We start from the raw sequence: 230,686 nt of genomic DNA, 5'->3' as shown, positions 1-230,686 counted from the left end.
TGGTTTAAGAATGAGACGTTCTGTTTCGTAGGATTTATATAAATTCATTAGTCGTATTTAGAACTTAAATATAAATTATATCTGATTACTTTTTTAGAAAAAATCAGTTGTACTTCTTGTCCTTTTTCCATACTCCCAGGAAAATTTATGTTTTTTGATTTAATGAATTCCATACCTTTAATTTCTTCTTTTATGGTGATTTGTCCCGATTCTAATTTTTGAGTTGGATCACAAACAGAAACTACAAGTTGATTTTTTTCCTGTTTGATAAAACTAAACAAATACTTAAGTCTTCCCTATAATATAAATACAAACACCAATAGAAAAATTAAAAATCTATTTGTAAGTGTTTAAATGCCATGATTTTTCTGAAGAAAATCCTGTTAGTTACTTACGAACTGTTGAATGCAGGAATTTGAGTTTCCATTGGTCATTTACCTTTTTAAACGTGGCGCTCTCCAACCAGTCAATCTCGCGATATATGGAATCGTTAATTACAAAACTGCCATGATTGTAATATACAATATCTCCATAATCGCCATTAATTTCTACACTTTTAAAATCGAATTGCCAATGCCTTTTAACAGACTTCATTTTCGGGTTTTCACGTACTAAACTATCATTAGTCCAGATTAGGCCATTTTCAAATAGTACAAAATCTTCAGTAGTTAATCGGTTTAATTCATCTAAATCCTGCGTTTTTATACCATCAAAATAGTTTATCAATACCTTTTTTAACAATTCAGGATTTTCAACCTCGTGACTGCAGTTGAAAAATAACACAAAGCATACAGCTATCAATACAATTATTGATTTCATAAGTTGTTGATTGATTTAAATCCACAAAAGAAATAGACAATAATCTTTTATGTCTATGGAAATTAATGTTTTATAAATATAAAAAACAAAGCGCCTTTCAAGTAGCGCTTTGTTTTGTTTTTGTTTATCAATTTTATATGGCCTGTTTAGGTCTTATTCATTTCATCGTGCATTTCCTTTTTAATAGCATCATATCTACTTTTTAACTCATCGGAAATTTTACCTGGCATGGCATTTAACTTTTTAAGTTTTATGGATAAATAAATACTAAATGCACCTACAACTATTAATGTTAATCCTATCCAGAAAATAATAGTCATACCTGCCAATACCGGATTCCAAATTAAAATAAAAGAAAACACAACACCCAATACGCTTACAATCATTAATTTTGTCCAGTCCGACACGCCGTATTGCTTTAATTCTAAGGCATAGCTAATCCCCATCATTGAGCGAAACAACATAAGAAATCCGATATAAAATGATAAGGTTACTAACGAAATTTCTGGTTTAGACATTAATAGTATACCGATTAAAAAGGTCATGATACCAAATGCTAAATTCCAGCCCCAATTATCCATTTCATCTTTATTTGCCATTGCAAAAGTAATTTCTCCTATGCCTGAAAATATAAAAGAAAGACTAAACATAAATGCTAAAGCTAAAAATGATTCTACCGGAGACATTAATGCATAGATGCCTAGGCCTGCAAATAGAAGACCAACAATAAGAGGAATATACCAATGCTTAACAGAATTTCTAATGGTTTTTAAGAATTGTGCTTTCATATTTTATAATGATTTATTTAGTTACGGCTTGAAAACTCTACATTAAATATTATGCTTTTCATCAAAATCAACCATCCACTCAATACCGTATTTATCTCTGAACATTCCGAAATAAGAACCCCAAGGACTGTCTGCTATTGGCATTTCTATAGTTCCGCCTTCAGAAAGTCCGTTAAATAACTTATCGGCTTCCTCTTTGCTTTCTGCACTGATAGAAATTTTACTTCGAGTTTCGTTTTCATTATGTTTTCCCATAGACTCCGGCGTATCGCTAGCCATTAAAACGTTGGTTTTACCAATTGGAAGGGCTATATGCATTATTTTATTGGCCTCTTTGTCTGATACCTGATCATCTAAGTTTTCAAAATCTTTAAAACGTACCAACATGGCAAACTCACCTCCAAACACCGATTTATAAAATGTAAAGGCTTCTTCGGCGTTTCCATTAAAATGGATATAGGGGTTAATTTGTGCCATTTGGAAGGATTTTAAAGTTAATTAACAAACAATTACCACTTCATTTTCAATGACTTAAATATACTAAAAGTGATAAACATTTTGTTGAAAAATCCCAGTAAAATAACAGCTAATAATTAAGATTTACTCCTGTACAGTAGTATTTAAAAGTTCTGCGCTTTTTATTAAGCGAATCAATTCCCCCCGGTAACCTTCTTCGTCATTTCCTTTTGATTCTTTTGCTAAATTGTAAGCTGATTCCCAGGTAGTGGTTCCCAAATATTTTGAATTTCTTAAAAGCATTCCAAATTCTGCTACAGACGCTGAAAACATAAAATTATCTGAAGTTTGATTTATTGCTACTGGTGTCTTTTTCACACATTGCTCAATGAGTAAACTCTTATTTTTATCCGGTTTTTTGTAGCGTAATTTAAGCGTGATTAAATCATTGCTTTCCAGTGCCTGGTTAGTTAATTCTGATGTCTGATATTTTAAACCTCTGTCATTTTTTTCATCATTTTTAGAAGGTATTATCTCGTATAAGGCAGTAACCGTATGCCCTGCCCCTATCTCTCCGGCATCTTTGGTGTCATCTTCAAAATCTTCATCATTCAACAGCCTGTTTTCGTAACCTACCAGTCGGTATTTTGAAACATGAGCAGGATTAAACTCCAGCTGAAATTTAACGTCTTTCGCAATGGTATATAATGTGCCACCAAACTCACTAACCAGTACTTTTCTGGCTTCTAATAAATTATCGATATAGGCATAGTTACCATTGCCTTTATCAGCAATAATTTCCATTTTATCATCTTTATAATTTCCCATACCAAAACCTAAAACAGAAATCGCAATCCCCTTTTCTCGCTCGCTGGTTATAAGCTGTTCCATTTCAGAATTGCTACTTAAACCTACATTGAAATCACCGTCCGTAGCCATAATAATTCTATTATTTCCCTTTTTCAAGAAATTCTCGTTAGCCACCTTATAGGCTAATTTTAAACCTGCACCACCAGCAGTCGATCCACCAGCACTCAAGCTTTCCAGTGCATCAATTATGGTTTTCTTTTCACTACAACTTGTTGAAGGCAGTACCAAACCAGAGTTTCCGGCATAAACCACAATAGCCACACGATCTTCAGGTCTTAAGTTTTCTAAAAGTAGTTTTAATGATGATTTTAATAATGGTAATTTATTAGGACTATTCATAGATCCTGAAACGTCTAATAAGAATACAATGTTTGAAGGAGGCAAATCTTCCATAGGTATGTCTTTTCCCTGTAATCCAACGTGTAAAAGCAGGTTGGTTTTATTCCAGGGACAAGTTGATAATTCTGTATTAATACTAAAGGGCACATCGCCTTTAGGTTGCTGATAATCGTAATTGAAATAATTTATCATTTCTTCAATTCGAACAGCATCTGTAGGTGGTAAATTTCCATTGTTAATGTGTCGGCGCACATTACTATAGGATGCTTTATCAACATCTACAGAAAATGTGGATAACGGATTTTTAGTCACATCCTTAAAATCATTTTCTTTAACAGTGGCATAACTTTCATTGTTTGGAATAACAAAATGCGCAACAGCACCTACAGCAGATTTTCTCTCCATTTTAGCCATACCCACTACTACAACTTCTTCTAAAGCAGCAGAATCCTGCTCTAAAGTTACGTTGATTACAGTTTTACCTTTAGCATTGACTTCTTTAGTTTTAAATCCTACAAATGAAAACACCAAAATATGATGCTTAGCATCAATTTCAATTTCGTATTTGCCATCAAAGTCTGTGGCGGTTCCTTTGGGTGTACCTTTTACATAAACAGACGCTCCCGGAAGCGGCGTTTTATTATCATCATAAACTATTCCTGTTATTTTTTGCCCAAATACGGTGTGAGTCAATAATAAAACAAAGAAAGCAATAGTAAAAGAGGTCTTGTTTAGTTTCATAATGGTATGTTTTAAGATTAATGATTCGAATGCATTATATATGTAAAATTTTTAATACACATAAACTATTCCAAACTAACTTGCTCAACCAAAGTTTTTTAGGTTTGTATATAATTTCTTTAAGTTAAAGAAATTGTACGTAATATCCTAAACAAAAAACATCTTGATTTATTGGTCTTCATGTGACATTTAAATTCTCTTTTCTTTAGTTTCAAACTTTCATAAACGGACAAATTAGAAGTAATCTGATCCATATCATTTGGAAGACTTTATTTTAGATATAACTTATAACTAATTGAAGGAGTTTAATTTAAATCTACGGTCATGAAAAAAATGATAACTTCATTAAAAGCTATTATACTAACTATTTTGTTGACAATGTTTATTCAAAGTTGCACAACTTATAAAGCAGCAAATGTTAGTTTAAATAAAGCTGTGAAATCTGAACTAAAGGTTAAGGTTACTAAAACAGATGGTAAAAAAGAGAAGTTCGCAAGAATTGAGATTTTTAATGACGGGCAATACTATGGTTTAAAAAAGATTAGAGCCAATGAATATAGTAATATATTAATAGATACAAATACTGTAAAAAAAGTTCAGCTTTATGATAAAACAAATTCAATTATTCAAAGTGTTGCGCTTCCGGTGGTTGTAATAGGTAGTGTTATTGCAATCAGGGAGTCAGTCATTAATAGTATTGGTTTTTAGTGCAACACATATAATTCCCAATAGTTTATTTTGAGAAAAGACAAAAAAATTGTCATGAATAATCTTTAAACTAAAACATGAAAAAAAGCTACAAACTTAAACCCAAATTTAGGTGTTATTATATCAGCTATTATTCAAGAGCATATTTCACATTCACTGAAACTTCAAATTTAACCTTTTGAAATTCGGTATTAATGGGGTCGGCTACTTTAGCTTCATACATACTGGACATGCCACGAATTTGAATGCCTGCAGCTTGGCCCTGTAAGGCATTAGAAATAGAATAGCCGTCTGCAATATAAAGCGCTTTACCTATGTTTTGATTTAAGGGTTTTGCCAGTTTTTTAGCTGTTAACAGTGATTTCTCAACCGCCTTGTATTTTAATTCCAACAATAGATCTTCAGCTTTTGAGTATTCTGTTCTTTCAATGGTAACATTTGATATTCCGGCATTTTCAAGTTCGGCTAATACTTTTCCTGCCGTAACAGCATCATTCACCAACAATGAATACATTTTCGACTTCACTACATTTTGTCCTTTAAGAAAGTAGTTTTTAAAATTACTTGACAAATCCAGTAATGAAAGATCTTTTTCTGTATTGATTTTTAGCTTTTTTAGTGTCGACTCCAATGTCTTTTCCTGCTCTTCAACAGATGTTTTGTTTTTGCTATCAGCTTCATTTAAAAGTATAGAAATGAATATTTTATCAGGAACTACTAAGGTATCTACCTTTGCATTGGTTTCAACATAAGGTTGATCGATAAAGTTTTTTTGTGCAAATGATAAAGAGGAAACGGCTAAGCAAAAGACTATTAAAAGGTTTTTCATAAGTGTTCTTTTTTTAATTTAAAGATGTCTTAAAAAGGAATTGGTTGCGTAAAAAAGCACCTTTAAAACATCTGTTAATTGCCTAACTACAATTAGCATACCATAATCAAACTATAATCTCAGAATTTTAATTATAAAATCATCAACTCTGTTCCAGTCTGTATATTCTATTGGCCATTCTGTTTTTGTTGGCCCTTTTGTCATTTTCATAATGAGTTTTATCATTAGTTTATCAAAAAACGAATAGGCGCCATAGTCTAATTTACCAGCAAACACATCAATAATATCTGGTTTCCATTGTTGTTTTTCAAAAAATTTCATCACATAAGGATTGGTATTAAACTGGTTCTTATCCTCTTTTCTGGCAACCAAATTTACCGAGAAAAACGCCGTTTTAATATTCTTAAGTTGTTTTAAGTTTTTATCAATAAATGAAGAAACTTCTTTATGGTGTTTACCGTACCTGATGCTGGCTCCAACAATTAATTTAGAATAGTTTGAAATATCTCCTTGAAAATTTGAAACCTCAAACAAATCAACAGTAAACCCTTCTTGTTGTAAAGTCTTGGATATTTTATTACAGATTTTTAATGTTTGTCCGTCAACGGATGAATATAAAATTAATATTCTATTACTCATTGCTTAATTGAATGTTATAAATAAGGTTTTATGGTAATCATATACCGAAAAACCATAGGCTCTTATGAAGAAAAAACAGATGCTTTAAAGGTACTATATTTTCTGGTTTTTATTCAATAACATCATGTTAAAACAAGATTTAAATGCTATTAAAGTTGATAGCAGAAGTTGTTCATCCGTTTTTTATAAACCTGGTTTATGCGCTTCCGTTAACTTTAAAATCGAAACACTCTTTTTTACTTAAATTCACTTTTAAATTAAAATAACAATTCCCTCCATCTTTAACTAATATTGTTTGTGTTTTCCAGCGTTTATTTACCTCAGAAGATTTACAAAAGCAAATTACCCAAACTACTTTTTCTTCATTCTCATTGAGCGATGGAATATATTGTCTGCGATACTGTGACAGGTAAATAAAAAATTCTTCCGGGTTATTGTAGATATCAGGGTGCTTCGTTTGTTTTTCAAGAAATACTTTTTCCTGCTCTTTATTGTGGTCTGCTAACAAACCACGTACTAAAACTTCAATTATTTCCAGTTCTTCATCAGTTAGGGTTATGTCATTATTAGGGTAAGATTTAGAAATAACAACATCCGGATGGCTTGTTTTAACAAAGAATTCTTTGTCAGCATTGAAAACACTACTTTTATTTAATAATCTAGTATCTTTTTGTTGTGCCAGTATTAAGCTGGTTGAGAAAAGGACAATTAAAATAGCGAAAAGTTTTTTCTTCATTTGTTCTGTTTTATAAAAGTAATCATGAAACTAATCTACGGTAATTCAGTCGGATTTATGTTTTTTTGATGTTAGCATTTTGTTATGATTAAATTGGATTATAGATTTCAATAGCTTTTTTCATGACATTCATCTATGTTTGAATGCTATTTTCTTTTACTCTGAATTCCACAATTTGTTTAATCAAGTCAAAAGGTATGGGTTCATTAAGTGGAAACTGCACCGACCCTTTTCCTTGTCTGTATTTCGATAATTCGTTTGCAAATTCTGAATGGCCAGAAGGTGTTGCATAAAACCCAATATGTTTCTTGAATGCCCCAAAATACACTAATGGTTTTCCATTTGTTTTGTAAGCAGGCATTCCATAGGAAATACTTTCAGTAGACCTTGGAGCATTATCTTTAATCACCTTTCTAATCCATTTAAGTTTTTCTTGAACTTCCTTTGGGAATTTAGAAATGTAATCGTCAACTGAATCTATTTGTTTTTTCATTTTCCCTAAGGGCTACCAACGGTTTGTGTATAAGGTTTGTTGCGTGAAAATCCGCGAGGATTTTCAGATTACGAAACTAAGATAGCATAATTGCAAGAATTTTCCGCAGGAAAATCGGAAGCAATGAATTTTATATGGTGTTGTGTGTAGTTTTAATCAATTATATCAAAAAATTTCAATTTAGGATTCCTTAAAAAATAAAACCGTTTACCATCTTTAAACTCAATATAACTAGCAGTTAGGTAGTTGTTTTTGATTTTTGTCAAGTCAGATTTAGTGTATGATAGTTCTTCGGAATTTATATAATAGTTTTCATCGTCAAAAAAGATATTTTTAATCTTATGAAATTTTACAATGTATTTTCCGTGAAAAAAAATTATTGATAAGAATATGGTTAAAATTTTTAAAATTCCAAGATAATGTCCTCTTCCTAGTAAAATAGAGCAGATGATACTCATTATAATCAACTGAAAAATGTAGATTATTGTAAGCATTGTTTTTCCTTCTTTAAAAGATAAATATACCATTAACTATTTTCTTTAATTACACACAACGGTCTCGTATAACCGTCAGTTACGGGTTAATATGCGTTAATTTTCGGTTAAGCACTAACGTTAGCAATTCCGAGTGGATTTGGACGTAGTCGAATCCGCCGTAATTGCGGTTATACATTGTTGGCAACAGTATTTTCATTCAATTATTTTGGCCAATTCGGTTCGAACTTTCGAATAACACAAGGTTTTTCGGTTTCAAAAATTCCTTTTTTATAAGCTTGATGGTGCAATTCGGTTAATTTTTCAAATTCTTTTTTTCGAAGTCTGTCAACTTTTCTAGGAGACATAAAATCGTAAGTAGAAGCCAAAAATAAAATTAGTTCTAGGTTTTCACATTCCGATGGAACTGTAACAACTGCCCATTCATAGCCCACTCCAGCAAAAATCAATTTACTCGTTTCATTAGGTACTTTAATTTGGAAATACCCATTCAAGTCAGTTTGTCCGATTTTGATTGTGTCTTTGTCGAATATTGTTATTCCAATGGCACTTTCTGAAAATTGGTCAATAGTTTTTCCTCTTAGAGTCCGTTGTCCAAATACAGAGAAGAAGCTAAAAAATAATGATATAAAAAATACTGTTTTAATTCTCAAAGTTTTCGGTTTTTCATATTGTTGCCAATATGTGCATAAACACACTGGTGTGTTTATTTCTATTATATATACAGCCAAATATACATAAATACCTACAAGAAATTGTCTTTATTTAAGAAAATACACATTTAATTGAAACGCCTGTTTTAGGGGTTTCCTTCGAGTCATGTTCGATATTCCTTTGGGAATCCTTCGGTAAAACCCTTATTTTACGAAGAAAACCCGAGGAATTCCCGAAGGAAATACGAAGTAAACTCCTGAAAAGCACATTTTACATATTTAAAATCTTACAAAAAAATTTAATTAGTCAGTTTTTTCTTTGTATATTTAATTTCAGTAACCCCTTAATAATCAAACTCATGGCAACATACCAACAAGGTGTTTTAGGCGATTTCTCAGGAAAAGTAGGGACTGTAATTGGCAGTCGCTGGCGCGGTAAAGCAGTGTTACGATCGCTACCCAACAAGTCGCAAAAACCACCAACACCAGCCCAACAATTGCAACGCAATAGATTTAAATGTATCCACAGCTTTTTAACCCCCATTAAAGACCTTTTAAATGAGACCTTTGGAGCACCTGTAAAAAGTAAATCGCGATACAATCTGGCGTTTTCGTATCACTTAAAAGAAGCTACCATTTTTAATGGTGTAGACTTTGAAATACAGTATAACAAAGTTTTATTAAGCATGGGGCCGTTACGTGGTTTAGAGAGTCCCTTGGTGACACATCCGGAAACAGGTCATCTCCATCTGCAATGGGCAGACAACAGTAATCAAGGCATGGCCTACCACGATGATGAACTTTTGGTTGTGGCCTATGCCCCGGCGCTTAAACTATTCTCTTGTTTTACACATATGGCACGCCGTACTGATGGCGAATGCCTGTTGGATTTTGAACCGGTTTTTCACGGGCTTGAAGTTGAGCTTTGGGCAGGATTTACCAATAGCAATAAACAGCTAAGTGCAACCAGTATGTATTTAGGGAATTATACCGTACAATAGCCCGTAATTATATTATTGTATGATTCTTACTATTTGGTTTTATGTCCAAATCTGTAATTTAACGAGAATACCACCTTGCTGCTTGTTTTATCATCAAACGGGATATAAAAATCTTCCTTAAAAATGTACATGATATTAATGCCAAACTGCTCGGTTATTAAGGCTTCTGCCGATATAAAGCTGGTGTCTAAATTTAATATATAACCGTAACGAAGACTGTAATTATCGCTTATACCAAATCCGGTACCCGCACTTGCTCTGGAGTATAAGGTTGGAAAAGCAGTAGGGTACATAAATCCGTAATTATAATCGATATCGAAGTATTTTTTAGGTCCAAGACGCACATAAAACTCCGGCAGAATGGTGTAGGTCTTACTGGCATCGCCTATGTTACTCTCGTCTATGGTTTCATCTTTATTCAGACGGAGATTACCTAGCTGGAAACCGCCGCCTCCACCCAACCACTTACCATCTACTTTGAAATACGGATTCACGGCATATATAAAATCAGATTCCTTAATATTTGCTGAAAGATTATGGCTTTTTATAGTTCCGGCCGAAAGATTTGCGCCGTAGGTAATTCTGCTTTTCTCTTTTTCGGTAACAAACGAATAGCCACCGCCTACAATGCTGTAGGTTTGTTTAAAATACTGACTATCGTAGGTCGTGCCACACTCCCCTGCCTGCGGATTATAACGTACCTCATTACTGAAATCGCCAAACGAACCGCCAAGATCTACCCTGTGATACTGTTTAATAACCGGTTTGTGATTCGGAATGGATTGAGCAAAAACGTAAACCGGCATGAGTAGTACGATGCTTGTTACCCATCGATAGGCTTTTAAACGCTGGTCGGTGTATAAATAATAAGCTGAAAGTACAATAGCGGGTAAAAACTTAATCCAGATAACTGTTAATTCGTAAACAGACAGCAATTCTTTAAAGGTATAGAGCCCCAATGATATTAAGATGATATATATAAAATCGGCATGCAGAAATGGGGTATTCTGACGCCCTTTTACCAACTCAATTTTCAGATATTTTTCATAAATTAATAATAGTAGCGCAGCTATCAAACTATACAAAAGCATGCTCCACTGATACCAGCGTAGTCCAAAATAATACACATTATTAAACTGGGAACCATTAGGATCTCTGAAAAACTCAATAAAAAAACGCATGACAAAGAACAGCGTTAAGCCTGATAGAATGGCTGTAAAATTTTTACGCCAGTACTTATGGGTTTTGAAAACCATATACCCAATAAAAAATAATGCCAGACTTTCGTATAGCTGCACCGGATGCACCGCTAAAGACATCGCCATATCCGGCTCTATAAGTCCTTCTGCCCACTGATTAAAATGAGCATGCGTGCCTACAGGATACTTTACTGTCCACAAGGCATGAGTAGGCACACCATAACAACAACCGTTAAACAAACAGCCGAATTTTATAATCCCTAAAGCTATCGGGCCTAACCACGCATATAAATCGAGCATAGGACGGTTGAACCCAAAAACACGCTGAGATATAATCAGCCCCATTAAGCCAAATAACAAGCCTCCTACAGCCGAGCGATTGTTGAATGTTGTTACAGGCGACTGTATAGCTGTTAGCCAGTCCCCGACCGGAATGGTAAACAACCTGGATCCCAATACCGTAAACAGCGAGATGGTGGTTAGCATGAGTAATACCGATCGCAAATGATACCCACGTTTAACACTTTTGTAAATCACCATCAGGTAAATAAACACAAAAGCCAATACATAAAACAGTTTGAAGTAAAACCGAGGATGATCGATAGTCATGTCCATATTTAATGCATTTATTAAATAGGCCATTTCAAGACCATGTGTTCTTAAAATGAAAAGTAAACAGGTAGTTGGTTAAAGTCGGCTATTAAATTTAACAAATTATACCGACATATCCTCCTGAAAAACAAAAATTAAACGATTGTATAATGGCTGTAAACACAAAAAAAAGCAGGCAACCAAAGGTTGCCTGCTTGTTATTCGATTAACAGAGTAAAAACTATTGAGCCAAAATATCAACACCTTTTTTAAGGGTGATGTCTTTAGTGGCTACCAGCATGCCGTCCTTCATTTCTAAACGTAACATACTTTTAACCGCTTCGGCTCTGCAGGACAACGTTAACTCTGGAATTAAAGGGTCATCATTAAAGAAGAACGACGATAATCCCTGTTCTGGTTTTCCAGGTACTTTAACGATCCTGTGAATTTGTTTTAGCTCCTTTTCTCCTAAATATTTACCCGGCATAAAGGTATAAAAGGTATATTTTCCATCGGCATCGGTTTTAATCCATGCACGGTGGTGAACATAACGTTTACGGTTACTATCGCGTTTCATAACGTAGTCTCCGTCTTCATCGGGTTGAAAAATAAATAAAACCACATCTTTAGCAGGTGTTACACCATCACTTTCGTAAATGGTACCGGATATTTTAAGCTTGTTTGGTTTTTCAGCAAAATCCGGAATGGTATCGGTGTTATTCAGTTGGTGATCCGATAATAAATATATAGGGCTTTCTTTTTTGTAATTAGGTGGTACATCGTCTAAAATACTTGTTGATTCCTGAGCATAACTCAAAGTACCAGCTAATATGAAACAAGCGATGCATAATGAAGAATAAAGGGCTTTCATAGTAAGGCTTAAATAAATTATTGAGATTAAAACTAAATATTTAAACCTATTTGTAATAAAATACTATACGAACGCTTTATTTAAACGATAAACGGTTAGAATACCTTTGAATTTCTGGTAAAAAAAGAGGCTCCCATCGGAGCCTGTATAACTTAGTCTTCTTCCTTTTTGGCAGATACTTTTCCAGTATACTGTATGGGCGTTCTGGTATTTCCTGTAAGGGTCATGGAGCTTTTCATATTAGGAAACAAATCGACAGATACGGTAAAGTTTTCATTATTGCTTTTTGCATCAAAATTAATAGTATAACCACTGTGCTTATTTGCTTTAACACGATAGTCTTCTACTAATCCTTTAAACTCGATACTGTTATCGGTACCACCATAGGCAGCCCCCATTCTACGTTCCCCGAAATAAGGTAAATAACTGGTAATGCTATCGCCTTCTAGTTTTAAAAAATTAGAATTACCTATTAAATTCACCCCTCCACCGCCGCTTCCTGGCTGCATTAACGGGGAGTTTAATACCTGCGACATGGCTGCTGTTATTTGAGGGTAAGCCCAATCGGACTCTATATAAAACGTTTTACTGTCTACCAGCTTTTTTAAGGCTTCAATTTCGGCTGGTGTAGCTGCGGTTTGCGTACTTCCGCAGGATATAAGTGTAAGTGTGAATAGGCTAAGAACGAATGTAAGAGCTTTCATAATATAACATCTGTTTAATTGATATTCTAAATTACAAAAAAAAAGGAATTTTCCCTAACATGATTTCATTCGCCTGTGCTTTGTTGGTCGCTATAATTCCTTTACATTAGCAATACTATGCATCACAAAACCAAGGAAACACAACTGCAGTATCAGGGTTATGCCAATACACCCCTGCTTTGGAATGATCGGAAGGTATATAATCTGAAACAGCTGGAATTTACTTCGGAAACAACAGAGCGATTTACTGAAGTTTTACCTGATACTATGCGTTTGGGAAAACGGGTGGAGCGTTTTGTTAGTCATGAGTTGTCTCATGATGCCAGCATTGATATTCTCGCCGAAAATATACAAATACAACAGGATAAATTAACACTTGGCGAATTAGATGTCTTGTTACTGCATAATAACCAGCCTGTACATCTGGAAATTGTGTATAAATTTTACCTGTATGATGCCCGTGTGGGTGCCTCTGAACTGGAGCATTGGATTGGTCCTAACCGTAGCGATACATTAGTAAAAAAACTGGATAAACTTAAAGATAAACAATTACCACTTTTGTTTAATTCGCATACAATGCCCGTTTTAGAACGCCTGAATTTGACTCCTAACGATATTCTGCAACGGGTTTGGTTTAAAGCGCAGCTGTTCACGCCTTATCAGGATTATGACATAGCGTTTAATTTACTTAATAAAGCCTGTTTAAAAGGCTTTTATATCAGACCATACCAACTTAAACTTTTTGTTGATTGTAAATTCAATATACCAAACAAAATCAACTGGTTACAAGAAATAGAAGTTCGTGTTAACTGGTTAAATTATAATGCATTTTTTGAAGCTGTTAGTGTTATAATAAACAACAAAACATCCCCGCTTTGCTGGTTGAAATTCCCCAACGGAAATATCCAAAAGTTTTTTGTGGTTTGGTGGGATTAACACTCGTATAAAACGCCTTAAAACCTTACCTTTGCGGCCATGTGGATGTATCTTGGGCTGCTTGCAGCATTATTTTTAGGCTTACATAATTTATGTAAAAAACACGCCGTTCAAGGCAATGAAGTATTTCCGGTACTTTTTGGTACCATTCTGGCTGGATTTTTATTATTACTACCCTGGTTTGTTCTGTCGAAAGTCAATCCTGCTTTAGCAAAAGACATCGGGTTGTACATTACCGATATTCCTTTAGCTAAACATGGTTATATTTTTATAAAGTCGGGCATTATGGCGGCTTCATGGATTTTGGCTTATCAGGCACTAAAACATTTACCCATTACCATCGTGACTCCTATTCGTTCGGCTGGTCCGTTTTTCACGTTTATTGGTGCTATTTTGATTTATAGGGAACAACCCACATTTACGCAATGGATTGGTTTCTTCCTGATTATTTTTTCGGTGTTTTTATATTCTAAAATCGGAAAAAAAGAAGGCATACATTTTAAAAGCAACAAATGGATTTTCGCTATCGTTGGCGCTACATTTTTAGGGTCATCAGCCGGATTATATGATAAATTCCTGATTCAGAATTTAAGTTTAGAGCCTCAAACCTTACAGTTCTGGTTTTGTTTATACACCACATTAATTCTGTTAGGGGTTTTGTGCGTTACCTTTTTTCCGAATGCTGAAAAACGTAAAGCATTTAAATTCCGGTGGACGATTCCAGCTGTTGGAATCCTGCTGCAAATGGCAGATTACTTCTCATTTAAGGCATTACAAGACCCGGATGCATTAATTATGCTGCTTTCAGCTATAAAACGCAGTCAGATTTTAATTGCCGTAGTTATTGGCGGATTAATATTCAGGGAACAAAACAAACGCAAGAAACTTATTCCGTTGGTAGGTATTATGCTTGGGGTAGCCTTAATACTCTATTCGAAGTAAGGATCGCAAAAAACTTAAAGTACTGTTTTACTGAGTAATGCTTTTTTTACTGTGTCTTTGCCCGAAGTGATACCCTATACCTAATCCCAACCCGAAGGTTACAATAAGTATAGTTGAGGAGGTGATAACTAAAGATACCATAATCAAAAAAATTAAAAAGTTAGTAGGTTAAGTCTTCTGTTTAATAGCAAAACAAAAGGGTGTAGATATTAGCAATTTACACTACAATAGTATTGCGTTTTCGTTAAATATGACAGAAAAATTGGTCTAAAAACATATTCTCTTGACATATGTCAAGATTCCATTTCGTTAGCAAAATCAACCTGATGTGCCTTTAAAATACGACTAAACGTTTCCGGTCTCATACTTAACATATTAGCTAAAAACTTATGAGGAGCCCGATTTAAAAGAAAAGTATTTCCGTTAGACACAAAATGATCAAAGCGTCCTTTAGCCGATGGTATTCGAGATAACAGGGTTCTGTTTTCGGCATGAATATAATATTCGATAAGTAATATATTGAAAATCTGAACCATCTCAGGAAACTTGCTTAAAGCCACTTGAAAATCGTTGTAAGCCAGATATTCCACATAGGTATCTTCCACAGCCTGCATGTTTTCTGAAGCCGGAATATGCTTAAAAAAACCGGTGATAGAGGTTACTAACTCGTTATCGGTACTTAACCAGGTGGTAATCTCGTTATTCTCAATGTTATGATAACCACGAATCATCCCTTTCTTTATGAAATATAATTTATCGCATAAAGAACCGCATTCGTTTAATAAAGTTCCTTTTTTATATAAAGCATGTTTGACATGCTGCTGATAAAAAGACTTAAATTCATTTGATAAGGGACATATTTTTTCTAAAAAATACAGAGAGAAAGATATTTTTTTGCCATTCATAATTCAAGGGTAAACTTCAAACCTAAAAGTAGACAAAAGTCAGTAATAATCAAGCTTAATTAATAAATCTATAGTGATTATAAATTAGGTTACCATGTGACCTGATAACAAAAAAATGGTTCTAATGCGTTAATTGCAATAGAACCATATACTTATATTAAGAACACCAGAAGATGTTTCTATGAATTGATTTAAGCTTAATCCAGAATTTTATGGATACTCTGCATCCAGTCATCAATTGTAGTGTTATTGGTATTAATGGCTATGTTGCCATTTCCATAAGGCCCGTACTTTTCTTCATCGGTTACAGAGAAGAACCCAACGGTAGGCGTCAAGGAAGCTGCTGCAAGATGCATCACACCATTATCGGCTGCAATGAAAATAGCGGTATTATGAAGCACCCCACCCATTTCACGAATGTCCTTACTGTAAAAGTTAGGTGCTTTAAAATTAACCCGTGAGATATTTTCAATAGGTAGCATTTCAATAATATTATACTCCGGAAACTCTTTTAATAAACGTTCGTAAAAAGCCTCCCACCACTCATAAGAATAACATTTGGCACCAGTAGCATTTGTGTAGATGCATATGGTTGGTTTTTTATTTTTAATAATGCCGTCTAAAATGGTTTTTCCATTTGCAATTTCGGCATCGTTTAATTTAATATTTAAAGTTGGCAAAGAACGCTCCGGCATGACCACGCCCAGGTTTTTCAAAAAATAACGTAAGTTATAAATGGTATATTTTGAAATGTGTCTGTGATCGGGATGTGTTGTTTTTATATCTTCATTTACATCGCCATACACTTTAAACTTGGCTCTTGAAAGATCGGTTAACAAACGGCCTGAAGAAGAATCTTTATCGCCGTTAATCACCAAATCGTAAGATTTCTGTTTTATCGATGCCCAGCTTTTTGCGTATTTATATAAGTTATTGAAAGGCTTTCTCGGTAACTGAATAATTTTATCAACTTCAGCATAGTTTTCAAACACCGGAAAAGCGACACCTCCTTTTACAAACAAGTCAATTTTACAGTTCGGAAAGCTTTGAATCACTTCCTGCACAATAGAGGTTAATAATATCTGATTCCCAAGTCTGTGGTTAGGCCTGATGATTAAAACCCGCTTAATTTCTTCCGGATTTAACGAACCATATTCAGGCTCCTTATAAGAACTCCCTACATTTTTAGTAATGCTGTGCATTACCTTTCTTCTAACGTTGTTTACTGCTATTTTAAATGACATGCGCTACCTCGTTTTTATTTAAAGGCGAACAAAAGTACCAATTTGAATGCTTTAGAACAAGAATAAAACCAGTAATACAGTTCTATTTGATGTATTTAGATTTGTACCAGACATTTAACACCAAGCCACCAATGATTAATGCTATTCCCAGCAGATTCCAGATGGTATACACTTCCTGAAACAACATCACCCCTATGGTTGCTGTAAAAACCACCTCTATGTATTTTAATGGCGCCACAATATTGGTTGATGCCGACTGAAATGCCTTGGTCATGTAGATCTGACCGATATAACCAAAAATACCTAATGAGAATAAAAAAGGCCATTCTGTAGCTTTAGGCGTTACCCAGTTACCAATAGAAAGTACGCCTCCTAAAATAGTTGCTGTTACCATAAAATAATTTACGATAACCGCAGGATGTTCACGCTTACCTATTTTACTGATGATAATATACACCAGGCCACTTAAAACAGCTGCTATGAGTACCAGTATTAATCCGTAACTATTGATATGGCTGTCTAACCCTTTTAATACAATAACACCTATAAATGAGACAATGAAGAACAGCCACTGTAAAGGTTTTACCCTTTCACGAAGTAAAAACACCGCCATAATAGCTGCAAAAATAGGTGCCGTGTATCGTAAAGACACCGCCGTACCAATTGACAGATATTTAACCGACATAAAAAACAGCAACATAGATGTTGCACCAACTACAGAACGCGCAATAAGCAAGCCATTATGCTTGCCTATAATGGGAATCTTATTTTTTAATAAAAATCCGAAGGTGAAAAACAATGATCCTAAAGATCGGAAAAATACAATTTGATAACTGTTAACATCTTTTAGATACTTTACCGTAGCGTTCATGCAAGCGAACCCCAGGGTACTAATTACCATGTATTTTAATGCTTTTTTAACGTCCAAAAGGTCTTAGTTTTATTTTTCGTTTGGTGGTTATAAAATACACCCCGGTTAATAATATGGCTGCGGCAATTATGGTTTGAGCACTAATGGCTTCATCCAGAACCAACCAACCTAAAAATATAGCGATAACCGGATTTACATAAGCTGAAGTGGATACCTTTTCCGGTGATACCACTTTAAGTAAATAATTAAAAGCGGTAAAGGCCACAACACTTCCAAAAATGGCAAGCAACAACATAGACCACATAACCGGAGTGCTCCAGTTATTGGGTGCTACCCAGGTTTCATCTAAGGTTAAGCTCGTTATAACCAGCATTACGCCCGAAGCTATCATTTGGTATGCGGTACTTACAAAATAATTGGCTGGCAAGTCGGCTTTTGAAACAAAAATACTGCCGTAACTCCAACTTAATACACAGGTTAGAATCATAAACATGCCTAGCAGAGTACCTTCCTGGGTTACGAGTTCATTCTGGCTTACCAAAATATACATCCCGACCACACCTAAGATCACCCCGATAACAGAATTAGATTGCATCTTTTTACCATCGATTAGCTTCAAAAGCAACAAAACAAACAATGGTTGCGTTGAAGCTTCTAAAGCGCCAAAGCCACTATCAACATATCTTAAGGCCCAAACAAACACACCATTACCATACACCAGAAATAGAAATCCGGTAATAATAGAATTAATTAACTGTCTTCGGGTAATAGCCAAAGGCAACTTCATCAGTTTTGAAATCGCAAAAATGATAAGTCCTGCCAATGTAAAACGAAAGGACGCTAAAAAAAAAGGTGGTAATTCGGAAACGGCTATTTTGTTTAACAGATAGGTAGAACCCCAAATCACGTAAATAGCAAAAAATGCCAATACAATTAAAACAGTTTTACGAGGTATACTCATAAATACACAATTAGTTCTTATTGCAAATTATATTTTTTTAACTCTGACAGCGTTCATGCCTTTAGGTCCGCGTTCCAGCTCGTAAGTTACCTTGTCATTTTCAGAAACAGGTTCGAGTAAACCACTAACATGAACGAAATATTTTTCCTGATTAATACTGTCTAAAATAAATCCGAAGCCCTTAGAGGTGTCAAAAAATGATACTTTACCTTCTTTAGCAGCCGGCTCCTCCTCTTCGCGTTCTTCCTTCTTTGGAATTCCCACCTCAATACTTTCCAGGTCTATTTGCTCTTTTAGTTGTGGATTTGGTGGCGTATCAGTTAAATTGCCGTTATGATCTACATAGGCGAACTGAATTCCTTTAGGGTTTTCCTTCGCTTCGATCTTGCGTGCTTCTTTCTTCTTCTGCTTTTCCTCGCGCTTTTTTAAACGTTTCTTTTCTTTTTCAATTTTGTTATAAGTAACCTGAGATTTTGCCATAAATAATTCGTTTTAGATTAATACTGAATGTTACAGTGAATTTTTATGAAAAACCTAAACCAAGACCACTGAAAAAATGGAAAAATTAAATAAAAATTGCCTAACAAACTTACATGGCGTAAAGGTACATTTATTTTTTTTTCGTTTTAACAATTATTGTAAGATATATTTAATCTTCCGGCGGATATCCATGAATATCTTCAAATACCTCGTCAAAATTATGACGTAAATACGAGTTTAATTTCTTACGGTAATCGTCTTTTAACCACTCTACAAAGTTATAGGTGCTTTTACTAATGCACTTGGTGTAACGCTGAATTCTGAAGTCGATATCATCTCCTAACATCTTCGCTAAACCAATAGCATCATATACATCTTCACTATTCTCAATACATATTCTGGCGTGTTGCTCAATAGAACGTTCTAAAACTACTTTTGAAGACTCCCCGCTTCTAATAGAATCTACGTATGTTTTCTGAATATCGAAATACACTTCGTCGCTCTTGCCAAACTCTTTACGTAAATCGTCCGGCATTTCGTAACGGAAATTACTTTCTAACTCTTCATCACTTATAATAGAATCTAAGTAATAATTAGGTGATTTAAAGATACGTTGCCAGTCTAAATTATCTCCCCAAGGTCCGAAACGGTAGAAGTTATTACCTAAATCGATAACAGTAAACTTGGTTTTGTCTTTTAATATACGAGACCCACGACCAATCATCTGGTAATATAAAGTTAACGATTTGGTTGCACGGTTAAGAATGATACTTTCTACCGACGGCTCATCGAAACCAGTGGTTAAGATACTAACCGAGGTTAAAATAGCATCCGGCGTATTCTTAAACCATTTTAAGATTTGAGCTCGCTCTTTCTTTGTGTTTGTATTGTCTAAGTGTGCAATTGGGTAACCTGCCCTTTTAAAGGTATCGTAAACATGCAACGACGTATTAATACCATTATTAAAGATTAAGGTCTTTTTCCCTTTTGAACGCTCTTCATAAGCTTGTAATAACTTCGATAACATATCATCGGCTGTATACAGATCTTCAGAAGATTTTACCGTATAATCACCATTAGCACCAACCACTAAGGAGGTTAAACCAACGTTATACGTATACATGTCAGCACGTGCCAAGAATCCGTTTTCAATTAACGATTCAATGCTTTCACCAACAATTAACTCATCGTAATTGTCGGTCATCGGTAATTCTATACTTGAACTTAAAGGTGTTGCCGTAACACCTAGAATAAACGACTGACTAAAAAACTTAAATAATTTAGTAAATGAGTTGTAGTGTGCCTCATCAATAATTACTAAACCAATATCTGAGATATCAAGTTTATTGTCATTTAAACGGTTATTTAAAGTTTCAACCATAGCTACAAAACAGCTGTAGTTTGCCTGATCGCTTAAATCTGCCTTACTATCAACCACTTTGTTTTCCACAGCAAACTCGGTAAGCATTCTTGATGTTTGTCTGCAAAGCTCAATACGGTGTGTCATAATTAACACCTTCTTGTTGTGGTTTTTTAAATACTGTCTAACGATTTCAGAAAATATAACCGTTTTACCACCACCTGTTGGTAATTGGTATAATAAGTGGTAATCATCGCGCGATTCATCAAAAGCCTTAAAAATTTTATTTATGGCTCCCTTCTGATAACTATATAAATCTTTCCCTGCTTTACGCTCTTCTTGTTCTAATTCTGCTTTCGATGTAATAGACATGTAATTAACTTTTAGGCGTGCAAAAATAACACCTTTGCAGGGTTTATGACGAATAAATGATGGAAAAATTTAGAAGTTTTTATTTATTCTAATCTTCAATAAGATACATTTAACAAATGCTAATTATGAAAAGAATTTTATATTTACGAGCAAACTAAACAAATACAGATTTATGCAAATCAACGACAAAAGCCAGACCAATGCCTATTACGCCGACGAAAATCGTTACGACAACATGACCTATAATCGCACTGGAAAAAGTGGTGTGTTGTTACCGGCTCTATCGCTAGGTTTGTGGCATAATTTCGGATTTGTAGATAGTATTCAAAACGGACGCGATATTTTAAGAACAGCATTCGATTTAGGAATTACCCATTTCGACCTTGCAAACAACTACGGACCACCTTATGGTTCGGCTGAAGAAAATTTCGGAACCATCTTCAAAAAAGATTTTAAACCATATCGAGACGAATTATTTATTGCCACAAAAGCAGGTTACGACATGTGGCCGGGACCTTATGGCAACTGGGGTTCAAGGAAATATTTAATATCAAGTTTAGACCAAAGCTTGAAGCGGATGAATCTTGATTATGTTGATGTATTTTACCATCACAGGCCAGATCCAGAAACACCTCTTGAAGAAACTATGGGAGCCTTGGCCGATATTGTTCGACAGGGAAAAGCTTTATATGTAGGTATTTCTAATTACAAACCAAAAGAAACAGCTGAGGCTGCAAAGCTTCTTAAAGCACTGAATACCCCTTTTATTTTGCATCAGGCACGTTACTCAATGTTTGACCGTTGGGTTGAAGACGGTTTATTAGATACGTTAAAAGATACCGGTGTGGGATGTATTGCCTTCTCGCCTTTAGCACAGGGTATGCTTACCGATAAATACTTAAAAGGGATTCCTGATGGTTCAAGAGCAGCTAAAAATTTAACGTATTTACAATCTGAAACCGTAAACGAGAACATTGAAAAAGTAAAAGCTTTAAATACCATTGCCGAATCCAGAAATCAAAAATTATCACAAATGGCATTGGCATGGATTTTACGTCAGCCACAAGTCGCTTCTGTATTAATTGGAGCTAGTTCTTCCAATCAATTAAAAGAGAATGTAAAAGCTTTAGATAATTTAGAATTTAGTAAGGAGGAACTTGAAGCTATTCATCAAATTCTCAAATAGCATTATTCCTTTACAATAATAATACTGGCCTTAACGCCTGTAGCAAGATTCCAACGGTTACCTGAAATTAGGTTTTCCTGATCGTCCACCACTCTGAATTCAGCCGTGTTTGGACCAGATTCACCTTGATTTAAGGCTACAAAGTCTATTTTATTAAGTCCAGGTCTTAAATCGATTTTAACACCCTGGTAACCGCCATTTAAATATACTCTGGCTTTAATCACGTCGTCGTTCACACGAACCTGAATAATATCACCGTCAACCGCACCGTGATCGCGATACACCACGTTCACAAACTTCGAATTGCTTTTAAAATCACCAAAATACTGATCGGTTTTACTACCGTTTAACTGCTCTACTTCTTCAGGTGTTAATTTTAAATCAGCTATATTTTTATTAATTTGCTTCGTGTATAACTCACCCGGATTTCCGAATTCTTCTTCAAATAATGAAAATGATTTTTTTGGAGTATTCAAACCTGTAGCAGTGACATCGGGAACATTTAAGTTTCCAAACACCACAGGATCTTCTTTCTTTTCCTCTGGTAATATCGTTTTAGACTCCGTTTCCTTTTTGGTTTCAACTGCAGGAATAGCCACAGAAGTTTTTCTGCTATCCAATTGCGCGTGGACGGATAACGATATAAAAAATAAAATAATATATAACGAAACTAACTTCATTGTCATTTAAATAATTGGGGGTTCGCCTAAACGTTTCGGTTTATAATACATTCAAATATATTTCTTAAAATTTAAACCGCCATGTTCAATACCATATTTTGCATTGATTTAACAAAAATCATTCCTGTTTTCTTGAAAAACCAATAAATTTCCCCTTTAAAATCATTAATCTCAATTAATCCTTTCATTTTCTTTGGTTTATGGTATTGTTTTTGTGAGGTATTTATCATATAACCTCTAAACATTTTCTTATGCGACTTTCAAAACAACATCCTGAAGTTAATGCCGGTTCTATGGCAGACATCGCCTTTTTATTACTTATTTTCTTTTTAGTAACTGCTACTATCTCATCTGATGAAGGAATTAATCGCAAACTTCCTGCGGACTGTCCGCCTGGTTCAGATTGTGAAAGTGTGATTCCTGAACGCAACTTATTTCGTATTTCAATTAATAATAAAGACGAAATTATGGTGGAAAACGAAATTATCGATTTAGACGAACTGAAAGATTTAACCAAATTATTTATAGATAACAATGGAGACGGATCTTGCCATTACTGTACGGGGATTAAAAACCCTAAAGGCTCTGATAATCCATCTGAAGCCGTTATTTCTTTATTAACACATCCACAAACCACTTATAATCGGTTTATTGAGGTGCAGGACAGACTAACTGCCGCCTATTATGAACTGAGAAATGATTATTGTTTAAATGTTTTAAATAAACCCGCAAACGAGTTAACTGCAGAAGAATTTAAAAAGGTAAAAGAAGCTTACCCGTTTATTATTTCGGAAGCCGAAACAAAATAAAATCCACTATTCATCAATAAGCTCGCCATAAGCAATGGAAACCGTTCGTCTACCCCAGGCTTTGGCAGCTTTTACATCAGTTCCCATATAGATATCAATCTTGTTTTTCCAGCGCGCAGGCATTCGGTCTTTCACATAATACACGCCTTCAAGCCCTTTTATTCTCACAGGCGTATTATATTTAAGACCTTTAGCGTAAAGGTCACTTGAAACCGCTATAACTTTTATTCCCGGTTTTAAACTATCACCAAATGCTGTAATTCTGGGCTTGGAATTCGTTTGCGATTCTACAGAATTATAGGCCGTGGCCGTCACAGTTAAATCATGCCAAATATAATCATCCTGCACATCGTAAGACATTAAAGTGAATGACAATAACAAAAGAATAAATAAAGAAAAAGTTCTCAAAATCAGTTATATTTTACTAAATATACGAAAAACTATAGCTTATGGATGCTTAAAAAAAAGAGAGCTTTGTAGCTCTCTTTTTTTATTTAGGAAATATCTATTTTCTTTACGGGCTTAACTTTGGCTTCTTCCTTTTTAGGCAGATGAATTTTTAATATACCATCATTATATTCAGCTTTTATACCTTCCGTATTCACAGAGTCTGGAATGGTGAAGGTTCTTTTAAATGAAGAATAACCAAACTCTCTGCGTGTATAACGTTCGTTTTCATTTTTATTTTCAACCTTAGACGCTACACCAATAGACAAAACATTATTATCCATGTTAATGTCGAAATCTGATTTTTTAAGTCCTGGCACAGCCATTTCTATAGTAAAATGGTCCTCAGAATTCTTGACATTTACGGCAGGTAAAGACATGCCTGTGTTAAAATTAGGCATAAATTCCGTTCCTAATCGGCTGCCTAAAATATCATCAAACCAAGATGTTAAATTCGGTAATAAATTAAAGTTAGAGTCTGAAATTTTATTACCATTTTTAGTTGTTGGAATTAAAGTACTCATAACTATTCTGTTTTTTATTGTTAAACATATCATTTCAATACATGTTTAAACAAAAAAAATACCAAGCTATTTTACCTGAAAAAATTTCATAAAACCTGACAAATTTTCATCTTAAAAACTTGAAATCAAACACTTTACTAATAATTCACCAATTCAAAAAGCGATTTTTCAAAGCGTGATTTGGCAAGATATTGTGCTTCTAAAGCCTTGTTAAACGGAATAGGCGTATCTAAACTTGCTACGCGTTTAATTGGCGCATCCAAATATTCAAAACAATGTTCTGCTATCAAAGCAGAAAGATCACTGGCAATACCTCCAAATAAGGAATCTTCCTGTAAGATAATAACACGACCTGTTTTTCTGACCGATGTATAAAGGGCGTCGATATCCAATGGCTGTAGTGTTCTTAAATCTATTAAATCGGCTTGAATATGCTGAAGCTTTTCTAAAACATCTAATGCCCAGTGCACTCCTGCTCCATAGGTGACAACAGATACCTGCTCCCCTGTTCTAATAAATGATGCTTTTCCAAATGGTAAGGTGTAATAATCTGTAGGCACATCTTGTTTTATGGTACGATACAATGCTTTATGTTCAAAAAACAACACTGGATTCGGATCGTTAATTGCAGTATTTAACAAGCCTTTAGCATCATACGGAAACGCAGGGTAAACCACTTTTAATCCCGGAGTTTTAGTGAACCAGGCTTCATTGGTTTGTGAATGAAATGGTCCGGCACCAACCCCTGCTCCACAAGGCATCCTTAAAACAACATCGGCAACTTGTCCCCAGCGATAAAAACTCTTCGCTAAATAATTAACTACCGGATTAAATCCTGAAGATACAAAATCGGCAAACTGAAGCTCAACCACACTTTTTATACCAGCTATTGATAAGCCCATGGCTGTTTCGATAATAGCGGATTCGCAAATCGGTGTATTACGTACACGTTCCTTTCCGAAAGCTTCAACGAAGCCTTCAGTGATTTTAAAGACGCCACCGTATTCTGCAATATCCTGCCCCATAATCACCAGATTGTCATGATGTTGCATGCTTTGTTTTAAACCTTCGGAAACAGCATCAACGAATCTCATTTCTTGATTTTCATGACTTGATTCAACTAATTGAAAATCAAAACTATGATAAACATCATTCAATTCATTACTTAAATCAGGAGTAATATCATCTTCATCAAAAGCCAACTGCAAATTATCAGTAATTTCTTTTGTGAAATCCGCCTTGATAACGTCAATTTGTTCTTCATTTAAAACACCAGAATCTTTCAAAAAGCGCTCATAATTTTCAACAGGATCTTTTTCCGCCCAGGCATCCATAAGTTCTTGAGGAACGTATTTCGTTCCGCTAGCCTCTTCATGCCCCCGCATTCTAAACGTCTTAAATTCAATTAAAACCGGACGCGGATACTCCCGAACACTTTTAGCTATTTCTGAAACTTTGGTGTAGACTTCAATAATATTATTTCCATCCACAATATGCGATTCCATACCATAACCAACGCCACGGTCTGCAATATTTTCGCAGCGATATTGCTCGTTCGTTGGTGTGGAAAGTCCATATCCATTGTTTTCAACACAAAACAACACTGGTAATTGCCATACTGAAGCGACGTTTAAAGCTTCGTGAAAGTCTCCTTCACTGGTGCCACCTTCACCTGTAAAAACAGCTGTTACCTGTTTTTTATTATTCAATTTAGATGCCAAAGCAATGCCATCAGCAACACCTAATTGTGGACCCAAATGCGAAATCATCCCAATAATCTTGTACTCCTGAGTTCCAAAATGAAATGAACGATCACGCCCTTTGGTAAACCCGGACACCTTACCTTGCCACTGCCCAAACAAACGATATAAAGGTATATTTCGAGTGGTGAAAACCCCTAAATTTCTATGCATGGGTAAAATGTATTCTTCGGCATCTAGAGCCATCGTTACGCCAACTGCAATCGCCTCTTGCCCAATACCTGAAAACCATTTACTAATTTTTCCCTGACGCAGTAAAACAAGCATTTTATCTTCTATTAATCGAGGTTTCAAAAGCGCTTTGTAAAGTTCAATTTGCAAATCAGGATTCAGAAATTCGGTGTTAAATTCCATAGATAACAAGTGTAATTAAGTGTCGTTTAGCGGTTTGATTTTAATCAAATATAACATAAATTTAGTGGTTGATAAACAAATTTCATTACTCTAAACTTAGCAATGTTTTTGTACATTTGTATAGAGTCATATTTTAAAAAAATCCCACATGAATGTAATTCCAAGTGTAGATTTATCCGATTTTATTTCGGGTGATGCTTCCAGAAAACAAAAATTTGTTGATGCCATAGGTAAAGCTTACGAAGAGATTGGTTTCGTTGCTTTAAAAGGTCATTTTCTTGATGACACCTTAGTTGAAAATCTGTATACAGAAGTTAAAAACTTTTTCAGTTTACCGCTTGAAACCAAACAGAAATATGAAATACCTGGCATAGGTGGCCAACGTGGTTATGTGTCTTTCGGAAAAGAAAGTGCAAAAGGTAAAAAAGAAGGTGATTTAAAGGAATTCTGGCATTTTGGACAATATGTGGAAGATGACGACAAATTAAAAGCTGAATATCCGGACAACGTTATTGTTGAAGAATTACCTGAATTCAATAAAGTTGGCAAAGAAACCTATCAAATGCTGGAGAAAACCGCTAAATACGTGTTACGTGCTTTAGCACTTCATTTAGGTTTAGAGGAAACTTATTTTGATGGGTATATTCACAATGGTAATTCTATTCTTCGCCCAATTCACTATCCCCCAATTACCGAAGAACCAAAAGAAGCGGTTCGAGCTGCAGCCCACGGAGATATTAATTTAATTACTTTGTTAATGGGAGCTCAAGGACGTGGTTTACAGGTACAAAACCACAAAGGCGAATGGATTGATGCTATTGCCGAGCCCGACGAATTAATGATTAATGTTGGAGATATGCTTTCCCGACACACTAACAATAAACTAAAATCGACCATACACCGCGTGGTAAACCCACCAAAAGAACTTTGGGGTACTTCGCGCTACTCTATTCCGTTTTTTATGCACCCTATTAGCGGTATGAAATTAGATGTTTTAGACAGTTGTGTAGACGAAAATACACCTAAGGCATTTGAAGATATTACTGCAGGTGAATTTTTAACGGAACGTTTAATAGAGTTAGGACTTATCAAAAAATAAAATAATGGATTTACAAGACCAGTTAAAAAATCTGTTTCCAGATCACGTGTCTGAAGACCCTATTGAAGAAACTCCTGAAGGAAATGATATCTGGATGCAAGATGACCCTTTAATTTGTAAATACGAAAAACGTAAAGGCAAACCCATAACTATTATAGAAGGTTATACCGGAGCTACAAGCGATTTTAAACTATTAGCCAAAGATATAAAAACGGCTTTAAGTGTTGGTGGAAGTTTTAAAGATGATAAAATCATTATTCAAGGCGACTACCGCGACAAAATCATGCAAATGCTTAAAGACAAAGGGTTTCTTGTTAAGCGTGTTGGCGGATAATTAATGAGTGAAACTTCGCTACATATTACCAACGGAACTGTTTTAACCAATCGTTTAAATGAGTTAAATATAGACGGGACAATGCTTACCTGGCAGGAAATGTTATGCGAAGGACCAACGGTTGAACAGGTATATTCCAAGGAGTTTTACGAGCTTAGAAAACAATTCTTCAATGACTTCTATCAAATCGATTTAGAAATTGAAAAGATAAAATCAGCTTTAGATCTTCTAAATCACACCGAAGATTTTACAGAAATTATCCTTTGGTTTGAATACGACTTATTTTGCCATATTAACATGATAGCGGTAATCAGTTTAATTCAGCAAAAAAAAATAAAACTTCCGCTCTATTTGGTATGTAGTGGTCGGGTAAAACGAAGTGAAAACATGAAAGGTTTAGCCGAATTAACCACCGGGCAGTTATTAAGACATTACAACAACAAAGTAAAATTAACTCCCGAAGATATCGATTTGGCCCGCACCGTTTGGAATATTTATTGTGGAAAAGACCATAATTTACTCAAGCCTTTTATTGTAAAAAACTCCTCATTCGACTATTTAAGCAGTTGTTTAAAAGCCCATTTAGAACGCTTTCCCGCAACAAAAGATGGCTTAAACAATTTAGAAAGAAATATTCTTGAGATAGTTAGAGATATCGAAGTGAATTCAACGAATCATTTACTGGGATATGCCCTGCATTTTCAAGGGTTTTACGGTTATGGTGATTTACAGCTTTTGAGAATTATAGGCAACCTTATGGTTTATATTGACGTTCATAAAGACAAACTAATCCTTAACCGAAAGGGACATGAAGTCTTATTGGGAACGCATCGTTATCTTTCTGAACTTGATAATCGTATGGTTTTTGGTGGTGTAAAAAAAATGGATTTTCAATTTAACAGCACCATCAACCGATTAGTAAAAAACGCATAACATGAGTATTAAAGCATCCGAACTTATACTAAATCCAGATGGTAGTGTTTATCATTTGAATTTAAAACCAGAACACATTGCTGAGACTATTATTTTAGTCGGTGATCAGGATCGGGTTGACAAAGTATCTAAACACTTCGACGCTATTGAATTCAAAACTCAAAAGCGCGAATTCAAAACTCATACCGGGAATCTTAATGGAAAACGTATTTCAGTAATCTCCACAGGTATTGGTCCCGATAATATCGACATTGTTTTAAACGAATTGGATGCTTTAGTCAATATAGATTTAGAAACCCGATTACCAAAAACAAATTTAACATCGCTAAACCTGATTCGTATTGGAACATCAGGAGCATTACAAGCTTCTATCCCTGTAGATAGTTTTGTTTTGAGCTCTGCAGGTTTAGATATTAACGGTATGCTTCACGCCTATCAAATGGAAAATATATGCAACCCTGATTACGAAGCAGCCTTTATAAAACATACCTACTGGAGCACAAATAAAGCACGTCCTATACTTGTTAAAAATAGCGAATCATTAGAAAAAAAGTTAATTGATGACAATATTTACAAAGGTGTTACACTTACGGCAGGCGGATTCTACGGACCTCAGGGCCGCGTTCTAAGACTGCCGCTCCAAGATCCTGATTTAAATACGAAAATTGACAGCTTTAGTTTCGACGGATATCAAGTAACTAATCTGGAAATGGAAACGTCCGCCATTTATGGTTTATCGAAACTTTTAGGACATCACGCAGTGTCCTTAAATGCTATTATTGCCAATCGCGCTACAGGAGATTTTAGTAAAAACCCTTCCGAAACCATAGAAAAACTCATAACTTATACACTTAATAAAATTTTAGCATAAACGTAGAGGATTCATGAAGAAAGTAACTATTGGCGGTGTACCTGAACATTTCAATTTACCCTGGTATTTAACCTTAAAAAACGGAGAATACAAAGAGAAAGGGATTAATCTGCGTTGGAACGATTATCCTGGAGGTACCGGTGCCATGTGTAAAGCGTTACGTGAAAAAGAAATTGATATTGCCATAATCCTTACAGAAGGTATTATTAAAGATATTATTGAAGGAAACCCCAGTAAGATTGTACAAACATTTATTCAAACGCCTTTAAACTGGGGAATTCATGTAGCTCATGATTCACCCTATAAAACCGTTCAAGATTTAAAAGGCACCAAAGCAGCAATTAGCAGGTATGGTTCGGGCTCTCATTTAATGGCTTATATCAATGCTGAAAACCACAATTGGGACCTAGAAAACGATTTAGATTTTGAAGTTATAAGAGATTTAGAAGGCGCTATTGAAGGTTTAACAGATGGTACTGCCGATTATTTCATGTGGGAAAAATTTACCACTAAACCCATTGTGGACAGAGGTGTTTTCAGAAATATTGGCAACTGCCCTACACCCTGGCCATGTTTTGTAATTGCTGTTCGTGAGGATTTTATAGAGAATAACAAGGATGACTTAAAAACGATTTTAGACATCATCAACAACAACACTGCTGATTTTAAAGCTATTCCAAATATAGATAAAACCATTGCCAATCGTTATGAACAAAAATTAGAAGACGTTCAGGAATGGTTAAGTATCACCGAATGGTCCCAAAGTTTAATTAATGAGGAAACTGTTATGAATACTCAAAAAGAACTTCATGCCTTAAATATTATTTCAGAAATAGTGTCTTATGACACATTAACCAGACAGATATAATTTTTTAATCTCCGATATTCACTAAAAACCAGCATTTTAACAATAGTAGCAACTCAGAATTTCGTAACTTTATGATAACGAGTAAACTATTTCGACATGAATGCTATTATCCTCTCTAATTTCCATCCAATTCTGGTTGGAAAATTAATAAATCAAGACTTAATTAATCAATACACTAAATTTTTATATCACTTCTTTCAAAATACAAAATCGAATAAAAATATAAGTTTTAAAGAAGTCTCGGAGCATGTAGATAAATATGCCATTTCTTCGGCTAATATAGAAAAGCGTCAAGTATTACTTTTCGATGAAATAGAGACATTTATAGCAAAAGAAATGGTTAACACAGACCCCTCTAAATACATCTTTCCAAAAGGATTTGAATTTTTAGAAGATAGCCACTATGGTCCAAAAATAGAGATGCGTATGGATTGGTTTAAAACAAAATTAGGGCATGTTTTTAATAAGTTCTATGAATACATCGCAAACAAACCTGAGCATATTATACATGTAACTTGTTCTGGCTATTCTTCTCCCAGCTTGGCTCAGGAAGCTGTAATAAATCGAGATTGGAATGATGTAAAGGTTACTCACTCGTATCATATGGGGTGTTATGGAGCTTTTCCAGCTATAAGAACAGGTTCAGGGTTATTATCATTGAGTGATACTAAAGGTCGTGTAGATATTATCCATACAGAATTGCTCTCGGTTCATTTGAATTTAACAGAATTTTCAGCGGCCAATACGATGATTTGTTCATTATTTTCAGATGGATTTATAGGTTATTCTCTCTATGACGAAAATCTCTTTTATAAAGAAGGGATTAAAAACAATAGAGCCGGTTTAAAAATTCTCGCCTCACATGAAGTTATTATTCCTGATTCCCTAGAAGATATGACCTGGGATTTAGGAGAATATAGTTTTTTAATGACTCTTTCTAAACGTGTGCCTGTTTTTATCAGAAAGAATATTAAGGAGTTTATTATAGCCATGTGCAACAAAATTGGTTTAGATTTTGAATCTGAAAAAGAATCCATTTATTATGCTATTCATCCTGGGGGACCAAAAATTATTGATTATGTCGTAAATGAATTAAATATTGATAGTAATAGAGCGCATTGGTCGTATGATATATTAAAACATAAAGGAAATATGTCTTCTGCGACTGTACCTCATATATTTCAAAAAATTATAAATGACCCTGAAATTAAAGTCAATACAAAAATTATCGCCATAGCTTTTGGACCTGGACTAACAGCTACCGGGTTGTTACTTGAAAAGATCGCGTAATTTATATTATAAAGATTTCAAACTTTTTATTGCTGTTTTTTAAAGCTACAATACTTTAATAAACAAATAGTAATCTCTCTTAAAAATGAAATAAATTAACACCATAAGTTTAAAATTTAATTAGACGCTTAATCGCTTCACTGTTATTAATATTAGAAGTTACTTTAATTACATATACTCCTTGATTCAAATAATCTAACCCTGATAAAGACAATCTACCCTTTGTCATAGTCATGTCCTTTCTTAAAATAATCCGACCACTAATATCATATAGAACTATATTTAATTCTACATCTTGATATTTGAGCGGTAATTCAATAGTTATAGAAGCACTGAATGGGTTTGGTTTAATAATTATATTACTAAAATCAAATGCTTCTACTGATAGTGTGTCCACGCAATCGGCTATTCCATCTCCGTCACTATCAGGGAATCCTTCATCAATTTCACCATCTGAATCATTATCGATACCATCACAAATTTCTACAGCGTCAGGATTAACATCTCCGTTATCGTCATTTAAATCTAAATTATTTGTAACAGTTCCTTGTGGTTGAAGGCCTAAACACACTGTTATTGGGGTGGCATTACGATCTCCATAACCATCACCATCTAAATCTGGATAAAAACTTATAAGTAGTAGTCCTTCATCAATCTCTCCATCGCAATTATTGTCTATACCATCACAAACTTCTGGGTTTCCTGGGTATGACAATGACTCATTATCATTACAATCCGTACTGTTTGAAACATAATTATCTGGTTGATTATTCGACAAAATGGTTTGAGATAAATCTCCAAAACTATCACCATCAGCATCTAAGTACCAGGTTTTTAAATCAAAATCATCACAGTTTTCATCTATACCGTTATCTGGTATTTCTGTTGCATTTGGATTAATATTTGCTTTTGTATCATCACAGTCGCCTTCATTTTCAGAGAAGCCATCTCCATCATCATCTGTATCAGCTGAACTATCTAAAGTATCAGGATTACAGTCGTCATCTATTAGGTTATCTAAAATCTCAGACTTTCCTGGATTAACATTGGCATCTGAGTCATTGCAATCAGAATTATCTTCAACATAATCTGAAGGCTTTAGAGCAGAACAAACACTAACAGGTAGAGAAAACGAATCTCCATAACCATCTCCATCGATATCCGGGTAATAATCCACCAAAGCTAAATCTTCATCTATTTGGCCATCGCAATTATTATCTATCCCATCGCAAATTTCTAGCGCTACAGGACTGATTTCACTATTTGAGTCATCACAATCCAAATTATTATTAGATTCTCCAGAAGAAGGACTACTGTTTGAAGAAAGTATAATTACCGAAGAGCCATAACCATCCTGATCATCATCCTGATACCAAGAATGCATACCATCGCAATTTGAATCTACTCCACTTCCTATAACATCTTGCTGAGAAGGGTTAATTAAAGCATTTGTATCGTCACAATCTAAATCATTTTCCACATAGCCTGCTGGAGATGAACAAGATTCAACTGTTGAATTAGAATCTCCGTAACCATCATTATCTGTATCTGCATAGTATATTGTAGTCACGCCTTCATCTATTTCCCCATCACAATCATTGTCAATACCGTCACATACCTCAATTCTTCCTGGATATGCTAATGCTTGGCTATCATTACAATCGGTATTATCAGATACATAACCAGCAGGTTGAGTATTAGATAAAATGCTTTGGTCTGGATTTCCGAAATTATCATGATCTAAATCGCGATACCACGTTTTTAAATCAAATCCATCACAATTTTCATCAATACCATTATCAGGTATATCAGTAACTCCGGGATTAATTGATGATTGATTATCATTACAATCTAATTTATTGGCTACGTAACCCTGAGGTTGAGTATTGGCATAAAGTCTAGAAGTTTCATCTCCATAAGAATCGTTATCTGCATCTAAATACCATGTTTTTAAATCAAAACCATCGCAATTTTCATCAACTCCATTATCAGGAATATCGGTAGCATTTGGATTAACACTAGCCTTTGTGTCATCGCAATCACCATCATTTTCAGTAAAACCATCACCGTCATCATCTATATTTAAAGCACTATCAGGGGTAGATGGATTACAATCGTCATCTTTTAAATTGCCAATTATCTCTTCCTGATTTGGATTTACTAAAGCATCAAGGTCATCGCAATCTAAATTATTAGTCACCGTTTTATCCGGTTGTAATGCTGAACAGACTTTTGTAGGTGTTGCCATAGCATCTCCAAAACCATCTTCATCTAAATCTGGGTAGTAACTTATTAATTGTAAACCTTCATCTACACTTCCGTCACAATCATTATCAATGCCATCGCATATTTCAATTGCACTTGGATTAATCTCTGCATCAGCGTCATCACAATCCAAATTATTGGTAACTGTTTGCAGTGGTTTAAGTCCTGAACAAACGATTGTTGGACTTGCAGTAGCATCGCCATAACCATCTTCGTCTAAATCTGGATAGTAGCTTATCAACTGTAAACCTTCATCAATACTACCATCGCAATCATTATCTACACCATCACAAACCTCGGTTGCTCCAGGATTAATAGCCGCTACACTATCATTACAATCTAATGAATTTGCAACATAACCATTTGGTTGGTTATTAGATTCTACACTAATGTTAGGGTTACCATAATTATCACTGTCAGCATCTTGATACCAGGTTTTTAAATCTCCTCCATCACAATCTTCATCGATACCATTGTCTGGTATTTCCGAGGCTACCGGATTAATGTCTGGATTAGAATCATCGCAATCTTCATTATTAGCTACTGTATTTTCAGGTTGTAAAGCTGAACATATTTCTACAGGAATCGCATTATTATCACCATAACCATCTTCGTCTAAATCTGGATAATAACTTATCAACTGTAAACCTTCATCAATACTTCCATCACAATTATTATCTATACCATCACATATTTCAGTGGCATCTGGATTAATTGCTGAAACATTATCATTACAGTCATCAGAATTAGAAACATAACCATTTGGTTGGCTGTTAGATTCTGTGTTTATATTTGGATTTCCATAGGTGTCATTATCGGCATCTTGATACCAGGTCTTTAAATCTGAACCATCACAATCTTCATCTATACCATTATCTGGGATATCTTCTGTTCCTGGATTAATATTACTATTGGAATCATTACAATCTAAATTATTAGACACATAACCTAATGGCTGGTTATTTGAGAGCATGGTTTGAAATTCGTCGCCAAAAGTATCGCTATCGGCATCTAAATACCATGTTTTCAAATCATCACCATCACAATCTTCATCAATACCATTATCTGGGATTTCGTCTGCTCCTGGATTAATATCGGCAGTAGAATCATCACAATCTTCATTGTTAGCCACCGTATTTTCAGGTTGTAAATCTGCACAAATAACTGTTGGAATGGCATTATTATCGCCAAAACCATCTCCATCTGAATCAAGGTAATAGCTAATAAGTTCCAGACCTTCATCTGTCGCACCATCACAGTCGTTATCCAAGCCGTCACACAATTCTGTAGCTCCCGGATAAACTGTAGCATTATCGTCATCGCAATCTCCTGCTATTGAAACATAACCTTCTGGCTGCATATTAGATTGTTCTATTTGAGATCCATCGCCATACGTATCAGTATCTGCATCTTGATACCAGGTTTTTAAATCAAAACCATCACAATCTTCATCAATACCATTATCCGCTACCTCTGATGCATCAGGATTTATTAGTGCATTAGTATCGTCGCAGTCTCCTTCATTTTCTGTAAAACCATCACCGTCATCATCTATATTTAATGCACTATCTGGGGTGTCCGGATTACAATCATCATCTTTTAAATTACCTATTATTTCTTCCTGACCTGGATTTACTAAAGCATCTGAATCATCACAATCTAAATTATTGGTTACTGTTTTATCGGGCTGTAATGCTGAACACAAAATTATTGGAATTGCATTAGCATCACCAAAACCGTCATCATCTATATCTGGGTAGTAACTTATCAATTCTAAACCTTCGTCAATAACCCCATCACAATTGTTATCAATACCATCACATATTTCAGGGGCATTCGGGTTAATAGCAGCATTAGCATCATCACAATCTAAATTATTAGTTACTGTTTTATCGGGCTGTAATGCTGAACAGACTTTTGTTGGTGTTGATGTAGCATCACCATAACCATCTTCGTCTAAGTCTGGATAGTAACTTATCAATTGTAAACCTTCATCTATACTACCGTCACAGTCATTATCTATGCCATCGCATATTTCAATTGCACTTGGATTAATGGCCGCATTGGTATCGTCACAATCTAAATTATTTGTTACCGTTTGTATTGGCTTCAATCCAGAACATACGACTGTTGGTGTTGAAGATGCATCGCCATAACCATCTTCGTCTAAATCCGGATAATAACTTATTAATTGTAAGCCTTCATCAATACTGCCATCACAATCATTATCTATACCATCACAAACCTCTGTTGCTCCTGGATTAATAGTTGCTACACTATCATTACAATCTTGAGAATTTGCTACATAGCCATTTGGTTGGTTATTGGATTCTAAACTAATGTTAGGGTTACCATAAGTATCACTGTCAGCATCTTGATACCAGGTTTTTAAATCTCCTCCATCACAATCTTCATCGATACCATTGTCTGGTATTTCCGTGGCTACCGGATTAATGTCTGGATCTGAATCGTCACAATCTTCATTATTGTTCACGGTCTTATCCGGTTGTAAGGCTGAACAAATTTCTACAGGAATCGCATTATTATCACCATAACCATCTTCGTCTAAATCTGGATAGTAGCTTATCAATTCTAAACCTTCATCAATACTTCCATCGCAATTATTATCTATGCCATCACATATTTCAGTGGCATCTGGATTAATTGCTGAAACATTATCATTACAGTCATCAGAATTAGAAACATAACCATTTGGTTGGCTGTTAGATTCTGTGCTTATATTTGGATTCCCATAGGTATCATTATCGGCATCTTGATACCAGGTTTTTAAATCTGATCCATCACAATCTTCATCTATACCATTATCTGGGAGGTCTTCTGTTCCTGGATTAATATTTTCGTCGGAATCATTACAATCTAAATTATTAGACACATAACCCAATGGCTGGTTATTTGAGAGCATCGTTTGAAATTCGTCGCCAAAAGTATCGCTATCGGCATCTAAATACCAAGTTTTCAAATCATCACCATCACAATCTTCATCAATACCATTATCTGGGATTTCGTCTGCTCCTGGATTAATATCGGCAGTAGAATCATCACAATCTTCATTGTTAGCGACCGTATTTTCAGGTTGTAAATCTGCACAAATAACTGTTGGAATGGCATTATTATCGCCAAAACCATCTCCATCTGAATCAAGGTAATAGCTAATAAGTTCCAGACCTTCATCTGTCGCACCATCACAGTCGTTATCCAAGCCGTCACACAATTCTGTAGCTCCCGGATAAACTGTAGCATTATCGTCATCGCAATCTCCTGCTATTGAAACATAACCTTCTGGCTGCATATTAGATTGTTCTATTTGAGATCCATCGCCATACGTATCAGTATCTGCATCTTGATACCAGGTTTTTAAATCAAAACCATCACAATCTTCATCAATACCATTATCCGCTACCTCTGATGCATCAGGATTTATTAGTGCATTAGTATCGTCGCAGTCCTCATTGTTATCCACATATCCAATAGGTTGTAAAGCGGAACACACACTTACTGGTGAAGCATTATTATCTCCATGACCATCACCATCTACATCCGGATAATAGCTAACTAACCCCAAACCTTCATCTATTTCTCCATCACAATCATTATCCAAACCATCACAAATTTCTGTAGCTCCTGGGTAAAAACTGGGATTAGCATCATTACAATCCCCTTGGTTTTCAGAATATCCATCTCCATCATTATCATCATCCAGTGAACCAGGATCAATCGCACAAATATTAAAAGTTCCTAATTCAGAATTATTAAAAGACCAAATCCGTATGTAAATAACCTGACCCTGACTTAAATTTGTTAACTCAATTCGTTCAAATTTAAATGTAGTATTTAATCCTTCGTTACTGTCATCGTCACAGCTTAATAAAGACAAACTATTGGGCCCACAATTCCCACTATAAATTGCCATACCCGCATCGGTAATGGAACCATCGTCCTCATAAGTTTCAATAACAATATTTCTACTAGATGGAATTGTTACGGTATACCAAACATCTCGACCTTCATAAGAGCCACAACCTACTCCCGGAATGGTAGGGTCTATATCTTCAGAATTGGTTGCATTATTAGAACCTATTACAGAACTACAGGTAACGCCTATATCTAAACTTATTGCTGAACTGCAATCATCATTTGAAGCTATGGGAGGCGGCACAATGCTAAAAGCACAAATATTAAAAGTTCCCGAATCTAACGAACCTCCATATTCCCAAACCCGAACATAAACAGTGGTTCCTGCTGATTCGGCAATAGTTAAGCCTGAAAAAAAACTGCTATTTGAAATATCATCATTACATGATATTAGGGATAAACTACTACAATCTAAGCCTTTATAAACAGCTAACCCTGTATCAGTTATTGAACCATCACTTATGCTAGTTTGAATTCTAACACCACCACTTGAAGGTACAATTACTCTATACCATAAATCGTCCCCCTGATAATCTGCACAACCAGGATCTGCAATCATTGAATCTTCTACATCAGCATTTACTGTTACCAAAAGCGGAGTGCATTCTCCCGAAATATCAACAGGTAGTTCTATTGCACCACCGCAAATATCATTAACAGGTGGAGCTACTTGACCAAATGCGTTTTTTGAAACAAAACAAAATAATAAAACAAAAATGAAACCTATTTTATTCATAAATACATGTTTTAAAACTTAAAAAGCAGGATTTACATAAAATAGATTTCCGGGTAACGGGGAGCTTTATTAACTAATAATTATCCATTAATTGACTATTAATTTTTTGGTTAGAATTTTGTCATCACAAATTATTTTAAGAAAATATATTCCGGATAACAACCTGTTAACCGAAAAATGAATTTGTTCGCTATTTTCAACACCTAAGTTTGTTAAAACCAATTTACCTTGCATATCATACAAAGCAATATCTATAGAAGGATTTTTAACGTTATTAATTTGAATATTTACATCCTGATTCTTACTTACCGGATTAGGAAACATTTTAAATACTGGTTGCTCAAAATCTATAATTGAAAGTGCTTCAGGATCTATTGCACAAATTTTAAACGTCCCTAAATCTTCGTTCTCAAAGGCCCAAAATCGAACATATAACATATCGTCAGGCGTAAGACCAGTCAATTCAATCCTCCCAAAGTCATATATTGTATTATTACCATTGCCGCTGTCATCACAATTCATTAATGCTAAGTTGCCGCAATCACCCGAATAAATAGCTATAGCGCCATCATCAATAGATAAATCATCTTCTGTAGTTTCGACAATAACATGGCCGCTTAAAGGTACTTTAATTTTATACCAGACATCACCACCTTCATATGCACCACATCCCGTACCAGGTACGCCACTTGACGCTGTAGCGTTATTAGAACCAATTACAGGTTCACAAATAGCTTTTAAAGATAATTCTATAGCATCTGCACATTCATCATTGGTTGCCACAGGAGGTGGTGTGAGCGATTGTACTTCAATATTGAATGTTCCTGTTGATGTAAATCCATCATATTCCCAGACACGAATGTAAATGGTCGTACCTTCAGCCTCTGCTAAATTAATTTGAGAAAATGTATTGGAACCACTTATATCATCGTTACATTTTATAATAGTTAAATTATCACAATCTACCCCTTTATAAGCAGCTAGCCCTGTATCATCTATTGAACTGCCACTTGAACTCGTAATTATACTTATTCCTCCAGAAGCAGGAACAACAACACTATACCATAAATCAGACCCTGCATAATTTCCACAACCAGGGTCGCCTGGGGTTAAAGATCCTGTTGCTGTATTATCTATAGTAACTAGTATAGCAGGATTGTCGAGAATAATTGGAAATGCGCCACTGCAATTGTCGTTTGCAGGTTGTGCGTACAAGTTTAGATTAAAGAAGGCGATTGTAACAAAACAAAGAAGGGTATTTTTTTTCATATTTGTAAGATTTTTAAAGAATTAATATTTATACTATAAACTCTTACCACAACTCTTTTTACTTCAGCAGGTTAATACTATTAATTTACAAAAAAGATTTCTACTGCTATTTTTTTTTTGATGAGTTGCAAATTTCAATGGTTTTCTGACAAAAAAAAGAAGCAACTCTGTTTTGAGCTGCTCCTTTTTTGATTGGTTATTATAAACTATACTATTTATCTGATACAATTTTCTTAATCATATATCCTCGATTCGTTGTCATTCTCACAAAGAACAGTTGACTATCTGTATCTGACATATCTAATGTTTTAACACCATAAGTTCCTTTAATGTAATTGTTATCAATTGCTTTTTTAATTAAAGCGCCTTTGGTATCAAACACTTCAATATTCACATCGGTGTCATATTCAAACATGTATTTAAGATTTACCTCTTGTTTAAATGGTACCGGATATGCAGTAAAGTTAACCGACTCTTTAGAACTATCAACTTTAGCTTGTAATATCGGGCATCCATTTTCACCTTCGCCATAAACCTTAGGACATTCATCACAAGTATCTAATACACCATCATTATCTGTATCATATTTTTCATCGTAACAATCTACATTCGTAGTTGTAAATGCCTGAGAACCGCCTTCGCATTCTTCAGAAACAATTTGAGATACACAAGTTTCATCATCTGCAGAGCAAACTAAGTCACAAACAACGGTGTGGATCACGACAAATATACCTCCTGTAAAATCCATATCTAATTCTTCGGCATTAACGGTTACGGTGTAATTCTGTACATAAGTATCAGATCCATTACAACTAATTGACGGATTAAACGGATAATTACCTGGCGCTGTGGTGTAATATCCTCCTTTTTTCTTCATTGGTAATGGTTTGCACCCTACATAAACATGCGCTTCACTTAGTACTTTGTCATCATCGATATCGAAATTGACAGTAACGCCTCCATCAACATACGAAACATGAGCTGTACCAACTAATTGTCCTTTACTTATGTCGCATTGACCTGCTCCTCGGTAAATTGGCATTTCATAATCGCCTTCACAGTTTATCTTATTCGTCCAGCCCCAACGATTATTATTTAAATCTTCTAAACCAATAAAACAAATAGCACCGTTGTCATCATAATGATCATCTAATTCAATATCATCGGCTAATTTAGCATATGCTGTACCACAATTTTCAACACATGGTCCAATTTCAACATCGGTGTAACAAATACTTAAACAATCGTCGTCAATCTCTTCGGTACCATTGGTATTGATTATAGTTAAACTGAACTCATCACCATTTTGAGCTCCGGTTGCCGTTGCATTACCATTTTCGCCCATAGTGATTACTGCATCATTACCAACACCAGCCCATACATAGGTATAATCAGGATTATATTCACCACTGAATACCAAGTTAATTGTGCCATTTGAACAATATGAATCATCATTAGCACTAATTAGACCTTCACAAACAGGTGTGTCATAAATGGTTATAGGTATACTTGATGATTGCGTAGAAATACAACCACTTGATGTTTGATATCTTACAACTACCTGATATTGTCCTACTATAAAGTCTGCTATCGCACCGACATCGATATTATCAGGTATCTGAATATTTCCTAAATCTATTTCACCAAAGTTAGGATCAATATCACCATTCACTATTCTTACGAGTGTTGAGAATACGATAACAGCATCTTCAGGAACTTCTGCATTTGGATCATCACTAACTAAATTTAACAAGCCTTTAAACACATCTAGTAAATTACTTATACAAATGCTTTTTGGTTGTGTAACTGGTGCTGCCTGAACACTTGCAAAACCAACAGTTTTCTGATTAGTTGCCTGACATCCGTTTTCATCTGTTACAATCACCGTGTAAGTACCAATTAATTCAGATTCAAAACTTGCTACATTACCTATATTCATATTGTTCCATATTATTACATCATCTGGGATACCTAGAAATGACCATTCGTAAGTATAAGTTCCTTCTGGTGCAGGTACTGCTGAGATTAAGGTTGGTGTTCCCGGACAAATGTTTTCAGCTGTTACAGTAACTTCTGGATTTGGATATACAACCAATTGAACGGTATCGGTATCCTCACAGCCATTGTCATCAGTTACTGTTAAGGTCAGGTTATAAGTACCTGCCGGTGCATTATCATGGGTTGGATTGGCGATATTGGTCGCACTTAAATACGTAGTGTCTCCACTCCATGCATAACTATAAGGACTGGTTCCGCCACTGGCTGAACCGTCTAACTGCATTGTGTTTACACCGTCATCATAACATACCGCATCATCATCACCTGCCTCTGCCGTTGGATTTGGATATACAACCAATTGAACGGTATCGGTATCCTCACAGCCGTTGTCATCAGTAACTGTTAAGGTCAGGTTATAAGTACCTGCCGGTGCATTATCATGGGTTGGATTGGCAATATTAGTTGCACTTAAATACGTGGTATCTCCACTCCATGCATAACTATAAGGACTGGTTCCGCCACTGGCTGAACCGTCTAACTGCATTGTGTTTACACCATCATCATAACATACGGCATCATCATCACCTGCCTCTGCCGTTGGATTTGGATATACCACCAATTGAACGGTATCGGTATCCTCACAGCCATTGTCATCAGTAACTGTTAACGTTAGATTGTAGGTACCTGCCGGTGCATTGTCATGGGTTGGATTGGCGATATTGGTCGCACTTAAATACGTAGTGTCTCCACTCCATGCATAACTATAAGGACTGGTTCCGCCACTGGCTGAACCGTCTAACTGCATTGTGTTTACACCGTCATCATAACATACCGCATCATCATCACCTGCCTCTGCCGTTGGATTTGGATATACAACCAATTGAACGGTATCGGTATCCTCACAGCCGTTGTCATCAGTAACTGTTAAGGTCAGGTTATAAGTACCTGCCGGTGCATTATCATGGGTTGGATTGGCAATATTAGTTGCACTTAAATACGTGGTATCTCCACTCCATGCATAACTATAAGGACTGGTTCCGCCACTGGCTGAACCGTCTAACTGCATTGTGTTTACACCATCATCATAACATACGGCATCATCATCACCTGCCTCTGCCGTTGGATTTGGATATACAACCAATTGAACGGTATCGGTATCCTCACAGCCATTGTCATCAGTAACTGTTAACGTTAGATTGTAGGTACCTGCCGGTGCATTGTCATGGGTTGGATTGGCAATATTAGTTGCACTTAAATACGTAGTGTCTCCACTCCATGCATAACTATAAGGACTGGTTCCTCCACTGGCTGAACCGTCTAACTGCATTGTGTTTACACCATCATCATAACATACCGCATCATCATCACCTGCCTCTGCCGTTGGATTTGGATATACAACCAATTGAACGGTATCGGTATCCTCACAGCCATTGTCATCAGTAACTGTTAACGTTAGATTGTAGGTACCTGCCGGTGCATTGTCATGGGTTGGATTGGCGATATTGGTCGCACTTAAATACGTAGTGTCTCCACTCCATGCATAACTATAAGGACTGGTTCCGCCACTGGCTGAACCGTCTAACTGCATTGTGTTTACACCATCATCATAACATACGGCATCATCATCACCTGCCTCTGCCGTTGGATTTGGATATACAACCAATTGAACGGTATCGGTATCCTCACAGCCATTGTCATCAGTAACTGTTAAGGTCAGGTTATAAGTACCTGCCGGTGCATTGTCATGGGTTGGATTGGCGATATTGGTCGCACTTAAATACGTAGTGTCTCCACTCCATGCATAACTATAAGGACTGGTTCCTCCACTGGCTGAACCGTCTAACTGCATTGTGTTTACACCATCATCATAACATACGGCATCATCATCACCTGCCTCTGCCGTTGGATTTGGATATACAACCAATTGAACGGTATCGGTATCCTCACAGCCATTGTCATCAGTAACTGTTAACGTTAGATTGTAGGTACCTGCCGGTGCATTGTCATGGGTTGGATTGGCAATATTAGTTGCACTTAAATACGTGGTATCTCCACTCCATGCATAACTATAAGGACTGGTTCCGCCACTGGCTGAACCATCTAACTGCATTGTGTTTACACCATCATCATAACATACCGCATCATCATCACCTGCCTCTGCCGTTGGATTTGGATATACAACCAATTGAACGGTATCGGTATCCTCACAGCCATTGTCATCAGTTACTGTTAAGGTCAGGTTATAAGTACCTGCCGGTGCATTATCATGGGTTGGATTGGCGATATTGGTCGCACTTAAATACGTAGTGTCTCCACTCCATGCATAACTATAAGGACTGGTTCCGCCACTGGCTGAACCGTCTAACTGCATTGTGTTTACACCGTCATCATAACATACCGCATCATCATCACCTGCCTCTGCCGTTGGATTTGGATATACAACCAATTGAACGGTATCGGTATCCTCACAGCCGTTGTCATCAGTAACTGTTAAGGTCAGGTTATAAGTACCTGCCGGTGCATTATCATGGGTTGGATTGGCGATATTGGTCGCACTTAAATACGTAGTGTCTCCACTCCATGCATAACTATAAGGACTGGTTCCGCCACTGGCTGAACCGTCTAACTGCATCGTGTTTACACCATCATCATAACATACGGCATCATCATCACCTGCCTCTGCCGTTGGATTTGGATATACCACCAATTGAACGGTATCGGTATCCTCACAGCCATTGTCATCAGTAACTGTTAACGTTAGATTGTAGGTACCTGCCGGTGCATTGTCATGGGTTGGATTGGCGATATTGGTCGCACTTAAATACGTAGTGTCTCCACTCCATGCATAACTATAAGGACTGGTTCCTCCACTGGCTGAACCGTCTAACTGCATTGTGTTTACACCATCATCATAACATACGGCATCATCATCACCTGCCTCTGCCGTTGGATTTGGATATACAACCAATTGAACGGTATCGGTATCCTCACAGCCATTGTCATCAGTAACTGTTAAGGTCAGGTTATAAGTACCTGCCGGTGCATTGTCATGGGTTGGATTGGCGATATTGGTCGCACTTAAATACGTAGTGTCTCCACTCCATGCATAACTATAAGGACTGGTTCCTCCACTGGCTGAACCGTCTAACTGCATTGTGTTTACACCATCATCATAACATACGGCATCATCATCACCTGCCTCTGCCGTTGGATTTGGATATACAACCAATTGAACGGTATCGGTATCCTCACAGCCATTGTCATCAGTAACTGTTAAGGTCAGGTTATAAGTACCTGCCGGTGCATTGTCATGGGTTGGATTGGCGATATTGGTCGCACTTAAATACGTAGTGTCTCCACTCCATGCATAACTATAAGGACTGGTTCCGCCACTGGCTGAACCGTCTAACTGCATTGTGTTTACACCATCATCATAACATACGGCATCATCATCACCTGCCTCTGCCGTTGGATTTGGATATACAACCAATTGAACGGTATCGGTATCCTCACAGCCATTGTCATCAGTAACTGTTAAGGTCAGGTTATAAGTACCTGCCGGTGCATTGTCATGGGTTGGATTGGCGATATTGGTCGCACTTAAATACGTAGTGTCTCCACTCCATGCATAACTATAAGGACTGGTTCCTCCACTGGCTGAACCGTCTAACTGCATTGTGTTTACACCATCATCATAACATACGGCATCATCATCACCTGCCTCTGCCGTTGGATTTGGATATACAACCAATTGAACGGTATCGGTATCCTCACAGCCATTGTCATCAGTAACTGTTAACGTTAGATTGTAGGTACCTGCCGGTGCATTGTCATGGGTTGGATTGGCGATATTGGTCGCACTTAAATACGTAGTGTCTCCACTCCATGCATAACTATAAGGACTGGTTCCTCCACTGGCTGAACCGTCTAACTGCATTGTGTTTACACCATCATCATAACATACGGCATCATCATCACCTGCCTCTGCCGTTGGATTTGGATATACAACCAATTGAACGGTATCGGTATCCTCACAGCCATTGTCATCAGTAACTGTTAAGGTCAGGTTATAAGTACCTGCCGGTGCATTGTCATGGGTTGGATTGGCGATATTGGTCGCACTTAAATACGTAGTGTCTCCACTCCATGCATAACTATAAGGACTGGTTCCTCCACTGGCTGAACCGTCTAACTGCATTGTGTTTACACCATCATCATAACATACGGCATCATCATCACCTGCCTCTGCCGTTGGATTTGGATATACAACCAATTGAACGGTATCGGTATCCTCACAGCCATTGTCATCAGTAACTGTTAACGTTAGATTGTAGGTACCTGCCGGTGCATTGTCATGGGTTGGATTGGCGATATTAGTTGCACTTAAATACGTGGTATCTCCACTCCATGCATAACTATAAGGACTGGTTCCGCCACTGGCTGAACCGTCTAACTGCATCGTGTTTACACCATCATCATAACATACCGCATCATCATCACCTGCCTCTGCCGTTGGTGATTCATTAACTACAATATCAAAGGATACTACTGTGGCACAATTTGATTGAGGTAAAACACTACGTACATAGATTGTTGTAGAACCTGTTGTGTATTGCGTACCCGGTGTAACACCATCCACATCTGCTATAGGATTAGCTCCGAACTCTGCATCTGTTTGTGAGGTATGGAAAGAAATTATACCGCCACCATTGTTTGTGACTCCATTATCAAGAGTAAATGTCGCCATACCGCTGTTGCCTTCTTCACAAGCTTCCAAATCTGTTACTTCCGGCATTGGAGGAGGTACTGTATAACCAAATCGATATGGTCCTGCAAAATCTTTCAATTCGCTTCCAAAAGCAGTCTCATCATTAGGTCCACCACCACTACTACGGGTTTTAACTAATAAACTACCTAAAATATTGGCACATGGGTCTTCACTACCTCTTCTATCTAAACCAAAAGCTGTTAAATCGATTCCGATCTCAACAAATTGGTACCGTTCATAACTATTAACCGCAGTTGGTTTAACGCCTTGCCAAGTACCCCATGGTGGGCCTAATGTAGTTGACCCTGCATCTGAAAGCTTATCATCATTAACACGCCCCCACATATTAAGTCCTCCGGCTTTAGGATTAATAGCAGCATAGCCATAATCACCTGAATCTGTACCTTTTTCAAAAGCTACAGTTTTATCTACATTAAAGGGTCTTCCATCCCATGTATTATCATAATTATTAAAAGTAGTTTCACTCATCCAAACTCTGATTCTGATATCAGGTACATTCCCGCCGTTTACATAATCAACAGAAACTATAATGGTCCCCGGAATTAAAATACTACCATCGTCGCCTCCATTTGGTGCATCATCAGGACCATTTGGATCAAAAGTCCATGCAGTACGACCACCTTCTCCTCCTGTATTAATTATAGCTCCTCCAACTAGTTGTGCATCAGTACGAAAAAACTCAAAGTCTAGATGTTTATTACCATTAGTAACTACTAAAGACCCGCCTGCAAAAGCCCAAAGTCTAGTAAATGGTCTGTCGTCATTTGCATCATAATTAGGATCACCTTCAGGAAGCATATTTGGTGGTACACGAGGTCCCTCTCCTCTTAGGTGAGCATACACATCAATAATATCGTCTTTTTGAGGCACACTTCCCGCTGTTCCTATACTCCATGTATTTGGATTATCAGGATTTTTATCTCCAGAACCTGCGAAATAAGATGTTTCTGCACTACCACCATCAACATAGGTGTCACGACCGTAAACAGCATCCAGCCATAAATATGGTGTTACTCCTTCCAATACAACAGGGAAGTTCGCAATAACACCAACAACAGCCGGATTAACTCCTAAATCGGAAGGAATAATCGATTGATGTCTCTCAAAAGGTGTATTATTTAATGCTGGTATAATACCTCCTGGTAAGGGATCTGAATCAGGATTATGTGGAGGCGTAGCCTGATCAATAACTCCTAACCCAGCTCCTGGCCACATTTCGCTTTTAAACCAATCATCAGTGCCTATTGGGGGTACTGTATATGGCACAGGAGGCATTTCTATATTTAGAAATTGCAGCCTATTGGCATAAACATCACCATCAATACCAAAATTAGCCTGTACCGAAGAAGAACCTACATCTTGAGCATAAAAAAATTGCGTTGACAGTCCAAAAGTGATTACGGACAGACAACACAATAGCAATGTCTTATACGATTTACTGATCTTGCCAAGAAAATCGTTTTTAGTAATTTTGTACATAAACATAACATTTAAATTAAGTTAATAAATGATTTCGTTTACATAACTATAAATAAGAAAAATAGACATGGTGCAGATGCTATTAAACAGTGCACAACAATAAATAGTAAAGACAAGAAGATATGGCGCAATTTTAAAAATACGCATAACAAATTAATACACTAAATTACAAAGAAGATAAAAAGGGCATTTAATAACTGCTATTAATCAAATGCTTTTATGTCGAGAGATTTTAATTTACCTCCATAAATATAAGAAAATATAATCAGTTTTTCAAACAGATATTCAATGTTTTATAAAAAATAGAATATTGAACTTGTTTATTCGATAAAATCTAAAGGTTGTAGAAATAATTAACATAAGTTAATTAATAATCAGTTTTTTTCTTATACTCCCTTGATCTGAAAGAATATTTAACAAGTAGACACCACTTGTTAAATGGCTCACATTAACTTCTTTTTGAAAAATATTATCATTGTCTAATCTTTTAAAGACTTCTCTTCCTTGTATATTATATATGGTTATACTTTTAATAAGCAGGTGATGATTGTTTTTAATAAAAAGAGTGTTCTTTACTGGATTCGGATAAATACTAAATTGAGATGTTACTTCAACATCTTCATTACTTAGTATAGCACAAGAAGCAGAAACCATACTTAATTCTCCACAAACATCACCTGAAGTACTTCGACTTTGAACATCCTGTGCTCCCTCTATATCAATAGCATTTAATTTTCTTAAAGTTTCGCCAGACTCCAAAGAAAAGTGCATAATAATATCGGGGTTTACCACATGCCCTAATTGATGTCCATGACCTAATTCATGAACCGTAACACTTTCGAAGTCTACCTGAGTACTGATAGGTTCGGCTGTACTGTAATTCCAGTTGACACTTCTGTTAAATATGATATCCATTTCTACAACATACCACTTTATTGCACCATCCTGAACGCATCCTGCATATCTTGAAAAACACTGTCCTAATGTGGTTGCTCCAATGTTATCAGTAAATGTAATGGTATTCAAATTATCATAAAGATTATATTTGGTAAGTGTAGTGATTTCAGAAGAAACCTCCCAATTAATACCTGTTTCGCATTTCCATGTGTTCAAGGCTCTTGTAAAGGCTGCATTTGCATCAGAATTATAAAATTCTTCATTCATAAACCAAGTGTAGCCGCCATTATTATTCTTATCGACATGTTGAGTTTGATAGGCTCTACCGTTATAATTGAGATTAACTTCGGCATAATCTATAACAAGTTTTTCTGTAGACTTTATAGTGCCATTGTCAATTGTATTCACTTTTACATAACCGGTTCCTGCGTAATCTGGTATTTCAACTTCAATTTGCGTGTTTGTCCAACTCATAATCTGACTTCCTAACGTTTCCGCATAAAAAAATCCACCTAAATTAGCATCGCTAAACGAAACAGATCCTTTGACATCGCCAAAACCACTACCATTTATGGTAAGAATGCTTTTAGTTCCGGCAGTAAAACGTGCTCCGTTAAACGAAGCCATTGTTAAAGTAGTGTTGGTAACTAAATTACTCTGAATTACCTGATCTTGAATTTCTCCATTCATCTCTAGCTCATTTGATTTCAGAATTTCAGGATTCTTTTGTGTTTGCTTAATTATGTCATTGTAAAGTTTAATAGAAATATTATCATAAATAGCTCCTCCATTACTGGCAACATTTCCTTTTACATCATATTTATAGAATCCTTGTAAATCACCAACTGACTGAAATAACTTATTACGATTCTTACTGGTTAAATTTTTATCAGATATTTCGTCTAAAATGAACATGCCAAAATCTCCTTTTTTTAGTTGAAGACTATGCGATACAATAATAGCATCAAGATCCACTACTCCTCCATTAGTAATTACTTCTACTGTTTTTAAAAGTTCTCCTTTAAAAACTTTATTCACTTCAATGATTTGCCGAGTAAATATATTTTGATGAGCATCATCCCAAAAGGATTCTTGAGAAATGACTTTTCCTTCTACAACTTGTTTGGATTGCTTAATCTGGTTTGATAGATTTGCTTTTATTGAAGAATGGTTTTGAGCTGCCATTGTAAAGGTTGTGACTAGAAAAAAACTAGTCATTAACCTACTTAGGGTAGATGTAAAGTTTTTCATAGTTTGGGGTGTTTCTTATTGAAAATTACAAAAAGACTACTTTTAATCGGATTTTTTAACAGTTTAATCGATAAAAAGCTGTTTTACACGTAATAAAATCAGAAAAAACACATAATTTGCTATTAATCGGTTTTATATTAAGTGATTATTGAAATAATAGTTTAATAGAATAAGAATTACTTTCTGAAAAATAAAATTCCTACACACAAGTAAATCAATAGGTTAAATTAAAAAAACCAGGCAAATGTATTAATTTGTTAGTCAAATCAAAATGATATCTATATTTTAACAAATCTTTTAACGGTAATTTTATCCGACGAATTACATGTCCTAAGAGAAGTAATATTCAATATTAAATTGAACAGAATTTATTTATAAAACCGTAAAAATTAACGTTCTGAAACATTCAAAAACTTTTGTAATACAATTACCCAAAACGAGGTAGACTATTTCTTTAATGATAACTTGTTAATATTTAACGTAGTACAAAATCATAGTTATCTTAAATAAATCTATTTTTGCCGATTCAATCATAAAGTTAGTAGGAGATATAATATTATTATTGTTGTTAATAATAATAAATGTATTCATAATCTTACTTAAAAGTTAAAAAATAACGCATTTCATCGATTAAACATCGTTTTTATTCGATTAAATGTATTTGTTATTATTTTTACCTCAAATTAAATTATTGATTATGAGAACATTATTACTTTTTATTGGTTTGAGTATGACTATTTTCAATCATGCCCAGTCTTGTTATGGTACCTTACCAGTATCAGATAATTTTGATGATCAAACTACAGTTGGCGTTTGTTGGGATTTAATAGATCAAGATGGAGATAACAACAATTGGATATGGTGGAATTATAGCGACACCTATGGCGGGTATAAAGTAATAGCTTCATATTCTTATTATACTTCTTCTGGTGCTTTAAATCCAGACAACTGGATTATTTCTTACCCTATAGACTTAACTTCTTTTTCATCCAGTGACAACATAGAGTTATCTTATAAAATTAGAAGTGCTTCTAAAAATTATGCACATGAATATTATACTGTATACGCCGCAACTGGAAAACAAACAACCACATTAGAAGCTAGTTCTGTAAAACAGAGTGCTTATGTTGATGATATTGGAGGAAATGGAGATTTTGTTGTTGCTAAATTAAATGTGTCTAGCCTTGCTGGTAACACGATATATATAGCTTTTAGACATCATAATTCTACTGACCAATCTAATATTGAAATCGATGAAGTCACCATTAGTTCCAAAACCCTTGGTATTGAAGATTTCGAATCCGATAATTTTTCGTTCTACTACTCAAAGAACAATAATAGCTTAGAACTGAAATCTGCAAATAAGCCAATTAGTAATATAACTATTTTTAACCTTTTAGGTCAGAATGTCTTGAGTAAAAATTTAAATGTTACTAATGAAAGTGTAAATATTAATTCTTTAACCAAAGGTGTTTACATTGCACAAATTACAATTGACAATTTCACAAAATCAATAAAATTTCTAATAAATTAGATATTATTATAATAAAAAAGGGAGCTTAATAGCTCCCTTTTAATTTGCTACAATTATTCTAAATTATTGTTTTTTGTTTGAAACAATTTTCTTAATCATAGTTCCTTTAGAACTTGTTATTCTTACAAATAACATTTGATCATCAAATAATGACAAGTCTAACTTAGTTTCTATTTTACTTCCTTTCGAATAACTATTATTTACAGTTTGTTTAAGTAAAGCGCCTTTCATATCGTACACTTCAATTGTAACATCTGTATCATAGTCAAACTTATAACTAATAGTAACTTCATTCTCATATGGAACGGGATAAGCAGTAAAGTACGCTGTCTCCTCTGTAGAATCAGTTTTCGCCATTAGCTCAGAATCAGGACAATTCGTATCACCACTTACATTTACTGTACCTCCATGAGATGTTTCTTCAGAACATTTACATACTTCCTCACAAACAACGCCATGAATTATTACATACAACTCAGTTCCTGGTAAATCTTCAATTTCTATGGTTAAATCTTCAACATAGTCGTATGATCCTCCTGGGTTGAAATTATATTGTCCTGGCGCTACTGTATATTCGCCTCTTTTTGTTGGATATAAATCACAACCAACATAAACATGCGCCTCACTCATTCCATAACCTTCAAACAAGTTGTATGATACGGTCATATTAGAACCATTATAGCTAACTGTCGCTGTACCTACATGTGCTCCTTTAGTTATATCACAATGCGCCGCTCCAGCATATAAATCCATAACATAATCTGTATCACTAGGTGCTACTAAATTAGTCCAGCCCCAACGGTTAAAGTCTCCACCATCTTCCCCAACGTTATCATCTAAGAAACATAAGGCGTCGGCACCGTTACGGGCAAACATGGTTTCGCAATTATCATATTTATCAAACTCACGAGTTATTGTAATTGTTTTAGTATCGAAGTTACCGCATACATCAAGAGGCGTTGTAAATACATAATCTGCCAATTCTGCGCAACCATCATTACTATAGCGAATATTTGTAGGTCCTACTGTTAATACTCCCGGAACACATCCAGTATAACTTGCTGTTAAAGACTCTGGAAAAGCACCATTACAAATGGTAGTTTCTCCTACATCTGGTAATATTATTACAACATCTGGTGCTGCTGTAATGGTAAAGGTTGCTTTATTATCTGAACCTGCATAACACACATCACTTACCTGATAGTTCAATTCTATACTTCCGCCACATACATCTGGCATCGCTGGTGTTACCTCAAATGCCCCTGATGGTGAACATCCGCCGCTTACACTAAACGCCGCTACAAAGGCATCCCACTGCGCTGCTATATCGCCGTCACATGCACTTACTGTCTTGTTGGCCGGAGTATCAATCGTTAAGTCTGGTGCTGCTGTAATGGTAAAGGTTGCTTTATTATCTGAACCTGCATAACACACATCACTTACCTGATAGTTCAATTCTATACTTCCGCCACATACATCTGGCATCGCTGGTGTTACCTCAAATGCCCCTGATGGTGAACATCCGCCGCTTACACTAAACGCCGCTACAAAGGCATCCCACTGCGCTGCTATATCGCCGTCACATGCACTTACTGTCTTGTTGGCCGGAGTATCAATCGTTAAGTCTGGTGCTGCTGTAATGGTAAAGGTTGCTTTATTATCTGAACCTGCATAACACACATCACTTACCTGATAGTTCAATTCTATACTTCCGCCACATACATCTGGCATCGCTGGTGTTACTTCAAATGCCCCTGATGGTGAACATCCGCCGCTTACACTAAACGCCGCTACAAAGGCATCCCACTGCGCTGCTATATCGCCATCACATGCACTTACTGTCTTGTTGGCCGGAGTATCAATCGTTAAGTCTGGTGCTGCTGTAATGGTAAAGGTTGCTTTATTATCTGAACCTGCATAACACACATCACTTACCTGATAGTTCAATTCTATACTTCCGCCACATACATCTGGCATCGCTGGTGTTACTTCAAATGCCCCTGATGGTGAACATCCGCCGCTTACACTAAACGCCGCTACAAAGGCATCCCACTGCGCTGCTATATCGCCATCACATGCACTTACTGTCTTGTTGGCCGGAGTATCAATCGTTAAGTCTGGTGCTGCTGTAATGGTAAAGGTTGCTTTATTATCTGAACCTGCATAACACACATCACTTACCTGATAGTTCAATTCTATACTTCCGCCACATACATCTGGCATCGCTGGTGTTACCTCAAATGCCCCTGATGGTGAACATCCGCCGCTTACACTAAACGCCGCTACAAAGGCATCCCACTGCGCTGCTATATCGCCGTCACATGCACTTACTGTCTTGTTGGCCGGAGTATCAATCGTTAAGTCTGGTGCTGCTGTAATGGTAAAGGTTGCTTTATTATCTGAACCTGCATAACACACATCACTTACCTGATAGTTCAATTCTATACTTCCCCCACATACATCTGGCATCGCTGGTGTTACCTCAAATGCCCCTGATGGTGAACATCCGCCGCTTACACTAAACGCCGCTACAAAGGCATCCCACTGCGCTGCTATATCGCCATCACATGCACTTACTGTCTTGTTGGCCGGAGTATCAATCGTTAAGTCTGGTGCTGCTGTAATGGTAAAGGTTGCTTTATTATCTGAACCTGCATAACACACATCACTTACCTGATAGTTCAATTCTATACTTCCGCCACATACATCTGGCATCGCTGGTGTTACCTCAAATGCCCCTGATGGTGAACATCCGCCGCTTACACTAAACGCCGCTACAAAGGCATCCCACTGCGCTGCTATATCGCCATCACATGCACTTACTGTCTTGTTGGCCGGAGTATCAATCGTTAAGTCTGGTGCTGCTGTAATGGTAAAGGTTGCTTTATTATCTGAACCTGCATAACACACATCACTTACCTGATAGTTCAATTCTATACTTCCCCCACATACATCTGGCATCGCTGGTGTTACCTCAAATGCCCCTGATGGTGAACATCCGCCGCTTACACTAAACGCCGCTACAAAGGCATCCCACTGCGCTGCTATATCGCCGTCACATGCACTTACTGTCTTGTTGGCCGGAGTATCAATCGTTAAGTCTGGTGCTGCTGTAATGGTAAAGGTTGCTTTATTATCTGAACCTGCATAACACACATCACTTACCTGATAGTTCAATTCTATACTTCCGCCACATACATCTGGCATCGCTGGTGTTACCTCAAATGCCCCTGATGGTGAACATCCGCCGCTTACACTAAACGCCGCTACAAAGGCATCCCACTGCGCTGCTATATCGCCGTCACATGCACTTACTGTCTTGTTGGCCGGAGTATCAATCGTTAAGTCTGGTGCTGCTGTAATGGTAAAGGTTGCTTTATTATCTGAACCTGCATAACACACATCACTTACCTGATAGTTCAATTCTATACTTCCGCCACATACATCTGGCATCGCTGGTGTTACCTCAAATGCCCCTGATGGTGAACATCCGCCGCTTACACTAAACGCCGCTACAAAGGCATCCCACTGCGCTGCTATATCGCCGTCACATGCACTTACTGTCTTGTTGGCCGGAGTATCAATCGTTAAGTCTGGTGCTGCTGTAATGGTAAAGGTTGCTTTATTATCTGAACCTGCATAACACACATCACTTACCTGATAGTTCAATTCTATACTTCCGCCACATACATCTGGCATCGCTGGTGTTACTTCAAATGCCCCTGATGGTGAACATCCGCCGCTTACACTAAACGCCGCTACAAAGGCATCCCACTGCGCTGCTATATCGCCATCACATGCACTTACTGTCTTGTTGGCCGGAGTATCAATCGTTAAGTCTGGTGCTGCTGTAATGGTAAAGGTTGCTTTATTATCTGAACCTGCATAACACACATCACTTACCTGATAGTTCAATTCTATACTTCCGCCACATACATCTGGCATCGCTGGTGTTACCTCAAATGCCCCTGATGGTGAACATCCGCCGCTTACACTAAACGCCGCTACAAAGGCATCCCACTGCGCTGCTATATCGCCATCACATGCACTTACTGTCTTGTTGGCCGGAGTATCAATCGTTAAGTCTGGTGCTGCTGTAATGGTAAAGGTTGCTTTATTATCTGAACCTGCATAACACACATCACTTACCTGATAGTTCAATTCTATACTTCCGCCACATACATCTGGCATCGCTGGTGTTACCTCAAATGCCCCTGATGGTGAACATCCGCCGCTTACACTAAACGCCGCTACAAAGGCATCCCACTGCGCTGCTATATCGCCGTCACATGCACTTACTGTCTTGTTGGCCGGAGTATCAATCGTTAAGTCTGGTGCTGCTGTAATGGTAAAGGTTGCTTTATTATCTGAACCTGCATAACACACATCACTTACCTGATAGTTCAATTCTATACTTCCGCCACATACATCTGGCATCGCTGGTGTTACCTCAAATGCCCCTGATGGTGAACATCCGCCGCTTACACTAAACGCCGCTACAAAGGCATCCCACTGCGCTGCTATATCGCCGTCACATGCACTTACTGTCTTGTTGGCCGGAGTATCAATCGTTAAGTCTGGTGCTGCTGTAATGGTAAAGGTTGCTTTATTATCTGAACCTGCATAACACACATCACTTACCTGATAGTTCAATTCTATACTTCCGCCACATACATCTGGCATCGCTGGTGTTACCTCAAATGCCCCTGATGGTGAACATCCGCCGCTTACACTAAACGCCGCTACAAAGGCATCCCACTGCGCTGCTATATCGCCGTCACATGCACTTACTGTCTTGTTGGCCGGAGTATCAATCGTTAAGTCTGGTGCTGCTGTAATGGTAAAGGTTGCTTTATTATCTGAACCTGCATAACACACATCACTTACCTGATAGTTCAATTCTATACTTCCGCCACATACATCTGGCATCGCTGGTGTTACTTCAAATGCCCCTGATGGTGAACATCCGCCGCTTACACTAAACGCCGCTACAAAGGCATCCCACTGCGCTGCTATATCGCCATCACATGCACTTACTGTCTTGTTGGCCGGAGTATCAATCGTTAAGTCTGGTGCTGCTGTAATGGTAAAGGTTGCTTTATTATCTGAACCTGCATAACACACATCACTTACCTGATAGTTCAATTCTATACTTCCGCCACATACATCTGGCATCGCTGGTGTTACTTCAAATGCCCCTGATGGTGAACATCCGCCGCTTACACTAAACGCCGCTACAAAGGCATCCCACTGCGCTGCTATATCGCCGTCACATGCACTTACTGTCTTGTTGGCCGGAGTATCAATCGTTAAGTCTGGTGCTGCTGTAATGGTAAAGGTTGCTTTATTATCTGAACCTGCATAACACACATCACTTACCTGATAGTTCAATTCTATACTTCCGCCACATACATCTGGCATCGCTGGTGTTACCTCAAATGCCCCTGATGGTGAACATCCGCCGCTTACACTAAACGCCGCTACAAAGGCATCCCACTGCGCTGCTATATCGCCGTCACATGCACTTACTGTCTTGTTGGCCGGAGTATCAATCGTTAAGTCTGGTGCTGCTGTAATGGTAAAGGTTGCTTTATTATCTGAACCTGCATAACACACATCACTTACCTGATAGTTCAATTCTATACTTCCGCCACATACATCTGGCATCGCTGGTGTTACCTCAAATGCCCCTGATGGTGAACATCCGCCGCTTACACTAAACGCCGCTACAAAGGCATCCCACTGCGCTGCTATATCGCCGTCACATGCACTTACTGTCTTGTTGGCCGGAGTATCAATCGTTAAGTCTGGTGCTGCTGTAATGGTAAAGGTTGCTTTATTATCTGAACCTGCATAACACACATCACTTACCTGATAGTTCAATTCTATACTTCCGCCACATACATCTGGCATCGCTGGTGTTACCTCAAATGCCCCTGATGGTGAACATCCGCCGCTTACACTAAACGCCGCTACAAAGGCATCCCACTGCGCTGCTATATCGCCGTCACATGCACTTACTGTCTTGTTGGCCGGAGTATCAATCGTTAAGTCTGGTGCTGCTGTAATGGTAAAGGTTGCTTTATTATCTGAACCTGCATAACACACATCACTTACCTGATAGTTCAATTCTATACTTCCCCCACATACATCTGGCATCGCTGGTGTTACCTCAAATGCCCCTGATGGTGAACATCCGCCGCTTACACTAAACGCCGCTACAAAGGCATCCCACTGCGCTGCTATATCGCCGTCACATGCACTTACTGTCTTGTTGGCCGGAGTATCAATCGTTAAGTCTGGTGCTGCTGTAATGGTAAAGGTTGCTTTATTATCTGAACCTGCATAACACACATCACTTACCTGATAGTTCAATTCTATACTTCCGCCACATACATCTGGCATCGCTGGTGTTACCTCAAATGCCCCTGATGGTGAACATCCGCCGCTTACACTAAACGCCGCTACAAAGGCATCCCACTGCGCTGCTATATCGCCGTCACATGCACTTACTGTCTTGTTGGCCGGAGTATCAATCGTTAAGTCTGGTGCTGCTGTAATGGTAAAGGTTGCTTTATTATCTGAACCTGCATAACACACATCACTTACCTGATAGTTCAATTCTATACTTCCGCCACATACATCTGGCATCGCTGGTGTTACTTCAAATGCCCCTGATGGTGAACATCCGCCGCTTACACTAAACGCCGCTACAAAGGCATCCCACTGCGCTGCTATATCGCCATCACATGCACTTACTGTCTTGTTGGCCGGAGTATCAATCGTTAAGTCTGGTGCTGCTGTAATGGTAAAGGTTGCTTTATTATCTGAACCTGCATAACACACATCACTTACCTGATAGTTCAATTCTATACTTCCGCCACATACATCTGGCATCGCTGGTGTTACCTCAAATGCCCCTGATGGTGAACATCCGCCGCTTACACTAAACGCCGCTACAAAGGCATCCCACTGCGCTGCTATATCGCCATCACATGCACTTACTGTCTTGTTGGCCGGAGTATCAATCGTTAAGTCTGGTGCTGCTGTAATGGTAAAGGTTGCTTTATTATCTGAACCTGCATAACACACATCACTTACCTGATAGTTCAATTCTATACTTCCGCCACATACATCTGGCATCGCTGGTGTTACCTCAAATGCCCCTGATGGTGAACATCCGCCGCTTACACTAAACGCCGCTACAAAGGCATCCCACTGCGCTGCTATATCGCCGTCACATGCACTTACTGTCTTGTTGGCCGGAGTATCAATCGTTAAGTCTGGTGCTGAATCTACTGTAAAAGTTGCTGAACATGTTAAACCATCAACAACACATTCATCCGATGCTATAATTTCAATAGTTATTTCTCCGCCACAAATATCTGGAGCCATAATTTCATCTAAACTTCCAATAGGGTCTTCTCCATTAATACTGTACATCACTGACTCTTGAGTGTCACCAACTTGATAAGTAAATAATGCTTTCCAATCATTAAAAGCTGTGTTGAGATCTTCTTGTGAAGTACAAGCAACAACACCATCATCTTCAGGACAGGATATTGTTATAGCCTCCAAAACCGTTAAAGTAAATGATCCTATGGCAAAACAATTTGAAGACGTATTATCTACTCTAGCAAATATTTCATCGTTTCCTGACACATAACTCTCAGGAGAACCTATAGCGTTTTCGTTATTTTCAGCATCTTCTAGGGATAAGAAAAAGCTAGCAGTTTCATCAACACCTAAGTCTCCACCGGCATTAATTCCGTTATTCAAATTAAAGCTTGCTGTTCCTGTACTTCCTCCTTCTTCACATAAAGTTAAAGGTCCGAATTCTGGAGCCGGAGGCGTATTTAACCTAACAGTAAATTGAAATGGAGCAAAACATGCATCAGGCTCTGTTGACCTTACTTTGGCATATACAACATTATCTGTATTTAATGTTAAACCTCCAACTAAATCACCAAATTTGGTAATTAATTCTTCTCTATTAACATCCTTAAACCATTCAAAATTTAAATCGGCAAAAGTTAAGTCATTATTTTCAAGTAACACTTTAAGTTCTTCCAATAATGTTACCAAATTTGTTTTAAAATTATCTAATGTCGTTTCATCGTCAGGAGCGGTTATCTCATCAGTACAATATGAAAATATTGGAGCACTCTGTACGTTTGGAGGCACCCTAATACCAAAAACACCTGTACCAAATCCTGTTGGAGTACATTCTGTTTCACTTGTAGCGATAACATAATAAGTCCCTATATCACTAGGGCCGGCTGCTTCAAAGGAAAGTATATTACTTCCATCCCCTACATCGTTGGCAGAATCTGGCATGCCATCATTCCAATCGGCTTCCTTATACCATTCAAATGTGTAACCATCTGGTGAAACTTCATCGTTATTAGCATCATAAAGTGTCGCTGTTAAACTTCCCATATCTCCAGCACAAACCGTTGTACTAGATGCCTGAATAGTTGGAGCTATATTAAAACTACCACCAACAAAATCTTTCGAATCTGCGGTTAATTCAGCTGAAGACCTGGTTTCTAACATCCATGTAGCTGAGCAAAGTAATTGTTGAGGATTATCAGTTAAATTAAATACTTCTGTAATGTCTATAACTCCTTCATAGAACTCATTATAATCATATTTTATTTGCCCCGTAGGAACAATGAAATTAGATGGCACATCAACCATCTCTGCATTATTCTGACCTACTTGTGAAGCGGTTCCTATCGGGAAAAATGATCTGTCCGCTTGCTTATTACCTCCAACGGTTCCATTTCCTTTCCCTACCCATTTAAAAACCGTTACAGCGGCATCACGTCCACCTCCGGTAAAATCGGCAAGTAATAATAAATCTCCAACACAATCCTCCAACCCATAAGTTCCTCCTTCTGGTTTTGGTTCACCAAAATTCGTATAATGATTCGGTGAGAAAATTTTATTTCCATCAGCGTCTATAGTAGCTTGAGACCCACCTAGTAAAAACCAGAATCCAATATAACCTGTACCGTTGTTGCTTTCTCTATCACCTGCAAAAAATAAATAAGTATGATTAGAGTCATAGGCTCCGAAATCACTTGTACAACCTGGCGCCCCTGTGATACCTGTAAAGATAACGGCGGCACCATTCATAATATCGCTTTTCGCCTGCATTGGGCTGTAAGTCCAAGTACTGTAATCTGGTGTTGGTGAGTAATCCCCCCATGCTTTAAAATCTTTACCGCTAGTAAAGATGTCATCCTCATTACCTATAAAGGTGTCATGACGAAGTTCAAAAGTTGCCTGTTCAATTACAGTAGACCCATCCCATTCAGTAGAATTACCATCAATACATGGTACTCCAATTTGAGCCGAAACTGTACTTGAAAAAAACAAAAAAAGCATAACCGTAAAGATACTGGCTATACTTGCAAACCGTTTCCGAAAAGAACTCCAGAAACAGCAAAAATAACTCAAGAATGTAGCGTTCTTGTTGTAGTTAGTAAAGTTGTTCATTAACATAACAGTAGTTTTAATTAGTAAAAAATGTTAACACAACAATCGTAAAGTTCAAATTATATAAAATCACAAAATGATTTAACACAACTTGCTAGTAAAAGGCTGATAAGTGGGCTTTTAAACCACAACAGAAATGAAGTTTCAATAAATAGTAAAATTGAGGGCTTTTACAAAAGCCACAACAAAAGGAAATTAACTTATAACTTAAGGAGTAATATTACAACCTAAGTTTACTTACTGTACAAGGTGATTAAGAGGGCATTCTTAAATTTTGCTATTAACCAAAATGCGCTTCTAATTAAAAAGAGGATACCACAAAAAAATAAGGCAAGTGAATGTGAGAATGGGTTTGATAAAATTATGTAATAAAATACTGTTTTACAAGTAGTTTTTAACTTATCATTAACTTTTAGACAACCTGCACATTAAACCGATGAAGAGCCCTCCTTGAAATCACTTCAGCCGACATATCTTCCCTTTCATAGAATATATGCATTTTTAGCATCTCCGCTTAAAACCACCTATTATCAATCGTTAATATTAAGTGAAAGTTGCCTGCTAAACCATGTGTTTTTATATTTTTGAGAACATTAAATCTAAAATCAAACATGAAAAAACTACTAATCTTATCTACAGCTGTTGCTATGATAGCCTGTAAAGAAACGCCACAAGTAGATTACGCCCTTATTGGTGGAACTATTACAAATTTTAAAACCAACACCAAAGTAACCATTAATACGCCTGATGGGTCTGTTAAAGAAGATTTAATGGTTGCTGAAAACGGCACTTTTGCAGATACTCTAAATACTAATAAAAATCTTTACGCTCTATACGACGGAAAGACACCTGTTTACCTTTATGTTGAACCTGGTTTTAATTTAAATGTTAATTATGATATTAACGATGTTCAAAATTCTTTAACTATTACAGGTAAGGGTGCTGAAATTAACAATTACTTAATTGCTAAAAGAAAAAAAGAAGGTGAACTTTTCGGTAATCCCAGAGAGACATATAAGCTTGAAGAAGCCGTTTATAAAGCTAAGTTAAATGATATTAAGACTGAACTTTCCGCTTTACTTAATGAAACTAAAGGTTTACCTGAAGAGTTTAAAGCCAAAGAGTTAAGAAATATAAATTACTTCTATTTAATGCTTCATGATAACTACGAAAATGCGCATCGAGCTTTAACGCAAAATCCAACATTCAAGGTTTCTGAAGAATTCATGAAAGAATTAGAAAACGTAGATTTTTCAAACCAAGAGGATTTTAAATACTCAACTTATTATAAAAACTTAGTGTCTGCTCACTACAGAAATAAAGCACAGGAATTAGTTAAAAATGATTCCATTGATTATGAAGTAGCTTACTTAAAATCTGTAGCAACAATTACCAATGCCGATATGAAAAATGCTTTGGCTTTCGAGTTTGCAAACCAATACATTGGTCGCGCAGAGGATGTTGAAGCGTTTTACAACTTATACATTGAAAACTCTACAAACTCAGAAAATAATGCCATTATCACTGAAAAATATAATAAGTTAATGGCCTTAGCGGAAGGAAAACCTTCTCCAACCTTTACCGATTATGTAAATTATGAAGGAGGAAAAACATCGCTTTCAGACTTAAAAGGAAAATATGTTTACGTTGATGTTTGGGCAACCTGGTGCGGACCATGTAAACGTGAAATTCCTTTCTTAAAGGAAGTTGAAGAAAAGTTTCATGATAACAAAATCGAATTTGTAAGTATTTCAATTGACCAACAAAAAGATTTTGAAAAATGGAAATCTATGGTTGCTGAAAAAGAACTTAAAGGTGTTCAGTTATTTGCTGATAGTGATTGGAAATCCTCTTTTGTTCAAAAGTACCAAATTAACGGTATTCCTCGTTTTATCTTAATCGATCCGAATGGAAATATTGTAAACTCGAATGCACCAAGACCTTCAGATCCTAAATTAACAGAATTATTTACCTCTTTAGATATTTAATTTAAATCATTATAACAACAAAAAAGGGCAGCTATTAGGCTGCCTTTTTTTATTTCTGTTCCTTGTTATTTTGTTCATCTTCCTGAGTTGGTTCTGGTCGTTTAAACAAATCCAGATATGCTTCACCGATATAATTAATAACATGACTGGCTGTTAAACTTTCATAACCATAATCTTCAACAGCAATATCTGCTGATTTTCCATGTAAATACACACCAAAAACAGATGCAATCAACGGATCGTAACCTTGTGCTATTAATCCTGTAATCATCCCCGTTAACACATCACCACTTCCAGCTGTGGCTAATCCCGGATTCCCAGTTGAATTGACATAAAGTTTCTCTTGATAGACTGTAATGGTATGTGCGCCTTTAATAATTACAATGACATTATGTTTTTTTGAGAAGGCTTTTACCTTATTAAGCTTATCAAAATCGTCAGTCCACTCGCCTATTAATCGTTCTAATTCTTTAGGATGTGGCGTTAAAACTGTTTCAGGTGGTAATAAGTCTAATAACTCAGGCGCTCTGGACAATATATTTATTCCGTCAGCATCTATTACGGACGGTATTTTATTTTCTTTAAAAAAAACTTCCAAAGCTTTAATTGTTGGCGCTGCAGTTCCAATTCCTACACCCAAACCTATAACCGTAGGCTTAATCACAAAAGAAATATTCGTGATTTTCTCCTCATTTTTATCAGTTATAACCATCGCTTCTGGAAATCCAGATTGCAAAGGTATATAGCCGCATTTTGGAACATAAGCCGTAACCAATCCTGAGCCCACCGTAAGGGCTGCTTTACTTGCCAAGGTTACCGCACCAATCTTTCCGTAGCTTCCTCCAATAATCAAACTATGGCCAAAACTACCTTTATGTGAAAATTTATCTCGCGGAATATATAAAGGAATAACTTCGTTTTTACCAATTAAATTAGCTTCAGTTTCCGTTTCAAAAATATATTGCTGGTCAAAACCAATATCTAATACTTCCCATTGATCTGTAAACTTTGCGGTTTCTGGCAAGAAGAACACGAGTTTAGGTGTAACAAAACTCAACGTATAATTCGCTTTCACGACACACAAATCACTTTCAGGAACTTTATCGGTTTGTAACCCGGAAGGAATATCTACCGACAAAGTAAAGGCTCTTGACTCATCAAAATGCTTAAACAATAATAAAACCCATTGCTGTATAGGTCGGTTTAAACCAATTCCGAAAACAGCATCAACAATTATATCGCGTTCTCCTATTTCAGGAAAGTCATCACCTTCCTTTAATAAGGTTGGCCAATCCTTTGTGGTTTGCTTAATTCGGTCGTAATTAATTAAAAAATCTTTAGAACGCTTATCACTATAATTAACGATATAGGTTTTTACATTATACCCATCCAGAATAAGATGCCTCGCCAAAACTAACCCATCACCTCCATTATTACCTATTCCACAAAAAACATGAATGGGTACTTGCTCACCCTGCATGCGCCGATGAAACCAATCAAAAATTGCCACTCCTGCGCGCTCCATAAGATCTGCAGACGATATTTGTTGACGTTCTACAGTTAAACGATCGCCTTCATAAACCTGTTCCTTCGAAAATATTTTCATTTATATTTTTATGTTTTAAAAAACTTCCTCTTTATAACTTCTTAATATTATCTTAAAATTATTTTGTTGAATATTCATTTCTCAATTCCTTTCGTGAATTTTATTAAACGAAAATCGATACAATATAAGAATACCGTAAAAAAATTAGATTTGTTTTTTTATTACATTAAAAATAATACTTTTGGAAAGTACTATTACAGAAATAATGAATCTTTTAACCCAAAATATTAGCACAATGCATCCTTTTTCTTCAAAAGGATACACTACTGTTTTCGGTACAACTACAATTATTACAACCCCTTGGGGTTGCTAATTATATATTCTTCAGGCTCATTGTGTAATTCTACAATTACAACCAAACAACATATTTAACTAAACAAACAATTTCTTAAAACATGAAAGTTTTAAAATTTGGAGGAACATCTGTAGGTTCATCGAAAAACATCAACAACGTTATAAATATATTAGAAAACTATTCTAAAAATGATACCATTGCTTGTGTGGTTTCGGCTGTTGGTGGCATTACAGACAAACTGCTTTTAGCTGGTAAACAGGCTCAAAATAAGGAGCAACAATATATCGACACTTTTAACTTAATTAAAGACATTCATTTTAACATTATTAATGAACTTAATTTAGGAAACAGTTCATCTATCATTTCTTTTGTAGATGAAAAACTAAGTGCGCTTAAAAGTTTATTAGATGGTATCTTTTTAATCAATGAATTATCGCCAAAAACATCTGATAAATTAGTTAGTTTCGGCGAATTATTATCATCGTATATTATTGCTGAAACGATGAAGAATCGTGGGATTTCAGCTGATTCTAAGAACTCACAGGAATTAATCATTACCAATTCCAACTTCACGAAAGCAGAAGTTAAATACGACTTAACAAATAAAAATATTCAGGACTATTTTAATAGTGCTACTCAAAAAATTACCATTCTTCCGGGGTTCATTTCAAAATCTAAATTAGGCGAACAAACTACTTTAGGTCGTGGAGGATCGGACTTTACAGCTGCTATTGTTGCCGCTGCTTTAAAAGTGGAACAATTAGAAATCTGGACAGATGTAAGTGGTATGTTTACGACTAATCCAAAACTGGTAAAGCAGGCCTACCCTATTGAAAAAATATCGTATCAGGAAGCTATGGAATTATCGCACTTTGGAGCTAAAGTATTATACCCTCCAACAGTGCAACCTGTACTGGACTTAAATATTCCTATTCATATAAAAAACACTTTAGAGCCGGAAGCTGCCGGAACCGTAATTTCTAACGATGAAGCTCCAGTAAATGGCTCGGTAGTAAAAGGTATTAGTAATATTAGTAACATTGCCTTGCTGACTTTAGAAGGTAGTGGTATGGTTGGTATTCCGGGTTTTTCGAAGCGTTTATTTGAAACCTTATCTCAGGAGAAAATTAATGTGATTTTAATCACTCAGGCGTCATCTGAACATTCTATATGCTTAGGTATTGATGAAAAAGATGCAGATTTAGCGAAATCGGCCATAGATGCGACGTTTGAAAACGAAATTCAGCTTCATAAAATCAATCCGATTATTGTTGAAACCGGTCTTTCAATCATTGCTTTAGTTGGTGATAACATGAAAAACCACCAGGGTATTAGCGGAAAAATGTTTAGTGCTTTGGGTAGAAACAATATTAACATTCGTGCCATTGCCCAAGGAGCATCAGAAAAAAACATTTCAACGGTTATTGCAGAAAAAGATGTAAAAAAGGCACTAAATACGTTACACGAGCAATTCTTCGAATCAAGAACAAAACAGCTAAACGTGTTTATTACCGGCGTTGGTAATGTGGGTGAAAAATTGGTAGAACAGATTAAACAACAACGTAAATATTTAAAAGAAAATTTAAAAATCAACTTACGTATAGCTGGTTTATCGAATTCAAGAAAAATGATTTTCAATGAAGACGGCATCGAATTAAGTGACTGGAAAGAACAACTTGAAAACGGTGAGCAGGCTTCTTTAGATGGTTTCTTCGAAAAAACAAAATCTTTAAACTTACGCAACAGTATTTTCGTTGACGTAACAGCAAATAAGGATGTGGCTTCACTATACGAAAAATATTTGCGTCAAAGTATAGGTGTAGTTGCCTGTAATAAAATTGCATGCTCAAGCGATTATGACAATTATAAATTACTGAAACGCCTATCTCTTAAATACAATGCACCGTTTTTATTTGAAACTAATGTTGGCGCCGGTCTGCCTATCATGGATACACTTAATAATCTGGTTGCTTCTGGAGATAAAGTGACTTCCATTCATGCGGTATTATCAGGGAGTTTAAACTTTGTTTTTAATAATTTTAATGATACAAATAAGTTCTATGATATTGTAAAACAGGCTGCAGCCGAAGGCTATACAGAACCTGACCCACGAATTGATTTAAGTGGTGTTGATGTGGCTAGAAAAATTTTAATTCTTGCCAGAGAAAGCGGTGTCGAAATGAATTTAGAAGATATTGAAAACACACCTTTCTTGTCGGAAGCCGGTTTAAAAAGTGACTCTGTAGACGATTTCTATCAGACTTTAATTGAAGATGAAGCTCATTACCAGGCTTTATATACTTCCGCGAAAGCGAAAGACTGTCAGTTAAAATATGTAGCACAATTCAATAACGGAAAAGCAAGTGTAAGCTTACAGGAAATACCAAGCGATCATCCGTTTTATAATTTGAAAGGTAGCGATAACATTGTCATGTTCTACACCAACCGTTACGCGAACCAACCAATGATTATAAAAGGAGCCGGTGCTGGTGCCGATGTAACGGCTTCTGGTTTATTTGCCGATATAATAAGAATTGGAAATAATTAAAACTGTTATCTAACTAAAACAAGAAAAGATGACATTATACAAACAAAATTCCAGCTTTTGCTCAAGTGCTGCTGAGAACTATTTATTAGAAAAAATGAACGAAATAAAAATATTTTCACCTGCTACCGTTGCCAATGTGGCTTGTGGTTTCGATGTTTTAGGATTTTGCCTTGACAGTGTTGGAGACGATATGGTTATTAGAAAGGTTGAACGAAAAGGCATCCATATCACACATATTGAAGGTTTCGATTTACCTTATAACGCTGAGGAAAATGTGGCTGGTGTTTCTGCTTTAGCCATGTACAATGCTATAGATGTGGATTTCGGTTTCGAAATTGAAATTTACAAAAACATCAAGCCAGGAAGTGGTATAGGCAGTAGTGCTGCAAGTGCCGTAGGAAGTGTTTTTGGAATGAACGAGCTTATTGGTCGTCCGTTTAACAAAACACAATTAACCGAATTTGCTATTAAAGGTGAAGCTTTAGCCAGTAAATGTGAACACGCCGATAACCTCGCTCCCGCTATGTTTGGTGGCTTTACTTTGGTAAAAAGTATCAGTCCTTTAGAGATTTTAGAAATCCCATCACCGAAAGATTTATACGCTACGATCATACATCCGCAAATAGAAATAAAAACTTCAGAAGCCAGAGCCATTCTTCCAAAAGAGGTGGCGTTAAGCAATGCCATTACGCAATGGGCTAACTTTGGAAGTTTAATTCATGGTTTACATACTAGCGATTATGGTTTAATTCACCGTTCACTTCAAGATGTCATTGTCGAACCTTACAGAAGTCAGTTGATTCCGCATTACCACGACGTTAAACAAGCTGTTATTGAAGTTGGGGCTTTAGGTGCCGGAATTTCAGGTTCAGGTCCTTCTATTTTTTCATTAAGTAAAGGGTTGGAAACTGCGCAAAAGGTTAAAGAAGCCATGAGTCAGGTTTACTCGAAGACAAATATTGATTTCGACATTCACGTAACTAAGATTAACACTAACGGAATTAAAGTTTTAAACTAACTATTCATCATTATTTGATAATAAAATGAACTATTACTCATTAAACCAACAAGCACCAAATACATCTTTTAGAGATGCCGTTATAAAAGGGTTGGCACCCGATAAAGGCTTATACTTCCCGGAAAGTATTACACCGCTTCCTCAGTCTTTTTTTGATAATATTGATAATTTGTCATATAGCGAAATTGCTTTCGAAGCTATTAAACAATTCGTTTCTCCTGAAATCCCGGAAGACATTCTAAAAACTATCGTTGAAGAAACATTGTCTTTCGATTTTCCGATAGTAAAATTAAATGACAACATTTCAACGCTTGAATTATTTCATGGCCCTACCATGGCGTTTAAAGATGTTGGAGCCCGTTTTATGGCACGTTGTTTAGGATATTTTAATCAAGATAACGATAAAGAGGTTACGGTTTTAGTTGCCACATCAGGGGATACTGGTGGTGCAGTTGCCAATGGTTTTTTAGGTGTAAAAGGTGTTAATGTCGTTATTCTTTACCCAAGTGGAAAAGTGAGCGATATTCAAGAAAAGCAGTTAACTACTCTCGGACAAAATATTAAAGCACTAGAAGTTAACGGCACGTTTGATGATTGCCAGGCCATGGTAAAAACGGCTTTCCTTGATGAAAGCTTAACCAGCCAAATGCAACTAACATCGGCTAACTCTATTAATGTAGCGCGTTGGTTACCTCAATTGTTCTATTTTATGTTTGCGTACAAGCAATTACATAAACAATATAAAGACATTGTGTTTTCTGTTCCAAGTGGAAACTTTGGTAATATCTGTGCAGGAATGATGGCGCAACAATTAGGTTTACCAATCAAGCACTTTGTAGCTTCAAACAATGCCAATAATGTAGTAACTCGCTATTTAATCACCAAACTATACGAACCAAAACCATCGGTGCAAACCATAAGTAATGCCATGGATGTTGGAGCTCCAAGTAATTTTATCCGTATTCAGGAGATTTACAAAAACGATTTTGAAAACCTTAAAGAGAATTTAACCTCATTTAGTTATTCTGATGCTGAGACCAAAGAAGCGATGCTCGAAATGTATAAGGATTTCAACTACGTTGCCGATCCGCATGGCGCTGTGGGGTATTTAGGTTGTAAAGACTATTTAGAATTAGAACCAGATGCACATTGCGTATTTTTAGAAACTGCACACCCAACAAAATTCTTAGACGTTGTTGAAGAAGTTATTAAAGAAAAACAACCTTTACCAGAGCAAATTCAAGAAGTTATGGATAAGAAAAAGGAATCTGTAGTTATTTCTACTTACGATGATTTAAAAGATTTCCTTTTAAAATAATACTGAAAAGCGTTTCAAATTGAAACGCTTTTTTTTTGTTCGAACGAATTGATATGAATGTTTATATTTACTACTCAAACTAAAACTTTCAAATTTTCTACTTAAAATCAACTATGAATTTTAAAAAATTTTCGACCCTAACCTTATCACTATCCTTACTGATTTCTTGCGGGAAAGCCAATAAAACTCAAGATAAAGCAGAAACAACATCAAAACGTCCGAATATTATCTTTATCATGTCCGACGATCATGCTTATCAGGCTATAAGTGCCTATAGTGATAAGTTAACTACAACACCTAATATTGACCGTATAGCCAACGATGGAATTTTATTTACCAATGCCTCAGTTACCAATTCCATATGTGCCCCATCAAGAGCAACAATTCTTACCGGAAAGCACACACATATTAATGGAAAAATAGATAACCTGTCCCCTTTTGACACCACTCAGGTTACATTCCCACAATTATTTCAAAAGGCGGGTTATCAAACCGCAATGTTTGGAAAACTTCATTTTGGAAATAGTCCCAAAGGTGTCGATGACTTCATGATTCTTCCAGGACAAGGGAATTATATTAATCCTGATTTTATTACTACAACCGGAGAAATAGTTAAGACAGAAGGCTATGCTACAGATATTATCACAGATATGTCTATTGAATGGATGGATAAAAAAAGAGATACCACTAAACCATTCTTATTAATGTATCTCCATAAGGCGCCACACCGTGCCTGGTGGCCTAAACCAGATAGGTTTAAAGCTTATTCTCAACGTACATTCCCTGAACCAGAGTCTTTATTCGACGATTATTCCAACAGAGGAACGGCTGCTAAAACTGCCGAGATGAACATATTAAATCACATGCTGTTGTCTTACGACTTGAAAGTGTTTCCTGAAATTGTTGATGCTCTTGGTGCAAACACCGATAAGAGAAACACAGGCATGTTCAATCACGGTGATTTTTCAAGAATGAATGAAGAGCAAAAAGCCTTATACATGCCTATTTTAGATGCTATCAATAAGGATTTTAAAGACCATTGGCCAACAATGACTGATGAAGACAAAATGCGTTGGAAATACCAACGTTACATGCAGGACTACTTAGCGTGTATTTCTACAGTTGATGATAATATTGGTCGTGTTTTAGACTATTTAGAAGACCATGATTTAGAAGATAATACCATCGTTGTGTATACTTCCGATCAAGGGTTTTACTTAGGAGAACATGGCTGGTTCGATAAACGCTTTATGTATAACGAATCCTTCAGAACGCCTTTAATGATTAAATGGCCAAACCAAATTAAACCAGGTATAACGAGCGATGAGATGGTTCAGAATTTAGATTTTGCACAAACCTTTTTAGAAGCAGCCAGAATAGCCATTCCTGATGATATGCAAGGAGAAAGTTTGATGCCGCTATTAACAGGAAAAACCGAAGAATGGACTCGTGATGGTGTGTATTATCATTATTACGAATATCCTGCCGAACATTCGGTTAAACGTCATTATGGCATTGCAACTAAAGAGTTCAAATTAATTCATTTTTATTACGATGTTGATGAGTGGGAATTATACGATCTTAAAAACGATCCGCAAGAAATGAATAATGTTTACAACCATCCTGATTATGCTGAAGTTGTTACCAGACTGAAAAAAGAATTAGAAGAAATGCGTGTAAAATATAAAGACTCTGATGAATTAGATGAAAAATTTATAAAATTATATAAAGAAAAAAGGAATCAGCATTACTAATAAAAAAGCGTTTCAATTGTGGAACGCTTTTTTATTGAAGTAAATAACTCGTAAATTTATTATCTCAAATGTTTAAATATGTAATGCCCTCTGTTAATAAGTTACAAACAAACCGATATGATAATTAGGGCATTCCATCTGACAATTAAAAACCAATAAAATATTAACAGATGAAATCAGAAAAGGAAAAAATGCTTGCCGGAGAGCCTTTCGATGCACATGGTGAGGAAATGATCGGCATCAGAACCAAAGTAAAACATATTCTGCACAAACTAAACGTTACTGAATATTACACCGATAAGTTTGAGGATACCATAAATGAATTGTGCCCAAATTCGGCTAAAAACATTCACTTAGAACCACCTTTTTATTGTGATTACGGAGAAAATATTTTTGCCGGTGATGGCGTATTCATAAACTTTGGAGCTGTTATTCTGGATGGCGCAAAAGTGACAATTGGCAGAAAAACATTAATAGCTCCAGGTGTTCATATTTATACAGCCAGACATCCGTTAAATATTAAAGATAGACGCGTATGGGAAGACGTACGCCCAGTAACCATTGGTGAAGAATGCTGGATTGGTGGCCACGCTACTATTTGTCCAGGAGTTACTATTGGCGACCGTTCGGTAATTGGTGCCGGATCGGTTGTTACGAAAGACATTCCTGCCGATTGTTTAGCGGTTGGTAATCCGGCAAGGGTTGTTAAACAATTAAATCAAAAGGACTAAAATGAATTTAACAGACTGGATTGGCTTCATTGGCGTTGCATTAATTCTCCTGGCTTATATTTTGAACGTTAGTAACAGAATTTCAAATACGCATATGGCTTTTATACTTCTAAATTTTATTGGAGCTTCAACAGCATGCTTTGCTTCAGTTCTTTTAAACTACTGGCCCTTTATTATTTTAGAAGGTGTTTGGGCTTTTGTGTCACTCTTGACACTTTTCAGATTTAAAAAATGAGAATACCCCATTTTTATGTCTTCAATCTTAAGTTCTTTTTAACTTTATATAAAATCAGGTATCTATAAAATTTCAATACATTTGCGTCACAAACTAAAATATTACGTAAATGAAGAATACAGCCTTAACAGAAACTCACATTGCTCTGGGTGCTAAAATGGTGCCTTTCGCAGGATACAACATGCCTGTACAATATGAAGGAGTTAATATTGAACACGAAACCGTAAGAAACGCCGTTGGTGTTTTCGACGTGTCTCACATGGGTGAGTTTTTAATTGAAGGTGAACATGCATTAGCTTTAATTCAAAAAGTATCGACTAACGATGCTTCTAAATTAACCATTGGTAAAGCGCAGTACAGCTGTATGCCAAACGATAATGGTGGAATTGTAGACGATTTAATTATTTATAAAATTAAAGACGAACAATACTTATTAGTTGTTAATGCAAGTAACATAGATAAAGACTGGAACTGGATTCAATCTAAAAACGATGTAGGTGCAGACATGCGTAACCTAAGCGATGAATACTCGCTATTAGCTATTCAAGGACCAAAGGCTATCGAAGCGATGCAAAGCTTAACAAGTCACGATTTATCAGCTATAAAATTTTATTCTTTTGAAGTTGGTGATTTTGCTGGTATCGATAACGTAATCATCTCTGCAACCGGATATACCGGAAGTGGTGGATTTGAAATCTATGTAAAGAATGAAGATGTTCAACAAGTTTGGGATAAAGTATTTGAAGCTGGTGCCGATTTCGGAATTAAACCAATTGGTTTAGCTGCTCGTGATACGCTTCGTTTAGAAATGGGATATTGCCTATACGGAAACGATATCGACGACACCACCTCTCCTATTGAAGCCGGTTTAGGTTGGATTACAAAATTCACGAAAGACTTTACAAATTCTGAAGCTTTAAAAGCGCAAAAAGAAAACGGAGTAACACGCAAATTAGTCGCTTTCGAATTAGACGAACGTGGTATTCCGCGTCAAGGTTACGACATCGTTGATGCAGAAGGCAACAAAATTGGTAATGTTACTTCAGGAACTATGTCGCCAAGCTTAGGTAAAGGTATTGGTTTAGGGTATGTTCCAACAGAATTAACTGGACTAGAAAGCAAAATCTACATCCAAATACGTAAAAATGCAGTTCCTGCTACTGTAGTAAAACTGCCTTTTTATAAGGTATAAACACAAAATTCTATGTTATGAAACGCTTGCAAAACGAAGAAAAACATAGAATATTAATATTAGGGGCTAGCGGCTTTTTAGGCAATGCAATTTATAAAGAGCTATGCCCCTATTTTAACACTTTCGGCACCTTCAATACCGAAAACAAGCAATACGAAAGAAATCAGCATTTCTTTCAGTATAACTTTGAAGAGGATGATGTTTATGAAATTCTCGATGTTGTAAAACCCAGCATCATTATATCGGCACTTCGTGGCGATTTTGCTGCACAGTTTATAGCTCATAAACATGTTGCTGAATACATTAGCAACCATAAAACCAAATTCATCTTTCTGTCTTCGGCTAATGTATTTGATGCGTACAGCAAATACCCGAGTTATGAAGAAGACAAAACCCTTAGTAACAGCATTTACGGGCATTTCAAAATTAAAATTGAAAATATGCTCTTAAGACTTCCAAAAAAGAAAGTCGCTATACTTCGATTACCAATGGTTTTTGGCCCCAATTCACCAAGAATCAAAGAAATTGCTCAGCATATTCATGATAAGGAACCTGTTGAAGTCTTTCCTAATTTAATTATGAATGTTACCACACACACCAAAGTGACGCAACAGATTCACTATATCATCAACCGAAACAAATCGGGCATATTTCATTTAGGAAGCACCGATTTGGTACATCACGATGAGTTTATTCGTGAAATAATAAAAGTATCCGGCTTCAAAAAAGCTATTTATAAACGTGTATACACCACAAACGACGACCGGTATTTAGCTGTTTTACCAAAATACAACATGCTACCTAAAAACCTGCAATTACTAAGTCAGGAAATTTTAACAGAATTAGAAATATAATTGATTTTACAATTCTTAATTAGTACATTGTAATTAATTATAACCCAATTAAAAACCATAGATTATGAGCAAATTATCAGAACAAGATATCGAAAAACGTTTACTTTCATTACCAGAATGGGACTATTATGACGATGCCATTCACGCTGAATTTGAATTCGACAACTTTAAAGACTGTTTTAGTGCCATGAGTCGCATTGCTTTCGAGTGCGAAGCATTAAACCACCACCCGGACTGGTCTAATACGTATAATATACTAACCATTTCGTTGTCTACTCATTCTGCGCATGGTGTAACCGAAAAGGATTTTGATTTAGCAAAAGCCATTGAAGCCATTGTAGAACCAGAGGACGAAGAATAAATACGCACAACAATTTAAAATCTAGCACAAATCCTTTATAGATTTTGTTAAATTTGCAGTTGAATATAAAATAACAATAACCTCTAAAAAGTCACTTTTTAAGTGACTTGATATAAATAATTAAATTATGGGAAGAGCTTTTGAGTTTAGAAAAGCACGTAAAATGAAGCGCTGGTCGGCGATGAGTAAAGCGTTTACTCGCATTGGTAAAGATATTGTAATGGCTGTTAAAGAAGGAGGCCCAGATCCGGACAGCAACGCACGTTTAAGAGCGGTAATACAAAATGCCAAGTCGGTAAACATGCCTAAAGACAATGTTGAACGTGCCATTAAACGAGCTTCAGATAAAAATCAGGGTGATTATAAAGAAGTTATTTTTGAAGGTTATGCACCACATGGTATTGCTGTTTTAGTTGAAACGGCAACCGACAACAATACGAGAACTGTAGCTAACGTTCGTAGTTATTTTAATAAATGCGACGGAAGCTTAGGAACTTCAGGTTCGGTAGTATTTATGTTCGACCACACCTGTAATTTCAGAATTAAAGCTGATGGTTTAGATCCAGAAGAATTAGAACTTGAATTTATCGATTTTGGTGCAGAAGAAGTATTTGCTGATGAAGATGGCATTTTAATCTATGCCCCTTTCGAAAACTTCGGAACCATTCAAGCGGAGTTAGAATCTCGTGGTATTGAAATTTTATCATCAGGTTTCGAGCGTATACCTCAGGTAACTAAAGAACTTTCTGCCGAGCAAGCTGCCGATGTAGAAAAGCTTTTAGAAAAACTTGAAGAAGACGATGACGTGCAAAACGTGTACCACACGATGCAAGAAGTTGAAGAATAATTCTTTACTATAAATATTGAAAAGGCTATCATTAATTTTGATAGCCTTTTTCTTTTCTAATATTCTTAACATAAAGATTATATTAGCAACGTTTGTCTTTACGAATAAATCTTAATTTTAGAAAGAAAATATATACACATGATAAAAAACAATACAGTTATTAGATGGGGCATTATAGGCTGCGGTGATGTTACCGAAGTAAAAAGTGGACCTGCATACAAACTAACAAAAGGTTTTGAGTTAACGGCTGTCATGCGGAGAAATGCAGATAAGGTTAAAGACTACGCAAAACGTCATCAAATTGAAAAATACTATACAGATGCCGACCAACTCATTGACGATCCTGATATTGATGCTGTATATATTGCAACACCACCAGATTCTCATATGTTTTATGCTTTAAAGGTAGCCGAAGCAGGAAAAATTTGTTGTATAGAAAAACCAATGGCGCCCAGTTATCAGGAAAGTTTAGCCATATACAATGCCTTTAATGAAAAGAATATTCCGCTTTTTGTGGCTTACTACAGACGCTCATTACCTCGCTTTACACAAATAAAAGAATGGATTGACAATAATGAAATTGGTGATGTTCGACACATCAGTTGGCAATTCAGCGCACCTGCTTCCGACTTAGACAAATCTGGTGAATACAACTGGAGAACCGATGTAAAAATCGCTCCAGGAGGCTATTTCGATGATTTAGCAAGCCATGGTTTAGATTTTTTCACCTTTATTTTAGGAAACATCAAAGAAATAAAGGGTATTAGCCTCAATCAACAAGGTAACTATTCTGCAAAAGATGCCATAACCGCCTGCTGGGTACACGAAAATAATGTAACCGGATCGGCATTCTGGAATTTTGATTGTAACGATAGACTAGACAAAGTCACCATTCTAGGAAGCAAAGGCAGCATTGAATTTGCTATATTTCATGAGAAACCTATAAAATTAAAAAGTGACAGGAATAAAGAAACGTTACATATCGAGCACCCAAAACACATTCAAATCTACCATGTTGAAGATATGCGAAACATGCTTATTCAAGGTAATTTTACACATCCTTCGCTTGGTGCTTCAGCATTACATACCAGTTGGGTTATGGATAAGATTTTAGGTAATTTATAACTAAACTTTTTTATTAAGCAATTTTTAACGTTCTCAAAGATAAAAACAATCTATTAAATGGGTATTTTTAGCTTCAATCATTTGAAATTCAAATCAAAATATGAAGCAACACAAACTAAACATTCACCATTACGCATGTATTGCACTGGCATCGCTCTGCTTTTTGAATCCTTCAAACATGGAAGCTCAAAACAAGAAAAAAAAGAAAAAAGATGCTCAAACGGAAATTGTCGCCGAAACGCCTAAAAAAAGCAAAGACAAAACCATAGCTGAACTCGTAAAAACGAGTAAGGAAATCGATGGTTTATTTAAGATTTATCAGGATACCATAAAAGGCTCCCTTCAAATGGTTATTTCTGAAGAGCAGCTTGGTAAAGAATACATTTATTTCAGTCAGATATCAGATGGTGTCATGGATGCCGGAAGAGTTATAAGAGGCATGTACCGGGGTTCTAAAGTTTTCAAAGTTGAAAAGTATTTCAATAAAATTGAATTTATTACGCAAAATACGTCCTTCTACTTCGACCCTGAAAATCCTTTATCTAAATCAAAAGATGCTAATATTAGTGAAGGCAATATGGCTAGTATAGAAATTTCAGCTTACGATAAAGACAAAAAACTTTATTTAATTAATGCCGATAATTTATTTTTAGCAGAAACCTTTTCCCAAATTAAAAATCCATCAAGACCAGGATCATCTCCAACAGAGTTTAAGATTGGGAATTTAGACAAATCGAAAACCAAAATATCAGACATTAACAACTATCCTGAAAACACTAATATGGAAGTTGAATATGTTTACTCTCAACCTTCTGTATTAAATGGCGGCTCGAATGCTGTTGCTGATGGCAGAAACGTAAGCATAAAAGTGTATCATAGCTTAATTGCTATGCCTGAAAATGATTTCCAACCTAGATTTGACGATCCACGAGTTGGTTATTTCACAACTCAGGTAGACGATAAAACATCGGCAAGCTCGACACCGTATCGTGATTTAATTCACCGTTGGAATTTAGTTAAAAAGAATCCGGAACTGGAATTATCTGAACCTATCGAACCGATTACCTGGTGGATAGAAAATTCAACTCCTTTAGAATGGCGTGAAACTATTAAAGAAGGTGTTTTACAATGGAATAAAGCTTTTGAAAAAGCGGGCTTTAAAAATGCCATGGTTGTAAAAGTGCAGCCTGATGATGCTACCTGGGATGCCGGCGATATTCGCTATAACGTTTTACGTTGGACATCGTCGCCAGAACCACCGTTTGGAGGTTACGGCCCTAGTTTTGTGAACCCTAGAACCGGAGAGATTTTAGGAGCCGATATTATGCTGGAATTTGCGCATTTTTCTAACCGTGTGTTCTATGATAAAGTTTTTGAATTAACATCTTCAGTAAAAACTTTCGAAAACAACACATCAAACACAAACGACCATACGTTTTGCTTTTTAGGTGATGAATTGCATGATGAAATGATGTTTGCCAGCTCAGTTGCTGAAGCTGCCGGAGCATCAGATTTTGAGTTAGAGCGCATCAAAAAGGAATCAATGACCGCTTTAATTATGCATGAAGTTGGACATACTTTAGGTCTAAATCATAATATGAAAGCGAGTCAGTTATTTTCACCTGAACAATTGAACGATGCTGAATTTATTAAAGGAAAATGTTTAACCGCTTCAGTAATGGATTATGCGGCTTTAAATGTAACTAAAGACCGAAGTAAACAGGGACAATACGACGATGTTACAGTTGGCCCTTACGATATTTGGGCTATTCAGTTAGGTTATAAACCTTTTAAAACAGAAAAGGAACATCAGGATTTATTAAATGAATCTACAAAACCAGAACATATTTTTGGTAATGATGCCGATGATATGCGTTCGCCCGGTAAGGCTATAGACCCTCGTGTAAATACAGGAGACCAATCGAACAATCAAATTGCCTGGGCTGTTGATCGAATTGAATTGTCTAATAATTTAATGAAGGATCTAAAGGGTAATTTCAGTAATACAGGAGAATCTTACCAGGAACTCCGTCGTGTTTACTATTTGTTATCTGGACAAAAAGGATCTGCCGCAAATACCATTTCAAGATTTATTGGAGGTGTTTATGTAGAACGTTCTATGGTAGGGCAAGAAGGTGAAAAACAACCGTATACTCCGGTAAGTTTAGAAGATCAAAAACGCGCTATGAATGCCTTAAGCAAATATATATTTGCTCCTGATGCTTTTGATGTACCTAATGATTTATATAATTATTTAGCCATGCAGCGTCGTGGTTTTAATTTCAGAACACCTGAAGACCCTAAAATACATGATCAGGTTTTAGGATACCAGAAGGCTGTTTTAAGTCATATATTACATTATAATACGCTTCAAAGAATTTCAGATTCTGAATTATATGGCAATAGGTATACGCTTTCAACCATGATGACAGATTTAAACAACTCTATTTTTAAAGCCGATATCTCTGGAAACGTGAATTCCTTCAGACAAAATTTACAATTAGAATACACAAACATGCTCATTTCTATGTTAACAAATAAGCAAGGATCCAGATATTCTAATTTAGCACAATCTATGGCTTTGTATAATTTAAATGCGATTAAAACGATGACAAGTTCTGGTGGCGATGTTTCTTCAAGAGCACATAAGCAACACCTGAAAACGTTAATTGATAATGCTTTAAAGGAAGTGAAATAGTGATCTATAAAACCAGAAAAGCGACTCTAATCGAGTCGCTTTTTTTGTATGTAGAACATTAATGTTTCTTTTAAGGGACAAATAATTGTTTACTTTATGTTTCATTACAACCACACATGAAGTAAAATTCAAAATCTATGCCAAATCACTAGTTCAAATTCCTGTTTAACAAAATTTTTACTACATTTTTTGATATAGACTTTTCAGTTTTTCTGGTGTCATAATGTTTTTCCAGTTTTTACCTAAGGCATTTTCCCAAAGCGGTGCCATTCCTAACGAAACTTTAATCATAATATCGAAATCAGCATCAGTTAAATTGGCACAAATCCCCTGTGGTAATTCTATATTATGTTTGGCTTTCATTTCTTTAAACAATTTAACGCCTTCAGGGTAAAACTCTTCTAAATGATCGAAAACTATACAATTTCCAATACCGTGTTTTGTTCCTAATAAATAAGCTAAACCATAACTCATAGCATGGGCTACCCCCACCTGAGAGTAAGCAATACTCATTCCACCGTGCCAGGATGCCATCATCAATTTTTCCTGAGATTCAACTTCTGACAGATTATTATCAAGAAATATTTCTTTACATAAATCAAAAGCTTTCTCGCCATAACTCTGGCTAAAGGCATTTAAATAAGACCCTTCAAGCGATTCTATGCAATGAATATAACAATCCATTCCTGTATAAAACCATTGTTCTTTAGGAACATCTTGTGTTAACTCAGAATCTAAAACCACCTGATCAAAAGGCGTATAATCGGAGTTGATTCCTAACTTCTTTTCAGGTCCGGTTAACACCGTTGTTCTTGAAACCTCTGCTCCTGTTCCTGAAATAGTTGGAATCCCCACATGATAAACGGCTTCATTCTTAACTAAATCCCACCCTTGGTAATCTTTAGCTTCACCTTCGTTCGTTAACATAATAGAAACTGCTTTGGCTAAATCTAACAAGGTTCCGCCTCCTATTCCAACAATTCCTGAGGGACGTTCTTTAGTGGTAAGTATAATATCTTCTACCAATTCATCAACCTGCGAGGTTTTTGGTTCTTCTGCAGCAGATATATATATTATTCTATCACCGTAAGCTAAAGGGATTCTAGAAGTCAACCAGGCATTGTTTTTAAATACATCATCTACCAAAAATATAAATGGAGCTTTTGAATTTAAACGCTTTGGTTCTAAAATATCATTTAACTGATTGAAACTACCGCGACCAAAAATAACTCTTGGTACCATTGGAAAGTTTTTATAACTCATCTACTATGCTTTCTTTTTCGTAACCCAAAAATAAGGTTATTTTAAAATTAACATCATAAAATCGTACTTGATTTTATGAATTTTAACACAATTATATTTTAGTTTAAAAGTGTAATTAAATCCTTTAAACTACTAATGGTTTTGTAATTTTTGCCATTTGTTTCTTTTTCAGACACTTGTTCATGAGCCCAAGTGGTATGAAACGGAATATGCACCGCATGTGCTTTAATATTTACTAATGGTAACACATCAGATTTTAATGAATTACCAACCATTAAAAACTCGGACGGATTAATATCTAAATGATTTAAAAGTTTCGAATAATTTTCTTCCTTTTTATCACTCAATACCTCTATATGGTGAAAATATTTCGTTAGTCCTGACTTTTCTAACTTACGCTCCTGATCTAATAAATCACCTTTGGTTGCCAGAATTAAACGATATTTTTTCGATAATGATTCTAAAACCTCTTCAACACCATCAAGCAATTCCACTGGTTTATTAAGCATGTCTTTTCCAATGTTTAATATTGCTTCAATTGTTTGTTGAGAAACATTATAATTGGACTGTTCTAAAGCGCTTTCAACCATCGACAAAACAAAAGCTTTAACTCCGTATCCGTAGAGCGGTAAATTAGCAATCTCTTTTTTGAAAAGCTCCTGGTCTAATTTATTCAAGGTTTCATACTCCGATAGTAAGTTACCAAAACTAGCTTCAGCCTCTCTAAAATAGGTTTCGTTTACCCAAAGGGTATCGTCGGCATCAAAGCCAATTACTTTTATGTGCTGGTAGTTTACTTCCATTGTTTTTGTGCTCGTATTAAATCTTCAGGCGTGTCTATTTCAACTCCTTCAACATCGGTCTCCACCATTTTAATGCGTTTTCCGTATTCTAAATAGCGTAGTTGCTCCAGTTTTTCTGAGGCTTCTAATGTTAGCATTGGTAAACGGTAAAAATCTAAAATTGCCTGTTTTCTGAAAGCATAAACCCCTTTATGTTTATAGTACTTTACATTAACTGTTTCGTCTCTGTGATACGGAATCGGGCTTCTTGAAAAGTACAAAGCAAAATTAAAATGGTCTAGAACCACCTTAACTGTATTTGGATTTTTTATATCCTCTTCTTCGGTAATATGAACCATTAAAGACGCTAAATCAATAGATTTATCGTGATCATCTTTAAACACATTAATTAACTTTGATAAGGATTCCTTATCAGTAAACGGCTCATCTCCCTGAACATTAATTACGATATCAATATCCAAATCTTCAACAGCTTCAGCGATTCTGTCACTTCCGCATTCGTGTTCCTTCTTACTCATAATGGCCTTACCTCCATTATTTACAATTTCATTATAAATAATCTCGCTATCAGTCACCACAAACACATCATCAAACAAACCTGTACCGACGGTGGCTTCGTAAGTTCTAAGAATAACAGGTTTTCCTCCTAAATCTTGCATAAGCTTTCCAGGAAAACGAGAAGCACTGTAACGTGCCGGAATCATTGAAATTATCTTCATTCGTATATTATTAATATCTGCTTTCAGAACTTTCTTTTTATTTCTTTACATTCTGAATTTACAGGACAAAAATAGAATTTTTATTATCGATTTGAAGCTTTAGGACGACTAAACTTTTTATACAATTTAAATATGATAAACAAGATGAGTATTACAAACAGAAAGGCTATTACCGGAACAAAAATAGATAGCACAGACATTACTATTGATGTTCCAGTTTCTACGGTAGAAACGATAGGGTTTCCCAAACCACCTGTTGTTGCTGTCGAAGCTAATCGTGTTGTCCCTGAAGAACCCGAAATAGCGGCTGCCGTTCCACCACCAGCAATAATAGCCAATGCCCAGGTTACTACCGGACTTAAATCGGACACAGTTGAAAGCATAACAGCTGTTCCTGCAAGTGCGGCTAAAGGGACAGCTATACTATCTAAAGCATTATCTACAAAGGGAATAAAATAAGCAAAGATTTCAACTATGGTCGCCACCCCTAACGTTATCAATGCTGCTGAACTCCCCACCCATTGCCAGGACTCGTTAAGTTCCCAAACATTAAAATAGGCTGCTAAACTTAAGGTGAATAAAGGTAAGAATACCCGAAAACCTACCGAAGCTGCCAGACCTATTCCCAAACAAATGCTTATAATTGAATCTACTGCCATAGTTATTGTATATCAAAAACTATTCCTCAAAGAAATCGTCTTTAAAGCCTATAAGATACAATTTTTCTTTGGCACGTGTCACCGCAGTATATAACCAACGTAAATAATCGGTATCGATGCCATTGGGCAAATACGGCTGCTCAACGAAAACCGTGTTCCACTGCCCTCCCTGAGATTTATGACAGGTTATAGCGTAAGAGAATTTTACCTGCAAGGCATTAAAATGTTTGCTGCCTTTAACCTTTAAAAATTTTCGATAGTTACTACTCTCGTTGGCGAAATCTTTCATAACCTCCTGATACAGTCTGTTTGAATCGTCGTAAGATAACGATGGACTTTCAGCTTCAATAGTGTCTAACAATAAAACCGTTTCTATCGGGGCCATTTTGGGATAATCGACCATTCTTATTTTTACTTCCGCGAAGCGAAAGCCATAAAGCTCTTCAATTCTAAATATTTCAAGAACTTCTATAATATCACCATTGGCTATAAATCCGGCTTCACTGGTTGGTTTTACCCAAAAATAATTGTTCTTAACCACCATGAGATAATCGCCGGCCGACAGTTCACTTTCATTAAATAGTATACGATTTCTAATGTTTTGGTTGTATAAATTAGCCCGTTTATTACTACGAACAATAATAGCCGTTTCTTCGTTTCCTAAATCGCTGTATGCGCTGTTGATGGCATCCATGATTTCGTGACCATCAACCAAACGAACAATATCCTTAAACCCGTGTAAATCGAATTTAAAATAATCATGAAAATCACTCGCCAATGCTTCACGTAACACTGTCGCATTAGCTAAAATACCTGAATCGTATTCCTGACGTACTACTTCGTCTAACTCCATTAGAGTGACTTCCTTATTATAATTTAGAGCTAAGGTATTTTCATTTAAGGCAGGACTTAAATCTAATTTTACAGGTGGTAACTGCGCGGTATCTCCTATCAACAACAATTTACATTTATGTCCTGAATACACATATTGAATAAGGTCATCTAGTAATGATCCGTTTTCAAAAAGTTTAGACTCTCCGGGTGTATCTGGAATCATAGATGCCTCGTCAACTATAAAAATGGTGTTTTTATGCTTGTTGGGTTGTAATACAAAAGACAACCCACCGCCTTTATCCTTTTTAGGGAAATATATCTTCTTATGAATGGTAAATGCCTCTCTACCAGAGTAATTCGATATTACTTTGGCAGCACGACCTGTTGGAGCCATTAAAACCGAACTTTTTTTCGCTTTCCATAAATTATTTACTATCGCACCAATTATGGTTGTTTTTCCTGTTCCTGCATATCCTTTTAATAAATACAATCCGTTAGGTGAATCGTCAAAGATAAATTCTGAAAGTTGCTGTAACACAACACTCTGCTTTAACGTAGGTTCGAATGGGAATTGTTTTTTAACTAAGGAATTAAATTCGGATGCAGTCATTAAAAGGAATAAAAATTATAAATTATTCAAATATAGAAATGATTTTATTCTCAATAGATTTTTACGATTAAAAAAAAATTGTAGATTTGCGAAAGACCTTTAATAACTTTTTAATTAAAAAATAACGATGTTAAAATTTATTCTTATTGCTGTTGCAGTAATCCTACTTACAGTTGTCCTGGTTAAGGTAATTGACAAATTTGTTCCTTCTAAAGTTAAACCAGTTATTAGTATAGCACTTTGGATTTTAATCATATTTTTAGGTTATCAAACCTATATGTCTATATACACTCCAATCTTATTCAATCAGGAGAAAAACAGACGTTATGCTGAAGTTATCAAAAAATTAAATGACATTAGAGATGCCGAGTTGGCTCATAAAACGGTTACTGGAAAATTCGCTGACAATTTCAACGATTTAATTAAATTTATCGATACAGCTGAATTCACTATTACTGAACGTCGTGATTCTTCTGTAATTGACGTTGAGCAAACAAAACGTTTCGGAGTAGATATGTTTAAGGATATTGTAGTTATCGATACTTTAGGATATGTACCAGTAAAAGACTCTTTATTCAAAAACTCTGATCGTTACAAAACAATGATGAATGTGCCAGTTGGAGAGCCTGGAGCTCAATTTAAATTAGATGCTGGTTTCATCGAGCAAAGTAAAATTAACATTCCTGTATTTGAAGCTTCAGTTAAAAAAGATGTTATTCTATTCGACCAGGATAGAGATATGGTAATCCAAGAAAACCAAGTTATGTCGGTAGACGGTGTTAACGGCGAGGTTTTAAAAGTTGGATCTATGGAAGAAGTAAATACTGCTGGTAACTGGCCTAAAAACTATGGCGCAAACGAGTAAAGAATTAAATACTTTAACAAATAAAGACTTGTCCATTCAAATTAGTTTGAGTGGACTTTCTTTTTGTATTCTACAAAGAGACACCAATACTATCAGTAATCTTACTGAAATTAATTTTGGTAAGAAACTAAATTATCTTGTGCTTTTAGATCATCTAAAAAATGCTTTAGAGGCTAACCCAAATTTGCAAGAGACATTTGAGACCGTAACAGTCGTTCATGATAACGAAATAGCAAACTTGGTACCTATGCCTTTATTTGATGAAGATCATCTTGCCGATTACCTGAAGTTTAATTCTAAAATTTTAAAGTCTGATTACATAGCGACTGATGATATTGTTCTTAACGACAGTGTAAACGTTTATGTACCATTCACCAACATTAACAATTTTGTTTACGATACCTTTGGTGAATTTACCTTTAAACATGTGTCTTCTGTATTAATTGAAAACATTTTGCTTATTGAAAAAAATGCAGATGCTCCAAAAGTTTATGTAAATGTTGGTCAAAATCATTTTGAAATCATTGTGGTCGATAAAGCCAAGCTTTTACTTTATAACACTTTCGATTTTACAACAAAAGAGGACTTTATTTATTACATCCTCTTCACAACAGAGCAGCTCAATTTAAACCCGGAAACCTTTCAGTTGGTATTGCTGGGAGAAATTGCAGAAGACGATGAATTATACAACATAGCTTATAAATACATAAGATTTGTTAGCTTTGGCAGCAGAAATGAAAATTACATTTACACGGAAGCTCCGAAATCAAACCATTCTAATTTTACACTTATAAACAGTTTTTAATGCGAATTATCTCAGGATCACTTAAAGGAAGAAAAATTATAGCACCTAAAAAATTGCCAGTTCGTCCAACAACCGATATGGCAAAGGAATCCTTATTCAATATTTTAAACAACACCTTTTATTTTGATAGTATTTCGGTATTAGATTTATTTGCCGGAACTGGTAATATAAGTTATGAGTTTGCTTCTCGCGGCACTTCACAAATCACTTGCGTCGATCAGGATTTTGGATGTATCAAGTTCATTAAGCAAACAGCTGATAGTTTAAATATTCCTATTCAAACCATTAAAGGCGATGTGTTTAAATTCTTAGAAAAAGCTTCTATGCAAACCGATATCGTTTTTGCCGATCCGCCATACAATTTCCCTGACGAAGATTTTGCAAAGATTGCCGAATTGGTTTTTGAAAACGATTTTCTTTTAGAAGAAGGCGTTCTAATTATAGAACATTCTAAACACACCGATTTATCTCAGGTAAAACATTTTAGCTATGCTAAAAACTACGGCAGCAGCGTATTTAGTTTCTTCGAAAATGAAGTAAGTTAAGTTTTACTTCTGTAATTCTTTTTTTTTCAGTACTTTAGAGTTAGGAAGAAGCCCTTTCTCTAACTTTTACTTATTTTTTTGATGTAAGCTGTATGTAGCTCTTATTTATGGTTCATGTTTTTAATAACCAATAAAAAACCATAAATATGAAAAAACTTCTTCTAGTAATGCTTGCAACCATATTATTTGTTGCATGTAAAGACCAACCACAACGCTATTTCGAAACTTCTCATGAAATAGACATTTTAAAATCGGGTATTAAAGCCTATGAAGACCAGGACTGGACTGCCTGGAGAGCCAATTTTGCAGACACTGCAAAAATTCATCATAACACTATTAAAGGACTATCTCCTGAAGATAACATGACCAACCTGCAAAATATGGTTGTCAATTTCGCTTCTTATGGATTTCAGGACAAAGGATCGTTCTCTGAAATGGTTATAGATAAAGATGCTGAAACCTGGGTTAATTATTGGGGCATCTGGAATGGCGTTGTTATGGAATCGGGAGAAAAAGTAACAGTTCCGGTACACCTAACAGCGAGATTTATTGATAGTAAAATTGTTGAAGAATACGTTTATTACGACTCCGCTCCTATTTTAAAAGCTTTAGAAGCAGCCAAAAAACTATCTGAAGCCGAAGCACCAATTGAAGAAGCTGAGATTGAAAATGCAGAAATGGCTAAAGAATAAAACCCTAAATAATTCAATAAAATATACCAACATGAAAACTATAAAACACATTTTATCTATCATATTTATTATTGTTTTAATTCCGAATGTTTCTGCTCAAATGTATCGTATACATCAGGATAATGTAAAGCCATCGAAACTTGAGGATTATGAAAAAACCGCTAAAGCCTTTAACGAAGCCTGCGTAAAGTATAATGTTCAAGCTAATTGGGCAACTGCAACAACCGATAACCTAAAGTATCTTTATATTTCTGAAATTGAAAACATGGCAGCTTTAGATAATCGTCCATTTGCCGAAATGGCTAAAGCTATGGGCGACGACTTTGGTAAATTGTTCGATGATTTCGATAAGTGTTACGACTCTCACTGCAGCTATATTATTCATTTGGTCAAAGATCTATCATATATGCCCGAAGGCTTCAGCATGATGCAGGAAGGCCAGGATTACCGCAAGTGGTTCTATATTTACTTCACCCCTCAGAATGCGAAAAAGGTAAGAGAAGGTATGGAAGCCGTGAAAAATATGTACGAAACAAAAAAATCAAAAGAATATTACCGCGTTTACAGAAATGGTTTTGGCACATCTGAAGACTGCTATCTTGTTGCTGTCTCTTCAAAAGATGAAATTGACGGAGCAACAAAAGCTAAAGAAAATGACAAACTTTTAGGTCCAGATAGCTGGGATACGTTCAAAAAAGTTATGGATTATGCCGAAAGATTTGAAGAGGTAAGCGGTAAAATGCGACCTGATCTCTCTTATTTCCCTAAAAAGTAAATTAAGGCAGATTTTATTAAATGGAAAATCCTTCTGGTAAACCAGAAGGATTTTTTGTACTTAAGTAAACCTATAAGCCGAATTCTGTACTTTTAAAATTAAAAGCCCTTATCATTTATCTGAATGTACTGTTACCAGTACACTTTAGCTGCCTACCCTCCAACAATCGAACGTGCCGCCCTCAAGCGTTGGTATACATGGCATTGCACCTCATAGAGTTTACCTGATTTCACTACAGCATTACCTGTACATCCTTTCTGTTGCACTTTTCCTGACCTCTCGGCCGGTGGCCATTAACCACTATGATGCACTATGGTGTTCGGACTTTCCTCCCTTTCAAAATAAATTGAAACAGCGATAAGGCGATTTACTCGCGGGCAAAAATACAATTAATTGTTAATAACTCCTGTTTAATTTTTATAAGGTTTACATATATTTTTGACTTGAATTTTTAACTTTGTTTATCAAAAAATATCAATGGAACACTTTGTAGTATCAGCCCGTAAATACAGACCTCAAACGTTTAAAGACGTTGTTGGTCAGCAGGCCATTACAAACACTTTACTTAATGCCATTGATAACAATCACTTAGCACAAGCCTTACTATTTACAGGGCCACGAGGTGTGGGTAAAACCACTTGTGCGCGTATCCTGGCTAAAATGATTAACAGCGATGGAACTGAAACTGGTGATGAAGATTTTGCCTTTAATGTTTTTGAACTCGATGCTGCCTCTAATAACTCGGTTGACGATATTAGAAGCTTAACGGACCAGGTTAGAATTCCTCCGCAAGTTGGTAAATATAAAGTCTATATTATAGACGAGGTACACATGCTGTCTCAGGCTGCTTTTAATGCGTTTCTTAAAACCCTAGAAGAACCACCAAAGCATTGCATTTTTATTTTAGCAACTACCGAAAAACATAAAATTATCCCAACCATCTTATCGCGTTGTCAGATTTTTGACTTTAAGCGAATTACAGTTAAAGATGCTAAGGACTATTTAAAATATATTGCTGAAGAACAAGGCGTAAAAGCTGATGATGATGCGCTGCATATTATTGCCCAAAAGGCAGATGGTGCTATGCGTGATGCCTTATCGATTTTCGATCGTGTCGTTAGTTTTTCAGGTAAAGACTTAACCAGACAAGCAGTTACCGAAAATTTAAATGTACTGGATTACGAAACCTATTTCACCAGTACCGATTTAATTTTAGAAAACAAGATTCCAGATTTACTACTTCAGTTTAACAACACCTTATCTAAGGGTTTTGATGGTCATCATTACATCGCCGGATTAGCATCTCACTTTAGAGATTTACTGGTAAGCAAAACTCCTGAAACCATTGAGCTTTTAGAAGTTGGTGAAGAAACTAAAAAGAAATATTTAGAACAGTCTCAAAAAGCAACACAAGCCTTTTTACTTGAGGCCATAAATCTGGCTAACGACTGTGATTTAAAATATAAAACAAGTAAAAACCAACGCTTACTCATTGAATTATGCCTTATGCAGCTTGCCTCTATCACTTTTGATGGAGAAAAAAAAAATAGCAGACATTACATAATTCCGGCATCTTTCTTTAAGAAAAAAGGGATCACTCCTGTTCCTGTTAACCTTCCGAAGGCATCAACTACAATAGAAGAGACAACTCCAAAAAAGCAAATACCTGCTAATAATTTTCAGGCGCCGCAGCCGGCTAAAATTGATTTAAAAAGCGATAATAAACGTAAATCCGGATTATCGCTAAGTAGTTTACGGGTTAAGAAAGAACACCAGATTAAACAAATGGAAGTTGTTGTAGATGAAGAAAATCTACCAAGCGAACCATTTACTGAGCAAGCTCTTATCGCGTCCTGGAACGAATATACAAACTCTATAAGGAGTAAAGGTCTGCATAACCTGGCCTCTATTTTGGCGATGGATACTCCGAAAGTAAAAGGCACTACAATACACGTAGAATATCCTGCCGAAACCAATAAAGTTGAAGTTGAGCGTAACCAATACGATCTTTTGGCGTATATTAGAAAGTCTTTAAGCAATTACGACATTAGTTTGTCTATTGATGTTAACGAGGTGAAACAAAAACAATACGCTTACACCCCGATGGAGAAATTTGAAAAGCTTAAAGAAAAAAATGCTAATATCGATATCTTAAGAAAGACTTTCGATTTAGACCTTTAATGGATTTAAAATGAAAAAACTACTGTATTTAATTTTCATTATTATAGGTTTTATAAGTTGTGATGGTCGTGAACGTGCATACATGTCTAACGAAGCCATTTTGAAAGAAGACAATCTATTTAAAGCCTTCAGTGAGGAGTTACACTTTATTCCTGAAACGCCTGTAAAAATTGTAACAGACACCATTTTAAGCACAGGATTTCAGGTAAAAATCAACTATCATTCAACGGAGAGCAATCCTCTTGTTTATACCAAAAGAAATAAACGCGATTCCATTATATATTCACATTACAAAAACTTTGAAGCCCATATTCAGATTTCAAAGAATACCGAATCCATTATTAATTCTGCTTTAGACAAACGTCTTTTTAAGTCGTTTGAAAACTCAGAGTTTTGGGATAAGGCCATTATGCAATATGTATGGATCAATCATGAAGCTTCAACTGAACAAAAAATTCAGTTACATACCGCTTTTCAAATACCAGAAACTGAAATTTACAGAGATTTTATTCTGAACATTTTTGAAAACGGAACCATAGAAATTAAAGAATACCACATTAAACCTAAAACAACATAGTATGTTAGGATTAAAATTACCAACAGACCCACGTTGGGTTAATATTGTAGAAAAGAACATTGAAGAAATACTTACCGATCATGCATTTTGCGAGCAAAAAGCAACTAGCACAGCGATATCGCTTATTGTAAGTTTTCCTGAATACACCGATTTAGTTCAGGAAATGACAGCCTTGGTAAAGGAAGAAATCAGCCATTTTAAAATGGTACACGATAAAATTATTGAGCGCGGCTGGACTTTAGGACGCGATCGACGTGACGATTATGTTATAGAATTAACGAAATTCTTTCCCAAAGGCGGAAGCCGAACAACCCAGCTGGTTCACCGCTTACTTTACGCGGCCCTAATTGAAGCCAGAAGTTGCGAACGTTTCAGGTTGTTATCTGAAGAACTTGAAGATCAGGAATTGGCTAAATTTTACAGAAACCTTATGGTTAGTGAAGCTAACCATTACACCATGTTTTTAGGCTTTGCCCGTAAATACGGGGTAAAACAAGAAGTTGATGCCAAATGGCAACAACTTCTGGAATATGAAGCTGAAATTATGTCTAAATTAGGTACTTCTGAAGCTATACACGGTTAAAATTTAAACCCAACACCTATTTGGATATTGGTGTTTTTAGCTTCAGCATTTACATTATCATCAAAGATATTAGAGAATCCGTAAGTATATCGTACGTCTGCAAACAGGCTGTACGATATCTTATAATCTAAACCTGCGACACCAGAGTACGCGAAGTTTTTCATCATATCTTCCTCTTTATGAACTTTTAATCCCACTTGTGGCGCTATACCGAAACGTAGTTTTTCCGCAAGTCTGAATTTTAAAAAGATAGGCATTTGAATGTAGTCTAAGTTTAAAACTTCATCTTTAGCACCTTCAGCAGAAAACTGAAGTTCTGGAACCAATGAAAATCCTTTGGAGAAAGCGATATCACTGAAAGCGCCGAAATAAAAGCTATTTCTATGCTTGTTTTCCATGATTGGTGTATCCTTAAAATCTAGATTTGATATATTATATCCTCCTCTAACACCAAATTTTACATCTTGTGAAAACCCGTAAAAGGACGCACCAAGAAGTATTGTAAGTAGTATTTTTTTCATAATAATATAGGTTTAGTATGTAAATCTGTTGCTTAACTAAATAAGTAACACGAATATATATTATAAACCTAAAATCTTACAATTTTAAAAGGTGAAGTGCATAATTTTACTGTGTATTGCTCGAAACCGTATCGTAGTATATACTTTTTATAATACCATCGGCCAAACCAATCTTCGGTACATAGATGTTTTTGGCACCACTCCATTTCATTGACGATAAATAAATTCGCATTGCCGGTATAATAACGTCTGCACGGTCTTGATTTAAGTCTAATTCTGAAATACGTTCTTCGTATGAATAACTTTGAAGTGTATTGTAATATGAGGTTAAATAAAAGTAAGAAAGCGGTTTTCCTAAGGCTTTACCTGAAATTTTAAAAATCTTATTAATGTTACCTCCAGAACCTAACACAGATATCATATCATACTGACTAGTATGGGTTTTAATCCAGGCCTCCAAATCGAGCCAGGTTTCTTTAGAGACCATATCGTTAAGTAAACGTACAGTTCCTATTTTAAATGATCGGGAGGTAACCTGAACACCTTCATGAATTACGGTAAACTCAGTACTACCCCCACCTACATCGACATATAAATAAGTTTTACTTTCGTCGATATATGTGTTTAAATCGGTAGCTGCAATAATAGCTGCTTCTTCCTCGCCATCAATAATATCGATTTTTATTCCGGACTGCTGGGAAATGGCTTCCACAATTTTTTTTCCATTAGTCGATTCGCGCATTGCTGATGTAGCACAGGCTTTATATTTAACCACTTTATGAGATTTCATAAGCAACCTGAAAGCCAGCATGGTATCCAGCATACGCTGTGTATTTTCCTTAGATATTCTTTGATTCACGAAAACATCTGCTCCCAAACGAATAGGGACACGTACCAAAGAGTTCTTTTTGAACTTAACTGGTTTCCCTTCGCGTTCAATAATATTAGATATAAGTAATCTTACCGCATTGGAACCGATATCTATCGCTGCATATTTTTTAATTGAAAGCATATTAGTTTTTCATTTTATCTACATAATACTCGTAAGTGGCAAATTGTGACCTTACCTTTTCCTTGTCATTAACTCGATATTTATTCTCTTGCGAGTCGCAAATAATACGTGCTTTAACATTATCGCTCCAGGATATATTAAAGGTATCAATAATTTCTCTTTTTATATCTTCATCATAAATTGGGCAACTCACTTCCACTCTATTTTCTATATTTCTGGTCATCCAGTCTGCCGAAGAAATATATACTTTTGGATCACCGCCATTTCCGAAAATATACACACGAGGATGCTCTAAAAATTTATCGACAATACTTATCGCCTCAATATTTTCGCTCATACCTTCTATTCCCGGAATCAAACAACAGATTCCTCGAACAATCATTTGAATTTTCACACCGGCATTACTTGCTTCATACAATTTATCGACCATGGTATAGCTCGAAATACTATTCATTTTAAGTCTTATGTATCCCGGCTTACCTTGTTTTACATTTTCAATTTCTTTATCAATCAATTTGAAAATCGCTTTCTTGGTATAATGCGGCGAGGTAATTAAATGCTTATATCTGAAAATTTTATAATTCGTTTCAAAAAAACTAAAAATTTTAGTAACATCTTTTAATATGCGCTGATCTGAAGTCAGTAACGTGTAATCTGTGTAAATCTTTGCGGTAGATTCGTTAAAGTTTCCTGTGCTAATAAAACCATAACGTCTTAACTTTTTACCTTCTTCACGCTCTATAATACACATTTTGCTGTGCACTTTTAAGCCCTGAACACCAAATATTAAGTTAATGCCTTCATCTTCCATTTGCTGTGCATAGGCAATATTGGCCTGCTCATCAAAACGAGCTCTAAGCTCAATTGCCACGGTAACCGATTTCCCATTAATGGCTGCATTAATTAAAGAACTTGCAATATGTGAAATCTCAGCAAGGCGATAAATAGTAATTTTTATGGTTTTAACACTCGGATCTAAAGCCGCTTCACGTAAAAACTTAACCACATAAGAAAACGTCTGATAAGGTGCATAGATTAAATAATCTTTCTTTTTAATAGCTTTAAAAATACTTTCCTCAAGACTTAATCCTTTTACAGGTAAAGCTTCAATTTTATCATACATTAAATCTGTGCGACCTAAGCTCGGGAAACTCATATAATCTCTTCGGTTATGGTAGCGACCTCCAGGAATGATACTATCGGTATTATCAATACCCATTTTAGACATCAAATAATCTAATGTGTCCTGATGAATAGTTTTATCGTAAACAAAGCGAACCGGCTCACCTATTTTTCGGTGTTTAACACTATCGGAAACCTTATCAATAAAACTCTTACTTAAATCACTATCAAAATCGAGCTCACCATCACGAGTGATTTTAATCATGTGCGCAGATATTTCCTTATAATCAAAAATATTAAAGATATCTTTCAAACAATAGCGTAGCATATCATCAATCATAATGATATAACTTTTATCGCCCTGCTTTGGCAATTCAACAAATCGATTAACAGACTTTGGAATTTCAATTAAAGCAAACTGTTTGCTTTTGTTTGCCATAATCATTTTAACCGCCAAGTAAGCAGCACTATCCTTTAAATTTGGTAAAACAACATCATCATTAAGGATAATCGTTACCAGTGCAGGACTGACCTTTCTAAGAAAATAACGTCTTATAAATTCACTTTGGGAAGCATCAATTTGTGTTTCATTAATAATATGAATATCCTCGTCTTCAAGACGCTGCTGAATCATATCCAGAATCTCTAAACTCTCACTTTGTTGTTTAATTACAATCTGCGTAATGATTTCAAGTAGTTCTTCGGCTCGAATACCTCCTAACTCATTTTTACCCGCTTTACCTGCATCAACAATACGTTTTACTGTAGCATAACGTACCTTAAAAAATTCATCTAAGTTGTTTGAAAAAATTCCAAGAAACCTTAAACGTTCGATTAACGGCACCGCTTCGTCTTCTGCTTCCTGTAAAACCCGTGCATTAAATTGTAACCAGCTTATTTCTCTATTTATATAGCTATTCGTGTGTACTTCGGGTTTCGTCATGCTCATAATTCGTTTATATCGGTTTAAGCAAATATATTTATTTGCAGGAAATAATGTTCAATATAAATGATGCTTTATTCATCATTTTTTAAATCTCTTGGAAATAAAGTTAATACAGTTTTTCCTTTATTCAAATCTTTCCAATCGTTAATATCGAACTCTGTTATAACCACTCCGCTAGTCGGTACATTATCAATGTATTGACTACCAAACGTATTAACAAAGTCTGTAACAGCATGGTTATGTCCAAAAACTAGTAAAGTTTTCACATCTGTATCGCAAGATTTAATAACGCGTGTTAAATCTCTACCATCAAAATCGTACAATTCATACATATACTCTAAATCTTTATCCATTAGATTTAAATTTGAAATGAAGATTTTTGAGGTTTGTGAAGTACGCACAGAATCGCTGGAAAGTATTAAATCTATAGCAGCAGAATCCATGTTTAAATGCTTTGAAACAAGGTTTGCATCTGTAATACCACGTTGGTTTAACGGCCTCTCATGATCTATGACATTAAATTCCCACGAGGATTTAGCATGTCTTACTAGTATAATTTTTTTCATAACTTCGATAAAATGCAATTTTCATCGTTAAAATGTTGTTTTTATCGATAAAAATCACTTTATTTGTTGAATTAAAGTATAACTAATTTAATCAGAAAATATAAATAAAGCTATTATCAATTCTCAACTTTAATAAATTAACATATGTAAACCATGCTTATCGCTAAAAAAACACATTAACTCGATTAACTGTTATTACTGTACGGTTTATCGTTTTTTTAAGGTGTTTAACATTTTTTTTTGAAAAAGCAACGTCGCGTATGTTCTTTTGTTGTGTAGAATATTAAAAAATGACCCCAAATCTAATATCTCTTTTAAGTCTTAGTGTAAACAATAGCACTCCTCCCTCACTACTTTAAGAAAATTAGATTATTAAAAAATTAGTAAGATAATTTTATATACATACCTAAATACTATTCAAACTGATGTTAACCAATTATTGGCTTATGAAAACAAGTACTTTTAAATTATTTAACAAAAAAAGCTTGAAAATAAAACATGTTTTATTTTCTTTCTCTTTAATGTTATTTAGCTTCTTCTCTGTACAGGCTGACTGTATTATTGATACAGCTGCCACTGGAGGAGATAATATAATGACAGGTAATGAGCTAGTTAGCTATATTAATAACAACAGTTGTATAGGTACTTTGACCATTGCTTCTGGTGTTGATATTCTTATTACAGGAGATATAACTATTCCTAATTCTGTGGATAAAATTATTATTGAAAATGACGCCCATATATGGTGGACTGCCAAAGCTGTTTTAATTTTAGCTGAAAACACAGCGATAAAAATAATAGACACAGACAAAACTTATGGAGAACCTATTGGAGTATCGGGAAAACAGTCCTGTAATAACAATATACAAATAAAAATTGGATCTGTTGAATATTCTCGTTGTGAAGGTGAAGGTAACAACTGTATAGTTTTTGATGATTTAATTGCTGCAGGAGGTACACCTCAATTAGATCCGGATTTTGCAATAATTTCTGGTTCGGATAATGCGGTGTGTTTCGGACCAACTGATATTTCTGTACAACTTAATGGACTTATTAGTGGCGCGGTTACCTATGAATGGACTGTGCCTCCTTCGAATACAAATCCTGGAACTGTTTTTTATTCCCCAATTGATTCACCTAACACTACTGTTACGGTATCAACACCTGGAACTTATACCTTAAGAATAAAAGTAAATATAAAATTAGGCATAGATGGTAGTTCCTGTGCTAACGCGAGTGTCAACGTATTTGCAGATATAGAAATTGAGTTTGTAGAAGGAGTAACAACTTCAATTATGGAAAACTCCCCTAGCACTGGTAGTGATTGTCAATTAGATGTAGATTTTACAGCTACAACAAATGGAGGTCCAAGTACTCAATTTTTCTGGCAATTTGGAGATGGAAATACAAGTACAGAACAAAATCCTTCATATACATACGCTAGCTGTGGAACTTACACAGTAACATTAACAACAACTGATCCAAATGCCATTGCTGAATGTAATTCATCAACTGTATCTAAAGAAATAACCGTTGAAGATGATACTCCCCCTGTAATTATCGGTGGAACTTCTGGTTTAGTTCAATGCGATGGAAACGGTAATCAAATTGAATATGAAGCTTGGTTACAAACTCATGCAGGAGCTACAGCTACAGATAATTGTGATGATAATGTTATTTGGTCATATGAAATACTTGAAATATTAGAAACTTGTGGAAATACTTCAACTTATAAAGTGCTTTTCACAGCAACCGATAAATGCAATAATTCTGCGCAATTTAACGCCAATTTTGTAATTCAAGATAATACTGCACCAGTAATTACTGTTTCTGCAAGCAATTCCTCTGTAGAATGTAGTAGTTTAAATGGAACTGAATTCTCCGAATGGCTTAACAATAATGGTGGGGCAGTTGCTTCCGACTCTTGCGGTTCTATTACCTGGAGTAAAGTTGGTGACAATATTTCTGATGAATGCGGATTAACAGGAGCTGCTACTGTTACTTTTAGAGCTACCGATGATTGTGGAAATTTTAGTGAAACTACTGCTACTTTTACAATTGTGGATACTACTCCTCCTACAATTAACACTGCTGCAAGTAATTCCTCTGTAGAATGTAGTACTTTAAATGGAACTGAATTCTCCGAATGGCTTAACAATAATGGTGGGGCAGTTGCTTCCGACTCTTGTGGCTCTGTAACCTGGAGCAAAGTTGGTGATACTATTTCTGATGAATGCGGATTAACCGGTGCTGCTACTGTTACTTTTAGAGCTACCGATGATTGTGGAAATTTCAGTGAAACTACTGCTACTTTTTCAATTGTGGATAACACTCCGCCTTCAATCACCGTAGAAGCTAGTAATGCTACCGTAGAATGCAGTAGTGCTAATGGTACTGAATTCTCTGATTGGCTAAATAATCATGGAGGTGCTATTGCTTCTGACTCTTGTGGCTCTGTTACATGGAGCAAAATTGGCGACACTATTTCGGATGATTGTGGTATAACAGGTACTGCTACTGTAACCTTTAAAGCTACCGATGAATGTGGTAATTTTAGTGAAACTACAGCTACTTTTACTATTGTTGATACAACTCCGCCTTCAATAACTGCTCCTGCTGATGTAACTATTGAATGTACTGAAGACGAATCTAGCGACAATACTGGCGTAGCTACTGGTTCTGATACTTGTGGAAATGTAATAATTTCTCAAACTGATGCTGAAGTTGCTTCTTGTGGTAACACTAAAGTAATCACCAGAACTTGGACAGCTACCGATGATTGTGGTAACAAAACTTCTGCTGATCAAATTATCACTGTAATTGATACAACTCCGCCTTCAATAACTGCTCCTGCTGATGTAACTATTGAGTGTACTGAAGACGAATCTAGCGACAATACTGGCGTAGCTACTGGTTCTGATACTTGTGGAAATGTAATAATTTCTCAAACTGATGCTGAAGTTGCTTCTTGTGGTAACACTAAAGTAATCACCAGAACTTGGACAGCTACCGATGATTGTGGTAACAAAACTTCTGCTGATCAAATTATCACTGTAATTGATACAACTCCGCCTTCAATAACTGCTCCTGCTGATGTAACTATTGAATGTACTGAAGACGAATCTAGCGACAATACTGGCGTAGCTACTGGTTCTGATACTTGTGGAAATGTAATAATTTCTCAAACTGATGCTGAAGTTGCTTCTTGTGGTAACACTAAAGTAATCACCAGAACTTGGACAGCTACCGATGATTGTGGTAACAAAACTTCTGCTGATCAAATTATCACTGTAATTGATACAACTCCGCCTTCAATAACTGCTCCTGCTGATGTAACTATTGAATGTACTGAAGACGAATCTAGCGACAATACTGGCGTAGCTACTGGTTCTGATACTTGTGGAAATGTAATAATTTCTCAAACTGATGCTGAAGTTGCTTCTTGTGGTAACACTAAAGTAATCACCAGAACTTGGACAGCTACTGATGATTGTGGTAACAAAACTTCTGCTGATCAAATTATCACTGTAATTGATACAACTCCGCCTTCAATAACTGCTCCTGCTGATGTAACTATTGAATGTACTGAAGACGAATCTAGCGACAATACTGGCGTAGCTACTGGTTCTGATACTTGTGGAAATGTAATAATTTCTCAAACTGATGCTGAAGTTGCTTCTTGTGGTAACACTAAAGTAATCACCAGAACTTGGACAGCTACTGATGATTGTGGTAACAAAACTTCTGCTGATCAAATTATCACTGTAATTGATACAACTCCGCCTTCAATAACTGCTCCTGCTGATGTGACTATTGAATGTACTGAAGACGAATCTAGCGACAATACTGGCGTAGCTACTGGTTCTGATACTTGTGGAAATGTAATAATTTCTCAAACTGATGCTGAAGTTGCTTCTTGTGGTAACACTAAAGTAATCACCAGAACTTGGACAGCTACCGATGATTGTGGTAACAAAACTTCTGCTGATCAAATTATCACTGTAATTGATACAACTCCGCCTTCAATAACTGCTCCCGCTGATGTAACTATTGAATGTACTGAAGACGAATCTAGCGACAATACTGGCGTAGCTACTGGTTCTGATACTTGTGGAAATGTAATAATTTCTCAAACTGATGCTGAAGTTGCTTCTTGTGGTAACACTAAAGTAATCACCAGAACTTGGACAGCTACCGATGATTGTGGTAACAAAACTTCTGCTGATCAAATTATCACTGTAATTGATACAACTCCGCCTTCAATAACTGCTCCTGCTGATGTGACTATTGAATGTACTGAAGACGAATCTAGCGACAATACTGGCGTAGCTACTGGTTCTGATACTTGTGGAAATGTAATAATTTCTCAAACTGATGCTGAAGTTGCTTCTTGTGGTAACACTAAAGTAATCACCAGAACTTGGACAGCTACTGATGATTGTGGTAACAAAACTTCTGCTGATCAAATTATCACTGTAATTGATACAACTCCGCCTTCAATAACTGCTCCTGCTGATGTAACTATTGAATGTACTGAAGACGAATCTAGCGACAATACTGGCGTAGCTACTGGTTCTGATACTTGTGGAAATGTAATAATTTCTCAAACTGATGCTGAAGTTGCTTCTTGTGGTAACACTAAAGTAATCACCAGAACTTGGACAGCTACTGATGATTGTGGTAACAAAACTTCTGCTGATCAAATTATCACTGTAATTGATACAACTCCGCCTTCAATAACTGCTCCTGCTGATGTGACTATCGAGTGTACTGAAGACGAATCTAGCGACAATACTGGCGTAGCTACTGGTTCTGATACTTGTGGAAATGTAATAATTTCTCAAACTGATGCTGAAGTTGCTTCTTGTGGTAATACTAAAGTAATCACCAGAACTTGGACAGCTACCGATGATTGTGGTAACAAAACTTCTGCTGATCAAATTATCACTGTAATTGATACAACTCCGCCTTCAATAACTGCTCCTGCTGATGTAACTATCGAGTGTACTGAAGACGAATCTAGCGACAATACTGGCGTAGCTACTGGTTCTGATACTTGTGGAAATGTAATAATTTCTCAAACTGATGCTGAAGTTGCTTCTTGTGGTAACACTAAAGTAATCACCAGAACTTGGACAGCTACCGATGATTGTGGTAACAAAACTTCTGCTGATCAAATTATCACTGTAATTGATACAACTCCGCCTTCAATAAACACGACAGCAACCAACATAGAAATCGAATGTGGTGTAACAGATCCTGATGCGCTTCAAAACTGGTTAGATAGTAATGGAGGTGCAACGGCTACTGATAACTGTGGTGAAGTAATTTGGTCTAATGATTATGGACAAAATACAACTGTTGATTGTGACGGTAATGGTATTTTGGTAACCTTTACAGCTACCGATGCTTGTGGGAATAAAACAACTACAACTGCAACATATATCATTAAAGATACAACTGCTCCAACAATCACAACTGCAGCTGCTGCTTATGTGGCTGAATGTGATGGTGCTGGAAACGTAACAGAATTAAACGATTGGCTAAACTCAAATGGCGGTGCTGTTGCAACAGACGATTGTTCCGTAATTATCTGGTCTAATAATTTCACTATTTTGAGTGATGATTGTGGAAATACTGGTTCGGCTACGGTAATCTTTACAGCTACTGATGCTTGTGGAAATGAATCAACTACAACCGCAACCTTCACAATCGAAGATACAACGCCTCCGGTATTAACAGTACCTGCTGATGTCACTATCGAGTGTACTGAAGATGAAACTAGTGCTAATACAGGTATTGCAACATCAACCGACACGTGTAGTGATGTAACCATTACTGAAAGTGATGATGTTGTAACGGCTTGTGGTAATACGAAAGTAATCACCAGAACATGGACGGCTACTGATGAATGTGGTAACCCTTCTTCTGCAACGCAGATTATTACAGTTCAAGATACAACGCCTCCGGTATTAACAGTACCTGCCGATATCACTATCGAGTGTACTGAAGACGAAACTAGTGCTAATACTGGTCTAGCTACAGCTACTGATACTTGTGGTGATGTAACCATCACAGAAAGTGATGACGTTGTTACGGCTTGTGGTAATACGAAAGTAATCACCAGAACATGGACTGCTACTGATGAATGTGGTAACCCTACTTCTGCAACGCAGACTATTTCAGTTCAAGATACAACGCCTCCGGTATTAACAGTACCTGCTGATGTCACTATCGAGTGTACTGAAGATGAAACTAGTGCTAATACTGGTGTAGCTACTGCTACGGATACTTGCGGGGATGTAACTATTACTGAAACTGATGATGTTGTAACGACTTGTGGTAATACGAAAGTAATCACCAGAACATGGACAGCTACTGATGAGTGTGGTAACCCTTCTTCTGCAACGCAGATTATTACAGTTCAAGATACAACGCCTCCGGTATTAACAATACCTGCTGATGTCACTATCGAGTGTACTGAAGATGAAACTAGTGCTAATACTGGTGTAGCTACTGCTACGGATACTTGCGGGGATGTAACTATTACTGCAACTGATGATGTTGTAACGGCTTGTGGTAATACGAAAGTAATCACCAGAACATGGACGGCTACTGATGAGTGTGGTAACCCTACTTCTGCAACGCAAACTATTACAGTTCAAGATACAACGCCTCCGGTATTAACAATACCTGCTGATGTCACTATCGAGTGTACTGAAGATGAAACTAGTGCTAATACTGGTGTAGCTACTGCTACGGATACTTGCGGGGATGTAACAATTACTGAAACTGATGAAGTTGTAACGGCTTGTGGTAATACGAAAGTAATCACCAGAACATGGACAGCTACTGATGAGTGTGGTAACCCTACTTCTGCAACGCAAACTATTACAGTTCAAGATACAACGCCTCCGGTATTAACAATACCTGCTGATGTCACTATCGAGTGTACTGAAGATGAAACTAGTGCTAATACTGGTGTAGCTACTGCTACGGATACTTGCGGGGATGTAACTATTACTGAAACTGATGATGTTGTAACGGCTTGTGGTAATACGAAAGTAATCACCAGAACATGGACGGCTACTGATGAATGTGGTAACCCTACTTCTGCAACGCAAACTATTACTGTTCAAGATACAACGCCTCCGGTATTAACAGTACCTGCCGATGTCACTATCGAGTGTAATGAAGACGAAACTAGTGCTAATACGGGTGTAGCTACAGCTACTGATACTTGTGGTGATGTAACAATTACTGAAAGTGATGATGTTGTAACGGCTTGTGGTAATACGAAAGTAATCACCAGAACATGGACGGCTACTGATGAATGTGGTAACCCTACTTCTGCAACGCAAACTATTACTGTTCAAGATACAACGCCTCCGGTATTAACAGTACCTGCCGATGTCACTATCGAGTGTAATGAAGACGAAACTAGTGCTAATACGGGTGTAGCTACAGCTACTGATACTTGTGGTGATGTAACAATTACTGAAAGTGATGATGTTGTAACGGCTTGTGGTAATACCAAAGTAATTACTAGAACCTGGACGGCTACTGATGAATGTGGTAACCCTATTTCTGCAACGCAGACCATTACTATAGTTGATACTGTTGCTCCAACAATTACAGCTCCGGATAACGTAACTATTGAATGCTCTGAAGATGAAACAAGCGTGAGTACTGGTGTCGCTACGGCTACCGATACTTGTGGTAATGTAACCATCACAGAAAGTGATTCTGAGGTTGCTGCTTGTGGTAATACCAAAATAATTACCAGAACATGGACAGCGACCGATGATTGTGGAAATGCTTCTACAGCTACACAAACTATTACGGTTATTGATACTACGGCACCAACCTTTGTTGAATCATTACCTACAGATATAACTGTAGAATGTGATGCGGTTCCTACCATTGACGATGTCGTTTTAACAGCTACAGATAACTGTGGAAATGCCACGGTAACTGTAGAAGATGTAAGAACAGACGGTTCTTGTCCTTCTAGTTATTCAATTGCTCGTACCTGGACAGCAACTGATGAATGTGGTAACGCAATTTCTCATACTCAAAACATCACGGTTCAGGATACTAAAGCTCCTGAGAATGTTACTGAATATGAAGAAACCATAGCTGTTACTTCATTAGATATTCCAGATGCTCCGGAACTTGAATTTACCGACTGTTCTGAATATACTGTAGAATTTACTGAAGAAAGTACTTTTGTAGATAACGTTTTTGTAGATTACCAAATTACAAGAACCTGGACAGCAACTGATGCTTGTGGTAACGAATCTGTTTATACACAAACTGTATTAATTGCAATTCAAACAGTAACAACTCAAACTACTGCAGCACCACTATGTTATGACGATGGCGCTGTAGACTTGAAAGATATCATACAAGACCTGATTCCAAGTGATGTAAACCTTCAAGGGGTTTGGGAATTCCTTTCTGGATCTAATGTAGCTACTTTAATAGGTTCAATTTTCGATCCAACGAAATTACAACTTGGAGAAGATTTCAATCCTGGAGAAGTATTAGAATTCTTAGTTAAATACAAGACCACAAGAGATGGTTCTATCTACGAAACAGAACTTACACTTCAGGTTAATTCAGATTGTGTGGTATTACCATGTGGTGAAAATGACATTGTAATTTCAAAAGCTGTAACACCTAACGGAGACGCTTACAACGAGTCATTTGATATTAAAGGAATCGAATTATGTGGATTTGTAGCAGATGTTAAGATCTTCAACCGTTGGGGAGCTTTAATTTATGAATCTAGCAACTATACGCTTGGAGAAAATCTGGGAGACTGGAGAGGAAATTCTAATAAGTCTTCTTTCGGAACTTCTGATACAGTACCAAACGGAACGTATTATTATATAATAACATTAAAAGATAGTGGATTGGCACCATTTACAGGACCAGTTTATTTAGGAACTAAATAAAAATCTTAACCTATGAAACTTTTTAAACATTACGTAATCGCTATTGCATTATTAAGCTGTACGGTTGGACTTGCGCAACAATTACCGCAGTTCACACAGTACATGTATAATACAATATCTGTTAACCCGGCTTATGCCGGTAGTAGAGAAGCCTTGAGCATTGTTGGATTGCACAGAAGCCAGTGGGTTGGGTTTAAAGGTGGTCCTATAACACAAACGTTATCTATTCATAGTCCGTTAAGAAATGACAGAATAGGTTTAGGTTTGTCGTTTATAGAAGACGATTTGGGTCCTGAAAATTTCACGTATCTGTACGGTGATTTCTCTTATGCCATTCCAACCGGAAAAACAGGAAAACTGGCTTTCGGTATTAAAGGAGGATTTACTCAATACAGTCTGGATGATGAATTTTTAAACGATCCTACTGTTATTGAAGACACCTACTTTAGAGGATTTTCTAATCGCTGGTCGCCAAATATAGGTTTAGGTGTTTACTGGAGTACGGACAAATGGTATTTAGGTTTATCTACCCCAAGAGTCTTAAACACCGATAGAAATACGGAAGAAGGCTATGAAGCTTTAGATCGTTTAAGTTATTACTTTACCGGTGGATATGTTTTCAATCTTGGTGATAAGGTAAAATTCAAACCAGCATACTTAATAAAAGCAACAAACGGTGCCCCTTTATCATACGATCTTACAGCTAACTTCTTGTTCAATGAAAAATTCTGGTTAGGAGGTTCGTATAGAATTAACGAGCAAACTGCTGCGATTGGAGGTATTGTAGATTTTCAAATTTCACGACAACTACGTATAGGTTATGCATACGAGAAAGCCATTTCTGATATAGCAGACTATACAACAGGAACACATGAAATCCTGCTTATTTACGAATTCAAATTCTTAAGTACTAAACTAAAATCACCTAGATACTTCTAATACCCTAAGATATGAAGATTAAAAATTACATTTTAGTATTCGCTGCGCTAATGTTAACCGTAACTGTGTTTGCACAGCAAGGAAAACAAAATCACGCAGACACGCTATTCAATAAATTCTCTTTTGTAAAAGCGGCTGAAGTTTATAAAGAACTTATTGCTAAAAATTACAACAAAGATTACGCAACAAGAAAGTTGGCCGATTGTTATGCCCTGTTAAGAGATCCGAAAAACGCCTCTAAATATTACAAAAAAGTTGTTGAACAAGATAATGTTCCTATTGAGTATTATTACAGTTACGCTCAATCTTTACGTGGTGTTAAAGATTACGATGCATCGGAAAAATGGTTACAACGTTATAAAGATTCTGGCGGTGTTGTAAATAATAACGACTTCTCTAAGGATTCGAATTTCATTACAAATGTCTTTAATGCCAAACAACAGTATTTCTTAGATAAGTTCGATTTCAATTCTGAGTATAGTGATTTTGGAGCTTATGAGCATGATGGTAAAATTTACTTCTGTTCTTCCCGCGATGCTGGTGTTGCCATTAAACGTTTATATGGTTGGAACGAACAACCGTTTTTAGATGTTTATGTTACCGACGTAGACTCTAAAGAAGAAGTTGATCACACCAAAAAGTTAAATGGCGATATTAATACTGTTTTCCACGATGGTCCTGTGACTATCACTAAAGACGGAAAATACATGTATTTCTCCAGAAATAACTTTAAAGATAATGTAGAAAACAAAGACTCTAAAGGTCTTACGAACATGAAAATTTATCGCGCAACATTTAGAGATAGTATCTGGACAGATGTTGAAGATTTACCAATTAACAGCGATAATTTCTCAACACAACATGCTGCTTTAAATAGCGACGATACAAAACTTTACTTCGCATCAGACAGACCTGGTGGTTTTGGAGGTTCAGATATCTATGTGGTTGACATCTCTGCCGATGGTGTTTTAGGTGAACCTAAAAACTTAGGGAATGTAGTAAATACAAATAGTGCAGAAGGTTTTCCTTTTATTAATAATGAAGGTACTCTGTTCTTCTCTTCAGACGGACACGTAGGTTTAGGATTATTAGACGTTTTTGCAACGGTAAACGATGAGAATGATAATATTATAGATGTTATAAATTTAGGTACACCTGTTAATTCCAGTAACGATGACTTTTCTTTCACGATGAGTGCTAATGGTACTTCTGGTTATTTTGCATCAAACAGATCTGGAGGAAAAGGTGATGACGACATTTATGCTTATAACAGAATACCGCCTTTAAAAGTTGAAGGTGTGGTTTCAGATGCTATTAATGGTAATCCAATAGCCAATTCAACCATCAAATTATACGATGAAAAAGGTGCAGAAATTGCCTATATGGAAACCGACGAAAAAGGATATTACTCTATTAATATAGACAGAAATCAGGATTACAAAGTTGTTGGAAGTCATGAGAAATACATAGAGGACTACAGAACATTTACCTCTAAAAATTTAAAAACCGAATTAACAACAATTACAGCTAACTTATTACTAAATCCTGTTGAAGATGTGGTGACTCTAGCCGAGTTAAATACAATTTACTTCGACTTCGATAAACATAACATCAGACCTGATGCAGCTTTAGAATTAGATAAAATTGTTGACCTAATGGTAAACCAGTATCCTGATATGGTAATCAGAATTGAATCGCACACCGATTCCAGAGGTACCTTATCTTATAACGATAAATTATCTATCGACAGAGCTAACTCTACTTATGAATATTTAATATCACATGGAGTTGCTGCCGAACGTATAACAGCTCATGAAGGATTTGGTGAGCGTAGATTAACAAACGGATGTGATGGTAGTGAAGATTGTGAAGAGGCTGCCCACCAGTTAAACAGACGTACACAGTTTATTGTTATAAAAATGGAATAACAAAAACAAAAAATAAAGCTAAATTCAATTTTTTTAAAACCCACTTAGGAAGAATCTTAAGTGGGTTTTTAATTTTTAATCCTTACCTATCTCATCTTAATTTAAATTGTTGTAACAATAACTCGCTTAGTTACGTTTATATGAAAGAAGTGTTAATAGATTACTTTCAAAAATGAATTTCTAATACCTAAGTTGATGTTAAAAAGTACTAATGAACAAGCACAATTGTTTGAAAAAGTAGTGTTTCTTGAATTAACAAATAAACAATTTTCGAAGTTTCATGATTCAGAATATTATGCAGCGTACAACTTATTAAATCAAAACTTTAAAGAATTAATTGATTATAAAATCTCCTAAGAAATAAATGAAATTTGGGATTGTATAAACATGGTTTATTCCAATTCCGACAAAAGATCTTATGTAAACAGTGTTAGCGATTATAATAATTTAATTAAACCTGTTTCCCATATAATTTTAAAAGTCACTAATGACTTTAATATTACCATGAAAAATGAAATTACAGAAGAATTTAAAAATGCTATCAGGAATATTTTAGGTCAAGGTTTTTAAATAAATTTTTAAGCAGTTATAAATAACAGTATACTTACAGTTTAGGATTTATAATACAAAAAAGCCTCCCCAACCAAGGGAGGCTCATACCTAAAGCTAAATTCAATAACAATTAAGTTATCAAGATATAACCAATTATAAATAAAAGGTTATGTTGTAATTGCTATCAAACTGAGACTAGCAAATAATTATTTTTTTATGAAGATATTGGTGTAATACCATTTACCTTCAGAGTTTACTTCGGCTGAAATGTCGAAGTTGGTAAAATCACCTTCTATGGTAGCGCGGTGCCCTTCGCTTTTAAGCCATGCATTAACTACCGATTCCGCAGAACTGTAACCATAAGCTACATTCTCAGAAACTTTAGATGCCCCTGCATTGGCCTTTAAGTATTCGCTTCTCTTAAAAAAATTAGCATGTGATACTTCATTGTTATCTACCATATAGTCGGTGTGTGTGTAAGCAACAGATTTTACAATAGACATGTCTGTTAAAGGACTAAGTCCGACTGATAATCTGTGATCGTTTATAAGTTCTAAAATTTCTACTTCGATTGATTTGTCTTCTAAAATAATAAGACTAAACTCTTCTCCTAGGGGTTGATCTTCAAGGCTATCAGTGGTACAAGAGAAAGTTAAAATAGCTAGAAGTGCCAAAAATGGCAATTTGGTTAATAACTTCATGGTTAAGTAAATTTAGATTTGGTTCTGTAAATTTAGAAGCCTAACCCGAAGTAAGTGTTAAGGAAATGTTAAAATCGATTAAATGAATGTTTTTAATCGTTAAATAATGTATTTCATCGGATATTTTATTTTGAAATTAGAATAATTGTGTATTTCAGCGTTAAAATCATGGAGATAATCGATCAACCTGCCAATTATAGTCTGCTTGTAATGTATATCGAATTCTATCGTGTAATCTGTTAGCTCTTCCCTGCCAAAATTCAATCTCCACAGGTTTAACAATATAACCACCCCAATGCTCAGGACGAGGTATTTCTTTCCCCTCGTACTCCTGCTCTAAAGCCTGAAGCTTACTTTCAAGAGCTTCCCTGCTCTCAATAACTTTGCTTTGGTCTGAAGCTATAGCTCCTAACTGACTACCACGGGGTCTGGACTCAAAATAACCATCACTTAAATTTTCAGCAATTTTTTCAGCTTTACCTTTAATTATAACCTGACGTTCGGCACCATGCCAAAAAAAGGATAAACATACATTGGGATTCAGGGCAATAGCCTTACCTTTTTCACTGTTGTAATTGGTGTAAAATATAAATCCTTCGTAAGTATAACGTTTAAGAAGTACTACCCTGCTTTTTGGAAATCCATCTAGACCAATCGTTGAAACCGTCATCGCATTTGTTTCATCTTCAACAAAATAATTGTCGACCTCATAAAACCATTTTTGAAACAATTCCATTGGATTTTCTGGAGCATTTTCCAACAATAATTCTCCCTTTTCGTAAGATTTCCTATAGCTACTTAAGTCCTTTTCCATGCTAATTTAAAATTATTCAAAATTAAATATTCTTTTCATTTCCTAATAGAATAATCTTTCTAAATTAGTGCCTCCCTAAAGAATTAATATGATATTTGAGAATTCCGCCTATTACGATAGAGAGCAATTCTTTAAATTGGAAAAACCATATGGAACCTTTTATTTCGGTGAAAAGTACATCTTATCTGAAATGCATGAAGGTGTTCATTTCGATTGGCCTATGGTTAAAGATTTATTGAACGATATCGAGGCTTATTATGAAAATGAGACTAAACTGGCTTACATTTCCAATCGCATACACTCCTATTCCCGAGATCCGCACAACTGGCAGAAGTTATCTGCTTTAAATTTTATTGTAGCCAGTGCTATTGTAATATACAATGATATGGCCTATTTAAACGCGACCTTGGAAAAACGTTTTTCTAAAGAAAGTATAAAACGTTGTCAATGTTTAAACGAAGCTATTGAGTGGGTATTAGATTTAAAGGAGTTTAACTAAAATCGAATACTTTACCATCCTGAGATAACCTGACGTGTTTAAAGACTTCCTGAGCTTCTTCTTTAAACGGTTTTAGGCTATCGTAACGCGTTGAATAATGTCCTAACAACAAAACCCCTGCATTTGCTTTTTTAGCAATTGTAGCAGCTTCTTTTGCAGTTGAATGCTTGGTTTGTGGTGCCAGATTTGCGTGCTTTTCCAGGAATGTCGATTCGTGATATAACACATCGACATCTTTAATTATCGGCACAATATCTTCCTTATACATGGTGTCACTACAAAAGGCATAGCTTTTGGGTTTCTTGGCAGGTTTAGTCACTTTTTCATTGGCTATTAAAACGCCATCTTCATTTACAACATCAAATCCTTGCTGTAATTTTCGATAGTAAGCCACGTCAATATTTGCTTCTTCAACCAGATTAATATCCAATTTGCGATTTCCTTCCTTTTCTTTGAATAAATACCCGTTGGTATATACCCTATGATTTAAAGGAATGGTATGCACTTCAACCAAATCATCCTCAAAAATTAGTTGAGATTCAGTTGATGTTAATTCGTGAAAAATGAGCTTGTAATTGGTCCAGGAATCTGATAATTTCATTTGAAGCGTAATCACCTCTTTTATGCCTTTCGGACCGTAAATATGTAAATCGGTTTCACGAGTAAGTAAGCGAAATGTCGAAATGAGCCCAACAAGACCAAAAAAATGATCACCATGCAAATGCGAAATAAAAATATGCTTAATCCTGTTAAACTTTATTTTATGCTTTCGCAACTGCACCTGAGTACCTTCACCACAGTCTATTAAAAACATGTGGTTATTTATTTCTAAAACTTGTGAAGTGGTATTGGTTAAAGCTCTTGGTGTAGCACTGTAACAACCTAAAATAGTGAGCTTCATGTATTATTGGGTTTTATAATTAATAGAATCGACTACCGAAAATTTACTTTTAAAGGTAAACGCATATGGGGTTTCTCCATGTGAATTTAAGTAATCTAATCGAATTTTAGCATCTTTTAAGGTAGGTTTAGTTCCAAACGGAACGTACCAAAAGGCCATATGCTTCATTTCTACTTTATTAAACCACTCTTTTTTTCTTTTGAAAACCTCAATATGATCGGAATGATAAATGTAATTGAAAAGGGATTCTAAATCTTCCCAAACTGAAATATTAACCAATAAATCCTCTTCTTTAAAAATAGATAAGGCTTCATCTTTATCTTCGTCTTTAAAACGCCAGACAAAGCCTTTGCTATCGTCTGCAATAGCATTTATACGGTCTACATTATTTATAAAATCCTGCATAATAGGATCGCTTAGAGGCGCTAAACCTTTAGCGATATTAACTTGTGCAAGATGGTAAGTGTTCATGTTAAAACCCTAAATCGCGTTCCATTTCCTCCATTTCAATAATATCGTACGCCTCTTGAGTTGTTGGCACTACTACGATTTCATCTGGAGTTTCGTCTAAAGCAATCTTGTCGGTAACAATTACAAACGACTGTTTAGCTCCACGGTGGGTATTAGAAAGTTCTAAAAATTCAACAATATCCTGAACGCCCAACGATTTTAATGACGACAAAACAACAATAATATTATTATTTTTAAACTTAGGGTATAAAGCCTGAATCTTCTTAACTAACTCTGGAAGCGTTGCTTTCTCCTGAGTAATAATCGATATGTTTCCGTCTTGATCTAGTATCATTGCTTATTGTTTTATTTTAGATGCTAATAAATATATAACAGCCATTCTTACGGCTACACCATTCTGAACCTGGTCTAAAATGATGGCTTGTTTAGAATCGGCCACATCACTCGTTATCTCCACACCGCGGTTAATTGGCCCCGGGTGCATGATAATAATCTCTTTATCTAAAGAATCTAATAGTTCCTTATTTACTCCGAATTGTTGTGTATATTCTCTTGTTGACGGGAAGTAACTAATATCCATACGCTCGTTTTGTACGCGAAGCATATTAGCCACATCACACCAGTTTAAAGCTTTACGTAAGTCTGTTTCTACTTTTACACCTAACTCATGAATATAGCGCGGAATTAACGTTTTTGGTCCGCAAACCATAACTTCTGCACCTTGCATTTGTAGTGCAAAAATATTTGAAAGCGCTACCCTACTGTGTAAAATATCGCCGACAATAACTACTTTTTTACCTGCCACATCCCCCAGACGCTCACGAATAGAATACGAATCTAACAACGCTTGTGTTGGATGCTCGTGGGCTCCATCTCCAGCATTTACAATACTGGCATTAACGTGCTTTGATAAAAATACACCAGCTCCCGGATTCGGGTGACGCATAACCACCATATCTACCTTCATAGATAAAATGTTGTTTACGGTATCGATAAGCGTTTCACCTTTTTTAACCGAAGACTGTGCTGATGAAAAATTTAAAACATCTGCAGACAGACGCTTTTCTGCCAATTCGAAAGACAACTTGGTTCTGGTTGAATTTTCAAAAAATAAATTGGCAATGGTAATATCTCGAAGTGAAGGCACTTTTTTAATTGGCCTGTTAATCACTTCTTTAAAATGATCGGCGGTTTCAAAAATAAGTTGAATATCTTTCTCTTGAAGATATTTAATTCCTAATAAGTGATTTACACTTAATTCGCTCATTTTCTATGTTTAAAGTTAAATGTTTAAACCTACCTATTGCAGCAGTTTAAACGTGTAAAATTATCGTTCTATAAGGTAAACTGAATCTTCATTATCCTTCTCTTTCCAGTTTACACGTACTTTCTCATTATTAATAACATCTACCTGTCTTCCTCTGTAGTTAGGCTGAATTGGTAAATGCCTGCTAAAACGTCTATCAATTAGCGTTAAAAGTTCTATTTCGTTCGGTCTTCCAAACGATTGTATAGCGGTTAAAGCCGCTCTAATACTTCTACCGGTATATAATACATCGTCTATAAACACGATGTTTTTATTTTCTACTAAAAAATTGATTTTGGTTTTATTCGCCTCTAATGGCTTTTCTCCTCGGCGAAAATCATCTCTAAAAAACGTAATGTCTAAATACCCTAACTGGATATTTTCAACCTTATAGTCTTCTCGTAAAATTTTAGCGATTCTATCGGCTAAATACACGCCACGCGGCTGTAAACCAATAAGTACGGTATCTGAGAAGTCGTTATGTTTTTCAATAAGTTGACAAGCCAATCGGTGAAGAATGATGTTTACCTCTTTTTCGTTAAGTAAAACTTTTTGACTCATATACTATCCAAACGTATTTGGAGAGCAAAGTTAACTAAAAAAAACGTGTGAACCATGCAGAAATGATGTCTATTAAAAATAAAATCTTTCAAATGACATTAATCAGTTTTTACTCATTGAGATATAAACACATAAAAAAAGACCTTCAGTTTCCTGAAGGTCTTTTTAAATTTATAATGGTTTCCTATTTAAAGGATGGTAAATTATTTTTTACCGTCCATTTTGTCTTTAAGAGCTTGTAAAGCATCATTAGCATCACCTAAAGTTGGTTTTGCTTCTGCTGCTTGAGCTTCAGCTTTTCTAGCTGCAGCTTTTACGTTAGCGATTTCTTCTGCTTTAAAGATAGCAGTGTGAGATGCAACTACACGTTTAAACTCTTTGTTAAATTCAATGATTTTGAATTCAGCAGTTTCACCCTTTTTAAGTTTGTTTCCGTCTTCTTTTTCTAAGTGACGTGAAGGGATGAATGCAACGATATCTTCGTTAAATTCTACTGTAGCTCCTTTATCAACGATTTCAGCGATAGTTCCTTCGTGAACAGTTTCTAAAGCAAATTCAGTTTCGTATTTATCCCAAGGGTTTTCAGTTGTTTGTTTGTGACCTAAAGATAATTTACGTCCTTCAACATCTAACTCTAATACTACTACTTCTAACTCATCTCCAGCTGCACAGAATTCACTTGGGTGCTTAATTTTCTTAGTCCAAGATAAATCAGAGATATAAATTAATCCGTCGATACCTTCTTCTAATTCTACGAATACACCAAAGTTAGTGAAGTTACGTACAATACCTTTGTGCTTAGAACCTACTGGGTATTTAGCAGTGATATCAGTCCAAGGATCTGAAGTTAATTGCTTAATACCTAAAGACATTTTACGCTCTTCTCTATCTAAAGTTAAGATAACTGCTTCAACTTCGTCTCCTACAGATACGAAATCTTGAGCTGAACGTAAGTGTGTAGACCAAGACATTTCAGATACGTGAATTAATCCTTCAACACCATCAGCTACCTCGATAAATGCACCGTAATCTGCAATTACAACAACTTTACCTTTTACTTTATCTCCTACAGCAACTGTATCAGCTAAAGCTTCCCATGGGTGTTTGCTTAATTGTTTTAATCCTAATTGGATTCTTGATTTATCTTCATCAAAATCAAGGATTACAACGTTAAGTTTTTGGTCTAATTCAACAATCTCATTTGGATGGTTGATACGAGACCAAGAAAGATCTGTAATGTGGATTAAACCATCTACACCACCTAAGTCGATGAATACACCGTAAGAAGTAATGTTTTTAACAACACCTTCTAATACTTGACCTTTTTCTAACTGACCGATGATTTCTTTCTTCTGAACTTCGATATCAGCTTCGATAAGCGCTTTATGAGATACTACTACGTTCTTAAATTCGTGGTTGATTTTAACAACTTTGAATTCCATAGTTTTGTTTACGTATTGATCGTAATCTCTAATTGGCTTAACATCTATTTGAGAACCTGGTAAGAACGCTTCGATACCGAATACGTCTACAATCATACCACCTTTAGTTCTACACTTAACAAAACCGTTAACGATTTCTCCAGTTTCGTTTGCTTTAATTACACGATCCCATGCTTTGATTACACGAGCTTTTCTGTGAGATAATACTAATTGACCAGTTGCGTCTTCACGAACGTCGATTAATACTTCTACTTTATCTCCAACTGCTAAGTTAGGGTTGTAACGGAACTCGTTTAAAGAAATTACACCTTCAGATTTAGCATTGATATCGATAATAGCATCTCTATCAGTGATGTGTACTACAGTACCTTCTACAACTTCATCATCTAAAGTGTCAACGAAATTCTCAGCTACTAATTTTTCAAATTCTTGTAATTGTTGAGCGTCTACTTCGTCAATACCTTCTTGGTAGTTGTGCCAGTTAAACTCTTTTAAGAATTTTTCAGGGTTTGCTTTAGCTTCAGATACTACTGGAGCTTCTACAGTTTTAGCTTCTGTTGCTTCAACTTCAGCTTGTTTTGCGTTTTCAGCCATGTGCTGATAAAAAATTTGTATTTTGTATGCTTAGGAAATATTATGCGGCAACCACACAAAAGTGTTATTAAATATTTGATTTACAATCCTTTTACCTTTCCTGAACCGCTAAAAGGAGCGCAAAAATACATATTATTCTGCTAATTACCTAAAAATGAGGAAATAAATTTAATCGTGACTTTCTTTATTAGTTAAGGGTCTAAAGTATACATGCTTTAAAAGCTTAACTTTTTATTAAATTCAAAGAGTATATTATTCATTATATTGAAAGAAAAATATTAAACACTTATAATTATGACTGTAAAAGAAAAATACCAACCGGTTTTAGATTTAGGAGAAGCTCTTAATGTCGCAAATGGTAACGTTGAAGAAACAGAAAACAAATTAAAAGTTTGGGGAACAACTAAAACACAATACGAAAAAAACCTACTTTGGGATAAAATAAAGGAAATTGGAGGCGACAGCCCGGAAGATATTATGGCCGATATTAAAGTTGAAGACACCAGTGTTTACCACAGACACATTGTAAAAAGTGGTGAAACTTTAGGTAAAATTGCAAGACACTATTATAAAGATGCTTCAAAATATCAGGCTATTTTTGAAGCCAACACAGACAAGCTAAAAAATCCTGATTTAATTTATCCCGATCAGGAATTGGTGATACCGAATTTGTAAAAAATTATAATCTGAAATAAGTTCAGATTAACAAATAAAAAAGAGCGGTTTTAAACCGCTCTTTTTTATTTATATATTGCTTTATTTACTAAATCCAGAATAACATTAAATTGCTCTTCCAGACTCATATTAGAATTATCGACTTCAATAGCATCATCAGCTTTTACCAAAGGAGAATCTTCCCGATGTGTATCAATATAATCGCGCTCCTGAACATTTTTTAAAACCTCATCATACACTACAGCATCTCCTCTATCAATAAGCTCTTTGTAACGGCGCTGTGCTCTGGTTTCAGCTGAAGCTGTCATAAATAGTTTTAATTCGGCATCAGGAAACACGACTGTACCAATATCACGTCCATCCATAACAACACCTTTATCTTTCCCCATTTGCTGTTGCTGTTCCACCAGTTTATGTCTGACTTCAGAAACAGCCGCAACGGTACTAACAAATTCGGACACTTCGAGGGTTCTAATCTTTTTTTCAACATTAACACTATTCAAATACACCTCAGCAAAACCTAAACCTTCATTAAACTTAAAAGCAATATTGATATCTGAAAGTTTATCAATTAAACCTTTCTTATCAAAATAATCTTTAGTTATAAATCCATTACCCATAGCATAATAGGCCACAGCACGATACATAGCGCCGGTATCAACATACACATAGCCTAAATACTTTGCTAACTGCTTCGCAACCGTACTTTTTCCCGTTGAAGAAAATCCGTCTATGGCAATGGTAATTTTATTATTCATGTTATTGTAAATCTATTTGCAAACCAAAAAAGTTAGAATTCGCTGCACTGGTATACTTTGCATGCGTATAACTAAAACGCAGTTTGTTTAATTTAACTGAAAAACCTGCTGATAACCCAGAAAAATTACGCTGATCAACCAAACGCAACTCCTCTGCTCTTCTGAAATTATAACCTAACCTGATATTAAATCCACTCTCAGGAAACACCTCAGCACCAATAATAGTGTGACGAATCACCTGACCTAAAAAACCTACTTTCTCTTCGGTTTGATTTCCGCTTAAGTCACTCGTAACACGTGCTGGATTGGGTCGGGCTATTGGCCATTCCTGTAAATTCTCTAAAGTTACATGCCATCGGATAGGCACATTTTCTAAAGTTTGCGACATTCCAAAATCGACTTCCAACGGTAATTTTTCCTGAAGCCCAGCGTAGGTAGTGATTTGAGTTCCTAAATTTCGAATAGCTAAAGCGGCATGAAAGTCATTAACCTCATCAATATAAATTAAGCCTAAATCTACCGCTACTCCAAATGAATTGTACTGTTCTAATTTAGACGTTATTAATTTTAAATTTCCACCAAAATAAAAATCAGAATAGCCTATCTGCAAAGCATAGCCCAAAGACAAAGCGGTTTCGCTTCCTGTAAATGTTCCTGTAGAATTACCATCTTCATCGTAACCATCAAAAGACCCATAATTAATATAAGTGATCCCACCGTGAAACGTTTGTGTACGTCTATCTAAGGTGTAAGCATAAGATGCCGTTCCATAACTAATACCTCCTAAATAACTCGTGTAATTCAATGCTAACTGATTATCCATTTCCGGATTAATCGTTGCCGGATTAAAAAGCCCTTGAGTAACATCGTAATCGACATTGGTTAACACCTTTCCTCCAAGTGCAGCCTGACGTGGTGAAGAGACTAAGTTCAAAAACTGATACGTTGCTTCCCCTCCTAACTGTGCATAGGAGATACCTGATGTAAATACAGAAAAAGCGACAATAATTTTCTTTAGCATATATAGGGCGCAAAGTAAACAAATCTATCTTAAAACGAGAACATGCGCTTTTTATTTTAATAAAAAAATAGAGTTAAATTGAATGCAGATTATTAATAATTGTATAAATATTTTAGAAATTAACACTTTAAAACTCTTTATCACACATCGTTATTCTTTAAATGGAATTAAAATTGAAAACATGAAATTTATTTTAAGCATCTTGAGTCTATTTTTATTTGTTAACATTCACTCTCAGAACACCAATTTAAATAAAGGAAAATCTTCAAAGCAATATTTCGAATCCATCCCCATTGAAATAGTTAAAAATAAGATTATTTTACCTGTGGACATTCAAGGAAAAACCTATCGCTTTATTCTTGATACCGGAGCTCCAAATGTTATTTCAAACGAGTTGAAAGAAATTTTAAACACCTCAAAAACTAAAACTATTTCAATAACAGATGCCAACGGAAAGCAAAACCAATTAGAATTAATATTACTTGATAAACTAAAAATAGGTACTGTAGAATTTACCAAAACACCAACCCTGATTTACGACTTAAATGCCGACCCAGTTTTTAAATGCTTTAAAGTAGATGGATTTATTGGCAGTAATCTTTTAAGACATTCGATTCTTCAGATTAATATGAAAAGTAAGAAGATACTTATTACTGATGATTCTAAAAACTTGGAATTAAACAAAAGTGAAGCTTTAGAAATTCAATTTATAGACAATCAAAGTAGCCCATACATCTGGATTAATCTGGAAGGAAAACAAAAAGCCAGAGAGCGGATTTTAGTAGATACAGGCATGAGCGAATTTTACAATATCGCTTTAGAAAACTTTAAACTGTTAAACACAAAAGAAATATTTAAAATTAAAGGTAAAAGCACAGGTGCTTCTGGAGTAGGTCTTTTTGGAACGCAGCCAATTAATGAACAATATAAAGTTTTAACACCTATATTAAAACTAAACCATGTGATTTTTGAAAATGTTCCTGCGCAGACATCTAACGACAATAACTCAAAAATAGGAACCAAATTGCTACAAAAAGGGATAACCACTATAGATTACAAAAACAAAAAATTCTATTTTGAATCTGATACCAACACTATAAAGGTTAACCGCCCAGAATTAGGATTTTCATTTTCTGTAAAAGACGAAAACGTTATTATTGGATATATCTGGAACGAAAGCTTGAAAAGCAAATTACATTATGGAGATCAACTCTTAGAAATAAATACCACCCCTGTAAATTTATGTGACATTGTTACCTCTGAAAAAATCTCTGATGACCTAAACCCAATAAAAATGAAAATACAACCTGTTAAAGGAGATATCTTTGAAATAACCGTTAACAAAGAATAGATATAAAAAAAGAGGTTGAACATTCAACCTCTTTTCTATTTATAGCTTTTTAGCATTTGTTACTTTTTGATTCGTGACAGCTATTTTTATAACCTCACTCATATCTGTGACGTAATGAAACGTCAAGCCTTTTAAATAATCCTGCTTAATCTCTTCGATATCACGTCTGTTTTCTTCACAAAGAATAATTTCTTTAATATGAGCACGTTTAGCTGCTAAAATTTTCTCTTTAATACCTCCTACAGGAAGCACTTTGCCACGAAGGGTAATCTCTCCTGTCATCGCTAAATGTTTCTTCACTTTCTTTTGAGTGAATAAAGACACTAACGACGTTAACATGGTAATACCTGCACTAGGTCCATCTTTAGGCGTTGCTCCTTCCGGTACGTGAATGTGTACATTATATTTATCGAATACTTCATTATCAATTCCGAATTCATCGGCGTTAGCTTTAATATACTCCATGGCAATGGTAGCCGACTCCTTCATAACCTTGCCTAGATTTCCGGTAATATTAAGCATTCCTTTTCCTTTAGAAAGAATAGACTCTATAAATAAAATATCACCGCCAACACTCGTCCAGGCTAAACCTGTAACCACACCAGCTACATTGTTATTCTCGTACTTATCGCGCTCTAATTTTGGTCTACCAAGCACTTCTATAATATCTTCGTTCGTCACTTTGATATTGTACTCTTCTTCCATAGCGATATTCTTAGCTGCATGACGTACCATTTTAGCTATTTGCTTTTCTAGGCCACGAACACCAGATTCCCTGGTATAACCTTCTACAATTTTCTCCAGTTGCGGTTTTCCTATCTTTAAATGAGAATCGTTAAGTCCGTGCTCTTTTAACTGCTTAGGTAATAAGTGACGTTTTGCTATCTCTACCTTTTCCTCGATAGTATATCCAGTAACGTTAATGATCTCCATACGGTCACGCAAAGCCGGCTGAATACTTCCTAAGCTATTAGATGTTGCTATAAACATGACTTTAGAAAGATCGTAACCCATTTCAAGGAAGTTATCATAGAATTCACTGTTTTGCTCAGGATCTAAAACTTCAAGCATTGCTGAAGATGGATCGCCGTTATGCGAATTGGTTAACTTATCGATTTCATCAAGAACAAATACAGGATTCGATGTTCCTGCCTTTTTCAAACTCTGAATAATACGCCCTGGCATAGCACCAATATAGGTTTTTCTATGACCTCGAATCTCAGCTTCATCACGCAAGCCACCTAACGAAATACGCACATACTCTCTGCCTAACGCTTCAGCAATAGATTTTCCTAACGATGTTTTACCAACACCCGGAGGTCCGTAAAGACATAAAATTGGCGACTTCATATCGTTACGCAATTTTAACACCGCTAAATATTCAATAATACGGCGTTTTACATCTTCTAATCCGAAATGCTCACGATCTAAAATCTTTTTAGCGCGTTTTAAATCGAATTTATCCTGGCTGTATTCATTCCATGGTAAATCTAAAAACAGCTCTAAATAGTTGCGCTGAATAGAATACTCTGCTACCTGAGGATTCATGCGTTGCATTTTCGATAACTCTTTATCAAAATGATTCGCTACTTTCTCATCCCATTCTTTGGTAAGCGCACGCTCACGCATTTCCTCAATCTCTTCCTCATGGTTCACACCACCCAATTCTTCCTGAATGGTTTTCATTTGCTGATGCAGGAAATATTCACGTTGCTGCTGACTCATGTCCATTTGTACTCTGGACTGAATATCGTTTTTAAGTTCCAGTTTTTGAAACTCAATATTCATGAATTTCAAAGTCGCCAATGCACGTTTCTTAAGGTCATCAACTTCTAATAACGATTGCTTTTCAGCTACCGTTAAATTCATATTTGATGACACGAAATTGATTAAAAACGAATTACTTTCAATGTTTTTAATAGCAAAAGATGCCTCACTTGGAATATTCGGACTCTCCTTAATAATGTTTAAAGCTAATTCCTTAATAGAATCAATAATTGCTGAAAACTCCTTATTCTTCACTGCTGGCTTTGCTTCCGGTAAATCTCTTACCGTAGCATTCATATAAGGCTCTTCTGTAATAACCTCTGCTACTTTAAAACGCTTTTTACCTTGAATGATAACCGTTACATTACCATCAGGCATTTTTAAAACACGTAAAATTTTAGCAACGGTACCAACCTCATGAATTTCTTTAGCTGATGGGTTTTCTACCGACTCGTCTTTTTGAGCGACAACTCCTATAATTTTAGAGCCTTTGTTTGCATCGTTAATTAGTTTAATAGACTTATCACGACCAGCTGTAATAGGTATAACTACCCCAGGAAACAGAACCGTATTTCTTAATGAAAGAATAGGTAATGTCTCGGGCAACTCTTCGTTGTTTATTTCTTCTTCATCTTCAGGTGTCATTAAAGGAATTAATTCTGCATTTTCATCAAAATCCTGTAATGACAAACTGTCAAGGGTTAAAAAATTAGATTTCTTCATATGTATATTTAAGCCAATCTGTCAGTGAACAGACTAGTCTTTCAGTTTTAATAATTAACCTATAACATCAATTATTTAACATTCAGTCGTTTAAACAATTAAAATTATACATCTTTCCTATATAAAGTCAATTCTTATGCCATAAAACATTATAAGACGAGCCAAAACCAAAAAAAGCAAGGCTATCTTATAAAAAAGCCTATTCAAAATATTGAACAGGCTTTAAATATAATTTACATTTTCCCTGATTTCCTAAGAATATAGAGTAGAATAATTGGAATAGCTAGCAACACAATCATTAATAGATTTTCCTGAAACAACGAGGGTGCTAATACCAATGTAATAATATACCCTCCTACTGCCCCACCAAAATGCGCATCGTGACCAATATTACCTATTCTGTTTTTCATACCATAGATAGAATATAACAAATAACCGATACCAAAAATATAAGCTGGAATGGGAATGGGAATCAAAAAAAACATCAAAGTCATATCAGGTCTTAATAAAATGGCTGAATACAATACGCCTGTTACAGCTCCACTAGCCCCCACGGCACTATAATGATATTCATTCTTATGAAAGTATAACGACAAGACATTACCAAACAACAAACTCCCTATATAAATAAATAAAAAGCTAACTACTCCCAAACTCAAAACAGTATTAGCAAAGAAGTACAAGGTTAACATATTAAACAGTAAATGTTGAGTGTCTACATGTAAAAACGCCGAACTAAACAAACGTACTTTCTCCCCACGTTGCACACTGCCAACCTGAAATTTATACCTATCAAAAAAACCATAATCACTAAACCCTTTATAAGATATCAGCACATTTGCAGCAATTATTACAATGGTTATTAAATTTAAATTACCCATAAAGCTTAAAAGTTTATTTTCAAATTAGCATATATTTGCCCTTACAAATCTAAAATTTATTCATGCAATTTCTAGCATATATTCTGGTTTATCCACTTTTATGGTTTATATCCATACTACCATTTCCTTTGCTTTATCTTGTTTCAGATGGCTTATATATACTCATGTACTATATTGTAGGGTACCGAAAAAAAGTCGTAAAGAGCAACATTAAACTTGTTTTTCCTGAAAAGACGGATGAAGAAGTTTTATTCATTACAAAAAAATTCTACAAGCATTTATGTGATATGTTTTTAGAAATGACTAAAACACTAACTATATCTGAAAAGGAATTAAACAAACGTTTCAAAATAAAAAACCCGGAGGAGTTTAAACGACTTGAAAGTTTAAACAAAAGTATTATTATAATGTTTGGTCATTATGCCAGCTGGGAATGGTCATTAGCATTACAAAATTATATAAATTTTAATGGGCTAGCTGTTTATAAAAAATTATCAAATAAATATTTTGACGGTTTGGTAAGACGCATGCGCTCTAAGTATAACACCACTCTTATCAGTACAAAAGAAACCATTAGCACCATAAATGAAAACGAGAGCCAGAATATTAAAAGCATTATGGCTTTTCTGAGTGATCAATCTCCTCGCCTAACGAAGGAAGTTTACTGGGGTCATTTTATGGGAATTGAAGTTCCTTGCTTTACTGGCGCCGAACGTTTAGCTAAAAAATTAGACTTAACCACAGCCTTTTTAAAAGTCACAAAGGTAAAACGCGGACATTATGAAGCTGAAATAAAAACATTAGCAGAAAACAGTACTGAATATAAGGATTATGAATTAACCGACATGTTTTTACGCGAAGTTGAAAAACAAATTCAGGACGCTCCTGAATATTATTTCTGGACACATAAACGTTGGAAATACAAAGACAGAAAACCAGAATAATAAAAAAGGCAACATTAAAAATGTTGCCTTTTTTATTACAAATACTTTTATCTATTTCAGTTCTTTTCCTTGAGTTGTGAAAGAAATACCTTGTTGTCCTGAAGTTGAAATCATGACACTTTCAAAAAATGGAGAATTTGAAGACCCTTTAATTCGCCAATTGAATAAAAAATTAGCTCCGGTTCCTCCTTCCTCGTCACGTTCATCAATAACAATCTCTACAGCTTCCATAGGCGCAACATAAATTGTCTTATCGAAATAGGTTCGAATGGCATTTCCATGTGTATCAAAATAGGTAGCTTTATCAATATAAACCGTGTCCTTTTCATTAATATTTCTAATACTTACAGTAGCCGTTAAACTGTGAATACGATGTTCTGTTTCACTATAAATTTGAGAATACACCGATAAATACGTTTTCCCTTTAATTAAAGAATCAGGTAACACCGAATGAACCGTTCTGCTTTTCCAGTTGACTTCATCAATAGAACTGTATTCTTTATCTTTATCGCATGACTGCAAAAAAAGTACTGCAATTAAAATAGTAGATAAAATTTTTGTAGCCATGACTTCCAAAGTTTTAAACGTTAATTCCTGCTATCTCTCCAATCTCTTCAATAAATTTATCTGCCAATTCATCTGCTAAAATTTGAGATTTTGCTTCGGTATAAATTCTAACAATTGGCTCTGTATTGCTTTTTCTTAAATGCACCCAGCTTTCGGCAAAATCAATTTTCACACCATCAATAGTTGACAATTGCTCGTTCTGATAACGTTCCTCAATGGATTTCAAAATAGCATCAACATCTAAACCTGGTGTTAACTCAATTTTCTTTTTACTCATATAATAATCTGGATACGTTTTTCTAAGTTCGCTTACTTTCATATCCTTTTCAGCTAACAAGCTTAAAAATAAAGCCACGCCAACCAAAGCATCACGACCGTAATGTGCATCTGGATAAATAATTCCTCCGTTACCTTCACCTCCAATAACCACTTTATTTTGCTTCATGAGTTTCACCACGTTTACTTCCCCTACCGCACTGGCTTCATAAGTTCCGCCATACTTTTCAGTAACATCGCGCAATGCACGTGTAGAACTCATATTGCTCACCGTATTACCAGGTGTTTTACTTAACACATAATCGGCGCAGGCCACAAGTGTATATTCTTCCCCAAACATCTCTCCATTTTCATCCACAAAAGCCAAACGATCTACATCCGGATCTACAACAATACCAAAATCGGCACGTTCTTCAACCACACGTTTTGACAACTCAGACAAATGCTCTTTTAATGGCTCAGGATTATGCGGAAAATGTCCGTTAGGCTCACAATACAATTTAACAACTTCCACCCCCAAACGTTCAAGCAATAAAGGTATTGCCCAGCCACCTGTAGAATTCACTCCGTCCACTACAACTTTAAAACGCGCTTCTTCAATTGGACTTACCGTAACTAAAGGCAAATCTAAAACCTCAATGATATGTAAATCGATGTAGGCTTTGTTTTTAGTTATTTTCCCAAGACTATCAACATCCGCAAAATCTATAGTCCCACTTTCAGCGAAATCTAATATTTTAGCACCTTCAACCCCATCTAAAAATTCACCTTTTGCATTTAATAACTTTAAAGCATTCCACTGCTTTGGGTTATGGCTTGCTGTTAATATAATTCCGCCATCGGCATGTTCCATAGGCACAGCTACTTCAACAGTTGGTGTTGTAGATAATCCTATATCCACCACATGAATACCCATACCCACTAAAGTATTCATCACTAAATCCTGAATCATTTTACCCGAAATACGTGCATCTCTCCCAACAACTACCTTATAATCTTTCTTATCGCGCTGCTGCTTAATCCATGTACCATATGCCGCTGCAAATTTAACCGCATCAATAGGTGTTAAATTCTCTCCTACTTGCCCCCCTATGGTTCCTCTAATTCCCGAAATCGATTTTATTAATGTCATTAATTTTTTAATTATATTTAGTTTGAAACAAATATACAATTACAAAGTTGTAATTCTTAAAACCTAATTCGTAAATTTCACAAATGAATTATTTAGCCCATATTTACCTTTCCGGAGAAAACGAATTAGTTACTATTGGTAATTTTATTGCCGATGGCATCAAAGGAAAAGCCTACAAAAACTACGATACCGATATTCAAATTGGTATTCTACTTCACAGAAACATCGACACCTTTACAGATGCACATCAGGTAGTCAGACAAAGCACTAAGCGTTTACATGAAAAATACGGTCATTACTCGGGTATTATTGTCGATATTCTTTACGATCATTTTTTAGCAAAAAACTGGCAACAATATCACCACAGCTCCCTTAAAGTTTATGCCGAGAATTTTTATGACACTTTAAAGAATCATTACGACCTGCTTCCACTTCGTATCCAAAACATGATGCCATATATGATGACCGACAACTGGTTGCTAAGCTACGCTTCAATAGATGGCATTTCAAGGGTTTTAGATGGTATGAACCGACGCACCAAACATCGCTCAAGTATGAATGAGGCCGTTAATGAACTTGAAGAGTTTTATGATGAATTTGAAAATGAGTTTTTGGAATTTTTCGATGAACTTATGCTGTTCTCTAAACAAAAACTAAAAGAGCACACTTATATTATTAATAAAAATGCTTCGTAAACAAATAATAAACAACACTTTATCGAAAACTTGTTACACCTATCGTTTTTAATCTAATTTATTTCATCAAGTCATTAGTAATTAATATTTTAGAATGCATTCGACTTTTCATTTTTATAACATTCATCAGACAATCTGCCTATGAAACTAAAACGCGGTTTAAAAATATTTTTCGGAGTGCTGGTATTTTTCACTCTCCCCAGTCTACTGTTTTTTAGTTTTCTTTATTTTAAATACAACGAAAATCTTCCACATGGTACCCAAGGAAAAGAAGCAGATGCCCTGGCACAAAACATGCTAACATCTCTAAACTATGAAGCCTACAAAAACACAAAACTAATTGAATGGACATTTAAGAAAAGACATCACTACGAATGGAACAAAACCAACAATACCTGTAAAGTTTACTGGAAAGAATATAGTGTCGATCTTGATTTAAACAACCCAAACAATCATAAAGCCTTTGTTCACAGCTTTGATGTGCATGGCGAATTAGCCATCGAACTGATCGAAAAAGCTGTAAAATATTTCAACAACGACTCCTTCTGGTTAGTAGCACCTTATAAAGTTTTCGATACAGGCACCGAGCGCAGAATTGTAGATTTACCCAATAATAAAAAAGGGTTATTAATAACCTATACTGCAGGAGGCTCAACTCCTGGAGATTCTTATTTATGGCTTTTTGATGAAACAGGAAAACCCTCAAGTTTTAAAATGTGGACTTCCATTTTACCTATAGACGGCTTAGAAGCCACATGGAGCGATTGGACAACAACATCAACAAATGCTCAGCTCCCAACTTTTCATAAGCTTCTTTTCTTAGGTTTAGAAATTGATGACATTAAAACCAGCTTTTAATTCATTACATTTCTTAAAAATTTGTTAAATAATTAACATTCGTTAACTTTTTTTATACCCTAAAAAAAACAAGGGTAACTAATCTCAAACATAAAATAAACATCGCATACCCCCGCAAAAACACACTCTTAACATTAAATTAACTTCAACAACACACATACACCCCTCAAAAAAAACAAAAACGACAACTCTCAAACATGGTAATTTTACACTTATAATCAGAAACCCCATTTGCATAATATCTTAAACTCTATTATTTTAGAACCACAATTAAACTAATTACCAATCGGTAACTACCTGCGAAATTTAAAAACAGTAGTTATTCAAAATTTTGATCTGATTCATTTCAGACATAATAATACTTTACCAACTAATTAAAATACACCACCAAAAGCTGCGTTTAACAACGCGGCTTTTTTTATTACTTCGACTAAAATCAAAAGTCTTCCTTCTAATTATTTAACAACTAAAATTGTAACTTTGCGCTTTTGCGATTATATGAGTCATTTCGAAGAATTTATAGAAGTAAAAGGAGCCCGAGTACACAATTTGAAAAACATTGATGTATCAATTCCTCGTGAAAAACTTGTGGTTATCACAGGGTTATCCGGCAGTGGAAAATCATCATTAGCTTTTGATACCATTTACGCTGAAGGACAACGACGATACATAGAAACCTTCTCGGCGTATGCCAGACAATTTCTAGGAGGACTGGAACGTCCTGACGTTGATAAAATCGACGGACTTTCACCCGTAATCGCGATAGAACAAAAGACCACAAGTAAATCACCACGATCTACTGTAGGTACCATAACCGAAATCTACGACTTTCTACGTTTGCTTTATGCGCGTGCCAGCGATGCCTATAGCTACAATACCGGAGACAAAATGGTTAGCTATAGCGATGAGCAGATTAAAGAATTAATTATAAAAGATTTTAAAGGCAAGCGCATTAATGTTTTAGCTCCGGTTATTCGTTCGCGTAAAGGTCATTATCGTGAATTATTCGAACAGATTGCAAAACAGGGTTTTGTTAAGGTTAGAACAGACGGTGAAATTCAAGACCTTAAAAAGGGCATGAAACTCGATCGTTACAAAACGCACGATATTGAAATTGTAATTGACCGACTAGTAATAGACGAATCTGCCGATAACGATAAACGCTTAACTGAAACTATCAATACTGCAATGTATCATGGCGAAGACGTTTTAATGATTCTTGATCAGGATTCACAGGAAGTTCGTTATTTCAGCAGAAACTTAATGTGTCCGTCTTCTGGTATTTCATATCCAAACCCAGAACCTAATAACTTTTCATTTAACTCGCCAAAAGGCGCTTGTCCGGCTTGTAATGGTATAGGCACCATGCGAAAAGTCAACGAAAAGAAAATTATTCCTGACGACACCTTATCTATTAAAAACGGTGCATTAGCCCCACACGGACCAGAAAAGAACAGCTGGATTTTTAAACAACTTAACACCATTGCACAGCGATATAATTTTGACTTATCAGACCCATACAAGGACATTCCTGAAGAAGCCAAACATTTAATTCTTTACGGTGGAAATGAAAAATTTTCAATAGAAAGCAAAAGCTTAGGTGTTACCAGAGATTACAAAATAGATTTTGAAGGCGTTGCTAATTTTATTGAAAACCAATATAAAACTGCCGAAACCACATCGCTTAAACGTTGGGCAAAAGATTATATGGATAAAATTGAATGTCCGGAATGTCATGGCACCCGTTTAAAGAAAGAATCTTTATACTTTAAAATAAACGAGAAAAACATTGCTGAACTCGCCAATACTGACGTTTCAGAGTTAGCCGCATGGTTTAATGAATTAAACAAACATCTTTCGGAAAAGCAATTAAAAATCGCGGAAGAAGTTTTAAAAGAAATTAAATCAAGACTTCAGTTTTTATTAGATGTCGGATTAAACTACCTATCACTAAACCGCAGCTCTAAATCCCTTTCAGGTGGCGAAGCGCAACGTATTCGTTTAGCAACACAAATAGGCTCACAACTTGTAGGTGTGCTATACATTTTAGATGAACCAAGCATTGGTCTGCACCAACGAGATAACGAAAAACTAATTAATTCTTTAGTTTCACTAAGAGATATCGGTAATTCAGTGATAGTAGTTGAACACGACAAAGACATGATTGAACGTGCCGATTATGTTATCGACATCGGTCCGAAAGCAGGGAAACACGGTGGAAAAATCATTAGTATCGGTACACCACAAGAACTTTTAACTCACGACACCCTTACAGCTGATTATTTAAATGGTACAAAAGAAATTGAAATTCCTGAAAAGCGTCGAGAAGGCAACGGTAAATTCCTTGAACTTAACGGGTGTACGGGTAACAACCTTAAAAATGTATCGGTTAAATTTCCTTTAGGAAAAATGATTGGGGTTACCGGTGTTTCTGGTAGTGGAAAATCGACTTTAATAAACGAAACCCTATACCCGATTCTTAACGCGCATTACTTTAACGGCGTTAAAAAACCTATGCCTTATAAAAGCATTAAAGGCTTGGAGCACATAGACAAGGTTATCGATATCAACCAATCGCCGATTGGTAGAACGCCAAGAAGCAACCCGGCTACATACACCGGTGTTTTTAGTGAAATACGTAGCTTATTCGCTAAAATTCCAGAAGCAATGATTCGCGGGTACAAACCGGGACGCTTTAGCTTCAATGTAAAAGGCGGACGCTGTGAAACCTGTCAAGGTGGCGGATTGAAAGTCATCGAAATGAATTTCCTTCCAGACGTATATGTGGAATGTGAAACCTGTCAAGGAAAACGCTTCAACCGTGAAACTCTTGAAATTAGGTACAAAGGAAAATCTATTAGTGATGTATTAGATATGACCATTAACGAGTCCGTTGAATTCTTCGAGCATATCCCTAAAATTCACAATAAGGTTAAAACCATTAAAGATGTTGGCTTAGGATATATCACACTCGGACAACAAAGCACTACCCTATCTGGTGGCGAAGCACAACGCATCAAATTAGCGACCGAATTAAGTAAGCGCGACACTGGAAACACCTTCTATATTTTAGATGAGCCCACTACGGGATTGCATTTTGAAGATATTCGCGTGTTAATGATTGTGCTTAACAAATTAGCCAACAAAGGAAATACGGTGCTAATTATAGAACACAATCTGGATGTTATAAAAGCAGTAGATCATATTATCGACATAGGTTACGAAGGCGGTAAAGGCGGCGGTAAAGTAGTTGTTGAAGGCACCCCCGAAGAAGTTGCCATGCACAAAAAGAGTTATACGGCTAAATTTTTAAAGAAAGAATTAGGTCTTTAAATAATATGACTGTCGTAGTTTGCTTTTCATAAAATAGAAAACTAAATTTGAGCAATTCACTAAGCATACTAACCAGTAGGCGTAATGAATAATCAAAAAAAATAATGCAATTTATGAGAAAAGAACAACACCCTAAAGGGTGGAATGCGATAAAAACGAACGATTCTTGGGCAATATTCAAAATCATGGGCGAATTTGTCAATGGTTTTGAAAAAATGAGTAAAATAGGCCCTTGCGTATCCATATTTGGTTCAGCCAGAACAAAATCAGATCAAAAATACTATCAACTTGCCGAAAGCATCGCCAGACGTATTGTCGAAGCTGGCTACGGGGTAATTACCGGTGGTGGTCCAGGTATTATGGAAGCCGGAAACAAAGGTGCTCATATTGGCGGCGGAACATCGGTTGGATTGAATATAGAACTACCTTTTGAACAACACGACAATCCTTATATAGATTCAGATAAAAGTCTGGATTTCGATTATTTCTTTGTTAGAAAGGTTATGTTCGTTAAATATTCACAAGGCTTTGTAGTTATGCCAGGTGGCTTCGGAACTTTAGATGAATTGTTTGAAGCAATGACTCTGATTCAGACCCATAAAATAGAAAAATTCCCGATTATCCTTGTCGGGACTGAATTCTGGGAAGGCCTTATAGACTGGATTAAATCAACACTTCTAAGTCACGGTAACATAAGCCCTGATGATTTAAATTTAATTCATTTAGTGGATTCTGAAGATGAAGTTATAGACATCTTAGATGGTTTCTATAAAGAATCCGGTTTAAGTCCAAATTTTTAAAACATTCGACGAACTATATCTTACACAATATTTTAAGTAATAATTTTCGTTTACATCTTTGTATAATAGAATTACGAACCCCTAATTTTAAATAAAAATTGAAAATCCGTCACCTTAGTTCTGCCATAAGCCTATTATTGGGATTCTATTGTTTTGGTCAAAACAAAATTGACGTACACGCGGTATTTAATATTGAAAACAAACAGATTAAAATTTCTCAAAACATTCAATATCAAAATACATCTCAAGACACACTTCAATCTATATATTTAAACAACTGGGCAAATTCGTATGCTACAAAAACGACGCCTTTAGCGAAGCGTATTGCTGATGAATATCGTAACGATTTTCATTTAGCAAAAAATGAGGAACGCGGCTTTTCTATTTTAACATCGGTAAAAAGTAATGACCAGGACTTAAAATATCACGACCTGAAAGGGCAAATAGATATTGTTAAGGTATTATTAGATTCGACACTGCTACCTGGAGAATCATACAACATTCATTTGGATTATATAGTTCAACTTCCTAGCGATAAATTCACAGGATACGGCATCACTAAAACAGGTGATTTAAATTTAAAGTACTGGTATATTACTCCTGCCATATATAATGGTGAATGGCAGTATTATAGCAACAAAGATTTGAATGATTTATTCATTCCTAAAACCGATGTTTCTTTAAAAATAGAATGTCCTAAATCCTACACGATAACTTCAGATTTAGATTTAATTAAAGAATCACAAAATAATGATTTAAAATCAGTTACGCTAGAAGGAAAAACCCGAACAGTTAACAAATTATTCCTAAACAAAACATCAAAATTCAATACAGTTGAAACCAAAGACTTTTCAATTGTTTCAGATATTGATGACGAAGATTTGGAGATCATAGACAAGGTACTTATCAACGAAAAAATAATAAAATACATTACAAAAAAATTTGGTGATTACCCTCATGAAAAACTTCTTGTAACACAAACCGATTACGACGACAATCCGGTTTATGGCTTAAATTTTCTCCCGAGTTTTATAAACACATATCCAAACAATTTTAAATATGAAGTAAAACTTTTAAAAGTTACTCTTCATAATTATCTGGAAAACACATTGCTAATTAACCCGAGAAAAGATCAATGGTTAATTGATGGTATTGAGATTTTCTATCTCATGAATTATGTTGAAGAACATTACCCAAATATGAAATTCCTTGGATCTTTAGCTAATTTTTGGGGCGTACGTTCATTTCATGCGGCCGATATGCGCTATAATGACAAGTATAATTTAGCCTTTATGTTAATGGCAAGAACCAACAGAGATCAGCCTTTAACGATGGCTAAAGATTCTCTTTTAAAATTCAATGCTAACATTGCTAATAAATACAAAGCAGGCATAGGATTAAACTACCTTGACGATTTTGTAAATAGCCATATTGTTGAAAATACAATTGAGTCTTTTGTAGCAGAAAACAAACTAAAACCAATAAATTCTTCCGATTTTGAAACCTATTTAAAATCTAAAACCAATAAAAATATTGATTGGTTTTTCAACGATTACTTGTCTACAAGAGAAAAACTGGATTTCAAAATCAAGAAGGTATCTAAAACCAAAGATTCTGTTACGCTTACTATTAAGAACAAGCGTCACAACAACATGCCTGTATCTTTATATACACTAAATAATGACAGTGTAATTTCTAAAATATGGATTGAAAACATAAGCAATAATAAAACCTTGACGATTCCTAGGGACGAAGCGAATAAACTGGTTTTAAACTACAACAGCATTATTCCTGAAATTAATGAACGAGACAATTGGAAATCGTTAAAAGGTTTCTTCTTCAATAACAAACCATTACAATTCAGACTATTTAAAGATATTGAAGACCCTTATTATAATCAGGTCTTTTTAATGCCGCTTTTGGAGTTTAATAATATTTATGATGGCTTTACTCTGGGCATGAAAGCCTACAATAAAACATTACTCAGAAAACGTTTCAGCTATAAACTATCGCCGCAATACGCTTTTAAATCCAGATCATTTACTGGCTCTGGTGTCGTTTCAATGACTCACAATCTTGAAAACAGAAATCTTTACGCCATTAACTATGGCTTTTTTGGTGGCTACCATTCTTATGCGCCAGATCTATTTGTTCGACAGTTTACACCATCGTTATCATTATATTTCAGACAAGATGACGATTTCAGGTCAAACAAAAGACATTTAGTTTCTTTTAGATATTTGGATATTCACAGAGATAAAGATGCTAATAATATATATACTACTGATGAACCAAGCTATAATGTTTTTAATGCGCGTTACGTACATTCCAATGATAATTTAATCAATTACACAAAATGGTACACTGACTTGCAAATAGCAAAAACATTTAGCAAAGTGGCGTTTAATTTTGAATACAGGCACCTGTTTCAAAATAACCGGCAACTTAATTTACGTTCGTATACCGGAGTATTTTTAAGTAATAGAAATGATATTAATTCCGATTATTTCAGTTTTGCATTAGATCGCCCTACCGATTATTTATTTGAATATCCATACTTAGGAAGATCGGAAAGCTCTGGAATTTTTAGCCAGCAGTACATTGAAGCCGAAGGAGGGTTTAAATCTAAACTAGAAACTCCATTTGCCAATCAATGGATTTCTACAGTTAATATGAGCACCACTTTATGGCGTTACATTTTAGCATATTGGGATATTGGTTATGTAAAAAACAAATATAGTTCTGCTGAATTTGTATACGATTCAGGAATTAGAATAAATTTGGTTACTGATTATTTTGAGGTCTATTTCCCAATTTATTCTAACCTGGGCTGGGAAGTTTCTCAACCAAAATACGAAGAAAGAATACGCTTTAAATTTACTTTAGACCCTCAAGTGTTACTTGGTTTATTTAGAAGACGTTGGTTCTAACCTATTGCGTAATTATTACTAAATCATTAATTCGAGTAAATATTTTTCAATCAAAACATCTTAAAAATCATTTTTTTAGAAATTTGTTAATTTCTTCAATCCAAATATAATTGCATAAAACCTAAAGATTAACTACTTTTGCAAAAAGTTTAAAAGAGGCAACTAACATGCAAACCACTCCAGATTTGAAAAACAACATCTCATTCGAAGATTTTAAAACAGAAGTTTTAAACGATTATAAAATAGCAGTGAGAAGTCGGGAATGTAGCTTACTTGGGCGACGTGAAGTTTTAACAGGAAAGGCAAAATTCGGGATCTTTGGAGACGGGAAAGAAGTGCCTCAGTTAGCGATGGCTAAAGCCTTTCAAAAAGGAGATTGGCGTTCAGGATATTATCGTGACCAAACCTTTATGATGGCGATAGGAGAACTTACTCCTGAACAGTTTTTCGCAGGTTTATATGCCAATACAGATATCGAGCAGGAACCTATGTCGGCTGGTCGTCAAATGGGCGGACACTTTGTTACCCACAGTTTAAATAATGACGGTAGCTGGAAAAACCTAACCAAACAATACAATTCAAGTTCAGACATCTCTCCTACTGCTGGTCAAATGCCGCGTTTACTAGGATTGGCTCAGGCATCAAAAATCTTCAGAAACGTTGAAGGGATTAACGCTTCAAATTTTTCTGTTAATGGAAATGAAGTCGCTTGGGGAACTATTGGTAATGCCAGTACAAGTGAAGGTTTGTTTTTTGAAACCATCAATGCTGCCGGTGTATTACAAGTACCAATGGTAATTAGCGTTTGGGATGACGAATATGGCATCTCTGTTCACGCCAGACATCAAACAACAAAAGAAAACATCTCAGAAATTCTTAAAGGATTTCAACGTGATGAAAACAATAAAGGTTACGAAATTTTACGCGTAAAAGGCTGGGATTATGCTAACCTGATTGAGACCTATCAGGAAGCTAGTGCTATTGCTCGCGAAGAGCATGTTCCTGTTTTAATTCACGTTACCGAATTAACACAACCTCAGGGACACTCAACTTCAGGATCTCATGAACGTTATAAATCACCTGAACGTTTAAACTGGGAAGTTCAGCAGGACTGCAACACCAGAATGCGTCAATGGATTATTGACAGCGGTATTGCTACCAATGAAGATTTAACCGAAATTGATCGTGTTATTAAACGAGAAGTTAAGGAAGCGAAACGCAAAGCATGGACTACATTCTTAAAACCAGTGTCAGACGATCAGCGTGAGTTGGTTGCTGTTTTAAAACAAGTAGCCGAAACCAGTGTAAATGGTGTTTTCATTAATAAATTAAAAGACAGCTTAGAAGCTATTGACGAACCTACCAGAAAAGACATCTTATCTCATGGTAGACGCGCTTTAAGATATACTATAGGTGAAGAATCTTCTAAGAAAGACAAATTAGTCCAATGGATTGACAAATGTCTTGAGGAAACACAGCCTAAATTTAGTTCTCATCTTTATTCTGAAACAGAACATTCTAACATTTTAATCAAGGAAGTTAAACCAACCTACGACGAAAAGGCGCAGCAGGTTGATGGAAGAATCATTCTTCGTGATAACTTCGATGTTATTTTCAATAAATACCCTGAAGCCTTAATTTTCGGAGAAGATACCGGAAATATTGGTGATGTTAATCAGGGACTGGAAGGCTTACAGGAAAAATACGGTGAGCTTCGTATTGCTGATGCCGGTATTCGTGAGGCAACCATCGTAGGACAAGGTATTGGTATGGCTTTAAGAGGTTTAAAACCTATTGCCGAAATTCAGTACTTAGATTACTTAATGTACGCTTTACAAATTATCAGTGACGACTTGGCAACTGTACATTACAGAACTAAAGGAAAACAAAAAGCGCCTTTAATTGTTAGAACTCGTGGTCACCGATTAGAAGGTATCTGGCACTCGGGTTCTCAAATGGGTGGTATTTTAAATTTAGTAAAAGGAGTTAATGTATTAGTTCCTCGAAACATGACTAAAGCCGCTGGTTTCTATAATACGTTACTGCAAGGTGACGACCCTGCAATTGTTGTAGAATGTCTTAACGGTTACCGTTTAAAAGAGAAAATGCCTAACAACCTTGGTTACTTAAAAACACCAATTGGTGTTGTTGAAACCGTAAAAGAAGGTTCAGATATTACTTTAGTGTCTTATGGTTCAACGCTTCGTATTGTTGAACAAGTCGCTACCGAACTTTTAGCTGTTGGTATAGATGCCGAAGTTATCGATGTACAATCGTTAATGCCTTTCGATTTAAATCATGATATTGTTAAAAGTATTCAAAAAACAAATCGTGTCATGATTATTGACGAAGATGTACCTGGTGGAGCTTCTGCTTATATTTTAAATGAAATTATAAATAAGCAAAATGCTTATCAGTACTTAGATAGTCAGCCTAAAACCTTAACAGCTAAAGAGCATAGACCAGCTTACGGAAATGACGGAGATTACTTCTCTAAACCTTCTGCTGAAGATATTTTTGAAGCTATTTATGGGGTAATGCATGAAACAAATCCAGAAGAATTTCCAAAACTTCGTTAAATTAGTGTATATTTAATTCAAATATATACTACATATGAAAAGGAATTTTCCTGATATCGGTTTACTGGTTTTAAGAGTTGGATTCTGTGTGATGATGCTAACACATGGCATTCCTAAATTTCAGTCTTTGTTTTTAGGCCCAATTAAATTCGCAGACCCTATTGGTTTAGGTCAGCCTTTATCATTAAGTCTGGCTATTATTGGTGAAGCAGTCGCTCCCCTATTGGTGTTAATTGGTTTTAAAACCAGATGGGCAACCATTCCAACGATTATTACCATGTTGGTTGCAGGTCTAATTGTTCACGCAAGTGACCCAATTTCCGTTAAAGAAAAATCTATTTTATTCTTAATTGGGTTCATTGCTATTTTCTTAATGGGACCAGGTAAATTCTCAATCGACGGATTCAAAAAACAATAAGTATTGCAAGCTACTTCTATAGTTAACATAAAAAAGGAGTTAAAACATAAATCTCCGGAAGAACTTATAGAATTCTGCCTGCGGTTATCGAAATTCAAAAAAGAAAACAAAGAACTTATTACCTACCTGCTTTTTGAGTCTGACGATGAAAGCGGGTATATAGAAAGTATAAAACAACATATCGATTCACAATTTGAAACGATAAATACCAAAAGCTATTTTTTCATTCGAAAAAGTGTGCGTAAAATTTTAACGCAGACCAAAAAGTACATTCGCTACTCACAAAACAAAGAAACCGAAGTAGAACTTCTACTCCACTTTCTTCAAACCCTACAAGATTTCAAACCTAGTTACAAAAAAAGTGCTCAGCTTCAAAACCTGTATAATCGTCAGCTGGCACTAATAAAAAAAGTGATTTCCGGTCTTCACGAAGACCTTCAGTACGACTATAATTTACTTCTTGAAAACCTGTAATTTCACACTTAAAATTCTGTTGTTTAATATCCTTCTAAAAACGAGATAAATTAAGGGTTTATGTTTGAATGCTAACTGCAATATTTTATCTTTACAGCCTTAAAACAGAACTTGGTTTATGAAGATTTCTTATAATTGGTTAAAACAATTTATAAAAACAGATTGGACACCAGAACAAACTGGTGAGTTACTTACAGATTTAGGTTTAGAAGTTGAAGGTATTGACACTTACCAATCTGTAAAAGGAGGCTTGGAAGGCGTTGTAGTTGGAGAAGTATTAACTTGTGTACAACACCCAAATGCCGATAAATTAAGCGTTACTACTGTAAATATTGGAGGTGATGCCCCTGTACAAATTGTATGTGGTGCACCAAATGTTGCCGCTGGGCAAAAAGTACCTGTAGCGACTATTGGAACTACCTTATACACTGAAGAAGGTGAAGCCTGGACCATTAAAAAAGGGAAAATTCGTGGTGAAGAAAGTCACGGAATGATTTGTGCCGAAGACGAACTTGGTTTAGGTAAATCGCACGATGGCATTATGGTTCTTGATAGTGAACTTACTGTTGGAACTCCTTGTGCTGAAATATTTGAGGTTGAAAGCGATCACGTATTTGAAATAGGCTTAACCCCAAACCGTTCCGATGCGATGAGTCATTGGGGAACTGCCCGCGACTTAAAAGCTGGCTTAGTTCAAAAAGAAATTAATTTAGAATTAATTACACCATCCGTTAGTGCTTTTCATGTGGATAGCAGAACACTAAAAATTGATGTTGAAGTTAAAAATAAAGATTTAGCACCAAGATACTGTGGGGTTACCATTTCTGGTTTAAAAGTAAAAGAATCTCCGGCCTGGTTAAAGCACCGTTTAAAAGCTATTGGCTTAGCTCCAATAAACAACGTGGTAGATGCTACAAATTATGTTTTACACGAATTAGGGCAGCCACTTCACGCATTTGATGCGGCAAAAATTGCAGGAAATAAAGTTGAAGTTAAAACACTGCCTTCCGGAACCAAATTTAAAACCTTAGATGGTGTTGAGCGCGAATTACATGAAGATGATTTAATGATTTGTGATGCTGAAAAACCGATGTGTATTGCTGGTGTTTTTGGTGGTGAATATTCCGGAGTTTCAGAAACGACAACGAGTATCTTTTTAGAAAGTGCGTATTTCAATCCGGTAAGTGTTCGTAAAACAGCGAAGCGTCATGCTTTAAATACAGATGCTTCTTTCAGATTTGAACGTGGTATTGATCCAAATATTACAGAATATGCATTAAAACGCGCTGCTTTATTAATTCAGGATATTGCGGGTGGTGAAGTAACTTCAGATGTTATGGACTTCTACCCGAACAAAATTGAAGATTTCCAGGTGCGTTTAAGTTTCGATAACGCCAAGAAATTAATTGGAGAAGAAATTCCGAAGGAAACCATCAAACGTATTTTATCGTCTTTAGAAATTAAGGTTAATAACGTTACCGAAGCTGGTTTAGGTTTAACTGTACCTGCTTACAGAAACGACGTGCAACGTGAAGCAGATATTATTGAAGAAATATTACGTGTTTACGGATATAACAATATTAAAACTACTGAAAAGTTAAATGCTTCTATTTCTAATTCAACGCGTTTTGAAGATCATAAAATTCAAAACATAATTGGAGATCAGTTAGCGGCTTTAGGATTCTTTGAAACTTTATCAAATTCGTTAACAACACCCGCTTACGCTGCTTTAAGTGACCAGTTAAAAGAAGAGCATAACATAAGCATGTTGAATCCGTTAAGTAACGATTTATCTGTTTTAAGACAGTCGTTATTGTTCTCTGGTTTAGAAGCTATTTCTTTTAATATTAATAGAAGACGTGGTGATTTAAAACTCTTTGAATTCGGAAAAACCTACCATGGTTTTGGTGAAGACAAACGTGAAGAATTTAAACATTTGGCTTTATTTGTAACAGGAAATAAATCTTTAGAAAGTTGGAATTCTCCTATTTCAAAAAGTGATTTCTTCTACTTAAAAGGTTATGTGATTAATATTTTAGAACGTTTAGGTATTTCTAAATTCAATGAAAGTCCTGTAAACTCTGATTTATTTGCTGAAGGCGTAAGTTTCAGTTTAGGTAAAATGAAATTGGTTGATTTCGGACTAGTGAAAAAACCAATCTTAAAACATTTCGATATTGCTCAGGAAGTCTTATTTGCCGATTTTGACTGGGATACCATTTTAACGATTGTTAAGCGTAATAAAGTTGTTTTCGAACCAATTCCTAAATACCCGGAAGTGCGTCGCGATTTCGCTTTATTATTGGACGATCAGGTAACATTTGAATCTATTTACAAAATTGCCAGACAAACCGAAAAGCAATTACTTAAAAGTGTAAACCTGTTTGATGTATACCAAGGTAAAAACTTACCAGCTGGCAAAAAGAGTTATGCAGTAAGTTTCACGCTTCAGGATGAAAACAAAACGCTTAACGATAAGCAAATTGATAAGATTATGAGTAAATTACAATCTAATTTTGAAAGCCAGTTAGGAGCGGAATTAAGATAATTTACAAACTATAAATTCTAAAAGAGCGCATTCGATTTTCTAATCTAATGCGCTTTTTATTATGGTTACAATTCCAATAATTAAAATTAAACCCAGAGATATTTTTTTAAAGTTCTCCTGTGAAATTTTATACAAAAGCAATTTTCCTATATAAGTTCCAAGAATACCAATCCCTACTAAAAACGGAATGTATATTAAAATGTCTTCTTTAATATACCCGTTAAAGAAATAGACAATTGTTCTGCTTAAATCTACACCAAAATCTATAATGGCCGAAGTCGCTATAAATACATTTTTTTCAAGATTAAAAGCCGCCATTGTTAATCCGCGAATAGCCCCTCCTGTACCCACTACTCCGGCTACAAACCCAGAAAGCGTTCCACCAATAATGGCTTCTTTTTTGTGAGGTTTTATGATTAAATCTTTTTTAATGAGAAATAATAAACTTAGAGATACAAGAAAGAAACCTAAAAACAACTCTAAAAAAGTGACTTTTAAAAACTTGCTCACAATTCCGCCAATAATAACAAATAAAACTGCTGGTACACCAATATAAAGGATTAAGGTTTTATCAATTCCTTTTTTAAACAAAGCAATTTTACTAAGATTACTCACTACATGAAACACGGCTGTGATGCCTAAAACGGTTTGAAAATCGAAATAAAAATTAGCAATAGGCACAAAAAACACAGACGATCCAAAACCACCAACAGTCCCTATAACTTCAGCGATAAGAGCTAATAATAAGAATACAAATTGAATGTCTTTCACAATGGAGATTTATATACTAAAGATACTCAATAAAGTAGACTTTAGCTACACATATCGTGATACAAATTCACAAAAAAATTGTATATTTAGAAGACAACGATTAAAACTTAATATCATGAAAGACTCAAATTATATTAAAATATATACTGGCAGTTTGGTTACAACCCAACGCATTATAAGTGAATTAGATAAAGTTGGCATTAGCGCCGTCGTTAAAGAACAATCTGAAACTGGTTTAATAGCCGATGTTTTTGGAGGATCAAGAGATTTTCAGGAAGTTTTTGTGCATAAAGATGAACTGGAAGCCGCTACTAAAGCAATAAAAGATTTAACCTCTGAACTGGAAGCTTAATTACAAAAACTAAAATTTATGAAAAACTCTGAATACACAAAAATTTACACCGGCGATGCCATTATGGTCAGGCGTTTTATTTTAGAACTTGAAGATGCCGGGATGAATCCTATTGTAAAAGATCAGACAGAATCGGCGCGATTAGCAGGTTTTGGAGGTGGTATATTACCTGGGTTTCAGGAAATATTCGTTCATCAGGATGAATTAGAGAAAGCAACACAAATAATAAATGATGTTACTTCAGAATTAGAAGCTTAAACTAAAAATATTCTAAAAAAAAAAGCGACTCCAGTATATGAAGTCGCTTTTTTTATCTATAAAGTTTTGATTAAGCTTTAACCGAATACATACTGTTTCGTAATTCCTTAATTTTTGGATCCTGCATATATTCATCGAATGTTGTGTAACGATCGATAACGCCGTTTGGAGTTAATTCTACCACACGATTTGCTACTGTTTGAGCAAACTCATGATCGTGAGTTGTAAATAACACCGTTCCTTTAAAGTTTGTTAACGAGTTATTGAACGCCGTAATACTTTCAAGATCCAAGTGGTTAGTAGGCTCATCTAACATTAATACGTTAGCTCTGGTCATCATCATTCTACTTAACATACAACGCACCTTCTCACCTCCTGATAGTACATTCGATTTTTTAAGCGCTTCTTCACCACTAAAAATCATTTTTCCAAGGAAACCACGAATATGTACTTCTTCACGCTCTTCTTCGGTTTTAGCCCACTGGCGTAACCATTCTACCAACGTTAAATCGTTTTCAAAATATTCGCTATTATCTAATGGTAAATAGGATTGTGTGGTTGTTACACCCCAGTCAAATTTACCGGCATCTGCTTCTTGCTTATTGTTTAAAATCTGATAAAATGCTGTAGTTGCTCTTGAATCTCTCGAGAACACTACTACTTTATCTCCTTTAGCTAAGTTTAGGTCGATATCTTTAAATAACGTTTCGCCATCAATGGATGCTGCTAAACCTTGAACATTTAAAATTTGATCTCCTGCTTCTCTATCTCGATCAAAAATAATCGCTGGGTAACGACGACTTGTTGGTTTAATATCATCGATATTTAACTTATCAATCATTTTCTTTCTACTGGTTGCCTGTTTACTTTTTGCAACGTTAGCAGAAAAACGACGAATAAACTCTTCTAATTCTTTCTTCTTTTCTTCGGCTTTCTTATTCTGTTGTGCACGTTGACGTGCTGCTAACTGCGACGACTCATACCAGAAGGTATAGTTTCCTGAAAAGTGATTAATTTTTCCGAAGTCGATATCTGAAATGTGTGTACAAACCGCATCTAAAAAGTGACGGTCGTGAGAAACCACAATAACACAGTTTTCATAATTTGCCAAAAAGTTCTCTAACCAGGAAATCGTTTCATAATCCAGGTCGTTGGTAGGCTCATCCATAATTAATACATCCGGATTTCCAAATAAGGCCTGTGCCAATAACACACGCACTTTTTGCTTACCATCTAGATCTTTCATTAACATGTAATGAAAATCTTCTTTAATATCCAGGTTAGAAAGCATCGCAGCAGCATCGCTATCGGCATTCCATCCATTCATTTCCTCAAACTGCACCTGAAGCTCACCAATTTTTTCAGCATTCTCATCAGTGTAATCTGCATATAATGCATCTATCTCCGTTTTAATCTTGAATAATGGTTTGTTTCCCATTAATACGGTTTCTAAAACGGTGTGTTCGTCATATAAGTTGTGGTTCTGTTCTAAAACCGACATACGTTTTCCCGGTTCTAAATGAACATGACCAGAAGTTGCATCCTGCTTTCCTGAGATAATCTTTAAAAACGTAGATTTACCGGCTCCGTTTGCGCCAATAATTCCATAGCAATTCCCTGTAGTAAATGTTGTGTTTACTTCATCGAACAACACTCGTTTTCCAAATTGTACTGATAAATTTGATACTGATAACATAAGTTTATAATCGTTTAACTCAGATGTTTAAAATCCTGATTTTGTATTCGCTTAATTTATATATAGCAAACATTTCTAAAACTCTTTTGTAGAGCGTTGCTATAAATTTGTGCAAAAGTAGAAAATTCAAACCGTAAGTGGAAACTTAGTTCCTGAATTTTAACCCCAATAACTCAATGATTTTGTTATATTAGCTGTTTTTTCGAAGTTTCAACTTTAACAACGCCTTAACAGCACTATATTAATACAACCCATATTTTTGTATAGTAATAAAGTCGACCAAACATTCTATGAGATTACACTATTTATGCATATTTTTAGGTTTAACACTGGTTAACTGTGTAGATGACAAAAAAGCCGGAAATGAGAATTATGCATATTTTGGAGGGGAAATTATTAACCCTGGTAATGACTTTGTTGTTCTCTCGAAAGCCGATAAAATTATTGATACGGTTAAGTTAGATAATCGTAACCGTTTTCTTTACAAATTTGAAAATATTGAAACTGGTGGTTTATACACCTTTCATCATGGTGGTGAAATTCAGGTTGTTTTTTTAGAACCAAAAGACAGTTTACTTTTTAGGCTTAATACCCTTGAATTTGATGAATCCCTGGTTTACACCGGACGTGGTGACAAAAAGAACAATTATTTGGTTAATGAATTTTTAATAAACGAAATTCAGGAAAAGAATATTTTTAAATACTGCCAATTAAATCCTGAATTATATCTTAAACGCATTGATTCTTTAAAATTTATCAAACTTAAAAACCTTAAGTTGTTTAAAGATCGTTATGAAACTTCTGAGCTATTTGACAAAATAGCCATGGCAGATATCAATTACAACTATTATTCTAGCAAAGAGGTTTATCCGATGGTACATTATGGAAGAGATAAAAGTACTATTTTAGAATCTCTACCTAAGGATTTCTACGATTACAGAAAAGATGTTGATTACAACGATGCTTTTTTTAAAGACAATCATTATTACGATAAGTTTTTAAGACATAGTTTTAACAATATGGCGCTTCATGAGCATTACAACCATAATGACAAACAACACTTTAATAGAAGCTCGCTGTGTTACACTTTAGATAAGCTGGAACTCATTGATAGTTTAGTAAGTAATCCTGTTATTAAAGAAGAACTACTTTATTATTATACTATAAACTATTTAGCAAGAAGTACAGATTCTATAAGCAATAATAAACTTCTAAATTCATATTTAAATAAAAGTACTGACGAAGAAAGTAAAGAAAATTTCAAACGCTTTGTTTCGATGCTGGACGTAACTAAAAATGGGGCAGCCTTCCCATCGGTTAAAGCTTTCGATACTAAAAACAACGAATTAGATTTAAAGGAAATTATTGATAGACCTACCGTTATCACATTCTGGTCTCATTTATATTACGATCACTTTAAGGATAGTCATTATAAATTAAGAGAACTAAGAATGAAATATCCTGAAGTTAACTTTATTTCAGTTAATATCGATAATTACGATAGCGATAGAATTAAGAAATCACTAATAGATAAAAGATTCCCTTTACAGTACGAGTACATCTTAAAAAACCCAAAAGTATCTAAAGAGTTTTTAGCTGTACAGCCTATGACTAAAACTTATTTAGTAGATAAGCACAAAATTATAGTTAACAGTAATGCCAATATTTTCTCAAGTAATTTTGAGGAGGAAGTATTAGGTATGATTAACCGATAATAATCACTATAAACTAATTAAAGCTTATAGTGATTCATTAGTAACTTTTCGTAAAGGTTATCTGGCAAAATACGTTTTAAAACCACAGAGAATTTCTGCATAAACTCCCCTACTTTGTAATGCACCTTGGGTGATTTTGTATTGATTACATTATAGACTGCTTTAGCCATCATTAAAGGGTCACTGCCACTGTCTACGTGAGTATTCATTAACTCTAAGGTATTTCCGTAAGGTTCTTTATATGGTGAGTCATCCAGTAACGGCGCATGATAACGTCCTGCAGCTATATTGGTAGCAAAATCTCCGGGAGCAATATTAGTCATATTAATATTAAACCCCTTTAATTCCATTCTAAAAGCCTCGGTAATCAATTCTAAAGCGCCTTTGCTAGCACTGTAAACACCACGATACGGTAAGCCCATATAACCGGCAATAGACGTAATATTGATGATTAAACCCGATTGTTGTTTACGCATCTGCGGTAATACGGCTTTAATCACATTTATAGGTCCGAAAAAATTAGTTTCAAAGTTCGCTTTAATTTCTTCCTCTGGAATTTCTTCAATAGCTCCGGTAATTCCGGCTCCGGCATTATTAATAGCAATATCCAGTCTGCCTTCCTTTTCTATAATGGTAGAAACCGTTTGCTTAATCGTATCTGTATTTTTTACATCTAAAGCTAAAATGGGAAATTTACTATCCGGATATTTCTCAGGATTTCTACTGGTTCCGTAAACAATAAATCCTTTATCGGTTAAAAATTCTCCAATAGATTTTCCTATACCAGAAGATCCTCCTGTAATTAAAATAACTTTAGACATATTTAGATGTTTTTTGAAGACGTAAAGGTAGTATTTTGAATGGCTTTTTAGGAAACAAAAAGGCATAAAAAAAGGCAAGCTACCTACATCACACCGCTACGACCATTTACCTTTGCTGCGTTCCCGCCCTGGAGGATTCAACAGGAGCTGGTTGTGTAGGACTTGCCGCTGCAAATATACAATCTTTTAAAAGTTTCACAATGATTTTTTACTCTGATTTTAAATAAATATCTTGCTTTAAATTAAATATCTCAAATGAAAACATACAAGTACTTAGTAATCATATTTTTAAGCGCAACCCTTATAAACTGTGGTTCTAACACAGGATCGAAAAAAAATGGATTTTCTATAAAAACGAATGCCGAAAAGGGCAATATTTCCAGTAATGAGACCCTAAAATTAGACCTAGAAAATCTAAAATCGCATACTATCGACTCCGTTTCTTATACTTTCGACGGAAAGTCTATTGAAAATAATCTTACACTTTCAAATTACAAATTAGGAAAACACACTGTTGAAGCCACTATTTACTTTAACGGCGACAAACAAACCATCAATACTTTGGTCACTATTTTAGCCAGCGAATTACCTAAAGTGTATACCTATAATATCGTTAATGAATATCCACATGATATTACTTCTTATACCCAAGGATTAGAATTTCACAACGGACAACTTTACGAAAGTGTTGGTCAATATAAAGAATCTAAACTTCGCTTAGTTGATTACAAAACTGGAGATGTTTTAAAGAATATAAATATAGCTGATCAGTTTTTCGCGGAAGGTTTAACCATTTTAAATGATAAAATCTATCAGCTTACCTGGAGAGAAAACACAGGTTTTGTTTACGATGTAAATTCATTTGAAAAAATAAGCAGTTTTAAATACGGACAAAGTAAAGAAGGCTGGGGACTTTGTAACGATGGAAAAACGATTTACAAAAGTGACGGTAGCGAAAATATCTGGTTGTTAAATCCGGAAACATTAACTGAAGACGACCATATTGAAGTTTACACTAACAAAGGTAAAATTGTTGGTGTAAATGAACTGGAATGGGTTAATGGCGATATTTATGCTAACCGTTATCAAAAGGACGGCGTAGCGATTATAAATCCTAAAAACGGAGCTATTATTGGTGTTGTAGACTTCTCTCCTCTTAAAAAGAAAGTTACACAACACGAAGGTTTAGACGTACTAAATGGAATAGCTTATAATCCAGATACCAATACCTTGTTTATTACCGGAAAACGTTGGGATAAATTATTTGAAGTAGAAATTGTAGAGAAATAATTTTAGGAAAACATATTACTAAATAATCAAGCCACAAATTCATAGATAATTTTAATCTAAGTTATGTATGAATTCGTGGCTATTTTTTTTAAAACAATAAAAACTTATTGTTGTTTAGATTGGTAATTCATCATTTTAAACGCCACAGGGATAAATAAGATTCCAATTAATACAAACAGGAAAAACGCATTTTCAAGATTAAAGGCATGCGCAAGATAGCCTATCAATGGTGGTCCTATAAGCATGCCTAGTATTGCATATGTAGTTATAATTGAAATTGCCATTCCCGGTGAATATTTTTTCGAAGTTCCAGCCAATGACATGGTTACCGGAAAAATAGCAGCCGTACCAAAACCTACCAGGAAAAAACCTGCCAAAGCCATCCAGAATGTTTTAAAAACAATAGCCATAAGTATTCCTGTAGCAATTAACAATCCGCTTAAAATATAAGTCTTTAAAATCCCTATAACATTCACTAATTTATCTGAGAAGAAACGAGACAGAGCCATGGTAGTCATAAAAATTAAATAGCCATAGGTAAAGACTTCTTCATGTAAAACTTCTTTAAAAAAGACACCGCTCCAATCAAACATACCACCTTCACATACTGCTCCAAAAAATATAAGTATTCCCAAACTCATAATATAAGGATCAGGTTTACTAATTATTAATTTATTTCCTGAAGGCGATTTATCATTTTTAACTGTGAATCTAAAGGTTAGCAAAGCCACAGCTAAGCTAAAAACAGCAATGCTTAACATGTGAATTTGAATAGGCACATCAAATTTCACCATAAGTGTTGAAATACCAACACCTACAACACCTCCCGAACTCCAAAGCCCGTGAAAAGCCCCTACTACCCTTTTTTCATATTTCTTTTGAAGTGTTATAGATTGGGTATTAATTGAAATATTTAAAATTCTTAAACAAAAGGCAAATCCTGAAATGGAACACACTAAGGCAAAAGTTGTTGTGGCAAAACCAATGGATGCCATACTAATAGAAAATAATGTAAAAGCGAAAATTAACGGAATACGACTATCAAATTTTGACACCAGCCACCCTGAAATAGGTAAACCTATTAACGAACTTATAGGCATCGCTATTAAAATGGTTCCTAATTGCGCATCATTTAAATCAAAAAACGTTTTTATAGTAGGTATGCGCGATGCCCAAGTGGCAAAACAAATACCCGATAAAAAGAAATAAATACTTAAAGCAATACGTTGTTTGGCTCTTAATTCCATTGTCAGCTCATTAATTTTCAACTTATAATGAAGTTCATTTTTTGAATCTTCAGTCTAATACAAATTGAATTATAAAAGTAAACCTCAGCTTAAAAACTGAGGTTTGTAAATTATTAATATTTTAAGCTGCAAAAATACTACAACGTATTGATTTTAAATCATAATAATTGATTTTAATTATGAACAGGACTTTGCGTACACGGACAGTTACTAATACCTTGTAAAAATTCTAATCCAATAGTTACGACATGCGTTCCGGAGTTATACCCAGAAAGTCCGTTTGTAGTAACCTGATACGCATAACCAAAGTAGAAGATTGATTTTTTGAATCCTACCATTGGCCCAATATTTAAAGGTTTTAAGAATTGATCGTTTAAGAAACGATAAGAGATTCCTCCCCAGAAATAATCTTCGTAACGGTTGTATTTTCTAAACTTAAAGTTTAAATCGGTACTTGAACGTTTATCACTACTAAACATTTGATAGAACACAGAAGGTTCAAACTCTAAACCACTTTTTTTAGGTCCTCTAATAGTATACCCTGAATAAATCTGATAGTTTAAAAGTAAACGTGGCTCCAGTTTTCTAATATCTCCATTAAAGTTTTTCGGTAATAAGTTATTTGCATTAAAACTTAAATAGAATCCGTGATTTCTGTACAAGGCACCAACATCAAAGTTGTTGTTTGATGTCCTTCTATCATCTGTAATAAACGGATCTACTACAGGGTTTTCATAACCTGTGTTGAAATTATTAATGTCTATTCGGAAATTATTAATGTTATACGAAATACCAAACGATAAATACTGCTTAGAATAATAATCTAGAATAATGTGGTGAGCGAATGAAAACTTAGCACCGGTTTGAAGCGTGTTACCATTTTTATCATTGTAAAACGACACCCCAACTCCAGAACGATCAGCAATTCTAAAATCGGCATACACGGATTGGTTATCGGGAGCACCTTTAATTCCAACCCATTGTGTTAATCCGTTGGCTCTGATTTTTAAATTATCACCAATACCTGCAAATGTTGGGGACACCACAAAATTATTATCTGCCAGATATTGAGTAAATACCGGCAAGTTTAACTCTTGACTATAACTGGTTGTTATAGTCAAGAATAAGATATATATGATTAGTTTTCGCATCGTCGTAAATTTAATATTAACAGTCATAAAACCACTAATTACCTGTAAAGCGTAAAGTGTCCAACAAAATCTCTATCGTCTTTAGGGTCGTTAAGTTTCACAACAAACCAGTAATCACCTGTTGGTAATTCTTCTCCGTTATACTTACCGTCCCATTTTTGTCCGGCTTTCAATCTCGCTACTACACGTCCGTAACGGTCATAGATATCGAACGTCAGGTCTTTATACTGCTCCGTACATCCAGGCCCCCATTCATCTAAGGTACCATCACCATTTGGTGTAAAGTAATTAGGAATACAAACATCAATATACTCGAAATATCCTGAAGCTTCTAAAGTACATCCGTTACTATCAACTACTGTTACTGTATAGTTACCAGTTTCATAATAAATGAATGTGCTTTCGCTGCCATAAGATTCTCCATTTAAGAAGAACTCATATTCACCAGTACCTCCGGTTGCCATAGCTTCAATTGTATTGATAGTTTCACCTTCCTGAATCGCTAACTGTAACGGTTCGTAAGCTTCAATATCAAATAATTCGGTTTGCTTCGTACATCCGTTAGTATGCCTAACATCTATATAATGACCAATGCCTGCAGGAACATTTACAAATATATTACTTGCCTGATATGGCCCGCCATCTAATGAATATTCTAACTGTGTCGGGTCTGTCATGGTTTCATCCACATAAACCGTTACCATATTTGTAGAAATATTGTTTTCACAACCATACTCCAATACGGCTACAGGATCAATCTTAACAGGATCTGGGAATTCAATATTCCATTCAGACTGACAACCTTCACTATCGGTTACGTAAACCACATGATCTTCTCCATTTAAATTAGAGAATGTGAACAACGTTTGACCATCGGCTCCTTGAACATAATTTCCGTTGATATCATCAAGAGCCACACTATAAGGTTGAGTACCTCCCGTAATTTCAATACTGAATTCTCCGTTCATATCGCCATCACATAACACAGGGATTAATGAATTCGGAACAATAGTTACGAACTGAGGATCTGGTTGTGCTATTGTAAAATCGAATAACACATAGCAACCTAATTGATCCTGAACTAAACCTTGATAATCACCTGGCTCAAGGTTATCGAAAATAGGCTCATCAAAGAACTGATTCATTTGTGGTGAAATCGCATACTTGATAATACCACTTCCTCCGGTTGCAGTGATTTCTAAAATACCATCGTTACTTCCGTTACAGGTTACATCGGTAACATCCCATTGAACTTCTAATGGTAAATTAGGTTCTGTAATAGTTACTGGAACAGATGTCACTAAACAATCACCACTTTCTACATGTACCTGATACGTTCCGATTGGTAATTCGGTAAATACACCAGGACTATCCTGAACTGCAGTTGTAATGTCGTTACCTGAAGCGTCTTGTAAAGTATAAACATAGTTTCCTAAACCACCTTCAGCTTCTGCAACAATAACTCCTGTGGTATCTCCGGCACAATTAATAGTTGCATTAGTTGTATCTAAAATTACTGTCAACTCCGGAAGTTCTTCCACAACAATATCGTTAGATACCACAGACGTACATCCGTTAGCATCTCTAACATAATATCTGTACGTACCTGGCGCCACAGAGAACGTGGTTTCTGTTGAAAACGAACCTAAAACTGTTGCAAATAATTCATCTGCACTATACTCATAAGTTCCTATTCCACCCGTTGCGCTTAAAGTCAATGTCGCATCAACTGTACAGGTTTGAGTTGAAGCTTTCACTAAACTTGCCACCATTTGCTCAGGTTCCGCAATAACGATATCTGCAAAAGTCGTTTCACAAGTAAAGCCATCTGAAACAGTCACGTTATATATTCCTGCTCCCAAACCTGTAAACACGTTAGATGTTTGCGGCCCAGATGAACTTACTACCGGTGATAATGTGTTTAAAGTATAGGTATAATTTCCACCTTGTCCACCTAATACATTCGTTACAGTAATGCTTGCCGTTCTGTCACCAAAACATGACAACATAGTTGTGCTTGGAGTAACTATTGCGTCAATTGGTAGCGGATCTATTAATTCCACTGTTTCTGAAGCAATACAGCCTTGGCTATCTCTTACACTTACCGTATAAATACCCGCAGATAAACCTTCGAAATAATAAGTACTGCTGAACGCTGAAATTACAGTTGCTCCTAATTCTAACTGATACTCATAAGCTCCTGGCCATCCACCTGAACCACTTGCTGAAATGGTTCCATCGGCACCAATACAAGTAATATCGGTATGAGACGTTTGAATTTCTAATGGTGCTGTTGGTGCTGTAATAGTTACATTCGTTGTTACCGTACAGAATGGCGCATTCGTTAACGTCGCATTAATAGTGTAGGTTCCTGATGCTAATCCAGTAATCGTTAACGGACCAGCATTGGCCGAAGCTCCCGATTGTACTGAAACTCCTGAAGCATCTAATACATCATAAGTAAACGGGCCAGCTTCGCCGGTTGGTGTTGGTACACGATCTACTAACGTTAAAGTAACACTGCCGTCGTTATCGCTAAAACACGTTACATCTGTAATACTTTCAACTTCTAATTCAAAGGTATTTGGATCGGTTACATAGTGCACCGTTTGTAAACTACAACCTGTATCTATGTTTTCTACTGTAATAATGTAATTACCTACTGTTAAACCTGTAAAGATTCCTGTTGCATTGGTTTGGTTGTATGACACATTAACCCCTTCAACAGTATATTGCAGATTTGTTGCTCCAGAAGTTGTTGCAGAAACCGTAATATCTTCATCGTTAACACAAGTAATCGCATTATCAATTGCGATATTGATGTCCTCTAACTCTACATAAGGAGCAATAACTGCAGTTGTTGTTCCAGAGCATCCATTTTCATCGTATACGTTAATGGTATAATTTCCGCCAAGGAAATCAGCTTCATTATAAACATTATTTGAACCAGATTGTGCTAAAACACCATCTCTGTAGAATTCGTAAATCACATAGTTATTAGAACCACCTGTAACACCCGAAACTGTGATTGAAGCAAAGTTTGCTGCATTTGTATCCGGAGTACAAGTATACTCTACAACTGTAGGATTTGGAACCACAATAGCATCGGGCTCACCAACAGTTTCCTGTTGCGTTAGTGTACAGTTTCTTCCTGAAGTCACTGTGACATCATACACCCCTGGTGCTAATCCTGTAAATACATTCGATGTTTGTGTGGTTACACCTCCGTCTAAGCTATAAGTATAAATAGGGTTATCGTTAGTCGCTGGTAAATTCACAGTAATCGTTCCATCAGCACTTCCGTTACAGGTTACATCGGTTGGCGTAGTAGTAAATGTTACCGGTGTTGGAGCATCTAAAATAATAGGTGCTGTATTGGTACATCCTGTATCCACATCAGTGATTGTAACTGTATAAGAACCTGAAGGAATGCCAGAAATTTCATTACCTGTAATGGTGGCTCCTGCAAAATCAATCGCATAGCTATAATTTCCTGAACCTCCTGTTCCGTTAACTGTAATCACACCATCGGCAGTATCACAACTTGGTAAAGTGGTCACTGCAACATTTAAATCTAATGTCGGATAAATTTCAATTGGTGTTGTTTCTGTATACGTACATCCGTTTCCATCTTTAACTGTAACATAATACGTACCCGGTGTAGATACCGTGAACGTTGGACTGGTTTGGAAACCTGCTCCGATAGAATAACTAAACGGCGCTATTCCTGTTGGATTAGTTACTGTAAATGTAAACGGATCTCCATTTAAATTACATTGATTATCTGAAATTGCTGGTACCGTTACTGTTGGTAGTGGATCGGTTGTAATGGTTGCATCAATCATATCTGTACACCCATTCGCATCTCTTACCCAAACATCCCAATCTGTACTTGTTGTTGGATCTAAAACTGCAGACGCACTATTGCTATAGTCTGCATCAACCGGAGCAGAACCATTAATAACAAACGCATACTCGTAAGGTAATGTACCTCCTGTTGCTTCAACCGTTACTTGTGCACCAAAATTACAGTTTGCATTAATATTATCAATTTCCGCTAAAGTTACTGCCGTTGGCTCTCCTACTGTTACTGTAATGGTATCTGTACAACCTGTAACATCATCAGTCACTATAATTGTTTGATCTCCCACAGGAACTCCAGTGATACTAATTGTTGGATTAGTTTGTCCTGTAATTGCTATTCCTCCATTAATGGTATAACTATAAGTTCCTGAAAAACTACCAACAGTAAACTCTACAGCTCCATCTGAACCACCTGTACATAAAACATCATTTATTAATTGCCCTGAAACTGTAATATTTGTTACCGGATTAATTGTATAAGCTTCGGTATAATAACATCCATTTTCATCGGTTACGGTAAATGTATAAGTACCTGGAGCTAAACCAGCAAATACATTTGAAGCCTGAGGGCCAACAGCTACCGGAGAAATAATCTCATAAGATAAAGTTCCTACTCCATCTGTTGCTGTTAAAGTCACATCTGTTGTTGGATTATCACAAGTTACCTGATTAGCGGCAAAATCTAAATCTGTTGGTACACTTAAATCCGGAATAACAACATCTATCGCTGTATCAATAATACATCCGTTAGCATCTTTAACCCAAGCCTGGACCGTTCCCGCATTATACGTTGCATACGTATTAGTTGAAGTATAATTAATACCATCAAAACTATAAGTATATGGTGCTGTACCTCCACTTCCTGTAATCGTTACAAGAGCAGGTTGCGTTGCATTTCCAGCTCCACAGGTTAAACCTTGAGTAAGTTCTCCTGTACCACTTACCAATGTCGGTTCACCAACATCTGTTGAAGTTACACTTGATAAACATCCCTTACGGTCTCTTACTAGAATATCGTAAGTTCCTAAAGCTAATCCATCAAATACATTTGAGGCCTGCCAAGTTGTTCCGCCATCATTACTATACTCATAAGGCGCAACACCATCCGCTGCGGTTACAATAATACTTCCATCTGCACCTCCATTACAAGTCACATCAAATACCTGAGTGGTTAATGTTGGTGTTGTATTAGGAGTTACCTCTACCGGATTAGACGCTGGCGATTCACAAACCTGATCATCTGAAACTTTAAACACATACGTACCAGCAGTAGTTGCAGTAAATACATCACCTGCCATTGCGAAATACGTTATACCTCCATCTGAACTATACTGATATGTATAGTTTCCTGTACCACCTGTAGCTGTTAATGTAATTTGAGCATCATTAGTTAAACAAGTTAAGTCGTAATCTAAATTAGCATCCAATAAAATTGGAGGATTAACCGTATATGTTGTAGAATCTATACATCCGTTTGCATCTCTAATACTTACTGTATAGCTTCCTGCAGAACTTATGCTGAACGTATCACTTGTTTGATATGCTCCACCAATACTGTAAGTTGCTGTTCCATCGAATGTATTACCTGATACCGTAATATTAAATGCCGTTCCATCGAAACATTCCAAAGTAACAGGATCTATTGTTGGTGCCGAATCTAAAACAACGGTTACATCAGCATCTTTCATACATCCATAAGCATCTTTCACGTAAACTGTATAAACACCGGCTGCTGCTGTAAATGTATTGTTTGTAACCCATCCAGAGTCTGTTGCTAATGGTGCTGAAGCTGACTCTAACAATAACATATATTCATAAGGCGCAGTACCATTACTTGCTATAGCTGTAATTAGTCCTAATTCATTACAGTTTTCATTCCTTGTTGAAGACGCTGTTAATCCTAATTCAATTGCTGATTCTGTAATATTAAATGGTTCTGAAACCATGCTACATCCTGCGTTAGTTGCACCAGCCTGTTCCGTGATTACTATAACATAATTACCAAAATCAAGGGTTCCTAAATTCGTTACAGATAATGTTCCGTTTGCCGGAATTGTTCCCGAACCTGTAATTCCGGTTGTAGCTAAAGTTTGAGAATTATATATTTCATAATCAACATCTGTAGTTGTGCCATAAGTACTATTAATATTAAAACTTACACTACCATCTGCACTTCCTACACAAGTAATATTATTAGGTATTAACGAACTTACCGTTAAAGTAGAGTTTGTTGGGATTGCTGTTTCAGCTGTTTCATAATAATAACAACCTGTTGACCCATCATGAACAATAAATGTATATGTTGCTCCAGGAATCAAATTAGTAAACGTCGTTTTTTTGCTGTTTACAGCATCTTCATCCTGCCATGGTGCCGTTGTTGGAGATGTATAAGTCATTCCCGGACCAGTATATATTGCAAAATGGAAAGGTCCCGCACTTGCCAAGCTAGTTCCAATTGAAACTTCAGCAGAACCACCTGTAGAACAATCTGCTGGTGGAGAAGATACTGTAATGTCTAAATCATCTGGTGGTGATGCTACTAAAATATTTTGCTCTAGATACGTACACCCATTGGCATCGGTTATCAATACTTCGTATAAACCGAAATCAACAACTTCAAAATGTACGGTTGAACCATCCTGATTGGTTACTTCCTGATCATACCCATTAACACCTGTTACATGATAGGTATAATTAGGTGTACCTCCACTAACAGAGTTAATAATTATTTCTCCCAAAGATGTTCCATTGCTAGAGTCACAAGTAATAGGTGTTACATCATAATCTAATGTTATAACATCAGGCTCATCAATAGTAATTGTTTCCGTGTCATTACACCCCCTAGCGTCAGTAACAGTAACCGTATAGTCACCGGCTGGTAAACCTGACGTTTGTGTTCCATAATCAGTTCCTGTGATATCATTGTGTACATTAATAACAAATGGAGGGAAGCCATAATTCATGTCAATATTGACATCGATAGAAGCCGTTGCTTCTCCATTACATGAGATATCCTGAGTCTGGTTTACACTTAAAATCACAGGATTTACTGTATCTGTAACAGCTATTACTCCTGTTTGTTCTGTACACCCATTAGCATCTGTAATTTCAAACTGGTAATTTCCAGCCGTTGATGTTGAGAATGTAAACGTATTTCCTGAAACTACCGGCGCTGTACCTGTTCCTTGAATTAAAACTACAGTATAAGGCGCATTTCCACCGGAAATAGTTCCTTCAATTGTGGCTTCAGCTGGTGCCGAACAGGTTAAGTCTTTAGTTAATAAAGCATTTACTGTAATAGGTTCAAAAACATCTGTAGCTGTATCGGCTGTTGCTATACATCCATTAGCATCTCTAACCATTACAGTATAACTTCCAGCTGCATTAACAGTGAAAATCGGACTTGATTGATATGAAGCACCTCCATTAATACTATACGATAATGGTGCAATTCCAGTCGCACTAACTTCAAAAGTAAATCCTGAACTTGCTGTACACTGATTATCTACTGTTGGCGCTGATACCGTTGGTAACTCATCCTGGTCAATAGTAACTTGTGTAGGTGTTGGCTCTGTACATCCGTTAGCATCTTTCACATAAACATCCCAAACTAAAATTGTTCCATTACTGGTATCAACTGTAATTACATTACTTGTTACATAATCAAAATCACCTGGAACAGGATCTCCTGAAGGTACAGCTGCATACCAATAATTAGGTGTTCCACCTGTAGCTGAAACTGTAATTTGAGATTCTGAAATATTACAAGTAATATTAGATGCTGAAGCAGTCACCCCTATAGCAGCTGTAGGTTCATTAATAGTTACACTTTCGGTAGCTGTACATCCCGTGTCGGTGTCTGTCACTGTAACAGTATACGTTCCTGCTGTTAAATCTGCCAAATTAATTACCGACCCTGTAACGGTATCTGTTCCACCAGTTACTGTATACGTGAAATTCGTCGCATTAAATACTTCAAATTGTGCTGATCCGTCATCTCCTCCAAAACATAACACATCACTTAATTTCAGAGCGGTCATTGCTATCGGCGTTACCGGGTCGATAACAAACGATTCTGTATAATAACATCCGTTTTCATCGGTTACTCTAAATACATAAGTATCTGGCGCTAATCCTGAGAAAACATTTGATGTTTGAGGTGCAACCACTACCGGAGAAATAATTTCATAGGTTAATGCACCTACACCATCTGTTGCTGTCACCGTTACTGTAGATGTGGTATTATCACAAGTTACAACAGTTGCCGAAAAATCTAAATCGGTTGGTGGATTTAACGCTGAAATAGTTAATGAACCATCAGCAGTACATCCATTAGCATCCTGAACAGAATATGTTATGGTTTGATCTGAACCATTATCATTGACTTCTAATGTATTTGAAGCACTATATCCTGAACCGTTAAAACTATACGTATACGGTGCGGTTCCTGTTGTTGGAACAGCAATAGTCACTGTTGAAGATTGTGCTGTATTATCGGCAGCACAGCTGAAAGGCGTTGCCGTAGCATTAGCCACTAAAGTTGTCGGTTCAGTTATTGTTACGGTTCCATCAAAAGTACATTCATTAGCATCCTGTACCTGATATGGATATGTTCCGGCAGCTAATCCTGTATATAAGGACGTTGTTGAGAAACCTAATCCGTTAAAATTAAAAGTATAAGGACCTACGCCTCCTGATGGTACAATTTGTACTGAACCATCACTACTACCATTACATAAGGCATTAACAACTGTTGTTGTCGCTGTTGGATTTTCAATAGGGTTTACTGTAATCACATTCGATACGGCAATACATCCGTTTGCATCGGTTACCTGAAATTGGTAAGTACCATCAACACCTGTGGTTAAGGTAAACGTGTTTCCTAATAAATTTACAGTACCTGAACCTTGAATTAAGCTCACTGTATATGACGCATACCCTTCAGAAATCGTTCCTGAGATTACCGCGTCCGGTGATGCTGTACAATCTAATTCCTTTGTTAATGTTGCAGAAATATTAACCTGAGCAGCAATCGTTTCAGCATCTAAGGTAACTATACATCCGTAAGCATCTCTTATCGTAAATATATAATCTCCAGGTGTTAAATTGCTGAAAACAGGACTTGACTGAAAAGCTCCTCCGTTAACACTATACTCGTAAGGTATTTGCCCGCCTGAAGCAGAAACTTCTAAAGTTGCCCCATTAGCCGCATCGTAACAATAATCGGCATTTACAATTGATGCTGTTGGTGCAGTTGGAGCTATTAAACTTATTGTTGTCGTTGCCGTACATCCGTTAGCATCTGTTGCTCTAATGGTATAATCCCCTGCAGCAACATTGGTTAAAATACCATTCGCGGGGAAGGTATTTACAACAGTTGAACTCGCATCTAATAATTCGTATGTATACGCCGGTGTTCCACCTGTTGCTGTTGCAGTTACTGTAGAACCATCCAAACAAGTTACCGGAGTAGTTGTAGCCGATACGCTTAATGGTGATGGCGCTGTTATTACAGCTTGTAATGTTGCATCACAAAGTCCATCTGAAGCTGCATCGTAGCGCACCACAATATCATAAGTTCCTTCACCTAAGTTTGAAATAGTTAAAGGTGATGTTGTTGTGGTATTCCAGGTTGTTCCTCCATCAATTGAATACTGGTAGCCATTCGTAGCATCAAAATTTTGTGCCGCAATAGTAATACTTCCGTCTCCTGCACTTGCACAGGTTACATCGCTTGTTGAAACAATATCCGCAGAAAACGCTTGTCCTGATTCAATAATGAATGGGAAATCCTCCTGAGTAATACAAGTTACAGGTAACTGATACACTTCAATATCGTCTACGGCAAAATCAATACCGTTTACCTGAGCAATTTCTAATCTTAATACAAAATCTAAAGACGTATTATTTCCAGGATCTACGGTTTCATTAAACTCTACCCAACCATTAGTTTTAGGAATACCACCAATAGACTGAGATGATAACGCCACACCATTACTATCCTGTAATTCTACAGTAAGTGATGCATCTGGTTGTGTATTTCCAACTTTTAATAAATTAGTCGCAAAGAAACGCACCTGAATTGGTTGATTCGGAATGATATCGGTAATCGGTTTTCTGTAAACCACCGCATTATCTGGAATAGCAAAACCTGCATCTACTGCTAAGAATCTACCCGGAATACTTCCCGTAGTATGATCTCTCGGACTCCACCATCCGCTATACGGATTGTTTCTTAATTCGTTTGTAACCGTATATTCTCCATTACCAAATAGTCTATCACCATTACATTTTGTTGCTTCTACCTGTCTTTCAAAACAGAAATTCGGATTAATACCCGGTGATGTTACATCGCCACCTGAACCAAAACTTTCAAATAATAGGTTACTATAGGTTGGTACAGTTTCTAATTTATAAGTCACGCTAATGGTATGACTACCTTCGGATACATTTAAGAAGGTTTGAGGATCTGCTAAATTCTGATTTTCAACGCCATCCAATAAATAACCGTAAGAATACGAATCTGATCCCGTATTATTTACCACAACCGTTGTGTTACCTGTACCATCACAATTGTAATCTACATCTGAAATACTAATTGACGGTGGCACTGGTTCCGGATCGATAATAATACCAGGCATCGCATAAATACAGCCATTGGCATCTCTCATGTAAATAGTATAGGTTCCCGGAGCTACCCAAGCTTCATTATCTGAAGTCCAGCTTGCCTGGTTATCAAAACTATATTCATATGGAGGTGTTCCTCCCGTTGGGTTTGTAACACGCACTCTTCCTTCTCCATTTGGTCCACAACCTGCCAATTGCGATACCCCAGCCGAAGCACTTAACGGATAATCGGTTTCTGTAATGACTATATCTTCAGCAACACTAAAACACTCTTCACCATCTAGGGTATATTCAATAAGTGTTTGGTATGTTCCAGCAGTAAGATTATAAAAATTAGGATTCGATGAGAATGTATTTCCATTATCTATACTATAGCTAACACTGTAACCATTCGCATTGGTCACGCTAAAAGTTATACTTCCAGAGTTCTCTCCGTTACATAAAATATTGGTTTGCTCCACTGTAAATTCCGGAGGTAAAATACCTTCGATAGTTTGGGTTGTTGAAGCCGAACATCCATTAAAATCAAATACTGTAATATCGTATGTTCCTGGTGTTGGTGCAGCAATTACTGGAGAATCCTGTGAAATAGTATTCCCGTTTACATAATACTGATAAGGCGGGGTTCCTCCTACCGGATATACTGTAATCTCACCATCGGTACAGGTTAAAGGTTTAGTAATAGCCGATGTTACCGTTAATACCGGTGGTTCAATAATTTCAATATCACCTGTAAATGTACAGCCATCATCTGTTGTAATGGTATATGAATAAGTTCCCGGATTAAGATTATCGAATGTATAATCGCTATCCATAATTGGACCTACGCTATTTATCAGCGTTCCTCCCATAGATAAACTGTAGGAATACTGTGGAAGTGCATCGTTAACCGCTAATTTTATCGTCCCTTTATCTCCGTTACAGGTAGGCTGCGTTACAAATTCGGTAACATCAGCTTCTCTTTCACGCACATAAATACTAGGTGTTTGGAAAATACAAGGATTTAAATCTACTTCAACCTGACGAATATAAACGGTATAATAATCTGGTGTAGTAATCTCAAAAACATTAGACGATTGCCATGGTCCGTTAGGATCTAAACTATATTCATATCCTGAAGGTACACCGCCAACAGTAACCTCACCTGGAGTGGTACAAATAATATCTTTAGCAGTAATAGTTGGATCTAATAAATTCTGATATACATTGAAATAGAAAATACTGTAACATCCACCTGGATAATTAATAACAATTCTGAATTGTCCAGCATCATCAACTAAAAAGTCAGGGCCTGAACCTACTTCGTTCCAGGTACAAGATTCATTTTCGTTAGCACAATCATCAACTAACATTTCATCACAACTAGATTCATCTAATTGTTGCCAACTAATAGAAACCGCATCACTAATACCTGTTTGAATATTACGAACATCATTCGCACCACATAAGAAAATATAAGGTAATACCTTACCGTCGTTAGGACAGATTGGTAATAAATCGGCATATGGAATAATTGGATTCGTGATTGTATTTCCGTAAGGAATAACATGTATTGTTTCCTGAATAGAAATACAGGTTGATGATGTCGTATTGTTTACGTAATAAGTTCCTGTACCTGTTGCTGTATATGTTTGTCCTGTTCCTACAACCGGTGATCCAGTCGGACTGGTAGACCATGAATAACTATCGTAACCAGCAGCAGCCGTTAGTACAACTGTAGAACCACATAGTATTTCTGTTTTTTCGAACGTACAATTAGAAATATCCACTAAAAAGTTTGTAGATCCCGGCACACCAAGACATTCTTCGGTAGCAAAACTACCTTCATCCTGAATAAAAATACCACTAATTTGACCAGTGTATGTGCCAAAAGCCTGATTTTGAATTTCATTAGAACACGCCTGACTTAAATCGTAACAATTAGGAACAATTTGTACTGGTATACGTATTGTAAAAACCGGATCATTAATCTCTACAGAACTATTAGGTATTGCAAAAATAATAGTTCTTGTTACCGGATCGTAAGATTGAATGGTGGCTCCACCGGCATTACTTAAATCGACATCTGCCGGATCGAAAACGATATTATCCGGTAATACATCTTTAATTGTAAAATCTATAACATTATCATTACCTGTACTTTGATATGTAATTTCGTAAAATAACTGCTGACCTAAATATACATCAGCGCCATCAATATCATCACCACTGGTATTTTCAACTGTTTTAATTAATTCGATATCTGGTGATATAATATCTACAGCAAATGCACTAAAAAATGCAAAAACAGGATCGGCCTGTCCTCTGGCTACCTGCAATCTAAAATCTGCTGAAGTATCGTTATTTTTTATAAACTCTGGTTCTGCATTTAATATTTCGAGAAAACCAGTATCATATCCTAAAGTGTTTTCACTATTTGGAATCCTAGGATTCATAACACTTGGTGGATTAGGCGTATGCCCATAACCAATATTCTCTATAACAGAACCAAAGAATTTATTGGCACTTCTTTCATCGGTTGTTACCTCTTTACCGTTAATTTCTAACTTGGTCGCACGCTTTGTTCTATCTCCATCTAAAGCGCCATAAGCAAATTGTAAATCTACATTTCCTACTGGAGGGGTTCTAAATCCTGTTACTGGAATGGTTTCCTGATGTCCATCATATATATGGCTAAACCCATCAAATAATGTAAACGATTTGGTGTGCAATTCCGGATCTTCGTAAATAATGATTAAAGACCATCCTGCACTTAAACCAGTAGAATTATTAAATCCTTCGCTTGAAACTACATTAGCCATCGTATAAGTACCCTCAATATCTGTTAAAGAAGATACAATATCAGTCACATTAGCATAACACGCATAAGGTGTATTTCCTGGTTCGCTTGTTTCAGAGATAATAGGTGTTGAAATTGCATCGTATATTAATTCACCGGAAATATCTGCATAAGTAGAACTTCCAGGTATTTTAAACTTTACATTGGTAATATTAGACCTTGTTTCACCACTTTTAAGCATGGCACCCCAATACAATCCTGCGAACGCTACACGATAACAATCGGTAGTACTTCCGTCTTCATGTATTGGCATAACAATATCTGCACTACTTGAACTAAAGGTCGAGGCATCACTATCTATATCAATATATTGCATATTGATATCCTGATTATCTTTTGAAGTATCGTTAAAATTATTATTGTCCTGTCCTAATATCGCATTACCTATTACAAGCATACTTCCTCGAACATCGACCTTTTCCCTAACAGAAAATTCCTTGTAGGTTTGAGCCATACCGCAATAGGATAGCAGCAGGAATAACAAAACCAAAGTAGGTTTAATAAAAGTAGTTTTTTTCATGGCGGTTAGTTTTTTATCACTTATAATACCTAATTGGGGCACAGTATTATAAATGCTGGGCTTCTTTATTTTTCTAGTTATTTTCAATTTTTACCATAGACATTTTACTGTTATATGGTTGAGGTCCTTTATTATCTAATGCTCTTTTAGCTGTTTCAATGCTATCATACTTATCATTATATATATAATATTTACTTGTATTTACATCGAAGAAGAAATCGATATTCTTTTGTCCTGCTTCTATAGCACGTTGCACAAACTGGTCTCTTTTCGCTACATCACTATGAACAGCTAATACTAAATAATAACCACTCTCTACATGCTTAACATCTTTAACAATTCGAATGTTACCTGTTAATTCTTCTCCGTAATCAAAATCTTTATCAGATAATGGTAACTGACTTGGCTTTGTAAATTGTTTAATTGAATTTAATGCCGCACGGTCTTTATTGTATCTGTCCTCCTCATTATCGTAAAGTGCACGTTTAATTCTACGCTTACGCTCTATCTCTGTGGCTACTCTTACACTTTCAAACTTATCAAGCACGTTTTCTCTAGTTCGAATCATTTGAAATTGATTTTCTTTTAAAGCATTAATTGTTCTTGAATAGAATATATTTGTTTCATCCCGTTTATCTTTTACTTTTTTAAGTCTTAAACTGTAAAGTGTCTCTAATTCAGCAATTTTTTCATTTTGAGAATTAATCTCATTATCCAATTGCAATTTGATAGATTCCAGTTTCGCATTTTCGGCACTTACACTCTTGAATGCTTTTGGTGCACTCACAATACCTTGCTCGCTTAAATCGTTTTCTTCTTTTAAATCTTTTAAATCTTTTTCTTTTATAATTAACACTTCATTTAACTGAATCATTAATTGCTTTTGAATATTTTGATTTTCTAAAGCCAATCTGGTTACAGCACTTAAAGCATCTGTATTCTCGTCCGTTGGTTCCGGAATAACAATACCACTCTCTTTAACTTCTGACACTTTTTCTGCAGCAACTCTCGCCTGTTCTTCCTGCTCTGCTTTTAATCTAGCGGCTTCAGCTAATCTTGCTTGTTCTTCCTGTTCTGCCTTTAATCTAGCAGCTTCTGCCAATCTCGCCTGTTCTTCTTGCTCTGCTTTCAATCTAGCGGCTTCTGCCAATCTTGCTTGCTCTTCCTGTTCTGCTTTTAATCTAGCAGCTTCTGCTAACCTGGCTTGCTCTTCTTGTTCTGCTTTCAATCTTGCGGCTTCTGCTAATCTCGCTTGCTCTTGCTGTTGTGCTCTTAATCTAGCAGCTTCAGCCAATCTGGCTTGTTCTTCTTGTGCTGCTTTTAATCTAGCAGCTTCTGCTAATCTCGCTTGCTCTTGCTGTTGTGCTCTTAATCTAGCAGCTTCAGCCAATCTAGCTTGTTCTTCTTGTGCTGCTTTTAATCTAGCAGCCTCAGCTAATCTGGCTCGCTCTTCTTGTTCTGCTTTCAGTCTTGCGGCTTCTTCCGCATCTTTATCATCTTTGTTAGCTACTATTTCTGTAGGGATAACAACTTTAGCTATATTAGTATTGTTGGCTTGTTTTTTCTCCTCAATACGTTCAGCAGCAGCAGCTTTTTGTTTTGCTCGTAACTCTACCTTTGCTTGCGCAATAGAATCCAATCTAATTTGCATTAATGCTCTCTCTTCTTCACGTTTGACCGCTAAAGCCTCGCGATCTACCTTAGCTGTAGCTGCATTAGCTTTACGTCTTGCTGCAATTTGTCTGGTGCGCTTATCTTGAATTAAAAGAGCCTCTTCCTGCTCCTCATCACTGTAATTATATCTGTATTGCTTTTTAAATTTATAGGCCAAAGTAAATTCATGAGAATTTCCAAAAGATGATAAATCTCCAACCGCCTTTTCATAATTATATTCAATGGCGATTTGGTTGCTTATATTTATACCTAACCCTGCTGATATCCCATACATGCTATTATATCCTGCTTGAGCCCAAATTCCTTTTGGAACAGCAATCATGGCAAGTCCGGAAATAATGGTCTTGTCCTTTTTAAATTCTGTTCTTAATAGAGCGCTGAATTTGCTTTCATCGAAAAATCCGCGACTGTCCATAAAACCAGTATACATCACATGAGCCTGTAAACCTTGCTCTGGATTTTCTTCCAGTAGATTAGACGATTTTAAGTTATAGGCAACGATATTATTTAATGCTAATCCGAAATCTAAAAATGTTGTCCCGTAATTAATTCCAGGATTTAAAGTTAAAATTGAGTTGTTTGGGATATTTTGTAATGCCGGATCGGAATAATTTGAAACAACACGACCTTCATTAATACCACTTTGGTAAAATCCTAAGTTGGCACCAAAAGTTAGATTACTATCACGGTCTAAAACTACATTGTAGGCATAGTTTACAATGCCTCCAAAAGTGGTAAGGACACCATAATCCTGCTGAAATAAACCGATACCCATACCTCTATTTTCTGCAAACCTTCCGGAGTAGCTAAATAAATAGGTCTGCGGAGCATCATCAAACTGTACCCATTCTCTTTTATTCGTGAATGTGATGAATTTATTCTGCTCACGAACAAAACTAAAGGTCGGATTTATAGCATATTTATTAAACTTTAAAGACGTTCTTACTGGTAATACAAAAGCAACAACACCATTTTCCTGAGCAAAGAAAAACTGCGTCGTCGCTAAAAATAAAATGATATGTAATAAATATTTAGTCATATTATTTTACTACCGTAATGGAACCTTTTTTGACGGCATTATTAGCCGTAGTTATAATGTAATAGTACACTGGATTTATTTCGTTAAAATCTATCTGGTTTTCAGGCCAGTTATTTAAATAATTATTTGTTTGATGAACCACCTTGCCCTGAGCACTCATAATAATGACTTCGGTATTTGACCCACTCGTATACTCTACAGGTATAGTCCAAGTATCGTTAATGCCATCGCCGTTGGGACTAATAATATTCGGGATATTAGACACATCCGGGAAAGGTTCTGTCACAAAAAGTGAAAATAAAAATTCTTCGGAAGCCGCACAGCCACTGGTTTGTGTTACAACAACTTTATAATCACCAGTTTCTGCAGCCGTATAACTGTTACCCGCTGCACCAGAAATTAAATTATTATTTAAATACCATTGAAATGTTGGATTATTGGCGGTAGTAGTTACGGTTGCGGTTAACGCTTCCCCTTCCTGAATGGAATTGGTTTCATCAACATCTATAGAACTTGTAAATCCAGACGTTTCTAATGTAATAGACGCCGTGGTAGAACATTGTCCCAAATCTATACTCACAGAATATGTTCCAGATTCGTCAGTTACATAAGTCTGACTGGTTGCTCCGTCAATCTTTTTTCCATCTTTAAACCACTGATAAGCATCAGCATTTATAGTACTTAAAGTTGTTGCGCCTTCGGCGGAACAATACGGATTTCCTAAACTTGAACTGATTTCAGAACTCGTTCCAGATGAAGCTTCAGAAATTGTTACTCGGTTAGAATAGGAATCGGAAGTACATGACCCATAATTCGTTTCACAATAATACGTTCCTGCGCTTGTTACATTAAAAGTTTCGCCTGATCCAACTAATGTAGAGGTTGTTGAACTAGTTTCTCTATACCAGTTAAATGTTAAAGAAGGATATTTTAAAGGAGAATCATTATCGCCAGTACCAGGATTATCAATCGTTAATAAATAACTACCACCGGCACAAAAGGCTGCTGTACCAATTAAATTGTTGATAGTAAAAGGGCTATCCTGAATTTTATAATAAGCAGGAAACGACACAGAACCAACACTTGTTGCTGATGGAGAACTACTTTTTACTCTAATTTTGTATGATTCTCCTGCCGTATCTGATGGTAATGAAAACTGAACTGTTGCAGGTGAAATATTATACTGTCCGGCATTTGTTTTGAGTATAACTTGTCCATTAGCAAAACTACCATTGGCATCAGACAATTCGATAGTGAATTGATTGCTACCGCTCGCCGCGATATCAGCTGAAAAGCTAAACGTGGTATAATAGGTATTAAATGAGGGACTCGCACAGGCCTGAGTAAAACCCAAACTTGGTGTACTAATCGTTTGAGCGTAAGTAAAGTTAATTACACTTGCAAAAAAAACGATAAAGCCTATAAAAGTAAAGTTCCTCATTACTATTCGTTTTTAAATAAAACTCCAAGAAATAATATCACCTTAGTTATAAGCTATTACCAAAAATTCTTTGCTCCTAGTTTTTCAAAAACCACAGAGCAAAGGAATTCTTATTTATATTAATAGTAAATTTGGGATTAAAAGATCTGGAGCTATAATTTTCTTATTAAATCTTAATCAAATTAAACCGAACCGTGGTTAGTCCTTTTCGTTTGATGCTATAATTTTATTAATACGTAATCTAAAATCTGGACGTCTTTCATTTTTTAGATCGATAAACGTTTCAGAATTCTGACTTTTCGAATATACATTAAAGAAAGCACTGTTTCCGTACCAGTTTTCAAGATCCTCATTATTAGAATTGTTCTCTACAAATATATTTCCATTACAATTATTGAAATACATATCTGTAAACTTAATTTTTTCTAAGTTTCCTTGGTTGATAGCTATTTTATCTTCGAAGATAACTGCTGGATTAAATCCCGAAATCACACTCTTATTCATATCTAATGACGCACTTTGTGCTACATAAACCGCTTCCTTCACCAATCCTTTATCGATATCTGCTTTTAAATCATCACTATTATTTAACATGGTTAAATTTTTAGCAACAACGCTGGTTTGCTTTTTGGTAAAATCTACATCTTCTATTTTATCAAAAGACGATACGTATAAACATCTTGTACCTGCAGTACTTGAAGATATATAAGGAGATCTCACAGCTAATGAATTGTTTAATACACCTTGAGCTCCGTAGTTAAATTTGAAATCATTATTTGTTGCACGGTAAGAGACCATTTTAGTCATATTTACTTCTCCGCCCCAAATCTCAAATGAATTTCCAGCAGCATAAGACACCATAATATTCTCCAAAACAGTTTCACTACCTACACTGGCAAGTAACAAACCATTTAACTGCGTTCCGTTTTTTTGCTTTTTACCAGCATACTCAATTCTTACATATTTTAAAATACCTGAATTACTGTTTGGGTTCTCTCCTCCATAATTAATATATGGATAAGATGATGAATTCAAATTGTTATAATATGAAATCACAGATCCTTTTCCGAATTTATTTGTAGGAGCATCACCTAAAATCATAATTCCTCCCCAGTCTCCTGCTCTTTTTAAACTTCTGTTAGAAGTAAAAATAATAGGATCGGTTTCAGTACCTTCAGCAATAATTGCAGAACCTTTAGCAATAGTTAAAGTTGCTTTAGAATCATAATCACCTAAAATAACAGTTCCAGGCTCAATAGTAAGTGTAGCATTATTAGTAACAAATACATTACCTAATAATAAATACACATCGCGCTTGGTTAACTTAGTATCTTCTGTAATGTTTCCAGCTAATATTTGTGTGGCTTCTCCGAAATCAGATGTATTAGACCTAAAATCAGTCCAGCCATACAACCAGTTATCAGAACCAATAATTCCCTTTTCCTGCTGAGCGAACAAGCTCCCAAATGCAAGAAGGAATATCCATATTGAGTGAGTAAAGTTTTTCATAGTTACGGTTTTATGATTAAAACTAATAAGATTTTACTTCAAATATATAACCAAAAATATAAAAATATCCCATGAAATACCTTTTTTTTCGTTAAAATACACTTTTTAACAAAATTTTAAGAGATTAACAGCCGTTAAACCATAAGATTCTGTAATATATTTTTGATTTATTTAATTTTTAATGTCATTGTATACATCAAATTTCAAAGCTCAGCACTTTCAATAGAATTCAACCACATTAAAAACATCAATTGTTTTCAAAAAAAATCTTCAAGCTTGAAAACAAACCCGAAGACCTTTATATTATTTTATGTTTTATTAATTGTATTCGCTATACTCATGTAAGGATTTCATAATATCCTCATAGAAAATAATAGCTGAAATTAATTTATTAGTATCTGAATACGGCAAAAATTTCTTGTGAAATTCTCCTGTATTTTCTAAATATTCATCTGTTGATTTAAATTGATGTTCTAAGGCATGTTTATTATCCTTGTCATTTGGTATCCCCAAGGTCTCCAGAGTAACACCTGGTTTGGTTGCGAAAGCAATATACGGCAACATTTTAACCAGACTCTCTATACGCTCCATATAAAGACCCAACAAATCACCTTTTGGCATTCTGTCCAGCTCATCTTTACTATGATACTTTTTAATAGCCACTTTTGCACTAATAATATTTAGCGCCTCATCTTTCTTATGTTGAGCGTATCCTACACCAACTGCTAAGAAAAAACTAAAACTGAATAAAATAATTTTCACTTTCATGGTTAACATTTAGGGATTGTATTTTACAAAAATATGCAATTAATCGTCAAAAACAAGCTTTTTATCGATATTTTTAAAATTTAACACAAAATATCACAAAAAAACGGAATCTCCAAAACCTAAGAATCTATTTACATACAGTAAACACAATAGGTTACAGATTTTAATTTAATTAAATACAAATTTAGATTTTACACCTAACAATATTACAAACAAAAAAAGGCGGGTTTTAAACCCGCCTTTTTACAATATAGATAACTAATACCTTATTTCACTTCTTCGAAATCAACATCTTCTACATCGCTTGCTTCTCCAGCTTGTCCGTTTTGACTTGCATCAGGTCCTGCTTGCGCACCACCTTGCTGAGCTTCAGCTTGTGCTTTGTACATTTCTTCACTAGCTGCTTTCCATGCTTCATTAATTTTTTCTAAAGCAGGATCAATAACCGCAACATCTTTAGTTTCGAAAGCTTTTTTCAATTCTTCTAACGCATCTTCAATTGGCTTTTTCTTATCATCTGATAATTTATCACCAAACTCTTTAAGCTGATTTTCTGTTTGGAAAATCATAGCATCAGCAGCGTTTAATTTTTCAGCTTTTTCTTTTGCTAATTTATCAGCTTCAGCATTAGCCTCAGCCTCTTGTTTCATCTTTTGGATTTCTTCTTCTGTTAATCCTGAAGATGCCTCGATACGGATATCCTGAGTTTTGTTTGTTGCTTTATCTGTTGCTGTAACATGAATAATACCGTTTGCATCGATATCGAAAGTTACTTCAATTTGAGGTGTTCCTCTTTTTGCCGGCGGAATACCATCTAAATGGAAACGTCCGATAGTTTTGTTATCAGCCGCCATAGCACGCTCACCTTGTAACACATGGATTTCTACCGATGGCTGGTTATCTGCCGCTGTAGAGAATACCTGTGATTTTTTAGTAGGGATTGTTGTATTAGCTTCGATAAGCTTAGTCATAACATTACCCATAGTTTCGATACCTAATGATAATGGGGTTACGTCTAATAATAATACATCTTTAACATCTCCTGTTAATACACCCCCCTGGATACCTGCTCCTAAAGATACTACCTCGTCTGGGTTAACTCCTTTACTTGGTGCTTTACCAAAGAATTTCTCAACAGCCGCTTGTACTGCAGGAATACGAGTTGAACCTCCTACCAAGATAACTTCATCAATATCACTTTTACTTAAACCAGCAGCTTTTAATGCAGACTCACATGGCGCGATAGTACGTTTTACTAAATCGTCGATTAATTGCTCGAATTTAGCACGAGTTAACGTACGTACTAAGTGCTTAGGTCCTGTAGCCGTAGCTGTAATATACGGTAAGTTGATTTCTGTCTGAGCAGAAGATGATAATTCAATCTTAGCTTTTTCAGCAGCTTCTTTTAAACGTTGTAAAGACATTGCATCTTTACGTAAGTCCATATCTTCTTCAGCTTTAAACTCATCAGCTAACCAGTTAATGATTTTCTCATCTACATCGTCACCACCTAAGTGCGTATCTCCATCTGTAGATAATACTTCAAATACACCGTCACCTAACTCAAGAATAGAAACGTCATGTGTACCACCACCAAAGTCGAATACTACGATTTTCTGGTCAGTACCTTTTTTATCTAAACCATAAGCTAAAGCTGCTGCTGTAGGCTCGTTAATAATACGACGTACTTTTAAACCTGCAATCTCACCAGCTTCTTTTGTAGCCTGACGTTGAGAATCGTTAAAGTAAGCTGGCACAGTAATTACTGCTTCACTTACATCTTGACCTAAATAATCCTCAGCCGTTTTCTTCATTTTTTGAAGAATCATAGCTGATAATTCCTGAGGTGTATATAAACGACCATCGATATCTACACGTGGTGTATCGTTATCTCCTTTTACTACTGTATATGGTACGCGTTCTGCTTCTTTTTGTGATTCAGAATATTTATTACCCATAAAACGTTTAATAGAATAAACTGTTTTGTTTGGGTTAGTTACTGCTTGACGTTTAGCAGGATCTCCAACTTTAATTTCTCCTCCTTCAACAAAAGCGATAACTGATGGTGTAGTACGCTTACCTTCTGCGTTTGGGATTACAACCGGCTCGTTACCTTCCATTACAGAAACGCAAGAGTTTGTTGTTCCTAAATCGATTCCAATAATTTTACTCATAATATTTTTTATTAATTGTGTTGAATGTTCATTTTTAAATTCGTTAGCTAAAAGTCAATGATTATGCCATTTCAAAAAAACTGACATCATGTCACTTTAGTAATTTATCCGTCTAAAAACAATACTTATAATTAAGAACTATTCTATGATTGTACTTTTTTAATTACAAAAATGGTAGTATATTAGAAGTAAACTTATTGACTAACCGTAATGATTAAAAAACTAAGTCTACTAGTAACATTGTTCCTGTGTTTTTTTATAGCAAACGCCCAAGAAAGCACGTCACATGACAAAAAGCACAAAGACTCAACCAAAGAAAAAAAGATTGAGTTAAAAATTATGCCATACCTAAGCTATAATCGTAATTTAAAAGTCATGCTTGGCGTTATTCCAATGGCAAATTACAGATTAAACCCCAAAGACACTATTTCACCCAAATCTATGTCGGGAATTGCAGGAGTTTACACGACAAACGGATCGTACTTTGCAACCGTTTTTAACCGCTGGTTTTTAAATGAAAACAAATGGCGTATTGCCTTTTTTGCTGTTACCGGAAATCATATTTCTCAATTTTTCATGGAAGATGTTGACGTTAGCGGATTTTACGATTACAATACCAACACAACTATGGCTAGCGTAGCGGTTAAAAGAAAAATAACAGAATCTTTTTATGGAGGGATTACTTATACCTATTCCTTTTTTGATACCGTATACGAAGATGATGTACAACCTGCATCTAAAACAAAAACAAATGCAGTAGAACTAAATATGCTTTACGACTCCAGGAACTCACAGTATTACCCAACCAAAGGAATCAATACTCAGGTTCGGTTAATCACTTATCCTGAATGGTTTGGTAATGAAAACAGTGCCAATAAATTTGTTACCAACTACAACACCTACTTTCCTATGCGCCAAAACAATGATGTACTTGCTGCACGTTTCTCTGGTCAATTCGGTTTAGGAGATGTACCCTTTGAGCAACAGGAAACTATTGGAGGCAAGGATATTCGCGGGTATTCTGAAGGGAAATACCGTGGAGATGGATTAATTTCTCTTCAAGGAGAGTACCGCTACAATTTTAATCAAAAAATGGGAGTAGTTGGCTTTGCTGGAATCGCAACCATTTATGGTTCAACAAACGAAAATTTCGATTGGGATGCATACCCTGGTTTCGGTGTTGGTTATCGTTATAATGTTTTTAGTGGAATGAAATTCAATATAGGACTCGATGCCGCCGTAGGTAAAGGCGATTGGGGAATCTATTTCAGAATTGGTGAATCGTTTTAATTAAAAAAGTATTCGTAAATTTATTACAAATAAATACTTAGCTATGAAAAAACTTATTTACCTTTTCGCTTTATCCATAAGCTTTTTAGCTTGTGAAGGTCCTCAAGGACCTCCTGGGCTTCCAGGTTCCGATGGTGGATTATTTGTTGCCAGTGCTTTTGAAATTGAAATAAATTTTAATGCCGCCAACAACTACGAATATATTGAAAACTATGGTTTCGATGTCTACCCTTCCGATGTGGTTATGGTTTACATTTCTTGGGAAACCGATAATGGTCAGGATATTTGGCGTGCCTTACCACAAACAACCTATTTCAACGAAGGAACTTTAATTTACAATTTCGACTTTACTCAGGACGATGTCCGTTTCTTTTTAGATGGCGATATAGACTTTAGTATTTTAGCTAGTGAATGGACACAAAACCAGGTATTCCGTGTCGTGGTTATCCCTGCAGATAATGTAGATGGATTAGATTTAAATAACTACAATAATGTTATTGAATCTCTAAATATTCAATCTTTGAAAGCGCAATAAACAAAAAACATAAGTGTCTTAAAACCCCTTAATTAAAAGGGGTTTTTACGTTTTTTTAAAGTTTTTTTAACTAAAAACCGCACACAAGTTCTTGTATATTTGCGAGGATTCAAATTTTACAACATGGAATGTATTTCGGTTTTTGATATGCTAAAAATTGGTGTTGGACCTTCAAGTTCGCACACGCTTGGGCCCTGGCGTGCTGCCGAGCAATGGATTAACGAATTAAAGCAAAAAAACCGTTTCGATACCGTTGAAAGTATATCTGTAGATCTTTATGGTTCATTAAGTTTAACCGGAAAAGGGCATGCTACCGATTATGCCATAATGCTTGGTTTGAGTGGTGCTGACCCCGAAACTGTACCGACAGAAAATATTCAAACGATCATAGATACCATTAAATCTTCTAAAACTATTCAGTTTAACAATGAAAAGTCTTTAGATTTTGATTCTTCGGTAAATATAAAATTCAACAAAAAGTTTCTGCCATTCCATGCTAATGCCCTTGTATTTACAGCAAGAATTGATGGTAAAAACAAAAAATCGACCTTTTACTCTATAGGTGGCGGTTTTGTTGTAAAAGAAGAACGTAAAAATGCCAAAAGAAATAAAGAGTTACTAAAATCGTTTCCGTATCCTATTACTTTAGGAACCGATCTTATCGACTATTCTAAAAAATTAAATTTACCCATCTCAGATATCGTTTTAGAAAACGAAAAATCAATAAGAACAGAAGCTGAAATTGACTTTGAACTAAAACGTATTTGGGAAACCATGCTAGAATGCATGTATATTGGTTGTCATACCGAAGGCAATCTTCCTGGAGGCTTAAATGTAAGACGTCGTGCTCATGATGTACACCAGAAACTTAAAGGCGATTTACCATATAACACCCCTCAGGAATGGCTTGAAACCATTCGTAAAACCGAAGTAAAATTTCGTGCTATTTTAAAATGGGTAAGCTGCTTTGCACTGAGTGTAAACGAAGTAAATGCCTCTTTAGGACGTGTAGTAACAGCGCCTACAAACGGAAGTGCAGGTGTTATTCCTGCCGTTTTAATGTATTACATGGTTATTGAAAATCATCAGGCTGATTTTAACCACATCAAAAAATTTCTACTTGTGGCCGGAGAAATTGGCAGCATCTTTAAAAAAGGCGCCACTATTTCTGCTGCTATGGGTGGTTGTCAGGCCGAAATCGGTGTATCGTCTGCCATGGCTGCGGGAGCATTAACCGAACTTTTAGGAGGTACCCCTGAACAGGTTTTAATCGCTGCCGAAATTGCTATGGAGCATCATTTGGGTTTAACCTGCGACCCTATCGGTGGTTTGGTTCAAGTGCCATGTATCGAACGAAACTCTATGGGTGCTATTAAAGCTATTAATGCCGCCGAATTAGCTTTAGACACCGATCCCGCAAATGCCAAAGTACCTTTAGACAAGGTCGTTTCAACCATGTGGGAAACCGCTAAAGACATGAATTCCAAATACAAAGAAACCTCTGAAGGCGGCTTAGCTATTGGCGTTAATTTAGTGGACTGTTAGTTTAACCTTCATTACAACCTTGTCGGCGACGCGTATCAATCAAATAAATAATTTTCCAGGTGCCGTTATCATTAAACAACTGAAAATTATTTACACCACAATGACTGAATGTGTCGTTAAACCAAAATTCATAAGGTGTCCAAACATTAGCCATAGTGCCATCCACCTGTATTTTATAATCTAACAGGCGTTCATCCCATTTTTGATCACTGGTTCTTTTGGTTATGGCTTCAAAAAGCTTATCAGGTTTATCTGTCATTAAAACAGCCTTACCTTCTTTCGTTGTATATGTGGTTTGCAAAATAACATCACCCATCATAACCGACTTCATCAGGGTAGTATCACCCTTATGAAAACCTTCAAAAAACGTATCAACGGCATATTTAGCTTTCAATTCTTCATCTTCTTGTCCGTAAAGCATTGAAGTAATGAGTAAAACGAGATAAAAAATAAAGCGTGCCATAAAGTTCAGTTTTTACTAAAATTAAATCAAAACAGTCAGGTATTCATTCATTTAAAGAAAAGTTTAACAGAACATTCTATTTTTATTACATTTACGTTTTTGCCTAAAATAAGCTTAAAATCCAACTGTAAAACCTTACTAAATATAAAGACTTTAAAATGAAGAAGATTAGTTTTCTAATTATTGCATTGTTACTGCTTTCATGTAACCAACAAACAAAAACAACACATTCTGAAACCTCTGAAACATCAAATCAAGAAGATGTTTTTCCTGACGGCACGACAATTTCAGATTGGTTTAAAGACGACTCCAAAATAAATCCTTCCGATTTAGGTACATTTTATTCTATTACTGATTACGGCTGTGTAATCGATAGCACTAAATTGCAAACTGAAGCTATTCAGCATACTATCGATGAAGCATACCGAAATGGTGGTGGCGTTGTAGTCATTCCTAAAGGTGTATTTTTAAGTGGCGCATTATTTTTTAAACCTAATACACATTTACATGTGGAAGAAGGTGCTGTTTTAAAAGGTTCAGACAATATCGACGATTACCCATTCATTCCATCAAGAATAGAAGGCCAAAGCATTGAATATTTTGCAGCCTTAATCAATGCAAAAGCTGTTGACGGATTTACTATTACCGGAACCGGAATCATAGATGGTAACGGATTAAACTATTGGAAAGCCTTCTGGAAACGTCGTGAAGAAAACCCTAAATGTACCAATCTGGAAGTTTCAAGACCGCGTTTGGTCTTTATCTGGAAATGCAACAATGTACAGTTACAGGATGTGAAACTACGTAATTCCGGATTTTGGTCAAGTCACTACTACCAGTGTAACAATGTAAAAATATTAGATTTACGTATCACTTCACCACATCAACCTATAAAAGCTCCAAGTACCGATGCTATTGATATTGATGTTTGTAATAATGTTTTAGTAAAAGGCTGTTATATGGCGGTTAACGACGATGCCATTGCTTTAAAAGGTGGAAAAGGCCCATGGGCAGATAAAGATGCAAGTAACGGCGAAAACACAAACATTATTATTGAAGATTGCGAGTTTGGTTTCTGTCATGCGGCATTAACCAACGGAAGTGAAGCCATACACAACAAAAATATTGTCATGCGTAATTGTAAAGTTACCGATGCCAAACGTTTACTATGGTTAAAAATGCGCCCGGATACTGCTCAGCATTACGAGTACATAACTGTTGAAAATATTACCGGACAAGCCCACAGTTTTATTTATATTAAGCCCTGGACACAATTTTTCGATTTAAAAGGACGTGAAGATGTACCCTTATCCTTTTCAGATCATATCACGATGAGAAACATTAATTTAGACTGTGACATTTTTTACGACATGAAAATTACCGAATATGACAAACTTTCAAATTTCAATTTCGAAAACATTAAAGTAACGGCTAAAAATGGCGAATACGACAAGTCAATTATTGAAAATGTTACCTTTAATAACGTTGAAGTTAATGGTGAATTAATTAAGTAAAAGCATGAAATATATAAAATTGCTGTTACTATCTTTTGTCCTCTTTAATAGCTTATTTATAAATGCACAAAACTCACCTGCACCAATTAAACTGGTGCAGTTTGTTTTAACGCCAAATCACTCCAATTGGAATTATGATTTAAAAGAAAATGCCATCGTAAAGATTGCAGTTTTAAAATATGGCATTCCAGTAAATAATACAAAAGTAATTTACGAATTTGGTAATGACGAAATGCTTCCTGACAAAACGGGTACACTCCTGTTAAAAACAGGAACAGCAGAAATCAATATTGGCACGTTGAAAACCCCAGGTTTTAGACAACTAAAAGTCAAAACCATTATTGATGGGCACACCTACCGAGATCAGGTAAAAGTTGGGTTCTCCCCTTTCGAAATTCAGGCAACAGTAGAAAACCCGAAAGATTTTGATGCCTTCTGGGAACAAGCTATAGAAACAAACAAATCAATTCCCTTAGAGCCTGTAACGACTCATAAACCTGAATTCTCTACGCCTGCGGTTGATGTATATTTAGTACGATTACAGAATTACAAAAAAGGAAAATTTATTTACGGTTATTTAAGCAAACCTAAGGACAATAAAAAACATCCGGTTTTGTTTAATCCGCCAGGTGCCGGAGTTAAAAAAATAAATGCCATAACGTCCTTTGCAGAAGAAGGCTTTATAAGTTTTACAACAGAAATTCACGGCATATCCCCTGAATTATCTAAACAAGACTACAAATCGATTAGTAATGCCATAGGCGATTACTGGAGCATTAATCTTGATGACAAAGACCAGTATTATTATAAAAGTGTTTATTTAGGCTGTGTACGTGCTATTGATTTTTTAACCAGTTTACCTGAATTTGATGGTAAAAACGTGGTGGTTACCGGAGGCAGTCAAGGTGGGGCTTTAAGTATGATTACTGCTGCTTTAGACAAACGCGTCACTGCGGTTTCAGCCTTCTATCCTGCTCTATGCGACAATTCTGGATATTTAAACCAACGTGCCGGTGGGTGGCCACATATGTTCAGTTCAAAATACCAATTTGCGACTCCTGAAAAACTAAATACTATGCAGTATTACGATGTGGTAAACTTCGCTAAACGCATCCGTATTCCTGGTTTTTATTCTACTGGTTATAATGACAACACCTGTCCACCAACATCCGTATTATCAGCGTTTAATAGTATCAACGCTAAAAAAGAAATCGTCATCACGCCTATTTCAGGACACTGGCGTTTTCCTGAAACCAACGAAAAGTCTATAAAATGGCTTAAACAAACCTGTGGTATCGACTAACATTTTAGTACTTTTGCACTCTATCTTAAAAAATTAATACAATGTCTACTGCAAAAAAAGAATATAAACGTATTACAGTCAAAACTTTAGTTGACATGAAAGCTAATGGTGAAAAAATTTCGATGCTTACGGCATACGACTATACCATGGCTAAAATTGTTGATGGTGCTGGTGTTGACGTGATCCTTGTTGGAGATTCTGCCAGTAACGTTATGGCAGGTCACGAAACCACATTACCTATTACTTTAGATCAGATGATTTATCATGCGTCTTCAGTAATTCGTGCTGTTGAACGTGCTTTGGTTGTTGTAGATTTACCATTTGGTTCTTACCAGAGTGACCCAAAAGAAGCCCTGCGTTCTGCCATTAGGATCATGAAAGAAAGCGGCGGACACGCTGTTAAACTTGAGGGCGGAAAAGAAATAAAAGAATCCATTAAACGTATTTTACACGCTGGTATTCCAGTTATGGGACACCTTGGATTAACACCACAATCGATTTATAAATTCGGAACGTATACCGTTCGTGCTAAGGAGGAAGAAGAAGCTAAACGCTTAATTGAAGATGCAAAAATGCTTGAAAAAGTTGGCTGTTTTGCGATTGTTCTTGAAAAAATCCCGGCGAAATTAGCGAAACAAGTTGCCGAAAGTGTAAGCATTCCAATTATTGGTATTGGCGCTGGTAATGGCGTTGATGGTCAGGTGTTAGTAGTTCACGATATGTTAGGCATGACTCATGAATTCCATCCGCGTTTTTTACGTCGCTATATGAATTTATATGAAGGCATGACTTCAGCGATTTCTCAGTATGTTGATGATGTGAAAACCCTTGATTTTCCTAGTGATCAAGAGCAATATTAATTTCTAACGCTTAGAGATGTCTAAAGTTTTATCTAACAAATCCAACCTCCAGGTCTTATTTGAAGACAATCACATTATTGTGGTGAATAAAAGAGCTGGAGATATTGTGCAAGGCGATAAAACTGGAGATAAACCACTTAGCGACGTTGTTAAAGCGTATATAAAAGACAAGTATAACAAACCCGGTAATGTGTATTTGGGCGTCGTACACCGCTTAGACAGACCTACTACCGGGCTTGTTATCTTTGCTAAAACCAGCAAGGTGTTACCACGCTTGAACGCCCTTTTTGTATCGAAAGACATACATAAAACCTATTGGGCAATTGTAAAAAATGAACCTCCGAAACCAAGTGACACCTTAATTAACTGGTTAAAGAAAAACCCAAAGAATAACAAATCTACCGCTTTCCCTAAGGAAGTAAAAGACAGCAAAAAAGCTGTTTTACACTACAAAACTTTAAATCAACTCGATAATTATTACCTGCTTGAAGTGAATCTGGAAACCGGAAGACATCATCAAATTCGTTCACAATTATCGAATATTGGATGCCCGATAAAAGGGGATTTAAAATACGGATTCGACCGTAGTAATAAAGATGGAAGCATCCATTTGCATGCCAGACATATTACATTTGAACACCCCGTAAAAAAAGAACCTGTAAGTATTACGGCGCCATTACCTAACGATCCGATTTGGGACGCCTGTAAGTAGGATCTCTTCAATTACTCAGACTAAAACTAAAGGGGATAATTTAATATTAACTTTACCCCTTCTCCTTCCTGAGACTGCAGGTTAATGTCGGCGTTTATTAAAGTGGCGCGGCTGCGCATGTTAATTAATCCGGAGCCTTTTTCTGCTTCATCGACATCAAAACCTTTGCCGTCATCTGTTAAAGTAACGATTAGATTTTCTGGTTGATAGTTCAATCGGACTTTAATATTATCGGCTTCGGAATATTTTACGGAATTCGATAAAAACTCCTGAATAATCCTAAAAATAATGATTTCGTGTTTTCTGTTTTTAAACTCAATTTTATTTCCAATAATTTCCAGTTCTGCCGATTTAAATTTCATTTTCTTCAGTCGGTTTAACTCGTTGGTAATTGACTTTTCAAACCCTTGATTTAAAACTACTTCGTTATTCAAGGTTTTAGACAATGCTCGAACTTCAGCCAAACTTTCCTTTAAAGCTTCAGTAGTATCTTTAAACTTTTCTTTGGTCTCATTATCTACCTGCATTTTTAAAATACTGAGCTGCATATTGGCAAACGACAGTAATTGCCCGATATTATCGTGCAGCTCCCACCCTACGTTTTTAAGGGTTTGTTCCTGTGTTTCGGTTTGTGCCTGAACAATCTCGGCTTCAAAAGCCTGCTCCTGCTCGAGTTTTTCCAGCATCAGTTTATTTTTTCGTTTTAAAAACACGACAAAAAAGATTACCACCAATGCCGTAACGATAAATAATACCGAAACCGAATAAATTAATAAATACCGCTCTGAAGCCGTACTAGCTAATCGTTCTGTGGTTTGCACCATAATAAAGCAAATGTAAAAGTTAAATACATAAAAATATTAGCCATTAAATACAACATATTTCTGGTTGCTCTAAATTCCAAATCATTATTTGATCCATAAATTTCAAAAAACAAAATAGGAGTTGTTATTAGCCACCAGATAAAAATAGTAAAACTGATGTAAAAATTAATAGACTTGTAAAAAGTTAAAATTTTATCGCTCAACAGAATTTCTATAAAATAAAATATAGAGCACATAAATATGATTATAGCTCCCAAAATACTAATTATTGGAAAGAACATAATAAAAAATGCTTCCCAATTCATAAAAATATACCCTACAGAAAACACCAAAAATACAATAGAGCTATACTTTATTATAGATTTAAAAATAGACGTATTTAAAACCTTTTGATAATAAAAACTAAAAAACAAAATAGCTCCAATATCCCAAAACAATGTTACCCACCACCAAGTACCAGAAATGACAGTATTTTTCAAAAAGCTTAAAATTCCGTCATTTTTAATGAGTAAATAATAATTTGATATAAAATCACAAATTGTTAAGTAGGTTAAAAACCATATGAAATATTTAACCTGTGTATCTTTATAATATTTATACAACAACAAACCAACAATAGCAGGAAGTATTTCTACGAGAGTAGTTAAAATCAATCTATGTTTATAGATAATGTCTTCCACCTGTTGTTAGATTTAGGCTAATACCGCTTCAGTATCTTTCTTCGGTCTACACCAAATTAAAGCGAAAGTAAAGGTTAAATACATAAATACATTAGCTATTAAGTACAATAACTTTCTTGTAATTCTAAAATTTTCATCACCATGAGAACCATAAATTTCATAAAATACAATTGGAGTCACTATCAACCACCAAATAAAAATGGCTAAACTAATATAAAAGTCCAGTGTCCTGTAAAATGTTAAAATTCTATCGCTCAGCAAAATCTCAAGAAAATAAAAAATACTACACATAAAAATTACGATAGCTCCTAAGACACTTATTATTGGAAAAAAAACTTTGAAATAAGCTTGCCAGTGCGTTAAAATATATCCTATTGAAAACAGTAAAAAACTATAGGTACTGTATTTAATAATTTTTTTGAAAATAGAATTGGTTAAAACTTGGTTGTAATAAAAACCAAAAAACAGAATAGCCCCAATTTTCCAGTATAACGTGGTCCACCAATAGTTAGAAACCAAAGCTGTACCTTCTAAAAAGCTAAAGATCCCGTCATTTTTTATACAAAAAGTATAGAGACTAACAAAATCGCAAATGGACAAATACACTAAAAACCAAATAAAATATTTAACAGCTGTATGTCTGTACTTTGCATAAAGTATTAAACCTGTTACAGCTGCTAAACATTCTACTAAGCTAGTAATTAAAGAATAATTTTTAAGTAAGAAATCTTGCAAAAGCTATTTAAATTTAAACTAATGAAACTTCTGTTTTTTTCTCCGGTCTACACCAGATTAAAGCCAACGTAAAGGTTAGATACATAGCTATATTGGCGATTAAATACATTAGGCTCTGTAATTTTCTAAATACCATGTCTCCGCCTCCAAAATAAATTCCATAAAACACAAAAGGCGTTGTAATGGTCCACCAGATAAAAAATGCGAAACCGATATAGAAATTTAATGACCTATAAAAGTTTAAAATTTTATCGCTCAGCAATACTTCAATAAAATAAAACATGACACACATGAATACTACTAAAGCTCCCGTAACATTTATAACAGGAAAAAAAATCTTGAAAAATGCTTCCCAATGGGTGAAAACCCATATAAACGACATTAAAACAAAAGCAGAAGTAGTGTATTTAATTATAGTTTTAAACACTGAATTATTTAAAATCTTACTAAAATAAAATGACACAAAAACAATTGCCCCTATAAACCAATACAAAGTAGCAAACCAGTAATTTTGCACAAAAACTGTACCCTCTAAAAAACTAAAAAGTCCGTCGTCTTTAATACATCGCGTGTAATTACTGGCAAAATCACAGATGGATAAATACCATAAAAACCATATAAAATATTTAGCAGCTGTATGCTTATACTTATTATAAAGTATTAACCCCGTTACAGCTGCCGAATATTCCACAATAGTAGTTAGCAAAAGATAATTTTCAAGTAAAAAATCTTTCAATTTGTCTATAATTAAATTTTATCAAGGATAATCGCCTTGACCACCTCCACCTACGTTAAGCGGGTCTACAGGAATAGGTTCTTCTCTCTGTAAAGAAATATTAACACTACTTGCCTGATTTGTATTTTTATGTCCTATAGGCGCAATAAACATGGTTGTTAAATCTTGTTTTGATTGCCCGGCATTTTTACCATACACCCCAAGATATACACGAATACCTGTAAAAGAATACCCCAAGGTGTCGGCTTCCTGTTGTGCCCAGGCTAAATAGTCCTTGATATCGTCTAAAGACCATTCTACAGAACGCGTATCTTCTTTAGTGGCACCTTGCGCTTTAGCCGCCGAATCGACTGCTTTTTTTCGGTACTTTGTCCAGTTATTATTAAGTATAATAGCCTGATCCACCGGAATGACCCCTTTTGGTTTAATTACTACTGGTACCGCTTCCTTAACAGGTTTAGGAGTTAAAAAGAAGGTGAGTAAACCTCCTATAACGACACCAAGAAATACATAACTTAATTTTTTCATATTTAATTGGTTTGTGAGTTTTTAGGTGTAATAAAAGTATAAAAAAGATTTCACTAAATAGGTATTTATTGATTACTCTAGTAATCCTTTTCATATTATTCGAAGTTTATAACTGTACTATATTTCACTTCATTAATCACAAACATGCTGTGTGTACTCCCAATATGACTGATGCTCGTGAGTTTGGTTACCATGAATTCCCTGAAAGCTGTCATGTCTTCAACCATAACTTTAAGCAGGTAATCGTACTCCCCACTAATATGATGACATTCCAAAACTTCATTTAATTTTGCCACTTCATTTTCAAATTTTATAACTACATCCTGCGCATGCTTTTCCAGTTTAATATGGCAAAACGCCACAAATGCCTTATTCACCTGATGCTTATTTACTAAAGCTACATATTTGCTAATAAAACCTTCTTTTTCCAGTTTTTTAATGCGCTCGTAAACGGCAGTAACCGATAAATTTAATTTATTAGCCAGTTCCTTGTTGGTTTGTTTACTATCGGTTTGTAAAAGCTCTAAAAGCTTTTTATCGATACTATCAAAAATCATAACAGAAAATTTTTCATTAAAAATTCATTCGAGACTATAATATCTTTAAAATAATCTACATAAACACTAAATTATAGATTTATAATCTAACATATCACAAAACTGTTGTAATTCCTTCTAAATACTTGTAATTTAAAGTCTACTTTAAACTCAAACCGCTATGACTTTTAAACCCGCAAATAACATTCAGGATTTACAGTATTTTGGTGAATTTGGAGGTGTAAACCCATCCATTTCCGATTCATCAACCTATACGTTTTTATCGGCAAAAACCATGTTCGATACTTTTGAGGGCAATGCCGATGGTTGCTACCTGTACTCCAGACACTCCTCGCCTTCTAATTTATATTTAGGTGAAGCCCTTGCTGCCATGGAAGGCACTGAGACTGCCAATGTAACAGCTTCAGGAATGGGTGCGATAACTTCGGTGCTTTTGCAATTATGCGGAAGCGAAGATCATATTGTTTCAAGCCGTACGATTTATGGCGGAACCTATGCCTTTATGAAAAATTTCATGCCTCGATTTAATATTTCAACTTCATTTATAGACATTACGGATTTAAATGCTGTTGAAGCTGCTATAACAAAACACACGAAAGTTATTTACTGTGAATCTGTAAGTAATCCGTTATTAGAAGTTGCAGATATTAAAAGCTTATCGCAACTCGCAAAAAAGCATAACCTGAAACTGGTGGTCGATAATACCTTTTCTCCCCTGTCTATTGCTCCAAAGACCTTAGGTGCCGATGTGGTAATTCATAGTTTAACAAAATTCATAAACGGCTCCAGTGATACCGTTGGCGGCGTAGTTTGTGGCACACAGGACTTTATAAACGATTTACGAAATGTAAATAACGGAGCAGCTATGTTGCTGGGACCAACCATGGATAGCCTGCGTGCGGCATCCATTTTAAAAAACTTAAGAACCTTACATATACGTATGCAACAACATAGTAAAAACGCTTTATTCTTAGCTAGAAAATTTGAAGCTAATGGTTTAAAAACCGTGTATCCGGGTTTAGAATCGCATCCGTCTCATGAATTATTTAAAAGCATGATGAATGAAACTTACGGTTTTGGTGGTATGCTTACCATAGATGTTGGCAATTTAGATACTGCCAATGCCCTAATGGAACTCATGCAACATAAAAACTTAGGCTATTTAGCGGTTAGTTTAGGTTTTTACAAAACTTTATTTTCGGCACCAGGAACATCAACTTCTTCAGAAATTCCAATAGAAGAGCAACAAAAAATGGGCTTAAGCAATGGATTAATACGTTTTTCCATTGGTTTAGATGCCGATATAGAACGCACATATTCGATAATGCGAAAATGCATGGAAGAACTAGGTGTTCTTCAACCTTCAATGGTTTAAAACCATTTAAACAAAAAACATTAAGACAACTTTTTTAGGTTGTCTTTTTTTTATTTTACCTACTGAAATTGAATTTGCGTAACTTCTTGCAAAATTGTAACATTACATTCTAATTCCTAAACAATGCACGACAACAAAAATATTTCTGAATTTGAAGCCGGTAACATACATGTCATTAAAAACAAAGAATTAAGTATCCAGGAAGCTTTAATTCCTGTTCTTATTCTTATGAGTATGCTGGCTTATAACATCTTTTTTGTAGACGGTCAGGAATGGTTTGGAACATACACCAATCAAATTATTTTACTACTGGGTGGTGCCGTTGCGGCTATTGTAGGGTTTTTTAATAAGGTTAGCATCAAAATTATGCTAAAAGAAATCTGGGAAAACCTAAAAAGTGTTTTTACGCCTATCATCATTTTATTTTTAGTTGGTGCCTTAGCAGGAACCTGGTTAATCAGTGGTGTAATTCCTGCCATGGTTTACTATGGTTTGCAGGTATTAAATCCTACTATTTTCTTACCGGCATCGGTAATTATATGTGCTATTATTTCGATTGCAACAGGAAGTTCGTGGACAACCTCTGCTACCGTTGGTATCGCATTAGTTGGTATCGGTACAGCTTTAGGTATTGACACAGGCATGATAGCGGGTGCTGTAATTTCAGGTGCTTATTTTGGAGATAAAATGTCACCATTAAGTGATACGACTAACTTAGCTCCTGCCATGGCTGGAACAGATTTATTCACACATATTCGCTATATGAGTATCACTACGGTGCCGACGCTAATTGTAACCCTTGTGTTTTTTACTGTTTTAAGTTTAAATGTTGAAACCTCCGGAAATGCCGATTTGAGTGGCTTATTACTTACTATAGAACAAACATTCAAAATCACACCTTTACTTTTTATTGTACCTGTTGTGGTTATCGCATTAATCCTATTTAAGACCAAACCAACGATAGCTTTAAGTGCCGGAGTTTTATTGGCAGCGGTATTTTCATTCATCTTTCAACCCGATATTTTAAATCAGTTATCAGATACAAAACTGAGTAGTATCATAAATGCCATTTTAACCGATACACAAATTACTACCGAAAATGAAAAGCTTAACGATTTATTTGCTTCAGGCGGTATGCAAGGCATGATCTGGACCATACTTTTAATCATTTCCGCAATGGTATTTGGAGGTATTATGGATGGTATAGGCGCTTTAGCGAAAATAACCACATCACTTCTTAAAGTTTTTCATAGCACATTTGGTCTGTTTGCAAGTACCGTTGGTAGTTGTTTAGCAATAAATATTAGTGCCAGCGATCAGTATCTGGCCATTGTTATCCCAGGAAAAATGTATGCTAACGCCTATAAAGAAAAAGGCCTTGCACCTGAAAATTTAAGTCGTACGCTTGAAGATTCAGGAACTGTAACATCAGTTCTTATTCCTTGGAATACTTGTGGTGCTTACCAAAGTGGCGTTTTAGGTGTAGATACTTTACATTATGCCGGGTATGCCATTTTTAATTGGTTAAGTCCGTTTACAACTTTATTATTTGCAGCATTATCAATTAAAATAAGACAACTTACTGATAAATAACACCATACTATAACCATAATACGTTTCCATAATTAAAACCTATTACTCAATAGATTTTTAAGATTTTATTAATCGAATAAATCCTGTCTCGTTTCTATATTTGCAGCGTTAAAAACAAATAACCTTTAAATAAAAAAACATGGCATTAGTAGGAAAAAAATTCCCAAATTTAAATGTTAACGCAATGAACGACTTAGGAGATACTTTCCAAGTAAACGTTTTAGAAGAAGCAGTTAACAACAAGAAAAAAGTACTTTTATTCTGGTACCCAAAAGATTTTACTTTTGTATGTCCTACAGAATTACATGCTTTTCAAGCAGCTTTAGGTGAGTTCGAAAAACGTAACACTATTGTTATTGGTGCGTCTTGTGATACTCCAGAAGTACACTTTGCTTGGTTAAGCACTGCTAAAGATAATGGTGGTATTGAAGGTGTAACTTACCCATTATTAGCAGATAGCAACAGAAATTTATCTAGCATTTTAGGTATTTTAGATATCACTAAAGAAACTTACGACGAAGAAACTGGTACAGTTCAAGTTGAAGGAGATAACGTAACTTACCGTGCAACTTACTTAATTGACGAAGACGGTTTAGTACAACACGAGAGCATTAACAATATGCCATTAGGAAGAAACGTTAACGAATATTTACGTTTAATCGACGCATTAACTCACGTTCAAGAAAAAGGTGAAGTTTGTCCTGCTAACTGGGAAGAAGGTAAGCAAGCTATGCAAGCTAACGCTAAAGGAACTGCTGAGTACTTAGCACAATTAAACTAATTTAACCATGGTTAAAGAATTAGAACAAGATAATTTAACAGAACTTGTATCATCAAACGATACTGTAGTTGTACAGTTTTCTGCAACATGGTGTGGTAATTGCCGCATTATGAAGCCTAAATTTAAAAAATTAGCAACAGAAAACGAAAACGTTACGTTTGTAATGGCCGACGCTGAAAAGTTCCCGGAATCAAGAAAATTAGCAACTGTAGATAACTTACCTACATTCGCAACTTTTAAAGCCGGAGCTTTTGTAAATCAAGTACAAACAAACAAATTCGAAGTTTTAAAAGATTTAGTAAATGAAGTTACCAGTAATTAAGCATTTAACGCAATTTATTGAAGAGAACGATGAAGATTTCGTGATCGAAACTATCGAAACTCTTGAAGCGTTAACCGAAGTACCTTCGTTAAAAGATGAAGAATTAGACGTTATTGGAGAGCTAATCTCTAATATGTACGGTGCTGTTGAAGTTAATAAAATGATTAAAGACGGTACACCTAAAAAAGAAGCCCTTAACAATTTTATGGGTCGCGTTTTAGGTTCTATTGACAAATAAACAATGCTCTCGACTTACGAGTAACGTAGAAATTATTTAGTACTAAAAAAGCCATGATTCTTTATTGAATTATGGCTTTTTTATTTGGTTGTACTTCGATATTCCTTCGGGAATTATTCGAGTTTTCTTCGTAAATACTGGCTTTTACCGAAGAATCCCCGAACAAATGTCGAACATGACTCGAATGAAACCCCTAAATCACTTAGCAAAACTAACTAATTATAAAAACCAAAATATTTACTATTTTTAAGAAGAATAAGTTTCTTTTAATTCTCTTTCATCATGGCAACAAACAAAGTCACATTACACCGTGTTGTTAAAAGTACAGCTGAAAAAGTTTTTCGAGCCTTTACCGAACCCAACGCTTTATCTTCATGGAGTCCACCCTATGGTTTTTTGTGTACTGTTCATGAGTTTGAAGCTAACGTTGGAGGTAAATACAAAATGTCGTTTACCAACTTTACAACAGGTAACAGTCATTCGTTTGGTGGTGAATTTTTAGAGTTAGAACCTAATTCTTTCATTAAACATACCGATGGTTTTGACGACCCCAACCTTCCCGGCGTTATGATTACCAGCGTAAAGATTAACGAAGTTTCCTGTGGTGTAGAACTCACCATAACTCAGGAAAATATTCCAGAAGTTATTCCTGTTGAATTATGTTATCTGGGTTGGCAGGAATCTTTAGATAAACTCACGAAACTGGTAGAACCCAATATTCCTGATTAAACAAATCGATAAAACTTTATTTTATTAAGAAAAGTATAACAATATAAGCCTATAGCTTTGTGTATATTTGTTTCTATGCTCGAAAAATCTAACCAGAACATCATACTAAAAGCAATCTCCTTGTTAGGATTAGCTTTGTTATTGATGCTTTCACCGTGTAAGGTTAGAAACTTTATTCAAGAGGAATTAGGCATTCCGCAAACCGAAATATCTAACAAGAACAAAACAACATTTAGTCAGACTTGTAGTGACTCAGATACTTCAATTGAATTAACAGTAAAGGAAAAACAGACTAAGCAAAGGCTTTTTGCCGAATTTAAACCTTTTGAAGCTGTTCTCATCATTACAGATTTTCACGAAGAACCTTCATCTTTAACCCAAACACTGTTTCACAGGGTTTCTCATATTCCTTTTTATATTTTATATCAGAATTTTAAAGATTATCTGTAATTTTTATCACCACTTTGCTGTTCGATAGCTAGTCATTTTTTCGAATAGCATTTCAACTTTAAGATTTATAAAATTACAATACTATATGCTTTATAATAGACAAAAAGCATAAGCCTTTGTATATCCATTTCTAAAATTCAAAAACATGAAAACCCCAATAAAACATATTACAATGTGGTGTTTCGTTCTATTTTCTGCCATAACATTACAGGCACAAAACGAAAACGCCGAGACATTAAATTACTTAATCCTTTCAAAAAATATTCAGCAACTTAAACCTGCATTAATCACAGCTAATGCCTTAGCCAAAGAAGACGGCAAAACCTATGGTAATTTATATGTTGTGTTCTGCGGAAAAACAGTTCAGGATATTGCTGATAATTCTGAATTTAACGCGCTTTTAAAAGACATTAATTCAAATCAAGTAAAAATATTTATCTGCGGACTCTCATTAAACAAATTCAATGTAAATCCCGCCGATTTACCAAAGAATATTCAAGTTGTAGAAAACGGTATACTATACGCATTTCAGCTTAAAAAACAAGGATTTATAAGTCTAACCATATAAACTAACGCTACACAATGAATACTTTTAAAATAAAAAACGATGCCGGTTTAATGGCGCTTGCACTTCGATTGGTTATTGGTTGGACTTATTTTTCAGCCTTTTGGAGGCGCACCATTTTAACCGATAAATTAGAACCGGACACAGCTAATTATATTGGTGAAAAATTCAATCACTTTTTACCGAATGCTCTGGGCATAAAACCATTAATTCAATACATGGTTGAAAACCCAGATGTGCTTTGGTGGAATATGGTTTTATTTACCATTATTGAAGGCATTGTTGGTCTGTTTATTATGATTGGATTATTTACCCGCCTGTCAAGTATTGGCGTTTTTGGTTTAGCTATGGGCATTTTATTAGGTTCTGGCTGGATTGGCACCACCTGCCTCGACGAATGGCAAATAGGCGTTCTTGGTATTGCTACCGGATTTATATTATTCCTAACCGGAAGTGGTAAATATTCTTTAGATCATTATTTTATAACAAACCAATTTGCTTTCACCAAAAGGAAATGGTTTAGTTGGTTAGGTTCTGGTATTTTACCTATTAAAGAAGCTGTATTTCCAAAAGTTGTACTTACCTGTTCCCTACTTATTTTAGGAATTACACTCATGACCAATCAGGTTTTTCATGGCGGTTTATGGGGAACGCTGCATAACAAATCTATAAGACCAAAACTTGAAATTACCAACGTAATGATTAAAAACAACACATTGTCTTTTGATGTTTACCGAACCGAGGGTGTCGATGTTTACGGATCATGGACCATTGCTATCGAGCTATTCAACGAAGCCAATCAACGTGTTTTGAGTTATAATCAGGAAGATTTGACTCATTTAACCAATGAAAACATTTCGAATTATTACATCACTAAAATCAAGCCTGGTAAGCATAGTTTAGTTATTCCGCTTGGCGGAAAAGCAAACTTAATATTTAAAAATGATGCTTTAACAAAACTTCCTATAGGCAATTACACCTTGAAAATAACCGATATTAGCGGATTATACTGGGAGCACAATATTGTTAAACGTTAAAAACATTCAAAAGCGGTTCGGAAAACATATCTGAACCGCTTTTTATTTTTAAAGATTCATTTCATTCCAGAAGAAAGATTATTGTTAATTTTATAATGGAATAAATCTTTTAATGATGAACAAAACCACTTTTGAAATTACTAAAATGGATTGCCCTTCGGAAGAAAATCTGATTCGTATGAAATTAGAAGGATTCACAAACATTAACCATTTAGATTTCGATATTCCCAACCGAAAATTATTTGTTTATCATACCGAAACTTCAGATACCATTGAAACAGCCTTAGCAGAGCTTAACTTAGGAAGTCAAAAAACTTTAACCGAAATTAGTGAGCAAACCCAATTTGAAGAATACAGCAACCAAAAACAACTGCTCTGGACGGTTCTTGCTATTAATTTTGCTTTTTTTATTATTGAAATACTTACCGGATGGATTTCAAAATCTATGGGATTAGTAGCCGATAGTTTAGATATGCTTGCCGATAGTTTTGTATATGGTATTAGTCTTTTTGCTGTGGGCGGCACAGTCGTCAAAAAAAAACGCATAGCCAAAATTGCTGGATATTTTCAAATTACATTAGCAATTATTGGATTTATTGAAGTAATCAGACGTTTTTTAAATGCCGAACAACTTCCTAATTTTTCAACCATGATTATCGTTTCAGTTTTTGCTCTTATCGCTAATGGTATTTGTCTTTACATTTTACAAAAATCTAAAAGTAAAGAAGAAGCACATATGAAAGCGAGCATGATATTCACTTCAAACGATGTTATTATCAATCTTGGTGTAATCATCGCCGGACTCTTAGTGCTTTGGTTGCAATCTAATAAACCTGATTTAATCATAGGAACAATAGTTTTTATTCTCGTTGTTCAAGGGGCTTTAAGAATTTTAAAACTCAGTAAATAAAAAGACTACAATTCATAAACCGTCGTCTCCTTAACACTTTCCATAACAAACGAACTGTTAATTGTAGAAACACAATCCAACAGCGATAATTTTTCATTTATAAATTGCTGATACTGGCTAATATCGTTTACCACAATCTTTAATAAAAAATCGAAATTTCCGGAAATGTGATGACATTCCATAATTTCTGAAAACTGGAGTGTTTTCGTTTTAAAATCATCAATCAACTCCTTATGATGTCGAATTAAAGTTATTTGGCAATAGGCTACAAACTTTTTACCAATAACATCTCTGTCTAATAAAGCCACATAAGATTTAATAATGTTTGCCTGCTCCAGCTTCTTCATGCGTTCGTACGTTGGTGTAACACTCAACCCTACTTTAGCAGCTATTTCCTTGATATTTTGCTTAGCATTAATTTGAAGTTGTTTCAGTATGTTTTTATCTATTTTATCCATAGTAGATTTTATTTCTAAATTTTGATATCCGCACTTCACTTATCAATACAAAAATATTGAATAATCATTTTATATAGAATAATTTACCAATTAAATCATATTGCAAGAAACAAAACCTATTAAAATATACTTTTGAAGAGTTTTAAACCAAAAATACACGACAAAATATAACCATTTTATTGATGAATATACACACCCAACTTGAAGACACCTTAGAAAATATAAAAAAAGCCAGCAACCTGTTTTTAGGCTACCCTATTTCAAAAGATTTTGATTACACGCCACTTTTTGAATTCCTTAAATACCCGATTAATAACGTGGGAGACCCTTTTATTAAGAGCACCTACAAAGTGCAAACGCACGACATGGAACGGGAGGTTATTGAATTTTTTGCTGATTTATTCAGAGCTAACCCAGAGGATTATTGGGGTTATATTACAAATGGCGGATCGGAAAGTAACCTATACGGATTATACATTGCCCGTGAATTATACCCAAAAGCGATGGTGTATTATTCAGAATCGACACACTATAGTGTGAAGAAAAATATTCATTTACTTAACATTCCTGGCATTGTTATCCGTTCTCAGGAAAATAGTGAGATTGATTATGAAGATTTGCAAAACACTTTACAGTATAATCGTCATAAACCAGCCATCATTTTATCGAATTTTGGAACTACAATGACTGAAGCTAAAGATGATATTTCAAAAATTAAAGGCATTTTACGAAAATTGGCTATTCAGGATCATTACATTCATTGCGACGGTGCCCTCTCAGGAACTTATGGAGCTTTCTTGAATGAAAAGATTCCTTTTGATATGGCCGATGGTGCAGACAGCATTTCTATAAGCGGACATAAATTCATTGGCTCACCTATTCCAAGTGGTGTGGTTATAACAAAGCGATCATTAAGAGATCGTGTTTCTAAAGGCGTCAGTTATATCGGTTCTTTAGACACGACTATTACTGGCTCAAGAAATGGGCACAGCGTTTTATTTTTATGGTACGCCATTAAAAATATGGGAGTCGACGGATTGAAAGCACGCTACAACCACAGCTTAGAAATCGCCGAGTACTGTAAAACTAAATTAAACGCTATAGGCATTAACGCATGGAGCAATGAAGGGGCCATAACAGTTGTAATGCCTAAAACTTCTGATGTCATTAAAAACAAATGGCAATTAGCTACTGAAGGAGATGTTACGCATCTTATCTGTATGCCAAACGTTTCCAAACAACAAATTAATGCCTTTATTGAAGATTTGATAAAAGAAAAAGAAGCTCAAATTGCTTTAGTTTAAATTGTTTTAGAATTATATATTCGCTGTTTATCTAACAAAAAATTTGAAAAGAAATTAATGAATATAGAAAAGCTAAAAGATACTGGCGAAAGAGTTTTTACTATAATTCTCATTTTCGGTATCATTTTAATGGTCATAAACTCTATAAACGATCATGAATCTTTACAACAGCACAAAAAATATGGAATAGGAAAAGTAATTAAAAAAGGAGGAAGACATAATGATATAATATATTTTTCCTTCTTTTATAATGGTAAAAAATATCAAACAAGCAGCAAACATGACTTCTTTAATTTAAATGATGAAGTTAAAATAAATGGCTTTTATAAAGTTGAGTTTGATATTACAAACCCGGAAAATTCAAATATTTATATCACTAAAAAACCATTAAATCCATTTAAATTATTAGCACAAGGCATTGAAATTGACGCCTCTATTGATAAATTTTCGCATAGCTTTAAAAACAGTGCCGACCTTAATATTTCTTATACTTATGGAAATGAAAATTTTACTTTCCGCTGTCGATACTTATTAGATAGTTTACCTTGCGGAAGTTTTGAAAATTGTAAAAATGCAGATTCTATTAAAATAATAATTTGTAAACTTTTTCCGGAATTAAATAATCTTTATTTAGAAAGCCACGACAGGCAAAGACTTCGAAATCTTTACAAATCATTTCTATAAAAAAAGCTTCTTTTATTTAAAAGAGGCTTTTCTTTTTTTTAACTACAGCACATTCTGTTTTCCCTACATTTACGTTTCAATTTTTCAAACATAACCAATGACAACTAAACACTCTTTAACCGTATTACTTCTAATTATACTGTCCTGTGGCCAGGAACAAAACGCTAAACAGCCTGAGCCTTTACCAATAGTAGGAACTTGGAAACTAATTTCAGCGATAACCATTAAAGAAGACAGTACTATATCAAGCGATTTATCTAATAGAAGTATGATTAAAATTATAAATGCTTCTCACTTTGCGTTCCTAAATCATGACCTTAACGAAGGAAAAGATTCTCTCGCTTTTTTTGCTTCTGGCGGAGGTAAATATAATTTAGAAAACAACAAATACACGGAATATTTAGAATATTGCAATTTTAGAAATTGGGAGGGCAACACCTTTGAATTTACAGTTGAAGTTCGTGGTGACACTTTAATACAAAGTGGTATAGAAAAAGTAGATGAAGCCGACGTTGATCATAAAATTATTGAAACATACATACGCTTCAATTAATTGAAAATAAAAAGCCACTTCAGTTTGAAGTGGCTTTTTATCTATAAATATAAATGATTAAGCTAAATCAAAACGATCAGCATTCATCACTTTTACCCAGGCATTAACAAAGTCCTTTACAAACTTTTCTTTGCTATCGTCTTGTGCATATACTTCGGAATAAGAACGCAAAATAGAATTCGAACCAAACACCAAGTCTATACGAGTAGCTGTCCATTTTACAGCGCCCGACTTACGATCTACAATCTCGTAAACACCGTTACTAATTGGTTTCCATTTGTAAGCCATATCGGTTAGGTTTACAAAGAAATCGTTAGTTAAAGCACCTACATTATTAGTAAATACACCGTGTTTTGTTCCTCCGTAATTAGTTCCCATAGCACGCATACCTCCAACTAACACTGTCATTTCAGGAGCAGTTAATCCCATCAATTGAGCACGATCCAATAACATTTCTTCCGGACTAACCACATAATCTTTTTTCTGCCAGTTTCTGAATCCATCAGCTAAAGGTTCAAGCGGTGCGAACGAATCTACATCGGTCATCTCTTGAGTTGCATCTCCACGACCCGGAGCAAAAGGCACGGTTATACTCAAACCTGCATTTTTAATCGCTTTTTCAACACCCACATTACCTGCAAGAACAATAGTATCTGCAACGCTGATACCAAATTCAGCAGCGATAGGTTCTAAAACAGAAAGTACTTTTGCTAATTTCTCCGGCTCATTACCTGCCCAATCCTTTTGTGGTGCTAAACGAATACGTGCTCCGTTAGCACCGCCTCTAAAATCTGAACCTCTAAATGTTCTGGCACTATCCCAAGCAGTGGACACTAATTCTGAAATAGTTAAACCAGAAGCAGCAATTTTAGACTTAACGGCATCAACATTATAATCTGATTTTCCTTTTGGCACAGGGTCTTGCCAGATTAAATCTTCGGTTGGTACATCTGGTCCAAACCAACGATCTTTAGGTCCCATATCGCGATGTGTTAACTTAAACCACGCTCTTGCGAAAGCATCAGAAAAGGCATCAAAATCATCTTTAAATTTCAATGAAATTTCTTTATAAATAGGATCCATGCGCATCGCCATATCGGCATCAGTCATCATTGGATTGTATTTTGTTTTTAAATCTTCAACATCTACGGGCATATCTGCTTCGGCAATGCTTACAGGCTCCCACTGGTGCGCCCCTGCAGGACTTTTACGCAGTTCCCACTCATGGTTAAATAACATCTCAAAATAGCCATTATCCCATTTTGTTGGATGTGTCGTCCATGCTCCTTCAATCCCACTGGTTACCGTATCTCTACCAACTCCTGTGCGTGTTGGATTAGACCATCCGAAACCTTGTTCTTCAACTGGTGCAGATTCAGGATCTGCTCCTAAAATACTGGCATCGCCGTTACCATGTGCTTTACCTACTGTATGTCCACCAGCCGTTAAGGCAACGGTTTCCTCATCATTCATCGCCATACGCTTAAAGGTTTCACGAACCTGTGCACCTGTTTTAATAGGATCTGGATTTCCGTTCACCCCTTCAGGATTTACATAAATTAATCCCATTTGTACGGCTGCTAATGGATTTTCCATAGTTTCTGGTTTAGAAACATCTTCATAACGACCGTCACTTGGTGCTAACCATTCTTTTTCAGCACCCCAGTATACGTCTTTTTCAGGAGCCCAGATATCTTCACGCCCAAACGCGAATCCGTAAGTTTTTAACCCCATGCTTTCGTAAGCAATAGTCCCAGCCAGAATAATTAAATCGGCCCAACTAACTTTATTACCATATTTTTTCTTTATTGGCCATAGCAAACGTCTGGCTTTATCTAAACTCACGTTATCTGGCCAGGAATTAAGCGGAGCAAAACGCTGATTTCCGGTTCCTCCTCCACCTCGACCATCGGCTACTCTATACGATCCGGCAGCATGCCAGGCCATACGAATCATTAATCCTCCATAGTGCCCCCAATCGGCAGGCCACCACTCTTGCGAATCGGTCATTAAATCGGTTACATCTTTCTTTAAAGCTTCAACATCTAACGTTTTTAAAGCTTCCTGATAATTAAAATCTTCTCCTAAGGGGTTAACTTTTGTGTCATGCTGACTTAAAATGTCTAAGTTTAACGAGTTAGGCCACCACTCTACTACAGAATCTTTAGTTTCCGTATTGGAACCATGCATAAACGGACATTTTCCGCCGGATGAATTTGAATTTCCTTCCATATTTTGAGATTTAAAAATTTATAGGTTATTTCTTTCCCCTAAAGTTATGAAATATGATTTAAAAAACCATTAACTCATATTTATATTAACTATACAATTATTACGAAAATTTATTGAAGGATTCATAATTCCCTTCAGAACCAATCTCAGATCAAGTAATCAAAAAGGTTTTATTAAATTCCAAGTTGATAACCTTTAGTTAAAGATTTCAAAAACCCAAACCGGTTTACTTTGATATTCTTATTTAATTATTACTTTTAAAAAAAATTAAAACAGGAAAAAATGGCAACAGTAACATTAAAAGGAAATGCAATACACACTTCTGGAGAACTTCCAAAAATTGGCACAAAAGCTCCGGATTTTAAATTAACAAATACAGATTTAGCTACCGTTAGCTTAGGTGATTTTGCAGGAAGTAAAGTCGTTTTAAATATATTTCCAAGTATAGATACAGGAACCTGTGCTGCTTCAGTTAGAGCCTTTAATAAAGAAGCAAGCGAATTAGAAAACACTAAAGTACTTTGTATTTCTCATGATTTACCTTTTGCTATGGCACGTTTTTGTGGAGCTGAAGGCTTAGATAATGTTGTAAATTTATCAGATTATAAAGACGGAAGTTTTGGTAAAGCTTATGGTCTAGATTTTACCGATGGCCCTTTAGAAACCTTACATTCTAGATGTGTTATTGTTCTTGACGAAACAGGAACCGTGCTTTACAACGAACAAGTATCAGAAATTGTTGACGAGCCAAATTACAAAGCTGCTTTAGAAGCTTTGGTTTAATATATATCTTCAATTTAAGTGACAAAAAAAGAATCCTTCTTTACAAACCGTTTAAAAAGTGTAGGCTATGCTTTTAAAGGTGCAATTTTACTTTTACAACGAGAAGCCAGCATAAAAATTCAATTTGTAATCGCTTTAAGTGTTTGTGCAGCAGGATTCTTTTTCAATATATCTGCTACCGAATGGATTTTGCAACTTTTTGCTATTGGTTTGGTTATGAGTATTGAAGGTATTAACACCGCCATTGAAGAAATTGCAAATTTTGTTCACCCCGAGCATCATGCTAAAATAGGCTATATTAAAGATATAGCAGCAGGAGCCGTTTTTATAGCCTCTGTTTTCGCCTCTATTATTGGATTAATCATATATCTTCCGAAGATTTTTTAAAATAATATATCGTTAGGATAAACGTTAGTAATTTGTATTTTTGTTTTAACCTAAACGTGCATGAATGGCGAAGAAAAAAACCAACTCAAAAACATCTACTAAAAAAAAATTAAAACTACCTAGCTTTCAATTATCAAGCCAACAAAAACTGGTTTTCGGAAGTTTTCTGGTTATTTTCGGTATCGTGCTTTGCATTGCATTTGTGTCTTTTCTTTTCACAGGTGAAGCAGACCAAAGCACGCTTTCTGACTTTGCTTCAAGGGAAGTAAAACCAAAAAACTGGCTAAGTAAAACCGGAGCCTGGTTAAGCGATTTATTCATTCAGCGCGGTTTCGGTATTTCATCATTTATTTTCTCTGGCCTTTGTTGCTTATCGGGCGTTTATATTTTAACCGACAGTAACAAAACGAAATTAAGAAAGCACTGGTTCTGGGGAATTTTAATCATCATCTGGCTATCAGTATTCTTTGGATTTTTCGGGTCTAAAATAGATATTCTTGGAGGTACTGTTGGTTTTGAAATTAACACATATTTACAAGACTATATTGGTAAAATAGGTGTGTCGCTTTTATTGTTATTCGGAGTGATTACTTATTTAGCTATTCGTTTCAGATTAACTTTTGAAAGCTTTGCGAATCTTTTCCATTCTGCTAAAAAAGACATTAAGGATGAATTTACAATGGCAAATGATGAGCTTATCGTTCCTGTAGACAATAATCTAACAGAAGAAGCCGAAGCTTTTAAGTCGGCATTCGATATTAAAGAAAAAGAAACAATCGACACGGCATTCGATGACGATTTAAACGATGATATTCTTGGTGATAACATGACGTTAAACACCATTGATACTGAAGAGAAAGAAGTTTTAACCAACACGGCTCTTGAGGTTAACATTGCTGAAGAAGAAACTGAAGAGGAAGATTTATCTATAGAAGTTGAAAAGGTTGCCGAAGAACAGTCGGAAACCGATAACCTTTCTGATAAACTGGTTGCCGATTTTGGATTATTCGACCCAACCCTTGAACTGGCAAAATACCAGTTCCCTACTCTCGATTTACTAAGAAAATACGATTCCGAAGGCATAACCATTAACCAGGAGGAATTAGAAGAAAATAAAAACCGAATTGTAGATACACTTAAAAACTACAACATTGGTATTGCAAATATTAAAGCAACTATCGGTCCGACGGTAACCCTTTATGAAATTGTTCCTGAAGCAGGTATTCGTATTTCGAAAATTAAAAACTTAGAAGACGATATTGCCTTATCCCTTTCGGCATTAGGTATTCGTATTATCGCGCCTATCCCAGGGAAAGGAACTATTGGTATCGAGGTTCCTAATAAAAATTCAACCATCGTTTCCATGCGTTCAGTGATTGCTTCGAAGAAATTCCAGAGTTCCGATATGCAATTACCAATAGCCTTAGGAAAAACCATCAGTAACGAAACCTTTGTAGTCGATTTGGCTAAAATGCCTCACCTACTTATGGCGGGTGCTACGGGACAAGGTAAATCGGTTGGATTAAATGCCGTATTAACCTCTTTACTATATAAAAAACACCCTGCCGAAGTTAAATTCGTTTTAGTTGACCCTAAGAAAGTAGAACTTACGCTATTCAATAAAATTGAGCGTCACTATCTAGCGAAATTACCTGACAGCGAAGATGCCATTATTACAGACAATACAAAAGTGATTAACACACTTAACTCTTTATGTATTGAAATGGATAATCGTTATGAGTTGCTTAAATCGGCGATGTGTCGAAATATAGCCGAATACAATGCCAAGTTTAAAGAGCGTAAACTTAATCCTAACGAAGGGCATCAGTTTTTACCATACATCGTTTTAGTTGTCGACGAGTTCGCCGATCTTATTATGACGGCTGGTAAAGAAGTTGAAACGCCTATTGCTCGTTTAGCCCAGTTAGCCCGTGCCATTGGTATTCACTTGATTATTGCAACGCAACGTCCGTCGGTGAATGTTATCACAGGTATTATTAAAGCTAACTTCCCGGCACGTATCGCCTTCAGAGTAACTTCTAAAATTGACTCGAGAACCATTTTAGATGGTGCCGGAGCCGATCAGTTAATTGGTCGTGGAGACATGCTTTACACCCAGGGTAACGACTTAATTCGTGTACAATGTGCCTTTGTTGATACCCCTGAAGTAGAAAACATAACAGACTTTATTGGCTCGCAAAAAGCTTACCCTGAAGCATATATGCTACCGGAGTTTGTAGGCGAAGAAAGTGGCACAAGTCTTGATATAGATATCTCAGATCGCGATAGTTTATTTAAAGATGCAGCCATCGTTATTGTAACAGCTCAACAAGGTTCAGCATCCCTATTACAACGAAAATTAAAATTAGGTTATAACAGAGCCGGTAGGTTAATTGATCAATTGGAAGCCGCAGGTATTGTTGGTCCTTTTGAAGGTAGTAAAGCCAGACAGGTTTTAATACCAGATTTAACCGCTTTAGATAACCACTTAGAAAATGAAATACAATAATTTAAAAATGAAAATGAAGAAGATTATCACTGTTTTACTGTTAACATTATCAGTTACGGCATTTGCTCAAAACAAAGCTAAAACCCTTTTAAATGAAGTTTCAGCTAAAGTTAAGAGTTATAATAACATTTCTATTGACTTTAAATATGTTTTAGAAAACACAGCCGAAAACATTAAACAACAAACCAAAGGTGATGTGGTGATGGAAGGTGAAAAATACCGTTTGAACATTCTTGGTGTAACACGTCTTTTCGATGGTAAAAAACTATACAGCATCAGTTTAGAAGATGAAGAAGTTACTGTAACTTCAGATAGTGATAGTGAAGAAGATTCAGTAACCCCAAGTAAAATGTTATCGTTTTACGAAGATGGTTACACTTATGCTATGGATATTGAGCAAAACATCAATGGCAGAAAAATTCAGTATGTAAAATTAACACCTATCGATTCTAACTCCGAAATAAAAAGTATTTTGTTAGGTATCGATAAGCAAACCAAACACATTTATAACTTGATTCAGGTTGGCAAAAACGGCACCAAAACAACGCTTACTGTTAATTCTTTTAAAACAAACGAGCCTTTATCGAAAAGCTTATTTACCTTTGACGCCAACAAATACAAAGATTTTTACATCAACAATCTAGATTAAGCCACCTACACTTGAAAATACTAGACCGATATATCCTTACGTCTTACCTCAAGACTTTTTTGAGCGTGTTTATTATACTCATGCTCATTTTTGTATTACAAACCATCTGGTTATACATTAAAGAACTTGCAGGGAAAGATCTTGACATAGAAGTAATTTTTAAATTTCTGTTTTATTTCACACCTAAGCTAATTCCATTAGTTTTACCATTAACCATTCTTCTGGCCTCTATTATGGTTTTTGGAAGTTTTGCTGAAAACTACGAGTTTGCTGCGATGAAATCGACTGGAATTTCATTGCAACGTGCCATGTCGGGACTAAGTGTTTTTATAGTAATCTTAGGGGTTACAACGTTTTTCTTTTCTAATAACGTTATTCCCTGGGCCGAGCTAAAGTCTTATAACCTGCGTAAAAATATAGCGAAGTTAAAACCTGCTATGGTTTTAGCTGAAGGACAATTCAATCCTGTTGGTACATACAATATAAAGTTTGATAAGAAACATGGCGATCGCGGACAGTATTTAGACAGTGTTACCATTCATATTAAAGGTAATGATGGTCGTAAAAATGCTACGGTTATTCGCTCTAAAACTGGTGAATTAGCCAGTAGAGAAGATTCAAATGTTATCAAACTTATTTTAAAAGACGGTAATTATTACAGCGATATTTACTCGAAAGATCCGAAAGAACGCAACAAAAAGCCATTCGCAAAAAGTTCTTTCGAAACGTACACCATAAATATAGACATCTCGCAAATGAACGAGGTTGATATGGACGACGAATCACAAACTGATAAGCACAGCATGCTGGATGTGATTGATTTAAACAAGGCCATAGATTCGCTTGAAATTAAACGTAAGGAAGACCACGAAACGTTTTCAAAAAGTATTTTACAACGAACCAGTATCATGGCTAATAACCATAGAATATCTAAAGTTAAAGAACGTGATTCTGTAAACTTAGGCCCCTTATTAGATAGTCTGGAATTAAAACGACAAATAGAATTAGTTGATATGGCCCAAAAAACAATGGGCAGCGCCAATCAGCTTCTCATTTCCAGAGAAACTCCAATTAAAGCTACCAATTCCATAATCAACAGACATTATATTTCTCTGCATGAAAAATTCGCTTTAGGTTTTGCTTGTATCGTTCTGTTCTTTGTTGGGGCACCATTAGGAGCTTTAATACGTAAAGGAGGAATTGGTTTGCCAATGGTTATCGCTATTTTATTATTCCTAACCTATCACTTTATTGGAATTTTTGCTACAAACAGTGCTAAAAACGGAGGCTTCAACCCTATTCTTGCCAGCTGGTTTTCTACTCTGGTTATGTTACCTCTTGGTGTGTTTTTAACCAAACGAGCCACAGCAGATAAAGGCCTATTTGAATTCGATCATTTAATTGAACCAATTAAAAAAGCTCTAAATATTAAAGAAAAAGAAACCGTAGACTACACGTTTATGCATTCGTATAAAAACGATAGAATTCTTGATGTTATAGCCAACTATGAAGCTTTGGGTCATGACGAGAACACACGATACGAAGCTTTAAAACTGCTTAATTTTCGGGGGTATTCAACACGATCTTTACGTAGTCAAGGTCTGAAGATAGATGAAGCCTTTGATACTTCTGAAGATATTTATGCTGATTATAAAGACCACACCAAATTTGCAATTACACTATATACTATAGGTGCTATTTTACTTATCCTACACTTTGTATTTGCAAATAATAAATTACCATCGGTTGCAACGGCTTCAATTCAGTTAAGTATTGTGTCGTTCGCCATGTATATTATTTATTATTTCAAAACGATTATAAATATCAATCAGTTTTATAAACATATCAATAAACCAGAAAAAAAACCACATCTCATTTTAATCATTATTGGTTTACCTCTTTATTTTATTGGATATGTTTTTCTAAATTCTAAAATGAAGGAAGACCTAAAACAAAATTGTTTAAATTCCTTAAAATAGCAATATCTTTGCATCATGATAATTGAAACCATGACAAATAATACAACTACTGAAATAAGACTTAACACAATACAAGAAGCCATTGAAGATATAAGACAAGGCAAAGTAATTATTGTTGTTGATGATGAAAACCGTGAAAATGAAGGTGATTTTCTTGCTGCTGCAGATAAAGTAACTCCTGAAATGATAAACTTTATGGCTACTGAAGGTAGAGGCCTAATTTGTGCTCCCCTTACAGAAAAACGCTGTAAAGAATTGGATTTAAATATGATGGTTGTAAACAATACAGATCATATGGAAACTGCTTTCACTGTATCTGTAGATTTACGTGGTAAAGGTGTATCAACAGGGATTTCAGCAAGCGATAGAGCTAAAACAGTAAAGGCACTTGTAGATCCTTCTACTAAACCATTTGAATTAGCAAGACCTGGACATATTTTCCCTTTAGTTGCTAAAGAAGGGGGAGTTTTAAGACGTACCGGACATACCGAAGCTGCCATTGATTTTGCGCGTTTGGCTGGCTTACAACCGGCTGGTGTTATCGTTGAAATTATGAATGAAGACGGTACAATGGCACGTTTACCACAACTAATGGAAGTGGCTAAAAAGCTGGATTTAAAAATCGTTTCTATTGAAGATTTAGTGGCATACAGAATGCAACACGATTCTTTAATTGAGAAAAAAGAAGATTTTGAAATCGAAACCCGTTTTGGTAGTTTCAGATTAAGAGCTTACAAACAAACTACTAATAATCAAATACATTTAGCATTAACTAAAGGCATCTGGAATGAAGAAGATGCCGTACTTACCAGGATTAATTCAACGTTAATTAATAACGATATCTTAGGTACATTAACCAATAACGTTGATGAACAATTAGAGAATATGTTTAACATAATTAATGATGAAGGTAAAGGTGCCATCATCTTTATCAATCAGGAAGTACAGTCTATGGATATTTTAAGCCGATTGAGTTTCTTAAAGGAAAACCAAAAACCTAATGCAGTATCTAAGGCACCAAGAATTAATATGGATGCGAGAGACTTTGGTATTGGTGCCCAAATACTACACGACTTAGATATTCATAAAATGCGCTTAATATCGAACAGTGCTCAAACTAAGCGCATTGGTATGGTTGGTTACGGTTTAGAAATCGTAGATTACGTTAATTACTAATCAGATACGTTAAATACTTTAAGTAAGTTTTTACTTTTTGAAGCAGGAACTTCCGATATTAAAACATAACGGCCGGGTCTTAAATCGGCCGTAAAATATCCATGTTTTCCGGCTGGCATTTCCTGGATGCCTCCCAAAAACTTAACCCCTTCCGGAACTGGTGTTATTAATCCTTTTGGATTAGCCCAATCCATCCAGCTTTCTAAAGCATCTAAATTTACGCTATCAGATATTTCAGCCAAATGTATATCGGTTTGTACAAAATTTTCGTGTAATTTTTGATCTTTAAAAGTCACTTTAAATACCGTTTGTCCTTTTGGCAGACTATCTGCAATAACAATTCCTGCATCATTAGAAATTGCTATTTCAACATCCTCCTTTGGCTCAATATTTCCCGAATCTTCATCAATTACAATAAGTTCTTTTACCATGCCCATTGCGTTATGAAATTTACCATTAGGCATTTTTACATAACACTCCATCACATAATAGCCTGGTTCTAAATGCAAAGTCGTAATACTCGTTTCTCCTCCTGCAATTAATCCGGAACCTCCTGTAAATACAATTTGAGGAAACCATTCCGGAAGTTTACCAAATTCGGCAAAGCCAGCCTCGGCATTACCTTCATTTATTAAATCCATGCCTTTATCGAAAACAGGAATTATCTCCTTTTCACCATCTTCAATAGTTTTTCCTTGTGGGTATTTATCCAATAAAATAAAATGCGTTTCATTTGCCCTATTCATGTATTTAAACGTATTCCATCCAGACGGAATCGTATCAAGACCTATAAACTCCATAGATAAGGTTTTAAAAACAATAGCGTCTTTATAAGTGTTATAGGGTTTTACAGGAACCTTTTCTTCAACAGTAATTTCTGTTTCCGATTTGGTTTTAGACTTACATCCTAAATAAAGAAAAATGAATAATAAGAAAGAAGAATAAATAAAAAATCTCTTCATAATTGAAACTTTAATGTTTTATTGATTAATAGCTTAATCAAAGTTAAAATTTCAACTATGAAGAGTATATAAGATATGTAACAAATAATAGAAGATATATAACACAAATACGTGTTACACCTAATGTTTTAAGGTCTCTTGAATAACCTGAACCATTTTAGAAGCTCTGGCTTTTACCTCGTCTTCAGTCCATGATAACTTGATTAAACTCGAAATATTTCGACCGATAAAATGATCAGATTCTGTAAATTCAGCGTCTTTTAAATAGGCTAATCCTGCTTTTACTTCCTCTGAAATTGGATATAAAGATTTTAGTTCTTTTAAATGTTCCCACTTGCGAACATAATGCCAGTTGTTGTCGTAATAATGAAAACAAGCATCAACACCATTAGTTTTAAATCCTTCTGAAACTTTACGAGCCACTTCTAAATTTGGTAAAAAGAAATTTAAGAAGCCGTAGCTTTCCTCTCCGCCTTCCGGAACAGTTCTAAAAGTAACTTCTGGAATTGCAGATAAAGCCTCTCGTAGAATGTTAAAGTTCCTTTTTTGAGTCTCTATAATCTCAGGTAAACGTTTCAACTGACCTAAACCAACGGCAGCATGTAATTCTGAGATTCTGAAATTATATCCTAAAAACGGATGAGATTCTGCTCCCCTATCGTTGCCAACATGGTCATGCCCATGATCGCTGTAATGATCGGAATACAGGTAATATTTCTCGTTATTGGTAATAACTGCTCCACCTTCGCCACAGGTAATGGTTTTTACAAAGTCGAACGAAAAACAACCCAAATCTCCAACACTACCTAAGGCTTTACCTTTGTAGGTTCCGCCAATAGCCTGACAAGCATCCTCGACTAATATCAAGTTATGCTTATCGCAAATAGTCTGTAAAGCTTCTAAATCGCCCATACTTCCGCACATATGGACAACCATAACGGCTTTAGTTTTTGAAGTAATAGCGGCTTCTACTGCCTTTGGATTTAAGGTTAAGGTATCGTCTATATCGACTAAAATCGGGGTTGCCCCCAGTATCATAACAGCTTCAAAACTGGCAACAAACGTAAAGGTTGGTAAAATAACCTCGTCTCCTGCACCTACTCCTGCGGCTGCTAAAGCAACTGAAATGGCTGCTGTTCCGCTTGAAACCAGCTGAACGTGATTCGCTTTAAACGTATTTTCTAATTCTTTTTCTAATTCTTTGGCTTTCCAGTGTCCGTTGCGCATACCGTCGAAACCATAGCGCATAAGCACACCATTATCTAAAACATCGTTTACTTCTTTACGTTCCAAATCTCCAAATAATTCAAATCCTGGCATATATTTTTTGTTTTTGCGTTAGGGATTGAGGTTTTGTTGAAGCTCCTCGCAGAGAGCGACTACCGAAAGCCCGACCCCAAAGGTATTTTGGGGTAACGCCATTAATTTTATTTTTTATAATTCTATGATTGCTTCTTCAAGCGGTTTTCTAACCTTAGCGAAGTCTGAAAACATATCGTCGTCTGAACGGTATCCTACAGGAAGTAATAAAACCGATTTTAAGCCTTTTTCCTGAAGGTTTAAGATTTTATCGTATTCTGAAGCTTTAAAGCCTTCCATTGGGCAGGAATCTATATTTTCAACCGCACAAACAGTCATTAAGTTTCCTAATGCAATATATGCCTGATGTTTTGACCACTGCTGGCGTTCTTCGACAGACATTTTACCCATCATTTTAATGAGGTCTTCACGATAAGGTTTCAAAATATCTTCAGACGTTTTTCTAATATCCTTTATGTTTTCGTAATAGTTAACCACGTCGTGCTCTAAAACATTTTCCTGAATACAAATAACAAGAAGATGGGAAGCATCGGTAACCTGACGTTGATTGTACGCATGAGGCAATAACGACTGACGTAAACTCTCGGTTTCTACAATAAGTAGTTTTATGGTTTGTAATCCGAATGAGGTTGCTGTTAGATTAAAAGCTTGTTTTAAAGTATCCAGTTTGGCAGGCGATAATTTTTTATTTACATCAAACTTTTTAGTGGCATAGCGCCACTTGAGCTGTTTTATGATATCCATTTTTCAATATTATGTTACACAAAAGTAAGGTTTGCATTTTTATTTTACATCACTATTTTTAAAATTACTCATAATGAATGGATTAAAAATTATTTACAAAAAAGTCGAAAAAAAGCCGAAAAAACTTTGATAGAATTGAAAAAGGATTCTATATTTGCACCCGCAATCAGGGAATACCTGATGAGACACTCAAGGAGAAATGGCAGAGTGGTCGAATGCGGCGGTCTTGAAAACCGTTGAGGGTCACACCTCCGGGGGTTCGAATCCCTCTTTCTCCGCAACAAAAGCTCGTAACAGTAATGTTTACGGGCTTTTTTATTTTTGGTTGACAATATAGTTGACAGTTCTTTTTATTAAATTTCTTTAGCGATAGAACTTTTTCTTTAAAAGGTTTTACGTCCTATCTTTCGTTTAGGTCTAATAAAATTTGGGCTTTTTATAATCAAAATGAATTCAATAAAAACGCATTAACCGAATAGTTTTTTTAAAGGTATTATGCTAATTATTCTAATCATTATTGTATTTCTATACGCTTTTACTAATTAAATGACGCGAAACAACACCATATAAAGCTCATCGCTTCTGATTTCCATTCGAAAATTCTCGCAAACGTGCTATCTTGATTTCACAATCTGAAAATCCTCTCGGATTTTTATACAACTCCTCCAGGGTCAAATTCCTTGCTCTTATTCATTCTCTACCAATTTATTATTAATTTAGATATCGAATATTTTTACAGATTATAATTATCAATTCCACAAAAATATTCACATATTTTTAATATATAATAACACAATTTTAAAAGTATTACTATTAAATTTGTGAGATAGACAATTATACACTATGATTAATTTACTACAAAGCTTTAAAATAGAAGTACCTAAGGGTATTTTCATTAAAGACCCTGAAACCTCAGACTTGGGTAAACGTATCATTAAACATAGCATTTTGCTTATTGATGAATTAGGATTTGAACTTTTCACATTCAAAAAACTTGGGGTAGCAATTAATTCGAACGAAAGTTCTATTTATAGATATTTCGAAAGCAAACATCATTTGCTCATGTATTTAACCTCGTGGTACTGGGTTTGGATTGAGTATCAATTAGTTTTAGAAACTTTTGCATTAAAACACCCTGAAGAAAAACTTAAAAAAAGCATTGAGGTGCTAACCAGAACCACTGAAGAGGACAGTAATTTTGAGCATATTAACGAAGTTGTCCTAAACAAAATCATTATTAGTGAAAATGCTAAGGCCTACTTAACCTGTGATGTAGACTCAGAAAACGAAGAAGGCTTTTTTAAACCCTTTAAACGTGTTGTGACAAGATTTTCTGAAATTATTCAGGAATATAATAAAAACTATACTTACTCGATTAGTTTGGCCAGTTCTACAATTGAAGGCGCTTTACATCAGCACTTTTTTCAACAGCACATTAAAAGTATTACAAACTGTAATAAAACAACATCTGTAACCGAATTTTATACCAACTTAATATTTAATACACTAAAGCATGGAGAATAACAACGTTTTATCACCTTGGAAACGTTTTCTAGGTCTTGTTCAACTTGAAAAGAAAGACATATTCAGAGTCGCTTACTTTGCCATTTTTGAGGGGATTTTAGCTTTAACCTTACCCTTAGGAATTCAAGCTATTATTACACTTTTACAGGGCGGACAGGTTTCTACTTCCTGGATTGTTTTAGTGGTTTTAGTAACCTCGGGTGTGGCGTTTACAGGTATCTTAAAACTTATACAAATTAGAATTATTGAAAGTATACAGCAGCGTATTTTCACAAGAGCTTCATTCGATTTAGCTTATAGATTTCCTAAAATTAAAATGGACGAAATGCGCAATTACTACCTGCCCGAATTAGCCAATCGTTTTTTCGATACCTTGAGTATTCAAAAGGGACTTTCTAAAATACTTATCGATATTCCATCAGCTTTTTTACAGGTTATCTTTGCCTTAATCCTGTTATCATTTTATCATCCATTCTTTATTGTATTCGGAATTCTTTTATTAGGACTCATTTTTATCGTGTTCAAATACACCGCAAAAAAAGGTTTGGACACCAGTTTAAAAGAATCTAAATACAAGTATAAAATGGCGCACTGGCTTGAAGAAATTGCCCGTACCGTTATAAGCTTTAAACTATCAGGAAAAACCAGTTTGGCTCTTGACAAAACCGACGATTTAGTTTTCGATTATGTAAGCGGACGTGAAAGTCACTTTAAAGTTTTAATGCTTCAGTTTAAACAAATGATTGGTTTTAAGGTTATTGTAACTGCAAGTTTATTATTAGTTGGAGGATCTTTAGTACTTCATCAACAAATGAATATTGGTCAGTTTGTTGCTGCCGAAATCATCATCATCTTAATTATTGCTTCAGTTGAAAAACTTATTTTAAGTTTAGAATCTATTTACGATGTCCTTACAGCTATTGAAAAATTAGGTCAGGTAGTAGATAAACCTATTGAAAATCAATTCGGAGAAGAAGTATCTGGTGCAAGACCGTTTACTATAGAACTTAAAAATGCTGGATATCGGGTTTACAACCGTAACAAGCCAATTTTAGAACACATTTCTTTTACTATAGAGCCAAGTGACCGTGTTTTAATTCAAGGAGAAAGTGGTTCCGGTAAATCAAGTTTGTTACAGCTTATCTCAGGTGTCGTTGCCCCTACCGACGGTTATATTTATATCGACAACTTATCTATTGAAAGTTTACACATTAACAAATACCGTTCGCATTTAGGGATGGTACTTTCGGAAGAATCGCCTTTTGAAGGAACCATTCGAGAAAATGTGACGTTTGGAAATCGTGACATTAGTGACGAAGACATTTTTAGTGTGTTTGAAAAAGTAGGTCTAACCAGTTTTTTAAAGCGACAACAACACGGTTTAAACACCTTAATAAAACCAGAAGGAAAACAGATTCCGTACTTTATTTCCAGTAAACTACTACTGGCAAGAGCCATTTTAAAACAACCTAAAGTTTTAATTTTAGAAGAGCCTTTAAAGCAATTTAATTTTGAAGAATCTGAAAAAATATTTGAATACTTATGCGACAAATCGAATCCTTGGAGTGTTATTGTAGTTAGTAACCTTAACTACTGGAAACACAAGTGCAACAAGCACATCACTTTAGAAGATGGTCACATGATTAATTCGTAATTACTATGCTAAATATATCTCATAATAAAGTTTCAGAATTACTTGATTTAAACAAATACAAATCAGGTCAGGCAACACAACACACCAATCAGCATAACCTGTTTAGACGTGTTTTGCTAATCAGTACCATATTGGTTGTTATCATTTTATTTTTACCCTGGACACAGAATGTAACCAGTAAAGGTTTAGTAACTACACTAAAGCCAAACCAACGTCCACAAACGTTACAATCGCCTATTCCGGGACGTATTGATTCTTGGTTTGTTCAGGAAGGTGATTTTGTTAAACAAGGCGATACCATTCTTAAAATATCGGAAATTAAAAGTGAATATTTCGACGACTTACTAACCGAACGTACAGGTGACCAGATTAAGGCAAAATCGGCTTCTGTTGATGCATACCGTTCAAAAGTTCAAGCGTTGAAAAATCAGTATGCAGCATTACAACAGGAACAACAGTTAAAGTTGGAGCAAGCTAAAAACAAGTACATCCAGTCGAAATTAAAAGTAGAATCAGATAGCATTGATTTAGAAGCTGCTAAAACCAAAGCCAAAATTGCCGAAACTCAGTTTGAGCGTACTGTATCGTTACAAGAGCAAGGGTTAAAAGCTGTTAAAGATGTTGAAGAATACCGAAATAAACTTCAGGAAGCCAATGCCAAATACATATCTCAGGAAAACAAATGGCTGGTGTCAAAAAACGAGGTGATAAATGCCAAACTGAACATCTCAACCATCAAGGCTACTTACGGCGACAAACTATCTAAAGCACAAAGTGATTTATACACTGCCGAATCGAGTGCTTTAGACAGTGAGGCTCAAGTTTCAAAATTAGAAAACAGTTTGGCTAACTACGAAAAAAGAAACAGTTTACTTTATATAACGGCTCCGCAGGATGGTTATATCAATAAAGCCATAAAATCAGGAATTGGAGAAACTTTTAAAGAAGGTGAACCATTAGTTGGTATTATGCCGGCAAACTACGAATTAGCTGTCGAAATGTGGGTTAGACCAATAGATTTACCTCTTTTACATAAAGGAGAGCACGTGCAAGTGCAATTTGAAGGTTGGCCTGCAATCGTATTTAGTGGCTGGCCTAATGTCTCTTACGGTACTTATGGCGCAACCATTGTTGCTATCGAAAACTTTGCCAGCAAAAATGGTATGTATCGTGTGCTAATAAACAGAGATCCAGATTATGGTCCGTGGCCGGAAGCTTTACGTGTTGGTTCTGGGGCACAAACTATTACACTTTTAGAAGATGTGCCTATTTGGTTTGAAATCTGGCGACAAATAAACAGCTTCCCTCCTAACTTTTATGTTCCAGAAGGTGAAGATGATTCTAAAAAAAGTGAAGAAAAGAAATAAATCCAATCATTTAATTCTACATAATGATTTTGAAAAACATACATTTTACAAAACTTAAAACATTATCTCTTCTGTTGTATATGTTCGGTTTGTTCTTTTCAGTTCAGGCGCAAACATCAACTGATAGTATTTTTAGCCTGGAAGAGTATTTAGGTTATGTAAAACAATACCATCCTATTGTGAAACAGGCACAGCTAATCGCTTCCGAGGGAGAAATAAAACTTCTTAAAGCACGTGGTGCTTTCGACCCTAAAATAGAAGTCGATTATAGTAAAAAGAAATTCACAGGAACTGAATATTACGATAAGTTAAACGCTGCCTTTAAAATTCCTACTTGGTACGGGATTGAACTTAAAGCTAATTACGAAAATAATGAAGGCTACTACCTTAATCCGGAATCAAAAGTTCCTGAAGATGGCTTGTACAGTGCCGGTGTTTCCATGTCGTTAGCCAAAGGATTTTTAGCCAATGAACGTATGGCAACCCTAAAACAAGCCAAGCTTTATAAAGATATTAGTCTTAACAAACAAAGTCTGACTACTAATGAGGTACTATATAATGCCATTGAAACCTATTTTAACTGGTTGAAATGCTATCAGGAATTTAAAGTTTATACCGATTACCAAACCAATGCCGATGAGCGTTTAAAAAATGTTATTACCAGTTTTGAAGCAGGCGATAAACCTGCTGTAGATACTTTAGAGGCCAGCATCAATTATAAAAACAGAGCACTGGATGTTGAAAAATCGCGTATTAAATACATTAAATCTCAACTGGAATTATCCAATTACCTGTGGTTAGAAGATAATACTCCTGTTGAACTTGACTATAGCTTAATCCCCGATGTAAATTCACCATTTATAGCAGATAGAGTTTTAAATAGTAGTCTCCTTGAAATTTCAGATGATCTTCTTGAAAATCATCCTAAAATACAAGCTTTAGCTTTGCAAAGGCAACAATTAATTTTTGAAAAACGTTTAAACAATAATAATCTGCTTCCGAAAATAGATGTACAATACAACTTTTTAACAAGTGATTACGAAAACTTAAACACCCTAAACACGCAAAACTATAAAGCCGGACTAAATATTAGTATGCCTCTGTTTCTGCGTAAAGAACGGGCTGATTTAAAACTAACGAAACTAAAATTGCAGGATATCGATTTTAATTTATCGTCAACCAAAGTCACTTTACTAAACAAAATCAATGCAGTACAACAGGAAATCGAATCATACGAAAAACAAAGTGATATTGTGCAAAATCTGGTTAATGATTACAAACAATTGGTGGTAGCCGAGGAGAAAAAATTTGAACTTGGAGAAGGCTCCTTATTTCTAATTAATTATCGTGAAGCCAAACTTATAGAAACCGAATTAAAAAATATTGAAGTCACAAATAAGGTCTTAACGACTAAAGCTAATTTTGCGCAAATATTAAATACCTTAGAAGATTAAAAATTCAATTTTATAATAAAAAAGCCTTTCAATAAAAACTGAAAGGCTTTTTACCAACTAAACTAGATTAAAGTTCAAAATCCTGTTCTAAAACAGTTTCAGAACTTCCACCAACAAAAACTTTAAAGTCACCTGACTCAAAAACAAACACTCCAGAGTTATCAAAGAAGCCTAATTCATTTTTGGTTAAAATAAATTTTACCGTCCTTTTCTCGTAAGGATTTAAAGCTATTAACTCAAATCCTTTTAACTCTTTTACTGGCCGCGTTATACTTGCTACCAAATCTCTTATATATAACTGAACAACTTCCTTCCCCTGAACATCACCTGTATTTTTAACATCTACCGAAACTTCTACCTCATCTTCATTGACTTTTTCAATTTGAAGGTTAGAATAAGAAAATGTTGTGTAACTTAAACCATGTCCAAAAGGATATAATGGCTTATTGCTTTCATCTGTATAATGTGACCAAAACACTTCATTTGGAGCCGGAATAACTGGCCTTCCCGTATTCTTATAATTGTAATAAATTGGAACTTGCCCCACATGCCTTGGGAAAGACATAGGTAACTTTCCACTTGGGTTATAATCACCATACAACACCTGTGCTATGGCATGACCACTCTGTGTTCCCAACTGCCAAGCCTCTACAATTGCCGGAATATGTTTATCTGCCCAGGTAATTGCTAATGGTCTTCCATTATTTAATACCAAAACAATATTCTTGTTTACAGAAAAAACAGCTTCCAATAATTCCTGCTGAACACCCGGTAAATCTAAATTAGTTCTACTTCTGGCTTCTCCACTTTGAAAACCATGCTCCCCTAGAACCATGACCACAACATCCGCACTTTTAGCCACTGAAACAGCTTCAGAAAACTCACTTTTATCCGAAATATTAATATTTAATTCCTTTGCAAAGGTGGTTTCCCCATAAACTAAATCGGCTCCCTTAGCATACATTAGTTTATTTTCTGAATACTGCTGCATCCCTTCTAAAACCGATATCGCAGTACTGTCTTTAGCTGCAATACGCCAACTTCCTAAAGGACTTGTTTTATCTGCAGCCAAGGCTCCTATTAAAGCTATATTCTGACCACTTTTCTTTAATGGTAAAATCTGATTCTCATTCTTTAAAAGCACAATTGATTTCTTAGCGACATCTAAAACAGCATCATTAATTTCTTTGCTACCTATTACTTCCTTTTCAGTTTCGCTGTCACAATATTTGTAAGGATCATCGAACAGTCCTAATTCAAACTTTACTCTTAGAATGCGCTTTACCGCATCATCAATTAAAGCTTCATCAACTTGTCCTTCACTCACTAGATTCGCTAATTCATCAACATAAGCATACGATTCCATGTCCATATCAGACCCAGCGGTTACAGCCAATTTTGCGGCAGCTTTTTTATCTTCTGCAAAACCATGCGCCATCATTTCGTTAATAGAGCCCCAGTCGGAAACTACAAAACCATCATAATTCCATTTTCCTTTTAAAATGTCACGCTGCAAAAAAGCATTTCCAGTTGCCGGAATACCATTTAATTCATTAAACGAATTCATAAAAGTTTTCACGCCGGCATCGGCTGCAGCCTTAAACGGTGGAAAAATGATGTTATTTAATGTCGACGTGCCAACATCAACGGTATTATAATCTCTTCCAGATTCTGAAAAACCATAGCCTGCCCAATGTTTGGCACAAGCCGCAATGGTTTCTGAAGATGATAAATCATCACCTTGAAATCCTTCTACGCGAGCTACAGCTATTTTACTTCCCAAAAACGGATCTTCCCCAGCTCCTTCCATAACACGTCCCCAACGGGCATCTCTTGAAATATCAACCATTGGTGCAAATGTCCAGTTAATTCCTGCTGCGGCCGCCTCTTTAGCTGCTACCTCAGCAGATTTTTTAATGGCTTCTAAATCCCAACTGGAAGCTTCTGCTAATGGAATAGGACTTAAAGTTTCATAACCGTGAATCACATCGAAACCAATAATTAACGGAATTCCTAATCGGGTTTCTTCAACCGCAATTTTTTGAACAGCTTTAACCTCTTTAACACCGCGTACATTTAACATCGAGCCAACGTAACCTTTCTTTAAATGCTCGTACTTTTTAGCAGCATCGCCCGAAGACGGCATTGGACCCGTAACATCCCAAAACCCGTTGTACTGATTCATCTGGCCAATTTTTTCTTCCAACGTCATTTTAGCTAATAAACTGGTTACTTTTTGTTCAATACCATCTGGTTTTATTTCAGTATTTCCTTTTGCATTTTCTTTACATGAACTGTTAAAAATGAAAAGCAATATAAGTATCTTATATATGTATTTTGTTTTCATATTATTGGTATACTTTTACGTAATCAATCTCCATAACAGCTTCAGTAAAGTTGGGATCAATGGTAAACCAACTTCCACCAAGTGCTACATTTAAAATCAAAAACTGTGGTTTATTATACGGCCAGGTAGTCACATTCTTAGTGGCTGGATTATAAGTATATTTTAAATCGCCATCAATCAAAAACTGTAGTTCGTCTTCGTTCCAAATTAAGGAATATACGTGAAATGATGTCGCGTAGTCGGTCACAGTGGTTTCTCCTACTTTTACATTTTCGCAACCTCCAGAGCAAGATAAGGTATGTGTGGCACTTGAAACCACAGTTGCATTATGCCCCCAATGTTCCATGATATCTATTTCACCACATTCGGGCCAACCTACTTCATCAATATTAGCGCCAAGCATCCAAATAGCAGGCCATGTGCCTTGTCCGCTTGGTAATTTTACTCTCACATCAACCCGACCATAGGTAAACTCATATTTATCTTTAGTCAATAATCTTGCGGAGGTATAGGCCGAGCCCTGATAATCTTCCTTTTTAGCAATAATTTTCAACAGACCGTTTTCTACTTTTACATTATCTGAACGGTTGGTATAAAATTGGTTTTCGCCATTTCCCCAGCCACAAATATCGGGACAACCATTACCTATATCGTACCCCCATTTTGAAGCGTCGGGAACACCATCGGTATCAAAATCATCAGACCAAACTAATTGTAGTTCTCCGGAATTGACGTAAACCAGCATTTTTTTAAACGTACTTACCTCATGGCCTGTTTTGGAATATGCAAATGCAGTGATTACATATTCATTAGTGCCTTCATTAATAAATGTATATTCAAAAACACCGGTTGTATTTTTAACTTCCTGTTGAGATTCTACTTTAAAACCATAGGAATCGGCATTATCTGCATGTATCGAGACAGTAATTACTCCAGAGCCATCTCCATTAGGATTATTAGTGTCTGTTCCCAAAACATCAACCATTAAGGTTAAATTAGTAGGTATAATATCTTTTGGGGTATCTGGTGGGCTTACATCATCGCTACCTCCTGAACAAGACAATAGCAGCCATAAGCCTATATTTAGAATATAAAGCATCTTTTTTATCATTATATTTTGTTTGAAATTTTCTAAATGCAGGAGATTAATTAAATAACCTCCTGCTATAGCTATATATCAAATTAGGGTTGAACTGGTTTTTCTGTTTGAAATAAGCAATACCAGGCATAACCGGGTTCAGTAACCCGAACTTCCAGCGTGCTATCTGTAATTTCTATGATTTCAAAACTACTACTACCCACATACCAGCTCATAAAACCACCATCTGAAAAATTAATGGTTGTTCCTCGATAAGGTTCATTATCAGGGTCATTTTGATCGATAGTGGCAATAGATGTAGAAGGCACCAACTGTACATTTTTAACGCCAGCTAAAGAGGGCACTACATCTGCACCATGACATGTATCACCAGTCACACCTAAATTACCAGCATAGGTGCCTGGAACATAAGCATCCCCTACAGTTTGTTCAAAAGTTAAAGTACCATCAGCGGCCTGGGTAAAGACCATTTCGGCATCGTACATACATAATTTATCAGGGTGCCAGGCATTAGACTGAAACCAGGCCGGATATCTATGTTCTCCTCCACTTGAAACTTCATTAGGGCCTAAACCTATATTTGATGGCTTATCGGCTGCCCAATACCAGGTTTTACTGGTCCCGGGGCCTCCACTTAAGAAATCTTTAGCCTCCTGATCTTCGAACGAACTATAGACTTCTACAATCATAGACTTCGAACTTTGTGCGCCACCTGTACCTGATGCAATCACTGTTACGGTATAAGCATTAACGCCAACTTGAGTAAAACGGTGCATTGCCTCTCCTGTTGAAACTACGTTATCGGTATCGTCTCCAAAATTGAAAATATAAGTAAAGGCATTATCGGCTTTAGCTGAAAATTTTACAAAACCAGTACCATCACCATTGGGATTACTGGCATCTACTCCAATAATCTCGACATCCATCTGAATATTAGTAGGTGTTATTATATCACCTATTTCTAAATCTTCATCCTGACAGCTCATCGTAAAGAATAAAACTGCACAAATCGGAATTAATATATATTTTAGTGTTTTCATCTTTCTGTTTTTTTATTCTTAATTATGAAAGTAAATATTGTCGACATACACCGTTGAACTGCCTCCTGAAGTGTCCCATATTAACTGCGTAATATTCGAAAAATCAAGATTGTATTTTGACAACGGAATAGTGACGCTTATCCAAGTTCCGGTAATAACTTTAGGTAAAAACACAATGTCTTCCATTGCAGGGTCGAAAGTCGTATTTACTATTTTAAACCCTAAGGTCGTAGCATCAGGTGTATAATAATCAAAATGCAGATATTTCACTCCTGTTAAATCTGTAGGATTCCCATAATCGGTAACAATTCCAGAATAGTTTAAAGATTCGTACAGCCATATATTATCACCTGAAACACTGTAATCAGTCAAGGTTGTTGTTTGTCCCCACCCTGGATTTACCTCATTTAATGTCACTCCTGTGTAAGCATCGCTGTAAATAGAAACCACATCGGCCTGAGCAATAGTAGGCACAGGGGCTGTTACTTCTGGTTGACTTGTACTATCTGAATAAAAATAAAGATTATCTATATACACTTTGGCACTTCCTCCTGCCGTATCAAACAACAGTTGCGTTACCGCTGAAGCATCAATATTGAATTCAGACATTGGAATGGTTACACTTACCCAGGTACCTCGAACAATTTCATCAACGAATACAATATCTTCCTGATTAACTACAGTATTTACTATTTTTAAGCCTAAAGCTTCTGCGTCTGGCGTAAAATAATCGAAATGCACATAATCCATACTGGCCAGATTGGTTGGGTTACCATAATCAGTTACAATGCCCGTATAATTTAATGCTTCATACAACCAGATATTATTTCCGTTAAGGTTCACTTCTGTCAACGTTGTGGTTTGTCCCCAATTCGGATTTAACTCACTTATACCAACGGTGGTATAAGCATCACTGTAAATAGACACCACATTCGATGCATTTTGAGTAGGTCCAGGCGCATTGTATTCTGGTGTTTCTGCTACCGTTGAAGGTTTATAGAAATAGATATTATCAATAAACACTGTCCCCGTCGCCCAAGGATCTCCAACAAATTTCATTTGGAATATTTCGGTTACCGTAAGCCCTTGATCTGTGTATTCTGAAATTGGAATATCAAGACTTGTCCATTCTCCTGATGTTAAATCACGCCAAACTGGTTTTTCAGTTACTGTTCCAGAAGCATTATTAATTAAAGAGGTTTCTATTTTCAAACCTTCAGAAGCTGTCCAAACATCAAGGTGTAAGTATTTCATCCCGGATACATCAACAGTCGTTCCGTCGGCTAGCGCAATTCCCTGATAACTTAGATTAATGTATTGTAACATTTCATCACCGTTTAAATCAAAGGTAGCCCAGCCACTTCCCTGACCAGCTTGTCCCCAATCTGGGAAATAATTGGTACCAGCAACATCATTGTATTTAGCACTGTAAATTGAAATCACATCCTGGTCTTCTCTATTTGGTGGTGAAGGAGCAGATTCTATAGGTTGTAAAATCTCAGTAACTTCAAAATCGAAAGTACATTCTGTAGTTTGAGAAGAAGCACTCATAGCTACAATTTTAATACTATAAGTTCCCGGTTCCTGATAAACATAGGATACTGGGTCACCAATATTAGCTGCCAAAGGTTCGTCATTACCTTCCTCCCCAAAATACACCTCATAACTCAATCCGTATTTTGCACTAACCTGAACATCCACTTGTTTTGAAATGGCTTCATTATTTGAGATTTTAATATCGGAAGCATTAACAATATCACAACTTAATTCTGGTGCTTTAAATACAACCTCAAGATTTTCTGTTGCCGAAGTTTTTAATCCTGACAATCCCACAGCTTCAATAGTTACCGTATAAAATTCACCTTCAGGTTTTTCAGCATATTTATGTACTACACTTTCCCCCTGCATTACTTTTGCCTTTTCTGTTGTGCCATCACCAAAATCGATATTATACGATGACGCTCCCACGGCATTTGGTGTAATGGTTATTAAACCTAAATCTCCATTAGCTTCATCTAACACCGGAAGAAAGGTTGCCGTAACCCCTGAAGGCGCTACGATATCGTCTAAATACTCGAAGCTATCGTCGTCGCTACAATTAAAAACAATTAGCAGCATTAGACATAAACTGTATATATATTTTAATGTTTTCATAATGTCGTTTTTTAGTATCCTGGGTTTTGGTTCCATCTGCCTCCAGACAATTCAATCTCCTCAACTGGTATTGGGAATACCTCATGTTTACCGGAAACAAACCCGTCAATTTCCTGAGCTGCTCGTCCTGTTCTTACCAAATCGAAGAAACGATGCCCTTCTCCCACCAATTCTACACGACGTTCTTTGTAAATGGCATTTGTAAGGTTAGATCCCGATAAGCTTAAAGGAGACAAAGTAGCTCTGGTTCTTACCATATTCAAATATTCGACGGCGCGCGTATCACTAATACTACCCCTATTTAAAGCTTCAGCAGCCATTAATAAAACATCGGCAAAACGAATGGATCTATAATTATTAGGATTGGTTAACGCTGCATCTGGTTGATTTAAATCACCCTTTCTGGCGATATACTTTAAATTGAAATACCCAGTATGCTCATAACCTGTCGTATAAGTCGCTCCGGTTTCTTCTGCCCAGGCCTCTATATCTAAAATAGAATAGCCTAATCGAATATCTCCATCTTCGAAAGCATCAACGACCTCTTGAGTTGGCACATTAAAACTATATCCGAAGTCGTAAAGTGGTCCATCATAACTTCTAACCCCATTAAACCCAACTGCATAATTCCCTTCCAAACACTGAAAACAATCATAACTACCACCATCAACATCGGAATACTGGATTTCAAATACCGATTCAATATTGTTTTCATATTCATTTTCAAACATTAACGGCGCTTCTTCTGAAGACAACAATCTATGCGGCCCATTGTTTATCAAATCTTCCAAAACCGTTGCTGATTCAGAGAATTTATTTTGATACAAGTACGCTTTGCCTAATAAAGCCTGAGCAGCACCTTTGGTCACGCGACCGGTTTCACTTTGTGTATATGGCAGATTAGCAGATGCAAAGATTAAATCTTGTTCAATCAAATCATAAACATCTGATGCTGGCGCGCGATCGATATTAAATTGTTCTCCAAACTGAATACGCTTATCGATGGCTAAAGGCACATCTCCAAACCATTTTACCAGTTCGAAATAATAATATGCTCTTAAAAATCTGGTTTGCGCAATTACACTGGTCTTATTAGGAAAATCTAACTTATCCTGAAATTCCATAATGTAATTTGCACGATTCACGCCCGTATACATCCAAGTCCAGATTTCTCTTAAATTAGCATTAATAGGGGTATGAATCATATCGTCTATTTCCTGAAAGCCAATCACATCGGTAGCACTTTCACCGCCACACAACGTATTATCTGAAGCAATTTCACCAAGCTGAACATTTCTTGCCGTAGCCTGTAAATAATCGTAAGCGGCAACCAAGGCATCCTGATAATCCTTTTCGGAATTAAAAAAGTCTTCTGAATTCGTATCTTCTGAGTCTACATCAACAAAGCTGTCACTGCATGACCAAGTGATAAGTACCATCAGTAAGATTATATTTAGTTTTATATTTTTCATGATGAGATTAGAATTTTAAGTTAACACCGAATAAATACGTTCTGGCACTCGGGTAGAATCCCTGATCGATTCCGCCTCCAATTGGAGCGCCACTAGACGCTGTTGGGTCGTAGCCAGAATACTTAGTAAGTGTAAACAAATTACTTGCCGACACATATAAACGAAGCTTATTGATCTTGGAATTACCAAAAACCTTGTCTCCAAACGTGTAGCCTAACTGTACATTTTGAAGTCTTACAAATGAGCCATCTTCAACATAAAAATCTGAAAACAGAATATTGGAAGTCGCTCCCGTTGTTACTCGAGGGGTTGCATTTGTTGAGCCTTCACCCGTCCAACGGTCCAGATAATAAACCGTCTTGTTTGTCAGCGCCTGATTACGCTCAAAATTCCTAACAATCTCATTGCCTACAGATGCAAAAGCGTAAGCTGAAAAATCGAAGTTTTTAAAGTCCATAGACAGGTTAAGCCCCATAGTTGCATCCGGAATCGGGTCTCCGATGTTCGTCTTATCATCATCGTTAATAACACCGTCGTCGTTAATATCTACAAATCTTAAATCACCCGACTGAACACGTTCATCAATTGTTGGATAATTATCAACTTCATCTTGATTTTGAAAAATACCATCGGTTTTATAACCTCTAAAATAACCTATAGGATAGCCTGCTTCCATTCTTGAAGGCGTTGGCTGACCGATACCAAAAGAACCACCAGTTAAAAAGTCGCCATCGGTATTTACCGAAATCACTTCGTTTTTAAGAGTTGTTAAGTTGTATCGCACACTGAATTTAAAATCGTCGCTGAAATTATCGGTATATCCAATAGCAAATTCAAATCCTGTATTCTCGATAATACCACCATTTATAACTGGCGCACCACCAGTTCCCAGCAATCCGGAAACTTGAGGAATAACTAATAAATCTTCAGTACGTTTTTTAAAATAATCGGCAGTAATGTCAATTTTATTATCAACAAAACGCATATCGACACCAACATCTAAAGTCTTTTGTTTTTCCCATTTAATACCTGGGTTTGAAATGGCTCCGCTAGCAACACCAAACACTTCGTTATCATTAAAGATATAAGTTCCTTCACCATTTAAGAGTGATACAAAACGGTAATCTGGAATTCTATCGTTACCCAAAATACCGTAAGAGGCTCTGAACTTTAATAAATCGAAAAACTCACTTTCTGAAAGAAACGATTCATCTGAAGCTACCCATCCAATTGATCCTGAAGGGAAGAATCCGAATTTATTTTCCGGTCCGAATTTAGTTGACCCATCACGACGAAGTACTGCTGAAAACAAATACTTGCCTTTATAGTCGTACTGAAGTCTTGTGAAATATGATAATAATCGAGAATCGAATGTAGGGTTTCTTCCCTGCGCCTCGTAACGATCTTCAATATCTGAAGCCGCATCCATTGATGGATTTGCTATGGTGACATCATATCCTGTTAAACCTGAAAACTCTCCTGTTGTTTTAAAAACCGAGGTTCCTAAAAGCACATTAATATTATGAGTGTCATTAATTGAATTTTGATACTTAACAAAAGCATCAAATGTATAATCTCTGTAATGGTCTAAAGTTGTTACAATAGAACTCCTGTCAACATTACTATTTTTACCACTACCAAAATATGCAACCGGATTAAAGATATTAGAACTCACTTCGGAATAATTCCACTGAATATTGGTTTGAGCTGTAAAATGATCTAAAAAGTTATAAGATAATCCTGCGTTACCGCTAAGTTTTAGAACCTTTCCTCGGTCGTGGGTGTCATCGATTTGAGCTAAAGGATTAATAACCTCTCCTCCTAACCCTTCGGCTAAAGTATAAGCCCCTTCTTCATCTCTAACTGTAAATGTTGGTGCCATATTTAAGGCATTAAATAAAACAGATGAATTAGAATTTTCCGGAAGGTTTCGTTTACTCGTTCTTATCAACATTAACCCTGAAGTGAATTTAAAATTCTTCAGAAAGTCCACATTATAACTTATGTTATTTGTAAAACGTGTGAAGTTTGATCTTGGTCCGCCAACAATACCATCTTGAGTTAAAAACGATCCACTATAAGAATAATAAGAATTCTTTGTTCCGCCTTTAAACAATATATTATGATTGGTAATAAAAGCATTACTAAACACTTTATCCTGCCAATCTGTACCCGAGCCTAAATTTGACACATCCGGAAAAGGAATGGCACTCCCTCCGGCAGCATGCGCCTCATTAACTATCAAAGCATACTCTGTAGCATTTAGCACAGGAATTTCTCTTGTTGTTTGCTGAAAACCGCCATAAGCATTGTACTCCACCTGAAGAGGCATTTCTTTACGACCTGTTTTGGTTTTAATAAGAATAACCCCATTTGCAGCTCTAACACCATAAATACCGGCGGTTGCATCTTTAAGAATATTGATGCTCTCAATATCGTTAGGGTTAATGACACTTAAGTCTTCAATAACATTACCATCAACCAGAATTAAAGGTCTGCTATCTCCATTAGTAGACACCCCACGAATACTTATTGTTGCTCCCGCACCAGGCGACCCGGACTGCGAAGTAATATTCACCCCGGCAACCTGCCCCTGCAACGCCTGCTCAATTCGGGTGGGTTTTAATTCCTCGATGGTTTCAGCTCCTAATACACTTACCGCACCGGTAATTTCCTTTTTGGTTTGGGTACCATATCCAATAACTACGACTTCATCTAATTTAGCCAAGTCTTCCTGTAACTGAATATTAAAAAAGGAATCGTTTGCAACAACAATATCCTGGGTTATGTAACCTACATAACTAAAGGTTAATGTTGAACCTATTTCAATGTTAGAAATGGTAAAATTTCCATCAAAATCGGAAACTGTTCCATTTGCTGTATTCTTTTGCAAGATATTAACTCCGGGAATAGGCACACCGGATCCATCTTTTACATTACCTTTTATTTCAATGCTTTGAGCATTCGCATAGGAAACAAAGAATAATGTTAAAATCATAAAGAGATAATGTCTCATGTGAATTTAGTTTATTTAGTTTCCATAAAATTATGTTTACACTTTGATGTATTCTAATTTTCAACCACTACAAAAAACATACATCTTAAAAAAGAATAAAAAATATTACTAAAACCTCAATATTAATGCGTTTTACTAATAATATACAAAAGCCATAAAAGTTACTTAAAATCCTAAAATTCAGCAAATGTTGTGGTGTTGTATAGGTAAAAAAACTAGATGTTGTGGATTTAAATTTTCAAAATGTAATCTGTTAAGCTATCATCGTGTGGTAAATCAATTTTTTTTCGAAGTCGATAACGTTTTACTTCCACACTTCTAGGAGAAATATTTAATAAAGGAGCAATTTCCTTTGAGGATAAATTCAGCCTTAAATACGTACATAATCGTAAATCGTTTGAAGTTAATGATGGATGAAGTTCTTTAATCTTTTTAAGAAAATCTTTATCAGCATTATTAAAGGCTTCTTCAAAGGTTTGCCAGTCATCAGTGTTGTTTAGATTTTTATCAATGATTCTAACCACATTTTTCAAGTTTTTATCATCCGGAATCTTCTTTAGTTCCTTTTTAAGATTATTTAAAAACTCGTTCTTCTTAATTAAGTTCATGGTCGACAAACTAAGTTCCCTATTCTTACTTTCAATATCCTGCTTAAGCTTTTCATTATTATGACGCATGGCCTGCTCCTTATTCTCCAATTCTTTTAGTTCTAATTCACGTTTCGTTTTAAATAAGAGTTTTTCACGTTGTCTTTTATAATAACGTTTGTATGCATGATGCATAAAAATTGAAAATAAAGCTACAAGAATAGCATAACCTACAATTGCGATATTAGATAAATACCATGGCCTTGCAATGGAAAAACTGTAGTGCTCTATATTTTCTGATGTTTCATTCCCCAACCTGGATCTTACTGAAAACTTATAATTTCCAAATGGTAAATTTTCGAAAAACACTTCTGAATTTGTAGACCAAGTGCTCCAATCGTTATAAATACCTTCTAATCTATATTGGTATTCAGGAACTGAAAATTTATCATAAACAGGAACACTAAAATGAAATTCCAGATTATTATCGTTGTTTTTAAACACCCCTTTTTCGGTAGCATCCACAAAAATATTTTCATGGCTACTTTTGAGATTTCTGTTAGCTATTAAATTTAAGTGAACTTTATGAGGACTGTTCTTTAGCATATTTAAATCTATTACAATATAGCCTGTAGTTGTTCCATACAAATATTTACTATTCCCCAAATAAGCCATGTTTTCGTAACCTGAAACATCATTTCTAACATAACTAGGTAGAAATATATTATTTACTTTAAGCGAATTACTTAACTGTCCCGGAGACAAATAGCTAAGTCCTTGCTTGGAAAATCCCCACAGTTTATCAGTTTCCTTAGTGTAAACTAATTTACCCGAAGTGTAGTCCTCTGAATTAAATAATTTACTAATTATAGTATCTTTTTCAAACCTCCCTAATTTTATATCATATTTAAAAACACCCTTACTTTGTGAATATAGTATGCTGTTTTTATATTTTATTAAGCTTGTTTTTACATCTTTATTTACCGAGGTATCGCGTTGTACAACTACCGCTTTTTTATAACTCGTGTCTAACGAAATTTTAAAAACGCCTTTGTATTCATGACTAACAAATACTTCGGATTCGTTTAACATTTCCAAATACCGACTTGAGATATCAAAATTTTCAATAGTGTTTCGCCATTCCCATCTACCGTTATTCTTCTGCAATATGTTTAAGCCGTTGTAATTTCCTTGAATAAGCAAATTTTCATGTGTAGCAATTGGTTTAATATCCCACGTTCCTAAAACATCCGCTACTAAATACGCCTTACCACCTTCTATAACAAAGGTTCCCGAATTATGACCACAAAACAAAGTATCATTAATATTTCTTAAACACCAAACCGCACCTTGCGTTCCCGAAATAAATTGAAATTTTTCACTACTATTAAAAGTCTTGTAAAACAGCCCTTGATTTGTTCCGATGTATAATTTATTATCTAAGACTATAGACGTGTTTACTGAACCTATTTTGCCCTTTTCATCGTTATAAATCCGGAATGGCGATTTTATATTAACACAGTTAATTCCGTTTTCCAATCCTAACCAGATGTTATTATCGGCATCCTCAAAAACAGATAAAACCGTATTGTTACTTAATCCGTTATTTTGATTAATTTGATAATTAATGACTCCTGAAGCTGTTAAATGAATTATTCCATTAGAAATACTTCCTAATACAAAAGAATCATCCGTAAGCTTTATGCTGCTATAAATTCTATCGTTTAAAAGTGTTTTATTTGCTGGAATTTCCCATTGACTTAATTCTTTACCCATTAACTTAAAAAAGCCTTTATCTTCTGTTTGAAAAAGAATTCCTCCTTGGTGATTAAAAATATTAACCAAAAGATTATCCTCTAAAATAGGATGAAATGTAACGAGCTTCGCCTGTCCATTTACAATTTGAAAAACACCCTCCTTAGGCTTTTGAAAATAAACACCTTCCTTTATCCTGAAAATTTTATAAATCCCAGAATTAGAATTAATAATACTTACGCTATCCTTCTTTTTATTATAAACATAAATCCTTTTTAATGTTTGGAACAAAATAAAATCTTCAACATCCATAATATTCCAAACCTCTTCATCTTCTAAAAAATCAATGCTAAGTTTTGAGGACAGGGAGACATATTCCAAAAGTCCGTTTTTTAAATGATGCCAATAACCAAACTCTCTATAAGAACCCGCATAGATAAAATCATCTATAACCTTAACAGATCTTACAATAGCTCTGTTAGGGGATTCATATACCGTCCATTTCGCGCCATTAAACTCTAGTAGTCCTTTGTTATTGGCAACATAAATATATTTCTCTTTAGACTGAGAAATCGACCAATTTTGGTTCTCAGCACCATAGTCGGTTGGCGTATAAATTTGAATTGGTGGATGCTCTTGAGCTTCAAGAAAAAAGCACAAAAAAATTATAAAAATTTGTGGTAGTGATTTAGTTGGTATCAAAATACAATGCTTTACTTACTAATGTACTAAAATTAATAGTAATCAAGCAACTATATAAAAAAACAACAGTCTCTTTGCTAGCAAAGAGACTGTTGTTGAAATACTATGTCTTTTAAACTTACAGTGACTACACCCCTTATTATATAGCGAATTAAAATAGAAGTTAAATAACACCGCCTCCATCATTATATACCCATAGAGAAGCACACCTAATGTCAGATCAAATTTTTCAAAAATCTAATGCCATATTATTTAAAATAATATGATTTTTCTTACTAACCCAATCCTTCCTTAATACATAAAATCACTATTTTAAAATTCTTATTCCTAAATTAAAAAACATTCTATTTTTGAAAGTAAATTCTAGTTTCTTATTTTGCTGTCTATCTTCTACTTCAAAAACGTTTCTAACAGTAAATCCACCCCCTGCATTCACATATAAATCCCCGATGAGTTTAAATACAAACTCTGGCCCTAACGTCACCCTAGAATATGAAAACTTGTTTAAATTTAGTGGAGAATTAATTTCGTCAAAATTTACGTTATACAAATCTCCGCCAACAGCTGCCTTAACACCCACTTTGTATTTGTCATTAAACTCAAAATATTGGCCAATATAGGCAGGAATTACAGCCAAAGTAAGCCATTTGTCTCTTTTATAGGTTAAACTAAAAAGTGGAATGATTGTTAAATTTCCAAACCGACTGGTATAAGCTAACCCAAAACCATATTGAACACTTTGACTTGATCTTTTAGTTGCCAAAGCAGAAATCTGGAAAGTAAAATCTTCGGAACTTAAATTATTATGAAAATCCGATGCCAGTGTAGGTGTTATATTAAAAATTAATTTCCATTGTTTTGGTAAAATTTTAATCAAACCCAAAGAATACTGAATTGAATGGTAGCTTTCATTTATCGTCAATGAATTTTGATCAAAAACAGTGTTATAATGGAATAACGTATAATTTAAACTGCTAAACAGATACGTTTTTTTACCTTTTAATGGAATAGCCGCTTGCATGGACAGTCGTTGCTCATTAACTTCTATCTCACCCTGACCAATATTGGTATTAAAAGTTGTATTTGGGTAATAAAATTGATCTAACGTGAGCAAAGGAAACTTATGAAGTCTATTATATGTTATTGTGTCCTTTAATTCTTGAGCATTTAAAGAAACAGACAAAATAAAAAGTAAAAATATTATAAGTAGAAATCTTAATTTACATATAAGAATTTGCATCTTTGAACAATGGATTTGTTATTTCTATTAAAAAAAGTTTGAATGCAGATCATTTATAGCCTCTACAAGAGTTTTCCCATATCCCCGAACAATAGGAAACCCAGAATTATCTATCAATGAAACACAGTGCTCTTCATTTTTAAATTCAAACCTCAAACTTTTTAATTCTTCAACTTCTATAACCATCTTGTCTCTCCAACTTAATTAGACCTAAACTTTTCTCTTAAAAATAAGGTTGAAAATATCTAGACTTATGGAATAACTCTAGTATCTCCAACCTTAACAACTAAACTGCAATATTTTTATTCTGACTCTAATACAACCAAATAAAGTGCATTAGGCTGTAATGAAAGTTTGGTTTTAAAAACTCCTTCTTTTAAAGGCTTTATGGTAGTTTCAACCATGCTTAAATTACAATTATCTAAATTGTACTGATAATTACTATGCTCAGCATCAATTAACCCTGTTTTAACCTTAACACTCTTCTTCTTAAAAGATTTTGGAAGATTTTCAACGAGTAAATCTAAATCATAACCCACAGTATTTTTACTTTGATAGTTCCATATCATAATAGAAACTCCCGATTCATCTGAACTTGCAATGGAATAAACACCTTTACCTTCATCCAATTCTGATGAG

The 230,686-nt window shown here is 35.6% G+C and carries 167 protein-coding genes, 1 tRNA gene and 2 other RNA genes (2 of these 170 only partly in view); 85 read left to right on the top strand and 85 right to left on the bottom strand.

What is annotated here, in order from left to right:
- From R1X58_RS13975 to R1X58_RS13955, 5 genes are all read right to left on the bottom strand, one after another.
- Positions 1-48, bottom strand: the 5' portion of a protein-coding gene (locus R1X58_RS13975; RefSeq protein ID WP_240574952.1) for a GNAT family N-acetyltransferase. Its footprint begins 483 nt before the window's first position; only the first 48 of its 531 coding nucleotides appear in the window; the start codon lies at positions 46-48; its stop codon lies off the left edge, out of view.
- Between the two features lie 339 nt (positions 49-387).
- Positions 388-819 carry a nuclear transport factor 2 family protein gene (locus tag R1X58_RS13970; RefSeq protein ID WP_240574951.1) on the bottom strand — a complete coding sequence of 144 codons (432 nt, stop codon included), beginning with the start codon at positions 817-819 and terminating at the stop codon, positions 388-390.
- Between the two features lie 146 nt (positions 820-965).
- The gene (locus R1X58_RS13965) at positions 966-1,607 is read right to left on the bottom strand and encodes an HdeD family acid-resistance protein (protein WP_240574950.1); all 642 of its coding nucleotides are present in this window, start codon (positions 1,605-1,607) and stop codon (positions 966-968) included.
- 42 nt (positions 1,608-1,649) lie between these two features.
- Entirely contained in the window at positions 1,650-2,084 is a 435-nt protein-coding gene (locus R1X58_RS13960) for a VOC family protein (protein ID WP_240574949.1), read from the bottom strand.
- A gap of 123 nt (positions 2,085-2,207) precedes the next feature.
- Positions 2,208-4,013, bottom strand: coding sequence for a vWA domain-containing protein (locus R1X58_RS13955; RefSeq protein WP_240574948.1), 1,806 nt, complete (start codon positions 4,011-4,013; stop codon positions 2,208-2,210).
- A 324-nt stretch (positions 4,014-4,337) separates the two neighbouring features.
- Here R1X58_RS13955 and R1X58_RS13950 point away from each other — a divergent pair, with 324 nt between their 5' ends.
- Positions 4,338-4,721 (top strand): hypothetical protein, encoded by a 384-nt coding sequence (locus R1X58_RS13950; protein WP_240574947.1) that lies wholly within the window; start codon positions 4,338-4,340, stop codon positions 4,719-4,721.
- A 130-nt stretch (positions 4,722-4,851) separates the two neighbouring features.
- Here the strand turns inward: R1X58_RS13950 and R1X58_RS13945 are convergent, their stop codons facing one another.
- The 5 genes from R1X58_RS13945 to R1X58_RS13925 all read right to left on the bottom strand — a co-directional run bounded on the left by R1X58_RS13945 (position 4,852) and on the right by R1X58_RS13925 (position 8,565).
- Entirely contained in the window at positions 4,852-5,550 is a 699-nt protein-coding gene (locus R1X58_RS13945) for an SIMPL domain-containing protein (RefSeq protein WP_240574946.1), read from the bottom strand.
- A 111-nt stretch (positions 5,551-5,661) separates the two neighbouring features.
- Positions 5,662-6,189, bottom strand: coding sequence for a menaquinone-dependent protoporphyrinogen IX dehydrogenase (gene hemG / locus R1X58_RS13940; RefSeq protein ID WP_240574945.1), 528 nt, complete (start codon positions 6,187-6,189; stop codon positions 5,662-5,664).
- A gap of 196 nt (positions 6,190-6,385) precedes the next feature.
- Positions 6,386-6,925, bottom strand: a complete 540-nt coding sequence (locus R1X58_RS13935) for a hypothetical protein (protein ID WP_240574944.1) — start codon at positions 6,923-6,925, stop codon at positions 6,386-6,388.
- Between the two features lie 133 nt (positions 6,926-7,058).
- A complete protein-coding gene (locus tag R1X58_RS13930) occupies positions 7,059-7,418 on the bottom strand; it encodes an iron chaperone (protein ID WP_240574943.1) in 360 nt (119 codons plus the stop codon).
- Between the two features lie 697 nt (positions 7,419-8,115).
- Positions 8,116-8,565, bottom strand: a complete 450-nt coding sequence (locus R1X58_RS13925) for a carboxypeptidase-like regulatory domain-containing protein (RefSeq protein WP_317292992.1) — start codon at positions 8,563-8,565, stop codon at positions 8,116-8,118.
- 359 nt (positions 8,566-8,924) lie between these two features.
- On the opposite strand from R1X58_RS13925, the gene R1X58_RS13920 reads away from it, so the two are divergent.
- Positions 8,925-9,566 carry a DUF6266 family protein gene (locus R1X58_RS13920; protein WP_240575415.1) on the top strand — a complete coding sequence of 214 codons (642 nt, stop codon included), beginning with the start codon at positions 8,925-8,927 and terminating at the stop codon, positions 9,564-9,566.
- Between the two features lie 29 nt (positions 9,567-9,595).
- On the opposite strand, the gene R1X58_RS13915 is transcribed toward R1X58_RS13920, so the two are convergent.
- The 3 genes from R1X58_RS13915 to R1X58_RS13905 form a co-directional block, all read right to left on the bottom strand.
- The gene (locus R1X58_RS13915) at positions 9,596-11,407 is read right to left on the bottom strand and encodes a prolipoprotein diacylglyceryl transferase (protein WP_240575414.1); all 1,812 of its coding nucleotides are present in this window, start codon (positions 11,405-11,407) and stop codon (positions 9,596-9,598) included.
- 190 nt (positions 11,408-11,597) lie between these two features.
- Positions 11,598-12,227: a dioxygenase family protein gene (locus tag R1X58_RS13910; RefSeq protein WP_240575413.1), complete on the bottom strand. Its 630-nt coding sequence runs from the start codon at positions 12,225-12,227 to the stop codon at positions 11,598-11,600.
- Between the two features lie 152 nt (positions 12,228-12,379).
- The gene (locus R1X58_RS13905; RefSeq protein ID WP_240575412.1) at positions 12,380-12,931 is read right to left on the bottom strand and encodes a DUF4251 domain-containing protein; all 552 of its coding nucleotides are present in this window, start codon (positions 12,929-12,931) and stop codon (positions 12,380-12,382) included.
- 117 nt (positions 12,932-13,048) lie between these two features.
- Here R1X58_RS13905 and R1X58_RS13900 point away from each other — a divergent pair, with 117 nt between their 5' ends.
- Both R1X58_RS13900 and R1X58_RS13895 read left to right on the top strand, forming a co-directional pair.
- Entirely contained in the window at positions 13,049-13,867 is an 819-nt protein-coding gene (locus R1X58_RS13900) for a DUF1853 family protein (RefSeq protein ID WP_240575411.1), read from the top strand.
- 39 nt (positions 13,868-13,906) lie between these two features.
- A complete protein-coding gene (locus R1X58_RS13895; RefSeq protein WP_240575409.1) occupies positions 13,907-14,809 on the top strand; it encodes an EamA family transporter in 903 nt (300 codons plus the stop codon).
- Positions 14,810-15,102: 293 nt separating this feature from the next.
- Here R1X58_RS13895 and R1X58_RS13890 read toward each other — a convergent pair whose 3' ends face one another.
- The 6 genes from R1X58_RS13890 to R1X58_RS13865 form a co-directional block, all read right to left on the bottom strand.
- Positions 15,103-15,714 (bottom strand): Crp/Fnr family transcriptional regulator, encoded by a 612-nt coding sequence (locus R1X58_RS13890; protein WP_240575408.1) that lies wholly within the window; start codon positions 15,712-15,714, stop codon positions 15,103-15,105.
- A 197-nt stretch (positions 15,715-15,911) separates the two neighbouring features.
- On the bottom strand, positions 15,912-16,958 hold the full coding sequence (locus tag R1X58_RS13885; protein ID WP_240575406.1) for a glycosyltransferase family 9 protein: 1,047 nt from the start codon (positions 16,956-16,958) through the stop codon (positions 15,912-15,914).
- 82 nt (positions 16,959-17,040) lie between these two features.
- Positions 17,041-17,886 (bottom strand): DMT family transporter, encoded by an 846-nt coding sequence (locus tag R1X58_RS13880; protein WP_317292991.1) that lies wholly within the window; start codon positions 17,884-17,886, stop codon positions 17,041-17,043.
- Positions 17,876-18,790 carry an EamA family transporter gene (locus R1X58_RS13875; RefSeq protein ID WP_240575402.1) on the bottom strand — a complete coding sequence of 305 codons (915 nt, stop codon included), beginning with the start codon at positions 18,788-18,790 and terminating at the stop codon, positions 17,876-17,878. The genes R1X58_RS13880 and R1X58_RS13875 overlap by 11 nt, the downstream gene beginning before the upstream one ends.
- Before the next feature lie 27 nt (positions 18,791-18,817).
- Positions 18,818-19,270, bottom strand: coding sequence for a cold-shock protein (locus tag R1X58_RS13870; RefSeq protein ID WP_240575400.1), 453 nt, complete (start codon positions 19,268-19,270; stop codon positions 18,818-18,820).
- A gap of 169 nt (positions 19,271-19,439) precedes the next feature.
- Entirely contained in the window at positions 19,440-21,002 is a 1,563-nt protein-coding gene (locus R1X58_RS13865) for a DEAD/DEAH box helicase (protein WP_240575392.1), read from the bottom strand.
- 172 nt (positions 21,003-21,174) lie between these two features.
- Between R1X58_RS13865 and mgrA the strand changes: the two genes are divergently transcribed.
- Positions 21,175-22,188, top strand: a complete 1,014-nt coding sequence (gene mgrA, locus R1X58_RS13860; RefSeq protein WP_255802998.1) for an L-glyceraldehyde 3-phosphate reductase — start codon at positions 21,175-21,177, stop codon at positions 22,186-22,188.
- 2 nt (positions 22,189-22,190) lie between these two features.
- On the opposite strand, the gene R1X58_RS13855 is transcribed toward mgrA, so the two are convergent.
- Positions 22,191-22,868 carry a hypothetical protein gene (locus R1X58_RS13855; RefSeq protein ID WP_240575390.1) on the bottom strand — a complete coding sequence of 226 codons (678 nt, stop codon included), beginning with the start codon at positions 22,866-22,868 and terminating at the stop codon, positions 22,191-22,193.
- Between the two features lie 251 nt (positions 22,869-23,119).
- On the opposite strand from R1X58_RS13855, the gene R1X58_RS13850 reads away from it, so the two are divergent.
- Positions 23,120-23,677, top strand: a complete 558-nt coding sequence (locus tag R1X58_RS13850) for an ExbD/TolR family protein (protein WP_240575388.1) — start codon at positions 23,120-23,122, stop codon at positions 23,675-23,677.
- A gap of 6 nt (positions 23,678-23,683) precedes the next feature.
- Here R1X58_RS13850 and R1X58_RS13845 read toward each other — a convergent pair whose 3' ends face one another.
- The 3 genes from R1X58_RS13845 to R1X58_RS13835 all read right to left on the bottom strand — a co-directional run bounded on the left by R1X58_RS13845 (position 23,684) and on the right by R1X58_RS13835 (position 26,762).
- Positions 23,684-24,085 (bottom strand): 3D domain-containing protein, encoded by a 402-nt coding sequence (locus R1X58_RS13845; RefSeq protein WP_240575386.1) that lies wholly within the window; start codon positions 24,083-24,085, stop codon positions 23,684-23,686.
- Positions 24,086-24,171: 86 nt separating this feature from the next.
- Complete coding sequence (locus R1X58_RS13840) at positions 24,172-24,648, bottom strand: Hsp20/alpha crystallin family protein (RefSeq protein WP_240575385.1); 477 nt, start codon at positions 24,646-24,648, stop codon at positions 24,172-24,174.
- A gap of 137 nt (positions 24,649-24,785) precedes the next feature.
- Positions 24,786-26,762: an alpha-ketoacid dehydrogenase subunit alpha/beta gene (locus R1X58_RS13835; protein WP_240575383.1), complete on the bottom strand. Its 1,977-nt coding sequence runs from the start codon at positions 26,760-26,762 to the stop codon at positions 24,786-24,788.
- Positions 26,763-26,910: 148 nt separating this feature from the next.
- Here R1X58_RS13835 and R1X58_RS13830 point away from each other — a divergent pair, with 148 nt between their 5' ends.
- From R1X58_RS13830 to R1X58_RS13805, 6 genes are all read left to right on the top strand, one after another.
- Positions 26,911-27,861, top strand: coding sequence for an isopenicillin N synthase family dioxygenase (locus R1X58_RS13830; protein WP_240575382.1), 951 nt, complete (start codon positions 26,911-26,913; stop codon positions 27,859-27,861).
- 4 nt (positions 27,862-27,865) lie between these two features.
- The gene (locus tag R1X58_RS13825) at positions 27,866-28,195 is read left to right on the top strand and encodes a translation initiation factor (RefSeq protein WP_240575381.1); all 330 of its coding nucleotides are present in this window, start codon (positions 27,866-27,868) and stop codon (positions 28,193-28,195) included.
- Positions 28,196-28,198: 3 nt separating this feature from the next.
- Complete coding sequence (locus R1X58_RS13820; RefSeq protein WP_240575380.1) at positions 28,199-29,128, top strand: DUF1835 domain-containing protein; 930 nt, start codon at positions 28,199-28,201, stop codon at positions 29,126-29,128.
- A 1-nt stretch (position 29,129) separates the two neighbouring features.
- Positions 29,130-29,999 (top strand): nucleoside phosphorylase, encoded by an 870-nt coding sequence (locus R1X58_RS13815; protein WP_240575374.1) that lies wholly within the window; start codon positions 29,130-29,132, stop codon positions 29,997-29,999.
- A gap of 13 nt (positions 30,000-30,012) precedes the next feature.
- Complete coding sequence (locus R1X58_RS13810) at positions 30,013-30,867, top strand: substrate-binding domain-containing protein (protein WP_240575373.1); 855 nt, start codon at positions 30,013-30,015, stop codon at positions 30,865-30,867.
- 96 nt (positions 30,868-30,963) lie between these two features.
- Positions 30,964-32,157 (top strand): 3-oxoacyl-[acyl-carrier-protein] synthase III C-terminal domain-containing protein, encoded by a 1,194-nt coding sequence (locus tag R1X58_RS13805; protein ID WP_240575371.1) that lies wholly within the window; start codon positions 30,964-30,966, stop codon positions 32,155-32,157.
- Between the two features lie 109 nt (positions 32,158-32,266).
- Here R1X58_RS13805 and R1X58_RS13800 read toward each other — a convergent pair whose 3' ends face one another.
- From R1X58_RS13800 to R1X58_RS13785, 4 genes are all read right to left on the bottom strand, one after another.
- Positions 32,267-39,091, bottom strand: coding sequence for a MopE-related protein (locus tag R1X58_RS13800; RefSeq protein ID WP_240575370.1), 6,825 nt, complete (start codon positions 39,089-39,091; stop codon positions 32,267-32,269).
- Between the two features lie 87 nt (positions 39,092-39,178).
- Complete coding sequence (locus tag R1X58_RS13795; RefSeq protein WP_240575367.1) at positions 39,179-40,360, bottom strand: T9SS type A sorting domain-containing protein; 1,182 nt, start codon at positions 40,358-40,360, stop codon at positions 39,179-39,181.
- A gap of 211 nt (positions 40,361-40,571) precedes the next feature.
- Positions 40,572-48,626: a PKD domain-containing protein gene (locus R1X58_RS13790; protein ID WP_317292990.1), complete on the bottom strand. Its 8,055-nt coding sequence runs from the start codon at positions 48,624-48,626 to the stop codon at positions 40,572-40,574.
- Between the two features lie 363 nt (positions 48,627-48,989).
- Positions 48,990-50,708, bottom strand: coding sequence for a T9SS type A sorting domain-containing protein (locus R1X58_RS13785; RefSeq protein ID WP_317292989.1), 1,719 nt, complete (start codon positions 50,706-50,708; stop codon positions 48,990-48,992).
- A gap of 763 nt (positions 50,709-51,471) precedes the next feature.
- Here R1X58_RS13785 and R1X58_RS13780 point away from each other — a divergent pair.
- On the top strand, positions 51,472-52,308 hold the full coding sequence (locus tag R1X58_RS13780; protein WP_240573893.1) for a T9SS-dependent choice-of-anchor J family protein: 837 nt from the start codon (positions 51,472-51,474) through the stop codon (positions 52,306-52,308).
- 63 nt (positions 52,309-52,371) lie between these two features.
- Here the strand turns inward: R1X58_RS13780 and R1X58_RS13775 are convergent, their stop codons facing one another.
- Positions 52,372-61,701: a T9SS type A sorting domain-containing protein gene (locus R1X58_RS13775; RefSeq protein WP_317292988.1), complete on the bottom strand. Its 9,330-nt coding sequence runs from the start codon at positions 61,699-61,701 to the stop codon at positions 52,372-52,374.
- 722 nt (positions 61,702-62,423) lie between these two features.
- Here R1X58_RS13775 and R1X58_RS13770 point away from each other — a divergent pair.
- Positions 62,424-63,800 carry a TlpA family protein disulfide reductase gene (locus tag R1X58_RS13770; protein ID WP_240573902.1) on the top strand — a complete coding sequence of 459 codons (1,377 nt, stop codon included), beginning with the start codon at positions 62,424-62,426 and terminating at the stop codon, positions 63,798-63,800.
- Positions 63,801-63,849: 49 nt separating this feature from the next.
- Here R1X58_RS13770 and R1X58_RS13765 read toward each other — a convergent pair whose 3' ends face one another.
- On the bottom strand, positions 63,850-65,406 hold the full coding sequence (locus tag R1X58_RS13765; RefSeq protein ID WP_240573921.1) for an NAD(P)H-hydrate dehydratase: 1,557 nt from the start codon (positions 65,404-65,406) through the stop codon (positions 63,850-63,852).
- Positions 65,407-65,801: 395 nt separating this feature from the next.
- Here R1X58_RS13765 and thrA point away from each other — a divergent pair, with 395 nt between their 5' ends.
- From thrA to R1X58_RS13705, 12 genes are all read left to right on the top strand, one after another.
- A complete protein-coding gene (gene thrA, locus R1X58_RS13760) occupies positions 65,802-68,249 on the top strand; it encodes a bifunctional aspartate kinase/homoserine dehydrogenase I (protein WP_240573923.1) in 2,448 nt (815 codons plus the stop codon).
- Between the two features lie 94 nt (positions 68,250-68,343).
- Positions 68,344-69,267 carry a homoserine kinase gene (locus R1X58_RS13755; RefSeq protein WP_240574640.1) on the top strand — a complete coding sequence of 308 codons (924 nt, stop codon included), beginning with the start codon at positions 68,344-68,346 and terminating at the stop codon, positions 69,265-69,267.
- A 25-nt stretch (positions 69,268-69,292) separates the two neighbouring features.
- The gene (thrC, locus tag R1X58_RS13750) at positions 69,293-70,585 is read left to right on the top strand and encodes a threonine synthase (RefSeq protein WP_240573925.1); all 1,293 of its coding nucleotides are present in this window, start codon (positions 69,293-69,295) and stop codon (positions 70,583-70,585) included.
- A gap of 113 nt (positions 70,586-70,698) precedes the next feature.
- A complete protein-coding gene (locus tag R1X58_RS13745; protein WP_240573928.1) occupies positions 70,699-72,339 on the top strand; it encodes a sulfatase family protein in 1,641 nt (546 codons plus the stop codon).
- A gap of 170 nt (positions 72,340-72,509) precedes the next feature.
- Positions 72,510-73,070: a sugar O-acetyltransferase gene (locus tag R1X58_RS13740; RefSeq protein ID WP_240573932.1), complete on the top strand. Its 561-nt coding sequence runs from the start codon at positions 72,510-72,512 to the stop codon at positions 73,068-73,070.
- Between the two features lies 1 nt (position 73,071).
- Positions 73,072-73,305 (top strand): CBU_0592 family membrane protein, encoded by a 234-nt coding sequence (locus R1X58_RS13735; RefSeq protein WP_317292987.1) that lies wholly within the window; start codon positions 73,072-73,074, stop codon positions 73,303-73,305.
- A gap of 109 nt (positions 73,306-73,414) precedes the next feature.
- Positions 73,415-74,497, top strand: a complete 1,083-nt coding sequence (gene gcvT, locus R1X58_RS13730; protein WP_240573935.1) for a glycine cleavage system aminomethyltransferase GcvT — start codon at positions 73,415-73,417, stop codon at positions 74,495-74,497.
- A gap of 17 nt (positions 74,498-74,514) precedes the next feature.
- The gene (locus tag R1X58_RS13725) at positions 74,515-75,351 is read left to right on the top strand and encodes a sugar nucleotide-binding protein (RefSeq protein ID WP_240573938.1); all 837 of its coding nucleotides are present in this window, start codon (positions 74,515-74,517) and stop codon (positions 75,349-75,351) included.
- A 64-nt stretch (positions 75,352-75,415) separates the two neighbouring features.
- Positions 75,416-75,712, top strand: coding sequence for a 4a-hydroxytetrahydrobiopterin dehydratase (locus R1X58_RS13720; protein WP_240573941.1), 297 nt, complete (start codon positions 75,416-75,418; stop codon positions 75,710-75,712).
- Between the two features lie 127 nt (positions 75,713-75,839).
- Positions 75,840-76,559, top strand: a complete 720-nt coding sequence (locus tag R1X58_RS13715; RefSeq protein ID WP_240573944.1) for a YebC/PmpR family DNA-binding transcriptional regulator — start codon at positions 75,840-75,842, stop codon at positions 76,557-76,559.
- A gap of 138 nt (positions 76,560-76,697) precedes the next feature.
- Complete coding sequence (locus R1X58_RS13710; RefSeq protein ID WP_240573947.1) at positions 76,698-77,684, top strand: Gfo/Idh/MocA family protein; 987 nt, start codon at positions 76,698-76,700, stop codon at positions 77,682-77,684.
- Between the two features lie 100 nt (positions 77,685-77,784).
- A complete protein-coding gene (locus tag R1X58_RS13705) occupies positions 77,785-80,382 on the top strand; it encodes a zinc-dependent metalloprotease (RefSeq protein ID WP_240573950.1) in 2,598 nt (865 codons plus the stop codon).
- A gap of 180 nt (positions 80,383-80,562) precedes the next feature.
- Here R1X58_RS13705 and R1X58_RS13700 read toward each other — a convergent pair whose 3' ends face one another.
- From R1X58_RS13700 to R1X58_RS13680, 5 genes are all read right to left on the bottom strand, one after another.
- Entirely contained in the window at positions 80,563-81,645 is a 1,083-nt protein-coding gene (locus R1X58_RS13700; RefSeq protein ID WP_240573954.1) for an iron-containing alcohol dehydrogenase family protein, read from the bottom strand.
- A gap of 98 nt (positions 81,646-81,743) precedes the next feature.
- Positions 81,744-82,448 carry an HAD family hydrolase gene (locus R1X58_RS13695; RefSeq protein WP_240573957.1) on the bottom strand — a complete coding sequence of 235 codons (705 nt, stop codon included), beginning with the start codon at positions 82,446-82,448 and terminating at the stop codon, positions 81,744-81,746.
- Positions 82,439-83,167 (bottom strand): 3-deoxy-manno-octulosonate cytidylyltransferase, encoded by a 729-nt coding sequence (gene kdsB / locus R1X58_RS13690; RefSeq protein ID WP_240573960.1) that lies wholly within the window; start codon positions 83,165-83,167, stop codon positions 82,439-82,441. The genes R1X58_RS13695 and kdsB overlap by 10 nt, the downstream gene beginning before the upstream one ends.
- Positions 83,168-83,250: 83 nt before the next feature.
- A complete protein-coding gene (locus R1X58_RS13685; protein WP_240573962.1) occupies positions 83,251-83,826 on the bottom strand; it encodes a DUF4126 domain-containing protein in 576 nt (191 codons plus the stop codon).
- Positions 83,827-83,845: 19 nt separating this feature from the next.
- Positions 83,846-85,270, bottom strand: a complete 1,425-nt coding sequence (locus tag R1X58_RS13680) for an ATP-dependent DNA helicase (protein WP_240573964.1) — start codon at positions 85,268-85,270, stop codon at positions 83,846-83,848.
- A 127-nt stretch (positions 85,271-85,397) separates the two neighbouring features.
- Between R1X58_RS13680 and R1X58_RS13675 the strand changes: the two genes are divergently transcribed.
- The 5 genes from R1X58_RS13675 to R1X58_RS13655 all read left to right on the top strand — a co-directional run bounded on the left by R1X58_RS13675 (position 85,398) and on the right by R1X58_RS13655 (position 88,952).
- Positions 85,398-86,135, top strand: a complete 738-nt coding sequence (locus R1X58_RS13675) for a hypothetical protein (protein WP_240573967.1) — start codon at positions 85,398-85,400, stop codon at positions 86,133-86,135.
- Positions 86,119-86,940, top strand: a complete 822-nt coding sequence (locus R1X58_RS13670; RefSeq protein ID WP_240573969.1) for a DUF3822 family protein — start codon at positions 86,119-86,121, stop codon at positions 86,938-86,940. The genes R1X58_RS13675 and R1X58_RS13670 overlap by 17 nt, the downstream gene beginning before the upstream one ends.
- Complete coding sequence (gene rsmD / locus R1X58_RS13665) at positions 86,940-87,485, top strand: 16S rRNA (guanine(966)-N(2))-methyltransferase RsmD (RefSeq protein WP_240573972.1); 546 nt, start codon at positions 86,940-86,942, stop codon at positions 87,483-87,485. Before R1X58_RS13670 ends, rsmD begins: the two co-directional genes overlap by 1 nt.
- Positions 87,486-87,631: 146 nt before the next feature.
- Complete coding sequence (locus R1X58_RS13660; RefSeq protein WP_240573975.1) at positions 87,632-88,177, top strand: nuclear transport factor 2 family protein; 546 nt, start codon at positions 87,632-87,634, stop codon at positions 88,175-88,177.
- A 31-nt stretch (positions 88,178-88,208) separates the two neighbouring features.
- Positions 88,209-88,952 (top strand): hypothetical protein, encoded by a 744-nt coding sequence (locus tag R1X58_RS13655; RefSeq protein ID WP_240573978.1) that lies wholly within the window; start codon positions 88,209-88,211, stop codon positions 88,950-88,952.
- Positions 88,953-89,009: 57 nt separating this feature from the next.
- Here R1X58_RS13655 and rnpB read toward each other — a convergent pair.
- Positions 89,010-89,326: RNase P RNA component class A (gene rnpB, locus R1X58_RS13650), an RNA gene on the bottom strand.
- A gap of 103 nt (positions 89,327-89,429) precedes the next feature.
- Here rnpB and dnaX point away from each other — a divergent pair.
- From dnaX to miaE, 3 genes are read left to right on the top strand one after another with little or no spacing between them, the layout of a single operon-like run.
- Positions 89,430-91,133, top strand: a complete 1,704-nt coding sequence (gene dnaX, locus R1X58_RS13645; RefSeq protein ID WP_240574006.1) for a DNA polymerase III subunit gamma/tau — start codon at positions 89,430-89,432, stop codon at positions 91,131-91,133.
- Positions 91,134-91,143: 10 nt separating this feature from the next.
- Positions 91,144-91,710 carry a hypothetical protein gene (locus tag R1X58_RS13640; RefSeq protein WP_240574008.1) on the top strand — a complete coding sequence of 189 codons (567 nt, stop codon included), beginning with the start codon at positions 91,144-91,146 and terminating at the stop codon, positions 91,708-91,710.
- 1 nt (position 91,711) lies between these two features.
- Positions 91,712-92,293 (top strand): tRNA-(ms[2]io[6]A)-hydroxylase, encoded by a 582-nt coding sequence (gene miaE, locus R1X58_RS13635; protein ID WP_240574011.1) that lies wholly within the window; start codon positions 91,712-91,714, stop codon positions 92,291-92,293.
- Here miaE and R1X58_RS13630 read toward each other — a convergent pair.
- From R1X58_RS13630 to R1X58_RS13615, 4 genes are all read right to left on the bottom strand, one after another.
- Positions 92,290-92,814 (bottom strand): porin family protein, encoded by a 525-nt coding sequence (locus R1X58_RS13630; protein WP_240574013.1) that lies wholly within the window; start codon positions 92,812-92,814, stop codon positions 92,290-92,292. The two genes, miaE and R1X58_RS13630, sit on opposite strands and share 4 nt — an antisense overlap.
- 106 nt (positions 92,815-92,920) lie before the next feature.
- Entirely contained in the window at positions 92,921-93,826 is a 906-nt protein-coding gene (locus tag R1X58_RS13625; protein WP_240574015.1) for a Ppx/GppA phosphatase family protein, read from the bottom strand.
- A gap of 1 nt (position 93,827) precedes the next feature.
- The gene (ppk1, locus tag R1X58_RS13620; protein WP_240574017.1) at positions 93,828-95,891 is read right to left on the bottom strand and encodes a polyphosphate kinase 1; all 2,064 of its coding nucleotides are present in this window, start codon (positions 95,889-95,891) and stop codon (positions 93,828-93,830) included.
- A 74-nt stretch (positions 95,892-95,965) separates the two neighbouring features.
- Positions 95,966-96,460 (bottom strand): SixA phosphatase family protein, encoded by a 495-nt coding sequence (locus R1X58_RS13615; RefSeq protein ID WP_240574020.1) that lies wholly within the window; start codon positions 96,458-96,460, stop codon positions 95,966-95,968.
- 485 nt (positions 96,461-96,945) lie between these two features.
- Between R1X58_RS13615 and R1X58_RS13610 the strand changes: the two genes are divergently transcribed.
- From R1X58_RS13610 to R1X58_RS13600, 3 genes are read left to right on the top strand one after another with little or no spacing between them, the layout of a single operon-like run.
- On the top strand, positions 96,946-105,420 hold the full coding sequence (locus R1X58_RS13610; RefSeq protein WP_317292986.1) for a T9SS type B sorting domain-containing protein: 8,475 nt from the start codon (positions 96,946-96,948) through the stop codon (positions 105,418-105,420).
- A 12-nt stretch (positions 105,421-105,432) separates the two neighbouring features.
- Positions 105,433-106,359: a PorP/SprF family type IX secretion system membrane protein gene (locus R1X58_RS13605; protein ID WP_240574026.1), complete on the top strand. Its 927-nt coding sequence runs from the start codon at positions 105,433-105,435 to the stop codon at positions 106,357-106,359.
- 11 nt (positions 106,360-106,370) lie between these two features.
- Positions 106,371-108,287 carry an OmpA family protein gene (locus R1X58_RS13600; RefSeq protein ID WP_240574028.1) on the top strand — a complete coding sequence of 639 codons (1,917 nt, stop codon included), beginning with the start codon at positions 106,371-106,373 and terminating at the stop codon, positions 108,285-108,287.
- A 758-nt stretch (positions 108,288-109,045) separates the two neighbouring features.
- Here R1X58_RS13600 and R1X58_RS13595 read toward each other — a convergent pair.
- Together R1X58_RS13595 and pdxH are read right to left on the bottom strand one after the other, a co-directional pair.
- The gene (locus tag R1X58_RS13595) at positions 109,046-109,540 is read right to left on the bottom strand and encodes a CAP domain-containing protein (protein WP_240574035.1); all 495 of its coding nucleotides are present in this window, start codon (positions 109,538-109,540) and stop codon (positions 109,046-109,048) included.
- A 166-nt stretch (positions 109,541-109,706) separates the two neighbouring features.
- Positions 109,707-110,354, bottom strand: a complete 648-nt coding sequence (gene pdxH, locus R1X58_RS13590; RefSeq protein ID WP_240574037.1) for a pyridoxamine 5'-phosphate oxidase — start codon at positions 110,352-110,354, stop codon at positions 109,707-109,709.
- A gap of 88 nt (positions 110,355-110,442) precedes the next feature.
- Here pdxH and R1X58_RS13585 point away from each other — a divergent pair, with 88 nt between their 5' ends.
- Positions 110,443-110,853 carry a hypothetical protein gene (locus tag R1X58_RS13585; protein WP_240574040.1) on the top strand — a complete coding sequence of 137 codons (411 nt, stop codon included), beginning with the start codon at positions 110,443-110,445 and terminating at the stop codon, positions 110,851-110,853.
- Here R1X58_RS13585 and R1X58_RS13580 read toward each other — a convergent pair.
- The 6 genes from R1X58_RS13580 to rpsA all read right to left on the bottom strand — a co-directional run bounded on the left by R1X58_RS13580 (position 110,846) and on the right by rpsA (position 116,128).
- Complete coding sequence (locus R1X58_RS13580; protein ID WP_240574043.1) at positions 110,846-111,754, bottom strand: ribonuclease Z; 909 nt, start codon at positions 111,752-111,754, stop codon at positions 110,846-110,848. The two genes, R1X58_RS13585 and R1X58_RS13580, sit on opposite strands and share 8 nt — an antisense overlap.
- A 3-nt stretch (positions 111,755-111,757) precedes the next feature.
- Positions 111,758-112,225, bottom strand: a complete 468-nt coding sequence (locus R1X58_RS13575; protein WP_240574046.1) for a DUF3291 domain-containing protein — start codon at positions 112,223-112,225, stop codon at positions 111,758-111,760.
- A gap of 1 nt (position 112,226) precedes the next feature.
- Positions 112,227-112,559 (bottom strand): ribonuclease Z, encoded by a 333-nt coding sequence (locus R1X58_RS13570; RefSeq protein ID WP_240574048.1) that lies wholly within the window; start codon positions 112,557-112,559, stop codon positions 112,227-112,229.
- Between the two features lie 3 nt (positions 112,560-112,562).
- The gene (locus R1X58_RS13565; protein WP_240574062.1) at positions 112,563-113,492 is read right to left on the bottom strand and encodes an aspartate carbamoyltransferase catalytic subunit; all 930 of its coding nucleotides are present in this window, start codon (positions 113,490-113,492) and stop codon (positions 112,563-112,565) included.
- Between the two features lie 60 nt (positions 113,493-113,552).
- Positions 113,553-114,092 (bottom strand): bifunctional pyr operon transcriptional regulator/uracil phosphoribosyltransferase PyrR, encoded by a 540-nt coding sequence (gene pyrR / locus R1X58_RS13560; RefSeq protein WP_240574065.1) that lies wholly within the window; start codon positions 114,090-114,092, stop codon positions 113,553-113,555.
- 203 nt (positions 114,093-114,295) lie between these two features.
- A complete protein-coding gene (rpsA, locus tag R1X58_RS13555) occupies positions 114,296-116,128 on the bottom strand; it encodes a 30S ribosomal protein S1 (RefSeq protein WP_240574070.1) in 1,833 nt (610 codons plus the stop codon).
- 294 nt (positions 116,129-116,422) lie between these two features.
- Here rpsA and R1X58_RS13550 point away from each other — a divergent pair, with 294 nt between their 5' ends.
- Positions 116,423-116,803, top strand: a complete 381-nt coding sequence (locus tag R1X58_RS13550; protein WP_240574073.1) for a LysM peptidoglycan-binding domain-containing protein — start codon at positions 116,423-116,425, stop codon at positions 116,801-116,803.
- Between the two features lie 65 nt (positions 116,804-116,868).
- On the opposite strand, the gene cmk is transcribed toward R1X58_RS13550, so the two are convergent.
- Both cmk and porQ read right to left on the bottom strand, forming a co-directional pair.
- Complete coding sequence (cmk, locus tag R1X58_RS13545; protein ID WP_240574076.1) at positions 116,869-117,561, bottom strand: (d)CMP kinase; 693 nt, start codon at positions 117,559-117,561, stop codon at positions 116,869-116,871.
- A 1-nt stretch (position 117,562) separates the two neighbouring features.
- Entirely contained in the window at positions 117,563-118,582 is a 1,020-nt protein-coding gene (gene porQ, locus R1X58_RS13540) for a type IX secretion system protein PorQ (protein WP_240574079.1), read from the bottom strand.
- 181 nt (positions 118,583-118,763) lie between these two features.
- On the opposite strand from porQ, the gene R1X58_RS13535 reads away from it, so the two are divergent.
- Positions 118,764-119,933, top strand: coding sequence for a retropepsin-like aspartic protease (locus R1X58_RS13535; RefSeq protein WP_240574081.1), 1,170 nt, complete (start codon positions 118,764-118,766; stop codon positions 119,931-119,933).
- A gap of 39 nt (positions 119,934-119,972) precedes the next feature.
- Here the strand turns inward: R1X58_RS13535 and lon are convergent, their stop codons facing one another.
- Together lon and R1X58_RS13525 are read right to left on the bottom strand one after the other, a co-directional pair.
- The gene (gene lon, locus R1X58_RS13530; RefSeq protein WP_240574084.1) at positions 119,973-122,423 is read right to left on the bottom strand and encodes an endopeptidase La; all 2,451 of its coding nucleotides are present in this window, start codon (positions 122,421-122,423) and stop codon (positions 119,973-119,975) included.
- Between the two features lie 233 nt (positions 122,424-122,656).
- On the bottom strand, positions 122,657-123,304 hold the full coding sequence (locus R1X58_RS13525) for a rhomboid family intramembrane serine protease (RefSeq protein WP_240574101.1): 648 nt from the start codon (positions 123,302-123,304) through the stop codon (positions 122,657-122,659).
- A 62-nt stretch (positions 123,305-123,366) separates the two neighbouring features.
- Between R1X58_RS13525 and R1X58_RS13520 the strand changes: the two genes are divergently transcribed.
- Positions 123,367-124,248, top strand: a complete 882-nt coding sequence (locus tag R1X58_RS13520; protein ID WP_240574104.1) for a lysophospholipid acyltransferase family protein — start codon at positions 123,367-123,369, stop codon at positions 124,246-124,248.
- A 51-nt stretch (positions 124,249-124,299) separates the two neighbouring features.
- On the opposite strand, the gene R1X58_RS13515 is transcribed toward R1X58_RS13520, so the two are convergent.
- Entirely contained in the window at positions 124,300-124,815 is a 516-nt protein-coding gene (locus tag R1X58_RS13515; protein ID WP_240574106.1) for a DUF3124 domain-containing protein, read from the bottom strand.
- A gap of 13 nt (positions 124,816-124,828) precedes the next feature.
- Positions 124,829-126,223, bottom strand: a complete 1,395-nt coding sequence (gene glmM, locus R1X58_RS13510) for a phosphoglucosamine mutase (protein WP_240574109.1) — start codon at positions 126,221-126,223, stop codon at positions 124,829-124,831.
- Between the two features lie 83 nt (positions 126,224-126,306).
- On the opposite strand from glmM, the gene R1X58_RS13505 reads away from it, so the two are divergent.
- The 9 genes from R1X58_RS13505 (at position 126,307) to pheT (ending at position 140,858) form a co-directional block, all read left to right on the top strand.
- Entirely contained in the window at positions 126,307-126,918 is a 612-nt protein-coding gene (locus tag R1X58_RS13505) for an acyl carrier protein phosphodiesterase (RefSeq protein WP_240574113.1), read from the top strand.
- A 141-nt stretch (positions 126,919-127,059) separates the two neighbouring features.
- Positions 127,060-127,776 carry a hypothetical protein gene (locus R1X58_RS13500; protein WP_240574116.1) on the top strand — a complete coding sequence of 239 codons (717 nt, stop codon included), beginning with the start codon at positions 127,060-127,062 and terminating at the stop codon, positions 127,774-127,776.
- A 498-nt stretch (positions 127,777-128,274) separates the two neighbouring features.
- Positions 128,275-131,109 carry an excinuclease ABC subunit UvrA gene (gene uvrA / locus R1X58_RS13495; protein ID WP_240574118.1) on the top strand — a complete coding sequence of 945 codons (2,835 nt, stop codon included), beginning with the start codon at positions 128,275-128,277 and terminating at the stop codon, positions 131,107-131,109.
- A gap of 113 nt (positions 131,110-131,222) precedes the next feature.
- A complete protein-coding gene (locus R1X58_RS13490) occupies positions 131,223-131,909 on the top strand; it encodes an LOG family protein (protein ID WP_240574120.1) in 687 nt (228 codons plus the stop codon).
- 98 nt (positions 131,910-132,007) lie between these two features.
- Positions 132,008-134,839, top strand: coding sequence for a gluzincin family metallopeptidase (locus tag R1X58_RS13485; protein ID WP_240574124.1), 2,832 nt, complete (start codon positions 132,008-132,010; stop codon positions 134,837-134,839).
- Between the two features lie 167 nt (positions 134,840-135,006).
- Positions 135,007-137,418: an alpha-ketoacid dehydrogenase subunit alpha/beta gene (locus R1X58_RS13480; RefSeq protein WP_240574143.1), complete on the top strand. Its 2,412-nt coding sequence runs from the start codon at positions 135,007-135,009 to the stop codon at positions 137,416-137,418.
- Between the two features lie 34 nt (positions 137,419-137,452).
- Positions 137,453-137,836 carry a DoxX family protein gene (locus tag R1X58_RS13475; RefSeq protein WP_240574145.1) on the top strand — a complete coding sequence of 128 codons (384 nt, stop codon included), beginning with the start codon at positions 137,453-137,455 and terminating at the stop codon, positions 137,834-137,836.
- A 3-nt stretch (positions 137,837-137,839) separates the two neighbouring features.
- Positions 137,840-138,310 carry a hypothetical protein gene (locus tag R1X58_RS13470; protein WP_240574148.1) on the top strand — a complete coding sequence of 157 codons (471 nt, stop codon included), beginning with the start codon at positions 137,840-137,842 and terminating at the stop codon, positions 138,308-138,310.
- Between the two features lie 118 nt (positions 138,311-138,428).
- The gene (pheT, locus tag R1X58_RS13465) at positions 138,429-140,858 is read left to right on the top strand and encodes a phenylalanine--tRNA ligase subunit beta (RefSeq protein ID WP_240574150.1); all 2,430 of its coding nucleotides are present in this window, start codon (positions 138,429-138,431) and stop codon (positions 140,856-140,858) included.
- Positions 140,859-140,897: 39 nt separating this feature from the next.
- On the opposite strand, the gene R1X58_RS13460 is transcribed toward pheT, so the two are convergent.
- On the bottom strand, positions 140,898-141,629 hold the full coding sequence (locus R1X58_RS13460; RefSeq protein ID WP_240574153.1) for a sulfite exporter TauE/SafE family protein: 732 nt from the start codon (positions 141,627-141,629) through the stop codon (positions 140,898-140,900).
- Between the two features lie 115 nt (positions 141,630-141,744).
- Between R1X58_RS13460 and R1X58_RS13455 the strand changes: the two genes are divergently transcribed.
- Together R1X58_RS13455 and R1X58_RS13450 are read left to right on the top strand one after the other, a co-directional pair.
- Positions 141,745-141,981: a DUF2007 domain-containing protein gene (locus tag R1X58_RS13455; protein WP_240574156.1), complete on the top strand. Its 237-nt coding sequence runs from the start codon at positions 141,745-141,747 to the stop codon at positions 141,979-141,981.
- 18 nt (positions 141,982-141,999) lie between these two features.
- Positions 142,000-142,239: a putative signal transducing protein gene (locus R1X58_RS13450; RefSeq protein ID WP_240574169.1), complete on the top strand. Its 240-nt coding sequence runs from the start codon at positions 142,000-142,002 to the stop codon at positions 142,237-142,239.
- A gap of 70 nt (positions 142,240-142,309) precedes the next feature.
- On the opposite strand, the gene R1X58_RS13445 is transcribed toward R1X58_RS13450, so the two are convergent.
- Positions 142,310-143,935, bottom strand: coding sequence for an ABC-F family ATP-binding cassette domain-containing protein (locus R1X58_RS13445; protein WP_240574173.1), 1,626 nt, complete (start codon positions 143,933-143,935; stop codon positions 142,310-142,312).
- A gap of 290 nt (positions 143,936-144,225) precedes the next feature.
- On the opposite strand from R1X58_RS13445, the gene R1X58_RS13440 reads away from it, so the two are divergent.
- Positions 144,226-145,650 (top strand): TlpA family protein disulfide reductase, encoded by a 1,425-nt coding sequence (locus R1X58_RS13440; RefSeq protein WP_240574176.1) that lies wholly within the window; start codon positions 144,226-144,228, stop codon positions 145,648-145,650.
- 17 nt (positions 145,651-145,667) lie between these two features.
- Here R1X58_RS13440 and R1X58_RS13435 read toward each other — a convergent pair whose 3' ends face one another.
- Both R1X58_RS13435 and ffs read right to left on the bottom strand, forming a co-directional pair.
- Positions 145,668-146,471, bottom strand: a complete 804-nt coding sequence (locus R1X58_RS13435; RefSeq protein ID WP_240574179.1) for an SDR family oxidoreductase — start codon at positions 146,469-146,471, stop codon at positions 145,668-145,670.
- Between the two features lie 69 nt (positions 146,472-146,540).
- Positions 146,541-146,639: signal recognition particle sRNA small type (gene ffs, locus R1X58_RS13430), an RNA gene on the bottom strand.
- Between the two features lie 87 nt (positions 146,640-146,726).
- On the opposite strand from ffs, the gene R1X58_RS13425 reads away from it, so the two are divergent.
- Positions 146,727-147,761, top strand: coding sequence for a glutaminyl-peptide cyclotransferase (locus tag R1X58_RS13425; protein ID WP_240574181.1), 1,035 nt, complete (start codon positions 146,727-146,729; stop codon positions 147,759-147,761).
- Positions 147,762-147,865: 104 nt separating this feature from the next.
- Here the strand turns inward: R1X58_RS13425 and R1X58_RS13420 are convergent, their stop codons facing one another.
- The 8 genes from R1X58_RS13420 to dnaK form a co-directional block, all read right to left on the bottom strand.
- Positions 147,866-149,008 carry an MFS transporter gene (locus tag R1X58_RS13420; RefSeq protein WP_240574183.1) on the bottom strand — a complete coding sequence of 381 codons (1,143 nt, stop codon included), beginning with the start codon at positions 149,006-149,008 and terminating at the stop codon, positions 147,866-147,868.
- Between the two features lie 173 nt (positions 149,009-149,181).
- Positions 149,182-150,159, bottom strand: a complete 978-nt coding sequence (locus tag R1X58_RS13415) for a PorP/SprF family type IX secretion system membrane protein (protein ID WP_240574184.1) — start codon at positions 150,157-150,159, stop codon at positions 149,182-149,184.
- Between the two features lie 38 nt (positions 150,160-150,197).
- A complete protein-coding gene (locus tag R1X58_RS13410; protein ID WP_240574186.1) occupies positions 150,198-164,009 on the bottom strand; it encodes a T9SS type B sorting domain-containing protein in 13,812 nt (4,603 codons plus the stop codon).
- 73 nt (positions 164,010-164,082) lie between these two features.
- The gene (locus tag R1X58_RS13405) at positions 164,083-166,722 is read right to left on the bottom strand and encodes a PorP/SprF family type IX secretion system membrane protein (protein WP_240574188.1); all 2,640 of its coding nucleotides are present in this window, start codon (positions 166,720-166,722) and stop codon (positions 164,083-164,085) included.
- 1 nt (position 166,723) lies between these two features.
- The gene (locus tag R1X58_RS13400) at positions 166,724-168,163 is read right to left on the bottom strand and encodes a T9SS type B sorting domain-containing protein (protein ID WP_240574190.1); all 1,440 of its coding nucleotides are present in this window, start codon (positions 168,161-168,163) and stop codon (positions 166,724-166,726) included.
- A gap of 198 nt (positions 168,164-168,361) precedes the next feature.
- Complete coding sequence (locus tag R1X58_RS13395; protein ID WP_240574192.1) at positions 168,362-169,672, bottom strand: hypothetical protein; 1,311 nt, start codon at positions 169,670-169,672, stop codon at positions 168,362-168,364.
- Between the two features lie 318 nt (positions 169,673-169,990).
- Positions 169,991-170,440 carry a hypothetical protein gene (locus R1X58_RS13390; RefSeq protein WP_240574195.1) on the bottom strand — a complete coding sequence of 150 codons (450 nt, stop codon included), beginning with the start codon at positions 170,438-170,440 and terminating at the stop codon, positions 169,991-169,993.
- A gap of 266 nt (positions 170,441-170,706) precedes the next feature.
- Positions 170,707-172,614, bottom strand: a complete 1,908-nt coding sequence (gene dnaK / locus R1X58_RS13385; RefSeq protein ID WP_240574198.1) for a molecular chaperone DnaK — start codon at positions 172,612-172,614, stop codon at positions 170,707-170,709.
- 339 nt (positions 172,615-172,953) lie between these two features.
- Here dnaK and R1X58_RS13380 point away from each other — a divergent pair, with 339 nt between their 5' ends.
- The 3 genes from R1X58_RS13380 to R1X58_RS13370 all read left to right on the top strand — a co-directional run bounded on the left by R1X58_RS13380 (position 172,954) and on the right by R1X58_RS13370 (position 175,984).
- Complete coding sequence (locus R1X58_RS13380; RefSeq protein WP_240574216.1) at positions 172,954-173,904, top strand: BamA/TamA family outer membrane protein; 951 nt, start codon at positions 172,954-172,956, stop codon at positions 173,902-173,904.
- A 43-nt stretch (positions 173,905-173,947) separates the two neighbouring features.
- Complete coding sequence (locus tag R1X58_RS13375; RefSeq protein ID WP_240574219.1) at positions 173,948-174,439, top strand: hypothetical protein; 492 nt, start codon at positions 173,948-173,950, stop codon at positions 174,437-174,439.
- 123 nt (positions 174,440-174,562) lie between these two features.
- The gene (locus tag R1X58_RS13370) at positions 174,563-175,984 is read left to right on the top strand and encodes an L-serine ammonia-lyase (RefSeq protein ID WP_240574237.1); all 1,422 of its coding nucleotides are present in this window, start codon (positions 174,563-174,565) and stop codon (positions 175,982-175,984) included.
- 1 nt (position 175,985) lies between these two features.
- Here the strand turns inward: R1X58_RS13370 and R1X58_RS13365 are convergent, their stop codons facing one another.
- The gene (locus tag R1X58_RS13365; protein ID WP_240574240.1) at positions 175,986-176,447 is read right to left on the bottom strand and encodes a nuclear transport factor 2 family protein; all 462 of its coding nucleotides are present in this window, start codon (positions 176,445-176,447) and stop codon (positions 175,986-175,988) included.
- A gap of 158 nt (positions 176,448-176,605) precedes the next feature.
- Here R1X58_RS13365 and R1X58_RS13360 point away from each other — a divergent pair, with 158 nt between their 5' ends.
- From R1X58_RS13360 to R1X58_RS13345, 4 genes are read left to right on the top strand one after another with little or no spacing between them, the layout of a single operon-like run.
- Positions 176,606-177,961 carry a rhamnogalacturonidase gene (locus R1X58_RS13360; RefSeq protein WP_240574243.1) on the top strand — a complete coding sequence of 452 codons (1,356 nt, stop codon included), beginning with the start codon at positions 176,606-176,608 and terminating at the stop codon, positions 177,959-177,961.
- Positions 177,962-177,965: 4 nt separating this feature from the next.
- The gene (locus R1X58_RS13355; RefSeq protein WP_240574246.1) at positions 177,966-179,264 is read left to right on the top strand and encodes an acetylxylan esterase; all 1,299 of its coding nucleotides are present in this window, start codon (positions 177,966-177,968) and stop codon (positions 179,262-179,264) included.
- Between the two features lie 41 nt (positions 179,265-179,305).
- A complete protein-coding gene (gene panB, locus R1X58_RS13350) occupies positions 179,306-180,124 on the top strand; it encodes a 3-methyl-2-oxobutanoate hydroxymethyltransferase (RefSeq protein ID WP_188215535.1) in 819 nt (272 codons plus the stop codon).
- Between the two features lie 16 nt (positions 180,125-180,140).
- The gene (locus R1X58_RS13345) at positions 180,141-180,836 is read left to right on the top strand and encodes an RluA family pseudouridine synthase (RefSeq protein ID WP_240574249.1); all 696 of its coding nucleotides are present in this window, start codon (positions 180,141-180,143) and stop codon (positions 180,834-180,836) included.
- Between the two features lie 26 nt (positions 180,837-180,862).
- On the opposite strand, the gene R1X58_RS13340 is transcribed toward R1X58_RS13345, so the two are convergent.
- The 5 genes from R1X58_RS13340 to R1X58_RS13320 all read right to left on the bottom strand — a co-directional run bounded on the left by R1X58_RS13340 (position 180,863) and on the right by R1X58_RS13320 (position 184,896).
- On the bottom strand, positions 180,863-181,660 hold the full coding sequence (locus R1X58_RS13340) for a sensor histidine kinase (RefSeq protein ID WP_240574252.1): 798 nt from the start codon (positions 181,658-181,660) through the stop codon (positions 180,863-180,865).
- A 692-nt stretch (positions 181,661-182,352) separates the two neighbouring features.
- Positions 182,353-183,075, bottom strand: coding sequence for a hypothetical protein (locus R1X58_RS13335; protein WP_240574258.1), 723 nt, complete (start codon positions 183,073-183,075; stop codon positions 182,353-182,355).
- Positions 183,076-183,088: 13 nt separating this feature from the next.
- Positions 183,089-183,811, bottom strand: coding sequence for a hypothetical protein (locus R1X58_RS13330; RefSeq protein ID WP_240574261.1), 723 nt, complete (start codon positions 183,809-183,811; stop codon positions 183,089-183,091).
- Positions 183,812-183,832: 21 nt separating this feature from the next.
- Positions 183,833-184,339, bottom strand: a complete 507-nt coding sequence (locus R1X58_RS13325; protein ID WP_240574264.1) for a hypothetical protein — start codon at positions 184,337-184,339, stop codon at positions 183,833-183,835.
- Between the two features lie 95 nt (positions 184,340-184,434).
- Complete coding sequence (locus R1X58_RS13320) at positions 184,435-184,896, bottom strand: Lrp/AsnC family transcriptional regulator (RefSeq protein ID WP_240574266.1); 462 nt, start codon at positions 184,894-184,896, stop codon at positions 184,435-184,437.
- A gap of 160 nt (positions 184,897-185,056) precedes the next feature.
- Here R1X58_RS13320 and R1X58_RS13315 point away from each other — a divergent pair, with 160 nt between their 5' ends.
- From R1X58_RS13315 to R1X58_RS13270, 10 genes are all read left to right on the top strand, one after another.
- Positions 185,057-186,271: an aminotransferase class I/II-fold pyridoxal phosphate-dependent enzyme gene (locus tag R1X58_RS13315; RefSeq protein WP_240574269.1), complete on the top strand. Its 1,215-nt coding sequence runs from the start codon at positions 185,057-185,059 to the stop codon at positions 186,269-186,271.
- 123 nt (positions 186,272-186,394) lie between these two features.
- Positions 186,395-187,864, top strand: coding sequence for a Na+/H+ antiporter NhaC (nhaC, locus tag R1X58_RS13310; RefSeq protein ID WP_240574272.1), 1,470 nt, complete (start codon positions 186,395-186,397; stop codon positions 187,862-187,864).
- Between the two features lie 139 nt (positions 187,865-188,003).
- Entirely contained in the window at positions 188,004-188,645 is a 642-nt protein-coding gene (locus R1X58_RS13305) for a peroxiredoxin (RefSeq protein WP_240574285.1), read from the top strand.
- Positions 188,646-188,652: 7 nt separating this feature from the next.
- Entirely contained in the window at positions 188,653-188,967 is a 315-nt protein-coding gene (locus tag R1X58_RS13300) for a thioredoxin family protein (RefSeq protein WP_240574288.1), read from the top strand.
- On the top strand, positions 188,948-189,205 hold the full coding sequence (locus R1X58_RS13295) for a DUF6952 family protein (protein WP_188221844.1): 258 nt from the start codon (positions 188,948-188,950) through the stop codon (positions 189,203-189,205). Before R1X58_RS13300 ends, R1X58_RS13295 begins: the two co-directional genes overlap by 20 nt.
- A gap of 282 nt (positions 189,206-189,487) precedes the next feature.
- Complete coding sequence (locus R1X58_RS13290; protein ID WP_240574291.1) at positions 189,488-189,934, top strand: SRPBCC family protein; 447 nt, start codon at positions 189,488-189,490, stop codon at positions 189,932-189,934.
- Positions 189,935-190,009: 75 nt separating this feature from the next.
- Positions 190,010-190,384: a hypothetical protein gene (locus tag R1X58_RS13285; RefSeq protein ID WP_240574294.1), complete on the top strand. Its 375-nt coding sequence runs from the start codon at positions 190,010-190,012 to the stop codon at positions 190,382-190,384.
- 145 nt (positions 190,385-190,529) lie between these two features.
- A complete protein-coding gene (locus R1X58_RS13280; protein ID WP_240574297.1) occupies positions 190,530-190,952 on the top strand; it encodes a DsrE family protein in 423 nt (140 codons plus the stop codon).
- 14 nt (positions 190,953-190,966) lie between these two features.
- Positions 190,967-191,986 (top strand): TQO small subunit DoxD, encoded by a 1,020-nt coding sequence (locus R1X58_RS13275; protein WP_240574299.1) that lies wholly within the window; start codon positions 190,967-190,969, stop codon positions 191,984-191,986.
- Positions 191,987-192,101: 115 nt separating this feature from the next.
- Positions 192,102-192,896, top strand: coding sequence for a cation transporter (locus R1X58_RS13270; RefSeq protein ID WP_240574641.1), 795 nt, complete (start codon positions 192,102-192,104; stop codon positions 192,894-192,896).
- 5 nt (positions 192,897-192,901) lie between these two features.
- Here the strand turns inward: R1X58_RS13270 and R1X58_RS13265 are convergent, their stop codons facing one another.
- Complete coding sequence (locus R1X58_RS13265; protein WP_240574303.1) at positions 192,902-193,354, bottom strand: Lrp/AsnC family transcriptional regulator; 453 nt, start codon at positions 193,352-193,354, stop codon at positions 192,902-192,904.
- Between the two features lie 182 nt (positions 193,355-193,536).
- On the opposite strand from R1X58_RS13265, the gene R1X58_RS13260 reads away from it, so the two are divergent.
- From R1X58_RS13260 to R1X58_RS13250, 3 genes are all read left to right on the top strand, one after another.
- Positions 193,537-194,658, top strand: coding sequence for a histidine decarboxylase (locus R1X58_RS13260; RefSeq protein WP_240574306.1), 1,122 nt, complete (start codon positions 193,537-193,539; stop codon positions 194,656-194,658).
- 57 nt (positions 194,659-194,715) lie between these two features.
- Complete coding sequence (locus R1X58_RS13255; RefSeq protein WP_240574310.1) at positions 194,716-195,342, top strand: hypothetical protein; 627 nt, start codon at positions 194,716-194,718, stop codon at positions 195,340-195,342.
- Positions 195,343-195,439: 97 nt separating this feature from the next.
- Entirely contained in the window at positions 195,440-195,895 is a 456-nt protein-coding gene (locus R1X58_RS13250; protein ID WP_240574312.1) for a hypothetical protein, read from the top strand.
- 57 nt (positions 195,896-195,952) lie between these two features.
- On the opposite strand, the gene katG is transcribed toward R1X58_RS13250, so the two are convergent.
- Positions 195,953-198,127 (bottom strand): catalase/peroxidase HPI, encoded by a 2,175-nt coding sequence (gene katG, locus R1X58_RS13245; RefSeq protein ID WP_240574314.1) that lies wholly within the window; start codon positions 198,125-198,127, stop codon positions 195,953-195,955.
- A 282-nt stretch (positions 198,128-198,409) separates the two neighbouring features.
- Here katG and tpx point away from each other — a divergent pair, with 282 nt between their 5' ends.
- The 6 genes from tpx to ribB all read left to right on the top strand — a co-directional run bounded on the left by tpx (position 198,410) and on the right by ribB (position 205,610).
- Positions 198,410-198,910, top strand: coding sequence for a thiol peroxidase (gene tpx, locus R1X58_RS13240; protein ID WP_240574317.1), 501 nt, complete (start codon positions 198,410-198,412; stop codon positions 198,908-198,910).
- An 18-nt stretch (positions 198,911-198,928) separates the two neighbouring features.
- Entirely contained in the window at positions 198,929-199,297 is a 369-nt protein-coding gene (locus tag R1X58_RS13235) for a diacylglycerol kinase (protein ID WP_240574320.1), read from the top strand.
- A gap of 64 nt (positions 199,298-199,361) precedes the next feature.
- On the top strand, positions 199,362-201,806 hold the full coding sequence (locus R1X58_RS13230) for a DNA translocase FtsK (protein ID WP_240574322.1): 2,445 nt from the start codon (positions 199,362-199,364) through the stop codon (positions 201,804-201,806).
- Positions 201,807-201,819: 13 nt separating this feature from the next.
- Positions 201,820-202,455, top strand: a complete 636-nt coding sequence (locus R1X58_RS13225; protein ID WP_240574326.1) for a LolA family protein — start codon at positions 201,820-201,822, stop codon at positions 202,453-202,455.
- An 11-nt stretch (positions 202,456-202,466) separates the two neighbouring features.
- Positions 202,467-204,434, top strand: a complete 1,968-nt coding sequence (locus tag R1X58_RS13220) for an LptF/LptG family permease (RefSeq protein WP_255802931.1) — start codon at positions 202,467-202,469, stop codon at positions 204,432-204,434.
- A gap of 30 nt (positions 204,435-204,464) precedes the next feature.
- Positions 204,465-205,610 carry a 3,4-dihydroxy-2-butanone-4-phosphate synthase gene (gene ribB / locus R1X58_RS13215; protein WP_240574333.1) on the top strand — a complete coding sequence of 382 codons (1,146 nt, stop codon included), beginning with the start codon at positions 204,465-204,467 and terminating at the stop codon, positions 205,608-205,610.
- Here ribB and R1X58_RS13210 read toward each other — a convergent pair.
- The 3 genes from R1X58_RS13210 to R1X58_RS13200 form a co-directional block, all read right to left on the bottom strand.
- Positions 205,607-206,572, bottom strand: a complete 966-nt coding sequence (locus tag R1X58_RS13210) for a hypothetical protein (RefSeq protein WP_240574336.1) — start codon at positions 206,570-206,572, stop codon at positions 205,607-205,609. The two genes, ribB and R1X58_RS13210, sit on opposite strands and share 4 nt — an antisense overlap.
- A 120-nt stretch (positions 206,573-206,692) precedes the next feature.
- Positions 206,693-207,892, bottom strand: coding sequence for a DegT/DnrJ/EryC1/StrS family aminotransferase (locus R1X58_RS13205; protein WP_240574338.1), 1,200 nt, complete (start codon positions 207,890-207,892; stop codon positions 206,693-206,695).
- Positions 207,893-208,006: 114 nt separating this feature from the next.
- Complete coding sequence (locus R1X58_RS13200; RefSeq protein WP_240574341.1) at positions 208,007-208,636, bottom strand: NAD(P)H-dependent oxidoreductase; 630 nt, start codon at positions 208,634-208,636, stop codon at positions 208,007-208,009.
- 193 nt (positions 208,637-208,829) lie between these two features.
- On the opposite strand from R1X58_RS13200, the gene R1X58_RS13195 reads away from it, so the two are divergent.
- The 5 genes from R1X58_RS13195 to R1X58_RS13175 all read left to right on the top strand — a co-directional run bounded on the left by R1X58_RS13195 (position 208,830) and on the right by R1X58_RS13175 (position 214,635).
- Positions 208,830-208,914: transfer RNA gene (locus R1X58_RS13195), tRNA-Ser, on the top strand.
- A gap of 565 nt (positions 208,915-209,479) precedes the next feature.
- Complete coding sequence (locus tag R1X58_RS13190; protein ID WP_240574343.1) at positions 209,480-210,160, top strand: TetR/AcrR family transcriptional regulator; 681 nt, start codon at positions 209,480-209,482, stop codon at positions 210,158-210,160.
- The gene (locus tag R1X58_RS13185; protein WP_240574345.1) at positions 210,150-211,814 is read left to right on the top strand and encodes a peptidase domain-containing ABC transporter; all 1,665 of its coding nucleotides are present in this window, start codon (positions 210,150-210,152) and stop codon (positions 211,812-211,814) included. The genes R1X58_RS13190 and R1X58_RS13185 overlap by 11 nt, the downstream gene beginning before the upstream one ends.
- Positions 211,815-211,819: 5 nt before the next feature.
- Complete coding sequence (locus tag R1X58_RS13180; RefSeq protein ID WP_240574350.1) at positions 211,820-213,181, top strand: HlyD family secretion protein; 1,362 nt, start codon at positions 211,820-211,822, stop codon at positions 213,179-213,181.
- A gap of 29 nt (positions 213,182-213,210) precedes the next feature.
- Entirely contained in the window at positions 213,211-214,635 is a 1,425-nt protein-coding gene (locus R1X58_RS13175; protein ID WP_240574353.1) for a TolC family protein, read from the top strand.
- Between the two features lie 67 nt (positions 214,636-214,702).
- Here R1X58_RS13175 and bglX read toward each other — a convergent pair whose 3' ends face one another.
- The 9 genes from bglX to R1X58_RS13130 all read right to left on the bottom strand — a co-directional run.
- On the bottom strand, positions 214,703-216,982 hold the full coding sequence (bglX, locus tag R1X58_RS13170) for a beta-glucosidase BglX (protein WP_240574365.1): 2,280 nt from the start codon (positions 216,980-216,982) through the stop codon (positions 214,703-214,705).
- Position 216,983: 1 nt separating this feature from the next.
- Entirely contained in the window at positions 216,984-218,093 is a 1,110-nt protein-coding gene (locus tag R1X58_RS13165) for a glycoside hydrolase family 16 protein (RefSeq protein ID WP_240574368.1), read from the bottom strand.
- A 71-nt stretch (positions 218,094-218,164) separates the two neighbouring features.
- The gene (locus R1X58_RS13160; protein ID WP_240574371.1) at positions 218,165-219,121 is read right to left on the bottom strand and encodes a PKD domain-containing protein; all 957 of its coding nucleotides are present in this window, start codon (positions 219,119-219,121) and stop codon (positions 218,165-218,167) included.
- 18 nt (positions 219,122-219,139) lie between these two features.
- Entirely contained in the window at positions 219,140-221,275 is a 2,136-nt protein-coding gene (locus tag R1X58_RS13155; RefSeq protein WP_240574374.1) for a hypothetical protein, read from the bottom strand.
- Positions 221,276-221,286: 11 nt separating this feature from the next.
- Positions 221,287-222,747, bottom strand: coding sequence for a RagB/SusD family nutrient uptake outer membrane protein (locus R1X58_RS13150; protein ID WP_240574377.1), 1,461 nt, complete (start codon positions 222,745-222,747; stop codon positions 221,287-221,289).
- Between the two features lie 7 nt (positions 222,748-222,754).
- Positions 222,755-225,763: a SusC/RagA family TonB-linked outer membrane protein gene (locus R1X58_RS13145; RefSeq protein ID WP_240574380.1), complete on the bottom strand. Its 3,009-nt coding sequence runs from the start codon at positions 225,761-225,763 to the stop codon at positions 222,755-222,757.
- Between the two features lie 230 nt (positions 225,764-225,993).
- Positions 225,994-228,765, bottom strand: coding sequence for a triple tyrosine motif-containing protein (locus R1X58_RS13140; RefSeq protein ID WP_240574392.1), 2,772 nt, complete (start codon positions 228,763-228,765; stop codon positions 225,994-225,996).
- A 349-nt stretch (positions 228,766-229,114) separates the two neighbouring features.
- The gene (locus tag R1X58_RS13135) at positions 229,115-230,047 is read right to left on the bottom strand and encodes a DUF6268 family outer membrane beta-barrel protein (RefSeq protein ID WP_240574395.1); all 933 of its coding nucleotides are present in this window, start codon (positions 230,045-230,047) and stop codon (positions 229,115-229,117) included.
- Positions 230,048-230,349: 302 nt separating this feature from the next.
- On the bottom strand, positions 230,350-230,686 hold the final stretch of the coding sequence (locus R1X58_RS13130; RefSeq protein WP_240574408.1) for a glycoside hydrolase family protein. Its footprint extends 1,526 nt past the window's final position; the window shows 337 of its 1,863 coding nt (coding positions 1,527-1,863); its start codon lies off the right edge, out of view — the gene reads right to left on this strand; the stop codon is at positions 230,350-230,352.

It is taken from the genome of Aestuariibaculum lutulentum, from assembly GCF_032926325.1.
In the GTDB taxonomy this organism is placed as follows: domain Bacteria; phylum Bacteroidota; class Bacteroidia; order Flavobacteriales; family Flavobacteriaceae; genus Aestuariibaculum; species Aestuariibaculum lutulentum.
The sequence above is the reverse complement of the archived record's forward strand: the minus strand, read 5'-3'. Positions and strand labels throughout refer to the sequence as shown.

What these genes read in the sequence shown, in the direction of transcription:
- R1X58_RS13970 (WP_240574951.1), bottom strand. Translation starts at nt 819, where the DNA reads ATGAAATCAATAATTGTATTGATAGCTGTATGCTTTGTGTTATTTTTC.
- R1X58_RS13965 (WP_240574950.1), bottom strand. Translation starts at nt 1,607, where the DNA reads ATGAAAGCACAATTCTTAAAAACCATTAGAAATTCTGTTAAGCATTGG.
- R1X58_RS13960 (WP_240574949.1), bottom strand. Translation starts at nt 2,084, where the DNA reads ATGGCACAAATTAACCCCTATATCCATTTTAATGGAAACGCCGAAGAA.
- R1X58_RS13955 (WP_240574948.1), bottom strand. Translation starts at nt 4,013, where the DNA reads ATGAAACTAAACAAGACCTCTTTTACTATTGCTTTCTTTGTTTTATTA.
- R1X58_RS13950 (WP_240574947.1), top strand. Translation starts at nt 4,338, where the DNA reads ATGAAAAAAATGATAACTTCATTAAAAGCTATTATACTAACTATTTTG.
- R1X58_RS13945 (WP_240574946.1), bottom strand. Translation starts at nt 5,550, where the DNA reads ATGAAAAACCTTTTAATAGTCTTTTGCTTAGCCGTTTCCTCTTTATCA.
- hemG (WP_240574945.1), bottom strand. Translation starts at nt 6,189, where the DNA reads ATGAGTAATAGAATATTAATTTTATATTCATCCGTTGACGGACAAACA.
- R1X58_RS13935 (WP_240574944.1), bottom strand. Translation starts at nt 6,925, where the DNA reads ATGAAGAAAAAACTTTTCGCTATTTTAATTGTCCTTTTCTCAACCAGC.
- R1X58_RS13930 (WP_240574943.1), bottom strand. Translation starts at nt 7,418, where the DNA reads ATGAAAAAACAAATAGATTCAGTTGACGATTACATTTCTAAATTCCCA.
- R1X58_RS13920 (WP_240575415.1), top strand. Translation starts at nt 8,925, where the DNA reads ATGGCAACATACCAACAAGGTGTTTTAGGCGATTTCTCAGGAAAAGTA.
- R1X58_RS13915 (WP_240575414.1), bottom strand. Translation starts at nt 11,407, where the DNA reads ATGGCCTATTTAATAAATGCATTAAATATGGACATGACTATCGATCAT.
- R1X58_RS13910 (WP_240575413.1), bottom strand. Translation starts at nt 12,227, where the DNA reads ATGAAAGCCCTTTATTCTTCATTATGCATCGCTTGTTTCATATTAGCT.
- R1X58_RS13905 (WP_240575412.1), bottom strand. Translation starts at nt 12,931, where the DNA reads ATGAAAGCTCTTACATTCGTTCTTAGCCTATTCACACTTACACTTATA.
- R1X58_RS13900 (WP_240575411.1), top strand. Translation starts at nt 13,049, where the DNA reads ATGCATCACAAAACCAAGGAAACACAACTGCAGTATCAGGGTTATGCC.
- R1X58_RS13895 (WP_240575409.1), top strand. Translation starts at nt 13,907, where the DNA reads ATGTGGATGTATCTTGGGCTGCTTGCAGCATTATTTTTAGGCTTACAT.
- R1X58_RS13890 (WP_240575408.1), bottom strand. Translation starts at nt 15,714, where the DNA reads ATGAATGGCAAAAAAATATCTTTCTCTCTGTATTTTTTAGAAAAAATA.
- R1X58_RS13885 (WP_240575406.1), bottom strand. Translation starts at nt 16,958, where the DNA reads ATGTCATTTAAAATAGCAGTAAACAACGTTAGAAGAAAGGTAATGCAC.
- R1X58_RS13875 (WP_240575402.1), bottom strand. Translation starts at nt 18,790, where the DNA reads ATGAGTATACCTCGTAAAACTGTTTTAATTGTATTGGCATTTTTTGCT.
- R1X58_RS13870 (WP_240575400.1), bottom strand. Translation starts at nt 19,270, where the DNA reads ATGGCAAAATCTCAGGTTACTTATAACAAAATTGAAAAAGAAAAGAAA.
- R1X58_RS13865 (WP_240575392.1), bottom strand. Translation starts at nt 21,002, where the DNA reads ATGTCTATTACATCGAAAGCAGAATTAGAACAAGAAGAGCGTAAAGCA.
- mgrA (WP_255802998.1), top strand. Translation starts at nt 21,175, where the DNA reads ATGCAAATCAACGACAAAAGCCAGACCAATGCCTATTACGCCGACGAA.
- R1X58_RS13855 (WP_240575390.1), bottom strand. Translation starts at nt 22,868, where the DNA reads ATGAAGTTAGTTTCGTTATATATTATTTTATTTTTTATATCGTTATCC.
- R1X58_RS13850 (WP_240575388.1), top strand. Translation starts at nt 23,120, where the DNA reads ATGCGACTTTCAAAACAACATCCTGAAGTTAATGCCGGTTCTATGGCA.
- R1X58_RS13840 (WP_240575385.1), bottom strand. Translation starts at nt 24,648, where the DNA reads ATGAGTACTTTAATTCCAACAACTAAAAATGGTAATAAAATTTCAGAC.
- R1X58_RS13835 (WP_240575383.1), bottom strand. Translation starts at nt 26,762, where the DNA reads ATGGAATTTAACACCGAATTTCTGAATCCTGATTTGCAAATTGAACTT.
- R1X58_RS13830 (WP_240575382.1), top strand. Translation starts at nt 26,911, where the DNA reads ATGAATGTAATTCCAAGTGTAGATTTATCCGATTTTATTTCGGGTGAT.
- R1X58_RS13825 (WP_240575381.1), top strand. Translation starts at nt 27,866, where the DNA reads ATGGATTTACAAGACCAGTTAAAAAATCTGTTTCCAGATCACGTGTCT.
- R1X58_RS13820 (WP_240575380.1), top strand. Translation starts at nt 28,199, where the DNA reads ATGAGTGAAACTTCGCTACATATTACCAACGGAACTGTTTTAACCAAT.
- R1X58_RS13815 (WP_240575374.1), top strand. Translation starts at nt 29,130, where the DNA reads ATGAGTATTAAAGCATCCGAACTTATACTAAATCCAGATGGTAGTGTT.
- R1X58_RS13810 (WP_240575373.1), top strand. Translation starts at nt 30,013, where the DNA reads ATGAAGAAAGTAACTATTGGCGGTGTACCTGAACATTTCAATTTACCC.
- R1X58_RS13805 (WP_240575371.1), top strand. Translation starts at nt 30,964, where the DNA reads ATGAATGCTATTATCCTCTCTAATTTCCATCCAATTCTGGTTGGAAAA.
- R1X58_RS13800 (WP_240575370.1), bottom strand. Translation starts at nt 39,091, where the DNA reads ATGAATAAAATAGGTTTCATTTTTGTTTTATTATTTTGTTTTGTTTCA.
- R1X58_RS13795 (WP_240575367.1), bottom strand. Translation starts at nt 40,360, where the DNA reads ATGAAAAAAAATACCCTTCTTTGTTTTGTTACAATCGCCTTCTTTAAT.
- R1X58_RS13790 (WP_317292990.1), bottom strand. Translation starts at nt 48,626, where the DNA reads ATGTACAAAATTACTAAAAACGATTTTCTTGGCAAGATCAGTAAATCG.
- R1X58_RS13785 (WP_317292989.1), bottom strand. Translation starts at nt 50,708, where the DNA reads ATGGCAGCTCAAAACCATTCTTCAATAAAAGCAAATCTATCAAACCAG.
- R1X58_RS13780 (WP_240573893.1), top strand. Translation starts at nt 51,472, where the DNA reads ATGAGAACATTATTACTTTTTATTGGTTTGAGTATGACTATTTTCAAT.
- R1X58_RS13775 (WP_317292988.1), bottom strand. Translation starts at nt 61,701, where the DNA reads ATGCTTTTTTTGTTTTTTTCAAGTACAGTTTCGGCTCAAATTGGAGTA.
- R1X58_RS13770 (WP_240573902.1), top strand. Translation starts at nt 62,424, where the DNA reads ATGAAAAAACTACTAATCTTATCTACAGCTGTTGCTATGATAGCCTGT.
- R1X58_RS13765 (WP_240573921.1), bottom strand. Translation starts at nt 65,406, where the DNA reads ATGAAAATATTTTCGAAGGAACAGGTTTATGAAGGCGATCGTTTAACT.
- thrA (WP_240573923.1), top strand. Translation starts at nt 65,802, where the DNA reads ATGAAAGTTTTAAAATTTGGAGGAACATCTGTAGGTTCATCGAAAAAC.
- R1X58_RS13755 (WP_240574640.1), top strand. Translation starts at nt 68,344, where the DNA reads ATGAACGAAATAAAAATATTTTCACCTGCTACCGTTGCCAATGTGGCT.
- thrC (WP_240573925.1), top strand. Translation starts at nt 69,293, where the DNA reads ATGAACTATTACTCATTAAACCAACAAGCACCAAATACATCTTTTAGA.
- R1X58_RS13745 (WP_240573928.1), top strand. Translation starts at nt 70,699, where the DNA reads ATGAATTTTAAAAAATTTTCGACCCTAACCTTATCACTATCCTTACTG.
- R1X58_RS13740 (WP_240573932.1), top strand. Translation starts at nt 72,510, where the DNA reads ATGAAATCAGAAAAGGAAAAAATGCTTGCCGGAGAGCCTTTCGATGCA.
- R1X58_RS13735 (WP_317292987.1), top strand. Translation starts at nt 73,072, where the DNA reads ATGAATTTAACAGACTGGATTGGCTTCATTGGCGTTGCATTAATTCTC.
- gcvT (WP_240573935.1), top strand. Translation starts at nt 73,415, where the DNA reads ATGAAGAATACAGCCTTAACAGAAACTCACATTGCTCTGGGTGCTAAA.
- R1X58_RS13725 (WP_240573938.1), top strand. Translation starts at nt 74,515, where the DNA reads ATGAAACGCTTGCAAAACGAAGAAAAACATAGAATATTAATATTAGGG.
- R1X58_RS13720 (WP_240573941.1), top strand. Translation starts at nt 75,416, where the DNA reads ATGAGCAAATTATCAGAACAAGATATCGAAAAACGTTTACTTTCATTA.
- R1X58_RS13715 (WP_240573944.1), top strand. Translation starts at nt 75,840, where the DNA reads ATGGGAAGAGCTTTTGAGTTTAGAAAAGCACGTAAAATGAAGCGCTGG.
- R1X58_RS13710 (WP_240573947.1), top strand. Translation starts at nt 76,698, where the DNA reads ATGATAAAAAACAATACAGTTATTAGATGGGGCATTATAGGCTGCGGT.
- R1X58_RS13705 (WP_240573950.1), top strand. Translation starts at nt 77,785, where the DNA reads ATGAAGCAACACAAACTAAACATTCACCATTACGCATGTATTGCACTG.
- R1X58_RS13700 (WP_240573954.1), bottom strand. Translation starts at nt 81,645, where the DNA reads ATGAGTTATAAAAACTTTCCAATGGTACCAAGAGTTATTTTTGGTCGC.
- R1X58_RS13695 (WP_240573957.1), bottom strand. Translation starts at nt 82,448, where the DNA reads ATGGAAGTAAACTACCAGCACATAAAAGTAATTGGCTTTGATGCCGAC.
- kdsB (WP_240573960.1), bottom strand. Translation starts at nt 83,167, where the DNA reads ATGAAGATAATTTCAATGATTCCGGCACGTTACAGTGCTTCTCGTTTT.
- R1X58_RS13685 (WP_240573962.1), bottom strand. Translation starts at nt 83,826, where the DNA reads ATGGCAGTAGATTCAATTATAAGCATTTGTTTGGGAATAGGTCTGGCA.
- R1X58_RS13680 (WP_240573964.1), bottom strand. Translation starts at nt 85,270, where the DNA reads ATGACTGCATCCGAATTTAATTCCTTAGTTAAAAAACAATTCCCATTC.
- R1X58_RS13675 (WP_240573967.1), top strand. Translation starts at nt 85,398, where the DNA reads ATGTTAAAATTTATTCTTATTGCTGTTGCAGTAATCCTACTTACAGTT.
- R1X58_RS13670 (WP_240573969.1), top strand. Translation starts at nt 86,119, where the DNA reads ATGGCGCAAACGAGTAAAGAATTAAATACTTTAACAAATAAAGACTTG.
- rsmD (WP_240573972.1), top strand. Translation starts at nt 86,940, where the DNA reads ATGCGAATTATCTCAGGATCACTTAAAGGAAGAAAAATTATAGCACCT.
- R1X58_RS13660 (WP_240573975.1), top strand. Translation starts at nt 87,632, where the DNA reads ATGAAAAAACTTCTTCTAGTAATGCTTGCAACCATATTATTTGTTGCA.
- R1X58_RS13655 (WP_240573978.1), top strand. Translation starts at nt 88,209, where the DNA reads ATGAAAACTATAAAACACATTTTATCTATCATATTTATTATTGTTTTA.
- dnaX (WP_240574006.1), top strand. Translation starts at nt 89,430, where the DNA reads ATGGAACACTTTGTAGTATCAGCCCGTAAATACAGACCTCAAACGTTT.
- R1X58_RS13640 (WP_240574008.1), top strand. Translation starts at nt 91,144, where the DNA reads ATGAAAAAACTACTGTATTTAATTTTCATTATTATAGGTTTTATAAGT.
- miaE (WP_240574011.1), top strand. Translation starts at nt 91,712, where the DNA reads ATGTTAGGATTAAAATTACCAACAGACCCACGTTGGGTTAATATTGTA.
- R1X58_RS13630 (WP_240574013.1), bottom strand. Translation starts at nt 92,814, where the DNA reads ATGAAAAAAATACTACTTACAATACTTCTTGGTGCGTCCTTTTACGGG.
- R1X58_RS13625 (WP_240574015.1), bottom strand. Translation starts at nt 93,826, where the DNA reads ATGCTTTCAATTAAAAAATATGCAGCGATAGATATCGGTTCCAATGCG.
- ppk1 (WP_240574017.1), bottom strand. Translation starts at nt 95,891, where the DNA reads ATGACGAAACCCGAAGTACACACGAATAGCTATATAAATAGAGAAATA.
- R1X58_RS13615 (WP_240574020.1), bottom strand. Translation starts at nt 96,460, where the DNA reads ATGAAAAAAATTATACTAGTAAGACATGCTAAATCCTCGTGGGAATTT.
- R1X58_RS13605 (WP_240574026.1), top strand. Translation starts at nt 105,433, where the DNA reads ATGAAACTTTTTAAACATTACGTAATCGCTATTGCATTATTAAGCTGT.
- R1X58_RS13600 (WP_240574028.1), top strand. Translation starts at nt 106,371, where the DNA reads ATGAAGATTAAAAATTACATTTTAGTATTCGCTGCGCTAATGTTAACC.
- R1X58_RS13595 (WP_240574035.1), bottom strand. Translation starts at nt 109,540, where the DNA reads ATGAAGTTATTAACCAAATTGCCATTTTTGGCACTTCTAGCTATTTTA.
- pdxH (WP_240574037.1), bottom strand. Translation starts at nt 110,354, where the DNA reads ATGGAAAAGGACTTAAGTAGCTATAGGAAATCTTACGAAAAGGGAGAA.
- R1X58_RS13585 (WP_240574040.1), top strand. Translation starts at nt 110,443, where the DNA reads ATGATATTTGAGAATTCCGCCTATTACGATAGAGAGCAATTCTTTAAA.
- R1X58_RS13580 (WP_240574043.1), bottom strand. Translation starts at nt 111,754, where the DNA reads ATGAAGCTCACTATTTTAGGTTGTTACAGTGCTACACCAAGAGCTTTA.
- R1X58_RS13575 (WP_240574046.1), bottom strand. Translation starts at nt 112,225, where the DNA reads ATGAACACTTACCATCTTGCACAAGTTAATATCGCTAAAGGTTTAGCG.
- R1X58_RS13570 (WP_240574048.1), bottom strand. Translation starts at nt 112,559, where the DNA reads ATGATACTAGATCAAGACGGAAACATATCGATTATTACTCAGGAGAAA.
- R1X58_RS13565 (WP_240574062.1), bottom strand. Translation starts at nt 113,492, where the DNA reads ATGAGCGAATTAAGTGTAAATCACTTATTAGGAATTAAATATCTTCAA.
- pyrR (WP_240574065.1), bottom strand. Translation starts at nt 114,092, where the DNA reads ATGAGTCAAAAAGTTTTACTTAACGAAAAAGAGGTAAACATCATTCTT.
- rpsA (WP_240574070.1), bottom strand. Translation starts at nt 116,128, where the DNA reads ATGGCTGAAAACGCAAAACAAGCTGAAGTTGAAGCAACAGAAGCTAAA.
- R1X58_RS13550 (WP_240574073.1), top strand. Translation starts at nt 116,423, where the DNA reads ATGACTGTAAAAGAAAAATACCAACCGGTTTTAGATTTAGGAGAAGCT.
- cmk (WP_240574076.1), bottom strand. Translation starts at nt 117,561, where the DNA reads ATGAATAATAAAATTACCATTGCCATAGACGGATTTTCTTCAACGGGA.
- porQ (WP_240574079.1), bottom strand. Translation starts at nt 118,582, where the DNA reads ATGCTAAAGAAAATTATTGTCGCTTTTTCTGTATTTACATCAGGTATC.
- R1X58_RS13535 (WP_240574081.1), top strand. Translation starts at nt 118,764, where the DNA reads ATGAAATTTATTTTAAGCATCTTGAGTCTATTTTTATTTGTTAACATT.
- lon (WP_240574084.1), bottom strand. Translation starts at nt 122,423, where the DNA reads ATGAAGAAATCTAATTTTTTAACCCTTGACAGTTTGTCATTACAGGAT.
- R1X58_RS13525 (WP_240574101.1), bottom strand. Translation starts at nt 123,304, where the DNA reads ATGGGTAATTTAAATTTAATAACCATTGTAATAATTGCTGCAAATGTG.
- R1X58_RS13520 (WP_240574104.1), top strand. Translation starts at nt 123,367, where the DNA reads ATGCAATTTCTAGCATATATTCTGGTTTATCCACTTTTATGGTTTATA.
- R1X58_RS13515 (WP_240574106.1), bottom strand. Translation starts at nt 124,815, where the DNA reads ATGGCTACAAAAATTTTATCTACTATTTTAATTGCAGTACTTTTTTTG.
- glmM (WP_240574109.1), bottom strand. Translation starts at nt 126,223, where the DNA reads ATGACATTAATAAAATCGATTTCGGGAATTAGAGGAACCATAGGGGGG.
- R1X58_RS13505 (WP_240574113.1), top strand. Translation starts at nt 126,307, where the DNA reads ATGAATTATTTAGCCCATATTTACCTTTCCGGAGAAAACGAATTAGTT.
- R1X58_RS13500 (WP_240574116.1), top strand. Translation starts at nt 127,060, where the DNA reads ATGAAACTAAAACGCGGTTTAAAAATATTTTTCGGAGTGCTGGTATTT.
- uvrA (WP_240574118.1), top strand. Translation starts at nt 128,275, where the DNA reads ATGAGTCATTTCGAAGAATTTATAGAAGTAAAAGGAGCCCGAGTACAC.
- R1X58_RS13490 (WP_240574120.1), top strand. Translation starts at nt 131,223, where the DNA reads ATGAGAAAAGAACAACACCCTAAAGGGTGGAATGCGATAAAAACGAAC.
- R1X58_RS13480 (WP_240574143.1), top strand. Translation starts at nt 135,007, where the DNA reads ATGCAAACCACTCCAGATTTGAAAAACAACATCTCATTCGAAGATTTT.
- R1X58_RS13475 (WP_240574145.1), top strand. Translation starts at nt 137,453, where the DNA reads ATGAAAAGGAATTTTCCTGATATCGGTTTACTGGTTTTAAGAGTTGGA.
- pheT (WP_240574150.1), top strand. Translation starts at nt 138,429, where the DNA reads ATGAAGATTTCTTATAATTGGTTAAAACAATTTATAAAAACAGATTGG.
- R1X58_RS13455 (WP_240574156.1), top strand. Translation starts at nt 141,745, where the DNA reads ATGAAAGACTCAAATTATATTAAAATATATACTGGCAGTTTGGTTACA.
- R1X58_RS13450 (WP_240574169.1), top strand. Translation starts at nt 142,000, where the DNA reads ATGAAAAACTCTGAATACACAAAAATTTACACCGGCGATGCCATTATG.
- R1X58_RS13445 (WP_240574173.1), bottom strand. Translation starts at nt 143,935, where the DNA reads ATGTTATCAGTATCAAATTTATCAGTACAATTTGGAAAACGAGTGTTG.
- R1X58_RS13440 (WP_240574176.1), top strand. Translation starts at nt 144,226, where the DNA reads ATGAGATTACACTATTTATGCATATTTTTAGGTTTAACACTGGTTAAC.
- R1X58_RS13435 (WP_240574179.1), bottom strand. Translation starts at nt 146,471, where the DNA reads ATGTCTAAAGTTATTTTAATTACAGGAGGATCTTCTGGTATAGGAAAA.
- R1X58_RS13425 (WP_240574181.1), top strand. Translation starts at nt 146,727, where the DNA reads ATGAAAACATACAAGTACTTAGTAATCATATTTTTAAGCGCAACCCTT.
- R1X58_RS13420 (WP_240574183.1), bottom strand. Translation starts at nt 149,008, where the DNA reads ATGGAATTAAGAGCCAAACAACGTATTGCTTTAAGTATTTATTTCTTT.
- R1X58_RS13415 (WP_240574184.1), bottom strand. Translation starts at nt 150,159, where the DNA reads ATGCGAAAACTAATCATATATATCTTATTCTTGACTATAACAACCAGT.
- R1X58_RS13410 (WP_240574186.1), bottom strand. Translation starts at nt 164,009, where the DNA reads ATGAAAAAAACTACTTTTATTAAACCTACTTTGGTTTTGTTATTCCTG.
- R1X58_RS13405 (WP_240574188.1), bottom strand. Translation starts at nt 166,722, where the DNA reads ATGACTAAATATTTATTACATATCATTTTATTTTTAGCGACGACGCAG.
- R1X58_RS13400 (WP_240574190.1), bottom strand. Translation starts at nt 168,163, where the DNA reads ATGAGGAACTTTACTTTTATAGGCTTTATCGTTTTTTTTGCAAGTGTA.
- R1X58_RS13395 (WP_240574192.1), bottom strand. Translation starts at nt 169,672, where the DNA reads ATGAAAAACTTTACTCACTCAATATGGATATTCCTTCTTGCATTTGGG.
- R1X58_RS13390 (WP_240574195.1), bottom strand. Translation starts at nt 170,440, where the DNA reads ATGAAAGTGAAAATTATTTTATTCAGTTTTAGTTTTTTCTTAGCAGTT.
- dnaK (WP_240574198.1), bottom strand. Translation starts at nt 172,614, where the DNA reads ATGAGTAAAATTATTGGAATCGATTTAGGAACAACAAACTCTTGCGTT.
- R1X58_RS13380 (WP_240574216.1), top strand. Translation starts at nt 172,954, where the DNA reads ATGCCATACCTAAGCTATAATCGTAATTTAAAAGTCATGCTTGGCGTT.
- R1X58_RS13375 (WP_240574219.1), top strand. Translation starts at nt 173,948, where the DNA reads ATGAAAAAACTTATTTACCTTTTCGCTTTATCCATAAGCTTTTTAGCT.
- R1X58_RS13370 (WP_240574237.1), top strand. Translation starts at nt 174,563, where the DNA reads ATGGAATGTATTTCGGTTTTTGATATGCTAAAAATTGGTGTTGGACCT.
- R1X58_RS13365 (WP_240574240.1), bottom strand. Translation starts at nt 176,447, where the DNA reads ATGGCACGCTTTATTTTTTATCTCGTTTTACTCATTACTTCAATGCTT.
- R1X58_RS13360 (WP_240574243.1), top strand. Translation starts at nt 176,606, where the DNA reads ATGAAGAAGATTAGTTTTCTAATTATTGCATTGTTACTGCTTTCATGT.
- R1X58_RS13355 (WP_240574246.1), top strand. Translation starts at nt 177,966, where the DNA reads ATGAAATATATAAAATTGCTGTTACTATCTTTTGTCCTCTTTAATAGC.
- panB (WP_188215535.1), top strand. Translation starts at nt 179,306, where the DNA reads ATGTCTACTGCAAAAAAAGAATATAAACGTATTACAGTCAAAACTTTA.
- R1X58_RS13345 (WP_240574249.1), top strand. Translation starts at nt 180,141, where the DNA reads ATGTCTAAAGTTTTATCTAACAAATCCAACCTCCAGGTCTTATTTGAA.
- R1X58_RS13340 (WP_240574252.1), bottom strand. Translation starts at nt 181,660, where the DNA reads ATGGTGCAAACCACAGAACGATTAGCTAGTACGGCTTCAGAGCGGTAT.
- R1X58_RS13325 (WP_240574264.1), bottom strand. Translation starts at nt 184,339, where the DNA reads ATGAAAAAATTAAGTTATGTATTTCTTGGTGTCGTTATAGGAGGTTTA.
- R1X58_RS13320 (WP_240574266.1), bottom strand. Translation starts at nt 184,896, where the DNA reads ATGATTTTTGATAGTATCGATAAAAAGCTTTTAGAGCTTTTACAAACC.
- R1X58_RS13315 (WP_240574269.1), top strand. Translation starts at nt 185,057, where the DNA reads ATGACTTTTAAACCCGCAAATAACATTCAGGATTTACAGTATTTTGGT.
- nhaC (WP_240574272.1), top strand. Translation starts at nt 186,395, where the DNA reads ATGCACGACAACAAAAATATTTCTGAATTTGAAGCCGGTAACATACAT.
- R1X58_RS13305 (WP_240574285.1), top strand. Translation starts at nt 188,004, where the DNA reads ATGGCATTAGTAGGAAAAAAATTCCCAAATTTAAATGTTAACGCAATG.
- R1X58_RS13300 (WP_240574288.1), top strand. Translation starts at nt 188,653, where the DNA reads ATGGTTAAAGAATTAGAACAAGATAATTTAACAGAACTTGTATCATCA.
- R1X58_RS13295 (WP_188221844.1), top strand. Translation starts at nt 188,948, where the DNA reads ATGAAGTTACCAGTAATTAAGCATTTAACGCAATTTATTGAAGAGAAC.
- R1X58_RS13290 (WP_240574291.1), top strand. Translation starts at nt 189,488, where the DNA reads ATGGCAACAAACAAAGTCACATTACACCGTGTTGTTAAAAGTACAGCT.
- R1X58_RS13285 (WP_240574294.1), top strand. Translation starts at nt 190,010, where the DNA reads ATGCTCGAAAAATCTAACCAGAACATCATACTAAAAGCAATCTCCTTG.
- R1X58_RS13280 (WP_240574297.1), top strand. Translation starts at nt 190,530, where the DNA reads ATGAAAACCCCAATAAAACATATTACAATGTGGTGTTTCGTTCTATTT.
- R1X58_RS13275 (WP_240574299.1), top strand. Translation starts at nt 190,967, where the DNA reads ATGAATACTTTTAAAATAAAAAACGATGCCGGTTTAATGGCGCTTGCA.
- R1X58_RS13270 (WP_240574641.1), top strand. Translation starts at nt 192,102, where the DNA reads ATGAACAAAACCACTTTTGAAATTACTAAAATGGATTGCCCTTCGGAA.
- R1X58_RS13265 (WP_240574303.1), bottom strand. Translation starts at nt 193,354, where the DNA reads ATGGATAAAATAGATAAAAACATACTGAAACAACTTCAAATTAATGCT.
- R1X58_RS13260 (WP_240574306.1), top strand. Translation starts at nt 193,537, where the DNA reads ATGAATATACACACCCAACTTGAAGACACCTTAGAAAATATAAAAAAA.
- R1X58_RS13255 (WP_240574310.1), top strand. Translation starts at nt 194,716, where the DNA reads ATGAATATAGAAAAGCTAAAAGATACTGGCGAAAGAGTTTTTACTATA.
- R1X58_RS13250 (WP_240574312.1), top strand. Translation starts at nt 195,440, where the DNA reads ATGACAACTAAACACTCTTTAACCGTATTACTTCTAATTATACTGTCC.
- katG (WP_240574314.1), bottom strand. Translation starts at nt 198,127, where the DNA reads ATGGAAGGAAATTCAAATTCATCCGGCGGAAAATGTCCGTTTATGCAT.
- tpx (WP_240574317.1), top strand. Translation starts at nt 198,410, where the DNA reads ATGGCAACAGTAACATTAAAAGGAAATGCAATACACACTTCTGGAGAA.
- R1X58_RS13230 (WP_240574322.1), top strand. Translation starts at nt 199,362, where the DNA reads ATGGCGAAGAAAAAAACCAACTCAAAAACATCTACTAAAAAAAAATTA.
- R1X58_RS13225 (WP_240574326.1), top strand. Translation starts at nt 201,820, where the DNA reads ATGAAGAAGATTATCACTGTTTTACTGTTAACATTATCAGTTACGGCA.
- ribB (WP_240574333.1), top strand. Translation starts at nt 204,465, where the DNA reads ATGACAAATAATACAACTACTGAAATAAGACTTAACACAATACAAGAA.
- R1X58_RS13210 (WP_240574336.1), bottom strand. Translation starts at nt 206,572, where the DNA reads ATGAAGAGATTTTTTATTTATTCTTCTTTCTTATTATTCATTTTTCTT.
- R1X58_RS13205 (WP_240574338.1), bottom strand. Translation starts at nt 207,892, where the DNA reads ATGCCAGGATTTGAATTATTTGGAGATTTGGAACGTAAAGAAGTAAAC.
- R1X58_RS13200 (WP_240574341.1), bottom strand. Translation starts at nt 208,636, where the DNA reads ATGGATATCATAAAACAGCTCAAGTGGCGCTATGCCACTAAAAAGTTT.
- R1X58_RS13190 (WP_240574343.1), top strand. Translation starts at nt 209,480, where the DNA reads ATGATTAATTTACTACAAAGCTTTAAAATAGAAGTACCTAAGGGTATT.
- R1X58_RS13185 (WP_240574345.1), top strand. Translation starts at nt 210,150, where the DNA reads ATGGAGAATAACAACGTTTTATCACCTTGGAAACGTTTTCTAGGTCTT.
- R1X58_RS13180 (WP_240574350.1), top strand. Translation starts at nt 211,820, where the DNA reads ATGCTAAATATATCTCATAATAAAGTTTCAGAATTACTTGATTTAAAC.
- bglX (WP_240574365.1), bottom strand. Translation starts at nt 216,982, where the DNA reads ATGAAAACAAAATACATATATAAGATACTTATATTGCTTTTCATTTTT.
- R1X58_RS13165 (WP_240574368.1), bottom strand. Translation starts at nt 218,093, where the DNA reads ATGATAAAAAAGATGCTTTATATTCTAAATATAGGCTTATGGCTGCTA.
- R1X58_RS13160 (WP_240574371.1), bottom strand. Translation starts at nt 219,121, where the DNA reads ATGAAAACACTAAAATATATATTAATTCCGATTTGTGCAGTTTTATTC.
- R1X58_RS13155 (WP_240574374.1), bottom strand. Translation starts at nt 221,275, where the DNA reads ATGAAAACATTAAAATATATATACAGTTTATGTCTAATGCTGCTAATT.
- R1X58_RS13150 (WP_240574377.1), bottom strand. Translation starts at nt 222,747, where the DNA reads ATGAAAAATATAAAACTAAATATAATCTTACTGATGGTACTTATCACT.
- R1X58_RS13145 (WP_240574380.1), bottom strand. Translation starts at nt 225,763, where the DNA reads ATGAGACATTATCTCTTTATGATTTTAACATTATTCTTTGTTTCCTAT.
- R1X58_RS13135 (WP_240574395.1), bottom strand. Translation starts at nt 230,047, where the DNA reads ATGCAAATTCTTATATGTAAATTAAGATTTCTACTTATAATATTTTTA.